General features: G+C 66.9%; 209 protein-coding genes, 3 tRNA genes and 1 pseudogene (1 of these 213 running past the window's edge). 109 read left to right on the top strand and 104 right to left on the bottom strand.

Features of this window, described 5'->3' with window-relative positions; all coding sequences use genetic code 11:
* A protein-coding gene (locus CFB45_RS13855; protein WP_089426097.1) for a translocation/assembly module TamB domain-containing protein crosses the window boundary here: on the top strand, window positions 1–1,714 show its final stretch. The gene continues 2,369 nt to the left of window position 1, outside the view; only the last 1,714 of its 4,083 coding nucleotides appear in the window; the start codon falls outside the window, past its left edge; it ends in the stop codon at window positions 1,712–1,714.
* A 267-nt stretch (window positions 1,715–1,981) separates the two neighbouring features.
* Here CFB45_RS13855 and CFB45_RS13850 read toward each other — a convergent pair whose 3' ends face one another.
* From CFB45_RS13850 to CFB45_RS13830, 4 genes are all read right to left on the bottom strand, one after another.
* The gene (locus CFB45_RS13850; protein WP_089425898.1) at window positions 1,982–3,007 is read right to left on the bottom strand and encodes an IS110 family transposase; all 1,026 of its coding nucleotides are present in this window, start codon (window positions 3,005–3,007) and stop codon (window positions 1,982–1,984) included.
* A 122-nt stretch (window positions 3,008–3,129) separates the two neighbouring features.
* Window positions 3,130–4,490, bottom strand: a protein-coding gene (locus tag CFB45_RS13845) for an IS3-like element ISBam1 family transposase (protein ID WP_089425896.1) whose coding sequence is annotated in 2 segments (ribosomal slippage) — window positions 3,130–4,031 and window positions 4,031–4,490 — 1,362 coding nt in all. Because the reading frame shifts where the segments join, the coding sequence is not laid out codon by codon here.
* 96 nt (window positions 4,491–4,586) lie between these two features.
* Window positions 4,587–6,743, bottom strand: coding sequence for a methionine--tRNA ligase (metG, locus tag CFB45_RS13840; protein WP_089426096.1), 2,157 nt, complete (start codon window positions 6,741–6,743; stop codon window positions 4,587–4,589).
* Window positions 6,744–7,119: 376 nt separating this feature from the next.
* Window positions 7,120–7,764, bottom strand: coding sequence for an OmpA family protein (locus tag CFB45_RS13830; RefSeq protein ID WP_043189806.1), 645 nt, complete (start codon window positions 7,762–7,764; stop codon window positions 7,120–7,122).
* Window positions 7,765–8,115: 351 nt separating this feature from the next.
* On the opposite strand from CFB45_RS13830, the gene apbC reads away from it, so the two are divergent.
* The 5 genes from apbC (at window position 8,116) to CFB45_RS13805 (ending at window position 13,842) form a co-directional block, all read left to right on the top strand.
* Window positions 8,116–9,207 (top strand): iron-sulfur cluster carrier protein ApbC, encoded by a 1,092-nt coding sequence (gene apbC / locus CFB45_RS13825; protein ID WP_089426095.1) that lies wholly within the window; start codon window positions 8,116–8,118, stop codon window positions 9,205–9,207.
* Between the two features lie 133 nt (window positions 9,208–9,340).
* Complete coding sequence (gene sodC / locus CFB45_RS13820; protein WP_089426094.1) at window positions 9,341–9,877, top strand: superoxide dismutase [Cu-Zn]; 537 nt, start codon at window positions 9,341–9,343, stop codon at window positions 9,875–9,877.
* Window positions 9,878–10,072: 195 nt separating this feature from the next.
* Window positions 10,073–10,642: a dCTP deaminase gene (gene dcd, locus CFB45_RS13815; RefSeq protein WP_006398615.1), complete on the top strand. Its 570-nt coding sequence runs from the start codon at window positions 10,073–10,075 to the stop codon at window positions 10,640–10,642.
* 81 nt (window positions 10,643–10,723) lie between these two features.
* Window positions 10,724–13,003, top strand: coding sequence for an arginine/lysine/ornithine decarboxylase (locus tag CFB45_RS13810; RefSeq protein WP_069248599.1), 2,280 nt, complete (start codon window positions 10,724–10,726; stop codon window positions 13,001–13,003).
* Entirely contained in the window at window positions 13,003–13,842 is an 840-nt protein-coding gene (locus CFB45_RS13805; protein WP_089426093.1) for a lysozyme inhibitor LprI family protein, read from the top strand. Before CFB45_RS13810 ends, CFB45_RS13805 begins: the two co-directional genes overlap by 1 nt.
* A 90-nt stretch (window positions 13,843–13,932) precedes the next feature.
* On the opposite strand, the gene CFB45_RS13800 is transcribed toward CFB45_RS13805, so the two are convergent.
* The 5 genes from CFB45_RS13800 to CFB45_RS13780 form a co-directional block, all read right to left on the bottom strand.
* The gene (locus CFB45_RS13800; RefSeq protein WP_089426635.1) at window positions 13,933–14,616 is read right to left on the bottom strand and encodes an HAD family hydrolase; all 684 of its coding nucleotides are present in this window, start codon (window positions 14,614–14,616) and stop codon (window positions 13,933–13,935) included.
* A 94-nt stretch (window positions 14,617–14,710) separates the two neighbouring features.
* Window positions 14,711–16,120: an argininosuccinate lyase gene (gene argH / locus CFB45_RS13795; RefSeq protein WP_089426092.1), complete on the bottom strand. Its 1,410-nt coding sequence runs from the start codon at window positions 16,118–16,120 to the stop codon at window positions 14,711–14,713.
* A 114-nt stretch (window positions 16,121–16,234) separates the two neighbouring features.
* Window positions 16,235–18,598, bottom strand: a complete 2,364-nt coding sequence (locus tag CFB45_RS13790; protein WP_179255073.1) for a fimbria/pilus outer membrane usher protein — start codon at window positions 18,596–18,598, stop codon at window positions 16,235–16,237.
* Between the two features lie 23 nt (window positions 18,599–18,621).
* Entirely contained in the window at window positions 18,622–19,332 is a 711-nt protein-coding gene (locus CFB45_RS13785; protein ID WP_089426091.1) for a fimbrial biogenesis chaperone, read from the bottom strand.
* A gap of 6 nt (window positions 19,333–19,338) precedes the next feature.
* The gene (locus tag CFB45_RS13780) at window positions 19,339–19,875 is read right to left on the bottom strand and encodes a Csu type fimbrial protein (protein ID WP_089426090.1); all 537 of its coding nucleotides are present in this window, start codon (window positions 19,873–19,875) and stop codon (window positions 19,339–19,341) included.
* Between the two features lie 302 nt (window positions 19,876–20,177).
* On the opposite strand from CFB45_RS13780, the gene CFB45_RS13775 reads away from it, so the two are divergent.
* Complete coding sequence (locus tag CFB45_RS13775) at window positions 20,178–21,179, top strand: Csu type fimbrial protein (RefSeq protein ID WP_089426089.1); 1,002 nt, start codon at window positions 20,178–20,180, stop codon at window positions 21,177–21,179.
* A 6-nt stretch (window positions 21,180–21,185) separates the two neighbouring features.
* Here the strand turns inward: CFB45_RS13775 and CFB45_RS13770 are convergent, their stop codons facing one another.
* Complete coding sequence (locus CFB45_RS13770; RefSeq protein WP_089426088.1) at window positions 21,186–21,995, bottom strand: helix-turn-helix transcriptional regulator; 810 nt, start codon at window positions 21,993–21,995, stop codon at window positions 21,186–21,188.
* A 215-nt stretch (window positions 21,996–22,210) separates the two neighbouring features.
* Here CFB45_RS13770 and CFB45_RS13765 point away from each other — a divergent pair, with 215 nt between their 5' ends.
* Entirely contained in the window at window positions 22,211–22,963 is a 753-nt protein-coding gene (locus CFB45_RS13765; protein ID WP_089426087.1) for a class I SAM-dependent methyltransferase, read from the top strand.
* Between the two features lie 118 nt (window positions 22,964–23,081).
* Here the strand turns inward: CFB45_RS13765 and ppc are convergent, their stop codons facing one another.
* Window positions 23,082–26,108, bottom strand: coding sequence for a phosphoenolpyruvate carboxylase (gene ppc, locus CFB45_RS13760; protein WP_089426086.1), 3,027 nt, complete (start codon window positions 26,106–26,108; stop codon window positions 23,082–23,084).
* Between the two features lie 207 nt (window positions 26,109–26,315).
* On the opposite strand from ppc, the gene hemC reads away from it, so the two are divergent.
* The 3 genes from hemC to CFB45_RS13745 are packed head-to-tail and all read left to right on the top strand — an operon-like array spanning window position 26,316 to window position 30,480.
* Complete coding sequence (gene hemC / locus CFB45_RS13755) at window positions 26,316–27,320, top strand: hydroxymethylbilane synthase (RefSeq protein ID WP_089426085.1); 1,005 nt, start codon at window positions 26,316–26,318, stop codon at window positions 27,318–27,320.
* Window positions 27,320–29,290, top strand: a complete 1,971-nt coding sequence (hemDX, locus tag CFB45_RS13750; protein ID WP_089426084.1) for a fused uroporphyrinogen-III synthase HemD/membrane protein HemX — start codon at window positions 27,320–27,322, stop codon at window positions 29,288–29,290. The genes hemC and hemDX overlap by 1 nt, the downstream gene beginning before the upstream one ends.
* A gap of 2 nt (window positions 29,291–29,292) precedes the next feature.
* Window positions 29,293–30,480: a heme biosynthesis protein HemY gene (locus tag CFB45_RS13745; RefSeq protein ID WP_089426083.1), complete on the top strand. Its 1,188-nt coding sequence runs from the start codon at window positions 29,293–29,295 to the stop codon at window positions 30,478–30,480.
* Window positions 30,481–30,568: 88 nt separating this feature from the next.
* Here the strand turns inward: CFB45_RS13745 and CFB45_RS13740 are convergent, their stop codons facing one another.
* The 4 genes from CFB45_RS13740 to CFB45_RS13725 all read right to left on the bottom strand — a co-directional run bounded on the left by CFB45_RS13740 (window position 30,569) and on the right by CFB45_RS13725 (window position 34,725).
* Window positions 30,569–30,934, bottom strand: coding sequence for a DUF4180 domain-containing protein (locus CFB45_RS13740; protein WP_089426082.1), 366 nt, complete (start codon window positions 30,932–30,934; stop codon window positions 30,569–30,571).
* 18 nt (window positions 30,935–30,952) lie between these two features.
* The gene (locus CFB45_RS13735) at window positions 30,953–32,257 is read right to left on the bottom strand and encodes an MFS transporter (protein ID WP_089426081.1); all 1,305 of its coding nucleotides are present in this window, start codon (window positions 32,255–32,257) and stop codon (window positions 30,953–30,955) included.
* 177 nt (window positions 32,258–32,434) lie between these two features.
* Window positions 32,435–33,193, bottom strand: a complete 759-nt coding sequence (locus CFB45_RS13730; protein WP_089426080.1) for an SDR family oxidoreductase — start codon at window positions 33,191–33,193, stop codon at window positions 32,435–32,437.
* A gap of 92 nt (window positions 33,194–33,285) precedes the next feature.
* Window positions 33,286–34,725 (bottom strand): aldehyde dehydrogenase family protein, encoded by a 1,440-nt coding sequence (locus tag CFB45_RS13725; RefSeq protein WP_089426079.1) that lies wholly within the window; start codon window positions 34,723–34,725, stop codon window positions 33,286–33,288.
* Window positions 34,726–35,195: 470 nt separating this feature from the next.
* Between CFB45_RS13725 and ppa the strand changes: the two genes are divergently transcribed.
* Entirely contained in the window at window positions 35,196–35,723 is a 528-nt protein-coding gene (gene ppa, locus CFB45_RS13720) for an inorganic diphosphatase (protein WP_011352863.1), read from the top strand.
* Window positions 35,724–35,777: 54 nt separating this feature from the next.
* Here the strand turns inward: ppa and CFB45_RS13715 are convergent, their stop codons facing one another.
* A complete protein-coding gene (locus CFB45_RS13715; protein ID WP_089426078.1) occupies window positions 35,778–36,587 on the bottom strand; it encodes a GIY-YIG nuclease family protein in 810 nt (269 codons plus the stop codon).
* A 49-nt stretch (window positions 36,588–36,636) separates the two neighbouring features.
* Window positions 36,637–37,671 (bottom strand): helix-turn-helix transcriptional regulator, encoded by a 1,035-nt coding sequence (locus tag CFB45_RS13710; RefSeq protein ID WP_089426077.1) that lies wholly within the window; start codon window positions 37,669–37,671, stop codon window positions 36,637–36,639.
* Between the two features lie 144 nt (window positions 37,672–37,815).
* Between CFB45_RS13710 and CFB45_RS39000 the strand changes: the two genes are divergently transcribed.
* Window positions 37,816–37,965: a hypothetical protein gene (locus CFB45_RS39000; protein ID WP_179255066.1), complete on the top strand. Its 150-nt coding sequence runs from the start codon at window positions 37,816–37,818 to the stop codon at window positions 37,963–37,965.
* 5 nt (window positions 37,966–37,970) lie between these two features.
* Here CFB45_RS39000 and CFB45_RS13705 read toward each other — a convergent pair whose 3' ends face one another.
* Window positions 37,971–39,149 carry a GNAT family N-acetyltransferase gene (locus CFB45_RS13705; RefSeq protein WP_089426076.1) on the bottom strand — a complete coding sequence of 393 codons (1,179 nt, stop codon included), beginning with the start codon at window positions 39,147–39,149 and terminating at the stop codon, window positions 37,971–37,973.
* Between the two features lie 110 nt (window positions 39,150–39,259).
* On the opposite strand from CFB45_RS13705, the gene CFB45_RS13700 reads away from it, so the two are divergent.
* The gene (locus CFB45_RS13700; RefSeq protein ID WP_089426634.1) at window positions 39,260–40,966 is read left to right on the top strand and encodes an NAD+ synthase; all 1,707 of its coding nucleotides are present in this window, start codon (window positions 39,260–39,262) and stop codon (window positions 40,964–40,966) included.
* 83 nt (window positions 40,967–41,049) lie between these two features.
* A complete protein-coding gene (locus CFB45_RS13695) occupies window positions 41,050–41,388 on the top strand; it encodes a P-II family nitrogen regulator (RefSeq protein WP_006398637.1) in 339 nt (112 codons plus the stop codon).
* A 140-nt stretch (window positions 41,389–41,528) separates the two neighbouring features.
* On the opposite strand, the gene CFB45_RS13690 is transcribed toward CFB45_RS13695, so the two are convergent.
* Together CFB45_RS13690 and CFB45_RS13685 are read right to left on the bottom strand one after the other, a co-directional pair.
* The gene (locus CFB45_RS13690; protein WP_089426633.1) at window positions 41,529–42,608 is read right to left on the bottom strand and encodes a porin; all 1,080 of its coding nucleotides are present in this window, start codon (window positions 42,606–42,608) and stop codon (window positions 41,529–41,531) included.
* 562 nt (window positions 42,609–43,170) lie between these two features.
* A complete protein-coding gene (locus CFB45_RS13685) occupies window positions 43,171–44,142 on the bottom strand; it encodes a LysR family transcriptional regulator (RefSeq protein ID WP_373558411.1) in 972 nt (323 codons plus the stop codon).
* An 80-nt stretch (window positions 44,143–44,222) separates the two neighbouring features.
* Between CFB45_RS13685 and CFB45_RS13680 the strand changes: the two genes are divergently transcribed.
* Window positions 44,223–44,720, top strand: coding sequence for a GNAT family N-acetyltransferase (locus tag CFB45_RS13680; protein ID WP_089426075.1), 498 nt, complete (start codon window positions 44,223–44,225; stop codon window positions 44,718–44,720).
* 75 nt (window positions 44,721–44,795) lie between these two features.
* Here CFB45_RS13680 and CFB45_RS13675 read toward each other — a convergent pair whose 3' ends face one another.
* The 4 genes from CFB45_RS13675 to CFB45_RS13660 form a co-directional block, all read right to left on the bottom strand.
* Entirely contained in the window at window positions 44,796–45,575 is a 780-nt protein-coding gene (locus CFB45_RS13675) for an ABC transporter ATP-binding protein (RefSeq protein WP_089426631.1), read from the bottom strand.
* A gap of 17 nt (window positions 45,576–45,592) precedes the next feature.
* Complete coding sequence (locus tag CFB45_RS13670) at window positions 45,593–46,306, bottom strand: ABC transporter permease (RefSeq protein ID WP_011352853.1); 714 nt, start codon at window positions 46,304–46,306, stop codon at window positions 45,593–45,595.
* Window positions 46,303–46,992, bottom strand: a complete 690-nt coding sequence (locus CFB45_RS13665) for an ABC transporter permease (protein ID WP_021158491.1) — start codon at window positions 46,990–46,992, stop codon at window positions 46,303–46,305. The genes CFB45_RS13670 and CFB45_RS13665 overlap by 4 nt, the downstream gene beginning before the upstream one ends.
* Window positions 46,993–47,223: 231 nt before the next feature.
* Window positions 47,224–48,006 carry an ABC transporter substrate-binding protein gene (locus CFB45_RS13660; protein ID WP_143329843.1) on the bottom strand — a complete coding sequence of 261 codons (783 nt, stop codon included), beginning with the start codon at window positions 48,004–48,006 and terminating at the stop codon, window positions 47,224–47,226.
* Between the two features lie 369 nt (window positions 48,007–48,375).
* On the opposite strand from CFB45_RS13660, the gene CFB45_RS13655 reads away from it, so the two are divergent.
* Window positions 48,376–49,071 carry a pirin family protein gene (locus tag CFB45_RS13655; RefSeq protein ID WP_089426073.1) on the top strand — a complete coding sequence of 232 codons (696 nt, stop codon included), beginning with the start codon at window positions 48,376–48,378 and terminating at the stop codon, window positions 49,069–49,071.
* A 72-nt stretch (window positions 49,072–49,143) separates the two neighbouring features.
* Here the strand turns inward: CFB45_RS13655 and CFB45_RS13650 are convergent, their stop codons facing one another.
* Window positions 49,144–49,695 carry a periplasmic heavy metal sensor gene (locus tag CFB45_RS13650; RefSeq protein WP_089426072.1) on the bottom strand — a complete coding sequence of 184 codons (552 nt, stop codon included), beginning with the start codon at window positions 49,693–49,695 and terminating at the stop codon, window positions 49,144–49,146.
* Between the two features lie 224 nt (window positions 49,696–49,919).
* Here CFB45_RS13650 and CFB45_RS13645 point away from each other — a divergent pair, with 224 nt between their 5' ends.
* Both CFB45_RS13645 and CFB45_RS13640 read left to right on the top strand, forming a co-directional pair.
* Window positions 49,920–50,645 carry a response regulator gene (locus tag CFB45_RS13645; RefSeq protein WP_009693256.1) on the top strand — a complete coding sequence of 242 codons (726 nt, stop codon included), beginning with the start codon at window positions 49,920–49,922 and terminating at the stop codon, window positions 50,643–50,645.
* Entirely contained in the window at window positions 50,629–51,945 is a 1,317-nt protein-coding gene (locus tag CFB45_RS13640; protein ID WP_089426071.1) for an ATP-binding protein, read from the top strand. The genes CFB45_RS13645 and CFB45_RS13640 overlap by 17 nt, the downstream gene beginning before the upstream one ends.
* Window positions 51,946–51,987: 42 nt before the next feature.
* Here the strand turns inward: CFB45_RS13640 and CFB45_RS13635 are convergent, their stop codons facing one another.
* Complete coding sequence (locus CFB45_RS13635; protein ID WP_011545926.1) at window positions 51,988–52,254, bottom strand: double-stranded DNA-specific endonuclease; 267 nt, start codon at window positions 52,252–52,254, stop codon at window positions 51,988–51,990.
* Between the two features lie 509 nt (window positions 52,255–52,763).
* On the opposite strand from CFB45_RS13635, the gene CFB45_RS13630 reads away from it, so the two are divergent.
* Together CFB45_RS13630 and CFB45_RS13625 are read left to right on the top strand one after the other, a co-directional pair.
* Entirely contained in the window at window positions 52,764–54,521 is a 1,758-nt protein-coding gene (locus CFB45_RS13630; protein WP_089426070.1) for an ABC transporter permease, read from the top strand.
* Between the two features lie 22 nt (window positions 54,522–54,543).
* Window positions 54,544–55,881, top strand: coding sequence for an ABC transporter ATP-binding protein (locus tag CFB45_RS13625; RefSeq protein WP_011352844.1), 1,338 nt, complete (start codon window positions 54,544–54,546; stop codon window positions 55,879–55,881).
* Between the two features lie 67 nt (window positions 55,882–55,948).
* On the opposite strand, the gene CFB45_RS13620 is transcribed toward CFB45_RS13625, so the two are convergent.
* Window positions 55,949–56,443 carry a hypothetical protein gene (locus CFB45_RS13620; RefSeq protein WP_089426069.1) on the bottom strand — a complete coding sequence of 165 codons (495 nt, stop codon included), beginning with the start codon at window positions 56,441–56,443 and terminating at the stop codon, window positions 55,949–55,951.
* Complete coding sequence (locus CFB45_RS13615; protein ID WP_089426068.1) at window positions 56,440–56,991, bottom strand: hypothetical protein; 552 nt, start codon at window positions 56,989–56,991, stop codon at window positions 56,440–56,442. Before CFB45_RS13615 ends, CFB45_RS13620 begins: the two co-directional genes overlap by 4 nt.
* 288 nt (window positions 56,992–57,279) lie before the next feature.
* Between CFB45_RS13615 and CFB45_RS39445 the strand changes: the two genes are divergently transcribed.
* The 3 genes from CFB45_RS39445 (at window position 57,280) to CFB45_RS13600 (ending at window position 59,635) form a co-directional block, all read left to right on the top strand.
* A complete protein-coding gene (locus CFB45_RS39445; protein ID WP_089426067.1) occupies window positions 57,280–57,489 on the top strand; it encodes a hypothetical protein in 210 nt (69 codons plus the stop codon).
* A gap of 138 nt (window positions 57,490–57,627) precedes the next feature.
* Window positions 57,628–59,049, top strand: a complete 1,422-nt coding sequence (otsA, locus tag CFB45_RS13605; protein WP_089426066.1) for an alpha,alpha-trehalose-phosphate synthase (UDP-forming) — start codon at window positions 57,628–57,630, stop codon at window positions 59,047–59,049.
* The gene (locus CFB45_RS13600; RefSeq protein WP_089426065.1) at window positions 59,042–59,635 is read left to right on the top strand and encodes an AAA family ATPase; all 594 of its coding nucleotides are present in this window, start codon (window positions 59,042–59,044) and stop codon (window positions 59,633–59,635) included. The genes otsA and CFB45_RS13600 overlap by 8 nt, the downstream gene beginning before the upstream one ends.
* Window positions 59,636–59,665: 30 nt before the next feature.
* Here the strand turns inward: CFB45_RS13600 and CFB45_RS13595 are convergent, their stop codons facing one another.
* Entirely contained in the window at window positions 59,666–61,033 is a 1,368-nt protein-coding gene (locus CFB45_RS13595; protein WP_089426064.1) for an MFS transporter, read from the bottom strand.
* 159 nt (window positions 61,034–61,192) lie between these two features.
* Window positions 61,193–61,573 carry a DUF5594 family protein gene (locus tag CFB45_RS13590; RefSeq protein WP_039368496.1) on the bottom strand — a complete coding sequence of 127 codons (381 nt, stop codon included), beginning with the start codon at window positions 61,571–61,573 and terminating at the stop codon, window positions 61,193–61,195.
* A gap of 117 nt (window positions 61,574–61,690) precedes the next feature.
* On the opposite strand from CFB45_RS13590, the gene CFB45_RS13585 reads away from it, so the two are divergent.
* Window positions 61,691–62,092, top strand: coding sequence for a hypothetical protein (locus CFB45_RS13585; RefSeq protein ID WP_011352835.1), 402 nt, complete (start codon window positions 61,691–61,693; stop codon window positions 62,090–62,092).
* A gap of 183 nt (window positions 62,093–62,275) precedes the next feature.
* On the opposite strand, the gene CFB45_RS13580 is transcribed toward CFB45_RS13585, so the two are convergent.
* Window positions 62,276–62,584 (bottom strand): hypothetical protein, encoded by a 309-nt coding sequence (locus CFB45_RS13580; RefSeq protein WP_089426063.1) that lies wholly within the window; start codon window positions 62,582–62,584, stop codon window positions 62,276–62,278.
* 144 nt (window positions 62,585–62,728) lie between these two features.
* On the opposite strand from CFB45_RS13580, the gene eco reads away from it, so the two are divergent.
* Window positions 62,729–63,229: a serine protease inhibitor ecotin gene (eco, locus tag CFB45_RS13575; protein WP_089426062.1), complete on the top strand. Its 501-nt coding sequence runs from the start codon at window positions 62,729–62,731 to the stop codon at window positions 63,227–63,229.
* Window positions 63,230–63,258: 29 nt separating this feature from the next.
* On the opposite strand, the gene CFB45_RS13570 is transcribed toward eco, so the two are convergent.
* Complete coding sequence (locus CFB45_RS13570) at window positions 63,259–63,873, bottom strand: TetR/AcrR family transcriptional regulator (RefSeq protein WP_089426061.1); 615 nt, start codon at window positions 63,871–63,873, stop codon at window positions 63,259–63,261.
* A 115-nt stretch (window positions 63,874–63,988) separates the two neighbouring features.
* On the opposite strand from CFB45_RS13570, the gene CFB45_RS13565 reads away from it, so the two are divergent.
* A complete protein-coding gene (locus CFB45_RS13565; protein ID WP_089426060.1) occupies window positions 63,989–64,729 on the top strand; it encodes an SDR family NAD(P)-dependent oxidoreductase in 741 nt (246 codons plus the stop codon).
* 54 nt (window positions 64,730–64,783) lie between these two features.
* On the opposite strand, the gene CFB45_RS13560 is transcribed toward CFB45_RS13565, so the two are convergent.
* The 4 genes from CFB45_RS13560 to CFB45_RS13545 all read right to left on the bottom strand — a co-directional run bounded on the left by CFB45_RS13560 (window position 64,784) and on the right by CFB45_RS13545 (window position 66,025).
* Window positions 64,784–65,077, bottom strand: coding sequence for a hypothetical protein (locus CFB45_RS13560; RefSeq protein WP_256978231.1), 294 nt, complete (start codon window positions 65,075–65,077; stop codon window positions 64,784–64,786).
* Between the two features lie 253 nt (window positions 65,078–65,330).
* Window positions 65,331–65,407: transfer RNA gene (locus tag CFB45_RS13555), tRNA-Met, on the bottom strand.
* Window positions 65,408–65,613: 206 nt separating this feature from the next.
* A tRNA-Arg gene (locus CFB45_RS13550) sits at window positions 65,614–65,688 on the bottom strand.
* 154 nt (window positions 65,689–65,842) lie between these two features.
* Complete coding sequence (locus CFB45_RS13545; protein WP_006398668.1) at window positions 65,843–66,025, bottom strand: rubredoxin; 183 nt, start codon at window positions 66,023–66,025, stop codon at window positions 65,843–65,845.
* 199 nt (window positions 66,026–66,224) lie between these two features.
* Between CFB45_RS13545 and CFB45_RS13540 the strand changes: the two genes are divergently transcribed.
* From CFB45_RS13540 to CFB45_RS13520, 5 genes are all read left to right on the top strand, one after another.
* On the top strand, window positions 66,225–66,629 hold the full coding sequence (locus tag CFB45_RS13540; protein ID WP_089426058.1) for a DUF4399 domain-containing protein: 405 nt from the start codon (window positions 66,225–66,227) through the stop codon (window positions 66,627–66,629).
* Window positions 66,630–66,949: 320 nt separating this feature from the next.
* Window positions 66,950–68,899, top strand: coding sequence for an ATP-binding cassette domain-containing protein (locus CFB45_RS13535; protein ID WP_089426057.1), 1,950 nt, complete (start codon window positions 66,950–66,952; stop codon window positions 68,897–68,899).
* Between the two features lie 241 nt (window positions 68,900–69,140).
* Entirely contained in the window at window positions 69,141–71,123 is a 1,983-nt protein-coding gene (gene parE / locus CFB45_RS13530; RefSeq protein ID WP_089426056.1) for a DNA topoisomerase IV subunit B, read from the top strand.
* 69 nt (window positions 71,124–71,192) lie between these two features.
* On the top strand, window positions 71,193–73,514 hold the full coding sequence (gene parC, locus CFB45_RS13525) for a DNA topoisomerase IV subunit A (RefSeq protein WP_089426055.1): 2,322 nt from the start codon (window positions 71,193–71,195) through the stop codon (window positions 73,512–73,514).
* Window positions 73,515–73,763: 249 nt separating this feature from the next.
* Entirely contained in the window at window positions 73,764–74,222 is a 459-nt protein-coding gene (locus CFB45_RS13520; RefSeq protein WP_069248551.1) for a CopD family protein, read from the top strand.
* A 53-nt stretch (window positions 74,223–74,275) separates the two neighbouring features.
* Here the strand turns inward: CFB45_RS13520 and CFB45_RS13515 are convergent, their stop codons facing one another.
* Window positions 74,276–75,160, bottom strand: a complete 885-nt coding sequence (locus CFB45_RS13515) for a LysR family transcriptional regulator (RefSeq protein ID WP_089426054.1) — start codon at window positions 75,158–75,160, stop codon at window positions 74,276–74,278.
* Window positions 75,161–75,274: 114 nt separating this feature from the next.
* Here CFB45_RS13515 and CFB45_RS13510 point away from each other — a divergent pair, with 114 nt between their 5' ends.
* Window positions 75,275–75,721, top strand: a complete 447-nt coding sequence (locus CFB45_RS13510) for a multidrug/biocide efflux PACE transporter (RefSeq protein WP_089426630.1) — start codon at window positions 75,275–75,277, stop codon at window positions 75,719–75,721.
* Between the two features lie 57 nt (window positions 75,722–75,778).
* On the opposite strand, the gene CFB45_RS13505 is transcribed toward CFB45_RS13510, so the two are convergent.
* The 7 genes from CFB45_RS13505 to CFB45_RS13470 form a co-directional block, all read right to left on the bottom strand.
* Window positions 75,779–76,987: a chromate transporter gene (locus CFB45_RS13505; protein ID WP_089426053.1), complete on the bottom strand. Its 1,209-nt coding sequence runs from the start codon at window positions 76,985–76,987 to the stop codon at window positions 75,779–75,781.
* A gap of 202 nt (window positions 76,988–77,189) precedes the next feature.
* Window positions 77,190–79,529 (bottom strand): bifunctional diguanylate cyclase/phosphodiesterase, encoded by a 2,340-nt coding sequence (locus tag CFB45_RS13500; RefSeq protein WP_089426052.1) that lies wholly within the window; start codon window positions 79,527–79,529, stop codon window positions 77,190–77,192.
* A gap of 219 nt (window positions 79,530–79,748) precedes the next feature.
* Window positions 79,749–80,630, bottom strand: a complete 882-nt coding sequence (locus CFB45_RS13490) for a PhzF family phenazine biosynthesis protein (protein ID WP_089426051.1) — start codon at window positions 80,628–80,630, stop codon at window positions 79,749–79,751.
* A 13-nt stretch (window positions 80,631–80,643) separates the two neighbouring features.
* Window positions 80,644–81,102, bottom strand: a complete 459-nt coding sequence (locus tag CFB45_RS13485) for a RidA family protein (protein WP_011352811.1) — start codon at window positions 81,100–81,102, stop codon at window positions 80,644–80,646.
* 42 nt (window positions 81,103–81,144) lie between these two features.
* Complete coding sequence (locus CFB45_RS13480) at window positions 81,145–82,326, bottom strand: aminotransferase-like domain-containing protein (RefSeq protein WP_089426050.1); 1,182 nt, start codon at window positions 82,324–82,326, stop codon at window positions 81,145–81,147.
* A gap of 151 nt (window positions 82,327–82,477) precedes the next feature.
* Window positions 82,478–83,386 (bottom strand): DMT family transporter, encoded by a 909-nt coding sequence (locus CFB45_RS13475; protein ID WP_089426049.1) that lies wholly within the window; start codon window positions 83,384–83,386, stop codon window positions 82,478–82,480.
* Between the two features lie 57 nt (window positions 83,387–83,443).
* Window positions 83,444–84,136 carry a VOC family protein gene (locus tag CFB45_RS13470; protein ID WP_089426048.1) on the bottom strand — a complete coding sequence of 231 codons (693 nt, stop codon included), beginning with the start codon at window positions 84,134–84,136 and terminating at the stop codon, window positions 83,444–83,446.
* 230 nt (window positions 84,137–84,366) lie between these two features.
* On the opposite strand from CFB45_RS13470, the gene CFB45_RS13465 reads away from it, so the two are divergent.
* The 4 genes from CFB45_RS13465 (at window position 84,367) to CFB45_RS13450 (ending at window position 88,965) form a co-directional block, all read left to right on the top strand.
* Window positions 84,367–85,827 carry an aminotransferase-like domain-containing protein gene (locus tag CFB45_RS13465; RefSeq protein ID WP_089426047.1) on the top strand — a complete coding sequence of 487 codons (1,461 nt, stop codon included), beginning with the start codon at window positions 84,367–84,369 and terminating at the stop codon, window positions 85,825–85,827.
* A gap of 158 nt (window positions 85,828–85,985) precedes the next feature.
* A complete protein-coding gene (gene htpG, locus CFB45_RS13460; protein ID WP_089426046.1) occupies window positions 85,986–87,884 on the top strand; it encodes a molecular chaperone HtpG in 1,899 nt (632 codons plus the stop codon).
* 8 nt (window positions 87,885–87,892) lie between these two features.
* Window positions 87,893–88,489, top strand: a complete 597-nt coding sequence (locus CFB45_RS13455) for a chorismate--pyruvate lyase family protein (protein ID WP_089426045.1) — start codon at window positions 87,893–87,895, stop codon at window positions 88,487–88,489.
* Window positions 88,489–88,965 (top strand): DNA-deoxyinosine glycosylase, encoded by a 477-nt coding sequence (locus tag CFB45_RS13450; RefSeq protein WP_089426044.1) that lies wholly within the window; start codon window positions 88,489–88,491, stop codon window positions 88,963–88,965. Before CFB45_RS13455 ends, CFB45_RS13450 begins: the two co-directional genes overlap by 1 nt.
* Before the next feature lie 74 nt (window positions 88,966–89,039).
* On the opposite strand, the gene CFB45_RS13445 is transcribed toward CFB45_RS13450, so the two are convergent.
* The 5 genes from CFB45_RS13445 to CFB45_RS13425 form a co-directional block, all read right to left on the bottom strand.
* Window positions 89,040–89,999 (bottom strand): restriction endonuclease, encoded by a 960-nt coding sequence (locus CFB45_RS13445; RefSeq protein ID WP_089426043.1) that lies wholly within the window; start codon window positions 89,997–89,999, stop codon window positions 89,040–89,042.
* 53 nt (window positions 90,000–90,052) lie between these two features.
* Window positions 90,053–91,075 (bottom strand): ParA family protein, encoded by a 1,023-nt coding sequence (locus CFB45_RS13440; RefSeq protein WP_089426042.1) that lies wholly within the window; start codon window positions 91,073–91,075, stop codon window positions 90,053–90,055.
* A gap of 283 nt (window positions 91,076–91,358) precedes the next feature.
* Window positions 91,359–91,613, bottom strand: a complete 255-nt coding sequence (locus tag CFB45_RS13435; RefSeq protein WP_089426041.1) for a hypothetical protein — start codon at window positions 91,611–91,613, stop codon at window positions 91,359–91,361.
* 13 nt (window positions 91,614–91,626) lie between these two features.
* A complete protein-coding gene (locus CFB45_RS13430; RefSeq protein WP_089426040.1) occupies window positions 91,627–91,935 on the bottom strand; it encodes a type II toxin-antitoxin system RelE/ParE family toxin in 309 nt (102 codons plus the stop codon).
* The gene (locus CFB45_RS13425; RefSeq protein WP_089426629.1) at window positions 91,932–92,210 is read right to left on the bottom strand and encodes a YlcI/YnfO family protein; all 279 of its coding nucleotides are present in this window, start codon (window positions 92,208–92,210) and stop codon (window positions 91,932–91,934) included. Before CFB45_RS13425 ends, CFB45_RS13430 begins: the two co-directional genes overlap by 4 nt.
* Window positions 92,211–92,366: 156 nt before the next feature.
* Here CFB45_RS13425 and CFB45_RS13420 point away from each other — a divergent pair, with 156 nt between their 5' ends.
* The 4 genes from CFB45_RS13420 to CFB45_RS13405 all read left to right on the top strand — a co-directional run bounded on the left by CFB45_RS13420 (window position 92,367) and on the right by CFB45_RS13405 (window position 96,728).
* Window positions 92,367–93,284 carry a spermidine synthase gene (locus CFB45_RS13420; RefSeq protein WP_089426039.1) on the top strand — a complete coding sequence of 306 codons (918 nt, stop codon included), beginning with the start codon at window positions 92,367–92,369 and terminating at the stop codon, window positions 93,282–93,284.
* Between the two features lie 197 nt (window positions 93,285–93,481).
* Window positions 93,482–93,724 (top strand): DUF3311 domain-containing protein, encoded by a 243-nt coding sequence (locus CFB45_RS13415; protein ID WP_011352801.1) that lies wholly within the window; start codon window positions 93,482–93,484, stop codon window positions 93,722–93,724.
* Window positions 93,721–95,271 carry a monocarboxylate uptake permease MctP gene (mctP, locus tag CFB45_RS13410; RefSeq protein WP_089426038.1) on the top strand — a complete coding sequence of 517 codons (1,551 nt, stop codon included), beginning with the start codon at window positions 93,721–93,723 and terminating at the stop codon, window positions 95,269–95,271. The genes CFB45_RS13415 and mctP overlap by 4 nt, the downstream gene beginning before the upstream one ends.
* 96 nt (window positions 95,272–95,367) lie before the next feature.
* Window positions 95,368–96,728 (top strand): IS3-like element ISBam1 family transposase gene (locus tag CFB45_RS13405; protein WP_089425429.1). Its coding sequence is split into 2 segments (ribosomal slippage): window positions 95,368–95,827 and window positions 95,827–96,728, totalling 1,362 coding nucleotides; the frame shifts between segments, so codons are not numbered across the junction.
* Window positions 96,729–96,791: 63 nt separating this feature from the next.
* Here the strand turns inward: CFB45_RS13405 and CFB45_RS13400 are convergent.
* The 5 genes from CFB45_RS13400 to CFB45_RS13380 form a co-directional block, all read right to left on the bottom strand.
* Window positions 96,792–97,247 (bottom strand): VOC family protein, encoded by a 456-nt coding sequence (locus CFB45_RS13400; RefSeq protein ID WP_089426037.1) that lies wholly within the window; start codon window positions 97,245–97,247, stop codon window positions 96,792–96,794.
* 260 nt (window positions 97,248–97,507) lie between these two features.
* Window positions 97,508–98,461 (bottom strand): transaldolase, encoded by a 954-nt coding sequence (gene tal, locus CFB45_RS13395; protein ID WP_089426036.1) that lies wholly within the window; start codon window positions 98,459–98,461, stop codon window positions 97,508–97,510.
* 168 nt (window positions 98,462–98,629) lie between these two features.
* A complete protein-coding gene (locus CFB45_RS13390; RefSeq protein WP_089426035.1) occupies window positions 98,630–99,841 on the bottom strand; it encodes a benzoate/H(+) symporter BenE family transporter in 1,212 nt (403 codons plus the stop codon).
* A 53-nt stretch (window positions 99,842–99,894) separates the two neighbouring features.
* Window positions 99,895–101,070: a vWA domain-containing protein gene (locus CFB45_RS13385; protein WP_034190734.1), complete on the bottom strand. Its 1,176-nt coding sequence runs from the start codon at window positions 101,068–101,070 to the stop codon at window positions 99,895–99,897.
* 27 nt (window positions 101,071–101,097) lie between these two features.
* Window positions 101,098–101,940 carry an AAA family ATPase gene (locus CFB45_RS13380; RefSeq protein ID WP_089426034.1) on the bottom strand — a complete coding sequence of 281 codons (843 nt, stop codon included), beginning with the start codon at window positions 101,938–101,940 and terminating at the stop codon, window positions 101,098–101,100.
* Window positions 101,941–102,186: 246 nt separating this feature from the next.
* Here CFB45_RS13380 and CFB45_RS13375 point away from each other — a divergent pair, with 246 nt between their 5' ends.
* Window positions 102,187–102,546 carry a c-type cytochrome gene (locus tag CFB45_RS13375; protein ID WP_011352793.1) on the top strand — a complete coding sequence of 120 codons (360 nt, stop codon included), beginning with the start codon at window positions 102,187–102,189 and terminating at the stop codon, window positions 102,544–102,546.
* 40 nt (window positions 102,547–102,586) lie between these two features.
* A complete protein-coding gene (locus CFB45_RS13370) occupies window positions 102,587–102,946 on the top strand; it encodes a c-type cytochrome (protein ID WP_011352792.1) in 360 nt (119 codons plus the stop codon).
* 98 nt (window positions 102,947–103,044) lie between these two features.
* Here the strand turns inward: CFB45_RS13370 and CFB45_RS13365 are convergent, their stop codons facing one another.
* Window positions 103,045–103,479 carry a DUF1841 family protein gene (locus CFB45_RS13365; RefSeq protein WP_089426033.1) on the bottom strand — a complete coding sequence of 145 codons (435 nt, stop codon included), beginning with the start codon at window positions 103,477–103,479 and terminating at the stop codon, window positions 103,045–103,047.
* 260 nt (window positions 103,480–103,739) lie between these two features.
* Here CFB45_RS13365 and CFB45_RS13360 point away from each other — a divergent pair, with 260 nt between their 5' ends.
* Window positions 103,740–104,669: a DMT family transporter gene (locus tag CFB45_RS13360; protein WP_089426032.1), complete on the top strand. Its 930-nt coding sequence runs from the start codon at window positions 103,740–103,742 to the stop codon at window positions 104,667–104,669.
* A gap of 164 nt (window positions 104,670–104,833) precedes the next feature.
* On the opposite strand, the gene nth is transcribed toward CFB45_RS13360, so the two are convergent.
* Both nth and rsxB read right to left on the bottom strand, forming a co-directional pair.
* Entirely contained in the window at window positions 104,834–105,478 is a 645-nt protein-coding gene (gene nth / locus CFB45_RS13355) for an endonuclease III (RefSeq protein WP_089426031.1), read from the bottom strand.
* Entirely contained in the window at window positions 105,475–106,476 is a 1,002-nt protein-coding gene (gene rsxB / locus CFB45_RS13350; protein WP_089426030.1) for an electron transport complex subunit RsxB, read from the bottom strand. The genes nth and rsxB overlap by 4 nt, the downstream gene beginning before the upstream one ends.
* A 156-nt stretch (window positions 106,477–106,632) precedes the next feature.
* On the opposite strand from rsxB, the gene CFB45_RS13345 reads away from it, so the two are divergent.
* On the top strand, window positions 106,633–107,265 hold the full coding sequence (locus tag CFB45_RS13345) for a TetR family transcriptional regulator (protein ID WP_039370405.1): 633 nt from the start codon (window positions 106,633–106,635) through the stop codon (window positions 107,263–107,265).
* 71 nt (window positions 107,266–107,336) lie between these two features.
* On the opposite strand, the gene CFB45_RS13340 is transcribed toward CFB45_RS13345, so the two are convergent.
* Window positions 107,337–108,812, bottom strand: coding sequence for a polyhydroxyalkanoate depolymerase (locus CFB45_RS13340; RefSeq protein ID WP_089426029.1), 1,476 nt, complete (start codon window positions 108,810–108,812; stop codon window positions 107,337–107,339).
* A gap of 212 nt (window positions 108,813–109,024) precedes the next feature.
* A complete protein-coding gene (locus tag CFB45_RS13330; protein ID WP_089426027.1) occupies window positions 109,025–110,854 on the bottom strand; it encodes a glycoside hydrolase family 15 protein in 1,830 nt (609 codons plus the stop codon).
* 166 nt (window positions 110,855–111,020) lie between these two features.
* Between CFB45_RS13330 and CFB45_RS13320 the strand changes: the two genes are divergently transcribed.
* Entirely contained in the window at window positions 111,021–112,265 is a 1,245-nt protein-coding gene (locus CFB45_RS13320; RefSeq protein ID WP_089426026.1) for a lactonase family protein, read from the top strand.
* A gap of 100 nt (window positions 112,266–112,365) precedes the next feature.
* Here the strand turns inward: CFB45_RS13320 and CFB45_RS13315 are convergent, their stop codons facing one another.
* Together CFB45_RS13315 and CFB45_RS13310 are read right to left on the bottom strand one after the other, a co-directional pair.
* A complete protein-coding gene (locus tag CFB45_RS13315) occupies window positions 112,366–117,273 on the bottom strand; it encodes a DNA translocase FtsK (protein WP_089426025.1) in 4,908 nt (1,635 codons plus the stop codon).
* 177 nt (window positions 117,274–117,450) lie between these two features.
* Window positions 117,451–117,993: an META domain-containing protein gene (locus CFB45_RS13310; protein WP_089426024.1), complete on the bottom strand. Its 543-nt coding sequence runs from the start codon at window positions 117,991–117,993 to the stop codon at window positions 117,451–117,453.
* Window positions 117,994–118,206: 213 nt separating this feature from the next.
* Here CFB45_RS13310 and purT point away from each other — a divergent pair, with 213 nt between their 5' ends.
* From purT to CFB45_RS13285, 4 genes are all read left to right on the top strand, one after another.
* Window positions 118,207–119,421, top strand: a complete 1,215-nt coding sequence (gene purT / locus CFB45_RS13305) for a formate-dependent phosphoribosylglycinamide formyltransferase (RefSeq protein ID WP_089426023.1) — start codon at window positions 118,207–118,209, stop codon at window positions 119,419–119,421.
* An 18-nt stretch (window positions 119,422–119,439) separates the two neighbouring features.
* Window positions 119,440–119,625 carry a DUF6726 family protein gene (locus CFB45_RS13300; RefSeq protein WP_089426022.1) on the top strand — a complete coding sequence of 62 codons (186 nt, stop codon included), beginning with the start codon at window positions 119,440–119,442 and terminating at the stop codon, window positions 119,623–119,625.
* An 81-nt stretch (window positions 119,626–119,706) separates the two neighbouring features.
* Complete coding sequence (locus CFB45_RS13295) at window positions 119,707–120,087, top strand: MliC family protein (protein ID WP_011352779.1); 381 nt, start codon at window positions 119,707–119,709, stop codon at window positions 120,085–120,087.
* A gap of 381 nt (window positions 120,088–120,468) precedes the next feature.
* On the top strand, window positions 120,469–122,037 hold the full coding sequence (locus CFB45_RS13285; RefSeq protein ID WP_089426021.1) for a DEAD/DEAH box helicase: 1,569 nt from the start codon (window positions 120,469–120,471) through the stop codon (window positions 122,035–122,037).
* A gap of 184 nt (window positions 122,038–122,221) precedes the next feature.
* Here the strand turns inward: CFB45_RS13285 and gluQRS are convergent, their stop codons facing one another.
* Both gluQRS and CFB45_RS13275 read right to left on the bottom strand, forming a co-directional pair.
* Complete coding sequence (gene gluQRS / locus CFB45_RS13280) at window positions 122,222–123,115, bottom strand: tRNA glutamyl-Q(34) synthetase GluQRS (protein WP_089426020.1); 894 nt, start codon at window positions 123,113–123,115, stop codon at window positions 122,222–122,224.
* 22 nt (window positions 123,116–123,137) lie between these two features.
* Entirely contained in the window at window positions 123,138–123,992 is an 855-nt protein-coding gene (locus CFB45_RS13275; protein WP_089426019.1) for a sulfurtransferase, read from the bottom strand.
* Between the two features lie 216 nt (window positions 123,993–124,208).
* Here CFB45_RS13275 and dnaE point away from each other — a divergent pair, with 216 nt between their 5' ends.
* From dnaE to CFB45_RS13260, 3 genes are all read left to right on the top strand, one after another.
* Window positions 124,209–127,739: a DNA polymerase III subunit alpha gene (gene dnaE / locus CFB45_RS13270; RefSeq protein ID WP_089426018.1), complete on the top strand. Its 3,531-nt coding sequence runs from the start codon at window positions 124,209–124,211 to the stop codon at window positions 127,737–127,739.
* 307 nt (window positions 127,740–128,046) lie between these two features.
* Window positions 128,047–129,138, top strand: coding sequence for a glycosyltransferase family 9 protein (locus tag CFB45_RS13265; RefSeq protein WP_089426017.1), 1,092 nt, complete (start codon window positions 128,047–128,049; stop codon window positions 129,136–129,138).
* 176 nt (window positions 129,139–129,314) lie between these two features.
* Window positions 129,315–130,493, top strand: coding sequence for a glycosyltransferase family 9 protein (locus CFB45_RS13260; RefSeq protein ID WP_089426016.1), 1,179 nt, complete (start codon window positions 129,315–129,317; stop codon window positions 130,491–130,493).
* A 146-nt stretch (window positions 130,494–130,639) separates the two neighbouring features.
* On the opposite strand, the gene CFB45_RS13255 is transcribed toward CFB45_RS13260, so the two are convergent.
* The 3 genes from CFB45_RS13255 to CFB45_RS13245 all read right to left on the bottom strand — a co-directional run bounded on the left by CFB45_RS13255 (window position 130,640) and on the right by CFB45_RS13245 (window position 133,771).
* Complete coding sequence (locus CFB45_RS13255; protein ID WP_089426015.1) at window positions 130,640–131,920, bottom strand: O-antigen ligase family protein; 1,281 nt, start codon at window positions 131,918–131,920, stop codon at window positions 130,640–130,642.
* 135 nt (window positions 131,921–132,055) lie between these two features.
* Window positions 132,056–132,898 (bottom strand): glycosyltransferase family 2 protein, encoded by an 843-nt coding sequence (locus tag CFB45_RS13250; protein WP_089426014.1) that lies wholly within the window; start codon window positions 132,896–132,898, stop codon window positions 132,056–132,058.
* 120 nt (window positions 132,899–133,018) lie between these two features.
* Window positions 133,019–133,771, bottom strand: a complete 753-nt coding sequence (locus CFB45_RS13245; RefSeq protein ID WP_089426013.1) for a glycosyltransferase family 2 protein — start codon at window positions 133,769–133,771, stop codon at window positions 133,019–133,021.
* Window positions 133,772–133,995: 224 nt separating this feature from the next.
* Between CFB45_RS13245 and msbA the strand changes: the two genes are divergently transcribed.
* Window positions 133,996–135,747: a lipid A export permease/ATP-binding protein MsbA gene (gene msbA, locus CFB45_RS13240; protein ID WP_069248513.1), complete on the top strand. Its 1,752-nt coding sequence runs from the start codon at window positions 133,996–133,998 to the stop codon at window positions 135,745–135,747.
* Between the two features lie 106 nt (window positions 135,748–135,853).
* Window positions 135,854–136,234 (top strand): RcnB family protein, encoded by a 381-nt coding sequence (locus CFB45_RS13235; RefSeq protein ID WP_089426011.1) that lies wholly within the window; start codon window positions 135,854–135,856, stop codon window positions 136,232–136,234.
* Window positions 136,235–136,300: 66 nt separating this feature from the next.
* On the opposite strand, the gene CFB45_RS13230 is transcribed toward CFB45_RS13235, so the two are convergent.
* The 14 genes and pseudogenes from CFB45_RS13230 to upp form a co-directional block, all read right to left on the bottom strand.
* Window positions 136,301–136,867, bottom strand: coding sequence for an FUSC family protein (locus CFB45_RS13230; RefSeq protein ID WP_089426010.1), 567 nt, complete (start codon window positions 136,865–136,867; stop codon window positions 136,301–136,303).
* 41 nt (window positions 136,868–136,908) lie between these two features.
* Window positions 136,909–138,168 carry an MFS transporter gene (locus CFB45_RS13225; RefSeq protein ID WP_039370460.1) on the bottom strand — a complete coding sequence of 420 codons (1,260 nt, stop codon included), beginning with the start codon at window positions 138,166–138,168 and terminating at the stop codon, window positions 136,909–136,911.
* Entirely contained in the window at window positions 138,165–139,133 is a 969-nt protein-coding gene (locus CFB45_RS13220) for a PRC-barrel domain-containing protein (RefSeq protein WP_089426009.1), read from the bottom strand. Before CFB45_RS13220 ends, CFB45_RS13225 begins: the two co-directional genes overlap by 4 nt.
* 266 nt (window positions 139,134–139,399) lie before the next feature.
* Window positions 139,400–140,614, bottom strand: a complete 1,215-nt coding sequence (locus CFB45_RS13215) for a collagen-like triple helix repeat-containing protein (RefSeq protein ID WP_089426008.1) — start codon at window positions 140,612–140,614, stop codon at window positions 139,400–139,402.
* Window positions 140,615–141,104: 490 nt separating this feature from the next.
* The gene (locus CFB45_RS13210; protein WP_041492911.1) at window positions 141,105–141,440 is read right to left on the bottom strand and encodes a YggL family protein; all 336 of its coding nucleotides are present in this window, start codon (window positions 141,438–141,440) and stop codon (window positions 141,105–141,107) included.
* 127 nt (window positions 141,441–141,567) lie between these two features.
* Window positions 141,568–143,037, bottom strand: a complete 1,470-nt coding sequence (gene rng / locus CFB45_RS13205) for a ribonuclease G (protein WP_069248507.1) — start codon at window positions 143,035–143,037, stop codon at window positions 141,568–141,570.
* A 7-nt stretch (window positions 143,038–143,044) separates the two neighbouring features.
* Window positions 143,045–143,677: a Maf family protein gene (locus CFB45_RS13200; RefSeq protein ID WP_089426007.1), complete on the bottom strand. Its 633-nt coding sequence runs from the start codon at window positions 143,675–143,677 to the stop codon at window positions 143,045–143,047.
* A 51-nt stretch (window positions 143,678–143,728) separates the two neighbouring features.
* A pseudogene (rlmH, locus tag CFB45_RS13195) lies at window positions 143,729–144,200 on the bottom strand (23S rRNA (pseudouridine(1915)-N(3))-methyltransferase RlmH).
* Between the two features lie 25 nt (window positions 144,201–144,225).
* Window positions 144,226–144,672: a ribosome silencing factor gene (rsfS, locus tag CFB45_RS13190; RefSeq protein WP_089426006.1), complete on the bottom strand. Its 447-nt coding sequence runs from the start codon at window positions 144,670–144,672 to the stop codon at window positions 144,226–144,228.
* Between the two features lie 4 nt (window positions 144,673–144,676).
* Window positions 144,677–145,408, bottom strand: a complete 732-nt coding sequence (locus CFB45_RS13185; RefSeq protein WP_089426005.1) for a nicotinate-nucleotide adenylyltransferase — start codon at window positions 145,406–145,408, stop codon at window positions 144,677–144,679.
* Window positions 145,405–146,328 (bottom strand): oxygen-dependent coproporphyrinogen oxidase, encoded by a 924-nt coding sequence (hemF, locus tag CFB45_RS13180; protein WP_089426004.1) that lies wholly within the window; start codon window positions 146,326–146,328, stop codon window positions 145,405–145,407. Before hemF ends, CFB45_RS13185 begins: the two co-directional genes overlap by 4 nt.
* 118 nt (window positions 146,329–146,446) lie before the next feature.
* Window positions 146,447–147,724 carry a phosphoribosylamine--glycine ligase gene (purD, locus tag CFB45_RS13175; RefSeq protein WP_089426003.1) on the bottom strand — a complete coding sequence of 426 codons (1,278 nt, stop codon included), beginning with the start codon at window positions 147,722–147,724 and terminating at the stop codon, window positions 146,447–146,449.
* Window positions 147,725–147,828: 104 nt separating this feature from the next.
* Window positions 147,829–148,557, bottom strand: a complete 729-nt coding sequence (locus tag CFB45_RS13170) for a YebC/PmpR family DNA-binding transcriptional regulator (RefSeq protein ID WP_011352741.1) — start codon at window positions 148,555–148,557, stop codon at window positions 147,829–147,831.
* A 217-nt stretch (window positions 148,558–148,774) separates the two neighbouring features.
* Window positions 148,775–149,425: a uracil phosphoribosyltransferase gene (gene upp / locus CFB45_RS13165; protein WP_011352740.1), complete on the bottom strand. Its 651-nt coding sequence runs from the start codon at window positions 149,423–149,425 to the stop codon at window positions 148,775–148,777.
* 230 nt (window positions 149,426–149,655) lie between these two features.
* Here upp and CFB45_RS13160 point away from each other — a divergent pair, with 230 nt between their 5' ends.
* Both CFB45_RS13160 and CFB45_RS13155 read left to right on the top strand, forming a co-directional pair.
* A complete protein-coding gene (locus tag CFB45_RS13160; protein ID WP_089426002.1) occupies window positions 149,656–150,435 on the top strand; it encodes an SDR family oxidoreductase in 780 nt (259 codons plus the stop codon).
* 52 nt (window positions 150,436–150,487) lie between these two features.
* The gene (locus CFB45_RS13155) at window positions 150,488–150,880 is read left to right on the top strand and encodes a methylglyoxal synthase (RefSeq protein ID WP_089426001.1); all 393 of its coding nucleotides are present in this window, start codon (window positions 150,488–150,490) and stop codon (window positions 150,878–150,880) included.
* A gap of 124 nt (window positions 150,881–151,004) precedes the next feature.
* On the opposite strand, the gene CFB45_RS13150 is transcribed toward CFB45_RS13155, so the two are convergent.
* Window positions 151,005–151,472, bottom strand: coding sequence for a T6SS effector amidase Tae4 family protein (locus tag CFB45_RS13150; RefSeq protein ID WP_174976197.1), 468 nt, complete (start codon window positions 151,470–151,472; stop codon window positions 151,005–151,007).
* A 16-nt stretch (window positions 151,473–151,488) separates the two neighbouring features.
* Entirely contained in the window at window positions 151,489–151,842 is a 354-nt protein-coding gene (locus tag CFB45_RS38365; protein ID WP_143329842.1) for a Rap1a/Tai family immunity protein, read from the bottom strand.
* A gap of 519 nt (window positions 151,843–152,361) precedes the next feature.
* Here CFB45_RS38365 and CFB45_RS13140 point away from each other — a divergent pair.
* The 15 genes from CFB45_RS13140 to CFB45_RS13075 all read left to right on the top strand — a co-directional run bounded on the left by CFB45_RS13140 (window position 152,362) and on the right by CFB45_RS13075 (window position 168,241).
* Window positions 152,362–153,336, top strand: a complete 975-nt coding sequence (locus CFB45_RS13140) for a quinone oxidoreductase family protein (protein WP_089426627.1) — start codon at window positions 152,362–152,364, stop codon at window positions 153,334–153,336.
* A 194-nt stretch (window positions 153,337–153,530) separates the two neighbouring features.
* On the top strand, window positions 153,531–153,653 hold the full coding sequence (locus tag CFB45_RS39440) for a hypothetical protein (protein WP_256976802.1): 123 nt from the start codon (window positions 153,531–153,533) through the stop codon (window positions 153,651–153,653).
* Complete coding sequence (kdpF, locus tag CFB45_RS13135; protein WP_006752209.1) at window positions 153,650–153,742, top strand: K(+)-transporting ATPase subunit F; 93 nt, start codon at window positions 153,650–153,652, stop codon at window positions 153,740–153,742. Before CFB45_RS39440 ends, kdpF begins: the two co-directional genes overlap by 4 nt.
* Entirely contained in the window at window positions 153,739–155,544 is a 1,806-nt protein-coding gene (gene kdpA / locus CFB45_RS13130; RefSeq protein WP_089425998.1) for a potassium-transporting ATPase subunit KdpA, read from the top strand. The genes kdpF and kdpA overlap by 4 nt, the downstream gene beginning before the upstream one ends.
* A gap of 54 nt (window positions 155,545–155,598) precedes the next feature.
* Window positions 155,599–157,683: a potassium-transporting ATPase subunit KdpB gene (gene kdpB, locus CFB45_RS13125; RefSeq protein ID WP_089425997.1), complete on the top strand. Its 2,085-nt coding sequence runs from the start codon at window positions 155,599–155,601 to the stop codon at window positions 157,681–157,683.
* Between the two features lie 25 nt (window positions 157,684–157,708).
* A complete protein-coding gene (gene kdpC / locus CFB45_RS13120) occupies window positions 157,709–158,290 on the top strand; it encodes a potassium-transporting ATPase subunit KdpC (RefSeq protein ID WP_089425996.1) in 582 nt (193 codons plus the stop codon).
* A gap of 162 nt (window positions 158,291–158,452) precedes the next feature.
* Complete coding sequence (locus tag CFB45_RS13115; protein ID WP_089425995.1) at window positions 158,453–161,296, top strand: DUF4118 domain-containing protein; 2,844 nt, start codon at window positions 158,453–158,455, stop codon at window positions 161,294–161,296.
* Window positions 161,289–161,987: a two-component system response regulator KdpE gene (gene kdpE, locus CFB45_RS13110; RefSeq protein WP_039370506.1), complete on the top strand. Its 699-nt coding sequence runs from the start codon at window positions 161,289–161,291 to the stop codon at window positions 161,985–161,987. The genes CFB45_RS13115 and kdpE overlap by 8 nt, the downstream gene beginning before the upstream one ends.
* A gap of 158 nt (window positions 161,988–162,145) precedes the next feature.
* Entirely contained in the window at window positions 162,146–162,430 is a 285-nt protein-coding gene (locus CFB45_RS13105; RefSeq protein ID WP_089425994.1) for a putative hemolysin, read from the top strand.
* Window positions 162,431–162,575: 145 nt separating this feature from the next.
* Complete coding sequence (gene sugE / locus CFB45_RS13100) at window positions 162,576–162,896, top strand: quaternary ammonium compound efflux SMR transporter SugE (RefSeq protein ID WP_089425993.1); 321 nt, start codon at window positions 162,576–162,578, stop codon at window positions 162,894–162,896.
* A gap of 210 nt (window positions 162,897–163,106) precedes the next feature.
* A complete protein-coding gene (locus CFB45_RS13095; protein WP_011352729.1) occupies window positions 163,107–163,724 on the top strand; it encodes a DUF4126 domain-containing protein in 618 nt (205 codons plus the stop codon).
* On the top strand, window positions 163,721–166,336 hold the full coding sequence (locus tag CFB45_RS13090) for an ABC transporter permease (RefSeq protein WP_174976193.1): 2,616 nt from the start codon (window positions 163,721–163,723) through the stop codon (window positions 166,334–166,336). Before CFB45_RS13095 ends, CFB45_RS13090 begins: the two co-directional genes overlap by 4 nt.
* Before the next feature lie 43 nt (window positions 166,337–166,379).
* Entirely contained in the window at window positions 166,380–166,790 is a 411-nt protein-coding gene (locus CFB45_RS13085) for a group II truncated hemoglobin (RefSeq protein ID WP_069248490.1), read from the top strand.
* Between the two features lie 105 nt (window positions 166,791–166,895).
* Complete coding sequence (locus tag CFB45_RS13080; RefSeq protein WP_089425992.1) at window positions 166,896–167,627, top strand: alanyl-tRNA editing protein; 732 nt, start codon at window positions 166,896–166,898, stop codon at window positions 167,625–167,627.
* On the top strand, window positions 167,624–168,241 hold the full coding sequence (locus CFB45_RS13075; RefSeq protein ID WP_089425991.1) for a DUF924 family protein: 618 nt from the start codon (window positions 167,624–167,626) through the stop codon (window positions 168,239–168,241). Before CFB45_RS13080 ends, CFB45_RS13075 begins: the two co-directional genes overlap by 4 nt.
* Before the next feature lie 189 nt (window positions 168,242–168,430).
* Here the strand turns inward: CFB45_RS13075 and CFB45_RS13070 are convergent, their stop codons facing one another.
* The 11 genes from CFB45_RS13070 to CFB45_RS13020 all read right to left on the bottom strand — a co-directional run bounded on the left by CFB45_RS13070 (window position 168,431) and on the right by CFB45_RS13020 (window position 177,929).
* A complete protein-coding gene (locus CFB45_RS13070) occupies window positions 168,431–170,323 on the bottom strand; it encodes an ArnT family glycosyltransferase (RefSeq protein ID WP_089425990.1) in 1,893 nt (630 codons plus the stop codon).
* A gap of 229 nt (window positions 170,324–170,552) precedes the next feature.
* Window positions 170,553–171,314 carry an SDR family oxidoreductase gene (locus tag CFB45_RS13065; RefSeq protein WP_089425989.1) on the bottom strand — a complete coding sequence of 254 codons (762 nt, stop codon included), beginning with the start codon at window positions 171,312–171,314 and terminating at the stop codon, window positions 170,553–170,555.
* A 22-nt stretch (window positions 171,315–171,336) separates the two neighbouring features.
* Window positions 171,337–171,918: a TIGR00730 family Rossman fold protein gene (locus CFB45_RS13060; RefSeq protein WP_048020480.1), complete on the bottom strand. Its 582-nt coding sequence runs from the start codon at window positions 171,916–171,918 to the stop codon at window positions 171,337–171,339.
* Complete coding sequence (locus CFB45_RS13055; protein ID WP_021161119.1) at window positions 171,915–172,673, bottom strand: TetR/AcrR family transcriptional regulator; 759 nt, start codon at window positions 172,671–172,673, stop codon at window positions 171,915–171,917. Before CFB45_RS13055 ends, CFB45_RS13060 begins: the two co-directional genes overlap by 4 nt.
* A 205-nt stretch (window positions 172,674–172,878) precedes the next feature.
* Window positions 172,879–173,415: a diacylglycerol kinase gene (locus CFB45_RS13050; protein WP_089425988.1), complete on the bottom strand. Its 537-nt coding sequence runs from the start codon at window positions 173,413–173,415 to the stop codon at window positions 172,879–172,881.
* Window positions 173,412–174,446: a glycosyltransferase family 4 protein gene (locus CFB45_RS13045; protein ID WP_059531147.1), complete on the bottom strand. Its 1,035-nt coding sequence runs from the start codon at window positions 174,444–174,446 to the stop codon at window positions 173,412–173,414. The genes CFB45_RS13050 and CFB45_RS13045 overlap by 4 nt, the downstream gene beginning before the upstream one ends.
* A gap of 29 nt (window positions 174,447–174,475) precedes the next feature.
* Window positions 174,476–175,414, bottom strand: a complete 939-nt coding sequence (locus CFB45_RS13040; protein ID WP_069248481.1) for a UDP-2,3-diacylglucosamine diphosphatase — start codon at window positions 175,412–175,414, stop codon at window positions 174,476–174,478.
* Window positions 175,415–175,639: 225 nt separating this feature from the next.
* Window positions 175,640–176,146: an RDD family protein gene (locus CFB45_RS13035; RefSeq protein WP_089426625.1), complete on the bottom strand. Its 507-nt coding sequence runs from the start codon at window positions 176,144–176,146 to the stop codon at window positions 175,640–175,642.
* Window positions 176,147–176,152: 6 nt separating this feature from the next.
* Complete coding sequence (locus CFB45_RS13030; protein ID WP_089425987.1) at window positions 176,153–176,917, bottom strand: DUF3106 domain-containing protein; 765 nt, start codon at window positions 176,915–176,917, stop codon at window positions 176,153–176,155.
* A gap of 26 nt (window positions 176,918–176,943) precedes the next feature.
* Window positions 176,944–177,369 carry a DUF3619 family protein gene (locus CFB45_RS13025; RefSeq protein ID WP_089425986.1) on the bottom strand — a complete coding sequence of 142 codons (426 nt, stop codon included), beginning with the start codon at window positions 177,367–177,369 and terminating at the stop codon, window positions 176,944–176,946.
* On the bottom strand, window positions 177,366–177,929 hold the full coding sequence (locus CFB45_RS13020) for an RNA polymerase sigma factor (RefSeq protein WP_089425985.1): 564 nt from the start codon (window positions 177,927–177,929) through the stop codon (window positions 177,366–177,368). Before CFB45_RS13020 ends, CFB45_RS13025 begins: the two co-directional genes overlap by 4 nt.
* Window positions 177,930–178,284: 355 nt before the next feature.
* Between CFB45_RS13020 and CFB45_RS13015 the strand changes: the two genes are divergently transcribed.
* From CFB45_RS13015 to CFB45_RS12985, 6 genes are all read left to right on the top strand, one after another.
* Entirely contained in the window at window positions 178,285–180,048 is a 1,764-nt protein-coding gene (locus CFB45_RS13015; protein ID WP_046544741.1) for an acetolactate synthase 3 catalytic subunit, read from the top strand.
* A 112-nt stretch (window positions 180,049–180,160) separates the two neighbouring features.
* On the top strand, window positions 180,161–180,652 hold the full coding sequence (gene ilvN, locus CFB45_RS13010; RefSeq protein ID WP_011352712.1) for an acetolactate synthase small subunit: 492 nt from the start codon (window positions 180,161–180,163) through the stop codon (window positions 180,650–180,652).
* Between the two features lie 95 nt (window positions 180,653–180,747).
* The gene (gene ilvC, locus CFB45_RS13005; RefSeq protein WP_039370562.1) at window positions 180,748–181,764 is read left to right on the top strand and encodes a ketol-acid reductoisomerase; all 1,017 of its coding nucleotides are present in this window, start codon (window positions 180,748–180,750) and stop codon (window positions 181,762–181,764) included.
* A 127-nt stretch (window positions 181,765–181,891) separates the two neighbouring features.
* Window positions 181,892–182,536, top strand: a complete 645-nt coding sequence (locus CFB45_RS13000; protein ID WP_039370565.1) for a phosphatidylserine decarboxylase — start codon at window positions 181,892–181,894, stop codon at window positions 182,534–182,536.
* A gap of 15 nt (window positions 182,537–182,551) precedes the next feature.
* Entirely contained in the window at window positions 182,552–183,424 is an 873-nt protein-coding gene (pssA, locus tag CFB45_RS12995) for a CDP-diacylglycerol--serine O-phosphatidyltransferase (protein WP_069248477.1), read from the top strand.
* 319 nt (window positions 183,425–183,743) lie between these two features.
* Window positions 183,744–185,288 carry a 2-isopropylmalate synthase gene (locus CFB45_RS12985; RefSeq protein WP_089425984.1) on the top strand — a complete coding sequence of 515 codons (1,545 nt, stop codon included), beginning with the start codon at window positions 183,744–183,746 and terminating at the stop codon, window positions 185,286–185,288.
* Between the two features lie 72 nt (window positions 185,289–185,360).
* Here the strand turns inward: CFB45_RS12985 and CFB45_RS12980 are convergent, their stop codons facing one another.
* From CFB45_RS12980 to CFB45_RS12970, 3 genes are all read right to left on the bottom strand, one after another.
* Complete coding sequence (locus CFB45_RS12980) at window positions 185,361–186,911, bottom strand: SulP family inorganic anion transporter (protein WP_089425983.1); 1,551 nt, start codon at window positions 186,909–186,911, stop codon at window positions 185,361–185,363.
* A 37-nt stretch (window positions 186,912–186,948) separates the two neighbouring features.
* Entirely contained in the window at window positions 186,949–187,590 is a 642-nt protein-coding gene (locus CFB45_RS12975) for a carbonic anhydrase (protein ID WP_089425982.1), read from the bottom strand.
* A 382-nt stretch (window positions 187,591–187,972) separates the two neighbouring features.
* Window positions 187,973–188,485, bottom strand: coding sequence for a hypothetical protein (locus CFB45_RS12970; protein ID WP_069248473.1), 513 nt, complete (start codon window positions 188,483–188,485; stop codon window positions 187,973–187,975).
* 169 nt (window positions 188,486–188,654) lie between these two features.
* Between CFB45_RS12970 and CFB45_RS12965 the strand changes: the two genes are divergently transcribed.
* The 28 genes from CFB45_RS12965 (at window position 188,655) to CFB45_RS12825 (ending at window position 215,402) form a co-directional block, all read left to right on the top strand.
* Window positions 188,655–189,914, top strand: coding sequence for a branched-chain amino acid ABC transporter substrate-binding protein (locus CFB45_RS12965; RefSeq protein WP_089425981.1), 1,260 nt, complete (start codon window positions 188,655–188,657; stop codon window positions 189,912–189,914).
* 107 nt (window positions 189,915–190,021) lie between these two features.
* The gene (gene rpsO / locus CFB45_RS12960) at window positions 190,022–190,291 is read left to right on the top strand and encodes a 30S ribosomal protein S15 (protein WP_006398792.1); all 270 of its coding nucleotides are present in this window, start codon (window positions 190,022–190,024) and stop codon (window positions 190,289–190,291) included.
* A gap of 290 nt (window positions 190,292–190,581) precedes the next feature.
* Entirely contained in the window at window positions 190,582–192,729 is a 2,148-nt protein-coding gene (gene pnp, locus CFB45_RS12950) for a polyribonucleotide nucleotidyltransferase (RefSeq protein ID WP_069249336.1), read from the top strand.
* 153 nt (window positions 192,730–192,882) lie between these two features.
* Window positions 192,883–193,902: an NAD(P)H-quinone oxidoreductase gene (locus CFB45_RS12945; protein WP_089425980.1), complete on the top strand. Its 1,020-nt coding sequence runs from the start codon at window positions 192,883–192,885 to the stop codon at window positions 193,900–193,902.
* 140 nt (window positions 193,903–194,042) lie between these two features.
* A complete protein-coding gene (gene tpiA / locus CFB45_RS12940) occupies window positions 194,043–194,798 on the top strand; it encodes a triose-phosphate isomerase (RefSeq protein ID WP_034184885.1) in 756 nt (251 codons plus the stop codon).
* A 72-nt stretch (window positions 194,799–194,870) separates the two neighbouring features.
* Window positions 194,871–195,248: a preprotein translocase subunit SecG gene (gene secG, locus CFB45_RS12935; RefSeq protein ID WP_011352700.1), complete on the top strand. Its 378-nt coding sequence runs from the start codon at window positions 194,871–194,873 to the stop codon at window positions 195,246–195,248.
* 112 nt (window positions 195,249–195,360) lie between these two features.
* A tRNA-Leu gene (locus tag CFB45_RS12930) sits at window positions 195,361–195,445 on the top strand.
* Window positions 195,446–195,598: 153 nt separating this feature from the next.
* The gene (locus CFB45_RS12925) at window positions 195,599–195,958 is read left to right on the top strand and encodes an NADH-quinone oxidoreductase subunit A (RefSeq protein ID WP_006398798.1); all 360 of its coding nucleotides are present in this window, start codon (window positions 195,599–195,601) and stop codon (window positions 195,956–195,958) included.
* Window positions 195,959–196,020: 62 nt separating this feature from the next.
* The gene (locus CFB45_RS12920; RefSeq protein ID WP_006398799.1) at window positions 196,021–196,500 is read left to right on the top strand and encodes a NuoB/complex I 20 kDa subunit family protein; all 480 of its coding nucleotides are present in this window, start codon (window positions 196,021–196,023) and stop codon (window positions 196,498–196,500) included.
* Between the two features lie 21 nt (window positions 196,501–196,521).
* Window positions 196,522–197,124, top strand: a complete 603-nt coding sequence (locus CFB45_RS12915) for an NADH-quinone oxidoreductase subunit C (RefSeq protein WP_043188849.1) — start codon at window positions 196,522–196,524, stop codon at window positions 197,122–197,124.
* A gap of 9 nt (window positions 197,125–197,133) precedes the next feature.
* Window positions 197,134–198,387, top strand: a complete 1,254-nt coding sequence (locus CFB45_RS12910; RefSeq protein ID WP_034184888.1) for an NADH-quinone oxidoreductase subunit D — start codon at window positions 197,134–197,136, stop codon at window positions 198,385–198,387.
* A gap of 173 nt (window positions 198,388–198,560) precedes the next feature.
* Complete coding sequence (nuoE, locus tag CFB45_RS12905) at window positions 198,561–199,046, top strand: NADH-quinone oxidoreductase subunit NuoE (protein WP_006750460.1); 486 nt, start codon at window positions 198,561–198,563, stop codon at window positions 199,044–199,046.
* A complete protein-coding gene (nuoF, locus tag CFB45_RS12900; protein WP_006478267.1) occupies window positions 199,043–200,353 on the top strand; it encodes an NADH-quinone oxidoreductase subunit NuoF in 1,311 nt (436 codons plus the stop codon). The genes nuoE and nuoF overlap by 4 nt, the downstream gene beginning before the upstream one ends.
* An 82-nt stretch (window positions 200,354–200,435) precedes the next feature.
* Window positions 200,436–202,766: an NADH-quinone oxidoreductase subunit NuoG gene (nuoG, locus tag CFB45_RS12895; protein ID WP_089425979.1), complete on the top strand. Its 2,331-nt coding sequence runs from the start codon at window positions 200,436–200,438 to the stop codon at window positions 202,764–202,766.
* Entirely contained in the window at window positions 202,767–203,834 is a 1,068-nt protein-coding gene (nuoH, locus tag CFB45_RS12890; RefSeq protein WP_011352696.1) for an NADH-quinone oxidoreductase subunit NuoH, read from the top strand. It abuts the gene before it with no gap.
* 12 nt (window positions 203,835–203,846) lie between these two features.
* Window positions 203,847–204,335, top strand: coding sequence for an NADH-quinone oxidoreductase subunit NuoI (gene nuoI, locus CFB45_RS12885; RefSeq protein WP_011352695.1), 489 nt, complete (start codon window positions 203,847–203,849; stop codon window positions 204,333–204,335).
* A 112-nt stretch (window positions 204,336–204,447) separates the two neighbouring features.
* Window positions 204,448–205,098 (top strand): NADH-quinone oxidoreductase subunit J, encoded by a 651-nt coding sequence (locus tag CFB45_RS12880; protein ID WP_089425978.1) that lies wholly within the window; start codon window positions 204,448–204,450, stop codon window positions 205,096–205,098.
* A 17-nt stretch (window positions 205,099–205,115) separates the two neighbouring features.
* The gene (gene nuoK / locus CFB45_RS12875; protein ID WP_006478272.1) at window positions 205,116–205,421 is read left to right on the top strand and encodes an NADH-quinone oxidoreductase subunit NuoK; all 306 of its coding nucleotides are present in this window, start codon (window positions 205,116–205,118) and stop codon (window positions 205,419–205,421) included.
* A 17-nt stretch (window positions 205,422–205,438) separates the two neighbouring features.
* Window positions 205,439–207,493: an NADH-quinone oxidoreductase subunit L gene (nuoL, locus tag CFB45_RS12870; RefSeq protein WP_039370608.1), complete on the top strand. Its 2,055-nt coding sequence runs from the start codon at window positions 205,439–205,441 to the stop codon at window positions 207,491–207,493.
* Between the two features lie 16 nt (window positions 207,494–207,509).
* Complete coding sequence (locus CFB45_RS12865; RefSeq protein ID WP_021162817.1) at window positions 207,510–209,000, top strand: NADH-quinone oxidoreductase subunit M; 1,491 nt, start codon at window positions 207,510–207,512, stop codon at window positions 208,998–209,000.
* A 39-nt stretch (window positions 209,001–209,039) separates the two neighbouring features.
* Entirely contained in the window at window positions 209,040–210,494 is a 1,455-nt protein-coding gene (gene nuoN / locus CFB45_RS12860; protein WP_174976206.1) for an NADH-quinone oxidoreductase subunit NuoN, read from the top strand.
* On the top strand, window positions 210,494–210,790 hold the full coding sequence (locus CFB45_RS12855) for a DUF2818 family protein (RefSeq protein WP_046544751.1): 297 nt from the start codon (window positions 210,494–210,496) through the stop codon (window positions 210,788–210,790). Before nuoN ends, CFB45_RS12855 begins: the two co-directional genes overlap by 1 nt.
* Window positions 210,791–210,826: 36 nt before the next feature.
* A complete protein-coding gene (locus tag CFB45_RS12850) occupies window positions 210,827–211,417 on the top strand; it encodes an NUDIX domain-containing protein (protein ID WP_089425976.1) in 591 nt (196 codons plus the stop codon).
* A gap of 136 nt (window positions 211,418–211,553) precedes the next feature.
* Window positions 211,554–211,976, top strand: coding sequence for a DUF1178 family protein (locus tag CFB45_RS12845; protein ID WP_089425975.1), 423 nt, complete (start codon window positions 211,554–211,556; stop codon window positions 211,974–211,976).
* A gap of 104 nt (window positions 211,977–212,080) precedes the next feature.
* Entirely contained in the window at window positions 212,081–213,277 is a 1,197-nt protein-coding gene (locus CFB45_RS12840) for an acyl-CoA dehydrogenase family protein (protein WP_089425974.1), read from the top strand.
* Between the two features lie 19 nt (window positions 213,278–213,296).
* Window positions 213,297–214,430 (top strand): acyl-CoA dehydrogenase family protein, encoded by a 1,134-nt coding sequence (locus CFB45_RS12835; RefSeq protein WP_089425973.1) that lies wholly within the window; start codon window positions 213,297–213,299, stop codon window positions 214,428–214,430.
* 37 nt (window positions 214,431–214,467) lie between these two features.
* Entirely contained in the window at window positions 214,468–214,929 is a 462-nt protein-coding gene (locus CFB45_RS12830) for a MaoC family dehydratase (RefSeq protein WP_089425972.1), read from the top strand.
* Window positions 214,926–215,402: a MaoC family dehydratase gene (locus tag CFB45_RS12825; protein ID WP_089425971.1), complete on the top strand. Its 477-nt coding sequence runs from the start codon at window positions 214,926–214,928 to the stop codon at window positions 215,400–215,402. The genes CFB45_RS12830 and CFB45_RS12825 overlap by 4 nt, the downstream gene beginning before the upstream one ends.
* A 47-nt stretch (window positions 215,403–215,449) precedes the next feature.
* Here the strand turns inward: CFB45_RS12825 and CFB45_RS12820 are convergent, their stop codons facing one another.
* Window positions 215,450–216,142 carry a glutathione binding-like protein gene (locus CFB45_RS12820; RefSeq protein WP_089426624.1) on the bottom strand — a complete coding sequence of 231 codons (693 nt, stop codon included), beginning with the start codon at window positions 216,140–216,142 and terminating at the stop codon, window positions 215,450–215,452.
* Between the two features lie 257 nt (window positions 216,143–216,399).
* A complete protein-coding gene (locus CFB45_RS12815; RefSeq protein WP_089425970.1) occupies window positions 216,400–217,191 on the bottom strand; it encodes an oxepin-CoA hydrolase, alternative type in 792 nt (263 codons plus the stop codon).
* Between the two features lie 202 nt (window positions 217,192–217,393).
* Here CFB45_RS12815 and CFB45_RS12810 point away from each other — a divergent pair, with 202 nt between their 5' ends.
* Complete coding sequence (locus CFB45_RS12810) at window positions 217,394–218,050, top strand: glutathione S-transferase family protein (protein ID WP_089425969.1); 657 nt, start codon at window positions 217,394–217,396, stop codon at window positions 218,048–218,050.
* A gap of 42 nt (window positions 218,051–218,092) precedes the next feature.
* Here CFB45_RS12810 and CFB45_RS12805 read toward each other — a convergent pair whose 3' ends face one another.
* Window positions 218,093–219,265: a pyridoxal phosphate-dependent aminotransferase gene (locus CFB45_RS12805; protein ID WP_089425968.1), complete on the bottom strand. Its 1,173-nt coding sequence runs from the start codon at window positions 219,263–219,265 to the stop codon at window positions 218,093–218,095.
* A 33-nt stretch (window positions 219,266–219,298) separates the two neighbouring features.
* Window positions 219,299–219,796, bottom strand: coding sequence for a putative toxin-antitoxin system toxin component, PIN family (locus CFB45_RS12800; protein ID WP_089425967.1), 498 nt, complete (start codon window positions 219,794–219,796; stop codon window positions 219,299–219,301).
* Between the two features lie 57 nt (window positions 219,797–219,853).
* Between CFB45_RS12800 and yaaA the strand changes: the two genes are divergently transcribed.
* A complete protein-coding gene (gene yaaA / locus CFB45_RS12795; RefSeq protein ID WP_089425966.1) occupies window positions 219,854–220,636 on the top strand; it encodes a peroxide stress protein YaaA in 783 nt (260 codons plus the stop codon).
* An 88-nt stretch (window positions 220,637–220,724) separates the two neighbouring features.
* Entirely contained in the window at window positions 220,725–221,879 is a 1,155-nt protein-coding gene (locus CFB45_RS12790) for a M14 family metallopeptidase (RefSeq protein ID WP_089425965.1), read from the top strand.
* Window positions 221,880–221,960: 81 nt separating this feature from the next.
* Here the strand turns inward: CFB45_RS12790 and CFB45_RS12785 are convergent, their stop codons facing one another.
* The 4 genes from CFB45_RS12785 to CFB45_RS12770 all read right to left on the bottom strand — a co-directional run bounded on the left by CFB45_RS12785 (window position 221,961) and on the right by CFB45_RS12770 (window position 225,770).
* Window positions 221,961–222,614, bottom strand: a complete 654-nt coding sequence (locus CFB45_RS12785; protein WP_089425964.1) for a BspC domain-containing protein — start codon at window positions 222,612–222,614, stop codon at window positions 221,961–221,963.
* A 139-nt stretch (window positions 222,615–222,753) separates the two neighbouring features.
* On the bottom strand, window positions 222,754–223,428 hold the full coding sequence (locus CFB45_RS12780) for an energy-coupling factor ABC transporter permease (protein WP_072440675.1): 675 nt from the start codon (window positions 223,426–223,428) through the stop codon (window positions 222,754–222,756).
* Window positions 223,429–223,503: 75 nt separating this feature from the next.
* Complete coding sequence (locus CFB45_RS12775; RefSeq protein ID WP_089425963.1) at window positions 223,504–224,340, bottom strand: response regulator transcription factor; 837 nt, start codon at window positions 224,338–224,340, stop codon at window positions 223,504–223,506.
* A 212-nt stretch (window positions 224,341–224,552) separates the two neighbouring features.
* Window positions 224,553–225,770 carry a DUF2863 family protein gene (locus CFB45_RS12770; RefSeq protein ID WP_089425962.1) on the bottom strand — a complete coding sequence of 406 codons (1,218 nt, stop codon included), beginning with the start codon at window positions 225,768–225,770 and terminating at the stop codon, window positions 224,553–224,555.
* Window positions 225,771–226,253 lie beyond the last annotated feature (483 nt).

Raw genomic sequence — 226,253 nt, 5'->3', positions numbered from 1 at the left:
GACCGGTGCGTCGGTCGCGCGTTTCCTCGAGGTCCGCCAGGAACTGACGGGCCAGCGGCCGCCGGTGCGCACCGACGTCGTGCTCGATGCCGACTGGGATTTCTCGCTCGGCGCGAACGCGACAGGCTACGTGCAGGTGAAGCGCCGCGGCGGCGACGTGACGATCGAAAGCGGGCGCGGCATCGCCTCGCTGGGGCTGACCGACCTGTCCGCGCGCGCGAGCTTCACGCCCGGCAACCGGCTCAACGTGACGGCGCTCGCGAAGGCGGCCCGGATCGGCACGCTCGACGCGAACGTCACCGTGCCGTTCGCGCTGCGCGACGGGATGTTCGGCGTGGTCGACGACGGCCCGCTGTCGGGTCGCATCGACGCCGACATCCCGGCGCTGAAGACGACCGGCAACCTGTTCGGGCCGAGCTACCTGCTCGGCGGGCGCGCGGCGCTGAAGCTGACGGTCGCCGGCACGCCGGTGAAGCCGAACCTGTCGGGGATGCTGACGGGTGACGACCTGTCCGCGACGCTGATCGACCAGGGCGTGCAGCTGAAGGACGGCATCGTGCGCGTGAAGCTGTCGGAAAACCTCGTCGAATTCCAGCAGGTCGAGTTCCACGGCGGCGACGGTACGCTGCGCGCACTCGGCCGCGTGCGCCTCGACGGCGAGGCGCCCGACCTGACCGCGAGCATCGTCGCGGACAAGCTCGAACTGTTCGCGGCGCCGGACCGCAAGCTGTCGCTGTCGGGCAAGGCGACGGTTGCGAACGACGGGCCGCGTGGCGCACTGTCGATCGACGGCAAGTTCGTCGTCGACCGCGCGCTGTTCGACTTGCCCGAGGAATCGGCGCCGCACCTGTCGGACGATGTGGTGATCGAGCAGCCGGGCGGCACGGTGCGCGGCGAGACGCCGACCGGTTCCGCGGTCGCGAAGCCGAAGCCGGTCGAGGACAAGCCGGCGCCGTCGCTCGCGCCGCGCGCGAACATCGACATCGGCCTCGGCAACAACTTCCGCTTCAAGGGCCACGGCGCGGATCTCGGGCTGCGCGGCACGATCACCGTGATGAGCGCGCCGGGCGTGCCGCTGCGCGCGGTCGGCAACGTGCGCGTGACCGAAGGGTCGACGTACACGTCGTTCGGCCGCAAGCTCGCGGTCGAGAACGGCTTCTTCACGTTCAACGGCCCCGTGTCGAACCCGGGCGTCAACATCCTCGCGATGCGGCGCAACCAGGAGGTCGAGGCCGGCGTGCAGGTGACGGGCACGATCCAGTCGCTGACGGTCAAGCTCGTGTCGGAGCCGAACGTCACCGAAAACGAAAAACTGTCGTGGCTGTTGTTCGGGCACGGCACCGACCAGGGCAACAACGTCGGCCAGCAGGGTGCGATGACGGCGGCGCTCGGGCTGCTCGGCAGCGTGACCGGCAAGCGCGTCGCGCAGACCTTCGGTCTCGACGAGGTTTCGGTCGGCCGCAGTGAAGTCGGCCTGACCGATCCGCAGGTCGTGCTCGTGTCGAAGGCGATCAACGAGCGCTTCGTGCTCGGCTTCGAGCAGGGGCTGCAATCGGCGGCCAACGCGTTCAAGGCGACGATCAACCTGACGCGCTTCTGGTCGGTATCCGCGTACGGCGGCACGTTCCAGGGCGTCGACCTGAACTACACGCGGCGTTTTGATCGCTGGTTCAGCAGTGACCGCGGGGGCGGGCGGCGCGCCGAGCAGCCATGAAAAATCTATGGTCAGCCCGATTTTTGCAAGCGAGGCAGTGTTGACCTAAAGTGGACTTGCTCGAATCTATCCGGGGTCGCGGATGGGAAAGATCCCGCCCCATGATGGGAGCCGCGCCGGGCAAACCTCAAAAAGCCCACAGCATTGAGGTGCTGTTTTTTGTGTCAGGTTACTTGCCCGGCCGTTGAGTCGTTTATGCCTTCACGTATCTCGCGTCGCAAAACCAGAGGTGACTACTGAAACTGAAGCCGTAAGCGATAGGAAGCGTCAGACTGAGGGAACAGCCTCGATGCTCCGGTAGTGTGTCCCTTTGGCGAGGATGGCCCAGGCGATCCTCGCCAGTTTGTTGGCCAGGGCACAGGCCACCACGTTCGAGTGTCGTCGCGCCAACAGGCTGCGAATCCAGACGCCCAATGCATCCGTGCGGTGCTCGATGCGCTGCATGACGGCCCGCGCACATTGCACCAGCAGCCGTCGCAGTTCCTTGTCGCCACGCTTGCTGATGCCCAGTAGCGTTGGTTTGCCGCCGGTGCTGTACTGCCGCGGCACCAGACCGACCGAAGCTGCAAACTGCCTTGCTGAGCCATATTGCTGAGCATCGCCCAACTCTGACATCAACACGCTGGCGGTCATCGGGCCAATGCCAGGAATCTCGAGCAGTCGTTCGCTGCGTTCATCCTCGTGTAGCTGGGTAAGCAACTCACGTTCGAGCTGGTGGATCTGCTCGTCCAGATACTTGAAGTGCGCCTGCAAACGTTCGAGCACGACCACCAGCCTCGGCGGCAACGATTCTGCCTCGAGCACGGCAGGCAGTCGCCGGATCACTGCCATGCCGCGCGGCAAGCTGATACCGAACTCCAACAGAAACGCATGAATCTGATTGATCGTGCCGGTGCGGTCACGCACCAGCCGCTCGCGCACACGGTGCAAGGCTGAAACGATCTGCTGGGCTTCGTTGTGCGGGCTCACGAAACGCATGCTCGAACGAGCGGCTGCTTCGCAGATCGCCTGGGCGTCCGCGAAATCGTTCTTGTTGCCTTGCCGGAACGGTTTGACGAATTGCGGAGAAATCAGCTTGGCCTCATGGCCCAGCGCTTGAAGTCGACGTGCGATCCAGTGAGCACCGGCGCAGGCCTCCATGACCACAATGCAACGCGGAAAATTGCCCAGCAGCGTGAACATCTGGCTACGCGTGAGCTTTTTACGGAACACCATCCTGCCTGACGCATCCTGTCCATGCAGGTGGAAGCAGTGCTTGCCGAGATCGATTCCGATCAGCGATACCGTGTCCATGATGGCCCTCCAGAAGGACAAAATCCTCACTCAGCGTAGTCCACTGAGTGAGGATCGGGCTGACCATCCTATTAAGCCCCGCACATTGAACTGACCCCGTAAAGTTGGACGGGTTATGACGGCTAGGGCTGAGAGGGCTGAGTTCTGTATTGCACGGGACTCAGCCCTTTTAGTTTCAGTTTGATGCGGTCGTGATTGTAGTAGTGGATGTAGCTTGCCAAGCCGGTTTGCAGTTCGTCCAGGTTGCGGAACCGATTCAGATGGAAGAACTCGGATTTCAGCGTGCCGAAGAAGCTCTCCATGGCGGCGTTGTCCAGGCAATTCCCTTTACGCGACATGCTTTGCGTGAGCGCTCGTTGCTGCAGTAGGCGGCGATACGCAGGCATCTGGTACTGCCAGCCCTGATCCGAATGCAAGAGAGGCCGCTCGTGTGACTTCAAGCGCGCCAATGCCTTGCGAAGCATTGCGCTGACCATCTCGAACGCCGGGCGCCTCGCGGTTTCATAAGCAATGATCTCGCCGTTGTACAGATCGAGCACTGGTGACAGGTACAGCTTCTGGCCGCCCACGTTGAATTCCGTGACATCCGTTACCCACTTCTCGTTCGGACGCTTTGCGTAGAACCGACGCTGTAAAACATGAGGTGCAACACGTCCGACGCTACCTTTGTAGGAGCGGTATTTCTTCGGGCGCACACAAGACTTCAGCCGCAACTCACCCATCAGACGCGCCACAGTCTTGTGGTTAATCACCTGTCCCAGATTACGTAGAGCGAGCGTGATGCGTCGATAGCCGTAGCGGCCCTTGTGCCGTTCGAACAGCGAGCAGATTCTTGCCCTTGTATCGGCATACTTGTCGGCTGCTCCGAGCAATTTCTGATGATAGTAGAACGTGCTGCGCGCCAAGCCGGCAACCTTCAACAAGCCCGCAAGCGGATATTGCTGCCTTAGCTCGAGCACGATTTGCGCTTTTTGCGTTGCGCTGATCGCTGCTGCGCTTGAGCCAAGGCTTCGAGCTTTTTTAAGTACGCGTTCTCCATGCGCAGGAAGTTCAACTCGTCGAGTAGTTCCTGTCGGGAGCGCGTATCGTCCTCGGGTAGCGGCGGTGGCGTGAGCGGTGGCTTGGGCATCTTCCTGGGGCGCCCCCGCTGGCGCGGCGACAGTGCGTCTATACCGCCTTCATCATACTGGCGTTTCCACTGGCCGATGGCCGTACGGTTCCTAATGTTGAAGCGTGCAGCCGTCTCACGCGCTGACAACCCTTCGCTACGCATTTGCTGCAGTACAAGCAACTTGAACTCTGCGCTGTAGCGCTCGCACTTCTTCTTCAAGCCTGCCGGACCATGTATGCGATGGGCCGCCACCCACTTGCGGATCGTCGCCTCATCGACGCCGTGGCGCTTGGACATCTCACGGAACCCAGCGTGGCCGGACTCGTACTCCTCTGCAATGCATACCTTGAACTGCTCCGTGTACTTGCTCATGAAAAACACCCCAAAGGTTGGATCGATGTCCAACTTTTGGGGTGCAGTTCACATCGTGCGGGGCTTCTTTTTCGCGCAAGCGGCAGCGCGTTCGGCTTACTTCACGCGCATGCCGGGCTTCGCGCCGCTGTGCGGCTCGAGGATGTAGAGGCCCGGCTCGGCCTTCTCGTCGGTGGCCGACGCGGCGAGCACCATCCCTTCGGACAGGCCGAACTTCATCTTGCGCGGCGCGAGGTTCGCGACCATCACGGTCAGCTTGCCGACGAGCTGCTCGGGCTGGTACGCGGACTTGATGCCCGAGAACACGTTGCGGGTCTTTTCCTCGCCGACGTCGAGCGTGAGCTGCAGCAGCTTGTCCGAGCCTTCGACGGCCTGGCACGCGACGATCTTCGCGATGCGCAGGTCGATCTTCGCGAAATCGTCGATCGAGATCGGTGCGTCGTCCGCGCCGTTCACGACAGCCTGCTTCGCGTTCGCCTTCGCGTTGTTCTTCGCATCCTTCGCGGCGTTCGCGCTCGCGGCAGCCGCGCCGGTGGCTTCGGCCTGCAGCGAATCGCGGTTCGCGGCGAGCAGCGCTTCGATCTGCTTCGGGTCGACGCGCGTCATCAGGTGCTGGTACGCCTTGATCGGCTGCTCCGACGACAGCGGCTTCGCGGCATCGGCCCAGGCGAGCGGCGCGATCCCGAAGAACGACTCGACGGCTTCGGCCACGCGCGGCATCACCGGCTTCAGCGCGAGCGACAGCAGGCGGAACGACTCGAGGCTCACGCTGCAGGTTTCGTGCAGCGCGACCGCGTTGGCCGGATCCTTTGCGAGATCCCACGGCTTCGCGCCGTCGACGTACGCGTTCACCTCGTCCGCGAGCTCCATCGTGTGGCGCAGCGCGCGGCCGTACTCGCGTGCCTCGTAGTGCGCGGCGATCTGCGGGATCGCCTCGCGCAGCTTCGCGACGAGCGGATGGTTCATCGCGCTGTCCTGCACGCGGCCGTCGAAGCGCTTGATCAGGAAGCCTGCCGCGCGGCTCGCGATGTTCACGTACTTGCCGACGAGGTCGCTGTTCACGCGCGCCTGGAAGTCGTCGAGGTTCAGGTCGATGTCTTCCATCGTCGCGTTCAGCTTCGCGGCGAAGTAGTAGCGCAGCCATTCGGGGTTCAGGCCCGTGTCGATGTAGCTCTGCGCGGTGATGAACGTGCCGCGCGACTTCGACATCTTCGCGCCGTCGACCGTCAGGAACCCGTGCGCGAACACGTTGGTCGGCGTGCGATGGCCCGAGAACTCGAGCATCGCGGGCCAGAACAGCGTGTGGAAGTACAGGATGTCCTTGCCGATGAAGTGGTACTGCTCGGTGGTCGAGCCCGGGCGGACCCACGCATCGAAGTCGATGCCGTTGCGCTCGCACAGGTTCTTGAAGCTCGCGTAGTAGCCGACCGGCGCGTCGAGCCACACGTAGAAATACTTGCCGGGCGCGCCCGGGATCTCGAAGCCGAAATACGGCGCGTCACGCGAGATGTCCCAGTCGGCGAGCTTGGCCTCGCCGGCGTCGCCGAGCCATTCGCGCATCTTGTTGGTCGCTTCGGGCTGCGCGAGGCCGCTCACCCATTCGCGCAGGAACGTTTCGCAGCGCGGATCGGACAGGCGGAAGAAGTAGTGCTTCGAGGTCTTGCGCACCGGCGTCGCGCCCGACACGACCGAATACGGGTTCAGCAGTTCGGTCGGCAGGTAGGTCGAGCCGCACACTTCGCAGTTGTCGCCGTACTGGTCCTTCGCGTGACACTTCGGGCACTCGCCCTTGATGAAGCGATCCGGCAGGAACATTTCCTTGACGGGATCGTACGCCTGCTCGATCTCGCGCTCGGCGATGAAGCCGGCGTCCTGCAGCGCGACGTAGATCTTCTCGCTCAGCACGCGGTTCTCGTCCGAATCGGTCGAGTAGAAGTTGTCGAACGACACGCCGAAGCTGTCGAAGTCGCGCTTGTGTTCGGTCCACACGCGATCGATCAGCTGCTTCGGGGTCAGGCCTTCCTTCTCCGCGCGCAGCATGATCGGCGTGCCGTGCGTGTCGTCGGCGCCGATGTAGTAGACCTCATGGCCATGCATTCGCAGCGTCCGCACCCAGATGTCGGTCTGGATGTACTCGACCAGGTGGCCGATGTGGATCTGCCCGTTGGCATAGGGCAGTGCGGACGTAACGAGGATCTGGCGGCCGCCTTGCGGCGCCGCAGCCTGCACGGAAGTGAGGTCGGATGCGGACATAGGGTCTGTAGAGGAACGGCGGAAAAACGACGGGAAACTGCGATTCTAGCAGGGGCGCGCGTCAGCGACGCGGGCAGGCGCCCTCGACCGGGCGCCGAAAGAGGCGGGGCCACGCAAGCGGCGTGCCCGAGGGCGGTGTGCTGCGGCGCAGCACGATTTCTGCGGGCAAAAAAAACCGGGGCGGATACGGCCCCGGAGCAACAACGACAAGAGGAGAATGGTGACGCGCCGGCAACACCAGCCGCGTACCGTAAATACTGACCACGGCCTGCGACAGAAGTTCGAAAATTTTTTCGATTTGTTACCGGGTCCGCCGGAAGCCTTGTCCGGCGGGGCTGCGCGGGCCGCGAGCCCGCGCGTTCCCCTCGTCGTGCGCTTACTGCGCCTGCGCTGCGCGCAGGTAGATTTCGACGCGGCGGTTCTGTGCGCGGCCGGCTTCGGTCGCGTTGTCCGCGATCGGGTTCGATGCGCCCATGCCTTGCGCCGACAGGCGGCCGCCGTTCACGCCGCGCTGCGCCAGTGCGTTCACGACGCTTTGCGCGCGGTTCTGCGACAGCGTCTGGTTCAGCTGCGCCGAGCCCGTGCTGTCCGTGTAGCCGACGATCGAAGCCGTCACTTGCGGGTTCTGGTTCAGCGTCGTCGCCAGGTCGTTCAGCAGCGGCGTGAAGGCCGGCGTGATCGCGTACTGATTCGTCGCGAACGTCACCGAGCTCGGCACGTTCAGCTTCAGCGAGCCGTCCGGCTGCTCGGTCACTTGCGTGCCCGTTTGTGCTGCCGACGGTGCGAGCTTGTTCTTGATCGCCTGCCAGTTGTAACCCGTCACGCCGCCGACCAGTGCGCCGACGCCAGCGCCGATCGCCGCGCCCTTGCCGCCGCCTGCCAGCGCGCCGATGCCTGCGCCCAGTGCTGCGCCCGTGCCGGTACCGACGGCCGCGTTGTTGCCTTGCTGCGTGGCGCAGCCTGCCAGCAGTGCGCCGGCCAATGCGAAGACGGACAAGCGGGTCGCGATTTTCATGTTCATCTTGGATTCCTCTCTTGGTTGAACGAGTCGACAACGACGACAACAACAGTTATGGCTCCCTGCGCGGGCCGCCCGAAAAAGGAGGGCAGGCCCGTGCTCGCGGCAGCCGCCGAGGTGGCTGCATGCCCTGCCCGTCAGCGTGGCTGTTGGGACAGTGCGACGCGTCAGCCTCTACAATATAGGCGGTAAGTGGCCGATTTGGCCCCATAGCATGCCGCACGCGAAGAGTGCGCCGGGTCGCGCGTTCGCGCAATGGCGTGCAACAGATTCTTTCACTTTTCCCGATTTTCGCGCCGAAATTTGATATTTTTTGACGTTTGCGCGCGAGAAAAACGTTTTCACGGAGTTTCGATGAGCATTGACCGGGCACAAGTCGACGCCGCTTTGGCGGCTGTCGTCGACCCCAATACCGGCCGTCCGTATGCGGCGAACAAGGGCGTGCGCAACGTCGCGATCGACGGCGACGTCGTGGCGCTCGACGTGGTGCTCGGTTATCCCGCGCGCAGCCAGCACGACGACGTGCGCGCCCGCGTCACCGCGGCGCTGCAGGCCGTGGCCGGCGTGCGCGACGCGCGCGTCGCGGTCTCGCAGGAGATCGTCGCGCACACGGTGCAGCGCGGCGTGAAATTGCTGCCGAACGTGAAGAACATCGTCGCGGTCGCATCGGGCAAGGGCGGTGTCGGCAAGAGCACGACGGCCGTCAACCTCGCGCTCGCGCTCGCCGCGGAAGGCGCGTCGGTCGGCATCCTCGACGCCGACATCTACGGTCCGTCGCTGCCGACGATGCTCGGCATCCACGGCCAGCGTCCCGAGTCGCCCGACAACCAGTCGATGAACCCGCTCGTCGGCCACGGGCTGCAGGCGAACTCGATCGGCTTCCTGATCGAGGAAGACAACCCGATGGTATGGCGCGGCCCGATGGCGACTTCCGCGCTCGAGCAGCTGCTGCGCCAGACCAACTGGCGCGAGCTCGACTACCTGATCGTCGACATGCCGCCCGGCACGGGCGACATCCAGCTGACGCTCGCGCAGCGCGTGCCCGTCACCGGCGCGGTGATCGTCACGACGCCGCAGGACATCGCGCTGCTCGACGCGAAGAAGGGCCTGAAGATGTTCGAGAAGGTCGGGATTCCGATCCTCGGCATCGTCGAGAACATGAGCATCCACATCTGCTCGAACTGCGGCCACGAGGAGCACGTCTTCGGCGCCGGCGGGGCCGAGCGGATGGCGAAGGAGTACGGCGTCAACGTGCTCGGCAGCCTGCCGCTCGACATCGCGATCCGTGAGCGCGCCGACAGCGGCACGCCGACGGTCGTGGCCGATTCGGAAGGCGCGCTGGCGCGTCGCTATCGCGAAATCGCGCGCGGTGTTGCGCTGGCGATTGCCGAGCGATCGCGCGACATGACGTCGAAGTTCCCGTCGATCGTTGTTCAAAATACGTAAAACCCTTGCGGGGCGGGGCCTCACGCTGTTTACGGCGCCGCGAGGCGCGGTATCATGGCGACTTTTCCCGGGTCCCTTTACCCGCCCGGCGCGGCCGTCGTGTCAAACGGCCGTGAGCCGGCATGAGGATCGAATGAAACAACGACATCACGGCGTGTACGCCGGCCGCGCGCGGTGCGCGCTGCTGGCCGCCGCCGCGCTGGGCCTGCTGGCCGGCTGCACCTCCTTTTCCTCGTCGCACGAAAAACGGGCCGACGCACAACTGCAGCCGACGGTCGGCTCGCAGGCGCGCGGCGCGGTGACGTTCGTCGAGCGTCCGGACGGCGTGCAGGTCACTTACAACCTGGCCGGGCTGCCGCCGAACAGCGATCACGCCTTGCAGGTACACGAACGCGGCGACTGCAACGCGGGCGACGGCTCGAGCGCCGGCCAGGTGTTCGCGCCGGCGGCCGACCGGCTGCGCGCGGGTGCCCGCGTCGCCGGCGATCTCGGCAACATCCACGCGGACGCGAACGGCGTCGCGGCCGGCTTCATCGTCGCGCCCGATCTGGCCCTCGATGGTGTGCGCTCGGCGATGAACCGCGCGGCGCTGGTGCACCGCGAACCGAGCGATCCCGCGTTTCCGCAGCATGGCGCGGGGCCCGCGCTCGCTTGCGGCGTGATCCGGTGACGGCCGCTGCGTGCGCAGGCCGATGATCGCGTAAAATGTGCGCCTTTCCCGGCCGCTGCCTCGCGCGAGCGGCCCTCCCTGACTGTCACGCAGCGTTTCCAGGCGCCCTGATATGAAACGACCCCAACGCTCACTTCGTTCGCTGTCCCCCGAGGGGACGGCCAGCCTCCTTGGGACGGCCCGGCGGAGGCTGGCATGAGCATCAAGTCCGACAAATGGATTCGGCGCATGGCCGAAGAGCACAAGATGATCGAGCCGTTCGTGCCCGATCAGGTCCGCGCGTCCGAGGACGGCCGCCGGATCGTCAGCTACGGCACGTCGAGCTACGGCTACGACATCCGCTGCGCGGACGAATTCAAGATCTTCACGAACATCAACTCGACGATCGTCGACCCGAAGAACTTCGACGAGGGTTCGTTTGTCGATTTCAAGGGCGACGTGTGCATCATCCCGCCGAACTCGTTCGCGCTGGCCCGCACCGTCGAATATTTCCGCATTCCGCGCACCGTGCTGACGGTCTGCCTCGGCAAGTCGACCTATGCGCGCTGCGGGATCATCGTCAACGTGACGCCGTTCGAACCCGAGTGGGAAGGCTACGTCACGCTGGAATTCTCGAACACCACGCCGCTGCCCGCGAAGATCTACGCGAACGAAGGCGTCGCCCAGGTGCTCTTCTTCGAGAGCGACGAAGTGTGCGACGTGTCGTACGCGGATCGCGGCGGCAAGTATCAGGGGCAGCGTGGTGTCACGCTGCCGAAAACCTGATCTGGTTGCATAACGTCTCACCAGTTTCCGGGTGACCGCTGCGCGTGACGCGCCGCGGTCGTTCTTTTTGGAGAATCGCCCATGAAGTTTCGTTTCCCCGTCGTCATCATCGACGAAGATTTCCGCTCCGAGAACATCTCGGGCTCCGGCATCCGGGCGTTGGCCGAAGCGATCGAGAAGGAGGGCGTCGAAGTCCTCGGTCTCACGAGCTACGGTGATCTGACGTCGTTCGCGCAGCAGTCGAGCCGCGCGTCGTGCTTCATCCTGTCGATCGACGACGACGAACTCATGCTCGGCGAAACCGGTTCGGACGGCGAGCTGCCCGAGCTCGCGACCGCGATCATCGAGCTGCGCGCGTTCGTCACCGAAGTGCGCCGCCGCAACGCGGACATCCCGATCTTCCTGTACGGCGAGACGCGCACGTCGCGCCACCTGCCGAACGACATCCTGCGCGAACTGCACGGCTTCATCCACATGTTCGAGGACACGCCGGAGTTCGTCGCCCGCCACATCATCCGCGAGGCGAAGGTCTATCTCGACTCGCTCGCGCCGCCGTTCTTCAAGGAGCTCGTGAAGTACGCGGACGAAGGCTCGTACTCGTGGCACTGCCCGGGCCACTCGGGCGGCGTCGCGTTCCTGAAGAACCCGCTCGGCCAGATGTTCCACCAGTTCTTCGGCGAGAACATGCTGCGCGCGGACGTCTGCAACGCAGTGGACGAACTCGGCCAGCTGCTCGACCACACGGGCCCCGTCGCGGCGTCCGAGCGCAACGCGGCGCGCATCTTCAGCGCGGACCACCTGTTCTTCGTGACCAACGGCACGTCGACGTCGAACAAGATCGTCTGGCACGCGACGGTCGCCCCGGGCGACATCGTGCTGGTCGACCGCAACTGCCACAAGTCGATCCTGCACGCGATCACGATGACGGGCGCGATCCCCGTGTTCCTCACGCCGACGCGCAACCACTTCGGCATCATCGGGCCGATCCCGCGCGACGAATTCAAGCCGGAGAACATCCGCAAGAAGATCGAGGCGAACCCGTTCGCGCGCGAAGCGATGCGCGAGAACCCGGACATGAAGCCGCGCATCCTGACGATCACGCAGAGCACGTACGACGGCGTCGTCTACAACGTCGAGATGATCAAGGACCTGCTCGGCGACCTGCTCGACACGCTGCACTTCGACGAAGCGTGGCTGCCGCACGCAACCTTCCACGATTTCTACCGCGACATGCACGCGATCGGCGACGGCCGTCCGCGCACCGGCGCGCTCGTGTTCGCGACGCACTCGACGCACAAGCTGCTCGCGGGCATCTCGCAGGCCTCGCAGATCGTCGTGCAGGATTCGGAGAACCGCACGTTCGACAAGCATCGCTTCAACGAGGCGTACCTGATGCACACGTCGACGAGCCCGCAGTACGCGATCATCGCGTCGTGCGACGTCGCGGCCGCGATGATGGAGCCGCCGGGCGGCACCGCGCTCGTCGAGGAATCGATCGCCGAGGCGATCGACTTCCGCCGCGCGATGCGCAAGGTCGACGCCGAATACGGCGACGACTGGTTCTTCAGCGTGTGGGGCCCGGACAACCTGTCCGAGGAAGGCATCGGTTCGCGCGAGGACTGGATGCTGAAGCCGAACGACCACTGGCACGGCTTCGGCCCGCTGGCGGAAGGCTTCAACATGCTCGACCCGATCAAGGCGACGATCATCACGCCGGGGCTCGACGTCGACGGCGAGTTCGGCGAGACCGGCATTCCGGCCGCGATCGTCACGAAGTACCTGGCCGAGCACGGGATCATCGTCGAGAAGACCGGCCTGTACTCGTTCTTCATCATGTTCACGATCGGCATCACGAAGGGCCGCTGGAACTCGATGGTGACCGAGCTGCAGCAGTTCAAGGACGACTACGACAACAACCAGCCGCTGTGGCGCGTGCTGCCGGAATTCGTCGCGCAGCATCCGCGCTACGAGCGTGTCGGCCTGCGCGACCTGTGCACGCAGATCCACGACGTGTACCGCGCGAACGACATCGCCCGCCTGACGACGGAGATGTACCTGTCGGACATGGAGCCGGCGATGAAGCCGTCGGACGCGTTCGCAAAGCTCGCGCACCGCAAGATCGACCGCGTGCCGCTCGACGAGCTCGAAGGCCGCGTGACGAGCATCCTGCTCACGCCGTACCCGCCGGGCATTCCGCTGCTGATCCCGGGCGAGCGCTTCAACAAGACGATCGTGAACTACCTGCGGTTCGCGCGCGACTTCAACGAGCGCTTCCCGGGCTTCCACACCGACATCCACGGCCTCGTCGCGGAAGAGGTGAACGGCCGGGTCGAGTACTTCGTCGACTGCGTGCGCGACTGATGGCGACGCACGGACGAATCCAGGCGATACGTGCGGCGCTGGCCGCGCTCGTCGTCTGGGCGGCAGGGGCGGCAGGGCTGGCGGGAGTCGGGGTCGCGCACGCGGAAGTCGCGGCGGCCGACCCGATCGACGTCGCGATGCGGCAGTGTCTCGCGCGGCGCGACCGGTCGTCACCGGCCGGCCAGATCCAGTGCATGGGCGAGGCGCAGCAGCAGTGGCAGGCCGTGATGGACGGCGCGTACCAGCGCCTGTTGAAGGATGCGCCGGCCGACGCGAAGCGCGGCTGGCAGGACAGCCAGCGCCATTGGCTCACGTGGCGCAAGGACGAAGTGCATCTGCTGAAGGCCGTGTACGACACCACGCGCGGGACGTCGTACGCGATGTCGAGTGCCGACCTGCAGCTGCAGCCGGTGCGCGATCGCGCACTGGCGCTGCGCGGTGCGGCCGATCGCTATGCGCCGCCGCCCGCCGCCGTGCCGGTTGCGGCCACGAGCGGCGCGCAGGGCAGCGTGGGTGATGTCCCGAGCGCGGCCAAACCGAACGCCAAACCGAACGGCAAGCCGGCGAACGCGCCGCGCGATCCGGCCGTGCGCCGCGTGCGGCCGTGCGAACAGGACGCCGCGTGCGAGCACGCGCTGTTCGACCTGAACCGCTATTACCAGAAGCTGCGCCGCAAGATGCCCGCGCATTCGGCCGCGACGCTCGTGCGCGCGCAGCGCGCGTGGGTCGGGTTCCGCGATGCGACGGCACCGCTCGTCGGCGAGGACGGCCGCGTCGACCTGATCGGCGCGCGCATCGCGACGATGAAGCGTCTGTCGGAGACGGCCGGCAACAAGTAAGCGCAATGGCGACGCCGGTGATCCGGCGAGACGGCAAAAAGCAAAACGGGCACCCGGAAAGGTGCCCGTTTTTCATTTGGCGGCCGTGATTCAGGCGGGCCGTTGCGTATCGAGCCCGCCGAACCACGACGGCACGAGCGCGACCGCATCGTCGAGCGACGCGAGCACGTGCAGGCTCAGCGCGACGATTTCGGGCGTCGGCGCCTTCAGGTCGGGCACGGTGATGACCGATGCACCCGCGCCGGCGGCCGATTGCGCGCCGAAGTCGCTGTCCTCGAACGCGACGCAGGCGTGGGCCGGCACGCCGAGGCGTTCGGCCGCGAGCCGGTAGACGGCCGGGTCGGGCTTGCCGCGCGCGACTTCGTCGCCGCCCGCGATCGCGCGGAAGAACGGCAGCACGCCGACCGCGTCGAGCCGCGCACGGATGACCTCGCGCGCGGACGACGACGCGACCGCGCACGGAATGCCGGCTTGCGCGAGCGCATCGAGCAGCGCGAACGCGCCCGGCTTCAGCGGAAACTTCGGATGCGGTTCGGGCGCCGCAAGCTGCTCGCGCACGCGGATGCGCACCGCGTCGAACGTATCGGGGTTGCCGATCAGCCGTGCCAGGATGACCTGGCCTTCGGCGAACGAGCGGCCGACGATCTGCAGGTAGTCGGTGGTGGTCAGCGTGACGCCGTGCGCATTCGACACGTCGATCCACGTGTTCATGATGGTCCGCTCGGAATCGACGAGCAGGCCGTCCATGTCGAAGAGCGCGGCGGAAAAGGTCATCGGCGGCATTCGGGAAGCAGGGAAGGCGATGGGCGGCGCGACGGCCGCCCGAATGAAAAACGGACGCCGAGGGCGTCCGTCCGGAACAGCAGGCTTACTGGCCGAGCGCGGCGCGCGCGGCCTTCACCGCCGCACGCACCTGGTCGGGCGCGGTGCCACCCGGGTGGTTGCGGCTCGCGACCGAGCCCTCGAGCGTCAGGTAGCCGAACACGTCTTCGCCGATCAGGTGCGCGACGTTCGGCAGTTCCTGCTTCATCTCGTCGAGCGTCAGGTCGGCCAGGTCGATGCCGCGGTCGTCGCAGATCTTCACGGCGTGCGCGACGGCTTCGTGCGCATCGCGGAACGGCAGGCCGCGTTTCACGAGGTAGTCGGCGAGGTCGGTGGCGGTCGAGAAGCCCTGCAGCGCGGCCGCGCGCATCGCGTCCGGCTTCACGGTGATGCCGGCCACCATCTCGGCGAAGATCCGCAGCGTGTCGGCGACGGTGTCGACCGTGTCGAACAGCGGCTCCTTGTCTTCCTGGTTGTCCTTGTTGTACGCGAGCGGCTGGCCCTTCATCAGCGTCAGCAGCGCCATCAGGTGGCCGTTCACGCGGCCCGTCTTGCCGCGCGCGAGCTCGGGCACGTCCGGGTTCTTCTTCTGCGGCATGATCGAGCTGCCGGTGCAGAAGCGGTCGGCGATGTCGATGAAGCCGACGCGCGGGCTCATCCACAGCACGAGTTCTTCGGAGAAGCGCGACACGTGCGTCATCACGAGCGCGGAAGCCGCCGTGAATTCGATCGCGAAGTCGCGATCCGACACCGCGTCGAGCGAGTTCGCGCAGATGCCGTCGAAGCCGAGCGTCTTCGCCACCGCGTGACGATCGATCGGGTAGCTCGTACCGGCGAGCGCGGCCGCGCCGAGCGGCAGGCGGTTCACGCGGGTGCGGCAGTCGCGCATGCGCTCCGCGTCGCGCGAGAACATCTCGACGTACGCGAGCAGGTGGTGGCCGAACGTGACGGGCTGGGCAACCTGCAGGTGCGTGAAGCCCGGCATGATCGTGTCGGCGTTCTGTTCCGCGAGGTCGAGCAGCGCGCCGCGCAGGTCGTTCAGCAGGGCGCCGATGCGGTCGATCTCGCCGCGCAGCCACAGGCGGATGTCGGTCGCGACCTGGTCGTTACGCGAGCGGCCCGTGTGCAGGCGCTTGCCGGCGTCGCCGATCAGCGCGGTCAGGCGCGCCTCGATGTTCAGGTGGACGTCTTCCAGATCGAGCTGCCATTCGAATTCGCCGCGCTCGATTTCACCCTTGATCTGCGTCATCCCGCGTTCGATCGCGGCCAGGTCGTCGGCGCTGATGATCTTCTGCGCGGCGAGCATGTTCGCGTGCGCGAGCGAGCCGGCGATGTCGACGAGCGCGAGGCGCTTGTCGAAAAATACCGACGACGTGTAGCGCTTGACCAGCTCGGACATCGGTTCCGAGAAGCGGGCCGACCAGGCCTCGCCCTTTTTGTGCAGTTGGGACGTCATGGCGATTCTTCGAAGGGAGATTGAGCGGCGTGCGCCGCCGAGGAATCCGGGGATTTTAGCATTCGCGGCCGGGTGTCCGGCACAAGCCCGCCGCGGGCGGGCGCGGCGCGGGCGCTAGCGCGGCGAGCAGGTCAGCGGGCCGATCCGCGGCAGCGAGCCGTCGTCCGGCCGCCGGTACGCGAAGGCAACCGCGCAATCGTGGCCGTTGCCGGAGATTTCCAGGCGGTTATGGTCGACGAGGCCGTCGACGAACGTGAGGCCGTCGTAGCCGACGATCGTGCGCTGGCCGTTCTCGACATCGCGGACTTCGAGCCCCGGTGGCAGCGGTGTACCGTCGGGCGCGTGCAGGATGATCGACGCCGCGCTGTAGCGCGACACGGCGAAATGCGCGAGCACGCCCGAGCGCGCCTGCGGCACGACGTCGAGTGTCGTGTCGGCGATGCGCGCATCGGCCGGTAGCGTCGCGCCGTCGATCGCGACGCGATTGTTCTGGTACGCGTTCAGATCGGGCACCAGCAGGTAGCCGGCGCGGTCGGTCTCGCCGATCAGCCGGTTCTGGTGCAGGACGGGGACGCGCCCCGTATCGGTCGAGACGAGCGCAAAGCTGTCGTCGATGCGGCGCGCCGTCATCAGCCGGCCGTCCATCAGCACGAGCGCGCCCGTGACGTCGACCGACGCGTTGCCGCGCCCGCCGAACGACTGCGCAAGCAGCGTGACCTCGCCGGCGCGGCCGAGATACCGCACTTGACCCTGCCCATAGCGCAGCGCGGCGCTGGTGCCCGCCTGCACGTTCCAGCCGAAGCCGCCGCCGTAGTCGGGCGGGCGCGACGCGTTCACCGCGTAGGTCGATTCGCCGTTCTGCCGGCCTGCGCTGGCCGAGGCCGACGTGTTGCCGCCGAGGCCGATGCTCACGCTGGCGAAGAAGCCGCGCGTGTCGCGCTGCCGGAAATCCTGGAACGCGCTGACGGTCAGCGAGGTCAGCATGCCGAGATTGACGAGGTATGCGATCGAACCGATGCGCGATGCATCGATGCCCGGGTACTTGAGGCCGAGATAGCTGAACGACAGCGTCTGCGCGCGCAGGAACGGAAACGATACCGTGACGCGGTCCGTGGCGCTCGACACCGGGATGCCCTCGCGCGCACCGAGGTCGCCGTAGCCGCCGAATGCGCGTAGCGTCTGCGCATCGATCGAGACACGCGGCGTCACGTACTGGTAGCCGAGGCCCACCTGCGCGCCGGCGCCGCGCTGCGCGCTGACGGCCAGCGACGCGTTCGCGACGCCGCCGTTGCCGATGCGCGCGAGGACGCCCGCGCCGGCGTTGTAGACGCCGGTCGTCGCTTCCGCGTGTGCCTCGACGGTCAGCCGCTCGCTGATGCCGTAGCGCAGCGACCCGCTCGCCGCCGGCGTGCGGGCGTAGTCGAACGAGGTGATGCCGTACGCGCGTCGCAGGAAACCCGCCTCGACCGAATAGCTCGCGAGGCCCGGCGCGAGCAGGCGCGTATCGATGTACAGCGGAATCGACGTCGACACCGAGCGGCCCAGCGCGTCGCGCGTGACCACGGTGGCGTTGCCCGAGCCGGTGATGCCCGGCACGCTGTTGATCACGAACGGCCCGCCCGGCACGTCGCCGCTGAACTGGCGCACGTTGTTCACGTACAGGTCGACCGACGTCGGCACGACCGCGCTGCCGGACAGCGCCGGCACCGGGAACGTCACGAGATCGGGGCGCAGGCCGAAGTTGCTGCGCCATTGCACGCCACCGATGCGCAGCGAGCGCGTCCACGACAGCGACGACGAGATCGTGTCGCCGAACTGCGTGGTCGTGAGCGTCGCCGGGCTCGAGCGCGTCCACGACGTGTCGTAGCGCAGGTAGCGCTGGCGGTCGTCGTACAGGTACGCGATGCCGGTGCTGCTGAAGACGCCGGCCGGGTCGAAATAGCGTGCCTCGCTCCAGATGGCGAGCGGCGAATGGGCGAGGGTCTGCGCGTAGGCATCGTAGTTCAGCACGACGCCGCGGCCGGCCGTGGCGGGCGGCGCGGCGGTGAGCGCGCGCGTGTCGAACGTGTGCGGAATGCGCAGCGCGTCGGGCACGCGCAGGTCGAGCGTCTGGCGGCTCATGTCCACGTCGTAGCGCAGCCCCGGGAGCGTGTCGAGCGCGACGAGCGTATTCGAAGGCTCGTGCGTGCGCTCGCCCGTCGCGACGCCGAGATCGTTCAGGTCGGCGGAGGCCGCGTAGAGTCGGCCGTCGATCTGCTGGACGCGGGCGATCCGGTGGGTCGGCTCGCCGTTGAGCGACACGTCGAGAAACAGCACGCCGGGCTCCGGGGCAGCCGCGGGGGCGGGCCGCGCGGGCGCCGGCTCCGCGCGTGCCGCGGCGGCATGCAGCGCCAGCGCGATCGCGAGGGCGGCCGCGAGCCGGGTGTGTCGCGCGGGGGCGTGGGCCCGGTGGGCATGGCGCGTCGTCGGCACGGGCAGCGTGGCGGGTTCGTGCCCGCGCGTCAGGGTGGCGTCAACTGCGCCTCGACCGGCTGCGCGTTGACGGTGGCCTGTACCCTGACGAACGATGCCGCGCGCGCGTCGAGCCTGAGCGGCCAGCGGCGCGTGCTGCCGGCGAGCGCATAGCCGAGCAGGCCGCGTGCGACCTCGTGAGTGGCGCCTTGCGCGTCGACCAGCCGGACCGCGGAAAGCTGCGCCCGCCGTCCGCCGCGATTGTCGACCGCGAGCCGCAGGCCCTGCGCGTCGCGCTCGACGCGCCACGCGAGACGCGGCGGCGCCGGCATCCCGGGCGGCTCGACGAACACGGGCACCGAATAGCGCAGCCGGATCGTGATGCCGTTTTCGACCGGGGTGCCGGGCGCGGGCAGTTCATCGATCAGGACGCGATAGCTTTCCTCGGCTGCCGGCGCATCGACGGCCGTGCGCACGAGCCGGATCAGCTGCCCGGCGTTCGCGCCGATCTGCAGCAGCGGTGGCGATGCGGCCAGCGCGTCGGTCGGCGTCATCACGTCGTCGCCGTTTTCCTGCGTCCAGCGGTACGTGCGGACCTGACCGTAGATCGGCCGTCCGCCCGGATTGTCGAGCATGACGCTGGCCGCGGCGGCCGACGGCGGCAGCTCGATCGTCACGGGCGTGATCTGCAGCGTGGCCGCAGATACGGCCGCCGCCGACGTGGCCCACAGCGCGGCGAGCGCGCGCGGAAGGAACGCCACGGGGCGTCAGAAGTAGACGGTGGCGGTGACGCTCGCCTGATAGGTGTCGGGCTTCGGTGTCGCCTGCGCCGGCACCTGGCCATACACGTTCAGCGTCTGTGCGGAACCGGTCCCGGTGCCGCCGACCGTGTCCGTTCCCTGTGTGTTGCCCCAGACCGTGGCGTGGCTCGAATCCTGGTAGATCTGGTAGCCGACCGTCGTGCTCGTGTTGCCGCTCGCGGTGCCGGCCATCAGCCGGCTGGCGACCGTCGAGCCCGTGACGGCGCCCGCATCGAGCCCGACGTTGTACGGCGTCGAGTTCGTACAGGTGACGGACAGGGTGGTCTGCTGGCTGATCGTCGACGCGAGCACGCCGGTCGTGCCGAATGCGAGCGGGTTGGCGGCGATCGTGCAGTTCGCCTGGATCGTCAGCGTGACGTTGAACTGGGCGGTGGCGTTGCCGTTCGAGTAGGTGGCGGCGACGGTAACGGGTTGCAGCGCCGGTGCGAATGCGAAGGCGGTCGCGAGCGCGGTGGAAAGGACACGACGTCGGGTAGCGTTCATTGTGGTTATCTCCAGCCGTTCAAGGGATGTCGCCCGGCTCGCGGGTGGCCTCCCGCGTTGTGCCTGCCGTGCCGACGGAACAGCGCTGTCGTTGACGGAAGACTACTCCACGCTTTCGGGCGCCGGCAATGGTGAAAACGCCGACGCGGCAGGTTTTGTGCCGGATTCCTGATAGATTGCTGTGGGCGGCTTGACCTGGATCAAGAATCGGCGCGAACGACGCGGTACGCGGCCGGCTACCATCGAGGGGCGCGTGGCCTGGCAACGGTTGTCGCGGGGCGAGCGTGCTTACGGGGAAAACCATGGCGGATGAGCGATTCGACGCGGCGCGCGGCTGGCTGCGCATGCTGTCGTGCCTGCTGCTGGTCGTGGCGCTTGGCGCGCCGTGGGCGTCGGCACGCGCGGATTCCTGTTCGGTCACGCCACCGGCGCCGAGCTTCGGCTCCGTCAGCCCGATCCGGCTGCTGGCCGTCACGACCACCAGCACGATGACCGTCAACTGCACGTGGGATGCGCTGAGCCTGAACACGGGCGTGCTCGTCTGCGTGAACCTCGGCGGCACGAGCCCGCGCTACCTGAGCAACGGGACGAACCAGATGCAGTACGACCTGTACCAGGATTCCGGCTATTCGCAGGCGTGGGGTTCCGTCAGCGCCGGCACCACACCGATCTCCGTTACGTTGCAGAAACCATTGCTCGGCACCAGCGCGAGCGCGAACATCACCGTCTATGGCCGCGTCACGGCCAACCAGCCGACCGTGCCGACCGTGAACAACAGCAGCACGGTCTACACGCAGAGCTTCAGCGGCAACCAGGCGACGTACAGCCAGAGCTTTTCGCTGCTCAGCATCCTGCCGACGCTGACGTGCGCGGCGCAGTCGGCGGCCGGCACGGTGAGCTTCTCCGCCACGGCCACGGTCACCAACGACTGCATCATCACCGCCACCGGCGTCGCGTTTCCGGCCACCGGCGTACTGACGTCTCCGTTGGCGGCGGCCGGGTCGATCAACGCGCGCTGCACGAACGGCGACGCGTTCCAGATTGCGCTGAACGGCGGCGGCAGCGGCAACGTCGCCGCGCGCACAATGTCGCGCGCGGGCGGCGGCGGGTCGGTCGGCTATCAGCTTTACAAGGACGGTGGCTACACGACGCCGTGGGGCGACGGCACCGGCGGCACGGCGATGGCGACGGGGGCGGGCAGCGGACTTAGCCAGACGATCCCCGTGTACGGGCGCGTGCCCGCGCAGACAACCCCCGCGCCGGGCAACTACAGCGACACGATTACCGCAACGATCAGCTTCTGAGTGGCGTCAGTCGCGCACCAGCACGACCAGCTTCAGGTCCTCGCGGTGCGCGGGCTTCAGCGTGATCTGCTGGTACACGAGGCGGCCGTCGGCCGGATGGTCGAATTCGCGCAGGCCGCCTTCGCGCTCGAATACGTCCTGCGATGCCCAGTACTGCGCGAAAGCGTCGCTGCCGGCGGTCAACGCGTCGATCAGTGCGCGCGTCGGCGCATCGGTCAGGTGACGGATCGAATCGGCGCGGAATTCGGCCGCGAGCCGCCGCGCGCGGGTTTCCCAGTCGACGATCAGCGTGCGTGCGGCCGGCGACATGAACGTGAAGCGCAGCAGGTTGCGGTCGTGCTCGCCGTCGAGCCAGCCTGAAAAGAGCGTGGCGGCCGGCGCGTTCCAGGCGAGGGCGTTCCATTGCCGGTCGAGCACGTACGCGGGCGTCGCGATGGCCGCGACGGTCGCGGCGAGCGTTGGCGGCAGGTCGCCGCCCGCGACGTCGGGCTCGGCCGGGTCGCGCTGCGCGGCCAGCTCGAACAGATACGCGCGCTCGGCCTTCGACAGTTGCAGCGCGACGGCGATCCGCGCGAGCGCGTCGGCCGACGCCGACACCGGGCGGCCCTGTTCGATCCACGTGTACCAGGTCGGGCTGACGCCGCACAGTTGCGCGACTTCCTCGCGCCGCAGCCCCGGCGTGCGGCGGCGCGGGCCGGGCGGCAGGCCGACGGCCTGCGGCGACAGCCGCTCGCGGTGGGCGCGGATGAATTCGCCGAGTGCGCGGGCGGGCGAGGCGTCGAGCGGCGGGACGGGAGCGGAGGACGGGTGGTTCATGCGGAAACGGCGAAATGGAAACGGGGGCGCGGCAACGGTCAGGCAGGTGTATCGAATACCAGAATAACTGCTTAACTTGTACCGGTACAAACGCAGGCCTATTGTAGCGGCTCGCGCGCCGGCAGGGCAGCGCGCGTCCCACAAAACGCGTTGCATGGGGCCGGAGCAGAGGCGGAGGCGTCTGTCGCACCGGCAACGGTACAAAGGAGCGAACGATGAAACACCACGACCAGGTCGTCGACGCATTCGGCACGACGGCCGCCGCCTATCTGACGAGCACGGTCCACGCGACGGGCGCCGATCTGCAGACGCTCGCGGACGCGGTGCGCGCGACGCCCGACGCCGCGGTGCTCGATCTCGGCTGCGGCGCGGGCCATGCGAGCTTCGCCGTCGCGCCGCACGTGCGCGACGTGGTCGCCTACGATCTCGCCGCGCCGATGCTCGCGACGGTCGACGCCGCCGCGCGCGAACGCGGGCTCGCGAACCTCCGTACGCAGCAGGGGCCGGCCGAGCAACTGCCGTTCGACACGGCGACGTTCGACTGGGTCGTGAGCCGGATGAGCGCGCACCACTGGCACGACATGCGCGCGGCGCTCGCCGAGGTGCGCCGCGTGCTGAAACCGGGCGGCCGCGTGTTGATGATCGATATCGCCGGCAACGATCATCCGCTTCTCGATACGTACCTGCAGGCCGCGGAGGTGCTGCGCGATGCGTCGCACGTGCGCGACTACCGGGCGGACGAATGGCTCGTGATGTTCCGCGAAGCCGGCTTCGACGCGCACGTGCACAGCCGCTGGCGGCTGCCGATCGATTTCGATACGTGGGTCGCGCGCATCCGCACGCCGGCCGACAGCGTCACCGGCATTCGCGCACTGTGGGCGCATGCGCCGGACGAGGTGCGCGGCTACTACGCGGTGCAGCCCGACGGTTCGTTCGAACACGACGCGTTGCTGATCGACGCACACTGAGCGCGAGGTGTGCCGCTGCTGTTTCGCCGGCGCATGAAAAAAGCCGCGATACGCATCGTCGCGTATCGCGGCTTTTAGGACGTCAGTCGGCGCGGAATCACATCGCGCCGCAGGCGGATCAGCCCGTGTTGCGCAGGCCGGCCGCGATCCCGTTGATCGTCAGGTGAATCCCGCGGCGCAGCCGCGCGTTCGTGTCGCCCGCACGGTGGCGCTTGATCAGCTCGACCTGCAGATGGTTCAGAGGATCGAGATACGGGAAGCGGTTCTTGATCGAGCGCGCGAGCAGCGGGTTGGTCGCGAGGCGGCCTTCGTGCCCGGTGATTTCGGCCAGCGCCTGCGACGTGCGCTCCCATTCCGCGACGATCCGCTCGAACACGTGCTTGCGCAGCTTGCGGTCGGAAACGAGCTGCGCGTAGCGCGACGCGACCGCGAGGTCGGTCTTCGCGAGCACCATGTCCATGTTCGACAGCAGGTTCGAGAAGAACGGCCAGGTCTTGTTCATCTTCTTCAGCAGCGCGACACGCTTCGTGCGCTCGGCGTCGTCCTGCGCGCCGTCGAGATACGCGCTCACCGCGCTGCCGAAGCCGTACCAGCCCGTCAGCAGCAGCCGGCACTGACCCCACGAGAAGCCCCACGGAATCGCGCGCAGGTCCTCGATCTTGCGCTGCTTCGGATCCTGCAGCTTGCGCGACGCCGGGCGGCTGCCGATGTTCAGCTCGGCGATCTCGGTGATCGGCGTCGACGAGAAGAAGTAGTCGGTGAAGCCCGGGGTTTCATAGACGAGCGCGCGGTACGCGGCCATCGCCGAATCGGACAGCGTCTGCATCGCGGCCTCGAACGCCGGCAACTGCGCGGGCGCATTGTTCTGCGGCAGGAGCGTGGCTTCGAGCGTCGCGGCGACGACCGTCTCGAGGTTGCGGCGGCCGATCTCCGGGTTCGCGAACTTGCTCGCGATCACCTCGCCCTGTTCGGTCAGGCGGATCTGGCCGTTCACGGTGCCGGGCGGCTGCGACAGGATCGCCTGGTAGGTCGGGCCGCCGCCGCGGCCGACCGTGCCGCCGCGGCCGTGGAACAGCCGCAGCGTGATCTTGCGGTCGCGGAACAGGTCGACGAGCGCGAGCTCAGCACGATACAGTTCCCAGTTCGACGTCAGGAAGCCGCCGTCCTTGTTGCTGTCCGAATAGCCGAGCATCACTTCCTGCTCGGCGCCCTGGTGTGCAATCAGCGCGTCGATGCCCGGCAGTGCGAAGTACTCGCGCATGATGCGCGCGGCGTCGCGCAGGTCGGGAATCGTCTCGAACAGCGGGATCACCATCAGGCTGTTCTTCGCATCGCCGCCCGGGACGCCGAGCGCGCCTTCGAGCAGGCCCGTCTCCTTCTGCAGCAGCAGCACCTCGACGAGGTCGCTGACGGTTTCCGTATGCGAAATGATGTAGTTGCGTACCGCACGTGCGCCGAATTGCGCGCGGACTTCACGCGCCTTCTCGAACACGCCGAGCTCGCTCTGCGCGAGCGCCGAGTATTCGAAATACGGCGAGCGCAGCGGACGCGGATCGGCGAGCGCCGCGAGCAGCACGCGCAGCTTGTCTTCCTCGGCGAGCGCCGCGTAGTCGGCCTCGACGCCCGCGCGGGCGAACAGTTCGGCGACCACGGCTTCGTGGATGTCGGAGCTCTGGCGCAGGTCGATGCTCGCCAGGTGGAAGCCGAACACTTCGGCCGCGCGCACGAGCGGCGCGAGGCGCGGCGCGGCGAGCGACGTGCCGTGGTGTTCGTCGAGCGACGCGGTCAGCACCTTCAGGTCGGCGACGAACGCTTCGGAATCCGCGTACGGGATCGCACGCACGGGCGGCGCGCCGCGGCCTGCGCTGCGCACCGGCACCGTGCCTTCGCCGAGCCGCACGCGTGCGCTTGCGGCGAGGCGCGTATAGATGCCGATCAGCGCGCGGCGATACGGTTCGTCGACGCGGTGCGGCGACTGGTCGGGGGAGGCTGCCGCGAGCGCCTTCACGGCGTCGTTCGCACCGACGAGCAGGTTCGACACCGACAGCTCGGCGCCGAGCTTGTGCACCTGTTCCAGATAGTGCTCGAGGATCACCGCGGCCTGGCGGTTGATCGCCTCGTCGAGCGTCGGCGCGGTCACGTTCGGGTTGCCGTCGCGGTCGCCGCCGATCCAGCTGCCCATCTGGAAGAACGCGGGTACGCGCGCGGACAGGCCGTGCTCGGCGAGCGCGGCCTCGATGTCGCCGTACAGCGCGGGCAGTTCGTCGAGGAACGTCGCGCGGTAGTACGACAGCGCGTTCTCGATCTCGTCGCCGACCGTCAGGCGCGAGTCGCGCAGCATGCGGGTCTGCCACAGCGCGGTGACGCGCGCGCGCAGCATCGATTCGTTGTGCTGGCGCTCACGGCTCGTCAGTTCCTGGTCGCGTTCGGCGAGCAGGCGCGCGATGTCGTGCTGGGCGTCGAGGATGCTCTTGCGCTGCACTTCGGTCGGGTGCGCGGTCAGCACCGGCACGATCAGCGCATCGTCGAAGAAGCGCTGCAGCAGGCGCTTCGACGCGTTGCCGGTCGTCTTCAGTTGTTCGAGCGCGTACGCGACCGTGCCGGGCTGCGACGCGGAGCCGGCCAGCGCATGGATGCGGCGACGTCGGTTGTGGTGGCGGTCTTCCGCGATGTTCGCGAGATGCGAGAAATAGCTGAACGCGCGCACGACGCTCACCGTCTGCTCCGGCGTCAGCTTGCGCAGCTTCTTCTCGAGCGTCTGCGCGGCTTCGCTGTCGTCCTCGCGGCGGAACTTGACCGCGGTCTGGCGGATCGTCTCGACGACGTCGAACACGGTATCGCCTTCCTGCTCGCGCACGACGTCGCCGAGCAGGCGGCCGAGGAAGCGGATGTCTTCGAACAGCGGGCCGTCCTTGTCCTCGCGCGTGCGCGTGCCGGACTTCGGCGCACCGGCCGTGCGGGCCGCGGTGCGGGCAGCCGGGCCGGCGGCTTTCGTCGCGCGTTTTGTCTGACGTATCGGGTCTTTCGGTTTCGTTGCCGTTTTCGCACGGCCGTTCGCGGCGGTGGCGACGGTGTCCGTCGAGGCGTCGGAGGAGGACAGGGCAGCATTGCGGCGCGCCGTACGCGCCGATCCGGAAGACTTCACGATGGGTTTCCTTGGGAAAGCTCGAGTCAAAAGGAACTGCGGAAACTGCGAAACTGCGGTCAAGCAACCAGCTACGTGCGGCACATCCGCGCATCGGCGCCGCGACCCGCTCGGCGGCAGGCCGGGCGCAGGCTCCAGGCCCGGGCGGGCAGGGGCGTGCGTGCTACCATTGTTCGATCTTCAATCCCGTCCTTCGATGTTCCAGCAATGAATTCCGAGACCCCCGCGGCCGGGCCGCAACAGGCACAGTCGCCCGCGACGTTGACGATTGCTTCGCGCGAGAGCCGCCTGGCGATGTGGCAAGCCGAACATGTGCGTGATGCGCTGCGCAAATTATATCCAGCTTGTGACGTGAAAATCCTCGGGATGACGACGCGCGGCGACCAGATTCTCGATCGCACGCTGTCGAAAGTCGGCGGCAAGGGCCTGTTCGTGAAGGAACTGGAGGCCGCGCTGGCCGACGGCCGCGCCGATCTCGCCGTGCATTCGCTGAAGGACGTGCCGATGGCGCTGCCCGACGGCTTCTCGCTCGCCGCGATCATGGAACGCGAAGATCCGCGCGATGCATTCGTGTCGAACGACTACGCGTCGCTCGACGCGCTGCCGGCCGGCGCCGTGGTCGGTACGTCGAGCCTGCGCCGCGAGGCGATGCTGCGCTCGCGCTACCCGCACCTGGACGTGCTGCCGCTGCGCGGCAACCTCGACACGCGTCTCGCGAAGCTCGATCGCGGCGACTACGCGGCGATCATCCTCGCGGCCGCCGGCCTGAAGCGCCTCGGCCTGGAAGCGCGCATTCGCACGCTGATCGACGTCGAAGCCAGCCCGCCCGCGGCCGGCCAGGGCGCGCTCGGCATCGAGATCGCATCGCACCGCGACGACGTCGCCGCATGGCTCGCACCGCTGCACGACCCGCAGACCGCGCTCGCGGTCGAGGCCGAGCGGATGGTGTCGCGCGCGCTCGGCGGCAGCTGCGAGGTGCCGCTCGCCGCGCACGCGGTGTGGCGCGCGGGCGAACTGTACCTGACGGGCCGTGTGTCGACGACCGACGGCAAGCGCGTGCTGACGGCCGAGGAGTGCGGGGCAGTCATGACCGTCGCCGATGCGCTCGCGCTCGGCCGCGCCGTGTCCGACGAGCTCGAGGCGCAAGGCGCGCTCGACATCGTCCGGGCGCTGCTCGCGGGCTCGCAGGCCGCCGGCAAGGGCGACGCCTGATGGCGGGCGGCGCGCGCGCGTTCACCGCTGTCCTGACGCGCCCGGACGGCCAGTCCGGCGCGCTTGCGTCGCAACTGGCCGAGGCCGGCTGCGACGTGCTCGAATTTCCGTTGATCGACATCGCGCCGGTCGACGATCCCGCGCCGCTCGACGCGGCATTCGCGGCGCTCGCCGACTACGCGCTGGTGATTTTCGTCTCGCCGAACGCGATCGACCGCGCGCTCGCGCAGTACGGCGCGATCTGGCCGAACGCGCTGCCGGTCGGCGTGGTCGGGCCCGGCAGCGTGGCGGCGCTCGAGCGTCACGGCATCGCGGCGCCCGCGCATCGCGTGATCGCGCCGCAGGCGCCGGCCGACGGCGGCGTACCCCATTACGATTCGGAAAGCCTGTTCGCGTGCATCGAGGCCGCGTTCGGCGGCGCCCAGGCGCTGGCGGGCAAGCGCGTGCTGATCGTGCGCGGCGACGGCGGTCGCGAATGGCTCGCCGAACGATTGCGCGAGGCCGGCGCGGACGTCACGCTCGCCGCCGCCTACCGGCGCGTCGTGCCCGAGCCGCGTGTCGGCGCGTGGGAGCGCGTGCATGCGCTGCTTCACGGCGAACCGCATGCGTGGCTCGTCACGAGCTCGGAAGGCGTGCGCAACCTGCACGAACTCGCGCGGGCGCACCTGAACGATGCCGAGATCGACGCGCTGAAGCACGCGCCGCTCGTGACGCCGCATCCGCGGATCGAGCAGACCGCGCGTTCATTGGGTTTTGATAGGATTACGCTGACCGGCGCGGGCGATGAGCGCATCGTCCGCGCGTTTCGAACGATGGCCGAGGAGGCCGTCCAACCGGCGACAGCCGCACCGGTGACTAAACGCATGACAGATACCAACGATTCCAAAAGCGTCGCTTCCCAGCCGGCCGCTGCATCCGCACCGCCGTCCCGCCCTGCCTACATGGGCGCCGAACCACCCGCGCGCCGCGGCGGCAGCGCGGTGCTGTGGTTCGTCGTCGTCGTGCTCGGCTGCGCGGCGGGCGTCGGCGGCTACGCACTGAACCGGAAGATCGACCGGCTCGACGGCACGTTCGTCACGCGCCAGAAGGCGCTGGATGCGCAGACGGCCGAGACGCGCATGAAGACCGAGCAAGCGCTCGCGAGCACGCACCAGGTTGACACGCAGCTTGCGCAGCTCGACGGCAAGCTCGCCGACGCGCAGAGCGCACAGCAGGCGCTGCAGCAGCAATACCAGGATCTGTCGCGCAACCGCGATGCGTGGATGCTCGAGGAAGTCGACCAGATGCTGTCGAGCGCGAGCCAGCAGCTTCAGCTGACCGGCAACACGCAGCTCGCGCTGATCGCGCTGCAGAACGCCGACGCGCGCCTCGCCACGTCGCAGAGCGCGCAGGCCGTCACGGTCCGCAAGGCGCTCGCGCTGGACATCGAGAAGCTGAAGGCCGCACCGGCGGCCGACCTCACGGGCCTGGCGATCAAGCTCGACGATGCGATCGCGAAGATCGACGCGCTGCCGCTGTCCGGCGAGGCGATCGTCCCGCACGAGGCGCCGAAGGCCGCGCCGGCCGACACCGCGTCGTCGGCCGTGGCCGGCGAGCCGCGCTGGAAGGTGTGGTGGCACGACTTCTCGGCCGGCCTCGGCCAGCAGTTGAAGGGGCTCGTGCAGGTGCGCCGGATCGACAACGCGGATGCGATGCTCGCGTCGCCCGACCAGGGCTACTTCGTGCGCGAGAACGTGAAGCTGCGCCTGCTGACTGCCCGCCTGTCGCTGCTCGCGCGCAACGACAGCGCGATGAAGGCCGACCTGCACGCCGCACAGGCGTCGCTCGGGAAGTATTTCGACCAGGCATCGAAGGACACGCAGACCGTCGAGGATCTGCTCAAGCAGGTTGACGGCGCATCGCTGACGGTTGCGGTGCCGAACCTGAACACGAGCCTGAACGCCGTTCAGCAGTTCAAGAGCCGGGGGTAACGATGACGCTTCGAGGAATCGTCTGGCTCGCGGTCCTGTTCGCGATCGCCGCGGCGCTCGCCACCGTCGGCCGTTTCGACGCGGGGCAGGTACTGCTCGTCTATCCGCCGTACCGGATCGACGTGTCGCTGAACCTGTTCGTGATCGCCATCGTCGTGCTGTTCATCGTCGTGTATGCGCTGCTGCGCATCGTGCGCAACATCTGGCGCATGCCGCAGCGGGTCGCCGCGTATCGGGCGCGCTCGCGCAACGAGAAGGCACAGGCATCGCTGCGCGACGCGATCGCGAACCTGTATGCGGGCCGCTTCTCGCGCGCGGAGAAGGCCGCGCGTGAAGCGCTGTCGGTCGATGCGAACCTGGGCGCCGCGAGTCTCGTCGGGGCCACCGCCGCGCACCGGATGCACGAGTACACGCGCCGCGACGACTGGCTGTCGAAGGTCGACGCGCCGGAATGGCAGGACGCACGGCTGCTCGCCGCGGCCGACATGCGCGCGGATGCGCGTGATGCCGACGGCGCGCTTGCCGCGCTGGCCGACCTGCAGGCGGGCGGCAAGCGCATCCATGCGCAGCAGGTCGCGCTGCGCGCGCAGCAGCAGTTGAAGAACTGGGCCGAGGTGCTGAAGCTTGCGAAGGCGCTCGAGAAGCGCGAGGCGCTGCATCCGGCCGCGGCCGTGCGGCTGCGCCAGCAGGCCGCGGAAAACCTGCTGCGCGAACGCCGGCACGACCCGGACGCGCTGCTCGAGGTGTGGCAGTCGCTGTCGCCGGCCGAGCGCCAGTCGCCGCGTCTTGCCGATCTCGCCGCCGATCTGCTCGTCCCGCTCGAGCGCCGCAACGAAGCGCGCCGCATCGTCGAGGACGCGCTCGCGCACAACTGGGATGCGCGCCTGCTGCGCCGTTATCCGGATACGGCCGGCGCCGATGCGCTGCCGCTGATCCAGAAGGCGGAAGGGTGGAAGAAGGATCACCCGGAGGATGCCGACCTGCTGTTCGCGCTCGGTCGCCTGTGCCAGCAGCAGCAGCTGTGGGGCAAGGCGCAGTCGTTCCTCGAATCGGCACTGAAGCTGGCCGACAACGAGGCGCTGAAGGTGCGTGCGCATCGCGCGCTCGCGCGGCTGTTCGAGCATCTTGGCGAAACCGACAAGGCTGCGAAGCACTACCGCGAAAGCGCGCTCGCGATTACCGTGGTCTGACGCGCTGCGGCGCAAACCAGCCCCGAACGCCTGGCGGCCTTCGGGGCTTTTTTTCGTCGATCGCGACGCAGCGGGCGCGCGCGGCGCGTTACGCGCCGAGCCTGCGCAGCAGGTCTTCCTCGCTCGCGACGAACCACACCGATTGCCCACGATTGGACTCGCGAACGAGCGCGCGGAGCGCTTCGCTGCGCGCGAGCCAGCGGTCAATATCACCGACCACACCGAGCCGGACGCCGTAGTTGACGAGTTTCTGCAGCACCGCGCCCGCCAGCCCGCTATCGAGCCGGTAGAAATCCTCGTGCAGCCCGTTGGCGGGCACCGCGACCCAATCGGCCTCATGCTCGTGCGCGAGCGCGACGAGATCGAGCGCATCGCTTTCGCGCTGAACCAGGCCAGCGGCGGGATCGCGGACCAGCACACGGTGGCCGGCTGCCTGGACGATTCGGTGGAGCATGCGGGTTGGCTCCCTGCGTTACTTGTCGACCAGCCGCTTCGGCACCGACAGCGCCAGCAGTCCGCCGAGCACGAGGAACCCGGCGAGCATGTACATGCCCGAATCGTTGGCGCCCGTTACCTGCTTGAGCCAGCCCATCATGTACGGGCTGAGGAAGCCGGCGAGGTTGCCGATCGAGTTGATCATCGCGATGCCGGCCGCGGCCGCCGTGCCGCCGAGGAAAGCGGTCGGCAGGCTCCAGAACAGCGGCAACGTCGTCAGGATGCCGATCGTCGCGAGCGTGAGGCCGAGCATCGCGAGCGCGGTCTGGTGCGCCCAGATCACCGACAGCACGAGCCCGAGCGCGCCGATCGCGGCCGGAATCGCGACGTGCCAGCGGCGCTCGCGGTGCCGGTCCGCGCTGCGTGCGATCAGGATCATCGCGACCACGGCGGCCGCATACGGAATCGCCGACAGCAGGCCGATCATGAGCGTGTCGGTCACGCCCGTCGCCTTGATGATGGTCGGCAGCCAGAAGCCGACGCCGTAAAGCCCCATCACGAACGAGAAGTAGATCAGCGCCATCAGCCACACGCGCGGGCTGGCCATCACGGCGCCGAGCGGCGGGTCTTCCTTGGTGGCCTCTTCGGCAGCGACGTTGCGCGTGAGCAGCGCCTTTTCGTCGTCGGTCAGCCAGTTCGCCTTCTCGATCCGCTCGTCCAGCTTGAGGAACACGACCACGCCGACCAGCACCGACGGGATACCCTCGAGCAGGAACAGCCATTGCCAGCCGTGCCACCCGCTGATGCCGTCGAACGCCTTCAGGATGAAGCCCGAGAGCGGCCCGCCGATCACGCCGGACAGCGCGACGGCCGTCATGAAGAACGTCGTCATCCGGCCGCGCCGGTGCGCGGGATACCAGTAGGTGAGGTAGAGGATCACGCCGGGGAAGAAGCCCGCCTCGGCGACGCCGAGCAGGAAGCGCATCACGTAGAACATCGTGGGTGTCGTGACGAACATCGTCAGGATCGAGATCACGCCCCACGTCGCCATGATCCGCGCGATCCACACGCGCGCGCCGACCCTGTGCAGGATGATGTTGCTCGGCACCTCGAAGAGGAAATAGCCGAAGAAGAAGATCCCGGCGCCGAGCCCGTAGACGGTGTCGCTGAGGTTCAGGTCGCTCGCCATCTGCAGCTTCGCGAACCCGACGTTCACGCGGTCGAGATACGCGACCACGTAGCACAGCAGCAGGAGCGGCACGAGCCGCCACGACACCTTGCGGTAGGTCGCTTCCTCGAATGCGCCGGACGAGCCCGGCAGCGACTGCGTCGATGTTGCCATGTTGTCTCCTGTCGATCAAAGTTAGCGCTTTAGCGGTTACTTGGATCCCATGCACCGCTGTCCTTGTAGTTGGCCGGGGAAAGCGCAGCGGCACCCGATCCGGTTTCGTGCGAAGCAATGCGTGGATGCCGTGCCGGTCGAAGCATCCCGGCTCGGCACGCGAACAGCGCGATGCGGCTAGATGCAGCGCCCGCCGTCGACTTCGAGACAAACGCCCGTGATGAATTCAGCTTCGTCGGAGGCAAGGTAAAGCGCCGCGTTCGCGATGTCCTGCGGCGTCGAGAAGCGGCCGAGCGGGATCGTCGCGAGGAACCGGCTGCGGTTCTCGGGGGTGTCCTCGCAGCCCATGAATTCGGTCATCAACGCCGTTTCGCCGAGCACGGGGTTGATGCAGTTCACGCGGATGCGGTCGGCGCCGAGCTCGGCCGCGAGCGACTTGCTTGCGGTGATCATCGCGCCCTTCGTGCTGTTGTACCAGACGAGGCCTGGCCGCGGCCGCACGCCGGCCGTCGACGCGACGTTCACGAACACGCCGCCGCCCCGTTCGCGGAAGTACGGCACGAAGGTCTGCACGCACCAGAACAGGCTCTTCATGTTGACCGCGTACACGCGGTCGAATTCGGCTTCCGTCACGTCGAGCACCGGCTTGTTGCGGTGCGTGGTGCCCGCGTTGTTCACGACGATCTGCACCGCGTGGAAATCGTCGAGCGACGCTTGCAGCAGCGCGTGCCAGTCGTCCTGCCTCGACACGTCGCCGGCCACCGCGATGGCCTTGCCGCCCGCGAGCGCGATCTCGCTCGCGACGCGCTCGGCTGCCGCGCCATTCAGGTCGTTGACGACGACGTTCGCGCCTTCGCGCGCATAGGTCTTCGCGATGCCTTCGCCGAATCCCGAGCCGCCGCCCGTGACGATTGCCGTCTTGCCGCTCAACCGCATGGTGTGTCTCCTGTGCTGGATATGAGTGTCGTCGTGCTTCGGCACGCAGCCCGGTGCTGCCGGCCGCGTGCCAGGTGCTGCATGCGGCGCGGTCAGCCGTGCCGGATCGCGATCGTCTTCAGCGTGGTGAAGCCGTACAGTGCCTCGAAGCCTTTCTCGCGGCCATGTCCCGAGTGGCCGACGCCGCCGAACGGCAGCTCGACGCCGCCGCCCGCGCCGTAGTTGTTGATGAACACCTGGCCCGCCCGCAGGCGCCGTGCGAGCCGCATCTGGCGCGCGCCGTCGCGCGTCCAGATGCCCGCGACGAGGCCGTACGGCGTGCCGTTCGCCAGCGCGACGGCTTCGTCCTCATCGACGAAACGCATCGCGGCGAGCACGGGGCCGAACACTTCCTCCTGCGCGAGCCGGTGCGACGGCGGCACGTCGCGCAGCAGCGCGGGCGCCTGGTAGAAGCCGCTTTCGGGCGCGTCGGCGACGACCTGCCCGTGCGCGGCCATCGGAATGCCGTCGTGCTGCGCGTCGGACAGGAAATCCCACACGCGCTGTTGCTGCTTCGCGTTGATCAGCGGGCCGCAGTCGAGGTCGGCGCGGCTCGGGCCGACGCGCAGCCCGTTGAACGCGGTGGCAAGCCGCTCGACGAGCGGCTCGTACACCGCGCGCTCGATCAGCACGCGGCTGCCGGCCGAACAGGTCTGCCCGCCGTTCTGCACGATCGCGGACACGAGCACGGGCAGCGCCGCTTCGAGATCGGCGTCGGCGAACACGATCTGCGGCGATTTGCCGCCGAGTTCGAGCGTGACGGGTACGTGGTTCTCGGCCGCCATCTGCGTGACCAGCTTGCCGGTGGCCGGCGACCCCGTGAACGAGATGTGGTCGATGCCGGGATGGCGTGCGAGCGCGGCGCCGGCTTCATGGCCGTAGCCGGTGACGATGTTCAGCGCACCGGCCGGCAACCCGGCCTCGATGGCCAGCTCGGCGACGCGCAGCAACGACAGGCACGCATCCTCGGCCGGCTTGACGACGCAGGCGTTGCCGGCCGCGAGCGCGGCGCCGACGCTGCGCCCGAAGATCTGCATCGGGTAGTTCCACGGCACGATGTGGCCCGTGACGCCGTGCGGCTCGCGCACCGTCAGCACCGTGTAGCCGGCTTGATAGGGGAGGGTTTCGCCGTGCAGCTTGTCGGCGGCGCCTGCGTAGAACTCGAAGTAGCGCGCGAGCGCGGCTGCGTCGGCGCGCGCCTGTTTCAGCGGCTTGCCGGTGTCGCGCGCTTCGATCGCGGCGAGTTCCTCGATCGACGCGGCGACACGCGCCGACAGGCGCATCAGCACGCGGCCGCGCTCGGCGGCGCTGGCGGCGCCCCACGGGCCCGCGAATGCGTCGCGGGCCGCGGCGACCGCGCGCTCGATGTCGGGCGCCGTGCCGCGGGCGATCGACGCGAACGGCTGGCCGTCGGAGGGATCGACGACCGCGATGGTTTCCAGTTGCGCGGGCAGCGTCCATTCGCCCGCGATGAAGTGCTTCGCCTCTTCCATGCCAGCTCCTGTCGACCCGAGTTAGCGCTTTAGCGCTTACTCGGGTCCCATGCTTCGCGGTCGACCCGAGTTAGCGCTTTAGCGCTCACCCGGGTCCCATGCTTCGCGGTCGACCCGAGTTGGCACTTCAGCGCTCACCCGGGTCCCATGCTTCGCGGTCGACCCGAGTTAGCGCTTCAGCGCTCACCCGGGTCCCATGCTTCACGGTCGCCCCGAGTTAGCGCCTCAGCGCTCACCCAGGCCCCATGTTTTGCGGTCGGCCGGCGATAGCGCTTCAACCGCCGACACCGATTCCACGTCACGCGGCCAATGGTTCAACGGCCGGGCATCCGGAACGATTATCGGCCGATCGTCATCCGGACGCCACCGGTCGATTGGCTATAATGGCGCATTCCCTTGCGGGACGCCTGCGGCGATGCATCGGCCGCGGCGCCCTGTCCCGAATTCCCATCGACCTACAGAGAGTGCTCATGAGCTTCAATCATGTTCCGGCCGGCAAGGACCTGCCGCAAGATTTCAACGTGATCATCGAGATTCCCGCGCAAAGCGATCCGGTGAAGTACGAGGCGGACAAGGAACTGGGCCTTCTCGTCGTCGACCGCTTCATCGGCACGGGCATGCGCTATCCGGTGAACTACGGCTACATCCCGCAGACGCTGTCGGGCGACGGCGATCCGGTCGACGTGCTCGTGATCACGCCGTTCCCGCTGCTGGCGGGCTCGATCGTGCGTTCGCGCGTGCTCGGCATGCTGCAGATGACCGACGAGTCGGGCGTCGACGCGAAGCTGGTCGCGGTGCCGCACGACAAGGTCTGCCCGATGACGGCCAACCTGAAGTCGATCGACGACGTGCCCGAGTACCTGAAGGACCAGATCAAGCACTTCTTCGAGCAATACAAGGCGCTCGAGAAGGGCAAGTGGGTGAAGGTCGAAGGCTGGGCCGGCATCGAAGCCGCGCACAAGGAAATCACCGACGGCGCAGCGAACTACAAGAAGTAAGCGGCGCACCGGCCGACGGCCGGTTCGTGCGAAACGCCAACCGCGCGTGTCTCCTCAGGAGGCCGCGCGGTTTTGTTTTGTGCGTTGGGGTCGCTTGCGTGCGGCGGCGGGTACGGCCGCGGGCGACGGGGCGGTGGACGGCGCGTCCTTCGTGCGCTTCGCGCGGCGAGGGACAACGGGAGCGGCTGGCGCTTCGGCGGCTTGGGTAGCAGCCGCGCGGCGGCGGGCCGGTGCGGGCGCGGCATCTTCGCGTCCGGTCGTGATGAGTTTGCCGCTGGCTGCAGGCGCCTTTCCTTTCGACGAAGCGGGTGCGGCCGGCTTGTCCTTTTTTACCGGTGTGCCGCGCGATGAAGTCTTTTTTGCGACCCCATCGTTGTCGGGCTTCTTGCGCTGTGCGACCGGGGCGGCTTTTGTCGCCTTGGGAGACTTGGCGGCTTTTGCAGGCTTGTCGACCTTTTCGGCTTTCCCGGCCTTCTTCGGGCTTTTGCCCGTCTCGACCGTCTTCTCCGCACGATCGACGTTCTTCGCCTTCTTCCGCCCGCGCGCACCAGCCTTCAACCCGGCCTCGTCACCGCTGGTATCGACGGCCACGACGGCCGGCAGCACCGACTCCAGCGTCCGCAACCCGGCCGCCAGTTCCCGCTTCTGCACCGCCGTGAGTTGCTTCACCCAGTACTCGGCGCGCGACGCGCTCGACCGGTCGGGCAGTGGAAACGACGCGAGCACCGCACGCGGCTTGCGCGAGCGCGTATAGCGCGCGCCCTTGCCGGAGGCGTGCTCGTCGAAGCGCGCGGCAACGTCGGTCGTGATGCCCGTATAGACGCTGTCGTCGGCGCATTCGATCAGATACAGAAACCAGGACATGGCAGGGCGGCAGGATGCGAAGCCGCCAGTGTCTCAGAAAAAGCGCCCGTCAACGCCACCGCTCGCCGTGCCCGTTGCGGAAGCGGCTCGGCGCCGCGCCGAGTTCGCGCGTGAAGAAGCGCGTGAACGCGCTCGTCGAACGGAAGCCGACCCGCGCGCCGATCTCGCCGATCGGCAATTGCGTATTCAGCAGCAGGTCGCGCGCTTCACCGAGCCGTGCCTGCGCGACGAGCGCGTGAAACCCGACTGCTTCGCGATGCAGCCGCCGGCGCAGTGTCCAGCGCGACATCGCGAAGCGCGCGCAGACGTGCTCCATCAGCGTGTCGGACGGCACGTCGGCGTCGTCGGACGTGCGCAGCCAGTCGCGCACGCATTGCTCGACCGACGCGCCGAACGTCGAGCGGGCGCGCACGCGCTCGCACGCGGCGTCGGCCGCCTGACGCTGGATGTCCGCGAGCGGCGCGTTGTAGCACTCGAACGGCGTGTCGAAGCGCGCGGAGCGCAGCACGACGCGGTTGCATGCGGCATCGAACGACACCGTCGCGCCGAGGAGATCGCGCAACGCGGCCGTCGGCGCGAACGCGCGGCCCGCGAACCCGGCTTCGTCGATCCGCACGTGCGGATCGTACAGGCGCGCGAGCGCGACGAGGATCGCGAAATTTGCGAACGCGCTGCTGGCGGGCCTTCCGTCACCTTCGTTCACGTACTCGAGTGCGATCGCGTCGCCTGTCTCATGCGCGAAAAGCCAGTCGACGTTGCCGATCAGTTCGCGGTAGCGCAGGTAGCCGTGCAGCGCGTCGCGCAGCGTCGCGGCGTTGCAGGTGACGCCCGCGAGTTCCGGGAATGGCGCGAGCCACGGCACGACCTGCGGCGGCGGCCGATGCCAGGACAACGGCCAGTCGCTCATCAGCCGCATCGCGGCGACGTGCCGATCGCCGGGGATGCGCCGCGCGTCGTCGGCGAGATCGGCCGCGCCGATGCCGAGCGTCGCATACAGCGGCGCGACGTCGAAGCCGTTGCGGCGCATGTCGTCGAGCGCCTGTCGGTAGACCCGGACGGATACCGATTTCTGTCGTAACTCCATGTCTCTCTCCATGACCTTCGGGTTGCCCCCGCTGCGAGAGGTCAGGTACTGCTCCTGCCGGTCAAGCATGGTGACCGGTCGATTTTTTTAAACTGGGACGCTGGAGTGGGATGACAAGTACAACAGATCGATTCAGGCGGATCAATGAAAACTTCGCTGTTCCGGCGTTCGACGATGGCGTGCGCGTGGGCGATCGAGGCGGTGCCGGCGACGGTGACGCTCGCCGCGCACCGGGCCGAAGGGGGCGTGCGGCATGCGGCGAAGCCGGCCATCGTCGCATGCCGGGGCCCTTGATGACGTTACTGGCCGCCGCGCCGGAACGGATCGTGTTCGCGCAGCTCGTCGACGTACGCGTGGATATGCTCGGTCTCACGTTCGAGAAAGCGTGCGACCGCGTCCGAGAACGCCGGGTGCGCGAGCCAGTGCGCGGAGTGCGTGACGGTCGGCAGGAAGCCGCGCGCGAGCTTGTGTTCGCCCTGTGCGCCGCCTTCGAACGTATCGAGTCCGGCCTCGATGCAGAATTCGAGCAACTGGTAGTAAGCCGTTTCGAAATGCAGGCAGGGCACGTGTTCGAGCGCGCCCCAATAGCGGCCATACAGCGTGCCGCCGCCGTTTTCGCCGCGCCGGTAGACGGCGAGCGCACTCGCGATCGGCTGCCCGCCGGTTTCCGCGATCACGAGCAGCAGGTTCTCGGGCATCGTCGCGCCGATCGTGCGGAAGAAGTCGAGATTCAGGTACGGGCTGGAATAGTGTTCGCGATAGGTCTGCCGGTAGCAGCGCGAGAAGAAACGCCAGTCGGCGTCGGTGATCTGGTCGCCGGTGAGCCGCCGGAACGTCACGCCCGCGTCGTGCACCTTGCGCCGCTCGGCACGGATGTTCTTGCGCTTCTTCTGCTCGAGCGTGCCGAGGAAATCGTCGAAGTGGCGGTAGCCGTCGTTGATCCAGTGGAACTGCACGCCTTCGCGCAGCATCATCCCCATCGATTCGAGGAGCGCCGCTTCGTCGCCGGTCGGGAACAGCACGTGCAGCGACGACACGTCGCTCTGCTCGGCGAACGCGAGCAGCGTGGCCGCGAGCCGGCGGCGCGCGTCGTCGTCGGCCGCGAGCAGGCGCGTGCCCTGCACCGGCGTGAACGGCACCGCGCACAGCAGCTTCGGGTAGTAGGGCAGGTCGTTGCGCTGGTACGCGTCGGCCCACGCCCAGTCGAACACGTATTCGCCGTATGAATGCTGTTTCGCGTACACCGGCGCGGCGGCCGCGAGGCGGCCGGTGCGCTCGTCGGTCAGCGTGACGAAGTGCGGCGACCAGCCGGTATCGTCGACCGCGCAGCGCGCGACGTGCAGCGCGTCGAGGAATTCGTGGCGCAGGAAGGGCGTCGGCTGCGCGTCGCGGGCGAGCAGCGCGTTCCATTCTTCGGCCGGCACCTCCGCGGGGGACGACAGGATGCCCGTGCGATAATCGATGCGTTCGTGTTTCAAGCGTGAATCCGTACCGTTCTGTGTCGCCGGATGCGCGGGCCTGCGCGGCCTGCACCGGGACGATTTCGTCAGCCGTTCAGGGCGCGCCGCCGGGCTGCGCCGATCCCGCCATGAAGACCCGACTCGCTCTCGCCCAGATCAACGTCACCGTCGGCGACTTCGCCGGCAACGTCGCGCGAATCGTCGCGGCCGCCCGCGCCGCGCACAACGATGGTGCGCAGCTGATGGTCGCGCCGGAACTCGCGCTGTCCGGCTATCCGCCGGAAGACCTGCTGCTGCGGCCCGCGTTCTACGCGGCGGCCGCCGCGGCACTCGACGCGCTCGCCGACGCGCTGAAGGCATTCGACGGGCTCGCGGTGCTGGTCGGCCATCCGCTGCGCGGCGCGGGCGAAGGCGCGCACGCGCCAGCCGTCGATGGTAATGCAAACCGCCCGATCGAGCGCGGCGTGCCGCCCACCGATACCTATAACGCGGTTTCCCTGATCGTCGGCGGCGAGATCGTCGGCACCTATCGCAAGCAGGATCTGCCGAACGCCGAGGTGTTCGACGAGAAGCGCTACTTCGCGACCGACGCCGAGCCGCTCGTGTTCGAGCTGAACGGCGTGAAATACGGCGTGATCATCTGCGAGGATGCGTGGCACGCGTCGGCCGCGCAGATCGCGAAGGCGGCGGGCGCGCAGGTGCTGCTGATCCCGAACGGCTCGCCGTACCACATGAACAAGGAAGCGGTGCGCTTCGACATCCTGCGCGCGCGGATTCGCGAAACCGGGCTGCCGATGGTGTACGTGAACCTCGTCGGCGGCCAGGACGAGCTCGTGTTCGACGGCGGCTCGTTCGTGCTCGACGCGCAGGGCGCGCTCGTCGCGAAGATGCCGCAGTTCGACGAAGGGCACGCGATCGTCGAATTCGACGGCGCGCGGCCGCTGCCGGGCGCGATCGCGCCCGAGCTGTCGACGCACGCGCAGGTGTACCGCGCGCTCGTGACGGGCGTGCGCGACTACATCGGCAAGAACGGGTTTCCGGGCGTGCTGATCGGGCTGTCGGGCGGCGTCGATTCGGCCCTGGTGCTGGCCGTCGCATGCGATGCGCTCGGGCCGGAGCGCGTGCGCGCGGTGATGATGCCGTCGCGCTTCACGGCCGACATCTCGACCACCGATGCGGCGGAGATGGCGCGGCGCGTCGGCGTGCGCTACGACGAGATCGCGATCGCGCCGATGTTCGATGCGTTCCGCGCAGCGCTCGCGGGCGAGTTCGCGGGCCGCGCGGAAGACGCGACGGAGGAGAACATCCAGGCGCGCATTCGCGGCACGCTGCTGATGGCGCTGTCGAACAAGTTCGGCTCGATCGTGCTGACGACCGGCAACAAGAGCGAGATGGCGGTCGGCTACTGCACGCTGTACGGCGACATGGCCGGCGGGTTCGCGGTGATCAAGGACATCGCGAAGACGCTCGTGTACCGGCTGTGCCGCTATCGCAACGAAACGGCCGACTACCCGCTGCGCGACGTGATCCCGGAGCGGATCCTCACGCGCGCGCCGTCGGCCGAGCTGCGAGAGAACCAGACCGACCAGGACAGCCTGCCGCCGTACGACGTGCTCGACGCGATCATGCGGATGTACATGGAAGAGGATCGGCCGCTCGCCGAGATCGTCGCGGCCGGTTATGCGCAGGCCGACGTCGAGCGCGTGACGCGGCTCATCAAGATCAACGAATACAAGCGCCGCCAGGCGCCGATCGGCATTCGCGTCACGCATCGCGCGTTCGGGCGCGACTGGCGCTACCCGATCACGTCACGGTTTACCGAACGGCTCGATTGAGCGGTGCTGGGCCGCGTGCGGCTCGCAGGCTTACAATCGGGGTCGCGATTTTGCATCCAAACGAGCATTGGGGGACAACCACCATGAAACGCATCACTGCCATCATCAAGCCGTTCAAGCTGGACGAAGTCCGCGAAGCGCTCGCCGAAGTGGGTCTCACGGGCCTGACCGTGACGGAAGTGAAGGGCTTCGGCCGCCAGAAGGGCCATACCGAGCTGTATCGCGGCGCCGAATACGTCGTCGACTTCCTGCCGAAGATGAAGATCGAGGTGGTCGTCGCGGAAGCGCAGGTCGACCAGGTGATCGACGCGGTGATCGGCGCGGCGCGCACCGGCAAGATCGGCGACGGCAAGATCTTCGTGTCGGACGTCGAGCGCGTGATCCGCATCCGCACCGGCGAAGAGAACGAAGCGGCCGTCTGAGCCTCGCCTTCGTCGACGGGCCCTAAGTCGGCTCACCAATAAAAAACGGTGCGATACCCGGTTGGGTACCGCACCGATACGCGCCTCTCGCAGCAGCGTGGAAAACGTCGTTGAATCGATTCTTTGAGAACGGCGCCTGATCAGAACAGGTGCTGGATACCGGCGTAGACGCCGGTCTGGCTGCCGCCGAATTTCGGATTGCCGGTAGAGACGTCGGTACCCGCGCCGTTGGCGTTCAGGCCGAAGTTCGCGGTCTTGCTGTTGCGTACCGTTGCGACCTGCAGGTCGAACAGTGTGCGCTTCGAGATGTTGTACGAACCGCCGACCGTGTAGATGTTCGCGTTGCCGCCACCGTGGTTCGCGTTCACGTGGTACACGGCCGCGATCAGCGCCGCTGCCGGCGTCGCTTGCCACGTCACGCCGCCCCAGACTTGCTGGGTACCCGTCACGCCGTTGTTGACGGCCGGGCCGCCGCTGCCGTCTGCGTGCGATGCCTGGTAAGCCGCTTGCACCTTGAACTGGCCGAGGAATACGTTCACGCCCGCGAAGTATTCGCGCGAGTATTTGAACACGTCCGAGAAGCGGCCGTTGCTGTCGCGCGTTTCGTCGTAGATGCCGCGCAACTGGAACAGCGAGTTCGTATAGGTGATCTGGGCACCGGCAGCGCGACCATCCTTGGTCGAATCGGTGTTGCCGTTGAAGCTGGTCGAGTTCGAGAAAGAGAACTGGCCGTAGAAGTCGAGGCCGTAGAGCGACGGCGACTGGTACGACACGTTGTTGCTGGTCTTGTTCCAGTTGCGGCCGCGCACCAGCGAGGCCGTCGACCAGGCCGACTGGCCGAACGGGTCGAAGTCCCACACGCCGTTGGCGATCGCGAGCTCGCGACCCAACAGCAGCGTACCGTAGCGGTCGTTGGAGATGCCGACCGTCGCATAACGATCCCAGATCGAGCCGCTGAAGCCGCCCGTCATCGTGTTGAACGCGCCTTCGAGGTGGAACAGGATCTTGTTGCCGCCGCCGATGTCCTCGGTGCCCTTCAAGCCCCAGAGGCTCGTGCCCCAGTCGCCGCTTTCCGCGCGCACTTGGTGGCCGTTTTGCAGGCCGTTCATGTACTCGATGCCGGCATCCAGGCGGCCATACAGCGTGACGCTGCTCTGCGCGTGCGCCGTCACCACCCCAGCAGCCATCAGCGCGGCCGCGACCAAAGCTTTCTTCATCATCTCCTCCATACCCTGTCAAAAAGTCAACCCAGACTGCACGAGATGCCCGGAGCGCGAGCGCCGGGCAAAAGCGGGATAACCAGGGAGACCTCGTGCAGGGCCGGTAAGCGCGGCACGCGGGCAAGCGGACGGAAAACCGTTGAGCGGTCCCGCGCAGCCGGGTCGGCCTGCGGGGTCTCCTTGTAGTGTCGTGAAGCTAAACTACATTTCACGAACTTCGTTTTGCTACTTTGGTTACTAATTTAGCAAAAATACAATTTTGTGGCGATGGAAATCGTTGTTTGACTAACACGTGTCGCCAAATTGCCATGCAACACGGTGGGCAACAGGGGCGCCAAGGGTTTGCAATTAACGGAAAACCCTTGTCCCGCAAGGGAGACACGAGTTTTGCAAACAGGGGTCAAGGATTGCCACTATTGACGCTGCGAGGGCGCGGGCGTAAGCGTCGGACGCGAGAAATTGGTAAGTATTTCGTAATGAATGGATGGCTGCCGGAGAGGGCCGGCGGGTGCGTGAAACGCTTGTCCGTCAACGCCCGGCGCGAGGTACCAACCTGTGTCGGTCAGGCAGCGGCGGGCCTTGCGTCGAGCAACTGCGCGCGAATCCAGCGATGCGCATCGGTGCGCGCATGCTTCGCGTGCGAGTAGACCTTCACGGTGTAGCGCGGAATCTCGAACGGCGCCGGAAAGAGGCGGATCGGCGCCGCGTGCCGCAACGCCTGCGCGGCGCGGTTCGGCACCGTCATCAGCAGTGCGGATTCCGCGATCACGAACGGCGCGGCCAGCACCGTCGGCAACTGCACGGCGACCTGCCGCGCGAGGCCGAGCCGGTCGAGCACATGGTCGACGACGCCACGCGACTCGTTCCACGGCGTGACGACCACGTGGCGTGCGGCCAGGTACTGGTCGAGCGTCAGGCGCCGGCGAATCTCCGGATGCGTGGCGCTTGCAATCACGACGTAGTCGTCGGAGAACCAGTCGAAATCCTCGATGCCCGGCGCGTCGGCCGCCGATTCCTCGTGGTAGCCGAGCGCGAAATCGATACGGCCGGCCGCGAGTTCGTCGACGGAGATCTTTCGGTCGGAGTGCACGACGCGGATCCGCAATTGCGGCGCGACATGCTGGATGCGGGCGAGGAACGCCGGCAGCACGGCGAATGCCGTGTAGTCGGTCGCCGCGAACACGAACGTGCGGTCGCTTTGCGCAGGATCGAAGCGGCGTGCGCGGGCGAGCCCCTTCGACATCGTGTCGAGCGCGTCGCCGGCCCAGGCGGCGATGTCGTCGGCGCGCACGGTCGGCTGCATCTCGTTGCCGAGGCGCACGAACAGCGCGTCGCCGATCGCGTCGCGCAGCCGCGCGAGCGCGTGGCTCAACGCGGACGGGCTCAACGCGAGCTCGTGCGCGGCCGCGGCGACGGACCGGTGGCGATACAGCGCATCGAACACGAGCAGCAGGTTCAGGTCGAGGCGGCGCAGATCGGGATGCATCATGTTCAGGTCCGGATGAAGAAACTGCACTTCCTGCAGGAGCAGCATGAACGTAGCATGACGCTCTGATGGGTGCCAGCGCGGCATCGTTTCCCGTTACAAGCCAGGGCCGGAGGAGGGCTCAACCCGTGCAAATCGACATCCGTTCCGCCACCGTCGCCGACGTGCCGCAGATCCTGCGTTTCATCACCGAGCTGGCCATCTACGAGAAGGCGGAACACGAAGTGATCGCGACGCCCGCGTCGCTCGAGCGCAGCCTGTTCGGCGAGGGATCGCCGGCGCGCGCGCTGATGTGCGAGGTCGACGGCGAGCCGGCCGGCTTCGCCGTGTATTTCTTCTCGTATTCGACGTGGCTGGCCCGGCAGGGGCTGTATCTCGAGGATCTGTACGTGTCGCCGCGCTTTCGCGGCGCGGGCGCCGGGCTGCGGCTCCTGAAGGCGCTCGCGCGGATCGCGGTCGAGTCGGGCTGCGGGCGTTTCGAGTGGAGCGTGCTCGACTGGAACGAGCCGGCGATCCGCTTCTACGAGAGCGTCGGCGCGGCGCCGCAGAGCGAATGGGTGCGCTACCGGCTCGCAGGCGACGAACTGCGCGCGTTCGCCGACGCCGCGCCGGTCGACGCCGCCTAACGCCGCGTCAATGCAAAACGGGCGCCGCGCGGCGAACCGCGGGGCGCCCGTTCACGCGTCGCGACGCGTGCGATGTTACTTGAGGCTGCCCGACAGGAACCCGCGCAGGCGTTCGCTCTTCGGGTTCGCGAACACCTCGGACGGCACGCCTTCTTCCTCGACGCGGCCCTGGTGCAGGAACATCACGTGGTTCGACACGTTGCGCGCAAAGCCCATCTCGTGCGTGACGACGATCATCGTGCGGCCTTCCTCGGCCAGCTTCTGCATCACCTTCAGCACTTCACCGACGAGTTCCGGGTCGAGCGCGGAAGTCGGCTCGTCGAACAGCATCACGTCCGGATGCATCGCCAGCGCGCGCGCAATCGCCACGCGCTGCTGCTGGCCGCCCGACAGGTGCGACGGATACTGCTTCTCGACGCGCGGCGCGAGGCCGACTTTCTCGAGATACTCGCGTGCGCGCTCCTCAGCTTCCTTCTTCGGGATGCCGAGCACGTTCACCGGCGCTTCCATCACGTTCTCGATCACGTTCATGTGCGACCAGAGGTTGAAGTGCTGGAACACCATCGACAGCTTGGTGCGTACGCGCTGCAGCTGCTTCGTATCGGCGGCGCGCAGCGCGCCGGTCTTGTCGAGCGCGGTGCGCACTTCCTCGCCGTCGACGAAGATGCGGCCCGCGTTCGGCTGCTCGAGGAAGTTGATGCAGCGGAGCATCGTGCTCTTGCCGGAACCGGACGAGCCGATCACGCTGATCACGTCGCCCGAGTTCGCCTTCAGCGAGACGCCCTTGAGCACCTCGTTGTCGCCGTACCGCTTGTGCAGATCGTCGACGAAAAGCTTTTGAGTCTGGGAATTCATCATAGTCCTGCGAAAACTTACTTGCCTTGCGGGCGCAGATACGCGAGCCAGCGGCGCTCGGCCTGGCGGAACAGCCAGACGAGCGTGAACGAGATCACGAGATAGAGCAGGGCGGCGATGCCGAACGCATGGAACGACATGTAGGTCGCCGAGTTGACGTCGCGGGCGATCTTCAGGATGTCCGGCACGGTCGCGGTAAATGCAACGGTGGTCGCGTGCAGCATCAGGATCACCTCGTTGCTGTACAGCGGCAGCGCGCGGCGCAGCGCCGACGGCAGGATCACGCGGCGGTACATCGTGAACGTCGACATGCCGTACGCGCGCGCGGCTTCGATCTCGCCGTACGACGTCGCCTTGATCGCGCCCGCGAAGATCTCGGTGGTGTACGCGCAGGTGTTCAGCGTGAACGCGAGCAGCGTGCAGTGCATCCCGTCGCGGAAGAACGCGTCGAGCATCGGCGTGCCGCGCACGGCCTGCAGGCTGTAAAGGCCCGTGTAGCAGAGCAGCAGCTGCACGTAGAGCGGCGTGCCGCGGAACACGTACGTGTAGAGCCACACGGCGCCCGACAGCCACTTCTTCTTCGACACGCGCGCGACCGCGAGCGGTATCGACAGGCAGAAGCCGAGGCCGATCGACACGACCAGCAGCCACAACGTGATCGCGACACCGGTGATGCGATAGCCGTCGGTGTAGAGATAGTTGCGCCAGTATTCTTGGATGAGTTCGATCATAGGTCAGCCTTGCGGACGCCGGTCGAGTAGCGCTTTTCGAGCCACATCAGCACGAAGTTCGAGATCGTCGTGATCGCGAGGTAGACGGCACCCGCGATCAGCGTGAAGAAGAAGAACCGCAGCGTGCCCTTGCCGGCGTCCTGCGACGCCTTCACGACGTCGGCGAGGCCGATGATCGACACGAGCGCGGTCGACTTCACGAGCACCTGCCAGTTGTTGCCGATGCCGGGCAGCGCGAAGCGCATCATCTGCGGGAACATGATCCGCGTGAACACCTGCCAGTTCGTCATCCCGTACGCGCTGCCGGCCTCGAGCTGGCCGCGCGGCACCGACAGGAACGCGCCGCGGAACGTCTCGGTGAAATACGCGCCGTAGATGAAGCCGAGCACGAGCACGCCGGCGAGGAACGGGTCGATGTCGATCTGGTCCCAGCCGAGCGCGTCGGTCGCCATGTTCAGCCAGATCTGCAGGCTGTAGAACAGCAGCAGCATCAGCACGAGGTCGGGCACGCCGCGGATCAGCGTCGTGTAGACGGTGCCGACGCCGTTCGTGAAGCGGTTGCGCGACAGCTTCGCGCCCGCGCCGAGCAGGCCCAGCAGGAACGACAGCGCAAGCGAAAGCACCGCCAGTTTGACGGTTTGCCAGGTGCCAGCGAGGATCAGCGGGCCGTAACCTTGTAGAAACATTGAGTGGTCCCTGGTGTGGTCCCTTAGGGCGCACGCGGTGCGCCGCCAAAGACGCGTTCCGCCCAAGCTGCGCGGAACGCCCCGTGCGTATCATGACCGTCCGCCCCGGCATCGGTGCCGGGCCCGCCCGTCGCGCGAGCGGCGGGCAGGGGGCGGGCGGCGCGTGGTTGACTGCCTGTACTGCCCGGGTGCGGGGCCGCCCCCGCATCCGTCGTCTCTTCTTTTCGTTGCTCAGCGGGCCGAAGCCGAATAGACGCTGAACGCGAAATACTTGTGCGACAGCCGGTCGTACGTGCCGTCCTTGTGCATGTCGGCCAGCGCCTGGTTGATCTTGAGCTTCAGGTCCGTATCTTCCTTGCGCAGGCCGATCGCGGTGCCGTCGCCGATCGTCTTCGGATCCTTCACTTCCGGCCCGGCAAACGCGAAGCCCTTGCCGCGCGGCGTGCGCAGGAAGCCGTAGTCGGCCTGCAGCTCGTCCTGCAGCGTCGCGTCGAGACGGCCCGAGCCGAGGTCGGCATAGACCTGGTCCTGGTTCTGGTAAGGAATGATCGTCACGCCCTGCGGCTCCCAGTACGCCTTCGCGTAGGTTTCCTGCGTCGAGCCCTGCTCGACGCCCACGCGCTTGCCCTTCAGCGATGCAACCGTCGGCAGCAGCGGCGAGCCGGTCTTCGCGATCATCCGCGCCGGCGCGTCATAGACCTTGTCGGAGAAGTCGATCTGTTCGCGGCGCTTGTCCGTGACGGTCAGCGACGACACGATGACGTCGTACTTCTTCGCCTTCAGCGCCGGGATGATCCCGTCGAGATCCTGCGCCACCCACACGCATTTCACGTTGATTCGCTTGCAGATTTCCTTGGTGAGATCGACGTCGAAACCGACGATCTCGCCGCTCGGCGCGGTCGACTCGAACGGCGGGTAGCTGGCGTCGACGCCGATCCGCACGGTCTTCCACTCCTTCGCGAAGGCGCTGCCCGCCATGAGGGCGAGGGCGGCGCACAGGGCGGCCTTCTTCATTTCCATCCTTCTGTTGCTGACTTTCCGGGAGCACTCGCGGCCGGTTGGACCGGGCGCCGCGGCGTATTCTAGACGGCCAAAAATCGCCGATCGGCGCTCTGGCAATGGCGGCCGCCGGAACGGCGAACGCCAAAAGGCCGGTATTTTACCCGAACGCGATACCCGGAAACCGGCAATCCGGGCCGACCGATCGATTCTTCGACGCATTGATCCGGCTGTTGCGATAATCGCCGCATTCGCAATGGACATTGCATCGATTGCATCCGCAGGTGCAACGATGCGGTGCGCAGGCGGCGGATTGTGGCGCGATTGGCACACTCATACAGTGATGGCATGGCAGAACCCTGCATCCCACGGAGTGTCCGTTCCATGTTCCAGATCCGCCGCGCCGCCGATCGCGACCAGCGCAGCCATGGCTGGCACGAATTCCTTCACAGCTTTCCTGGGGCGTCCGGCCGGAGCGGGCCGCCGGCGTTCGGCGCGTTGCGCGAACTGAACGAGGAGTGCATCGCGCCGACCCGCGGCTACGGGATGCGGCCGTACCGCGACGCGGAAATCGTCACCTACGTGCTCGACGGCGCGCTCGCGCATCGCGACAGCCTCGGCAACGGGGCGATCGTCCGTGCGGGCGGCGTGCAGCGCATGAGCGCCGGCAGCGGTGTCATGCTGAGCGAAACCAACGCGTCGCGTGACGAGCCGCTGCGCCTGCTGCGGATCTGGCTCGCGCCGGCCGGGGCAGGCGGCCGGCCCGGCTACGTGCAGACGCGCTTTGCCGATGACGAGAAACGCGGCCGGCTGCGGCTCGTCGCGGCGCCGGACGGTGGCGACGGTGCGCTGCCGATCGGTGCGGACGCCCGCATCTTCGCGGGGCTGATCGACGGCGACGAGGCGGCGGCGTTCGACGTGCCGGCCGGGCGCCGCGCGTACGTGCACGTGGTGCGCGGCGACGTCGAGGTGAACGGCTACGCGCTGTCCGCGGGCGACGGCGCGCGGATCGGTGCCGTGGACGCGGTAGCGTTCGCGCGCGGCCAGACGGCCGAGGTGCTGCTGTTCGACGTCGCCTGAAACGCAAAAAAAGGGGACGCGGGCCGGTGCCCGCGTCCCCTTCGATGCCGCTGCGCGGAGCGGCCCGCCGGCTTACTGCGCCGGCGCCGACGCGGCCTTGGCCGCGCGATGCTGCTCCCAGCGCTCCTTCATCTTCTCGTGGCGCTGTTCCATCTTCGCGAACTGCTGCTTGAGCGCCGTGCTGACCATCGTCTTCTGCTGGTCGTTCAGCCCGTTGTAGAACGTGAGCCATGCGGCGGACGTCTGCTCGCGCAGTTGCGCGTTCTGCGCCTCGGCCTGCTGGCGTGCCGAGTGCATCGCGCTCAGGTCGAGGATCGGCTGGTTCTGCTGCGCCTTGAACTGGTCGCGCATCTGCTCGTGGCTCTTGCGCATCGCGTCACGGTTCTGCTTCATCGTGTTGACGGCCGCCTGCCATTGCTGTTCCTGCGACGCGTTGAGCTTCAGCTGGTCGTGCAGTTTCATGATCGCGCCGAACGGGCCGCCTTCGTGCCCGCCGTGCATCTGGTGCATGCCGGGGCCGCCCGGAGGCGGCATGTCGTTGGGCTGCGCGGCATGCGCGGTGCCGAATGCGAGAGCGAGCACGGTGGCGGCCGCGATGGCCACGCGGGAAGTCTTCTTATACATTTCAGAAACTCCTTGTATCCAAAGGGTCCGGCGATGCGGGTCCGGGAAAACCGGGCGCCGCATCCGGTAAGACGCAGGTTAGCGATGCAGGCTGCGGCCGGTGTTACGTGGGGCGGTGGCCGGGTTACCGCGCATTACAGTTCCCTTGCGCGGTAACCCGCAGTAACCCTTTCGTCCCTTTGTTTCGTTCTTCGACTCCGCCCTCGCGCGGTAAACTTCGAGCCATGACTACCCAGATCCTCATCGTCGACGACGACCAAGAACTCCGAGACCTGCTGCGCGACTACCTCGTGCGCCAGGGGATGGAAGTGTCCGTGCTGCACGACGCGGCGACGCTCGAGAAGCGCCTCGAGCGCGAGCGGCCCGACCTGATCGTGCTGGACCTGATGATGCCGGGCGTCGACGGCCTGACCGCGCTGCGCCAGCTGCGCGCGGCCGGCGACGACATCCCCGTGATCATGCTGACCGCGCGTGCGGACGACGTCGACCGCATCGTCGGGCTCGAGCTCGGCGCGGACGACTACCTCGGCAAGCCGTTCAACCCGCGCGAGCTGCTCGCGCGCGTGCAGGCCGTGCTGCGCCGCCGCCGCGCGACGCCGTCGGCGGCGGCGCCCGAACAGCGCGAGCCGTTCGCGTTCGGCCGCTTCGTGCTCGACTTCCAGGCGCGCACGCTGTCGGTCGACGGCAAGCCGGCCACGCTGTCGAGCAGTGAATTCGCGCTGCTGAAGATCTTCGTGAACCATGCGTTGCGCACGCTCACGCGCGAGCGGCTGCTCGAGCTGCTGCACGGGCCCGAGTACGACGGCACCGACCGCGGCATCGACGTCCAGGTGTGGCGCCTGCGCCGCATCCTCGAAACGGATCCGTCGACGCCGCGCTTCATCCAGACGGTGCGCGGGCGCGGCTACGTGTTCGTGCCCGACGGCGAGGCCCATGCGCAAACCCATTGATTCACTGTTCGGGCGGCTGGCGCTGCTCGTCGTCGGTGTCCTGCTCCTGTCGCACTTCGCGTGGTTCTTCGCGATGCGGCTCGAGCGCAGCCAGATGCAGACGCGTTACGCGGTCGAGGAGGCCGCGTTCCTGGTCGACGCGGTGCGCCAGCACGTCGCGCGCACGCCCGACCAGCCGCTGCCGTCGCGCGTGCGGCTCGTGTCGCCGGACAGCGCCGACGTGCCGAAGGGCGGTGATGCGGGGCTGCCGCCGCCGCTGAAGCGGTTCCGCGACGACGTGAGCGACCGCATGCCGCCCGGCACGCAGGTCGAGATCGGCACGCCCGGACATCCGCCGGTGCTGTGGGTGAAGGAGCCGACCGACCGCAACTGGATCGTGGTGCCGGTTCAGCCGCTGCGGCCGCCGCGCTCGCTCGACCGGATGCTGTTGTGGCTCGGCACGATCTTCTCGGCCGGCGTGATCGCCGCGCTGTTCGCGGCCTGGCAGCTGCAGCAGCCGCTGCGTTCGCTGGCACGCGCGGTCGCGCGCTTCGGCCGCGGCCAGCCGGTGCCGCCGCTGCGTGAGCGCGGTCCGCGCGAGCTGCGCCAGCTCACGCATGGCTTCAACCAGATGGTGGAACAGGTGTCGCAGGCCGAGAGCGACCGCGCGGTGATGCTCGCGGGCGTGGCGCACGACCTGCGCACGCCGCTTGCGCGGATGCGGCTGCGGGCGGAAATGATGGACGACGCCCGGTTGCGTGATGGCGTCGTGCGCGACGTCGATTCGATGTCGCACATCGTCGATCAATTCCTGGTGTTCGCGCACGGCGGGTCCGATCGCAGCGAGCCGGTGCCGGTCGATCAGGCGTGCGAGCGGATCGCGCGCAGCTATCGCGCGGTCGCGCCGAACGCGCCGGCGGTCCAGACCCGGCTCGACGCCGATCCGGGCTTCCGGCTGCCGACGGCGACGCTCGACCGGATCCTGTCGAACCTGCTGGACAATGCGCATGCGTATGGTGCGCCGCCCGTGCTCGTCGAGACGGCGCGCACGCCGACCGGCTACGTGTTGTCGGTGAGCGACAGCGGCGGCGGGATCGCGCCGCGCGACCTCGCGGCGGCCACGCGGCCGTTCGTGCGGCTCGACCCGGCGCGCGGCGGCAACGGTCACAGCGGGCTCGGGCTCGCGATCGTCGAGCGGCTCGTGCTCAGGCTGGGCGGGACGTGCGACATCGGCAACCGCCCCGAAGGCGGCCTGCGTGTCGCGATGACGTTCCCGTTCGAGGTCGTGCCGAAGGACGAACCCCACGCACAGGCCGCATGAGCGGCTGCGGCGCCGGCCCGGACGGGCTGGCGCCGCGTGCCATCATTCGCCGAACAGCGTGCCGAGCGTCTCGGCCGCGTTGCTGTCGATGGTGTTGTAGGTCACGGTGGTGGCCTCGAAGATGTAGACGGTCGTGTACCGGCCGAGGCGCTCCAGGATTTCCTCCTGCAGCGATTCCGGCACGACGTTCATGTTCAGGTACCACGCCGTCGACGACAGCCGCGTCTGGAACGACCCGTACTCCTGCATCAGTTCGTAGAACGCGTCGGCATCCTGATCGCGGCAGACGATCACCAAGTTTCCTGCCATTCCCTTTCCTCCCGCTCGTCGATCGATCCCCAGCGCCTGTTGACATCGGGCACGCGCATGCGTTGCCGTCGGACCATCCGCAACAGACCCCGAGGGCCAGCCCTGATCATACCCGCATAGTCGTATCCGGCTGGTGACGCCCGACATGGTTTGCGCGCACGTGCGGCTGGCGGGTTCCCGGGCGGGCCGGATCACGGCATAATTCGGGCCTGCATGCCGGCCGAAAGACTGCGGCCGGGGCTGCTCGACCCGCGCACCCGCCATCCGCCCGCGCGCCAGGCACGATCCGTGCGCCGCCTGCGCCGTTCCCGGACGGTTGTACCTGAAATACAGGTTGGTGTAGTGTCGTGCCGTCGCGGCCGACTCGTCCGGGGCGCGGCAGCGCGTGCACGCACGGCGCACCGCGCTCGCGCGCGATCGTCAGTCAATCGAATTACCGCACCCGTGCGCTTTGCCATGAATCAACATCGACTGCCGGCTTCGTTCGGCCTTACCGGGGAGGGCGCCTGATGGACGTCGGATTCTTCAATCCGAACCGGACCGCCAACGCGTCCGCGTGGCGCGTCCTGCCGAACCGGTGGGATTTCATCGCGTTTCCGCTGATCATCTGCCTGATCGCGATGGCGGTCGTCGGTTTCCACGAAACGATGGCGCCGATCGGTACCCTGCAGACGCAGAAGATCTCGCTCGACCCGTCGAACCTGCCCGAATACGCGTTGCGCACCACGCTGCGGATGCTTGCCGCGATGGTCGCGTCGCTTGCGTTCACGCTGATCTACGGTACGCTCGCCGCGAAAAGCCGGCGTGCCGGCATGGTGCTGATCCCGATCCTCGACATCCTGCAGTCGGTGCCGGTGCTCGGCTTCATCTCGTTTACCGTCACGTTCTTCCTCGCGCTGTTCCCGAGCCGCGTGCTCGGCGCCGAGCTCGCGGCGATCTTCGCGATCTTCACGAGCCAGGCGTGGAACATGACGTTCAGCTTCTACCAGTCGCTGCGTACGGTGCCGCGCGACCTGGACGAAGTGTCGCGGGGTTTCCACCTGACGTCGTGGCAACGCTTCTGGAAGCTCGAAGTGCCGTTCTCGATGCCGGGCCTGATCTGGAACATGATGATGTCGATGTCGGGCGGCTGGTTCTTCGTCGTCGCGTCGGAGGCCATCACCGTCGGCAACCAGACTATTACGTTGCCGGGCGTCGGCGCGTATCTCGCGCAGGCGATCTCGGACAAGAACCTCGGTGCGATCGGCTGGGTGATCCTCACGATGACGGTCGTGATCGTCGCGTACGACCAACTGCTGTTCCGCCCGCTCATCGCGTGGGCCGACAAGTTCCGGATGGAGAACACCGCGTCGGGCGATGCGCCGCAATCGTGGCTGCTCGACCTCGTGCGCCGCACGCGCCTGATTCATCAGTTGCTCGTGCCGGCCGGCTGGTTCTTCGCGAAGGCCGCGCGGATTCCGCTGCGCCTGCCGCTGTCGGGGGCGATGCGCTTCTCGCTGCCGAAAGTCGAGAAGAAGGCGTCACGCACGGTCGACATCGCGTGGGCGACCCTCGTGCTGCTCGGCACGGCGTATATCGTGTGGCGTGTCATCAGCTTCGTGTCGACCGGCGTGACGATGGCCGAGGTCGGTCACGTGCTGGTGCTGGGGCTCATCACGCTGCTGCGCGTGGTCGTGCTGATCTCCATCGCGTCAGTGATCTGGGTGCCGATCGGCGTGTGGGTCGGGCTGCGCCCGAAGCTGGCCGAGAAGCTGCAGCCGCTCGCGCAGTTCCTCGCCGCGTTTCCGGCCAACCTGCTGTTCCCGGTGTTCGTGATCGTGATCGCGCGCTTTCACCTGAACGCCGATATCTGGCTGTCGCCGCTGATCGTGCTCGGCACGCAGTGGTATATCCTGTTCAACGTGATTGCCGGCGCGACGTCCTACCCGAACGACTATCGCGAAGCCGCGACGAACTTCCGCATCCGTGGCTGGCAGTGGTGGCGGCAGGCGATCCTGCCCGGCATCTTCCCGTATTACGTGACCGGCGCGATCACCGCATCGGGCGGCGCGTGGAACGCGAGCATCGTGTCGGAAGCCGTGCAGTGGGGCAATACCAAGATCGAGGCGCACGGCCTCGGTGCCTATATCGCGCAGACCACCGCCGCCGGCGATTTTCCGAAGATCATCCTGGGCATCGCCGTGATGTCCCTGTTCGTTACCCTGTTCAACCGCCTGCTGTGGCGTCCGCTGTATGCCTTCGCCGAAGCGAAGCTGCGGCTCGACTGAGACCGATTGAGAGCGAAACGCGATGCACAATCCGAATGCTGTAAACGCCCCCGTCCAGACGAACCAGCCGCCGCGCCTCGGTGAGGAAATCCTGCGCGTCGATCACGTCTGTCGCGGCTTCAACAAGACGCAGGGCGAATTGCTCGTGCTCGACGATGCGAACCTGTCGCTGCGCGAAGGCGAGATCGTCGGGCTGCTCGGCCGTTCCGGCTCGGGCAAGTCGACGCTGTTGCGCATCATCGCCGGGCTGATCGAGCCGACCGGCGGTGAAGTGACCTATCTCGGCCAGCCGCTGCGCGGCCCGGCCGAAGGCGTCGCGATGGTGTTCCAGACCTTCGCGCTGTTCCCGTGGCTCACCGTGCTGCAGAACGTGGAAGCCGGCCTCGAGGCGCTTGGCGTCGGCGCACGCGAGCGGCGTGAGCGTGCGCTGGCCGCGATCGACCTGATCGGTCTCGACGGCTTCGAGAACGCGTACCCGCGCGAGCTGTCGGGCGGCATGCGCCAGCGCGTGGGCTTTGCGCGCGCGCTCGTCGTCGACCCGACGATCCTGCTGATGGACGAGCCGTTCTCCGCGCTCGACGTGCTGACGGCTGAGACGCTGCGTACCGACCTGCTCGATCTGTGGACGCAGGGCCGGATGCCGATCAAGTCGGTGCTGATCGTCACGCACAACATCGAGGAAGCGGTGTTCATGTGCGACCGGATCCTCGTGCTGTCGTCGAACCCGGGCCGCGTGATCGCCGAGATCAAGGTGCCGTTCAAGCATCCGCGCAACCGGCTCGACCCGGCGTTCCGCAAGCTCGTCGACGACATCTACGCGAAGATGACGGCCCGCCAGACCGGCGAGGCGACGAAGAAGGGGCTCGAGCTCGGCAGCTGGCTGCCGCAGGTGTCGACCAACCTGATGGCCGGCCTGATCGAGACGCTCGCGATGGCGCCGTACCACGGCCGCGCGGACATGCCGGAAATCGCGCGCACGCTGCATCTGGAAGTCGACGACCTGTTCCCGATCGCCGAAGTGCTGCAGTACCTCGGCTTCGCGGACGTGCGGGAAGGGGACGTGTTCCTGACGCCGCCGGGGCGCGTGTTCGCGGAATTCGGCACGCAGGAGCGCAAGCTGATGTTCGCGGATCACCTGCTGAAGCACGTGCCGCTCGCCGCGCGGATCAAGAAGGTGCTGAACGAGCGCCCGGGCCATCGTGCGCCGCGCGTGCGCTTCGAGCAGGAGCTGGAGGATTTCCTGTCGGACGGCGCCGCCGAGGAGACGCTCGACGCGGTGATCGACTGGGGCCGTTACGGCGAGATCTTCTCGTACAACGACCAGACCGAGATTTTCAGTCTCGAGGACGTCGAGTCCTGATCGACGTGCCGGGCCGTGCGGCCCGGCATGCGTGTGCGCCGCGCGTCACGCGCGGCGTATCGCACACTTACTGCAGATTCCCCCACCGGTCGACCGCCGGTTCCGCGGACGCCCACTTCCAGTGCGTGCCTTGCTGGCACGCATTCGCGAAATACCAGTCGGCCTTGTTGCCATCCTTCACCGAGAACGCGAATTCCTTGCAGATCGCGAGCGCCGACGCGTACGCGCGGGTGACGCGCACTTCGCCTTCGCCGTTTTCGAGCGGCAGCGTGTTCTTCACCTTCCACGGCTTCACTTCGCCGACGGCCAGGCTGCCGGCCGTCTTCGCGATCGCGTCCTGCTGGTTCTGATGGAGCTGCTTCATCGTGCGGTTGACGGCTTCGTCGGTCGCGGCCTGCACGGCAATCCCGACGCCGACGCCGACCGCCGGGTTCGCGGTGACGAGGCCCGTCGCCGCGCCGGCGAGGGCGCCGCTCGCCGCGCCGACCGACCCGCAGCCCGACAGCGTGGCCGTTGCCGCGCACAGCGCGCCGATGGCCGCGATACGGAGCGCGACGCTCATTGCAGCGCACCCCAGCGTTCGGTCGCCGGTTCGGCCGATGCCCATTTCCAGACGGGGCCGTCGCGGCAGATCGTGGCGACGTAGAAGGCCGATTGCGCGGCTTTGTCGGGTTTCGCGGGCGTATCGACCGCGAACACGATTTCCTTGCAGTCGAGCGGGCCGATGCTGATCATCCGGCTGACCGTCACGCGACCCTGCTCGTCGTCCTCGATCGGGAACGAGTGGTGCGTCGACCACGGCGCCACGCCGCCCACGTCGAGCGGGCCCGCCGCCTTCGCGATCTGTTCCTGGGTGTAGCGGTGTGCGACCCGCTGCGAGTACTGGACGCCCGCCCGCGCCCCGGCGACGGCGCCGAGGCCGATGCCCGTCGCGACGGCGGCGTTGTTGGTGACCTTGGAGGCGATCGCGGCGCCCGCGATACCGGCGCCGGCAGTCGCGCCTTCGCTGTACAGCGAGTTGCAGCCGGACAGCAGTGCGGCCGTGGCGATCACGGCCAGCACGACGCGCGCCGGCGTGGCCCGGCGCGGCGATTCGAAACGAATGTTCATCCCTGAGTGCAAGTCCTGTCTGGGTGAGCGGCGTGGCATGCACACCGTCATGCCGCGTCATTGTTTCGCAATTGTCATAGGAAAACTGCAAAGCTTTGACAAATCGCCGTGCGGCAGGCCGCGTGCGCGCGAGCGGCGTTATTGTCGGATAGATGCTTGCGGAGGGGTCGAAACGTTACAACTTGAAGGTAATTGTTACCTTCGGATGCGATCAGGCGACCTAGACTGTTGTGCTATGGAATGTTTCTACGACGGCCTTGGGCCGCGCCGCATATGAGACACCCAGCTATGCGCCGTTCGAAACGGCTATCACCTCGGCCGCCAGACGCGGCGGCCGTCCGTCCGGAAGACCGCCCGCGTCCGCGGACCGACGCGCCATCGGCGCCGCCGCCGGGCGCGCCCGACGACACGCCGTCGGACGGCGATCACAACCAGGGCGGCGCCCGCCCGGAAGGGCTCGACTATCAACGTGACCTCGGTCAGGAGCAGGACGCGTGATTCCGTCGTAGCCGCATTCCACCGCCGTATTTCATCGCAATTCTCGGAACTGAATCGCCGCGCGGCCGCCTTCGGGCCGCCGCGCCCGCTTTGGCGTGCGTCGCGCGCCAGCTAATCGAATCGAGGAGGGGAAGTCGCATGAGCAGATTGATCGTGGTATCGAACCGTGTCGCCGCCGGCGAGGACACGCGCCCGAGCGCGGGTGGCCTTGCGGTCGGCGTGATGGACGCGCTGAAGGAAACGGGCGGCGTCTGGTTCGGCTGGAACGGCGAGATCGTCGGCGCACCCGACACCGAGCCCGCGATCCAGCGGGACGGCAACGTCACCTATGCGACGGTCGGGCTGACCCGGCGCGACTACGACCAGTACTACCGCGGCTTCTCGAATGCGACGCTGTGGCCGGTGTTCCATTACCGCGGTGATCTCGCGCGCTTCGACCGCCAGGAGTACGCGGGCTACCTGCGCGTGAACGCGATGCTCGCGAAGCAGCTCGCCGCCTTGCTGCGCCCCGACGACCTGATCTGGGTGCACGACTATCACCTGTTGCCGTTCGCGCATTACCTGCGCGAGCTCGGCGTGAAGAACCCGATCGGCTTCTTCCTGCACATTCCGTTTCCGTCGCCCGACATGCTGCGTCTCGTGCCGCCGCACGAGGAACTCGTGAAGTTCATGTGCGCGTACGACGTCGCGGGTTTCCAGACCGAGGCCGACAAGCAGGCGTTTACCGACTACATCGAGCGGCGCGGGATCGGCGCGGCGAGCGACGACGGGATGCTGCACGCGCATGGCCGCGTCGTGAAGGTCGCCGCCTATCCGATCGGCGTGCATCCCGACGCGATCGCGCAGGCGGCCGTCCAGTACGGCACGCGCAAGCCGGTGAAGATGCTGCGCGAGGCGCTCGACGGCCGCAAGCTGGTGATGAGCGTCGACCGCCTCGATTATTCGAAGGGGCTCGTCGAGCGCTTCCAGTCGTTCGAGCGGATGCTCGCGAACGCGCCGGGCTGGCAAGGGCGTGTGTCGCTGCTGCAGATCGCGCCGCCGACGCGTTCCGACGTGAAGACCTATCAGGACATCCGCGAAACGCTCGAGGGCGAGGCCGGCCGCATCAACGGCCGCTTCTCGCAGCTCGACTGGACGCCGATCCAGTACCTGAACCGCAAGTACGAGCGCAACCTGCTGATGGCGTTCTTCCGGATGTCGCAGGTGGGCTACGTGACGCCGCTGCGCGACGGGATGAATCTCGTCGCGAAGGAGTACGTCGCGTCGCAGGATCCGGCCGATCCGGGCGTGCTCGTGCTGTCGGAGTTCGCGGGCGCGGCGGCCGAGCTGACCGGCGCGCTCCTCGTCAATCCGTACGACCTGTCGCAGATGGCCGAGGCGCTCGAGCGCGCGCTGTCGATGCCGCTCGCGGAGCGGCAGGCGCGCCACGAGGAGAACCTCGCGCGGCTGCGCGCGAACGACCTGTCGGTCTGGCGCGATACGTTCGTCGCCGACTTGCGCAGCGTCGCGGCGGCCGCGTCGGTCACGCGGCGCGTGGGCCGGCGGGTTGCGCATGCGTGAGGTCGTGCAGGCGCCCGGCGCCGCCGACGATGCGGGCGAGGAAGCCGCACGCCGCTTCTTTATCGTCACCGGTGGCCCGGGCTCGGGCAAGAGCACATTGCTCGACGCGCTCGAACGCGCCGGTTTCGCGCGCTCGCAGGAAGCCGGTCGCGGCGTGATCCGCGACCAGATGGCGATCGACGGCCAGGCGTTGCCGTGGCGTGACCCGGCGGCGTTCGCCGAGTTGATGCTGAGCTGGGAGATGCGCTCGTACGATCTTGCGCGCCACGCGCGCGGGCCCGTGTTCTTCGATCGCGGCGTGCCGGACGTGGTCGGCTATCTACGGCTGACAGGGCTCGCGGTGCCCGCGCATGCGGAAGCCGCGGCCCGCCGTTTCCGCTACCACCGGCGCGTGTTCATCGCGCCGCCGTGGCCGGACATCTATGCGCAGGACACTGAACGCCGGCAGGATTTCGCGGAAGCCGTGCGCACCTACGACGCGATGGTCGAGTGCTACACGTCATATGGCTACCGGCTGATCGAACTGCCGCGCGACAGCGTGCAGGCGCGCGTGCGCTTCGTGACGGACGCGCTCGGCGCGGAATGACGGGCAGGACCGAGGACGGCGAGCGATGTGTCAGGTCGCCGTGTCCGGCCGCGGCGACGTGATGCGCAGCATGCTGACGACCGCGGCCACCGCCGCGAATGCCGCGGCGACATAGAGCGCGATCGTCGGCCCGCGATCGGGCACGAGCCCGAAAATCAACGCGACGAGCGCGGCGCCGAGCGTCTGCCCGGTCAGCCGCGCGGTGCTCAGCATGCCGCCCGCGCCACCGCTGCGCTCGCGCGGCGCCGACGACAGCATCGCGCGGTTGTTCGGCGACTGGAACAACCCGAAGCCCGCACCGCACAGCGCCATCCGCCACACGATGTCGACGGTGCCCGGGTGCGCGCCGATCGTCGCGAGCGACAAGAGCCCGGCCGCGAACAGCGCGAGCCCGATCCCGCCGAGGATGCCGGCCGAATAGCGATCCGACAGCACGCCCGCGAGCGGCGCGGCAAACACGATCACGAGCGGCCAGGGCGTCATGTACAGGCCCGTCTCGACCTGCGAGAAGCCGAGCGAATTCTGCAGCCAGAACGGCAGCGCGACGAACGCGAGCATCTGCGACGTGAACGACGCCGTCGACGTATAGACCGACAGCGCGAACATCGGGATGCGCATCAGGTCGACCGGCAGCAGCGGCGCCGGCTGCGACAGCTGGCGCTTCACGAAGAAGTAGCCGACGACGAACGCGACGGCCAGCTCGGCCGCGACATACGCATGGCTTTCGCCATGGCCGAGCCCGTCCACGGCCGTGATCAGCAGCCCGAACACGCACGCGTTCATCACCGCGCTCGCGAAATCGTACGGTGCGTCGTGCAGCGGGTTGGCCGGCAGCGCACGCACGCTGCCGACTACCGCGGCGATGCCGATCGGCACGTTGACCGCGAACAGCCACGGCCACGACGCGAACGACAGGATCGCGGACGCGACCGTCGGCCCGATCGCCGACGACAGCGCCACCACCATCGCATTGATCGACAGCCCGCGCCCGAGCATCGACGACGGGTAGATCATCCGCACGAGCGCCGCGTTGACGCTCATGATGCCGGCCGCGCCGAAGCCCTGGATCACGCGCATCACGGCCAGCATCGGCAACGAGCCGGCGAGCGCGCAGCCGAGCGACGCAGCGGTGAACAGCGCGAGCCCCGCGATGTAGATGCGGCGATAGCCGATGCGCTCGCCGAGCGACGCGAGCGGCAGCAGCGTGATCGTGACCGCGAGCTGGTACGCGTTGACGATCCAGATCGAGGCGGCGTCGGATGCGTGCAGGTCGCGCGCGATCGTCGGCAGCGCGACGTTGGCGATGGCGCCGTCGAGCACGGCGAGCGTGATGCCCAGTGCGACGCAGACGATCGCCCAGTAGCGTTGCGGAAGCGGCAGGCCGGTATCGGCGTTCATGGCGGGAGCAGAGGCGTGGTTGTCCGCGCGCCCGGTTGCCGGTTGCGTGCGCAACCATGCGCAAGGGTGGAGGCGGTGATGAGCGGCCCGGCCGGCGCAACGGCACCGGAGCGGGGCCGGTCGAGTGTATCACCGGGCCGCATCGCGCGACGCCGGCGCTCAGCCTTCGAAGTCGAGGCCGCCGAGCCGCACGAGCGGGTCGGCCTGCGTGCGCGACAGGAGATCGATGTCGCGCGCGCTCTGCCATGCCCCCAGCTTTTTCGGCAGCGCGGCGAGGTAGTGCTCGAAGCGTTGCGGGCCGTCCGGCTCCATCAGCCGCTCGATTTCGTCGGTGTCCCAGGTCAGTTCGAGATTCAGCGGATGGTCGAAGCCGCTGACGTGCTCGTGCGGCGCGCTGCGGATCTGCACGCGCGTCGGGTGCCCGTGGCCGCCATACGGGACGACGTCGGTCAGCACGTGTTCGGCGAAGAAGGCGGCGATTGCCTGTGCGATGCGCGGGGCGAATTCGGTATCGAAACGGCGGGCGGTTTCCGGCTGCATGACGGCGTCTCCTGTATGCCGAAAATCGTAGCACGGCGACGGCGCCTTTCGATGGGCGTGATACCGGTAATCGCGCGTTACCACTTGCTGCATCTATTACTGCCGCAAGCCGCCACAATGCATCGCATCCAGTACCACTTCGCGTGGGAGTCCATCATGAAAAAAATTGCCGCAGTGTGTGTCCTCGCCGGTTCGCTTGCCGTGGCAGGCCCGGCGTCCGCGCATGGCCGCGACGGTGGCGCCGTCATCGGCGCGTTGATCGGCGGCGCGGTGCTCGGCGCGATCGTGACGTCCGCGATGAATCCGCCCGTCGCGTATCAGGCGCCCGCGTACCAGGCACCGGCTTATCAGCCGCCGACGTACTACCAGGCGCCCGCGTATCAGCAGCCTGCGTATCCGACCTACCAGCAGGCGCAGTACCAGGACGACGGCCCGAACTATTGCTACGACCGCTACCAGCGCGCGTATGTGTGCGGCGCGCCCGTCTCGGGTGGCTACGCGCAGCCGGCCGGCTGGTGAGCAGGCTGACGCGCGAAGCGTGAGCAGGCGGCGGTGGCGCCGTTCGCTTCACCGCACCGAACGACAAAAAGGCCCTCGCTTCATGCGAGGGCCTTCGTCTTTTGCGCGGCCGTCCGTTCGTCCGCGTGACGCGTCGGCCATCGTGGCGCGCGGCACGCGGATACAAACGGTTGCAAATGCGCGTCAGTGGCGATGGCCGCCGCCGCCTCCGCCGCCATCGTTCCAGTCGCCGCGGTGTCCGCCGCCGCGCCCCCAGCCGTTGCCGCGGTTGCCGCGATCGCCGTCCCAGCGATGGTAGTCGCGCCGGCCGCGATCCCAGTCGCGTCCGCCGCCACCGCCCCAGATATTGACCGTGCCGTACACGGGCGAAGGGGCGTACGCGTAGCCGGGATCGGAATAGTAAGGCTGCCCGTAGCCGTATCCGGCGTCCGGGGCGACGACGCAGCCGGCCAGCAGGGTGGCGACGCCGGCGGCAGCAATGAGCTTCAGCATGATGTTCTCCGTTGGTTCCCGTATAAGTACCGCGCAAGGGGATTGCCAGCTGTTTGCAATTGTGTCGTCAAATTACAGCGGCGTAAGGTCGTGTGACGGAAGTGTTAGCATCCGGGGCTCATTTTGTTTTTCAGGAGTACATCGATGAAATTCGCGATCCGGGCCGCACTGGCCGCCTTCTGCGTGACGACAGCCGCCGCCTGCGTGGCGGGGCCCGCTTCGGCGCCCGCCGTGACGGCCGAGTCGATCAAGATGTTTCCGCAGGCAGCGGCCGGCCAGCAGCGCGTCGTGATCGCGCTGCCCGCGCTCGAGAACGAAGGCGATGCGCGTGTCGAGCTGATGATCGGCAAGACGCTGCAGACCGACTGCAACCAGCAGTGGTTCGGCGGCGAGCTGACCGCCGAGGACGTGAAGGGCTGGGGCTATACGTACTACCAGCTCACCGACGTGAAGGGGCCGGCCTCGACGCTGATGGCATGCCCGGGCCAGGCGCCGCAGCAACGGTTCGTGCAGGTGCGCGGTGACGGCCAACTGCTGCGCTACAACAGCCGCCTGCCGCTCGTCGTCTATGTGCCGGACGGCTTCGAGGTGCGCTATCGCGTGTGGCATGCGTCGAAGGACGTGCAACACGCAGCAAAGCAGTAACGTTACGGCGCGGCCGCGGCCTCCTGCCGCTACGCGCCGCCCGTACCGACGAGCGCTGGCCATGCGGCCAGCGCGGCTTGCGCGACGGCCTCCAGATCGCGACGGCTCGCACCGTCGCGCGCCTGGATCGACATCCCCTGCTGGACCGTGACGTAGTACCGCGCGATCGCATCGAGGTTCGCTTGTGCGGCGATCTCGCCGGTCGCGACCCCTTGCATGAGACGTTCGCGCAGGTGCTCGACCGTGCGCTCGCGCATCGCGATCAGCGTTTGCCGAACCGTATCGGAGCGCTCGGCCGGATGCAGTGCCGACAGCACGATCAGGCAGCCGGCCGGCTTCGACCGCCGCGTGAACACGCGTGCGGTATCCATCAGGTAGTTCCGTACGGCGTCGTGCGCGCTGCCGGCCTGTTCGACGCCGCCCCAGATTTCCCGCCCCTCCGTTGCGCTGTAATGCTCGAGCGCCAGCCGGAACAACGCTTCCTTGCTGCCGAATGCCGCATACAGGCTCGGCGACGCGATGCCCATCGCGGCCGTCAGGTCGGCCATCGACGCGCCTTCGTAGCCGAGGCGCCAGAACACCTCCATCGCGCGATCCAGCGCCGCTTCCTTGTCGAAGCTTCTCGGTCGGCCCCGTTCAGCCATTGCGTCCGTTCCTTCATCGATTTCTGTATCGATCGATAAATTAAATCAATTGACTGTGTCGCGCAACTTGCCACATTCTGTGTCGGTCGTTACATAAATGAGGAAAGGAACCGACATGAACCGACTTCAGGGCAAGCGTGCACTCATCACGGGCGGCAGCCGCGGCATCGGTGCGGCGATCGCGAAACGGCTGGCGGCCGAGGGCGCGGACGTCGCGATCACCTATGAGAAATCGGCGGAGCGGGCGCAGGCCGTCGTCGCCGGCATCGAGGCGCTGGGCCGCCGTGCCGTTGCGATCCAGGCCGACAGCGCCGATCCGGTGGCCGTGCGCGACGCGGTCGATCGTGCGGCGGAGGCGTTCGGCGGTCTCGACATTCTCGTCAACAACGCGGGGATTTTCCGGGCCGGCGCGCTGGACGACCTCACGCTCGACGATATCGACGCGACGCTGAACGTGAACGTGCGCGCGGTGATCGTCGCGTCGCAGGCGGCGGCGCGGCATCTCGGGGAGGGCGGGCGCATCGTGTCGACGGGGAGTTGCCTCGCCACGCGCGTGCCCGATGCGGGGATGAGCCTCTATGCGGCGAGCAAGGCCGCGCTGATCGGCTGGACGCAGGGGCTTGCGCGCGATCTCGGTTCGCGCGGCATCACGGTCAATATCGTGCATCCGGGGTCGACGGATACCGACATGAACCCGGCCGACGGCGAACATGCCGGTGCGCAGCGTTCGCGGATGGCGATCCCGCAGTACGGCAAGGCCGACGACGTGGCGGCGCTCGTCGCGTTCGTGGTCGGGCCGGAAGGGCGGTCGATCAACGGGACCGGGTTGACGATCGATGGTGGTGCGAACGCGTGAGTGCGTGAATGCCGACGCCCGGCGTGATTGTTCGACCGGGCGGCGTTGCGTTCGTTATCGGCAGCCGAGCCGGTGATGCTCGGTTTCGAGATCGGCGCGCTTGTCGTAAGCGCGCAGCTCGTTGCGGGGTTTGCCGTCCGGGGCCATTCCGCGCACGACCTTCTGGCCGCGGTCGGGGGCGTGCGTGACGGCGTCGATCCCGGCGGCCAGTTCGCGGCAGCGTGCGTCGGGGGAGAGGTTTTCCGCGTGCGGGGCTGCAGCGTTCGTGATGTTGGCGATGCCGGGGCTGACATAGCGCGGCTTCGCGGGTGCGGTAAGGGTGTCGGCGGCGTTTGCCGTGCCGGTCATCGCTGAAAGCGCGGCGAGTGCCGCGATCGTTCGAATCATTGCGGGAGTCCGGGTGCTGAAGAAGGTTCGGAATTCTACGCAATATTGGGCGCAGGGCCGTGGCGATCGGGCGGGATGCGATCGTGTGTCGCAGGGGACTTCGAAGGCTGAATGATCCTCGATCCGAATGTGATGCTGGCAGGCCTTGAGCACACGCAGCAGCACATGCGGAAAGCAAGAAGCCCGCTTGCTTTCGCAGAGCGGGCTTCGGTATTGGTTGCGGGGGTAGGATTTGAACCTACGACCTTCGGGTTATGAGCCCGACGAGCTGCCAGACTGCTCCACCCCGCGGCGCGAAGTGTACTAGGGCTGATGTGGAGAGTCAATCGATTGGTGATTTGCGTCGAATGGAATCGGCGGCTCACTTTCAACAAGCGCGAGATCCGGCGTGCAGGTTGGCTGCCGATGCTTCCCGATCCGCTTCGACGTCAGGCGCCTTTCGTCGCCGCCGTTGCGGTATGCGATCGTGGGAAAGTGGATGAGGCCATGAGGATGGCTGGTCCCCCCGACAGGAATCGAACCTGTATCTAGCGCTTAGGAGGCGCTTGTTCTATCCATTGAACTACGGGGAGAGCCATGTCCAGGGAACGCAAAAAACGCGAACCGGACGGCGGTGTGGACAGCGCGCAGAGTATAGCAAACGCGCGGCGCGTCGGCGGGGCGGAATGCATGCCGACGCGCGTGATCGCGTCATCACCCGCGATCGGAAATCAGCGCGTCAGCGAATCAGAAATCGACGACGACGAAATCTTCCTTGCCCACATCGCACAGCGGGCAGCGCCAGTCGGCGGGAATGTCGGCGAAGCGGGTGCCGGGCGCGATGCCTTCGTCGGGCAGCCCTTCCGCTTCGTTGTAGACCCACCCGCAAATCAGGCAGACCCAGCTCTGGTATTCGGTTACTTCGCTCATGTAGCGCTCGGGAAAATGGAAATTCGGTGATGCCGTCCGCGGCGTGGCCGGCGGACGAAAGGCGCAATGGTACCGGAATTTCGTCGAACGGCTCCGCAACGTCGTTTTAAACGTACGCATCGCGAACAACGCAACCGAAACACGCCTGCCGTGCGTGCGGTGTATGCTTCCGAGGCTGTCCAATCATAAGGAGAATGCGATGCTGAACAGAAAGTGGATCGCAGGTGCGGTATGCGTGGCGGCGATGGCCGTGTCGACGATGGCGCGGGCCGAGGCGCGCGTGTATTTCGAAGCGCCGAGCGAGGGCGCGACGGTGTCGAACCCGGTGCACGTGAAGTTCGGGCTCGAAGGAATGGAGCTTCGACCGGCCGGCGACAACACGCCGAACACTGGCCATCATCACCTGCTGATCGACGGCCGGCCGATTCCGAAGGGCGACGTGATCCCCGCGAGCGAACGTTCGCTGCACTTCGGCAAGGCGCAGACCGAGACCGACATCAAGCTGCCGCCCGGCCAGCACACGCTGACGCTGCAGTTGGGCGACGGCATGCACCGCTCGTACGGCCCCGAATTGAGCTCGACGATCACGGTCAACGTGAAGTAATTGCACGTGCCGCGTACGGGCGCCCAGGGCGTCCGACGCGGAATGATCCATCGGACGGCCGCAGCATCCGGCCGACGCAGGCGTTTTGCCCGGAACGCACGCCCGGCGTTCCGCGAACGGAAGCCGGGCGCGCCCGGCGCGTGCCAGCGAAGCGCATTGCGTCGATGCGCTTCGATCGACGCCCCGCCTGCCTGCCGCCAAACGCACGTTCCAACCCGCCTCCCAACCCGTTTGCCGGCCTTATCCGTCCGGCCATACCGGCAACGCCGCTCGCGACCGGTACAATGGGCGCTTCCGATTTCTCTCTTCGCCGTCTCCCCATGTCGCTCTATTCCATTTCCGGTGCGCAGCTCGCGTTCGGTCACGTCGCGTTGCTCGATCACGCGGATTTCTCGCTGGAAGCCGGCGAGCGCGTCGGCCTGATCGGCCGCAACGGCGCGGGCAAGTCGTCGCTGCTGAAGATCGTCGCCGGGCTCGCGAAGCCCGACGACGGGCTGGTCACGCGCCAGCAGGAACTCGTGACCGTCTACGTGCCGCAGGAGCCCGAATTCGAGCCGGGCGCGACGGTGTTCGAGGCAGTCGCATCGGGGCTCGCGCACACGCGCGAACTGCTCGAAGAATATGATTCGATCGCGCACCGCCTCGCCGATATACCCGAAGGCGCCGAGCACGATGCGCTGCTCGCGCGGATGAACGTGCTGCAGTCGTCGCTCGATGCGCACGACGCGTGGAGCTGGCGCACGCGCGTGTCGATGACGCTCGCGCAGATCGGCCTGGCGGACGTCGATGCTCCCGTCGATGCGTTGTCGGGCGGGATGCAGAAGCGTGTCGCGCTGGCGCGCGCGCTGGTGCTGCAGCCCGACGTGCTGCTGCTCGACGAACCGACCAACCACCTCGACTTCGACGGCATCCGCTGGCTGGAAGAACTGCTGGTCGCGCAGCGCGCCGGCCTGCTGTTCATCACGCACGATCGCGCGTTCCTCGACCGCGTCGCGACGCGCATCGTCGATCTCGATCGCGGCCGCCTGCTGTCGTACCCGGGCAATTTCTCCGCGTACCAGACGCGCAAGGCACAGCAGCTCGAAATCGAGCGCGTGGAAAACGAGAAGTTCGACAAGTTGCTCGCGCAGGAGGAAGTGTGGATCCGCAAGGGCGTCGAAGCGCGCCGCACCCGCAGCGTCGGCCGCATCGCGCGGCTCGTGCAGATGCGCAACGAGCGCGCGGAGCGCCGCAACACGCTGGGCAACGTGAAGCTGGATGTCGCGCAGGGCGAGAAGTCCGGCAAGATCGTCGCGGAGCTGACCGACGTGACGAAGCGCTACGGCGGCCGCGCGGTCGTCGATCGTTTCTCGACGACGGTGATGCGCGGCGACAAGATCGGCTTCATCGGCCCGAACGGCGCCGGCAAGACGACGCTGCTCAAGCTGATTCTCGGCGAACTGAAGCCCGACGAGGGCACGGTGCGCATCGGCACCAACCTGCAGGTCGCCTATTTCGACCAGATGCGTGCACAGCTCGACCAGGAGAAGAGCCTCGCGGATACCATCAGCCCCGGCAGCGAATGGGTCGAGATCGGCGGCGTGCGCAAGCACGTGATGAGCTATCTCGGCGATTTCCTGTTCGCGCCGGAACGCGCGCGTTCGCCGGTGAAGTCGCTGTCGGGCGGCGAGCGCAACCGGCTGCTGCTCGCGCGCCTGTTCGCGCGTCCGGCCAACGTGCTGGTGCTCGACGAACCGACCAACGACCTCGACATCCAGACGCTCGAACTGCTCGAGGAGCTGCTGGCCGACTACGACGGTACGGTGCTGCTCGTCAGCCACGATCGCGCGTTCCTCGACAACGTCGTGACGTCGGTGATCGCGGCCGAGGGCGACGGCAAATGGCGCGAATACGTGGGCGGCTTCAGCGACTGGCAGATCCAGAGCGCGCGTGCCGATCAGCTCGCGCAGCAGGAAGCCGCGAAGCGTGCGGTCAAGGAAGCCGCGCCCGTCAAGGAAGAGGCGGCGAAAAGCGCCGCGGGCCGCAACACGCAACGCACGGTGAAGCTGTCGTTCAACGAGCAGCGCGAGCTCGATTCGCTGCCGGAGAAGATCGCGGCGCTGGAAGAGGAGCAGAAGACGATCAATGCGCGGCTCGAAGACGGCTCGATTTTCGCGAAGGATCCGCAGGAAGGCACGCGCCTGACCGAGCGGTTCGCGGCGATCGACGACGAATTGCTCGAAGCGCTCGAGCGGTGGGAAACGCTCGAGGCGAAGCGCAAGCCCGCGTAAAACGCAGACGCGTCGCGCGGCCGGCGGCCGCCGCGCGCGATTCCGCGATTGGCGTGCCACGCGGAACCAGTAAAATACCGCGCGTCCCGGGCAGCGCAGCGCACGCCGCGCGCCCGCTTTCGGAGCAGTCCAAGCACACCGTTGTTTCGATTCGCTTTTTTACGGAACTCAACGTTTTGTCCACGACGTTATCCACACGAGGTGTGGACAACGTCCCGATGAATGACGAAATTCAGCGCCTATGTCAACGAAGAAACCCAGCGCGGCCTATAGCGAAGCATCGATCAAGGTGCTCAAGGGTCTCGAGCCGGTCAAGCAGCGGCCCGGCATGTACACCCGTACCGAGAATCCGCTGCACATCATCCAGGAAGTCATCGACAACGCGTCCGACGAGGCGCTTGGCGGCTACGGCAAGCAGATCACGGTCACGCTGCACGCCGACCAGTCGGTCTCGGTCGAGGACGACGGCCGCGGCATCCCGTTCGGCATGCACCCTGAAGAGGGCGTGCCGGTCGTCGAGATCGTATTCACGCGCCTGCACGCGGGCGGCAAGTTCGACAAGGCCGCGGGCGGCGCCTACACGTTTTCGGGCGGCCTGCACGGCGTCGGCGTGTCGGTGACGAACGCGCTGGCGACACGCCTCGACGTGACGGTCTGGCGCGACGGCAAGATCGCGGAACTCGGCTTCGCCGAAGGCGACGTGGTGAAACCGCTCGCGACGCAGGGCGCGGGCCGCGGTGAGAAGAAATCCGGCACGCGGGTGCAGGTGTGGCCGAATCCGAAGTATTTCGATTCGCCGAACCTGCCGCTTGGCGAACTGCAGCGCCTGCTGCGCTCGAAGGCCGTGCTGCTGCCGGGCGTCGAGGTCGTGCTCGTCAACGAGAAGTCGGGCGAGCGCCAGACGTGGAAGTATGAAGACGGCCTGCGCGGCTACCTGCTCGACGAAATGAACGGCAGCGAGCTGCTGATCCCGCTGTTCGAAGGCGAGCGCTTTGCCGATTCGCGTTCGGGCGACGACACCTTCGCCGAAGGCGAGGGCGCGTCGTGGGTCGTCGCATGGAGCGAGGAAGGCTCGCTCGTGCGCGAGTCGTACGTGAACCTGATCCCGACGCCGGCCGGCGGCACGCACGAATCCGGCCTGCGCGACGGTCTCTACCAGGCAGTGAAAAGCTTCGTCGAACTGCACAACCTGCAGCCGAAGGGCGTGAAGCTGCTCGCGGAAGACGTGTTCGCGCGCGTGTCGTTCGTGCTGTCCGCGAAGGTGCTCGATCCGCAGTTCCAGGGGCAGATCAAGGAACGCCTGAACAGCCGCGACGCGGTGAAGCTCGTGTCGTCGTTCTCGCGTCCGGCGCTGGAGCTGTGGCTGAACCAGCACGTCGAGCACGGCAAGAAACTCGCCGAACTCGTGATCAAGCAGGCGCAGGCGCGCACGCGCGCCGGCCAGAAGGTCGAGAAGCGCAAGAGCTCGGGCGTCGCGGTGCTGCCCGGCAAGCTGACCGACTGCGAGACGGAAGATATCGCGCGCAACGAGCTGTTCCTGGTCGAGGGTGACTCGGCAGGCGGCTCCGCGAAGATGGGCCGCGACAAGGAATACCAGGCGATCCTGCCGCTGCGCGGCAAGGTGCTGAACACGTGGGAAACCGAGCGCGACCGCCTGTTCGCGAACAACGAGGTGCACGACATCTCGGTCGCGATCGGCGTCGATCCGCACAGCCCGGATGAAAGCGTCGACCTGTCGAACCTGCGCTACGGCAAGATCTGCATCCTGTCGGACGCGGACGTCGACGGTTCGCACATCCAGGTGCTGCTGCTCACGCTGTTCTTCAAGCATTTCCCGCAACTGATCGAGCGCGGCCATGTATGCGTTGCGCGCCCGCCGCTGTTCCGCGTCGACGCGCCCGCGCGCGGCAAGAAGGCTGCGCAGAAGCTTTATGCACTCGACGAAGGCGAACTCGAGGCGATCCTCGACAAGCTGCGCAAGGACGGTGTGCGCGAGACGCAATGGAGCATCAGCCGCTTCAAGGGTCTCGGTGAAATGAGCGCCGAGCAGCTGTGGGATACGACGATGAACCCCGACACGCGCCGCCTGATGCCGGTGAAGCTCGGCGAGCTCGACTACGAGGCGACCGTCGCACGCATGACGATGCTGATGGGCAAGGGCGAGGCAGCCGCGCGACGCGGCTGGCTCGAGGAAAAGGGCAACGACGTCGAAGCGGACATCTAAGCCGAACACCTGTGCGGCCGGGCACGACGCCCGGCCCGGCCTTACGCCACTTACGAATACGGAATTCAGATGGACGACAACACTTCCGATCTCTTCGCCAGCTCCGATGCACCGGATGCCGACGCGCTGACGCTCGGCAACTACGCGGAGCAGGCGTATCTCAGCTACGCGGTCAGCGTCGTGAAGAGCCGCGCGCTGCCCGACGTGTGCGACGGCCAGAAGCCGGTGCAGCGCCGGATTCTCTACGCGATGAACGAAATGGGCCTCGGCCCGGACGCGAAGCCGGTGAAGTCGGCGCGCGTGGTCGGCGACGTGCTCGGTAAATACCACCCGCACGGCGACCAGTCGGCATACGACGCACTGGTGCGTCTCGCGCAGGATTTCTCGCTGCGCTACCCGCTGATCGACGGGCAGGGCAACTTCGGCTCGCGCGACGGCGACGGCGCGGCGGCGATGCGATACACCGAAGCCCGCCTCACGCCGATCGCGAAGCTGCTGCTCGACGAGATCGACCAGGGCACGGTCGACTTCATGCCGAACTACGACGGCTCGTTCGAGGAGCCGAAGACGCTGCCGAGCCGCATGCCGTTCGTGCTGCTGAACGGCGCGTCGGGCATCGCGGTCGGTCTCGCGACCGAAATCCCGTCGCACAACCTGCGTGAAGTCGCGGGCGCAGCGGTCGCGCTGATCCGCAATCCGAAGCTCTCGCACGCGGAGCTGATGAACCTGATTCCCGGCCCGGATTTCCCGGGCGGCGGGCAGATCATCTCGAGCGACACCGAAATCGCGGCGGCCTATGAAACCGGCCGCGGCAGCCTGAAGGTGCGCGCGCGCTGGAAGATCGAGGATCTCGCGCGCGGCCAGTGGCAGCTCGTCGTGACCGAGCTGCCGCCGAGCACGTCGGGCCAGAAGGTGCTCGAGGAAATCGAGGAGCTGACGAACCCGAAGCTCAAGCTCGGCAAGAAGACGCTGACGCCCGAGCAGCTCAACACGAAGAAGGCGATGCTCGACCTGCTCGACGCGGTGCGCGACGAGTCGGGCAAGGAAGCGGCGGTGCGGCTCGTGTTCGAGCCGAAGTCGCGCACGATCGACCAGACGGAATTCGTGAACACGCTCCTCGCGTACACGAGCCTCGAGTCGAACGCGACGCTGAACCTCGTGATGATCGGCGCCGACGGCCGGCCGGGCCAGAAGGGTCTGCTGACGATCCTCGACGAATGGGTGAAGTTCCGCCAGCTGACGATGACGCGCCGGTGCCGCCATCGTCTCGCGAAGGTCGACGACCGCATCCACATCCTCGAAGGGCGGATGATCGTCTTCCTGAACATCGACGAGGTGATCCGCATCATCCGCGAGTCGGACGAGCCGAAGGCCGCGCTGATGAGCGCGTTCGGGCTCAGCGAACGGCAGGCGGAAGATATTCTCGAAATCCGGCTGCGCCAGCTCGCGCGGCTCGAGAAGATCAAGATCGAGAAGGAACTCGAAGCGCTGCGCGACGAAAAGGCGAAGCTCGAGGAACTGCTCGCGAACGAAAGCGCGATGAAGCGGCTGATGATCAAGGAGATCGAGGCCGACGCGAAGCAGTACGGCGACGATCGCCGCACGCTGATCCAGCAGGAAAAGCGCGCGACCTTCGAGGCGAAGGTGGTCGACGAGCCGGTCACGGTGGTCGTGTCGCAGAAGGGCTGGGTGCGTGCGCTGAAGGGCCACGGGCTCGACCCGGCCAGCTTCTCGTTCAAGGCCGGCGATCATCTGTACGCGGCGTTCCAGTGCCGCACGCCGGATCGCCTGATCGCGTGGGGCAGCAGCGGCCGCGTGTACTCGGTGGACGTGTCGGTGCTGCCGGGCGGGCGCGGCGACGGCGTGCCCGTCACGTCGCTGATCGAGCTCGAGTCGGGCTCGCACCTGATGCACTACTACGCGGCGCCGGCCGACCAGCAACTGCTGCTCGCGTCGAGCAACGGCTTCGGCTTCCTCGCGAAGGTCGGCGACATGGTGAGCCGCGTGAAGGCCGGCAAGGCGTTCATGACGATCGATGCGGGCGCGGCGCCGCTCGCGCCGATGCCGGTGCTGCCGAACGCGACGCAGGTCGCGTGCCTGTCGAGCGGCGGCCGCCTGCTCGTGTTCGGGATGGACGAGATGAAGACGCTGTCCGGCGGCGGTCGCGGCGTGATCCTGATGGCGCTCGACGACAAGGAAACGCTCGTGCAGGCGCTTGCGATCGATCCGGCCGGCGTCGTGCTGATCGGCACCGGCCGCGGCGGCAAGACGATGGACGAAACGCTGTCGTATGCGGGGCTGGCGCCGCACGTCGGCAAGCGCGCCCGCAAGGGCCGCACGCCGGACACGAAGCTCAAGGTCGTCAGCGAACTGCGTCCGCTGCTCGGCTGACGCTACGCACGTTCGATCGCCCGGTTCAGCCGCGATCGAAGGCCGCTCCTCCGCTTCGGCGGACGTGCGGCCTTTTCTTTTGGACGGGGATTCGGGTAAGCAAGCGTGGCGCTGTCACGCGGAACTTGCAAAATAATGTGAAATCGCGCCTGGGGTCTGAACCGCTCGGCGACAATCCGGTCGAACGTCGCTCGATGCCGCGTACGACGCGGCCGTTCGCCGCACCCCACTCCTCACAGGATCGCCGTCATGTCCCATGCTGTCTCCGTCGCGCTGTTTCTTCATCTGCTGGCCGTCGCCGTGTGGGTGGGCGGGATGGTCTTCGCCAACTTCTGCCTGCGTCCGGCGCTGTCCGACCTGTCGCCGCAGCTGCGGTTGCCGCTGATCGAGGGCGTGTTCGGCCGCTTCTTCAACTGGGTCTCGGGTTCCGTGATCGTGATTCTGCTGACCGGCGGCTTCCTGCTCGTGCAATTCGGCGGCGCGCACGCGACGTGGTCGCTGCACGCGATGGCTGGGCTCGGCGTCGTGATGATGCTGATCTTCGGGCATATCCGGTTCGCGCTGTTCCCGCGCATCCGCCGTGCGGTGCAGGCGCAGAAGTGGCCGGACGGCGCGCGCGCGGTGAATACGGTGCGCCTGCTCGTGCTCGTGAACCTCGTGCTCGGCGTCGTCACGATCGGCGCGGCGGTGTTGTCGCGCGGTTTCTGATTGACCGCAGCCGGCCGGCCCGCGCGCAGCCGCGGGTGCGCCGGCAAGCGCCGCTACGCGGCCAGCATCGCATCGAGCAGCCATGAGCCGACCGGTCCGAGCGGCCGGTTGCGCGACCAGACCGCATCGACCCGCACACGGCGCGGCCAGCCGCGCGCACGCAGTTCGCACAGCCGATCGCGCGCGAAGTGGTCGACCATCCAGCGCGGCAGTTCGGCCCAGCCGAACCCCAGCACGGCCATCTCCAGCAGCATCAGGTAGCTTGGCGCCAGCCAGTGCTGCGTGCCGACGACGATCCGGTCGTCGGCGCCGCGGCCTTCCGTTTTCACATAGGTATTGAGGCGCAGTTCGCGCACGTCGCGCAGCGCGGCGTGCGGCACGTCGGTGTCGCCGTATTCGGCGAGCGCGTGCGTGCGGCCGACGAACAGCCCGATTTCCGATTCCTCCGCAATCGTCGCCGCGCCGATATCGGCCGGGTAGGCCGCGCGCGCGGCCATCAGCCCCAACTGCGCGCGCCCCTGCTGGATCAGGTCGAGCACGTCTTCGTGCTCGGCGATCTGGCATTCGAGCTCGAGCGCCGGAAAGCGCCGTTCGAGCGCCATCAACGTTTCCTCGTAGCGCTTCGACTGGTACGTATCGGACACGACGAGCGTCAGCCGCGCTTCCTCGCCACGCGCGAGCCGCGCGGCCGTCCGGTCGATCGCCGCGCCGGCCTCGAGCGCGCGCTGCACCTGCGGCAGCAGCGCACGCCCGGCATCGGTCAGCGTCGGTGCGCGCGTCGAGCGGTCGAACAACTGCACGCCGAGATCGATCTCGAGGTTCGCGATCGCCTCCGACACGGTCGACTGGCGCTTGCCGAGCTTGCGCGCGGCGGCCGTGAACGAGCCGAGCAACGCGGCTTCGGCGAAGGCGAGCAGGGCTTCGGGGGCGTGGCGCATGCGGCGCTCCTGGTGGGTGATATATCGGTAAAACCGATGATATCAAACTGGATTCATACGGTTATGCCGATCAGAATGGCGGCCATGTACGAAGTAGACGAATCGGAGGGAATCATGAAACAGGTCAACAAAACGGTGACGGAACGGCTGCTGCATGCGCTGACGTTCGAACTGGTCGCGATCGCGCTGTGCGCGCCGATCGGCGCGTGGCTGCTCGACATGCCGGTGTCGCACGTCGGCGTGCTGACGGTGATGGTGTCGCTGATCGCGATGGCGTGGAACATGGCGTTCAATACGCTGTTCGACCGCTTCGAGCGTCGCGCGGGGCTGACCCGCACGCTCGGCATGCGGATCGCGCATGCGGTCACGTTCGAGCTCGGCCTCGTCGCGATGGTGGTGCCGGTCGCCGCGTGGTGGCTGAACGTGAGCCTCGTCGAGGCGCTGCTGCTCGACCTCGGCATCGTGCTGTTCTTCCTGCCTTACACGTTCTGCTTCAACCTCGCTTACGACGCGCTGCGCGCCCGCTGGATGGCACGCCGGGTCGCGATGCAGGCAGGTTGAGGAGGGCCTGGACGGGCGAAGGCCGGTAGAACCCGGCGGGGCGGTGGCCGTCGCCCGTCAGCGCGCGGCGGCCAGCAGCCACACGCCGCAAGCCACCGCGACCGTGCCGTACACGGCATAGACGGGCACCTTGAAGCGCGCGAAGCACAGCGTCGCGAAGGCGCCCGTCAGCCAGTAAACGGGGTCGACGGGTTCGCGGTGCAGGATTCTCACGACGGCGACGACGAGAAAACCCGTGGTCGCGGCACGCAGCAGGCGCATCCCGTGCTCGAAGCGCGAATGGCGCTTGAGCCGGGACAGGTGGTTCTGCGCAAACACGACGAGGCATCCCGACGGAATGAACAGCGCGGCCGTCGCGAGCAGCGCGCCGACCCAGCCGTCGGTCAGGTAGCCGAGAAACGGGACGACGTTCAGCAGCGGCCCCGGCGCGACAGGGGACAGCGCGAACGCCAGTGTGAAGTCGTGATCGGAGATGCCCGTTGCGGGCGTGACGAACAGCGTCTTGAGCACGGGCAGCGCGGAAAAGCCGCCGCCGAACAGCGTCATGCCGGCGCCGGCGAGACGCGGCCACAGCAGCGTCGCCTGGTAATCGCCGGGCAGCGGCACCGCGAACAGCGTGACGAGCACGCCGAGCAGCACGAGCAGGTTGCGGTCGCGGGTCGACAACGTGAAATCGACCGCGTCGCGTTGCGGCGGCCCCGTGAGCCAGCCGGCCGCGAACGCGGCGAAGAGAATCCCGACGAAGGCGGCCGGATTATGTGCGAAACCGAGCAGAATCGTCGACAGCGCGGCGATCAGTTGTTCGCGCCGTGTGCGCGCGAGCGAGCGCAGCTGCTTGACCCACGTGACTCCGATCAGCGCGGCGAGCACCATCCCGAAGTGATTGATCAGCATCGGTGCGGCGAGCGAGCGCACGAGCGGCGTGCGATAGAAGATCGCGAACAGCGTCATCAGGATGGAGAACGGCAGCACGCTCGCGATGCCGGCGATCCATGCGCCGATGCGACCATGCAGGATCTGGCCGACCTGCACCGCCACGTTGCAGCCGACGGGGCCCGGCACCAGCCAGGCCAGCGCGACGAGGTCGCCGAAGACGTTGGGCTCGATGCGCTTCAGCCGCTCCACGTAGTGGCGTTCGAGCTGCGCCATCATCGACAGCCCGCCCCACGAGACCGCCGAAATGCTGGCGACGACCTTGAACAGGTCCCACAGGGACGCCTGCGCCTGTTCGATATCAGCGGTCGCTTCGATTTCGACGGTAGTCATGTTGGTGGTATGAGCGCGGGGCCCGATCTCTCGCGTGTGGCCATGCCGGCGGCCCGCCGACACGTTGGCCCTCCCAATTGTCCGCCGCGCACCGTGACACTGCCATGCGCGAAAACGCTAGTTCATGAACTAAACAATTGGATCGGAAAACGAAACAATGCCGGCGCACGCAATAGCCACCAAGGCCACGGCCGCGCTGCGCTTACGCGCCCGTGCTGCCGGTCGCGCGATGCGCGATCACGTTCGGCGCGTCGCCGCGCACGCCGAAGCGTGCGATCAGCGCGGGAATCGCGTCGGCCGGCACCGGTCGCGAGAACAGGAAGCCTTGCGCCTCGATCTCGCCGAGCGCGGCGAGCCATGTGATCTGCTCCTCGGTTTCCGTGCCTTCGACGACGACGGTCAGGCCGAGCGAGCGCGCGAGATGCACGATCGACGACACCATCACGCACACGCTGCGATCATTCGGGATGGCCTGCACGAACGAGCGGTCGACCTTCAGCGTGTCGACGGAGAAGCGGTGCAGGTACGACAGCGACGAATAGCCGGTGCCGAAATCGTCGAGCGCGATGCGGATGCCGAGCTTCTTCAGCGCGACGATCTTCTCGGACACGAGCTCCGGATATTCCATCATCGCGGTCTCGGTGATCTCGATCTCGAGCCGGTTCGCGTCGATGCCGGTGTCCTGTAGCGCCTGCGAGATCGTCTCGATCAGGTCGCCGCGCCAGAACTGCACCGGCGAGATGTTGACCGCGAGCGTCAGCGTGTCGTGGCCTTCGTCGCGCCAGCGCGCGATCTGCTCGCACGCGGTGCGGATCACGAAGTCGCCGATCGGCACGATCAGGCCGGTCGATTCGGCGATCGAAATGAATTCGTTCGCGGAGATGACGCCGTGCTCCGGATGATCCCAGCGCGCGAGCGCTTCGAAGCCGGTGATGTGGCGGTGCGTGAGGTCGATCTTCGGCTGGTACGCGAGGAACAGCTGCCCCTCGGCGAGCGCGACGCGCAGTTGCTGTTCCCAGCGCATCAGGTGGTCGGCGCGGTGCGACAGGTGCGGCGCATAGAACTGGTAGCAGTTCTTGCCGGCGTCCTTCGCGCTGTACATCGCGAGATCGGCCTTCTTCAGCAGGTCGATCTCGCTCTCGTTCGCCACCGTGTGCAGCGCGATGCCGATGCTCGCATGCAGCACGAACGAGCTGCCGCGCACGTCGAACGGTTCGCCGAACATCCGGATGATCGCTTCCGCGAGCCGCACCGCGCGCCGCTCGACGTCGTCGCCCTTCATCACCACGACGAATTCGTCGCCGCCGATGCGCGCGAGCGAGCCTTCGTCGCCGACCGCATCGGACAGGCGCGACGCGGTCATCTGCAGCACGATGTCGCCGGCGTTGTGGCCGAGCGTGTCGTTGACGGTCTTGAAGTTGTCGAGATCGATGAACAGCAGCCCGAGCCGCGACAGGCTCGCCGGCATCGACACGTCGTTGCGCAACCCGCGCAGCGTCGCATAGCGGTTCGCGAGGCCGGTGAGGAGGTCGTACTCGGCGAGCTGCGTCATTTCGCGCTCCCGGCCGAGCAGCTTGCCGATCAGGCCCGTCGCGACGCCAAAGAACGCGAGCATCGCGAGCGTGATGAAGCTCGTCATCAGCAGGTAGACGTTGCGCGTGTGGTAGTAGTCCGCGAATTCCTCGGTTTGCGACAGCCCGACCATCACCGCGAGCGGGTAGCCGTCGAGGTGGCGGTACGACACGATGCGCGTCACGCCGTCGATCGGATCGATGATCGTGCCCGTCACGCGCTCGGCGATCGGGTAAACACCCGACGCGGAAAACGCGCCGGGCGCATTGCTGACCGAGCCCGTGCGCCGCGCGAGCACCGCGCCGGTATCGGACACGACCGCGATCACGCCTTCCTTGCCGATCGCCGCGTTGTTGTAGAAGTCGTTGGTGAAGTAGCTCGGGTCTTCGGACACGACGACGATGCCCGCGAAGCTGCCGTCCGGGTTGTTCAGGCGCCGTGTCATCTGCAGCGTCCAGTGGCTCGACACGCGGCCGAGTACGGGCTTGCTGATGAACAGGCGGTCGTCGTTGTGCGCGAGGTGGACCTTGAAGTGCTCGCGGTCGGACAGGTTGATCGGCTGCGGATGCAGCTCGGCCGTGTTCGCGAACAGGATGCCCTTCGCGTTGACGAGCGACACCTGGATCAGCGTGTCGCTCGGCACGACGCCTTTCTCGACGGCGCTGGCGAGGTTGAAGCGGGCGGGCGACTTCTCGAATTCGAACTTGACGAAGCGGGTGATCTGGTCGACCTGGTGGATCGCCTTGACCGTATGCTGCTCGAGCGCGGAAGACAGGATCGCCGCGGAAGCCGCTGCTTCCTTGTACGCACTGTCCTTTTCCACCGACAGACGCGCGATGATCACGGCCCACAGCAGCGCGAGCGCCAGCATCCCGAGCAGCGGGATCGCAAATAGCGCACGCCGGCGCGATTTGCGCGGCGCGCGTAGCGGCCGGGGCGGCGGCGTGTGGTTGGACCGGGCGGAGCTCATCGAAGCGGGTGGCGTCCTGCTCGCGTGCGCCATCCGTCTGGATGGCTGACTATTGGTTGGGGTTGTCCCGACGTCTGTTCGTTCGCGGGACACGCAACCATGGACAGACCTCCGAAACAACGGATTAGGCCCGATATTACTGGTTGGAACGTTTTTGCGATAGTTGGGCGAATCGTAGGGGGCGCCGGACGGGCCGGCGCCATCGCACATCGCGAAATGTCAGGCGGGTGACAGGAAAGTGCCGTCGACGACGGTGACGACCTGGCCGCCGATCCACGTGGTGCCGTCTTCGTCATAGCTGACGAAGATGCGGCCGTCGCGGCCGATCGCCGTACCCTGGCGGGCCGTATACGACTGGCCGGGGCGGCGTTCCTGCCGCGTCAGCAGCCCGGCGAGCGCGGCGTTCGCGCTGCCGGTGACGGGATCCTCGCCGAAGCCGAAATTGCCGCCCGTCATCAGGCAGCGGACTTCGAACGTCGCGGGGCCGCCTTCCGCGTGCGGCGCGTAGACGGCGACGCCGTCCATGCCGTAGCGGTGCGTGAGCGCCGCCAGCGCGGCCGGATCGGGCGTCAGGCCGATGCAGGCATCGGCCGACTTCAGCCGCACGACCAGCCATGGCGCGCCGTTGTCGACCGCGCACGGTTCGGCATCCAGATCGAGCGCGTCGCTGCGCAACGCGGCAGCCAGCGCCGCGTAGTCCGAGCGGTCGAGCGGCGTGACGCGTGCCGGCGGCGCGGCGAACGCCCAGCCGTCGGCCTGCTCGCGCAGCGCGACCCGGCCGACCCCGCACTGCTGGATCAGCCGGCCCGGCGTGCGCGGCCGCGCGCCGCTTTCCAGGAACGCATGCGCGGTGCCCAGCGTCGGGTGGCCGGCGAACGGCAGTTCGCCCTCCGTCGTGAAGATCCGGACGCGGTAGTCGGCTTCCGGATCGGTCGGCGTGCAGAGGAACGTCGTTTCCGACAGGTTCGTCCAGCGGGCGATCGCGAGCATGTCGTCGTCGCCGAGCGAATCGGCGTCGAACACCACGGCGAGCGCGTTGCCCTTGAACGGTACCGACGTGAATACGTCGACCTGCTTGAAACGGACGAGACGGCCGGGCATCGGGCTGCGTTCGTTACGCAACTTCGGCGATCAGCTCGATCTCGACGCACGCGCCGAGCGGGATCTGCGCGACGCCGAACGCCGAGCGCGCGTGCTTGCCGGCGTCGCCGAACACTTCCGCGATCAGTTCCGACGCGCCGTTCGTCACGACGTGCTGTTCGGTGAAGTCGAGCGTCGAGTTGACGAGGCTCATCAGCTTGACGATGCGCGTGACCTTGTTCAGGTCGCCGGTGTGCGCGTGCAGCGTCGCGAGCAGGTCGATCGCGATCGAGCGGGCGGCGGCCTTGCCGTCTTCCGTCTGCAGATCCGCGCCGAGCTTGCCGGCCCAGACCTTGCCGTCCTTCTTCGCGATGTGGCCCGACAGGAACACCGTGTTGCCGGTTTGCGCGCTCATCACGTAGGCGGCGGCCGGTGCGCCGGCGGTCGGGAGCTCGATGCCGAGCGACTTCAGCTTGTCGTAGACGTTAGCCATGGATTCGATTCCTCGTAGAGAGTCGTGACAGGAAAAAGGGGATCAGAGACGCTCGCGCAGCAGCTTGCCGAGGCGCGCGACGCCTTCCTCGATCTTCTCGGGCGGCACCGTCACGAACGACAGGCGCAGCGTGTTCTGCTGTGCGTTGTCCGCGAAGAACGGCGCGCCCGGCACGAACGCGACGTGGTTGTCGACGGCCGTGGCGAGCAGCTTCATGCTGTCGATCTGCGCGGGCAGGTTCACCCAGATGAACATCCCGCCTTCCGGGCGGTTCCACGTGACGCCTTCCGGCATGTGGCGCTCGAGCGCGCCGAGCATCGCGTCGCACTGCGCGCTGTACAGCTCGCGGATCGTCGGGATGTGCTCGTCGAGGAAGCCGTCCTTGATCACTTCGTGCGCGATGCGCTGCGTGAGCGTCGGCGTGTGCAGGTCGGTGGCCTGCTTGGCCTGCACGAGCTTGAAGTGGAGTTCCTCGGGCGCAATGATGTAGCCGATCCGCAGGCCCGGTGCGAGCACCTTCGAGAACGTGCCGAGGTGCACGATGTGATCGGGCGCCATCGACAGCATCGTCGGCAGCGGCTCGCCGCGATAGTTCAGCGCGCCGTACGGATCGTCTTCCAGCACCGGGAACGGGCTCGACTGCGCGAACTCGGCGAGCGCGCGGCGGCGCTCGACGGGCAGGCGGCGGCCGGTCGGGTTCTGGAAGTTCGGCTGCGCGTACAAGAGGCGCGCGCCTTGCGTGAGTTCGGGCGTGAGGCCGTCCGGCAGCAGGCCCTGCTCGTCGGTCGGCACCTGCACGTAGCGCGGCTCGTACAGCGAGAACGACTGCAGCGCGCCGAGGTAGGTCGGGGTTTCGACGAGGATCGGGCTGCCCGGATCGACGAGCGCCTTGCCGAGCAGGTCGAGCGCCTGCTGCGAGCCGGTCGTGATCAGCACCTGCGACACGCGCACGCTGTAGCGCTCGGCGATCCATTCGCGCAGCGGCAGGTAGCCTTCGGTCGCGCTGTACTGGAGCGCGGCGGCCGGCGCGTCGCGCAGCACGCGATCGGCGGCGGCGCGCATGCGCTCGGCCGGGAACGTGGCAGGGGCGGGCAGGCCGCCGGCGAACGAGATGACCTCGGGGCGTTCCGTGACCTTCAGGATTTCGCGGATGGCAGAGCTCGTCAGCTTGCGTGCGCGTTCGGAAAGCTGCCAGTGCGGCGGATGCAGGTCGCTCGGATTCATAGTCTCCTCGTTCGGATATCGTGGTCAGTCAAGAAAGGTCGTTCGGGCAAATCGCTTCGACGCCGCCGGGTGGGCGGGCACGAGCGCGATAGAGCCTTCGCGGCCGGGTGGGCAAACCGATCAGGCAAAACGTCCATTATGGCGCAGCTGTTCAGCCGGCGCGAGCCGGTTGCGCGGCGGTGGCGACCGCCGAGCGGCGCCCGAGCACCACGGTGGCGATCACCGCGGCTGCGAACAGCCACGTCGACGGCGTCACCGTTTCGCCGAACAGCAACGCGGAAAAAGCGATCGTGAAGAAAATCTGCAGCAGTTGCACCTGGCCGACGCGCGCGATGCCGCCCATCGCGAGCCCCGCGTACCACGCGAAAAAGCCGATGAATTGCGAAAAGAGGGTCACGTAGCCGAACGCGAGCCACGTGCGCAGCGCGAGCGGGCCCGGATGCGCGGCATGCTGCGTCCACGCGAGCCAGCCGACCGGCAGCACGAGGAACGGCGCGGACACGACGAGCGCCCAGCAGATCACCTGCCAGCCGCCGATCTGGCGCGCGAGCCGCGCGCCTTCCGCATAACCGAGCGCACCGATGCCGACCGCGACGAGCATCAGCGCGTCGCCGGCCTGCACGGTGCCGCCGCCGTCGCGCAGCGCGAACGCGATCACGAGCGCGCTGCCGGCCACCGCGCTGGCCCAGAACGCCTTCGACGGCCGCTCGTGCGACAGCCAGGCCGCGTACAGCGCGACGAACAGCGGCTGCAGGCCGTTGACCACCGCACCGTGCGACGCCGGTACGGTTTTCATCGCCCATGCGGAGAACACCGGGTACGCGATGATCACGCCAAGCGACGTGATCGCGAGGCTTTTCAGCTGCGCGCGGGTCGGCAGCGGCTCGCGGCGCCACCACAGCAGCAGGCCGGCCGGCACCGCGGCGGCGAGCGCGCGGCCGAGCCCGTTGAGCAGCGGATGGAGTTCGGCGACGACGATGCGCGTCATCGGCAGCGTCAGGCTGAAGATCATCACGCCGATGAGGCCGAGCAGCATGCCCCGGGTTTCGCGCGAATTCATGAAGTGGGTGTCTCCGTGTTGCCGGTATGGGTGTAGTTCAGCGAGGCGGCAGGGTGTTCAGCGCAGCGTGCGTGCGCCCTGCGGCGTGTCGAATTCGGCGACCAGCGCGGGTGGGCCGTCGGCGGCGTCGAGGTCGAGCAGGTGGGCGGCGCCGAGCCAGTCGAGCTGCTCGCGGAGTGCGTCGGCGCGCGGGTGGGCGCCCTTGAGCGCTTTCAGCGCGACGCCGTCGCCCGGCAGCGATTCGGCCGGGTGGCGCGCGCTGTCCCACTGGATCAGCGACGGCAGGAGGCCGTCGCCCGCGCCTTGCCACGCGGGGAACGTGCCGTCGTCGGGCACGGTGAGGCCCCAGCTCAGGTCGCCGCGCCGCATCGCGACGACCGGCGGGATGCGCGCCGGGTACTGGCTCTGCCACAGCGCGAGCTGGCGCGGACGGTCGACCCGCGCGACCCAGTGCGCGAGAAACGGGCCTTGCGCAAGCCGCGCGTGCATGGCCGGATCGTCGAGCCCGAACAGCCGCGCGCGCGGCGGCTCGGCGCCGGCGTTCGGCGCAGGCGCATCGGGATCGATCGCGATCACTTCGAGGTAGAGCCCGCCCCATACGCCGAACAGCGCATTGTGGGTCCGCATCAGCGGGTGGCGGCCGCCGCCGGCCGGTTCGATACCGAGCGCGTCGGCGACGTGGCGGACGCCTTCGTCGAGCGTGCGCGCGGCGATCACGAGATGGTCGAGTGTCAGGGAGCGGGCTGGCATGAACGTCGGTCGGGAAGCGAAAGTGTCATGGTGGGCAGGCGATGCGCCGGGCGGTGGCCGGACCGGCCGGCGTACCGGACGCGATGCGGGCCGGTGGGCGCGGTGCCAGGTGCGGCGGGGCCGGAACGGTGGCCGCACGGCCGCCATTCCGGTCAACTGTAATCGTCGCTACCGGCACAGTAACGGTACAATCGGCGCGATAGCCTTCGGTACAGTTGGAGCTGCCGCCCATGTCCACCGTCCCACTCGCCCAGATTCCCGTGCCGCACGACACGGCCACGCTCACGCTCGTCGACCAGCTTGTCCAGTGGGCGCGACGGCGCATCGACGAACGCGTGTTCCGGCCCGGCATGCGGATGCCGTCGATCCGCAAGCTCGCGCTCGACAAGAGCGTGTCGCGCTTCACCGTCGTCGAGGCGTACGAGCGCCTCGTCGCCCAGGGTTACCTCGACTCGCGGCGCGGCTCGGGCTTCTACGTGCGCGAGCGCACGGCCGCCGGCCCGCAGCCGGCCGACGGCGTCGCACGCGTGGCCGAGGCCGCGCCGGTGCACAACACGATCGACGTCGTCTGGCTGCTGCGCAACATGCTGCACACCGTCAGCCCGGAAAAGGGGCCGGGTCTCGGCTATCTGCCGGGCCGCTGGCTCGACGGCGAACTGATCACCGGGGCGCTGCGCGCGCTCGGGCGGCAGTCCGGCGCGCAGATGCTCGGCTTCGGCACCGCGCAGGGCTTCCTGCCGCTGCGCCAGCAACTGCAGACGCGCCTCGCCGAAGTGGAGATCGGCGCGAAGCCCGAACAGATCGTGCTGGTGTCGGGGATCACGCAGGCGATCGACCTGATCGCGCGGATCTACGTGAAGCCCGGCGATGCGGTGATCGTCGGCGATCCGGCCTGGTTCCAGATGTTCGGGCGCTTCGCGGCGCAGGGCGCGCAGCTCGTCGGGATGCCGTACACGCCGGACGGCCCCGATCTCGACGCGCTCGAAACGCTCGTGCAGATGTGGCGACCGAAGATGCTCGTGATCAACTCGGTGCTGCAGAACCCGACCGGCACGTCGCTGTCGGCCGCGCAGGCGTTCCGGATCCTGAAGCTCGCGGAGGCGTACGACTTCCTCGTCGTCGAGGACGACGTGTACGGCGACCTGTGCCCGCCGAGCTATCCGGCCACGCGCCTCGCGAGCCTCGACCAGTTGAAGCGCGTGATCTACCTCGGCAGCTATTCGAAGACGCTTGCGGCGAACCTGCGGGTCGGCTATGTCGCGTGCGCGCCGGAGATCGCGAAGGCGGTCACCGACCAGAAGATGCTGGTGGGGATGACGACGCCCGAGCTCAACGAGCGCGTGCTTTACAAGATCCTGACCGAAGGGCATTACCGGCGTCACGTCGAGCGGCTGCGCGCGCGGCTCGACGGCGTGCGCGACAAGACCGCGCGGATGCTCGAGCGCACGGGGCTCGGCCTTTTCACGATGCCGGCGGCCGGAATGTTCCTGTGGGCCGACACGGGTGTCGACTCGGACGCGCTCGCGGCGGTCGCGCACGAGGCCGGCTTTTTGCTGACGCCGGGCAGCCTGTTCTCGCCGCAGCAATCGCCGTCCACGTGGATGCGCTTCAACGTCGCGAACTGCGGCGATCCCGCGCTGCCGGCGCTGCTGTCGCGCTACATCGATTCGGCCGTGCGCCGCGCATCGTGACGCGGCGCGGCACGCCCGCCCTTGAAATCGGGCGTGCCGCCTCCAGATACGCGCGCAAACCGCTAGCGCCAGGCGGTCGCCTTTCACGGGCCGGCCGGCGTCGCGCGCCGGGCGCTCGCGGCACCCCATTCAAGTTCAAGTAAGAGGAAACAGCATCCATGGCACATGAAACGATGAGCTTTCAGGCAGAGGTCAAGCAACTCCTCCACCTGATGATCCATTCGCTCTACAGCAACAAGGAAATCTTCCTGCGCGAACTGGTGTCGAACGCGTCCGACGCGGCCGACAAGCTTCGTTTCGAAGGGCTCGCGGACAACGCGCTGTACGAGAACGATCCGAACCTGCGCATCCGCATCGGCTACGACAAGGCCGCGCGCACGATCACGATCGACGACAACGGCATCGGCATGAGCCGCGACGAAGCGATCGCGAACCTCGGCACGATCGCGCGTTCGGGCACCAAGGAGTTCTTCACGAAGCTGTCGGGCGACCAGCAGAAGGATGCGGCGCTGATCGGCCAGTTCGGCGTCGGTTTCTACTCGGGCTTCATCGTCGCCGACAAGATCACGGTTGAAACGCGTCGCGCGGGCCTGCCGGCGAGCGAAGCCGTGCGCTGGGAAAGCGCGGGCGAGGGCGATTTCACGATCGACGCGATCGAGCGCGCGCAGCGCGGCACGACGATCACGCTGCACCTGCGCGAAGGCGAGGACGACCTGCTGTCGTCGCACCGCCTGAAGTCGATCATCCAGAAGTATTCCGACCACATCGCGCTGCCGATCCTGATGCAGAAGGAAGAATGGGATCAGGAAAAGGGCGAGATGGTCCTGAAGGACGAGGACGAGACCGTCAACCAGGCGAGCGCGCTGTGGACGCGGTCGAAGAGCGACGTCACCGACGAGCAGTACACGCAGTTCTACCAGCACATCGCGCACGACCACCAGGATCCGCTCACGTGGACGCATAACCGCGTCGAGGGCCGCAGCGAATACACGCAACTGCTGTTCGTGCCGTCGCACGCACCGTTCGACCTGTGGAACCGCGACTATCGCGGCGGCCTGAAGCTGTACGTGAAGCGCGTGTTCATCATGGACGACGCCGAGCAGCTGTTGCCGCAATACCTGCGTTTCGTGAAGGGCGTCGTCGATTCGGCCGACCTGCCGCTGAACGTGTCGCGTGAAATCCTGCAGGAAAGCCGCGACGTGAAGGCGATCCGCGAAGGCGTGACGAAGCGCGCGCTGTCGATGCTCGAAGAGCTCGCGAACGCGGAAGAGGATGCCGGCAAGGAGAAGTACAAGACGTTCTGGGGCGCGTTCGGCCAGGTGCTGAAGGAAGGCCTCGGCGAGGATCACGCGAACCGCGAGCGCATCGCGAAGCTGCTGCGCTTCGCGTCGACGCACGGCGACACCGACGCGCAGGACGTGTCGCTCGCCGACTACGTGTCGCGCATGAAGCCCGAGCAGAGCAAGATCTACTACGTGACCGCCGATACGTGGCAGGCCGCGAAGAACAGCCCGCATCTGGAAGTGTTCCGCAAGAAGGGCGTCGAGGTGCTGCTGCTGACCGACCGCGTCGACGAATGGATGCTGTCGTTCCTGCACGAATTCGACGGCAAGCCGCTCGCGAGCGTGGCACGCGGCGACCTCGACCTCGGCGAGCTGAACGACGAGGAGAAGAAGGCGCAGGAGCAGGCGGGCGAGGCGATCAAGCCGGTCGTCGAGAAGATGAAGGAAGCGCTCGGCGACAAGGTGAAGGAAGTGCGCGTCACGTTCCGCCTGACCGATTCGCCGTCGTGCCTCGTCGCGGACGACAACGACATGAGCGGTTACCTGCAGCGCATGCTGAAGGCGGCCGGCCAGAACGCGCCGGCGATGCAGCCGATCCTCGAGATCAACCCGGAGCACGCGCTCGTGAAGCAGCTGAACGCCGACAGCGCCGATTTCGGCGACTGGTGCCATCTGTTGTTCGATCAGGCGCTGCTCGCCGAAGGCGGCATGCTCGACGATCCGGCAAGCTTCGTGAAGCGGACCAACGCGCTGCTGCTGTCGCGCGCCGCGTGAACGCACGCATGCGATTCGACGGCGGTCAGGCCGGCTGGCGCGAGACGCCTCGGCCTGGCTGCACGCTCGATCAGCGTGACTGGCTGACGCGCGGCGGATCGCTGACCGCGCACCTCGCGCGGCTCGGCCGCGTGAACGTGCGCGTGACGCGCGAGGCCGTCGACTGCCCGTGGTTCGACGAGCCGGACGCGCTCGCCAGTGCGCCGCGCGCGCCGATGTGGGTGCGCGAGGTGATCCTGTCGGTCGACGGCACGCCGTTCGTCGCCGCGCACAGCATCGCGCCGCTCGCGGCCAGCAAGGGCGTGTGGCAGGCGATGCGGCGGCTGCGCACGCGTCCGCTGGCGGAGCTGCTGTACAGCGATCCGCAGGTCGAGCGTTCGGCGCTCGTCAGCCGGCGCGTGATCGCCGGCCATCCGCTGTATGCGCTGGCGAGCCACGCGCTTGGCGCGGCGCGTGCGCCGCATTCGTTCGCCGCGCGGCGCTCGGTGTTCCAGCGTCACGGCAAGCCGTTGATGGTCACCGAGTGCATGCTGCCGGCGCTGTGGCGCCATCTCGATGCGCACGGCGACGGGCCGCGCTCGGGCGGGCCGGACGGAGGCGCGTGATGTTGCGGGGTTTTCCGCCGGTCGTCGCGGCGAATACGCACACGATGATCCTCGGCAGTTTTCCGGGCGAGGCGTCGCTCGATGCCGCGCAGTATTACGCGCATCCGCGCAACCAGTTCTGGCGGTTGCTCGGCACTGTGCTCGGCGAGCACGGGCTGCACGAGTTCGCGTACGACGCGCGGCTCGAGCGTGTGCTGTCGCACGGGATCGGAATCTGGGATGTATTGGCCGCGTGCCATCGTGAGGGCAGCCTCGATTCGGCGATCCGGCATGCGAAGCCGAACGATTTCGCGTCGTTGCGCGAGCATGCGCCGTTGCTCAAGCGCGTGTGTTTCAACGGCAAGACGGCGGGGCGGTTCGCAGAGGTGATCGGCGCGGCGGGGTACGACACGCTCGTGCTGCCTTCGTCGAGCCCGGCGAATGCGATGCTGACGTTCGAGCAGAAGCTCGCGCAGTGGCGGCAGGTGCTCGATTAGAGTCTGCACTTGTGCAGGAATACGATTACTTCGTGAGTGGGACTATATTTTCGGCTTACGTCTCGCCATGCGGCTTACGAGAGAATCTGTAGAAATGGATTCTTGTTGACAATGGCTGCATGCGATTTTTTCTTAAAAAATGGAATTAGATCGTCGCCTCGCTGCAATAGCATGACGATTTCGTGCAATGAACAGAGCAACATCGTCTTCTGAGTGAGTGCGGTGGTGCATTCCCGAATAACAGGATCGGTGAAGCCAGCGGCTGAAATGAAGATGCCGTTAGCGTTCGCACGGAGGAACACGCGACTGAGATGAGGAAAAAATTCGGCGGTGCCGACTGGCGAGTTGAGCCACTTCATTTCCACAATATGCAGCACGCCGTCGAGTTCTATCACTCCGTCGATTTGCTCAATTACAACCGATGTGTCCGGGTCTTTGCGGCGGAAATCCTCTCGGACCAGAATCCCATAAGCTTTGAAAAGGTCATTGAGAACGCTTTCAAGCAATTTTCCCCGTTCATGGGGCTGGTCATTCATGCCGAATAGTGCTGCAAGTCGCGTGCTCACCTCTTGTATCTTGGTGCGTTTCTCGGCTGTTGCTGCTTGCTCTGCAAGCTGGCGAGCTCGGGTGGCTTCGCGCTCAGCTTCTCGCTCTTGCTTCATGCGCGTGAACGAATCCTTTGCATTGACTGTTTCTCGAACGCTTGCTACAAACCCTTTCGCTTTCATCTGGTCTTCCGGCCAGCAGGTTTCGAAGCTTTCGAACTCCACCACGCGCTTAATAATCTCGCGCCGAGGACGCAGGCCACTATCACCACGTGCATTGACCTTTACGAGAACCCTACGGACGATCTCGAATTTGCTGATGGAGCGCGGGTCTATTGTTACGGTGCGCTCCACTTCGGCAAGATCCTCTTCGGCAACCCCGGCGCCGCGCAGGAAGAGTATGACGCCTTTCTTTGCTCTGCTGAGGCGAGGAATAGTCTCAACGAGCAATTCAAGCAGCTCTGGTGGATAGTGAAATGCGTCGGCCATCGAAATAACCTTTGCTTGGGTTGCAATCTCGTTCGGTGCCCGCGAAGCTACGATCACAGTTTCGCGACTAGATCATCCATCGCCTTCTTTGCATTGACGAGGTAGTCCTCTTTCACCTGCACACGATGGCCGTTGATGGATTGTTTGCCGACCGGGAGTTTCGAGAACGGAAGCCCCTTTGCGAAAGCTACCACGCCGGTTGTCTGAAAATCTCGAATTTCCACGAACCCAGCTGCCACTTTCTTGAAGCCGAAGATTTCAGGATTCGATTTCAAAAGTTGGCTCACGTCACCTTCGATAGCATGCAATACGGCGGCATAGGCCGATGCGGCACCCATATACTGCGTCAGTCGATTCTTGACGATCAGATGAACTTTGGGAAGTGGGCGTTTTGCATCCTTCAGCTTTGTTGCGAAGGCGTACGCAGCGTAAATTTCCGACGGTAGTTTCAGGCCATAGATAAGGGAAAATGCATTTTGGATTGCCCGCCGGGAAGAGTCGTCCGCCATCACGGGAAGCACAATGCGGTCTGCTGTAGAGAGGGCAATCTGCGTATAGAGTGAGAAGCTAGGATTGCAATCGAGAAAGACCACGTCGTATTCGTCGGTAAGCTGATCCAGGAAATCTTTCAACCAATCGACGACGGCAATCCACGGATTCGTTCCCGGAATTTGGTTGTTGGCAAGCGTGTTTACGGCATTCGATTGGAGCTCCAACATTGGATCACCGCATACCAGATCGACGTTTGAGGGTACGCCCTGGTTGTAGCTGTTTGGCTTCGTGATGAAGTCATGCGCGTTGAAAATTGGCGGGGCGTACGGCGCTGGCAGCCGGAGTTGAAAGTACCCACCAACACTGCATCTGGGCACCAAGCCTTGTCGCTCCAGTAGCTTCTCGCTGCCCTTATTATTCAGCCCGCCAAGCATCAACTCGGATAGGTTGGCCTGCGGGCACATGTCGACCGCCAAGATGCGTTTTTTCGGATGTTTTTCAGCGTAGCGAACGATCGATTGAAAGCACAGGCTCGTTTTGCCGGTGCCGCCCTTATTGTTCCAGTATGCGTACTTGACATCCATCGCGTGCTCCACAAGGTGAAATTGTCCAATGTCGACATGTTACTGTCCAAATTGGACGTTTTCAAGTCCTGATGTGTTGACCGAGATCGATGGGGACGAGTGATCGGAGATTCAGCTTTGCTTGTGGAGGTGATTGTAAGGATGGTCACGAGACGCTGGTATCGCGATCTTCGAGTCCGGTGAGGGCGATGCTGTCGTTTGCGTAAAGGCGGGTGTAGTGACAAACAGTTCGTGATCGAAGTCGGTGCGAGTACTAAGTAGAGCCGGGCACTGACTCTAGCGTTCAATCGTCCTTGCCCCATCGCCACCGGGGTTTCTCGCCCTTGATCCAGCACACGGTAATCAGGATCACGGTTAACCCCACGATGCACCCGCCGTACGCGAACGGCGACTTGTGCGGCGGCAAAAGCCACGCGCTCCCAACGATCCCGATCATGAACAGCATCAGCACGACCCAGCCCTGCCACGCGACCGGCAACCCCCAGCCCCAGCCGTAGCGTTTCGCCGGAAACCAGATCTTCTTGTCGGTCGAGTTCATGAGACCCTCGTCGTCAGTGGTAGTCGCTTTCCCGCTGGTGACGCACGGCAAGGATCGTCACCGTATGGCTGTCGTCGATTTCGAACAATGCAACATAGCCGGACGCACCGAACGGGATGATCAACTCCCGCAGAAACGGCATCGACGGATGGACTTTACGGCAGGTGAACGGGGAGGATTCGAGCGTAGCGATGCCCGAAGCAATGGCCGCCAGCGCGCGCTCGGCCACGTCGACATCGGCCTCGTCCCGATCGACGACGAACGCATAGAGTCGGTCCAGATCATCGGTTGCCGCAAGCGTAAAGCGAACCGTATACGTCATTGAGCCTGACGCTTCCTGTCACGGAGTGAGTCGAGCCGTCGACCCAGCCGCTCGAGAACCTCGGACGACGACACATATTCGCCAGTACGGCGGGCCTCGTCCCGTGACGCAAGGCCGCGTGCAATAAATTCACTGTGGAGACGGCGGCGTTCGATGCCTTCGCGGATCGATTGCTCGACGAAACTCGACAGCGTTTCGCCTTCCTGAAGGACATCTTCGGCGGCGTCGCGCAGTTCCGGTTCGACCCGAACCGACGGAAAAGTGGCAGTTTTCATCATTGGCCTCAATGCATCGCAATTGCGATGCATTATCGTCCACGTTGCCGGTGGCTGCAAGTCGGCTGATCGGCCGAGTATCGCCGGCGGCTCCAGCCCTCCGCCAATGCTATCCTCTCGTCCGCTAAAACCAGCTTCACCCAGCGAGATTCACACATGACCCGACTGATCAAGCGCGCGTCCGCCGAGGCGCGCGCGTACAAGCGCAGCAAGCCGTCCGCGTACAACGGCTCCGAAAAACTCCAGCCGCCGCGATTGAAGCGCCGCCCGGACATCGACGAGCACGACGACGTGCCCGTGCTCGAAGCCCCGCGCAAGCCGCGCTTCGCGCCCGTCACGTTCTCGGAAGAGGGCGGCGTGCGCTTCCTGCACTTCGGTACCGAATGGGTGCAGGGCGCGATGCGGATCTCGAAGCCGCTGCATATCGAGCTCGAATATGCGCAGCAGATGATGGCGTGGCTGCTGTTCCTCGAAACGCCCGAGCGGGTCGTCCAGCTCGGGCTCGGCACCGGCGCGCTGACCAAGTTCTCGCACCGCTTCCTGCCGCAAGCGAAGGTCGAGGCCGTCGAGCTGAACCCGGCCGTGATCGTGGCCGCGCGCACGATGTTCGCGCTGCCGCCCGACGATGCACGGCTCGCCGTGCACGAAGCCGACGCGTGGGATTTCGTCAACGATCCGGCCAACCGCGGCACGACGGGCGCGATCCAGATCGACCTGTACGACGCGACCGCGCGCGGCCCCGTGCTCGACAGCGTCGCGTTCTACCGCGCGGTGCGCGGCTGCCTCGCCGACGCGGGCATCGCGACGATCAACCTGTTCGGCGATCATCCGAGCTTCGTGCGCAACATGAAGCACCTGAACGCGGCGTTCGATCACCGCGTGATCGCGCTGCCGGAAGTGCATGACGGCAACCGGATCGCGATCGCGTTCTCGGGCCCCGCGCTCGACGTGTCGTTCGCCCAGCTCGACGAACGCGCGAAGCTGATCGAGGACACGCTGAAGCTGCCCGCGCGCAAGTGGGTGAAAGCTTTGAAAGAAACGACCGGCGCACGCGACACCGCGTTCGCGATCTGACGCTTCATGCACCGGCGGCATGCCGGTGCAACCACGCGACAAGGGGCGGATCACTCGGGTTCGCCCCCGCTTGACCGCGTGCTAGCGGCTCCTATACTGGCGCGAAGCCAGGGGAGCCGCAGCCTACCCGTTTTGCGCTCCTCTCGGCGCCGTACCCGCTCAACAAGATCGATAACCGGGAAAGATGAGGAGACGTCATGGCTCACGATGCCGACGCCAACCGGGCCGCCAAGCGCTGGCTCTGGCTGCTGGTACTGCCGCTGATCGCGATGGTCTGGGTACCGTCGTACAGCAAGATCGAACCGCAATGGTTGGGTTTTCCGTTTTTCTACTGGTACCAGCTGCTTTGGGTCTTCATTAGCGCGGTGATCACCGCGTTCGTGTACTTCAAGACCAAGAACGCGTGGAAGGCGAGCGGCCCGCAGGGAGGTGCACGATGAATCTCGGCGCAACCTTTGTCTTCGTGCTGCTGTTCATCGGTGTCACGATCATCGGTTTCCTGGCCGCGAACTGGCGGCGCGGCGATCTCGCCCATCTCGACGAATGGGGCCTCGGCGGCCGCCGCTTCGGCACGATCGTCACGTGGTTCCTGCTCGGCGGCGACCTCTACACGGCCTACACGTTCGTCGCGGTGCCCGCGCTCGTGTTCGGCGCCGGCGCGATGGGCTTCTTCGCGCTGCCGTACACGATCCTGATCTACCCGTTCGCATTCGTCGTGTTTCCTAAGCTGTGGAGCATCGCGAAGCGGCACGGCTACGTGACGTCCGCCGACTTCGTCAACGCGCGCTACGGCAGCCGGATGCTCGCGCTCGCGATCGCGGTGACGGGCATCGTTGCGACGATGCCGTACATCGCGCTGCAGCTCGTCGGCATCGAGGTGGTGATCGGCGCGCTCGGCTTCGACACGACCGGCTTCGTCGGCGACCTGCCGCTGATCATCGCGTTCGCGATCCTCGCCGCGTACACGTACACGTCGGGCTTGCGCGCGCCGGCGATGATCGCGATCGTCAAGGACATCCTGATCTACATCACGATCGCCGCGGCGGTCATCGTGATCCCGGCGAAGCTCGGCGGCTTCGGGCACATCTTCGCGAGCGTGCCGCCTGCGAAGCTGCTGCTAAAGGCGCCCGACGCGATGAGCCTGAACGGCTACAGCGCGTACGCGACGCTCGCGATCGGCTCGGCGCTCGCGCTGTTCCTGTATCCGCACTCGGTGACGGCGATCCTGTCGTCGTCGTCCGGCAACTCGATCCGTCGCAACATGGCGATGCTGCCCGCGTATTCGTTCGTGCTCGGCCTGCTCGCGCTGCTCGGCTACATGGCGCTCGCATCGGGCGTGAAGGACATGCCGCAGTACGCACCGTACTTCAAGGCCTTCGGCCCGAACTTCGCGGTGCCCGCGCTGTTCCTCCAGTATTTCCCGTCGTGGTTCGTCGGCGTCGCGTTCGCGGCGATCGGCATCGGCGCGCTGGTGCCGGCGGCCATCATGTCGATCGCGGCCGCGAATCTGTACACGCGCAACATTCACCGCGAGTTCGTGAACCGCAACATGTCGCACGAGCAGGAAACGCATGTCGCGAAGCTCGTGTCGCTGATCGTGAAGGTCGGCGCCGTCGCGTTCATCCTCGGGCTGCCGCTGACCTACGCGATCCAGCTGCAGCTGCTCGGCGGGATCTGGATCATCCAGACGCTGCCGGCGATCGTGCTCGGCCTGTACACGCGCGTGCTCGACCATCGCGGCCTGCTGGCCGGCTGGGCGGCCGGCATCGTGTGCGGCACGTGGATGGCGATCTCGCTGAAGCTGGCCGGATCGATCTTCACGATCCACCTGTTCGGTCTCGCGATTCCCGGCTATGCAGCCGTGTGGTCGCTGATCGTGAACCTGGTGGTGGCGGTGGTGGTGAGCGTGCTGGTGCGCGTGATGGGCATGGCGCACGCGGAGGATCGCACGCGGCCGGAGGACTATCTCGACGTGGTGGAAGGCTGACGCCGCCTGCACGGCCACGCAATGAAAAAGCCCGCCACCGGCAAATGAACTGCACCCCAAAAGTTGGACATCGATCCAACCTTTGGGGTGTTTTTCATGAGCAAGTACACGGAGCAGTTCAAGGTATCCATTGCAGAGGAGTACGAGTCCGGCCACGCTGGGTTCCGTGAGATGTCCAAGCGCCACGGCGTCGATGAGGCGACGATCCGCAAGTGGGTGGCGGCCCATCGCATACATGGTCCGGCGGGCTTGAAGAAGAAGTGCGAGCGCTACAGCGCAGAGTTCAAGTTGCTTGTACTGCAGCAAATGCGTAGCGAAGGGTTGTCAGCGCGTGAGACGGCTGCACGCTTCAACATTAGGAACCGTACGGCCATCGGCCAGTGGAAACGCCAGTATGATGAAGGCGGTATAGACGCACTGTCGCCGCGCCAGCGGGGGCGCCCCAGGAAGATGCCCAAGCCACCGCTCACGCCACCGCCGCTACCCGAGGACGATACGCGCTCCCGACAGGAACTACTCGACGAGTTGAACTTCCTGCGCATGGAGAACGCGTACTTAAAAAAGCTCGAAGCCTTGGCTCAAGCGCAGCAGCGATCAGCGCAACGCAAAAAGCGCAAATCGTGCTCGAGCTAAGGCAGCAATATCCGCTTGCGGGCTTGTTGAAGGTTGCCGGCTTGGCGCGCAGCACGTTCTACTATCATCAGAAATTGCTCGGAGCAGCCGACAAGTATGCCGATACAAGGGCAAGAATCTGCTCGCTGTTCGAACGGCACAAGGGCCGCTACGGCTATCGACGCATCACGCTCGCTCTACGTAATCTGGGACAGGTGATTAACCACAAGACTGTGGCGCGTCTGATGGGTGAGTTGCGGCTGAAGTCTTGTGTGCGCCCGAAGAAATACCGCTCCTACAAAGGTAGCGTCGGACGTGTTGCACCTCATGTTTTACAGCGTCGGTTCTACGCAAAGCGTCCGAACGAGAAGTGGGTAACGGATGTCACGGAATTCAACGTGGGCGGCCAGAAGCTGTACCTGTCACCAGTGCTCGATCTGTACAACGGCGAGATCATTGCTTATGAAACCGCGAGGCGCCCGGCGTTCGAGATGGTCAGCGCAATGCTTCGCAAGGCATTGGCGCGCTTGAAGTCACACGAGCGGCCTCTCTTGCATTCGGATCAGGGCTGGCAGTACCAGATGCCTGCGTATCGCCGCCTACTGCAGCAACGAGCGCTCACGCAAAGCATGTCGCGTAAAGGGAATTGCCTGGACAACGCCGCCATGGAGAGCTTCTTCGGCACGCTGAAATCCGAGTTCTTCCATCTGAATCGGTTCCGCAACCTGGACGAACTGCAAACCGGCTTGGCAAGCTACATCCACTACTACAATCACGACCGCATCAAACTGAAACTAAAAGGGCTGAGTCCCGTGCAATACAGAACTCAGCCCTCTCAGCCCTAGCCGTCATAACCCGTCCAACTTTACGGGGTCAGTTCACAAAGGTGGCGGGCTTTGCTTTTCGCGTTATCCCTGCGCGCGCTCTGCGAGGTTCTCGCGCTGCGACAGATCCTCGACGTTGACCATCCAGTGCACGCCGAAACGATCCTTCGCCATCCCGAAGCCGAGCGCCCAGAACGTCTTGCCGAACGGCATCGTCACTTCGCCGCCGTCGGCGAGCGCATTGAACAGCTTCTGGCCTTCCTCGACCGTCGCCGGGTTCAGCGACAGCGAATAGCCGGCGTGCACGCCGCCGCCGGGCTGGCTGCAGTCGCCGTCCGAGCACATGATCATCGACTCGCCGATCGTGAAGCTCGCGTGCATCACCTTGTCGGCCATCTCCGGCGTCATCGGATAGTCGGGATTCGGCGGCGCGTCCTTGAAGTGCATCTTGAACATCGTCTTCGCCCCGAGTGCCTTTTCGTAGAACTGAAGGGCTTCGTCGGCGCGACCGTAGAACGTAAGGTACGGTTGGACTTGCATCGTTGTCTCCTGTATTGAGGGGGCCGGCCTACACTTCTGCGCGGGTTCGGCGTCGTACAAGACTGACTGGGAAAGGGGGCCTCGGGAGGCGGCCGACGCACCCGTGACGTGGATTGTAGTGCGCGTGCTTGACGATGGAATGAAAAATAAAAACGGCCGCGAACATGACGTTCGCGGCCGTGTGCGGCGTGCGTGCTGACGGCTGTTGCCAGTGTTGCTGACAGCCGCTGACGCTTGTCGCGGCTCAGTGGCTCAGTGGCTCAGCGCAGCGAGTCGATCAGCTTCTCGAGCTTCACCGCATCGGCGGCGAATACGCGGATGCCTTCGGCGAGCTTTTCGGTCGCCATCGCGTCGTCGTTCAGCTGGAAGCGGAACGCGGCCTCGTCGATCGCGACACGCTCGGACGGCTTGTCCTGCAGCGCTTCCGGCGACAGCTTGCGCGCGACCGTCTCGTTGCTGTCCTGCAGCTTCTGCAGCAAATCGGGACTGATCGTCAGCAGGTCGCAGCCGGCCAGTTCGATGATCTGGCTGGTCGTGCGGAAGCTCGCGCCCATCACTTCGGTCGTGTAGCCGAACGTCTTGTAGTACGTGTAGATGCGGCGCACCGACTGCACGCCCGGATCGTTCGCGCCGCCGTCCTTCTCTTCATTCCACTCGGCGCCGGCCTGCTTCTTGTACCAGTCGTAGATGCGGCCGACGAACGGCGAGATCAGCTGCGCACCGGCTTCCGCGCATGCAGCGGCCTGCACGAGCGAGAAAAGCAGGGTCATGTTGCACTTGATCCCTTCCTTCTGCAGCACCTCGGCCGCGCGGATGCCTTCCCACGTCGACGCGAGCTTGATCAGGATGCGTTCGCGGCCGATGCCGGCTGCTTCGTACAGCTTGATGAGCTCGCGGCCCTTGTCGATCGAGCGCTGCGTGTCGAACGACAAACGTGCGTCGACCTCGGTCGACACGCGGCCCGGGATCAGCTTCAGGATCTCGGTGCCGAATGCGATCAGCAGGCGGTCGATGATGAAATCGGTGCTTTCGTTGCGATGATCGCGGACGGTTTTCTCGAGGATCGGCTTGTACGCATCCTTCTGGACGGCCTTCAGGATCAGCGACGGGTTCGTGGTCGCGTCCTGCGGCTGGTATTGCGCAAGCTGCTGGAAATCGCCCGTGTCGGCGACGACGGTCGTGTACTGCTTCAGCTGGTCGAGTGCGGTAGTCATGGCGATTCGGAAGAAGGGCGCAAGGCGCCGGGTTCTCACGGGCCGCGCGAACGCGGCGGCGAAGCGAGGCGGCGCCGGGCACCGCCTCCGATCCCCTATTCTAGGCCCGATTCGTGTCGGGCACGTTCTGGCGTGTCCGATGGCCGCGGCGGCGGGCGCCGTGCAGCGTCACGCGGGGCGGCGCGCGTTCAGGATCACCTGCGTGACGACGCCCGCGACGAGCCCCCAGAATGCCGAGCCGATCGACAGCAGCGTGAGGCCCGACGCGGTGACCATGAACGTGACGAGCGCGGCTTCGCGCTGCTTCACGTCCTGCATCGCGTTCGCGAGTCCGCTCATGATCGAGCCGAACAGCGCGAGCGCGGCGACCGACACGACGAGCGCCTTCGGCAGCGCCGCGAACAGCGCGGCGATCGTCGCGCCGAAGATTCCCGCGACCAGGTAGAACGTGCCGCACCACACGGCGGCCGTGTAGCGTTTCGCGTGATCCTCGTGCGCTTCCGGGCCGGTGCAGATCGCGGCCGTGATCGCCGCGAGGTTGACGCCGTGCGAGCCGAACGGCGCGAGCAGCAGCGACGCGAGGCCGGTCGTCGCGATCAGCGGCGACGACGGAGCCTGATAACCGTCCGCGCGCAGCACCGCGATGCCCGGCACGTTCTGCGACGCCATCGCGACGACGAACAGCGGGATGCCGATGCTGACGATCGACGCGATCGAGAACGCGGGCATCGTGAACACGGGCTTCGCGAACGCGATGTGAAAGCTGCTGAAGTCGAGCAGGCCGAGACCACCGGCGACTGCCGTGCCGACGATCAGCGTCGTGACGATCGCGTAGCGCGGCGCGAGCCGCTTGATGATCAGGTAGGTGAAGAACATCGCGAGCACGAGCGCCGTCTGGAACTGCGCGGCACGGAAGATCTCGATGCCGATCTCGAACAGGATGCCCGCGAGCAGCGCGGCTGCGATGCCGGCCGGAATCTTGCGCATCAGCGTGTCGAACAGCCCGCTCACGCCGACGGCCGTCAGCAGCACCGCGCAGACGACGAATGCGCCGATCGCCTCGGGGTAGGGCACGCCGGGCAGCGACGCGATCAGCAGCGCGGCGCCGGGCGTCGACCACGCGACGACGACGGGCGCACGAAAGCGCAGCGACAGGCCGATCGTCGTCAACGCCATGCCGATCGACAGCGCCCAGATCCACGACGAGATCTGCGCATCGGTGAGGTGGGCGGCGCGGCCGGCCTGAAACATCAGCACGAGCGAGCTCGTATAGCCCGTCATCATCGCGACGAAGCCGGCGACGAGGGCCGAGACGGACGTATCGGCGAAAAAGCGGCGGCCGCCGGCGCGGCTGGCGCTCGCGGTGGGCGAGGGGTTCATGCTATCTCCGGGGGAGGCCGCTCGGACGCGGCCTTCGTGTCTGGGTGGGGGCGTTACTTGCTGAGTGCGCGCATCGCGGTTTCGAGGCCCGCGAGCGTGAGCGGATACATGCGATGGCCGAGCAGGTCGCGGATCACCGCGACCGACTGCCGGTATTCCCATAGCCGTTCGGGCTCGGGGTTCAGCCATGCATGATGGGGGAACTGGTCGGCGAGGCGGCGCAGCCATACGGCGCCGGCTTCCGGGTTGTTGTACTCGACCGAGCCGCCGGGCTGCAGCACTTCGTACGGGCTCATCGTTGCATCGCCGACGAAGATCAGCTTGTAGTCGGGCGTGAACTTGTGCAGCACGTCCCACGTCGCGGTGCGTTCCGAGTGGCGGCGGCGGTTGTTCTTCCACAGGTGGTCGTACACGCAGTTGTGGAAGTAGAAGAATTCCAGGTGCTTGAATTCGGCCTTCGCGGCGGAGAACAGCTCTTCGGTGCGCTTGATGTGATCATCCATCGAGCCGCCGACGTCGAGCAGCATCAGCACCTTCACGTTGTTGTGGCGCTCGGGCACCATCCGCAGGTCGAGCCAGCCCGCGTTCGCGGCGGTGCTGCGGATCGTGCCGGGCAGGTCGAGCTCCTCGGCGGCGCCTTCGCGCGCGAAGCGGCGCAGCCGCCGCAGCGCGACCTTGATGTTGCGCGTGCCGATCTCGACGGAATCGTCGTAGTCGCGATACGCGCGTGCTTCCCACACCTTCACCGCGGTGCGGTTGCCGTTCGACGGGCCGCCGATGCGCACGCCTTCCGGGTTGTAGCCGCCGTGCCCGAACGGCGACGTGCCGCCGGTGCCGATCCACTTGTTGCCGCCTTCGTGGCGCTCCTTCTGCTCGTCGAGCAGTGCCTTCAGGCGCTCCATCAGCTTGTCGAGCCCGCCCATCGCCTCGATCTGCGCCTTCTCCTCCGGCGACAGCTCGCGCTCGAGGCGCTTCTCGAGCCAGTCGAGCGGAATGTCGAATGCTTCGGACGGCAGCGCGGACACGCCGTGGAAATACGCGCCGAACGCCTGGTCGAACTTGTCGAAGTACTGCTCGTCCTTGACGAGCGTCATCCGCGCGAGGAAGTAGAACGCGTCGATCGACGGCGAGATCAGGCCGGCCTTCAGCGATTCGAGCAGCGTCAGGTATTCCTTCACCGAGACGGGCAGCTTGGCTGCGCGCAGCGCGTAGAAGAAATTGAGCAGCATGGCCGGGCCTTCGCGGGTGAGAGAGGATTACCGGTTGTGCCGGTTCATGTAGACGAGCCGTTCGAGCAGGCTCAGGTCCTGCTCGTTCTTCAGCAGCGCGCCCGCGAGCGGCGGCACGATCTGCTTCGCATCCACGCCGCGCAACTGGTCGGCCGGGATGTTCTCGGCGAGCAGCAGCTTCAGCCAGTCGAGCAGCTCGGACGTCGACGGCTTCTTCTTCAGGCCCGACACGCCGCGCAATTCGAAGAAACTCTCGAGCGCCGCGCGCAGCAGCTCCTCGCGGATGTCCGGGAAATGGACCGCGACGATCTTCTGCATCGTCGCCGGGTCGGGAAACTGGATGTAGTGGAAGAAGCAGCGGCGCAGGAACGCGTCGGGCAGCTCCTTCTCGTTGTTCGACGTGATGATGACGAGCGGGCGGTGCTTCGCGCGGACCGTTTCCCGTGTTTCGTACACGTGGAACTCCATCCGGTCGAGCTCGCGCAGCAGGTCGTTCGGGAATTCGATGTCGGCCTTGTCGATCTCGTCGATCAGCAGCACGCTCGGATGCTCGGCATCGAACGCCTGCCACAGCACGCCCTTGACGATGTAGTTCGAGATGTCCTTCACGCGCGCGTCGCCGAGCTGCGAATCGCGCAGCCGCGATACGGCGTCGTATTCGTACAGGCCCTGCTGCGCCTTCGTGGTCGACTTGATGTGCCACTGCAGCAGCGGCATGTCGAGCGCGGCGGCCACTTCCTCGGCGAGCATGGTCTTGCCGGTGCCGGGCTCGCCCTTGATCAGCAGCGGGCGTTGCAGCGTCAGCGCGGCATTGACCGCGAGCTTCAGATCGTCGGTGGCGACGTAGTGCGAGGACCCTTCGAAACGCATGGCGGCGCTCTTCTCAATCGGGGAAAAAAACCCAGTATAAGTCAGAAGGGCTGTCCGGTTGGGCCACGCCCGCGTATCGTTGCGGGGCTGTGGCGGGGCGAACCGGGGTGCCTTGTGGACGCGTTCCCCGCCGACGCGGTACAATCTGGCCGTTTTTTTTGGCCTGCGTGGCGACCTGATAAGCATAACGGCGCGGGCCGTTGCCGCTTCGGCGCCAGTTTCCCCTCAAGCTAGGTTACAAGAGCTATGAACAAATTCGTCGGCAAACACGTCGTTGTCGCAGCGCTCGTGGCGCTCGCGGGCAGCGCGCAGGCGGCCGGTGTGGTCGGCAACCCGAAGGACGGGGCGAGCAAGGCCGCCATGTGCATCGGTTGCCACGGCATCCAGGACTACCGCGCGGCGTACCCGGAGGTCTACCGGGTGCCTGTCCTCGGCGGCCAGAACCAGCAATACCTCGAGAACGCGCTGAAGGCCTATCGCAAGAAGGATCGTCACTTCCCGTCGATGAATGCGATCGCCGGTTCGCTGACGGACCAGGACATCGCGGATCTGGCGGCGTACTACGCCGTCCAGAAGGCCGACACGAAGGACAATCCCTACAAGTAAAGCGCGCGCCGCCGATCTGACCGGCGGGACAGGAGCATTCATGAACAACGCATTCAAGACGGCGGCGGTTGCACTGGCGGCCGGCCTCGCGATCGGTACCGCGCACGCGGCGGACACCACGAAGGGCAAGGAACTGGTCGAATCGCACAACTGCGCCGCCTGCCACGGCGCGCAGATGAACAAGCCGATCAACGCCGAATATCCGCGCCTCGCCGGCCAGCACGCCGACTACCTCGTGTGGGCGATGCGCCAGTACCAGATGGGCCTCACGAATCCGCTGCTCGGTCGCAACAACGCGATCATGCAGGCGCAGGTGCAGAGCCTGTCGGTCAGCGACATGAAGGACATCGCGGCCTACATCGAGTCGCTGAAAGAAACCGATCTCGTGTTCAAGAAGTAAGCGCGACGGGCCCGACGGGCTCGCGCAGCAAAAATACCCCGCCTCGGCGGGGTATTTTTTTGTCCGCGCGCCGCGCGCGTGGGCCGGCGCCGCGGCGCTCAGTCGCGCGAGGCGCGACGCAAGATGCGCTGCAGGTAAGCGTCGGTATCGGGCGGCGTGCTCGTGCGCTGGGCTTCCCAGATCGTCTCGCCGAGGCATTCCATGATCACGTGCTGCGCGTCGTGGGTCGAGTCGAGCTTGGCCGCGAGCTTGTCGTGTGCAGCGCGGATGCCGGGCGGCTGGTCGATCGACAGCTGCTCGCTGATCGCGAGATGCATCGACAGGTGCAGGAACGGGTTCGTGCGGCCTTCCTCGGGCGTGTACTCGCGCGCGTTCGCGCCATCGGCATCGGCGAGTTCGTCGTGGTATTCGGGATGCTCGACGATCCAGTCGGCTGCCATCGCTTCCAGCGGCGTCAGGATCTCGCCGGCGCGCTGCTTGCGCCAGGTCTCGGTGAAAAAGCGACGCACTTCGTCGCGGCTTGGATTGAACATGGTGGGGAAACGTCGTGATTCGGACGGCGTGGTGCCGCGTCGCGCATTGTACGCCGGGTCGGCGGACGGCGCTGGCGGCGGGCGGGAGCGGGTTGCGCGGCGGCCCGCCGGGCGAGCAGGTGCGTAGCCGCGCGGCGCCGGCGGGTTGCCGGCACCCTGAGCCGGCGCCGGGGAACGGGTAAGCGCGGGCTAGGCTCGCCGCCGCCGCGCCGTTACACTCCGACGATTTCCGGCGCCACGCCGATCGTCCTCGTTCCATCATGACCGCTACCGCCCGCCCGTCGTCCGCCGCCCTGCAGGGCACGCTCTACGTCGCGCTGTCCGCCGCCGCATTCGGCGCGATGGCGATCTTCGGCCGCTACGCGTATGCGGCCGGCGTCGACGTGCTCGGGCTGCTGATCGTGCGCTTCGCGATCGGCGGCGCGGTGCTCGCCGCGATCGCACGGCATCGCCGTGTCGCGTGGCCGCGCGGGCGCGCGCTCGCGCCGCTCGTGGCGATGGGCGCGCTCGGCTATGTCGGGCAGTCGTTCTGCTATTTCAGCGCGCTGCAGCACGCACAGGCGAGCCTCGTCGCGCTGCTGCTGTACCTGTATCCGGCGTTCGTCACGCTGCTGGCCGCGTGGTGGCTCGGCGAGCGCCTCACGCGCGCGAAGGCCGTCGCGCTCGTGCTGTGCGTCGCGGGTTCGGCGCTGATGGTCGGCGGCGGGCATGGCGAGCCGCTCGGGATCGCGCTCGCGCTGGCCGCCGCGGTGATCTATTCGCTGTACATCGTCGGCGGCACGAAGGCGACGCGCGGCGTCGATCCGCTCGCGACCACCGCGATCATCTGCCTGTCGGCCACCGCGACGCTCGTGGCGATCGCCGTCGTGCGGAGCGCCGCGTTCGGCGCGCCGCCGCGCTGGCCCGCGACGGCCGGCGGCTGGGCGTCGATGCTCGCGATCGCGCTCGTGTCGACGGTGGCGGCGATGCTCGCGTTCTTTGCCGGGCTCGAACGGCTCGGGGCCGCGCGCACGTCGATGCTGTCGACGCTCGAACCGGTCGTGACGGTCGCGCTTGCGGCGCTGCTGTTCGGCGAAGCGCTGTCGCCGCTGCAGTGGGCGGGTGGCGTCGCGATTCTGGCTGCCGTGCTGGCGCTGGTGCGCGCGGGCGGTGCGGCGGCAGACGACGCGACGGCGACGTCCAACGCGTAAGTCGGGAAGGGGGGAGGGGGGAAGCGGGGCGGCAGCGCGGGTGGCGACGCGCTATCGTGGTGGCGGCTGCGGTATGCCGGCCGGCCAACGGCCGACGCGGCGTGCATCGTGCGCCTGGCTGTCTGGCGCCGGGCGGCCTGCGGCATGTCAATCTCGGTGGCGTATCACTCGTTCGGCGGCGGCGTCTTCGGCCGGAATTCGCACAGCGGCTCGATCGCGCAATGCCAGCACTCGGGCTTGCGGGCCTTGCACACGTAGCGCCCGTGCAGGATCAGCCAGTGATGCGCGTCCTGCAGGAATTCCTTCGGCGTGAACTTCTCGAGCGCGGCCTCGACGGCGCGCACGTCCTTGCCCGGCGCGAGGCCGGTGCGGTTCGCGACGCGGAAGATATGCGTGTCGACCGCGATCGTCGGCTGGCCGAACGCGGTGTTCAGCACGACGTTCGCGGTCTTGCGGCCGACGCCCGGCAGCCCTTCGAGCGCTTCGCGATCGGCCGGCACCTCGCCGTCGTAGCGGTCCAGCAGGATCCGGCACGTCGCGACCACGTTCTTCGCCTTGGTCCGGTACAGGCCGATCGTCTTGATGTACTCGGTGACGCCTTCTTCGCCGAGTGCGACGATTTGTCGCGGGGTGTTCGCGACCGGAAACATCTTCCGCATCGCCTTGTTGACCGATACGTCGGTCGCCTGCGCGGACAGCATCACGGCGATCAGCAGCTCGAACGGCGTCGAGTATTCGAGCTCGGTGGTCGGATGCGGATTGAGGTCCTGCAGCGTTTCGTAGATCGCGCGTCGTTTGCTGGCGTTCATGGAGCGTTCGGGTCGGGCGGTGCGGACGGGCCATCCGGGCCGTCGTTGCCTGCGTCGTTCTTTTCGTCGTTGCCGCTCGCGGCGGCCGCCTCGGCGTCGCGTTGGGCCTGCTGTTCGGCGAGCCGCTTGCGGCGCGCCTCGGCCGCGTCGATCTGCGCCTGGACGGCCGCGCTCACGCCTTCGGTGTTCTTCGGCCCGGCGTCTTGCCCGGACAGCTCTTCCTTCTTCTTGCGCGCCCGTTCGAGCGCGGCGGCGATGATCGCGCGCTTCTTCGCTTCGGCGTCGTCCGCGGGTGCGGCGGCCGGCGCGGCGGACGGCGTTTCCGCTTGTCCCGCAGCCGGTTTTGCGGCACTCGCCGCGCGGCGTGCGGCCGCGCGCGCTTCGGCGGCCTCGCGTTCGCGGCGCTGGCGCGCGAGCCGCAGGTCGTGGTGCTCGCGTGCGGCGTCGGCCTGCTCCTGCGACCACGCGTCCCAGCCGGTGCGTTCGCCGGTCACCGGCAGCATCGCGATACAGTCGACCGGGCAGGGCGGCACGCACAGATCGCAACCGGTGCACTGCGACTCGATGATCGTGTGCATCTGCTTCGGCGCGCCGACGATCGCGTCGACCGGGCACGCCTGCATGCACAGCGTGCAGCCGATGCACAGGCTTTCGTCGATGAAGGCGACCGCGCGAGGATGCTCGGTGCCGTTGACGGGGTTCAGCGGAATCACCGGTTTGCCGAGCAGGCTCGACAGGCGCGCGATGCCCTCGGCGCCGCCGGGCGGGCACTGGTTGTAGTTCGCCTCGCCGGCGGCGATCGCCTCGGCGTACGGACGGCAGCCGTTATAGCCGCACTTCGTGCATTGCGTCTGGGGAAGCAGATCTTCGATGCGATCTGCGAGTGTTTTGGAATCGGTCACGGTGACAACGGGCGCAGCGGCGCCGAATGGCTCTCGGCCGCGTCGGGCGCGGCCGGAAAGGTTTGCCAAAGCTCGATTATCGCCGATTTCCCGCATTGCGCTGGACGCCGTCTGTGCGCATAATCGAACCGCTTTTTTGCAGGGGCTCAGCAGGAGGGCGGCCGCCCGCGGCGCGCCCGTTCCAGGGCGGCCGGCGCCAAGGCGGTGGGGGTGCCGGTCCGGATCAAGCGGCTCACATAGCAAAACGCCACCATGAATCAGCCAAAAATCAAAAGAGATCCTGAAGGTACGCGCCGCCGCATCCTGATGGCGGCAGCCGAAGAGTTCGCGAGTGGAGGGCTGTTCGGCGCGCGCGTCGACCAGATCGCGCGCAGGGCCGAAACCAACGAGCGCATGCTCTACTACTATTTCGGCAGCAAGGAACAGCTGTTCACGGCGGTGCTCGAACACGCGTTCTCCGCGCTGACCGAGGCCGAGCGCGAGCTCGATCTCGACGGCGTCGCGCCGGTCGAAGCCGTCACGCGGCTCGCGCATTTCGTTTGGGACTACTACCGCGACCATCCGGAACTGCTCAGGCTCATCAACAACGAGAACCTGCACGAAGCGCGCTACCTGCACAAGTCGACGCGGATCCGCGAGATGATGTCGCCGATCGTCGCGAAGCTCGGCAACGTGCTGACGCGCGGCCAGAAGGCCGGGCTGTTCCGCACCGACGTCGATCCGCTGCGCTTCTACGTGACGCTGTCGGGGCTCGGCTACTACATCGTGTCGAACCGCTTCACGCTCGCCGCGACGCTCGGCCGCGACTTCACCGACGCCGACGAGCGCGCGGAGATGGTCAGGATGAACACCGAAGTGCTGCTCGCCTATCTGCTGCGGCGCTGAAGTGGCTGCCCGATGTAAAAACGCCGCCGTGCGCAGGCAACGGCGGCGTTTTTTCGTCGGGACGCGATGCGTCAGGCGGCCTTGCGCGTGCGCACGGCTTTTGCGCGCGGGCTGACGGCGGCGGCGCGTTTCGCGGCCGGTGCGGCCTTGGCGGGGGCGGCGGCCTTCGCCGGCGCCTTCGCGCGCGTGCGCTTCGCCGTGGTGGCGCGCGTCGTTTCGGCCGGTGCGTCGGCGGCCGGCACGGCGGCGAGCGTCTTGGCGGCCGGCGTTTCCGGGACATCCTTCGTCGCACCGTGCTTCGGCTCCGGTGCATGCTCGCGGATGAAATCGCGCAGCTGCGGATAGATGATCGTGCGCCAGCGACGGCCCGAGAAAATCCCGTAGTGACCGCACTTCTCGGCGGTCAGGCTGCGGCGCTGGTCCTGCGGGATGCCCGTGCACAGCTCGTGCGCGACGTGCGTCTGGCCGCTGCCCGAGATGTCGTCGAGTTCGCCCTCGATCGTCATCAGCGCGGTGTGCCGGATGTCCTGCGGACGCACGCGCTCGCCTTCGACATCCCACGTGCCTTCGGCCAGGCGGAATTCCTGGAACACGACGCGGATCGTCTCGAGGTAATACTCGGCGGCCATGTCGAGCACCGCGTTGTATTCGTCATAGAAGCGGCGGTGCGCTTCGGCGTCGTCCTCGTCGCCGCGCAGCAGGCTCTGGTAGAAATCCCAGTGCGATTGCGCGTGCCGCTCCGGGTTCATTGCGACGAAGCCCGTGTGCTGCAGGAAGCCCGGATACACCTGGCGGCCTTCGCCCGGATAGTTCGCCGGCACCGTGTGGATCACGTTGTTCTCGAACCATGCGGTCGAGTGCTGCGTGGCGAGCGAATTCACCGACGTCGGGCTGCGGCGCGCATCGATCGGGCCGCCCATCATCGTCATCGTGAGCGGCGTGTCCTCGCCGCGGCTCGCCATCAGCGAGATCGCCGCGAGCACCGGCACCGTCGGCTGGCACACCGAGATCACGTGCAGGTTGCGCGCGCCGATATGACGGATGAACTCCTGGATGTACGCGATGTAGTCGTGCAGGTGGAACGGGCCGGTCTCGATCGGCACCATCCGTGCGTCGATCCAGTCGGTGATGTAGACCTTGTGATCCTGCAGCAGCGTGCGCACGGTGTCGCGCAGCAGTGTCGAGTGGTGGCCCGACAGCGGCGCGCAGACCAGCACGACCGGTTCGTCCTTCAGTTGCGTGACGGCGTCGGCGTCGTCCGAATAGCGCTTGAAGCGCAGCAGCCGGCAGAACGGCTTCTCGACGATCGTCTGCTCGACGATCGGGATGTTGTGGCCGTCCTTGACGATCTGATGAATGTTGAATTCGGGCTTCTCGTAATCCTTGCCGAGCCGGTACATCAACTCGTACGCGGCGGCCATCCGCGTCGCGCCCGGCATCAGCGAGAACGGGCTGGACGGATTGGCGAACGATTTGGACGCGGCCTGGGCCCAGGCCGTCAGCGGGCTCAGCATGGCGCGCTGGAATTCGTGCAGTTGGTAAAGCATGCAGACTACTCCCGCGTGGGGGACGGAGCGCAAGGGCGGCGTGGGGCGTCGCGGCGTGCCGTGTGGGTCAGCGACCGGCCATGTTGCATTGCAGCCGGACAATCGCGTCGATCATATCGGACAACGATGGGTGGTGCAATGCAACATTTCCCCGATTTTTCATCAAAGTTTTGCGATTTGACGTTATCTGACCAAGCCGCTCGCGCCCCCGTTCAGCGACCCGTCGCCACCGCCGGCGCGGGCTGGCCGGCCGCGCGCGCCATTGCGTCCTCGTGGTGCATCAGGTTCATCGCGGTATGCACGAGCGCCACGTGCGAGAACGCCTGCGGGAAGTTGCCGACGAGCCGCCCGGCCACCGGGTCGTACTCCTCCGCGAGCAGCCCGAGGTCGTTCGACAGCGCAAGCAGCCGGCTGAACAGGCGGTGCGCGTCGTCGATCCGGCCCAGCAGCGCATAGTTGTCGACCAGCCAGAAGCTGCATGCGAGAAACGTGCCTTCGCCGGGCGGCAGGCCGTCGTCGTACTCGGTCGTGCGGTAGCGCATCACGAGGCCGTCGTGCAGCAATTCCCGCTCGATCGCCTCGACCGTGCCGACGATGCGCGGATCTTCCGGCGGCAGGAAGCCGAGCAGCGGCATCAGCAGCACGCTGGCGTCGAGCTCGTCGCTGCCGTAGCTCTGCGCAAACGCCCGTTTGCTTTCGTGCCACGCGTTGGCGCACACGTCGGCATGGATCTGGTCGCGCAGCGCACGCCAGCGGTCGAGCGAGCCGGGCAGCCGGAACATCTCCGCCGACTTGATCGCGCGGTCGAACGCGACCCACGCCATCACCTTCGAGAACGTGAAATGGCGGCGGCCGCCGCGCGTTTCCCAGATGCCTTCGTCGGGCTCCTGCCAGATCTTCTCGAGATGGTCGAGCAGCGCGCACTGCACGGACCAGACCGTGTCGTCGGCCTGCAGGCCGCCCACCCGGGCGAGGTGCAGCGCGGCCATCACCTCGCCGAACACGTCGAGCTGGAGCTGATTCGCGGCGCCGTTGCCGATGCGCACCGGCTTCGAGTCCTGGTAGCCGGGCAGCCAGTCGAGCTCCATTTCCGGCAGCCGGCGTTCGCCGGCGATCCCGTACATGATCTGGATCTGCTCTGGCGAGCCGGCCATCACGCGGCCGAGCCACGTGCGCCATGCGCGCGCCTCGTCGTAGTAGCCGCCGCGCATCAGCGCGAGCAGCGTGATCGTCGCGTCGCGCAGCCAGCAGTAGCGGTAGTCCCAGTTGCGGTTGCCGCCGATCTTCTCGGGCAGCGACGTGGTCGGCGCCGCGACGATGCCGCCGGTCGGCTCGTACGCGAGCGCCTTCAGCGTGATCAGCGAGCGGCGCACGGCGGCCGCGTAGCGGCCCTGTACCTGGCAGCGGCCCGACCATTCGAGCCAGTAGTTCTCGGTGCGCGCGAGCATCGACAGCGGATCGCGCGCGGGTGGCAGCCGCAGGTGCGACGCCGCATAGCTGAGCGAGAACGGCACGCGCTCGTCGGCGCTCACCGTGAATTCCGCGAGCGTGTGGAGATTCTTGCCGGTGAGCGGCACCGGCGTGCGCAGCACGACGGTGTCGGGGCCCGCGATCGCCTTCATGCCGTCCTCGCGGGTCAGTTGCGTGACCCACGGGATCGAGAAGCCGTAGTCGAAGCGCAACACGAGCTCCATGCGCATCTTCATCGTGCCGTGGCGGCCGACGACGATCCGCACCAGTTCGGACCAGCCGTTGCCGGGCGGCATGAAGTCGACCACGGTGACGGCGCCGTCGGCGCTTTCGTAGTCGGTTTCGAGAATCAGCGTGTCGCCGCGATAGCGGCGCGTCGTGTGCGTGATCGCGGCGTCGGCGGCCGGCGCGAGCAGCCAGCGGCCGTGCTCGGGGGTGCCGAGAAGCGCCGCGAAGCAGGCGCCCGAATCGAAGCGGGGCCAGCACAGCCAGTCGACGGAGCCGTCTTTAGCGATCAGCGCGGCAGTGTGGCCGTCGCCGACGAGGGCGTAGTCTTCGATCAGGGCAGGCATGGGCAGGCGATCCTTGGGTATTCGAGTTCACAATGCGGACGGCGGCGGCCAAGGCTTCACGCGCCGGCACCGCGCCCCGTATACTCGGCCGGGCGGCGGAGCGCATGAACGGCCGGCGTTTCGTCCTATCTCAACACTTGAAGCGACTCGACGCAAGGAGGATTCAATGCCCAACCGTTTACGCGAGCGTGACGCACGCGCTTCGACACGAGGGTTCCCGCTTAGGCTCGCTCACTGGATGAAAGGTTTCGCGATCGTGCTCTCCCTTTCCGCGACCCACGCATTCGCGCAGCAATCGCCCGCCCCGGCCGACGGCGTCTACAACCTGCTCGTCGGCACCTATACGGCGGGCGGCAGCGACGGCATCTATGTTTACCGCTTCGATACGAAAACCGGCAGCGTCGCACCCGTGTCGTCGGCGAAGACCGTGAATCCGTCGTACCTGTTGCCGAGCCGCGACGGTCGCACCGTTTACGCGGTCAACGAACTGCCCGGCGACGACGGGCCGGCGACCACGCGCGGCAGCATCAGCGCATTCCGCTTCGACGCGAAGACGGGCGCGCTGAGTTTCATCGACCGCGTGTCGTCGGAAGGGAACGATCCTTGCTATCTCGCGCTGTCGCCCGACGGCAAGTACCTCGTGACCGCCAACTACTCGGTCGCGAAGGATCCCGGCGGCAGCTTCGCGGTGTTTCCGCTGCGCGACGACGGCGCGGTCGGCCAGGCCGCGCTGACCGTGCACCATGAAGGCACGGGGCCCGTGAAGGGCCGCCAGGACGGCGCGCACGTGCATTCGACGGTGTTTTCGCCGGACGGCCGTTATCTGTTCGTACAGGATCTCGGCGCGGACAAGATCTACGGCTACCGCTACACGGTGGACGGCAGCCGCGGGCTGATCAGCCCGACGGACACGCGCTACACGCCGGTGAAGGCGGGCTCGGGCCCGCGCCACATGGTGTTCGGCGCCGACGGCCGGTATGCATACGTGACGAGCGAGCTCAACGCGTCGGTCGAGGTGTTCGGCTATCACGACGGCAAGCTGACGCCGGTCGAGACCGTGTCGATGACCGCGCCGGGCTTCAAGGGCAAGGTCGGCGGCGGTGCGATCCACCTGTCGCCGGACGGCCGCTTCCTGTACGTGAGCAACCGCGGCGACGCGAACGACCTGGTGATCTACGCGGTGAACCAGGCCGACGGCCGGCTGAAGCACGTCGGCCGCCAGTCGAGCCTCGGCAAGACGCCGCGCGAGTTCCTGATCGATCCGACCGGCAAGTGGCTGATCGTCGGCAACCAGGACAGCGATACGTTCTACGTGTTCAGCCGCAATGTCGAAACGGGGCAGCTCGGCCCGAATCCGCAGAAGGTGGCGGTCGGCAAGCCGGTCGACTTCAAGCTGGTGCCGGTGCTGTAAATGAAAAAGGGCGCTGCCGATGCAGCGCCCTTCGTGTGTCGGGGAGGCCGGTTTCCCGGCGCGCCCGTATCGGCTGACGGCGGCCGACCGGCCGCCGCGCTCAGTCGGCCGCGGCCGGCACGAGCACCTCGCGGCTGCCGTTGATGCCCATCGGCGACACGAGCCCGGCCGCCTCCATCTGCTCGACGAGGCGCGCGGCGCGGTTGTAGCCGATGCGCAACTGCCGCTGCACCGACGAGATCGACGCGCGCCGCGTGCGCACGACGAACGCGACGGCTTCGTCGTACAGCGGATCGGCTTCCGCGTCCGGCGCATCGCCGAACAGGTCCTGCGTCGCGCCGTCGGCCGTCGGGCCGTCGAGGATCCCTTCCTCGTACTGCGGCTCGCCGAACTGCTTCAGGTACTCGACGACCCGGTGCACTTCTTCGTCCGCGACGAACGCGCCGTGCACGCGCTGCGGATAACCGGTGCCCGGCGGCAGGAACAGCATGTCGCCCATCCCGAGCAGCGATTCGGCACCCATCTGGTCGAGAATCGTGCGCGAGTCGATCTTCGACGACACCTGGAACGCGACGCGCGTCGGGATGTTCGCCTTGATCAGCCCCGTGATCACGTCGACGGACGGACGCTGCGTCGCGAGGATCAGGTGGATGCCGGCCGCACGCGCCTTCTGCGCGAGGCGGGCGATCAGTTCCTCGATCTTCTTGCCGGCGACCATCATCAGGTCGGCCAGCTCGTCGATCACGACGACGATCAGCGGCAGCGTCGACAGCGGCTCCGGATCCTCGGGCGTCAGCGAGAACGGGTTGCCGATCTTCTTTTCCTTCGCTTCCGCGTCGCGGATCTTCTGGTTGAAGCCCGCGAGGTTGCGCACGCCGACGGCCGACATCAGCCGGTAGCGCTTTTCCATCTCGCCGACGCACCAGTTCAGTGCGTTCGCCGCGAGCTTCATGTCGGTGACGACCGGCGCGAGCAGGTGCGGGATCCCTTCGTAGACCGACAGCTCCAGCATCTTCGGGTCGATCATGATCAGTCGCACGTCCTCGGGTGTCGCCTTGTACAGCAGCGACAGGATCATCGCGTTGATCGCGACCGACTTGCCCGAGCCGGTCGTGCCCGCGACGAGCATGTGCGGCGCTTTCGCGAGATCGGTGACGACCGGGTGGCCGGTGATGTCCTTGCCCATCGCGATCGTCAGCTGCGACGCCGAGTGCTGGTACGGGCGCGACTCGAGAATCTCCGACAGGCGGATCATCTGCCGCTTCGCGTTCGGCAGTTCGAGGCCCATGCAGGTCTTGCCGGGAATCGTCTCGACGACGCGGATCGACGTGAGGCCGAGGCCGCGCGACAGGTCCTTCATCAGCCCGACGATCTGGCTGCCGCGCACGCCGAGCGCGGGTTCGATCTCGAAGCGCGTGATCACGGGGCCGGCGGACGCGCCGACCACCGTCACCGGCACCTTGAATTCCTGCAGCCGCTGTTCGATCACCTGCGCGGTTTGCGCGAGGTGTTCTTCGGTGATCGTTTCGATGTCGCCGGACGCGGACGCAGGCTCGAGCAGGTCGAGCGTCGGCAGTTCGACGCTGAACGACGCGGGTGCGTGGAATTCGAATGCGTTCGGGCGCGGCTGGCGCGCGGGGGTGTCGGGGGCGGGCGAGCCGGCTGCGGTAGGTGCGGTCGGTTCGGTTACCTGGGTGGTTGCTGCGGCCGGCGGGGCAGTGGGGGGCGCCGGTACGGTCGTGACTGCCGCCAGTGCGGACAGGCTCGCGTCGGGGATCGTTGCTGCGGGTTGCGGCGGTGCCACGGGCGATGTAGCTAACGGTGCCGCGGAGACATTCGACACGGACCAGCTTGCCGGCGACGAGGTCGCGGCGGCCGGGGGGGCGAACGTCGTGGCTTCGACGGCTGCAGGCGCGGAAGCGATCGACGGAGCCAGCGCCGCAGTGGTTGCGCCGAAGGACGTCAGCGAGCCGGCTGGCGCGACGGGCGAGCTGGCGATCGGTTGCGCGGGGGGCGCCGCGGCGGTGGTAATCGGTGCGACTGCGCCGGAGGACGTTGCCGTCGTGGCGGCAGGGGCCGGCGGCATGGGCAGGCCTGCGACCGACTGCGATGCGATTGCGCCTGAGGGGGCAAAGGTGCCGAATGTCGTACCGGTCGACGAGGCTGATGGGGTGGCCGGATGTGTCGGGGCAGGCGCGGCGGATGGAGCCGCGACCGAGCCGGACACGACATTCACGGGCGTCGTGGTAGCGATCGCCGGCGCGCTCGAACCGGATGCCGAGGCCGTCGAGCTGGCCGTCGACGGCGCCGCGGCGGGCGCAACGGGCGATGCGGGCGACGCGGGTGTTGATGCGCGGGGGAACGAACCGTAAGTCGTGTCCGCAACGGTCGATGCCGACGCGGCTGGTTGCGAAAGCGAGGTCGACGCAGTGCCGGTCACGTCGATCGGAGATGCCGACGCGACGGGTGCAGTGTTCGATGTCGAAGCGGTCGGCTGCGAAAGCGAAGCCGACGTGGCTCCGGTCACGCTGATCGGGGATGCCGGCGCGACGGGTGCAGTGTTCGCTGCCGACGCAGCTGGTTGCGAAAGCGAAGCCGGCGTGGCGCCGGTCACGCCGATCGGGGATGCCGGCGCGACGGGTGCAGTGTTCGATGTCGAAGCGGCGGGCTGCGAAAGCGGAGCCGACGCAGTGCCGGTTACGCCGATCGCAGATGCCGACGGAACGGCTGCAACGGTCGACGCAGCCGGTTGAGCCAGCGAACCGGATGCCGTGTCGGTCACACCATCCGACGAGGCAGTAACGGCGACAGGCGCAATGCCTGAGGCGGATGCAGGCGCTTGCGCGGTCGAACCGTACGCGGTGCCGACGAGCGGCGACGCAGTGCTTGCCGAAGCCTTTTGCGTGGCGGCAAACGGTTGAGCGGCAACCGGCGATTTCGGCAATTCCGCGGTGACAGGCGTATTCGTCGGGGCCGGTTGCGCCGTCGCAGGCGTCCACGTCCATGCTGTCGCCGGTGCGGTGCCTTCAGCGGTTGCCGCCAGCGGCGCTGCAGGTTCCACCGTATCCGACTTGGCAGCTTCCAGTGCGGCAATCGATGCGACCGGTGCCGCCGCCGCAAACGGCCTGGTTTCTACACTTGCGCGTGGCGTCGTTTCGGCGATCGGCGAAGAGGGGAGGGCCGTGAACGGCGTGCTGTTCCCGGCGGGTTGCACGTCGGCGTGTGCATTGGCGATGCCCGGCGGCACGCTGGCCGATGTGGTGCGATCGATTGCAGGCGCCGGATGCGCCGTGTACTTGTCGTCGGTATCGATGGATGCCGGGTTGCTCGCGGCGAGGTCGTGAACCGCCTCGTTTCCGAGCTGCGCGGAACCGGCATGGGCCGGTTCCGATTCCGTCACATCGGTCGATGACTCGGCGACCGGGTTCCAGGCGGATGCGTCGAACGCGGACACCGGTTGGCTGGCGAGGTCCTCCCACGGCGCGAGGTCGATGGGCGCGTCGAACGTCGGCGCGGGCGAGATTCCCGATGCCGGTGCGATAGCGGCAGCGACATCGTCGGCGTGCCGGATCTCGTCATTGGCGTGATGCGGGAACGCGGCATCAGCGATGCCGGAATTCGACAACGCGTGCGGTGCGGTGGCGTCGACTGCCACGGCGCCCGCATCGGCAACCGGTGCATGGACAGCGGGCGCTGCCGGATTGAACGCGTCGAGCACGATCGGTGCGTTGTCGTCGTATGTCGGCGGCGGATCGTAGGCGAGCGGCGCACTGGCGTCATGCGCCGCGAGGCCGTGGGCCGCGGAGGTGATCCCGGTCGGCGCGGCCGCTGCTGCTGGCGCTGCCACGCCGGCCGCCGTCGCGGCCACACCGGCCACGGTTGCCGCTGCCGCCGCCGCGTGCCCGGCATCGTCCTGCGCACCGCCCAGCGTCGCCCACTGCGCGGTGCTGGCTTCGATCGAGCGCAGCGTGTCGTGCACGCTCGGCGCCGGCGTGATCGGCGCGGCGGGCTTTTCCGTCCAGGCATAGAGGGGCGCTCGCGCCGGCGTTGGCTGCGCCGGGCGACGTCGTGCCGCATCCGGCGGCAGGCCGGCCGAACCGGCTGCTGCTGCGGCGGCAGGGCGTACCGGCGGGCGCTGCGGCTGCGCGGTGGCCGGCCGCGGCGTGACCGTGGTACGCGGCGGGGTCGGCTTCAACGCGGCGGTGGCGGGTCGCGCGCCAGTCGGCCGCGGGCGGACGGGTTCGAATCCGGCAGGAAGCGGGGCCGGATCGGGGCGCGGGACTTGCGAGTTCGCTGCTGCGCGCGCGAGGCTGGCGGTGCTGCCGGTCGTCGGCGGGGGCATCGCGCTGGCCGGCGTGATCGGGGCGGGCGGTGTCGGCATGCTGCGCTGGGGCGCGGCCGGCTTCAACCAGCCCGACGGCGCAACAGGTTCCACGTGCGGGCGCGCAGGCGTGCTGCTGCGCGGCTTCGGCCGCGCCTGCGGGTCGGGTTTCCACAGCGTCGGGCGCGAATACCGGCCGTTCTGGCGGGGCGCCATCGAATTGACGGTATGCGCGGTGGTCGGCTGGACGATGTCGTCGTCGCGATGCAATGCGCTGCGCGGCAGGTCGGCGATGCCGCGCGCTTCGTCGTCACCGCCGTCGCGCGCCAGCTTGACGCCGAACGACGTATCGACCCACGCGGCGAACTGCCGCCAGCCGATGCCGGTCAGCCAGGGCAGCCCGGCGAAGAACAGCACGACCATCGCGACCGGCGTGCCGATCGGGCCGAACACGTGGGCGAAGCCTGCCGAGAACGCATGGCCGAGCGCGTTCGTGTCGGGGCCCGACAGCGGGCTCGTCAGCGTGCAGCTCGCCACGAACACCGCGGCGAAGCCGAGCCACAGACGGATCGAGCCGCGGCCGGCAAGCCCGACACCGCCAGGCAGCATCGCCTGCACGAGACGCCAGAAGAGAAGGAGGAACCAGACGGCGGAGATGCCGAACCAGCCGAAGACAACCGTGTGCATGCTTTGAAACAGGAGTGGGGAGGGGCGCGCGTGGCGCGACCCGCCGAGTTTAACCGGCCGGCGAACAAGACTCTAACGCGGCGTGCATCCGATTCACGCCGCGCGACGCGTGTGGCTGGCACACGCGTGTGGCGCGCCACGCGAAGGCGGTCGGTCGGCCTTCGCGCGCGCCGTGCATCAGGGGCTCCGGTGCGTGAAGGTCAACGTTGCGCCGGACGTGGTCACGATCTGCAATTGCTGCGGCTCGCGCATCTGCACACCGGTCTTGTCGACGTGGGCGAGTGCGTCGAGGTACGCGGTTTCGAGCTGGCCGCCGAGCGTATTCGGGCAGGCCATTCGCGTGCCGGCGAGCGGCCCGAAGCTCAACAGGCCGTTCTTGATCGCGTAGGTGCCCATGTAGCGATTGCAGCCCGAAAACCCGCTGGCGCGCCGGATGCCCGATTCGGTCGACAGCGCGAGCTTGATCGGCTCGCCGTTGTCGCCGTGCGGGATCGCGCGCTGCGTGCCGTCGGCGTTCAGCCAGCTGGTGAGTTCCCAGCTCGTGTCGTCGAGCAGCTGGACGGCGGCCGGGTTGTACGGGTCGGGTGCGGGGGCGGCGGAATCGGGGTGGGTCGGCATCGCGCAGGCGGCGAGAAGCGTGGCAAGCGTCAACGCGCAGAGCGGCGCGCGCAACGGACGAAGCAGGCCGGTGCGTGCGCGTGCGGCGGACAGGTGGGACATGAGCCTCGTTCCTCATCGGATTCTGATCAAGGCGTAAGAGTAACGCACCCGCCCCGCGGCAGGCGAGCCGACACTTCACGCGTGAAAACGTTCGCAGCCTGCTCGCGAGCGGCCCGCGGCCGGTTGCCGGCACGGCGAAACGCGCAAAACCGGCGCCGTGGCGCGTGTTAACATCGGAGCCGTTTTCGTCCTCCACCAGAAGCGGGTAATCACATGCAGATCGGTCAGCGGCTCGGTACGCCGCTCTCACCCTCGGCCACGCGCGTCATGCTGCTCGGCGCCGGCGAACTCGGCAAGGAAGTCATCATCGCGTTGCAGCGGCTCGGCGTCGAAGTCGTCGCGGTCGACCGCTATCCGGACGCACCGGGCCACCAGGTCGCGCATCGCGCGCACGTGATCGACATGACGGACGCCGCCGCGCTGCGCGCGCTCGTCGAAGCCGAACGCCCGCACCTGATCGTGCCGGAGATCGAGGCGATCGCGACCGACGCGCTCGCGGCGATCGAGGCGGCCGGCCTCGCCGAAGTGATCCCGACCGCGCGGGCGACGCAGCTCACGATGAATCGCGAAGGGATCCGCCGGCTCGCGGCCGAGGAGCTCGGCCTGCCGACCTCGCCGTATGCGTTCGCGGATTCGTTCGAGGCGTTCAGCGCGGCGATCGCGAAGATCGGCATGCCGTGCGTCGTCAAGCCCGTGATGTCGTCGTCGGGCAAGGGGCAGTCGGTCGTGAAGACCGAGGCCGACGTGAAGCCGGCGTGGGACTACGCGATGGCGGGCGGGCGTGTGAACCACGGCCGCGTGATCGTCGAGGGCTTCGTCGATTTCGACTACGAGATCACGCAGCTCACCGTGCGCGCGATCGATCCGGCGACGAACGCCACCCGCACCTATTTCTGCGAGCCGGTCGGTCACGTGCAGGTCGCGGGCGACTACGTCGAATCGTGGCAGCCGCAGCCGATGAGCGCGGTGGCGCTCGAGAAGTCGCGCGAGATCGCGCACAAGGTCACCGAGGCGCTCGGCGGGCGCGGGATGTTCGGCGTCGAGCTGTTCGTGCGCGGCGACGACGTGTGGTTCTCCGAGGTGAGCCCGCGGCCGCACGATACGGGCCTCGTCACGCTCGCGTCGCAGCGTCAGTCGGAATTCGAGCTGCACGCGCGTGCGATTCTGGGGCTGCCGGTCGATCCGGCGCTCGGTACGCCGGCCGCGTCGGCCGTGATCTACGGCGGGCTCGACGAGCGCGGGATCGCGTTCGAGGGCGTGCGCGACGCGCTTGCCGTGCCGGGCGCCGACTTGCGCCTGTTCGGCAAGCCGGAAAGTTTCGCGAAGCGGCGCATGGGCGTCGCGCTGGCGACCGGCGCGACCGTCGACGAAGCCCGCGAACGCGCGAAGCGTGCCGCCGCGGCCGTCCGGCCCGTGTCGGCCCGCTGACGTAATCAGGAGAGGACGATGACGCCGAAGTGGCTGCGTATCGGAAAGCTGGCCGTCGCGCTGGCGCTTGCAGTGAACCTCGCGGGTTGCGGGCTCGCGGCCGCACCGTGCCGGGTGGCCTCGGCCGGGCTCAAGATCGTGCCGCTCGTCGGTCATGTCGCGGCCGCACCGACCGACGCGTGTGCCGACGTCATCGATCCCTGAGCACGCTACCCGACCCGATCGCCAACAATAATCACGCGCCCCGCGAGGGCGCGTTTCCACCCGTCTCGTGAGAGGACCTGCATGATCCGCCAAACCCTCGCCGCGCTCGCGCTCGCCGGCACGGCCGTTTCCGTCGCGCATGCCGCGCAGCTGACCGTCGAAGAGATCGACGCCGATTCGCGTCAGTTCACCGTCTACCAGTGCGCGAACCAGAAGCAGCCGGTGCGCGTGTCGTACTGGCTCGCGGGCAACGGCCAGAGCTTCGCGCTCGTGCCGGTCAACGGGAAGCAGATGCTGTTCGTCGACACCGTGTCGGCGTCGGGCGCGCGCTACCAGGCCGGCCGCTATACGTGGTGGACGAAGGGCAAGGAAGCGACGCTGCGTGACGAGATCGCCGACCAGAGCTCGCCGCCGCTGCTGGGCGACTGCGTGCAGGTCGAGAAGAAAAAGAAGAAGGGCTGAGCGCCGGGCGGGAACGTGGATCGCGCAACCGGTGCCGGCCGGCGGCCGGCTCCCGGGCCTGACGGCCGGATACGCGGCGTGGCCGCAGGCGATCGGGGATCGGACCCCTGAAATCATCCGCCGGCCCATCGGGCTAGTCCGATCGGGTCATTCGTCTACCGCGCGGGCCTGCCCGGGCCTGCCGCGCGAACCGCCGTTGTGGCCGTTCGCCGCGTTGTCACGGACAGATGGCCGCGCAGTGCTACAATACGCCCCTTTCCGCCGGCATTCGCGCCGAACGGAGTCCGCACGGCCTGGCGTCCAGCGTTCACATTGAACCGGTCCCAAGCGCCAGAGCGGCGCCGCGCGGCGCGCCGCGGCTCCGTCTATTTCCGAATTGTGATGAGCGCAGGCCCGGCTGGCCTGACGCACGATGTCCCCGCCGCGCCTTTTGAGCGAAACGCCACCATGTCCGATTCTGTCGCCAAGCCCGTCGACGCAACCTTCGATCAATTCGGCCTTGCCGCCGATATCCTGAAAGCCATTGCGGAGCAGGGCTATACGACGCCGACGCCGATCCAGGCGCAGGCCATTCCGGTCGTGCTCGCCGGCCGCGACGTCATGGGCGCCGCGCAAACGGGCACCGGCAAGACCGCGAGTTTCTCGCTGCCGATCATCCAGCGCCTGCTGCCGCAGGCCAACACGAGCGCGTCTCCGGCGCGCCACCCGGTGCGTGCGCTGATCCTCACGCCGACCCGCGAACTCGCCGACCAGGTCGCCGCGAACGTGCACGCGTATGCGAAGCACACGCCGCTGCGCAGCGCGGTCGTGTTCGGCGGGGTCGACATGAACCCGCAGTCGGCAGAGTTGCGCCGCGGTGTCGAGATCCTGATCGCGACGCCGGGCCGCCTGCTCGACCACGTGCAGCAGAAGACGGCGAATCTCGGCCAGGTGCAGATCCTCGTGCTCGACGAAGCCGACCGGATGCTCGACATGGGCTTCCTGCCGGATCTGCAGCGCATCCTGAACCTGCTGCCGAAGGAGCGCCAGACGCTGCTGTTCTCGGCCACGTTCTCGGGCGAAATCAAGAAGCTCGCGTCGACCTACCTGCGCAACCCGCAGACGATCGAAGTCGCGCGCAGCAACTCGACGAACGCGAACGTCACGCAGATCGTCTACGACGTCGCCGAAGGCGACAAGCAGGCGGCCGTCGTGCAGCTGCTGCGCGATCGCGGCCTCAAGCAGGTGATCGTGTTCTGCAACAGCAAGATCGGAGCAAGCCGGCTTGCGCGCAATCTCGAGCGCGACGGCGTGGTCGCGTCGGCGATCCACGGCGACAAGACGCAGATCGAGCGGATGCAGGCGCTCGACGCGTTCAAGCGCGGCGAGATCGAGGCGCTGGTTGCGACCGACGTGGCCGCGCGCGGACTCGACATCGCCGAACTGCCGGCCGTGATCAACTTCGACCTGCCGTTCAGCGCGGAAGACTACGTGCACCGGATCGGCCGTACCGGCCGTGCGGGTGCGACGGGCGACGCGCTGTCGCTGTGCAGCCCGAACGAGCGCAAGCAGCTCGCCGATATCGAGAAGCTGATCAAGCGTCCGCTCGAAGTGCAGACGCTCGCGCTCGACAAGCCGGCGCGCCATCGTCACGACGAGCGCGGCAACGACCGCGGCGGCGATCGCAACAGCGAGCGCGGTGGCGAGCGGGGCGGTGAACGAGGCGGCCGTCGCGATCGCGACGAGCATCGCGGTGCATCGGGGCGCCGTCCGGGCGGTTCCGAGCGCGGTCATCACCGTCGCCACGAAGCGCCGGTCGACGATTTCTTCCTGAAGCCGTATGAGCCGTCGGCGCCGGCGAAGCAGCAGGACGACGCGCAGCCTGCGCAGCAGCCCGAGAAGAAGGGGCCGAAGCGTCAGGTCGCCGCACTGCTCGGCGGGTTCGGGATGCCGCGCAAGCCGTCGGCGTAAGCCGGGCGGGCGTGACGGCGCGGCGCGCGAGCGCTGCTGCAGAAGCGGGTGCATGCGATGAGCGTGTGCCCGTTTTTCATTGGGGCTGCGGTTTGATGGGGGAGGCGGGCGTGTGGCGTCGGCGAGGGGTGCGGTCGGCATCCGGCTGAGGCCCGGTCGCCGCGAAACCGGTGTGCCGTGTGCGTCAGCCGGCCTGCGGCCCGAAGCGCCTCGCCCATGCGGCCGTGGCGGCGGCGTAGAACGTATCGAGCGTCGTGCCAGCGAGCGTGCCGTCGGGCGCGAGGCCCAGGTGCGCGGCCGCGGCCCGCAGCGCCGGCAGCGGATCGTCGCGTTCGAGCGCGGTCGCGCCCGTCTGCTTGCTGAGCTTCTCGCCGTTCGCATCGACGACGACGGGCACGTGCAGGTATCGCGGTGTCGGCACGCCGAGGCAGTGCTGCAGGTGGATCTGGCGTGCGGTCGAGTCGAGCAGGTCGGCGCCGCGCACGACGTGCGTGATGTGCGCATCGGCATCGTCGACGACGACCGCGAGCTGGTAGGCCCATTGGCCGTCCGCGCGCTTCAGCACGAAATCGCCGACTTCGGTCGCGAGGTTCTGCGATTGCGTGTGCTGCCAGCGATCGTCGAACGTGACGATCGCGTCGTCGCCGTCCGGCACGCGCAGCCGCCACGCGCGCGCGGGCTTGCCGTGCAGGCCGGTGCGGCAGGTGCCCGGGTACGCGAGCGTCGTATGGCGCTCGTGCGCGGCGCGCAGCGAATCGGCGATTTCCTTGCGCGTGCAGCCGCACGGATAGACGAGCCCGGCCGCGACGAGCCGTTCGAGCGCGGCCGTATACGCGGCATCGCGCGTGCTTTGCCAGACGGGCGGCTCGTCGGGCGTCATGCCGAAATGCGCGAGCGTCGCGAGGATGTCGTCGGCGGCGCCCGGCACCGTGCGCGGGCCGTCGAGATCCTCGATGCGTACGAGCCATGCGCCGCCGTGCGCGCGTGCGTCGAGCCAGCTCGCGAGTGCACCGACCAGCGAGCCGAAATGCAGCGGGCCGGTGGGCGACGGCGCGAAGCGGCCGCGATAGCCGGTCATCGGGGCGCGGGGCAGTGCGCGCTTACGCAGCGCTGGCCGCCGGTGCGCAGGCCGGGCACGACTTGCCGGGCACGTAGCTCGGCGACTGTTGCGCTTCCGGCGTGACGACCGCGCGGCACGCGAAGCACGTGACGTTCTCGGTGGGCTGGAGCTGCGGATTCAGCGCGGTGCGGTAGTCGAACACGAAGCAGTCGCCGTGATAGTGCGCGCCGCCGACTTCCTCGAAGTACTTCAGGATCCCGCCTTCGAGCTGGTACACGTTCTCGATGCCGATTTCCTTCATGTGGATCGCGGCCTTCTCGCAGCGGATGCCGCCCGTGCAGAACGACACGACCGTCTTGCCTTCGAGGTCGGCACGGTTCGCGTCGATCACTTCGGGGAATTCGCTGAACTTGTCGATCCGGTAGTCGAGCGCGTCGTCGAACGTGCCGACGTCGACTTCGAACGCGTTGCGCGTGTCGAGCATCACGACCGGGCGGCCCGTGTCGTCGTGGCCGCGATCGAGCCACGTCTTCAGCGTACGCGCGTCGACGAACGGCGCGCGGCCGAGTTCCGGCTTGATCGCCGGCTTCTTCATCGTGATGATTTCGCGCTTCAGGCGCACGAGCATGCGGCGGAACGGCTGCGAGTCGGACAGGCTCTCCTTGAACTGCAGCGACGCGAACTTGCCCTCGAACAGCGGATCGTGGCGGATGTACGCGATGAACGCGTCGGCGGCTTCGCGCGTGCCGGCGATGAACAGGTTGATGCCTTCCGGCGCGAGCAGGATCGTGCCGCGCAGGCCGAGTTCGTTGCAGCGGGCGGTGACGAGCGGGCGCCATTGCTCGTTCGCGTCGAGCGACACGAAGTGGTAGGCGGCGAGGTTGACGATGGTCATGATGGTCCGACGGGAAAACGGCCGCACGGCGGCCCGCAAAAAAGGGTGCGAAGCCGGGGCGTGGATTCGAAAAACCGTATTATCCCGCAAACCGCGTCCGGGCCGGCACCCTGCCGTTTGGCCAGCCGCGCGACGTGCGGTCGCGCGCATCGGCCGAACGGCCAGCGCGGGGATTTTTTGGGCAGCCTGCGCGGCGGGGCGGCTACAATAGCGCCCATGTCAGATCCCCGCTTCGTCCATCTTCGCGTTCACTCCGAATTCTCGATTGCCGACGGCATCGTGCGCATTGACGACATCGTCAAGGCGGCGGCCGCGGACGGTCAGGGCGCGCTCGCGCTCACCGATCTCGGCAACGCATTCGGCCTCGTCCGTTTCTACCAGGAAGCCCGCGGCAAGGGCATCAAGCCGATCGCCGGCTGCGACGTCTGGATCGCCAATCCGGACGACCGCGACAAGCCGTCGCGGCTGCTGCTGCTCGTCAAGGACAAGGTCGGCTACCTGAATCTGTGCGAGCTGCTGTCGAAGGCGTGGCTCACGAACCAGTACCGCGGCCGTGCGGAGCTGGACGCGAGCTGGCTCGACGGCGAGCGCTCGAAAGGGCTGCTCGCGCTGTCGGGCGCGCAACAGGGCGATATCGGGCTCGCGCTTGCCGCGGGCAACGAAGAAGCCGCGCGCCGTCACGCCGAGCGCTGGGCGAAGGTGTTCCCGGGCGGCTTCTACATCGAGCTGCAGCGTTACGGCCAGCCGGGCGCCGAGGCGTACATCCAGCAGGCCGCAACGCTCGCCGCGGCGCTGAAGCTGCCGGTCGTCGCGACGCACCCGACGCAGTTCATGACCGACGACGATTTCACCGCGCACGAGGCGCGCGTGTGTATCTCGGAAGGCGACATCCTTGCGAACCCGCGGCGCCAGAAGCGTTTCACGACCGACCAGTATTTCCGCACGCAGGACGACATGGTCGCGCTGTTCGCCGACCTGCCGTCGGCGATCGCGAACACGGTCGAAATCGCGAAGCGCTGCAACCTGAAGCTCGAGCTCGGCAAGCCGAAACTGCCGCTGTTCCCGACGCCGGACGGCATGTCGCTCGACGACTACCTGGTCCAGCTGTCGAAGGAAGGGCTCGAGACCCGTCTCGCGCAGCTGTATCCGGTCGAGGCCGAGCGCGACGCGCAGCGCGACACGTATTACAAGCGTCTCGAATTCGAGTGCGGGACCATCACGAAGATGGGCTTCCCGGGCTACTTCCTGATCGTCGCGGACTTCATCAACTGGGCGAAGAACAACGGCGTGCCGGTCGGCCCGGGCCGCGGCTCGGGCGCCGGTTCGCTGGTCGCGTACGCACTCGGCATTACCGACCTCGACCCGCTGCGCTACAACCTGCTGTTCGAGCGCTTCCTGAACCCGGAACGCGTGTCGATGCCCGACTTCGACATCGACTTCTGCCAGCACGGCCGCGACCGCGTGATCCAGTACGTGAAGGAGAAGTACGGCGCGGACGCCGTGTCGCAGATCGCCACGTTCGGCACGATGGCCGCGAAGGCGGCCGTGCGCGACATCGGCCGCGTGCTCGACCTCGGCTACATGTTCACCGATGGCATCGCGAAGCTGATCCCGTTCAAGCCGGGCAAGCACGTGACGATCGCCGACGCGATGAAGGAAGAGCCGCAGCTGCAGGAGCGCTACGACCACGAGGACGAGGTGCACCAGCTGCTCGATCTCGCGCAGCGCGTCGAGGGCCTCACGCGTAACGTCGGGATGCACGCGGGCGGCGTGCTGATCGCGCCCGGCAAGCTGACCGATTTCTGCCCGCTGTACACGCAGGGCGACGACGGCGGCGTGGTCAGCCAGTACGACAAGGACGACGTCGAAGCCGTCGGCCTCGTGAAGTTCGACTTTCTGGGCCTCACGACGCTGACGATCCTCGACTGGGCCGAGCGCTACATCCGCCGCCTCGATCCGTCGAAGGCCGACTGGTCGCTCGCGCAGGTGCCGCTCGACGATCCCGCCTCGTTCCAGATCCTGAAGAAGGCCAACACGGTCGCGGTGTTCCAGCTGGAAAGCCGCGGGATGCAGGGCATGCTGAAGGATGCGCAGCCCGACCGCTTCGAGGACATCATCGCGCTCGTGTCGTTGTATCGTCCGGGCCCGATGGACCTGATCCCGAGCTTCTGCGCACGGAAGCACGGCCGCGAGAAGGTCGAGTATCCGGATCCGCGCGTCGAACCCGTCCTGAAAGAGACCTACGGCATCATGGTCTATCAGGAGCAGGTGATGCAGATGGCGCAGATCATCGGCGGCTACTCGCTCGGCGGCGCGGACTTGCTGCGTCGCGCGATGGGCAAGAAGAAGCCCGAGGAGATGGCCAAGCACCGCGAGATCTTCGCCGAGGGTGCGGCGAAGAACGGCCTCACGCGCGAGAAGTCCGACGAGATCTTCGACTTGATGGAGAAGTTCGCGGGCTACGGCTTCAACAAGTCGCACGCGGCCGCCTATGCGCTGCTCGCGTACTACACCGCGTGGCTGAAGGCGCACCATCCGGCCGAATTCATGGCGGCCAACATGACGCTCGCGATGGACGACACCGACAAGGTGAAGATCCTGTTCGACGACTGCGTCGTGAACAACCTTGTCGTGCTGCCGCCAGACATCAACGCTTCGCATTACCGCTTCGAGCCGGTCGCCGAAGCCGACGGCAAGCGCTCGCGCACGATCCGCTACGGCCTCGGCGCGGTGAAGGGCAGCGGCCAGAATGCGATCGAGGAAATCCTGCGCGCCCGCGAGGAAAAGGCGTTCACCGACCTGTTCGACTTCTGCGAGCGGATCGACCGGCGCGTCGTCAACCGCCGCACGGTCGAGGCGCTGATCCGTGCCGGCGCGTTCGATTCGCTGAACACGAACCGTGCGCAGCTGATCGCGTCGGTGCCGCTGGCGATGGAAGCGGCCGACCAGGCCGAGGCGAACGCGATGCAGGCCGGCCTGTTCGACATGGGTGCCGAGTCGCCGCACGCGCATGCGCTCGTCGACGAGCCCGCGTGGGACGACAAGCGCCGCCTGCAGGAAGAGAAGGGCGCGCTCGGCTTCTACCTGTCCGGCCATCTGTTCGACGCGTATCGCGACGAGGTGCGCCGCTTCGTGCGGCAGAAGGTCGGCGACCTGAAGGAAGGGCGCGACAAGCTCGTGGCCGGCATCATCGCGTCGCTGCGCACGCAGATGACCCAGCGCGGCAAGATGCTGATCGCGCTGCTCGACGATGGCTCGGGCCAGTGCGAGATCACGATCTTCAACGAGCAGTTCGAGGCGAACAAGGCGCTGTTCAAGGAAGACGAGCTGCTGATCGTGCAGGGGCAGGCGCGCAACGACGCGTTCACGGGCGGCATCCGCTTCACGGCCGATACCGTGATGGATCTCGAGCGCGCGCGCAGCCGCTATGCGCAGGCCGTCCGGCTGACGATGAACGGCAACGCCGACGCAGCCGCATTGCGCCGCGTGCTCGAGCCGCACGTGTCGAAGGACGATCCGGCGGCGAACGTGGTCGACGCACCGGCGCCGCGCGGCGGCGGGCGCGATGGTGGTCGTCGCCCGCAGGCGCCGCTGCCGAACGGGCTTGCGGTGCAGGTCCACTACAGCAACGCGCGGGCGCAGGGTGAAATGCGCCTCGGCGACGCATGGCGCGTGAAGCCGAGCGACGTGCTGCTCGCGGAGCTGCGTGCGACGTTCGACGGCAGCGTCGTCGAAATCACGTACTGATCGCGCCTACGCCGAACGGCCGTCGCGCCATGCGGCCCGTCGCATCGCCATCGTGCGGTGCGGCGGGCCGTTTTTGCAGGTTCACGCAAGCGGGTCTTGGGCTGGCCATCCGGACGCTATACAATCCGGCGCTAGCTGCACGAACGCGGCGCTGACCGCCGCTTGTCCGGCAGATTGCGCCGGGATCGCGCACATAAGCGGGGGCGGATCCGTGCGGCGAGCCGCGATAGGCGACCCGGCCGTCCCGGAACCGGATGCTATGAAATGGCTCGTCGCGACGACAAAAACTGACAGTCCCCACATGACCATGGCCAATGTGAACCCGACGCAGCGGATCCTCGTGATCCGGATCGATTTTCTGGGCGACATGCTGTGCACGACGGCGTTTCTCCGCGCGCTGAAGGAGCGCTGGCCCGGCGCGGAACTCCATGTGGTCGCGAACCGCTACAACGCGGCCGCGCTGGACGGAAACCCGGACGTCGACACGATCCACACCTACGTCTATAGCCGTCAATGCGAGCGCAACGACCGTCCCGGGCGGATGCGCGCGTTCTTCGACCGGCTGCGGCTGGTGCGTCGCCTGCGTCGCTTGCGGTTCGACCTCGTGGTCGTGCCGAACGGCGGCATGCATCGCAGCAGCGTGCAGTTCGCGCGCCAGATCGGCGCGAAGGATTGTCGCTGGCACGATGCCGAGACGGAATTCGACGATCGCAAGCCCGAGCATGTCGCCGAGCGGCCGATGTGCCACGAGGCGTTGTCGGGTTTCCGGCTCGTACCCGAACTCGGCCGCGCCGACGTCGACCGCCTCGCGTTGTCGGTTCATCCCGACCGCGCGCTGCAGGACGCGTGGTACCGGCTGCTCGGCGCACGCACGAAGCCGCGCGTCGGGTTGTTCGTCACGAACAAGGCGGTCGAGCGCCGCTGGCCGGCCGATCGTTGGCGCGACCTCGCCGGGCGTCTCGCGCCGCATGCCGACGTGATCGTGTTCCGCGACCCGGCCATCGGCCATGCCCCCGAGGGCGACTCGTGGCGCGACGTGTGCGCGCGCCATGTTGCGCCGTCGTCGGTCGCCGAGCTGGTGGCCGCGGCGAGCCTGCTCGATGTGATCGTCTCCGCCGACAGCGCCCCCGTGCACCTCGCGTCGGCGCTCGGCGTGCCCGTCGCCGCGCTGTTCGAGGACCGTCCCGAGAAATACCTGCGCTGGCATCCGCTCGGTGTGCCGCACGTGATCGTGCGCGCCGGCGCGACCGTCGATGCGATCGGCGTCGACGCGGTCGAGCGTGCGGTGAATCACCTGCTGCCGCAGGCCACCCATCGCGACGAACGGTTGGCCGACGCAGCACACACTCAGCCCGCGGCTGCCGCTGCGACGCCGGTGATCATGACCATCGCTTCGTAGCGCCACGGGTATCGCAGGCCCCGCGTACGCCACCGGCGCACGGGTGCGCCTGCCGCGCAGCAACTCGTGAGCGGGGCCGCATCAGGCTGACCGGACGGCCGATTCGCCATGTCGCGCCGGCTGCTGCAAAATCCTGTACATTGCCAGCCTTGTTCAGCCAGCCAGACACACCCGCCGTGGCCCTGTTTTCTTCCGCCCGCCCGCCCAGAACCATCCTCGTTGCCGCGCCGCGCCGTATCGGCGACGTGCTGCTGACGACGCCGCTCGTCCGTTCGCTGAAGGCCCGCTGGCCTGAAGCGCAGATCGACATGCTGGTGTTTCGCGGCACCGAAGGCGTGCTCGAGCACAATCCGGACGTGCGGCGCGTGATCGTCGTCGCGCAACGCGCGGGGTTCCGCGAGCGGCTGCGCGACGCGCTGTCGATGTGGCGCCGCTACGATCTCGCGTGCGCGGCGCTGAGCTCCGACCGGCCGCGCTTCTACAGCTGGTTCGCGGGCCGCAAGCGAGTCGGCCTCGTCGATCCGAACCGCGTGACGTGGCTGACGCGGATGATGCTGAACGGGATCGCGATCAATCACCACGAATCCGCGCATACGGTCGTCAGCACGCTGGCGCTCGCCCCCGTGATCGGCATCGAGCCGGTGTCCGAGGTCGTCGCGCCCGGCATCGGCGACGATCCGGCGCGGCGCGCGCGCTTCGACGCGTGGCTGGCCGAATCGCCGGCGATCCGCGCCGGCAAGCCGCTGGTCGTCCTGCATCCGTATCCGATGTTCCGTTACAAGCAATGGCGGCTCGACGGCTGGGTCGAGATGATCGGCTGGCTGCGCGAACACGGCTTCGCGGTCGCGTTGTCGGGCGGCCCGGCGGACAGCGAGCGCGAGTATGCGGAGCAGGTCGCGGCCGAAGCGGGCGGCGATGTACTGAACCTGGTCGGTCGCCTGACGTTCGGCGAAAGCGCCGAACTCGTGCGGCGCGCACGGCTTTTCATCGGGCCCGACACCGGCGCGACGCACGTCGCGGCCGCGACCGGCACCGACACGATCGCGCTGTTCGGCCCGTCCGACCCCGTGCGCTGGGGGCCGTGGCCGCAGCACTGGCCGGCGACCGAGAATCCGTGGCCGCTGCGCGGCTCGGGGCGGCACGGCAACGTGTGGCTGCTGCAGGGGGAGGGGGATTGCGTGCCGTGCCGGCACGAGGGCTGCGAGCGCAAGGTCGACAGCCGCAGCGACTGCCTCGTCAATCTGGGTGCGCAGCGCGTGAAAGCGGCGGCGGCCGAGATGCTCGGGCTGAATCCGCCTGGCCCAGCCGAAGCCGTCGTCGATACGTCGCGACTGCACCGCGCCGGCTCCGACTGACGCGCGGGCGACGCGCGTTTTCCGCCGGTTTCAGGCGGCTTGTTTTGCGACGCGCCAGCGGCCCGGCCCGTTTCCGTCGAAGCTCGATCGTGAAGAACGCCGCTGTGGCCGGAGTCGGCCCCCAGCGGAGCGCAGGCCGCTGCGCGTTACGCGCTGCGCCGGATCGCCGACGTTTCGCGCGGCAGCTCCTCGGCGCGCTCGCCGCAGCCGAGCAGGATGCCGGCCAGCAGCACGATCAGGTGCCCTTCGGCGAAATCGAGCAGCAGCGAATTCGCGAGACTGCCGATCGCGAAGATCGCGAGCCAGCCGAGCAGCAGATGCCGCGAGCGCGGATCGAGCGTACGGCTGCCGCGCGCGATCTGCACGATCAGGTTGATGAACAGCACCAGCCCGAGCGTGCCGAGCTGCACGGCCATCAGCAGGTATTCGTTGTGCGGATTCGACGTGAGCTGGCCTGCGGCTGCTGTCTTGCCGGCCGTGAGCCGCTCGAATTCGGATTCGAGGCCGCCCGCGCCATAGCCGATCACCGGGCGCTGGCGATACAACTCGAGCCCCTTCTTGTACCACTCGAGGCGCAGCCCGGTCGACGTGACCGCGTCGCTCTGCCGGTATTGCTGCACTTCAGTCACGACCTTCGTCAGCCGGCCGTTGTGAACCGTGCACGCGGCGACCACGAGCGCGATGCCGGCCAGCACGAACGCGCCGGCGGCGAGCCCCGCGCGCAGCGCCGATTGCCGGCGCAGCAACAGCACGAAACGCACGGCGACGACGAGGATCAGCAGCAGCGCGATGACCTGCCCGGTGCGACCCTGCAGCATCACGAACACGTTGACGAGCGACCACGCGGCAACGCCCGCATATGCAGCGCGCGACAGCGCCGTGCGGGTCGCCAGCGCGAGATCGGCCGCCTGGTAGAACAGCAGCGCGCCGAACATGCCGGCGGCGATGTGGTTCTTGAACACCCAGGCGCGTGACAGCGGCAGCTCGGTCGCGTGCGCGGGCCCGATCGCGGTCAGGCCGAGATAGTTGGTGGTCGACAGCAGCAGGATCACGCACAGCGTGCCGAACCAGCAACGCCGCACGATCGGCGCCCAGTTCGAATGGCGGAAGGCGAGCACGGCGAACGGCAGCAGCAGCAGCTTGTCGTACTTGGCGACCCAGCTCCACGCCTTGTTGTGCGGCGCGACCGTATAGGTGACGCTGGCGGCCAGCGCGGCCAGGATCAGCAGCGCCGCGAGCGAGGCCGGGTCGGTGACGAACGAGCGCAGGTCACGCCAGAATTCGGGGGAAATCACGAGCGCGGCGGCGAACAGCCCGCAGAACACGTTGGTCAGCGCGGTCGAGACGGGCACCATGCAGAGCGCGGCGACGGCGAATGCGCGGGCGGCGGTCAGGCGCCGCGAGGCGGGAGCGGAAAACGAAAGCATCGGAACCTGTCGAATGGACGAATGCGGCTTGCGTACGTCGTGCTGCGCGCCGCGCGCCCCGGCGGGAGATCCGGGACGAACGGCGCAGAGTATACGCGAAGCAGCGCGCGTTTCCGTGTCGTTTTCGGGGCGCGATCAGCTGAACGCGCGCTTGATCCGCGAGCGCAGCAGCGCGCGCTTCAGGCTGCCTTCCACGGCCGGCGTGTCGAGCGCGATGCGCGTGCCCGCCGGCTCGCCGCGATGCAGGTAGTGGCGGTCGAACGTCGCCTGGGTCATGCCCCATTTGTTCAGAAACTGGCGGCGACCATCGTTCTTGACGATCTTGCCCGTGCTCTTCTGCTGGAAGTGGTAGACGAGGCTGTCGCCGACGCCGATGAAGATCCGGCAGCCGGCATCCCAGAATTTCATCGAGAAGTCGTTGTCGCTGCTCATGCCGGGCGACAGCTCGCTGCTGTAGCCGCCGATCCGGTTCCACCAGTCGCGGTGCACGAGCGTCGGCGGCCAGGTCGAGCCCAGCCAGTCGGCGCGCACGAGCTTCGGAGCCGCCGCGACGAGGCCCGCCGCGTCGAAATGTTCGGCGTCGCGGCCGAAATTGCTGACCACGACGCACGGGTTGCGCGTGTCGACCGGCTCGACCATCGTGCCCGACAGCATGAAGAGGTCGGTCGGCATCTGTTGGATGCGGCGCACGAGCGCCGTGTCCCAGCCGGGGCAGCAGAACATGTCGTCGTTCATGTAGACGACGTAGTCGCGCGTGGCGCGCGCGGCGGCCCAGTTCACCGCATGGCAGATGCCGATGTTGGTCGGCGACGCGGTGTGCTCGATCCCTTCGCTGCGCACCCAGTCGAGCGTGCCGTCCGAGCCGTCGTTCACGTGCACGATGATCTGGTGGTCGTACGCGGAGTGGCGGCGCAGGCTGTCGACGACGAGCTTGAGGTACGGCAGGTTGTTCCAGGTCGGAATGATGATGGAGAACATGGCGGTCGGATTCGGTAGTCGTCGTGGCGGGCGGCGCGTGGCGCCGCCGGTCGGGCGGGCACGCGCGGCGCGGGCAGCCCGGCATTGTAACGCCGGGCCGGCTCCCTGCCGGGCGGGTGCTCAGCGGGCCTGTTCGTGGCCGAGCTTCAGGAAACGGTAGTACACGGTTTCCGCGTTGAACACGGCGATCATGAAGCCGGCGCGGCCATCGAGGAAGCCGCGGCGCAGCACGTAGGTGCGCACGAACGCCCAGGCGCCGCGCGCGAGCGCCATGCCGAAGCCGCCGCGCTGGCCGGCCGCGCGGCGCTGGCGCGCGCCGGCCGTCGAATAGGCGTCGAGCTTGCGCACGACGGTTTCGAAATCCTCGTACGAGTAGTGCATCAGCTTGCCGGACAGCCGCTGCGCGGCGCCGTCGAACACGAGGCGCTCGTGCACGAGATCGTCCGAGAAGCGCGCGGCGCCGCGCCGGAACAGGCGCGGGATCCAGTCCGGATACCAGCCGCTGTGATGGATCCACTGGCCGCAGAAGCTCGACAGGCGGTCGACCGCATAGACCTGCGCGGCCGGCGCGCGGAGCGTGTCGCGGATCGATTGCGCGAGTTCCGGGGTGACGACTTCGTCGGTATCGAGGGACAGGATCCAGTCGGTGTCGAGCGCGTCGAGCGCGCGGTTCTTCTGCGGGCCGAAGCCCGGCCAGTCGCGCTCGACGATCACGCGCGCGCCGTGCGCCTGCGCGATCGCGACGGTATCGTCGGTGCTGCCGCCGTCGATGACGACGACGTCGTCGGCGAACGACAGCGCGGCCAGGCACTGGGCAAGCCGCGCGGACGCGTTGAGGGCGATGAGGGCGACGCCGAGGGAGGGTTCAGCCATGAAATCGTCGGAAAAGGCGGAGAAAACGGTGAGCGGCAGTATACCCGCGGCCCGGGCGCCGCCCGCATCGGCCAGGACCGTGCCGGCGGGGGCGGTGCGGCTATAATGTTGAGCCCTTTTCGGCACCCGCCCGACAGGGCGAATTCCCGGGCGGCCACGTCCGGGCGCCGCATCGCGGCTCAAGAAGGATTGCCTTGGAAACCCAGAACACTCTTCGCAAACCGATGGACGGCACGGGCACCTCGCCCGTGACGGTCCTCAAGCGCCTGTGGCCGTACATCCGGCCGCTGATCGGCATCGTGGTGCTCGCCGTGATGACGATGGGCGTCGTCGCGGCCACCGAGGCCGGGATTCCGGCGCTGCTCAAGCCGCTGCTCGACCACGGCTTTGGCTCGCACGGCAGCGACCGCGCGAAATGGTACGTGCCGATGGCCGTGATCGGGCTCGCGCTCGTGCGCGGCGTGTCGCAGTACGCGTCGAATTACCTGCTCAACTACGTGTCGAACCGCATTCTGCTGCAACTGCGGCTCGAGATGTTCCAGCGGATGCTGCATACGGGCGCGTCGTTCTTCCAGCGCGAGACGGCGAGCACGGTGATCAACGCGATCGTGTTCGAGGTCAACCAGATCCTGTCGGTGCTGACCGGCGTGATGGTCACGCTCGTGCGCGATTCGCTGACGGTGATCTTCCTGCTCGGCTACCTGTTCTACCTGAACTGGCGGCTCACGCTGATCGTCGCGGTGATCCTGCCGGGCATCGGCTGGCTCGTCAGCAAGATCAACCGCCGCCTGCGCCGCCTGAACCGCGAGCACCAGACGCTGACCAACGAGCTGTCGTACATCGTCGAGGAGACGGTCGGCGGCTACAAGGTCGTCAAGGTGCACAACGGCGAAGCGTACGAGATGGACCGCTTCACGCAGATGAGCAAGCGCCTGCGCGGCTACGCGATGCGCATGACGATCTCCGGCGGCCTCGCGCAGCCGCTCACGCAATTCCTCGCGTCGATCGCGCTCGCGGTCGTGATCACGATCGCGGTCGTGCAGTCGTCGAACGACCAGACGACGGTCGGCGGCTTCGTCGCGTTCGTCACGTCGATGCTGCTGGTGATCTCGCCGCTCAAGCACCTGATCGACGTCAACCAGCCGCTGCAGCGCGGGATGACGGCCGCCGAACTGATCTTCGGGCTGATTGACGAGCCGGCCGAGCCGCAAGGCGGCGGCCGGCCGCTCGCCCAGGCGCGCGGCGACATCGAGTTCCGCAACGTGACGTTCGACTACGGCGCGGCCGAGCGGCCGACGCTCGACCGCATCTCGTTCAAGGTCGCGCCCGGTGAAATGATCGCGCTCGCGGGCCCGTCGGGCAGCGGCAAGACGACGCTCGTGAACCTGCTGCCGCGCTTCTTCGATCCGACCGACGGGGCGATCCTGGTCGACGGCGTGCCGGTGGCCGACTACGACCTCCACGCGTTGCGCGGCCAGATGGCGATGGTCAGCCAGGACGTCGTGCTGTTCAACGACACGATCGCCGCGAACGTCGCGTACGGGCAGACGCCCGACCGCGCGCGCGTGCAGGCCGCGCTCGAGGCCGCGAACCTCGCCGATGCGGTCGCCGCGATGCCCGACGGGCTCGACACGCTCGTCGGCGGCAACGGGATGCGGCTGTCCGGCGGCCAGCGCCAGCGGCTCGCGATCGCGCGCGCGATCTACAAGGATGCGCCGATCCTGATCCTCGACGAAGCGACGTCGGCGCTCGACTCGGAATCGGAGCGCCACGTGCAGGCCGCGCTCGAGCGGCTGATGGAAGGCCGCACGACGCTCGTGATCGCGCACCGGCTGTCGACGATCGAGCGCGCGGATCGCATCCTCGTGCTCGAGGCCGGCAAGATCGTCGAGGAGGGCAGCCACGACGAACTGCTGCGCCACGGCGGCCTCTACGCGCACCTGCACCGGATCCAGTACCAGCAGCAGGCGGCGTAACGCGCGGTCATATGCGCGGTCATGTGGCCCCGCGATACCGTGTGCTAGTCTTCATCGGGCAGTCCGAGTGGTTTCGTTCGACGTGACAACACGGAGGGAAGGCACGATGAAGAAGATGCACAGAATGATGCTGGCTGCGCTGATCGCGGCGGGTTTCGCCGCGCCGGCCGCGATGGCGCAGGATCACGACCACCACGACGACCAGGGTGGCCACGGCATGCAGCGCGGCCACGGCCCGAAACACATGCCGCCCGGCCAGATGCGCCATGAGGACGACGTGCCGCCGCGCTGGGCCGACCAGCCGCGCCGCGAATGGCACAAGGGCGACCGGCTTCCGCCCGAGTTCCGCGATCGCCAGTACGTGATCGACGACTGGCGCGGCTATCGCCTGAGCCCGCCGCCGCGCGGCTATCAATGGGTCGGCGTCGGCGGGGATCACCTGCTGGTGCAGATCGGTTCCGGCATCGTGCTGCGGATCGGCAACTGACCTGGCCGACGGCCCGGCACGGATCGCGCGATGCCGCGATGCGCGCCGGGCAACCGGATCAACGCGTCACTTTGCCGCCGCGTGGCGGAACCAGCGGCGCTCGATTTTCGACATCACCCAGCACACGCCCAGCGCACACACGGTGCCGAGCGTCACCTCGCCGAGCCGCATCAGCGGAATGTCCCACAGCGGGCCGTTGCCCGGAAACAGCAGCACGATCGTCGCGGTCACGCCGCCGAGCCGTGCCGCGCTGCCGACGTTCAGGCACCAGCAGCAGACGATCACGACCGCGACGGTCATCGCATACGCGACGAGGCGGTCGCCGCCGAGCGCCGCGCCGGCGAAGCCGAGCACGCCGCCGACCATCGCGCCGACGAACTGGTCGCGCGACAGCGACATCGTGTCCGAGTAGTTGTGCTGCGTCACGGCGATCGCGGTGATCGCCGCCCACACGGCCTGCTCGGTGTGCAGCGCGCGGCCGATCACGTACGCGAGGCAGGCGCCGCACACGGCCTGGAGCGCCATCAGCCCGCCCTGGGCAAGCCGCTCGCTGAATGACAGCCCCTTGAAGAGGTCGAAGATCGACTGCTGGATCTGCTGGCGGGCTTCGTTGAGTGTCCTGATCGTATCCATCATGCGTTGGCCAAGAAGCGGGTAACGGCGGCGCGCCGGGGTCAGCGCGCCTGTTCGGGCGATGCGGCGGCCGGTTCGTCGGCGGCCGCGTCACCGTTCGCGACGCGCGTTTCGGGCATCACGAGCCAGACCAGCAGCACCGCGAGCGCACCGGCGCCCGCGAGCCCGAAGAAGCTCACGGCGTTGCCGAAGTGATCGGCGACGTAGCCGGCCGCGGCCGTGCTGAGTGTCGCGCCGATCCCGGCCGCGAGCCCGAAGAGCCCGATGCACAGGTTGTAGCGGCCCTTGCCGCCCGCGACGTCGGCCGCGATCAGCGGCAGCATCACGCCGAACACGGCCGCGCTGATGCCGTCGAGCATCTGCACCGGTACCAGCAGGTACGGGCTGCTCACGCCGGCGAACAGCAGCGCGCGCACCGGCAGCGCCGAGAAGCCGAGCAACAGGATCGGCCGGCGCCCCCAGCGTTGCGCGGAGCGGCCGACCCACGGCGACAGCATCGCGACAATGGCCTGCGGCACGATGATGCACGCGGCGATCACGAGCTGCACGTTCTCGCCCATCCCGGCCGTGACTTCACCGGCCGCGAGGTTTAGCATCGCCGCGTTCGACAGGTGGAACAGCACGACGCACGCCGCGAAGATCAGCATCCGGCGGTCGCGCAGCAGCTCGAGCAGCGTTTCGCGTTCGCCGGCTTCGTCGCGATCGTCGGGCTTCGACGACTGCGGGATCACCTCGTGGGTCGGCTGGATCATCGCGAGCGCGAACAGCGCGGGCAGCGCGAGCACGGCGGTCAGCCAGAACACCGCGCGGGCGGAGAAATATTCGCCGGTGAGCCCCATCAGGCCCGCCGCGACCGCGCTGCCGATCGACGCCCAGCGCGCGTTGCGGCCGAGCCGGTCGCCGAGGTCGGCGCGGCCGACGAGCGAGAACGAGATCGCGGCCATGGCCGGCACGAGCATGCAGCTCGCGAAGCCGTGGAACACCTCGGCGGCGATCACCGGCACGATCGTCGGGCTCGACGCGAGCAGCACCGCGGACAGGATGATGGCCGCGATCGCCCACGCGGCCGCGCCTTTCTTGTTCTTCAGCGCATCGACGGCCGCGCCGCCGGGCACCTGGCTGACCATCGCGCTGATCGTGCCGATCGACAGCACCATGCCGATCTCGCCCTGCGTCCACTTGTGCGACGCGAGGTAGGACGCGATGAACGGACCGAACCCTGTTTGAACGTTTGCAACGAAGAAGTTGAGCCAGTCGAGGGACCGGAGACTGCGTGCGCTGACGGAATGCTTGATCGTCATCGGGTCGCGCTCGCAGACGAAGCCGGTGCCGGGGCAACGGGCGGGGGGAAAACCGCGACGATCGGCTTGTCGGCCGCGTAGGGCGGCGACGCCTTGATCTGTGCGTCGTTCAGGTCGAGCTGCGGATGCAGCGCCTTGTCGCGCGTGACGAAGCGCAGCGCGCCCCAGCTCGCGGCGATCGAACGGCGGTCGGTATTGACCAGGCCGCCGAGGTCGAGCACGACCGCCTGCGGCTGCGATGCGCGGTCGATCAGCACGTCGACGATGCGGCCGATCTTCGTGCCGTTCGGGCGCTCGACGTCGCTGTCGAGCATCGGCAGCCGCGTCGCAGGCGAGGCGGCGGCCGAACCGGACAGCGGCACGGCCTTGGGCCGCGCGGCCGGCGGGAGGTCGCCCGACGGCACGTCGAGCACGATCGGCTCCTGTTTGCCACCGGGCGTGAAGCGGAACACGTTCCACGGGAAGATGACCTTGCGGTCGCCCACGCCCATGAAGCCCTGCAGGTTCACGATCATCTCGCGCGGCTTGCCGCTCGCGTCGGTCACCATGTCGACCGCGCGGCCGATCACCTTGCCGTTGCGGCGCGCGACTTCGCTGTCGAGCAGCGCATGGATCTGGGTGCGGTCGAGCGGGCGCGTCGCGACGATCGGCGGCGGCGGAGGCGGCGGCGGTGTCGGCGATTCGGGGCGCTGCACGGGCTTCGGCCGCGTGGCTTCGCGGTGCGGCTTCTTCGGCGCTTCCGGTTCCTCCGGGTGCGTCGGCGCGGGCACGGGCGGCATCGTCAGCGGTTCGCCGGCGGTTTCCTCGACGGGCTCGACGAGCGCCTCGCTGATCGGCGCGGGCGGATTCTGCACCGGCAGCAGCCCGCAGCCGGACAGCAGCGTGGCGGCGGCGAGGATCAGGAAAACCGTCGAGGACGGCAACGACTTGCTGCGGGATGCGGGAAACGGAGGTCCGCCGCTCATTGACACTCACTCCATGGGTCGGGGGCGGCCCGGAGGCACGCGGCTGGCGATGGATGGCGGGTGCGGGCGGCGCACCACGCGAGGTGAGATTTTAACGTGTCTTGCTTTCAGGTCCGATTTCGATGGCTGGCTGGAGGCGGACTGTCGGGAAAAGGAAGGGATCGCGGGGTGGGGAAGAGGGTGAATGAAGGCGAAGGCTAAGGCTCAGGCCAAGTCGAAGGCGCCCGATCGTCTGCGACGATGCGGGCGCCGTGCCGGCCTGCCGCTTACTTGACCAGCGCGCCGAGCGTCGTCGTCACGGGGGCGAGCACGCCGCCCGTTTTCGAGAGCGCACCGGTGCCGCTGCCGCCCGTCAGCCCCGCGACGGGCGAGCCGCCGGCTGCGCCCGACACCGCTCCCGTCACGGTGCCGACCGCCGACGTGAGCGCACCGGCCGGGTTGCTGCCGCCCGTCGCGCCGCCGAGTGCGCCGGTCGACAAGAGCCCCGTGACCGGTGCGAGCGGGCTCGTCGCGGCGCCGCCACCGCCCAGCAGCGCCGTGCCGGCGGTGGCCACCGTGTTGCCGGTCGCGGTGACGACGTTGCCGACGCCGGTCGTCACCGGATTCCCGCCGGTTTTCGCGATCGTCGTGCCGGCGTTCGCGACGCCGTTGCCGACCGTCGTCACGAGGTTCGTGAGCGGTGCGCCGAGCGGCGTGCTCGACGCGACGGTCTGCGTGACCGACCCGACCTGCGCCGTGATCGGCGTGATCGCCGAGCTGGCGGCGCCCGTGACCTGCGCGACGGGACCGGTCGACAACTGCGTGCCGAGCGTCGCGCCGCCGCCTGCGATCGTATTGCCGAGCATCGTGACCGCGCCGCCGACCGGCGATGTGACGGGCGCGAGCGGCGCCAGCGCCGAACCGCTGGCGCCGAGACTCGACACGACGCCGCCGGTCGCGGCGACCGCGTCGCCGAGGTTCGTGACCACGCCGCCGGTGCTCGCGACCGTCGTGCCGACCGGGTTCGACGATGCGCCGAGCTGGCCGAGCCCCGAGCCGAGGCCGGTGCCGAGCGTCGTGACGGCCGCGCCGGCATCCTGGACGACCGTGCCGAGACCTTGCGTGGTCGACGCATGGGTGCCGGGCAGCGACTGGCCGGCGATCGTCGTGCCGACGCTCGATACCGCGCCGCCCGCGGCCGTCACGATGTTGCTCGACGAGTCGATCGTCTGGCCGAGGGCATTGGCGGATGCGCCGCTGCCCGCCGAGCCGCTGCCGCTGCCCGTGCTGCCGACGGTCGAGCCGCTGCCGGAACCGCTGCCCGAGCCGTTGCTCGTGCCGCCGGTCGTGGCCGTCGTATCGCCCGAACCCGATCCTGCGCCACCGGTGCCCTGGCTCAGCGAGCCGGAGCCGCCGCACGCGGACAGCGACACCAGCGCTGCGACGCCAGCCGCGATCATGATCATTCGGAGTCCTGCTTGATGGGTGGTAGGCGTATCCATGTCGTCCTCGTATTCGTTGGAGAGTGGGGTCAGGCGGCCTTCGCGTGCGTCAATGTGTCGCTGCGATGGGAAAGCGGCTGGCGCATTGTTGGTTGTCTCCCTGATTGACCTGTCGCCGTGTCGCGTTTTTGCCCGTACCGGAATCCGGAACATCGGTCGGGCGAGCGGTTTGCATTCTTTCGTCTTGCTTGCCGATCGCACCGGAAAACATCGGATTCCTGGCGATCAGAGTAGGTCTGCCGGCGCGAGCCGTCTTTTAAGCAACGTTAAATTGAAGTAAGCGTCCGATTCACTGCCGAAATCGGGGTAATCACCGTCGACGCGGCGGAAATCGTGTGAGTCGGTGCCGGTGGCGTGGGTATCGCGCGATGGCGGAAGGGGATGCGGAGGGGATGCGGAGGCGAGGCGGAGGGAGCGGGGCGGCGCCGGCCTCACCCGCCGTGGCGGCGGGCAGGCGCGGGCGCTGCGCGACGGGCGTGAAGCCGGAAACTCAGGCTTCCGGGTACCACGCGTCGGTGAATTCGCTGACCTTGACGTCGGTCAGTTCCGGCCGTGCGGCCAGCCAGCCGCGCACGAGCTCGCGGTCGGCGTCGGTCGTCGTGCCGCGCGGCGCGCCGGAAATCACGTAAGCGCCGATGCCTTCGTCCGCCGACGCGACGGTCAGCAGCCCGTTCGCTTCGACGAAGTCGATGAACGCGTCGATCAGTTCGCCGCGCTCGAGGTCGGTCATTTCGTTGCGGTAATGCGCGGTGGCGTTGAACGCGAGTTCCTGGAATTCGCCGATGTGGAGTTTCTTGCGCTGGCGGCGGTTGTGGCCTTGGCTCATGGTGTGTGGTGAATGCGAAAAGGGTAGGGTGAAAGGGCGGCGGCGGGTGCCGGCGCGACATGCGCGGGCGGCCCGGGCGCCGCATCGAAGCGCCGCGCGGCGATGCCGGCGGCGGATGGACGGAACGTTACATCAGCACGATATCGTACTGCTCCTGGCTCAGGTTCGATTCGACCTGCAGCGACACCGGCTTGCCGATGAAGTCGATCAGCATCGCGAGATGCTGCGACTCCTCGTCGAGGAACAGGTCGATCACCTGCTGCGCGGCGATCACGCGGAATTCGCGCGGGTTGAACTGCCGCGACTCGCGCAGGATCTCGCGCAGGATGTCGTAGCACACGGTGCGCGACGTCTTCACCTGGCCCTTGCCCTGGCAGGTCGGGCACGGCTCGCACAGCACGTGCGCGAGCGATTCGCGCGTGCGCTTGCGCGTCATCTCGACGAGCCCGAGCTGCGAGAAGCCGTTGACCGTCACGCGCGTGCGGTCGCGCGACAGCGCCTTCTTCAACTCGGACAGCACCGCGTCGCGATGCTCGGCGTTTTCCATGTCGATGAAGTCGATGATGATGATCCCGCCGAGGTTGCGCAGCCGCAGCTGCCGCGCGATCGTATGCGCGGCCTCGAGGTTGGTCTTGAAGATCGTGTCGTCGAAGTTGCGTGCGCCGACGTAGCCGCCCGTGTTCACGTCGATCGTCGTCATCGCCTCGGTCTGGTCGATCATCAGGTAACCGCCCGACTTCAGGTCGACGCGGCGCGATAGCGCGCGCTGGATCTCCGTCTCGATGTTGTACAGGTCGAACAGCGGACGCTCGCCCGTGTAGTGGTGCAGCTTCGGGCTCACGGCCGGCGTGAATTCGCCCGCGAATTCCGACAGGCGCTGGTACGTCTCGCGCGAATCGACCTGGATACGCGTCGTGTCGTCGTTCGCGAAATCGCGCAGCACGCGCTGCGCGAGATCGAGATCCTGGTACAGCAGGCTCGTCGCCGGCAGCCGCTGTGCCTGGGCGACGATCGTCGCCCACGTCTTGCGCAGGTACGTGACGTCGCCGGCGAGCTCGTCGGAGGTGGCATCCTCGGCGATCGTGCGCACGATGTAGCCGCCTTTCTCGTCCGGCGGGATCACGGCCGTCAGGCGCGCGCGCACGGCCTCGCGTTCGGCCTCGCTCTCGATCTTCTGCGAGATGCCGATATGCGGCTCCTGCGGCAGGTAGACGAGCGTGCGGCCCGCGATGCTGACCTGCGTCGACAGCCGCGCGCCCTTCGTGCCGATCGGATCCTTGATCACCTGGACCATCAGCGTCTGGCCTTCGAACACGATCTTCTCGATCGGCTGGTGCGGCGTGCCCGACTGCGGCTCGCCCGCGAGGCGCGGATGCCAGATGTCGGCGACGTGCAGGAACGCCGCGCGTTCGAGGCCGATGTCGATGAACGCCGACTGCATGCCGGGCAGCACGCGCACGACCTTGCCGAGATAGATGTTGCCGACCCGCCCGCGCGACAGCGTGCGCTCGACGTGAAGCTCCTGCACCGCGCCTTGCTGGACGAGTGCGACCCGCGTTTCCTGCGGCGTGAGGTTGATCAGGATTTCTTCGTTCATGGTGGGTTCAGAAGGCGACGCGCGCGACACGCAGCAGCGCGGCAGTCTCAAAAAGGGGCAGACCCATGATACCTGAATGGGAACCGTCGATTCGCTCGATGAACTCGGCGGCGCGCCCCTGGATCGCGTACGCGCCGGCCTTGCCGAACGGCTCGCCCGATTCGACGTAGCGCGCGTACGCGTCGCGCGACGCGGCCGCGAAGCGCACCGTCGAGCGCGACAGCGCGGGCGGCAGCAGTTCGCCGTCGGCAGCGATCACGGCGACGGCGGTCAGCACCGCGTGTTCGCGGCCGGCGAGGCGCGTCAGCATCGCGAGCGCGTCGTCGGCGTCGGCCGGCTTGCCGAGGATCGCGCCGTCGATCGTGACGGTCGTATCGGCGACCAGCACCGGCGACGCCGGCTTGCCGCTCGCGACGAGGCGTGCACGCGCAGCCTCGGCCTTGGCGATGGTCACGCGCCGCACGTAGGCATCGGCGGCTTCGCCGGGCAGTTCGGCCTCGAGCGCCTCGGCGTCCTCGTCGGGGCGCGGCAGCAGCAGCTCGAAGCGTACGCCGATCTGTTGCAGGAGCTCCTGGCGGCGCGGGCTTTGCGAAGCGAGGTAAAGGGTCGGGAAAAGCGCGGGGGGCGTGCTGGACGGCATGGTGTCGTTATCTCGGTGTGCGCGCGTGGCGCGCGTCTCGAGGACGACACGTCATGCGCGGTGGTAGGGGTGATTCTGCGTGATGCTCCACGCCCGGTAAAGCTGTTCGGCGAGCAGCACGCGCACCATCCCGTGCGGCAGCGTCATGCATCGAGATGCGCAGCAGCGTGTCGGCACGCGCTTTCAGTTCGGGATCGAGCCCGTCGGCGCCGCCGATCACGAACGCGACGTCGCGGCCGTCCTGCTGCCAGCCGGGCAGCGCCTGGGCGAGCTGCATCGTGGTCCAGTCGCGGCCGCGCTCGTCGAGCGCGACGAGGCGCGCGCCCTTCGGCAGCGCGGCCTCGATCTTCTGCCGCTCGGCCGCCATCACGCTTTCGGCGCTGCGGCCGCCCGAACGCAGTTCGGGCTTGATCTCGCGCAACTCGATGCGCAGCTCGGGCGGCATCCGCTTCGTGTATTCGTCGAAGCCGGATGCGATCCAGCCCGGCATCTTGTGGCCGACCGCAAGGATGAAAAGCTTCATCGGAAGACGCTTGACGAATCGGGGCTCAACGGCGGCGAGCGGCCGTCTTGCGCGCCGGGCGGGCGGGCGCGGCTTCCTCTTCTTCGTCGTCGCCTTCGCTGGCCTGGGCGAAGCCGTTGCCCTTGCCGCCGCCGAGCTTCATCCGCACGGGCTTGTCGCCCCAGATTTCCTCGAGGTTGTAGTACTGGCGCAGGGCCGGTTGCAGGATGTGCACGATTGCGTCGCCGCAGTCGACGAGCACCCATTCGCCGGTGTCTTCGCCTTCGGAGCTGACGATGTCGCCGCCGGCTTCCTTGACCTTGTCACGCACGCTCGACGCGAGCGCCTTGGTCTGGCGGTTGGAGGTGCCCGAAGCGACGACCACGCGGTCGAACAGTTCGGTCAGGTGGCTGGTGTTGAACACCTTGATGTCTTGCGCCTTGACGTCTTCGAGGGCGTCGACGATCACGCGCTGCAGTTTGCGAATATCCATGGATTCAGGAATGGTAGAGGCGATGTTGAAGAATATAGGCCCATACGGCGGCCGGCACATGCTCGGCCGATGCGTCGGGCATTTGCGCATGGCGCGCGATGCATTCGCGCAGGTGGGCGCGGATGTCGGTCGCGGCTATGTCGAACGAAAGGGTCGTATCGATCAGCAGGTGGCCTGCCGGCGTGGCCTTGAGCACGCCGGCGCCGGCTTGCCGCGCGGTGATTTGCTGCGCGACGTCCGGCGGCGCCGCGCCGAGGTCGAACCCCGGGCGCGTCGACACGCAGATGTGCGCGTAGTCGAACAGCTTGCGCCAGTCGCGCCACGTGTCGAGGCGCACGAGCTGGTCGGCGCCGATCAGCAGCGACAGCGACGCGTCCGGGCCGACCCGCTCGCGCCAGCGCGCGAGCGTCTCGACCGTATAGGTCGGGCCGGCGTGCTCGATCTCGTCGGTGGCGACGGTCACGGTCACGCCCGGCACGGACAGCGAGCCGGCGGCCGCGCGCGTCATCGCGAGCCGATGCTCGGCGGCCGAGACGTCGCGCTTCTGGTACGGCTGCCCGGCGGGCAGCAGCACGAGTTCGGTCAGGCCGAGCAGTTCGGCGAACCGGCGCGCGAGCGCGAGATGGCCGTCGTGGATCGGGTCGAAAGTGCCGCCCAGCAAGCCGATACGACGCGGCAGCGGGGCGGGGCGGGCGGTGGTGTCCAGAAACGCGTCCTTTGCTTGAGGCAGGGTCAGACCCAGTCGCGCGGCACGATGAAGTCGCTGTACAGGCGCGCTTCCGGCGAACCCGGCTCGGGCTGCCAGTTGTAGCGCCAGTTCGCGACCGGCGGCATCGACATCAGGATCGACTCGGTCCGGCCGCCGCTTTGCAGGCCGAACAGCGTGCCGCGGTCGAACACGAGGTTGAATTCGACGTAGCGGCCGCGGCGGTAAGCCTGGAAGTCGCGCTCGCGCTCGCCGTACGGCAGCTCGGCGCGCCGCTCGACGATCGGCAGGTAGGCCTGCAGGAACGCGTCGCCGACGCTTTGCATCAGGTCAAACGAGCGTTCGAAACCGGGCTCCGAGAAATCGTCGAAGAAGATCCCGCCGATGCCGCGCATCTCGTTGCGGTGCTTCAGGAAGAAATACTCGTCGCACCACTTCTTGAAGCGCGGGTAGAGCTCGACGCCGAACGGGTCGAGCGCATCCTTGCAGGTCTGGTGGAAATGCCGGGCGTCGTCCTCGAAACCGTACACCGGTGTCAGATCCATGCCGCCGCCGAACCAGAACACGGGCTCCTCGCCCGGTTTCGTCGCGATCAGCATCCGCACGTTCATGTGGACGGTCGGGCAGTAAGGATTGCGCGGGTGCAGCACCAGCGACACGCCGAGCGCCTCGAAGCCGCGGCCCGCGAGTTGCGGGCGCGCCGCGCTCGCCGACGGCGGCAGCGCATCGCCCGCGACGTCGGAAAAGCCGATCCCCGCGCGTTCGAACACGCGGCCGCCTTCGAGAATCCGCGTGCAGCCGCCGCCGCGCAGGCGTTCGGCCGGCCCGCGTTGCCATGCGTCGGTCGCGAGCGGCGTACCGTCGAGCGCGCCGAGCGCGTCGGCGATGCGTGTCTGCAGGCCCTGGAGGTACGTGCGCACGCGCGCCACGTCGTAGGTCGAATCGGTCATGTCTGGACTGGGTGCCCCCGCCCGAAGCGGAGGCCGTAAAAAAGGCTTCTGCCGGGCATTCTATCGAACCCCGGCAGACGAGCCGCCGCCGCCCGCGGGCGGGGCGGCAATTGCAGCGTCAGGCGCTCTTGCGGTTGAGCGCGCGAAAGCCGATGTCGCGGCGGTACTGCATGCCTTCGAAATTGATCTGGTTGATCGTGTCGTACGCATGCTGCTGCGCTTCGCGCACCGAATCGGCGAGGCCGACCACGCACAGCACGCGGCCGCCGGACGTCGTCAGCTTGTCGCCGTCGAGCGACGTGCCTGCGTGGAACGTGACGGCCTGTTCGGTCTCGGCCGGGATCCCGTTGATGCGGTCGCCCTTGCGCGGCGCGTCCGGATAACCGTGCGCGGCCAGCACGACGCCCAGCGCGGTGCGGCGGTCCCAGTCGAGCTCGACCGTGTCGAGCGTGCCTGCGATCGCCTGCTCGACGACCTTCGAGAAATCGCTCTTCAGGCGCGCCATGATCGGCTGCGTTTCCGGGTCGCCCATCCGGCAGTTGAACTCGAGCGTGCGCGGATTGCCTTCCTTGTCGATCATCAGGCCCGCATACAGGAAGCCCGTGAAGCGGATGCCGTCCTTCTCCATCCCGCGCACGGTCGGCATGATGATCTCGCGCATCACGCGTGCGTGCATCTGCGGCGTGACGATCGGCGCGGGCGAATACGCCCCCATGCCGCCGGTGTTCGGGCCGCGATCCTCGTCGAGCAGGCGCTTGTGGTCCTGGCTGGACGCCAGCGCCAGCGCGTGCTTGCCGTCGACCATCACGATGAAGCTCGCTTCCTCGCCATCGAGGAATTCCTCGATCACGACACGCGCGCCGGCGTCGCCGAGCTTGTTGCCCGACAGCATCATGTCGACGGCTTCGTGCGCTTCTTCGAGCGTCATCGCGACGACGACGCCCTTGCCGGCCGCGAGGCCGTCGGCCTTCACGACGATCGGCGCACCCTTCGCGTCGATGTACGCGTGCGCGGCGGCCACGTCGGAGAACGTTTCGTACTCGGCGGTCGGGATGCCGTGGCGCTTCATGAACGCCTTCGCGAAATCCTTCGAGCTCTCGAGCTGCGCGGCTTCGCGGGTCGGGCCGAAGACCTTCAGGCCGCGCGCGCGGAACAGGTTGACGATGCCGGCCGCGAGCGGCGCTTCCGGCCCGACGAGCGTGAACGCGACGCCTTCGCGTTCCGCGAAATCGGCGAGTTCGTCGAGCGCCGTGATGTCGACGTTCTTCAGACGCTCGTCCTGCGCCGTGCCGCCATTGCCGGGCGCGACGTAGACCATCTGGACGCGCGGCGACTGCGCGAGCTTCCACGCCAGCGCATGTTCGCGGCCGCCGGAACCGACGACGAGTAGTTTCATGGGATTCCCCGCAGACTAGAAAACAGGGCGGCCGGCACGCTCAGGCGCGCCGGCCGCGGATTCGGTCGGGCCGCCGCCGCGACAGGAACACGGCGGCCGGCACCTCATTCCTCGACGATGACGGCGTTCGTATACACGTCCTGCACGTCGTCGAGGTTCTCGAGCGCGTCGAGGAGCTTCTGCATCTTCGCCGCGTCGTCGCCGGTGAATTCGACTTCGTTCTGCGGCTTCATCGTCACTTCGGCGAGCTCGGCCTTGAAGCCGCCGGCTTCGAGCGCGTCCTTCACCGCCGAGAATGCCTGCCAGTCGCACAGCACTTCGATCGAGCCGTCGTCGTTCGTGTTCACGTCGTTCGCGCCGGCTTCGAGCGCGGCTTCCATCAGCGCGTCTTCCGACGTGCCCGGTGCGAACAGGAACTGGCCGACGTGATCGAACATGAACGCGACCGAGCCGTCGGTGCCCATGTTGCCGCCGAACTTCGAGAACGCATGGCGGACTTCCGCGACCGTGCGGGTGCGGTTGTCGGTCAGCGTGTCGACGATGATCGCCGCGCCGCTGATGCCGTAGCCTTCGTAGCGGATTTCCTCGTAGTTCGCGCCATCCGCGCCGCCGACGCCGCGATCGATCGCGCGCTTGACGTTGTCCTTCGGCATGTTCGCGTCGGCCGCCTTGTCGACCGCCAGACGCAGGCGCGGGTTCGAGTTGACGTCACCGCCGCCGAGGCGCGCCGCGACCTGGATTTCCTTGATCAGGCGGGTCCAGATCTTGCCGCGCTTCGCGTCGGCCGCTGCCTTCTTATGCTTGATGTTGGCCCATTTCGAATGACCAGCCATACCTTTCTCCGTGCCCGGGCGCACAGCGCGGGCGATTGTTTCAATGTGTCGTTGAATCGGCGGCCGTTTCGGCGGGCATGAAGCCGCGGGGCCGCGCGTGTCGAGTGGATCGAGATTTTATCACGCGGCGACCGCCGGATCGGGGCCGCCGCGCATGGCCGGACGGCCAGGCGGGCCGTCGCGAGCCGGGCCGCGCGCCGCGCGGCCGTACCGGGGCTCAGTTCTTGGTGCCGAACAGGCGGTCGCCCGCGTCGCCGAGGCCCGGCACGATGTACGCATGCTCGTTCAGGTGCGAATCGAGCGACGCGACGAACAGCTTCACGTCCGGGTGCGCGTCCTGGAACACCTGCACGCCTTCGGGCGCCGCGACCAGCGCGACGAACATGATGTTCGCGGCCGGCACGTTGCGGCGCTTCAGCACGTCGACCGCGTGCACGGCCGAGTAGCCGGTCGCGACCATCGGGTCGCACAGGATGAAGATGCGGTCTTCCAGATCCGGCAGGCGCACCAGGTATTCGACCGGGCGGTGGTCGTCGGCGCGGTACACGCCGATGTGGCCGACGCGGGCGGACGGAACCAGGTCGAGCAGGCCGTCCGACATCCCGATGCCCGCGCGCAGCACCGGCACGATCGCCAGCTTCTTGCCCGCGATCACCGGCGCGTCGACCTCGACGAGCGGGGTTTCGACCCGCTTGGTCGTGATCGGCAGGTTGCGGGTGATCTCATAGCCCATCAGCAGCGTGATTTCGCGCAGCAGCTCGCGGAACGTGCGCGTGGACGTGTCCTTGTCGCGCATGTGCGTGAGCTTGTGCTGGATCAGCGGGTGATCGGTGATGAAGAGATTCGGGAAACGGCTGTCCTGTTTCATGACGGGGGCGCCTTGGCGGCAAAAGAGGATCGGGGGCGGTGGCGGGCGCAAGCCGGCCGCGCGCTTATGCCCGCAATTTTACCAAGGCGAGCCGCATGATCCGGATAATATCGACGTCTCACGACAATCCGCGCGCCCGCTGCCGCCCGATTGCCCGCCCGCCCCGTCCGGGGTCCGTGCGCCGGCGTGATCGGGCCGAGCCGGCGCGTGTCGCCACCAAGGAATCGACGATGGATCTCGGCATCGAAGGAAAGACCGCGCTGGTGTGCGCGGCCAGCAAGGGGCTCGGTCGCGGCTGCGCGGAAGCGCTGGCCGCCGAGGGCGTGAACCTCGTGATCGTCGCGCGCACGCGCGACACGCTGGAGGAAACCGCGGAGGAGATCCGCGCCGGCGCGAACGTGTCGGTGACCGCGGTCGCCTGCGACATCACGACGCCGGACGGGCGCGCGGCCGCGCTCGCCGCGTGCCCGCAGCCGGACATTCTCGTGACGAATGCCGGCGGCCCGCCGCCCGGCGACTTCCGCGACTTCTCGCACGACGACTGGATCCGCGCGCTCGAATCGAACATGCTGACGCCGATCGAGCTGATCCGCGCGACCGTCGACGGGATGATCGCGCGCGGCTTCGGCCGGATCGTCAACATCACGAGCTCGGCCGTGAAGGCGCCGATCGACGTGCTGGCGCTGTCGAACGGCGCGCGCTCGGGGCTGACCGGCTTCGTCGCGGGGCTGTCGCGCAAGGTCGCGGGGCAGGGCGTGACGATCAACAACCTGTTGCCGGGCCTGTTCGACACCGACCGGATCGCGACCACGCTCGCCGCGTCGGCGAAGGCGCAGGGCGTGACGGTCGACGAACTGCGCGCGCGGCGCACGAAGGACATCCCGGCCGGCCGCCTCGGCACGCGCGAAGAGTTCGGCGCGGCGTGCGCATTCCTGTGCAGCGTGCATGCCGGCTACATCACCGGGCAGAACTGGCTGCTCGACGGCGGCGCGTATCCGGGCACGTTCTGACGCGCGCACCGCCTTTCACGACGACACTAATCGAACCACGAAGGAAACGGAGATGAGCAAACCCCGCATCGCACTGATTGCGCACGACGCGAAGAAGGACGACATCGTCGCGCTCGCGGGCCAGTACCGCGAGACGCTCGCGCAATGTCGGCTGGTCGCGACCGGCACGACGGGCGGCCGCATCGCCGCCGCGCACGGGCTCGACGTCGAGCGCAAGCTGTCGGGGCCGTGCGGCGGCGACCTGCAGATCGGCGCGGAACTGGTCGACGGCCGTGTCGACATCGTCGTGTTCCTGCGCGACCCGATGACCGCGCAGCCGCACGATCCGGACATCACCGCGCTGGTGCGCGCGTGCGACGTGCACGACGTGCCGGTCGCGACCAATGTCGCGACCGCGCGGATGCTGCTCGACGATCTGGCGCGGAACATGCAGGACCGCTGCTAGGCGCAGGCTGCGGCACGAATATCCTTGTCCGGCGTCGCCATGTCTGTCTCTCTGCCGCATGGCGGCGCTGTGCGTCGAGGATGGCGATATCGGCATGGGTTGCGCCGGGCCGGGGTACTGCCGATTATCGCAATGGCCAAAACCACACTTCCGATGCCGCCCAGTAGCAATCGGAGCCACAGAGGGCTCGGGCACCGTCGATCAGGTCGATATGTCCGCCACGACCGTTCATGTAAGCCGGTATGTTCCAGAAAGCGACCACGCCCTTTCTGGCGGCAATGCCGAGCACCGCGTCGTCTCGTCGAAACGCTTCGGCTTTGCCGAAATACGCCGGCTCCGCCAGCATCCTGGCTAGCCTGGCTTGGCCTGCCTCGACACGGCGTCCACGATGCGGCCCTTGCTGAATGGCCAGTCCACCACGCAACGTTATTCCGCATTTGACAAGAGCCACACTGATCCGAATGGCGCAGGTATTTGCATACGACGGATTCTGAATCAGATCTTGCCAGCCCAGTTCTTGGTAAAGCGCCTCCCTCGAAACAGTCTTGTTGCCTGGATAGTGGCTGCTCAGTAAAGAGAACGGCGGTTTCAAACAGGTTTCCCCTCGATTAACGGCAAGGATATTTTTGTTGCAAGACATGGGTAACCAATCTTGCTGCGCTTGCCTTCAGCGCGTCTCTTGGCAGCTTCCGGAGATCGCCAATCACTTCCGAATCGATTTCTCCCGGTTTGACGCGACCGTGGTCGCACCATTCCTTGCCCTCGGTGGCATCGGCGACGCCAGCCAGATACCCGGCCATCGCGTGGCGCTGGGCGTCGGCGTACGGACTGTTGTCGGAGCGGTTCATGTCGTCGAGCAGCCGGACGCCGTCGACGCGCGATACTGCGGCCGCCGTGGCGGTGCCGATACTTGCCGACAACGACGCGAGAATGACCACATTCCGGATAAGCAAGAGTTTCATGGCGTAGGCTTGGCGAATTTGGCAAACGGCAAAATAGCACGACCGTCATCTCGTAAATGTGCGAGGCAAGAAGTTGAGCAACCAGGCCGACCTGTATCAAGGTCGCCGATTCCGGGGTGAGTACGACGACGCGGCGCGGCAGATTCGTCGCGTACCAACGGCAAGCCGAAGATGCGCAGGGGCGGTCGGGCACGGCCATCGCGGACGGAACGGAGATTCATTCGACCCAAAAGCGATGATTTGAAGGTGTCGAAGTGTGACGACCGTCATCGATTCGAAAGTGCGACGAGCAAACTGCTGCGACTCGTTCAAAGCCGTGCCGTCCTCCGGCATGCATGGCCCTTGCAATTCGTTTCCCGCGAAAACCCTAAAAACGTGAAGGGATTGCGATGGCGCGGTGCATGACGGCACAGGACGCGCGAGAATTGAACTTTGTGACCGGTGTTCGCACGCATCACCGTAGGGGCGATGTCGACGCATTCGCCGAACACGATTCCCAGACAAACGAGGAGCGAAACGATGCCGAAAGCAATCCGATACGACCAGCCGGGCGGCCCGGACGTGATGAAGTGGGTCGATGTCGAGGTCGGCGAACCGAAGGCGGGTGAAGTCCGCATCCGGCAGCACGCGGTCGGCCTCAACTACATCGACGTCTATTTCCGCACCGGTCTGTACCCGCAAGCGCTGCCCGGCGGTCTCGGGATGGAGGCGGCGGGCGAGGTGACGGCCGTCGGCGAAGGCGTGACCACGCTCAAGGCGGGGGACCGCGTCGCGTACGTCGGGCAACCGCCGGGCGCATACGCGCAGGAGCGCGTGATGCCGGTCGACCGGCTCGTGAAGCTGCCGGACGGCATCAGCTACGACGACGCGGCGTCGGTGATGCTGCAGGGCCTGACCGCGCACTACCTGCTGCGCCGCACGTATCCGGTGAAGGCCGGCGACACGATCCTGATCCACGCGGCGGCCGGCGGTGTCGGTCTGCTCGTGTGCCAGTGGGCGAAGGCGCTCGGCGCGACCGTGATCGGGACGGTCGGCTCCGACGAGAAGGCCGCGCTCGCGAAGTCGCACGGTTGCGACCATCCGATCGTCTACACGCGCGAGAACTTCACGCAGCGCGTGAAGGAGATCACGAACGGCGCCGGCGTGCCGGTCGTCTACGACTCGATCGGCAAGGACACCTACATCGGCTCGCTCGACAGCCTCGCGCCGCTCGGGCTGTTTGTCAGCTTCGGCAACGCGTCGGGCCCGCTGCCGCCGATCGACTCGAAGGAATTCTCGTCGCGCGGCTCGCTGTTCTTTACGCGCCCCACGCTGTTCTCGTACATCGCGAAGCGCGCCGATCTCGAAGCCGCGGCCGCCGAGCTGTTCGACGTGCTGCTGTCGGGCAAGGTGAAGACCAGCATCAACCAGCGCTATCCGCTCGCGGAAGTCGGCCGCGCGCATGAAGATCTCGAAGCGCGCAAGACCACCGGCTCGACGATCCTCGTTCCCTGACCTGCCTCCCCGTGCCGGCGCCACGTCGGCACGCGCTTGTCCGGGCGGCGCCACGGCGCCGTCCGTCCCGCCTCCCGGTCCCCGCCGTCGTCCTCCCCGAATGCCACGTTTACGTGTTTTTTATACGCGCCCCGATACCTTTGACCCGTCCTTTACGTGCGTTCCCATAAGGTTCTAGTCGTCTGATTTCGACGATGGAGAACAGAAAAATGGATGGGGTTTTCATCGGCGCACTGGTGCTCTTCACCGCGCTGATCCTCGGTTTGGTCGCCGGTTGCGACAAGCTCGTGCAATACGGTCGCGGGGGGCGAGCATGACCTGGATGCTTTGGCTGGCGGGCGCGTCGACGGCCCTGCTGTTCGCGTATCTCGTCTTTGCGCTGCTGCGCGCGGAGGACATTGAATGAACGCGAACAATCTCTTTCAGACGCTGCTCTTCATCGTCGTGCTGCTGGCGGCGGCCGTGCCGGTCGCGCGCTATCTGTCCGCGGTGATGGACGGCAGCTCGCGCGTCGTGCGCGTGTTCGGGCCGCTCGAGCGCGCGCTGTACCGCGTCGCCGGCGTCGACGCCGGCAGCGAGATGAACTGGAAGCAGTACGCGATCGCGACGATCGCGTTCAACGCGCTCGGCGCGCTGTTCCTCTACGGCCTGCTGCGCCTGCAGGGCTTCCTGCCCGGCAACCCGCAGCAGTTCGGTGCGATGACGGTCGACGGCGCGTTCAACACGGCCGTCAGCTTCGTCACCAACACGAACTGGCAGGACTACACGCCCGAGCAGACCGTCAGCTACCTGACGCAGATGCTCGGCCTGACCGTGCAGAACTTCCTGTCGGCGGCAACCGGGATCGTCGTCGTGATCGCGCTGATCCGCGGCTTCGCGCGTCATACCGCGCAGACGATCGGCAACTTCTGGGTCGACCTCACGCGCGTGACGATGTACGTGCTCGTGCCGATGTCGATGGTCATCGCCGCGCTGCTGATGAGCCAGGGCGTGATCCAGAACATGAAGTCGTACCAGGACGTGCCGGTGCTGCAGGCGAGCACCTACGCCGCGCCGAAGCTCGACGCGCAGGGCAATCCGGTGAAGGACGACAAGGGCAACGCGGTCACGGTGCCGACCCCGCTCACGAAGCAGACGCTCGCGATGGGCCCGGTTGCATCGCAGGAAGCGATCAAGATGCTCGGCACCAACGGTGGCGGCTTCTTCAACGCGAACTCCGCGCACCCGTACGAGAACCCGACGCCGTTCGCGAACGTCCTGCAGATCTTCGCGATCCTGATCATCCCGGCCGCGCTGTGTCTCGTGTTCGGCCGCATGATCGGCGACCGCCGGCAGGGCATCGCCGTGCTCGCGGCGATGACGGTCGCGTTCGTGATCGCGATCGGCTTCGAGGTGAGCGCCGAGCAGGCCGGCAACCCGACGCTCGCCGCGCTGCACGTCGACCAGTCGGCGAGCGCGCTGCAGCCGGGCGGCAACATGGAAGGCAAGGAAACGCGCTTCGGCATCGCGCAGACCGGCATCTTCACGGTCGCGACCACGGCCGCGTCGTGCGGCGCCGTCGACACGATGCACGATTCGCTGACGCCGCTCGGCGGCCTCGTGCCGATGCTGCTGATGCAGCTGGGCGAAGTGATCTACGGCGGGGTCGGCTCGGGTCTCTACGGGATGCTCGTGTTCGCGCTGCTCGCGGTGTTCGTCGCCGGCCTGATGATCGGCCGCACGCCGGAATACGTCGGCAAGAAGATCGAAGCGTACGAGATGAAGATGGTGTCGATCGTCGTGCTGCTCACGCCGCTGCTGGTGCTGGTCGGCACGTCGATCGCCGTGCTCGCCGATGCGGGCAAGGCCGGCATCGCGAACCCGGGGCCGCACGGCTTCTCGGAAATCCTGTACGCGTTCAGCTCGGCCGCCAACAACAACGGCAGCGCGTTCGCGGGCCTGACGGTCGGCACGCCGTTCTACAACTGGATGACCGCGATCGCGATGTGGTTCGGCCGCTTCGGCACGATCGTGCCGGTGCTGGCAATCGCCGGCTCGCTGGCCGCGAAGAAGCGCATCGCGGTGACGAGCGGCACGCTGCCGACGCACGGTCCGCTGTTCGTCGTGCTGCTGCTCGGCACCGTGCTGCTGGTGGGCGCGCTGACCTACGTGCCGGCGCTCGCGCTCGGCCCGGGCGTCGAGCACCTGATGATGTGGCTGGGCGCGTGATGCGCGCCCGCATGGCGACACCTTGAAAAGACTGAAGAGATTGAAGAGATCGCAATGACTCAACATTCCGCAACACGGTCCATGTTCGATCCGGCGCTGCTGCGCCCGGCGATCGTGGACTCGTTCAAGAAACTCACGCCGCGCACGCAGTTCCGCAATCCGGTGATGTTCTGCGTGTACGTCGGCAGCATCCTGACCACGATCCTGTGGATCGCGGCGCTCGCCGGCCAGGCCGAGGCGCCCGCGGGCTTCATCCTCGCGATCGCGCTGTGGCTGTGGTTCACCGTGCTGTTCGCGAACTTTGCCGAAGCGCTCGCCGAAGGGCGCTCGAAGGCGCAGGCCGCGTCGCTGCGCAGCGCGAAGAAAGACGTGATGGCGAAGAAGCTCAACGAGCCGCATCCGAAGTCGCCGATCCGCATCACGACCGCGACCGAGCTGCGCCGTGGCGACGTCGTGCTGGTCGAGGCCGGCGACGTGATCCCGGCCGACGGCGAGGTGATCGATGGCGTTGCGTCGGTCGACGAATCGGCGATCACCGGCGAATCCGCGCCGGTGATCCGCGAATCGGGCGGCGACTTCTCGTCGGTGACGGGCGGCACCCGCGTGCTGTCGGACTGGATCGTCGTCAAGGTCACCGCGAACCCGGGCGAGGCGTTCCTCGACCGGATGATCGCGATGGTCGAAGGCGCGAAGCGCAAGAAGACGCCGAACGAGATCGCGCTGACGATCCTGCTCGTCGCGCTGACGATCGTGATGCTGCTCGCCACCGCCACGCTGCTGCCGTTCTCGATGTTCTCGGTCGAAGCGATGAAGGCCGGCCACGTGGTGACGATCACCGCGCTCGTCGCGCTGCTCGTGTGCCTGATCCCGACGACGATCGGCGGCCTGTTGTCCGCGATCGGCGTGGCCGGGATGAGCCGGATGATGCAGGCCAACGTGATCGCGACGTCGGGCCGTGCGGTGGAAGCCGCCGGCGACGTGGACGTGCTGCTGCTCGACAAGACCGGCACGATCACGCTCGGCAACCGCCAGGCATCGACGTTCGTGCCGGCGCCGGGCGTGACCGAGGAAGCGCTGGCCGATGCCGCGCAACTGTCGTCGCTCGCCGACGAAACGCCGGAAGGCCGCAGTATCGTCGTACTCGCGAAGGAGCGCTTCAACATTCGCCAGCGCGACATGGGGCAGCTGCACGCGACGTTCATCGGCTTCTCCGCGCAGACGCGGATGAGCGGCGTCGACCTGCCGGGCCGTGAAATCCGCAAGGGCGCGGCCGACGCGATCCGCCACTACGTCGAGACGCACGGCAGCCGCTTCCCCGAAGAAGTGCGCCGCGCGGTCGACGAAGTCGCGCGCCGCGGCAGCACGCCGCTCGTCGTGGCCGACCTGCATGAAGGCGCGGCGCGCGTACTCGGCGTGATCGAGCTGAAGGACATCGTGAAGGGCGGCATCAAGGAGCGCTTCGCGGAACTGCGCAAGATGGGCATCAAGACCGTGATGGTGACGGGCGACAACCGGCTGACGGCCGCGGCGATCGCGGCGGAAGCGGGTGTCGACGATTTCCTTGCCGAAGCGACGCCGGAAACCAAGCTCGCGACGATCCGCGAACACCAGGCCGCAGGGCGCCTCGTCGCGATGACCGGTGACGGCACCAACGACGCACCGGCGCTCGCGCAGGCCGACGTGGCCGTGGCGATGAACACCGGCACGCAGGCGGCGAAGGAAGCCGGCAACATGGTCGACCTCGACTCGAACCCGACGAAGCTGATCGAGATCGTCGAGATCGGCAAGCAGATGCTGATGACGCGCGGATCGCTGACGACGTTCTCGATCGCGAACGACATCGCGAAGTATTTCGCGATCGTCCCGGCCGCATTCGTGACGACGTACCCGCAGCTGCGCGTGCTCGACATCATGCACCTGACGTCGCCGGCGTCGGCGATCCTGTCGGCGGTGATCTTCAACGCGCTGATCATCGTCGCGCTGATTCCGCTGGCGCTGAAGGGCGTCACGTACCGGCCGCTCGGCGCCGCGTCGCTCCTGCGCCGCAACCTTCTGGTGTACGGCCTCGGCGGCGTGCTGCTGCCGTTCCCGTTCATCAAGCTGATCGACATGACGCTCGCTGCACTCGGCTGGGCCTGAGCCGGCCGTATTTGAAGGAAACATCATGAAAACGTTGATTCGTCCGCTCGTCGTGCTCTTTGTCGTCCTGACTGCCGTGACGGGGCTCGCCTACCCGGCCGTGATGACCGTGTTCGGCCAGGCCGTGTTCCCGTCGCAGGCGAACGGCAGCCTGATCGAGAAGGACGGCAAGGCAGTCGGCTCCGCACTGATCGGCCAGCCGTTCGATGCGCCGAAGTACTTCTGGGGCCGGTTGTCGGCGACGTCGCCGATGCCGTACAACGCGTCCGGCTCAGGCGGCTCGAACCTCGGCCCGCTGAACCCGTCGCTCGCCGACCAGGTGAAGGGGCGCATTGCCGCGCTGCGCGACGCGGGCACCGACATGTCGAAGCCCGTGCCGGTCGACCTCGTGACGGCGTCGGCCAGCGGCCTCGATCCGGAGATCACGCCGGCCGCCGCCGCGTACCAGGTCGAGCGCGTCGCGAAGGCGCGCAACCTGGCGCCCGACGCGGTCGCGCAGCTCGTCGCCGCGAATACGACGGGCCGCCAGTTCGGCGTGCTCGGCGAACCGCGCGTGAACGTGCTGAAGCTGAACCTCGCGCTCGATGCGGCGCAGGCCGCGCACTGAGCGCGCGTCCGGGCTTCCGACGGCAACCGGCGTCCGGCGCGGCACGATCCGCGCCGGACGCGCCTTTTCCCGACGGCGCATGCGCCGTCTTTGCCTTTTGCGGCGATTTGGAACAACAATGCTCGTACTCGCGCGCATCCGGGCGCTCCGCCTTTCTGACGCATGAATCGTCCCGATCCAGACCAACTCCTCGACAAGCTGCAGCGTGACGAAGAAAAGCAGCGGCGCGGCCAGCTCAAGATCTTCTTCGGCGCATCGGCCGGTGTCGGCAAGACCTACGCGATGCTGCAGGCCGCGCGCCAGCGCCTGCAGGAAGGCGTCGACGTCGTCGTCGGCATCGTCGAGACCCACGGGCGCAGCGAAACCGCCGCGCTGCTCGACGGCCTCGACGTGCTGCCGCTTGCGCGCATCGACTATCGCGGCCGCACGCTCGCCGAATTCGATCTCGACGGCGCGCTCGCGCGTGAGCCGCAACTGATCCTCGTCGACGAACTCGCGCATTCGAACGTGCAGGGCGCGCGGCACCTGAAGCGCTGGCAGGATGTGTACGAACTGCTCGACGCGGGCATCGACGTCTACACGACCGTCAACGTCCAGCACCTCGAAAGCCTGAACGACGTGGTCGGCGCGATCACCGGCATCCGCGTGTGGGAGACGGTGCCCGACCGCGTGTTCGATGCGGCCGACGAAGTCACGCTCGTCGACCTGCCGGCCGAGGAGCTGCTCGAGCGGATGCGCGACGGCAAGGTCTATCTCGGGCAGCAGGCCGAGCGCGCGGTGCGCAACTTCTTCCGCAAGGGCAACCTGATCGCGCTGCGCGAACTGGCGCTGCGGCGCACGGCCGATCGCGTCGACGCGCAGATGCGCGAGTATCGCGCCGACCGCTCGATCCAGCGCATCTGGCAGGCACGCGAGCGGCTGCTCGTGTGCGTCGGGCCCGGCCCTGAAGCGCCGACGCTCGTGCGCGCGGCCGCGCGGCTCGCCGCAAGCCTGAAGGCCGACTGGATCGCCGTCTATGTGGAGACGCCGCGCCTGCAGCGGCTGCCCGATGCGCGACGGCAGCGCACGCTCGATGCGCTGAAGCTCGCGGCCGAGCTCGGCGCGGAGACGGCCACGCTCGCCGGCGCCGACGCGGTTGCCGCGCTGATCGGCTATGCGAAGGTGCGCAACGTGTCGAAGATCGTCGCGGGCGGCTCGCCGAAGGTCGGGCTCGTGCGCCGCTTCGTGCGGCCGTTCGGCGAGAAGCTGGCCGAACGCGCGGGCGACGTCGACCTGATGCTGATCCGGGCGTCCGCGAGCGACGAGGCGCGCGCAGCCCCCCTCGACGCACGTGCGCGCGACTGGCGCGATGCATTCGCGCAGTTCGGCACGCACCGTTCGCCGCCGCGGCATTACGTATATGCGGCCGCGATCTGCGCGGCGATCACGGTGGTCGCGAGCCTCGTGTCCGAGCGGCTCGACCTCACGAACCTCGTGATGCTGTACCTGCTCGGCGTCGTGTTCTCGGCCGTGCGGCTCGGGCGCGGCCCGGGCGTGCTGCAGTCGTTCCTGTCGGTGGCCGCGTTCGATTACTTCTTCGTGCCGCCGCGCATGTCGTTCTCGGTCAGCGACACGCAATACCTGCTGACCTTCTTCGGGATGCTGCTGACGTCGCTCGTGATCAGCCACCTGACGTCGACGCTGACGCGCCAGGCGAGCGTCGCGCAGCGCCGCGAGCGCCGCACCGGCGCGATCTACGCGATGGCGCGCGAGCTGGGCGCGGCGCTGACGACCGAGCAGATCGTCGAGATCGGCAGCCGTCACGTGGGCGAGGTGTTCCGCGCGCGCGTCGCGTTCCTGCTGCCCGACAGTGCGGACAAGGTGCGGCAGAAGATCGAGGAGCCCGATGCGGCCGTCACGCTGACGGGCGCCGACCTCGACAGCGACGTCGGCCAGTGGGTGTACGACCAGCAGAAGCCGGCCGGCCGCGGCACCGATACGTTGCCCGCGACGGCCGCGCTGTACCTGCCGCTGAAGGCGCCGATGCGCACGCGCGGCGTGCTCGCGGTCGCATCGCGCGAGCCGCGCGAACTCGAGGTGCCGGAGCAGCAGCGGATGCTCGACGCGTTCGCCGCGCAGATCGCGCTCGCGCTCGAGCGCGTGCACTACGTGGAGATCGCGCGCGACGCGCTCGTCAACATGGAGTCCGAGCGGCTGCGCAACTCGCTGCTGTCGGCGATCTCGCACGACCTGCGCACGCCGCTCACGACGATCGTCGGCTTCTCGTCGATGCTCGCGAATGGGCGCGCGGCCGCGCAGGGCGGCGACGCCGCGGCGGCCGAACGCTTCGCGCAGCGCGAGGGCGAACTCGTCGATGCGATCCACGACGAGGCGCTGCGGATGACGGGCATCGTCACGAACCTGCTCGACATGGCGCGGCTGCAGGCCGGCAGCCTGCAGTTGAAGCGCCAGTGGTCGCTGCTCGAGGAAACCGTCGGCGCCGCGCTCGCCGCCTGCAAGCGCGTGCTTGCGCACCATCCCGCGCGCGTCGTGTTGCCGGCCGATCTGCCGCTCCTGCAGATGGACGCGGTGCTGATGGAGCGCCTGTTCACCAACCTGTTCGAGAACGCGGCGAAGTACACGCCGGCCGATACGCCGCTCGACATCGGCGCCGAGCGCGTGACCGACGACGGGCTGCCGTTCGTGCGCGTGCTCGTCGACGATTACGGTCCCGGCCTGCCGGCCGGGATGGAAACGCGGATCTTCGACAAGTTCACGCGCGGCGAGAAGGAATCGGCGACGCCGGGCATTGGCCTCGGCCTCGCGATCTGCCGCGCGATCGTCGAAGCGCACGGCGGTAAAATCGGCGCGTTCAACCGGACGGCACCCGACGGCCACGTGACGGGCGCGCGTTTCTGGTTCACGCTGCCGGTCGAGACGCCGCCGGCCGCGCCTGCCGTACCCGACGACGAACCCGAAGTGCCGGGTGCGTCGTCCCCATCCGAATCATTGCCAGATCATGAGTGAACCCAGCCTGACCGTCGTCCTGATCGAGGACGAAAAGCAGATCCGCCGTTTCGTGCGCGCCGCGCTCGAGGAGGAGGACATCGCGGTGTTCGAGGCCGAGACGGGCAAGCAGGGGCTGATCGACGCGGCGACGCGCAAGCCCGATCTCGTGATCGTCGACCTCGGCCTGCCCGATACCGACGGCCTCGACGTGATCCGGGAGTTGCGCGGCTGGTCCGAGGTGCCGGTGATCGTGCTGTCCGCGCGCACGCAGGAAGAAGAGAAGGTCGCGGCGCTCGATGCGGGCGCCGACGACTACCTGACCAAGCCGTTCGGCGTGTCCGAACTGCGCGCGCGGATCCGCGCGCAACTGCGCCGGCGCAACCAGGGCGGCGCGAACGAGTCGCCAAAGGTGACCTTCGGCACCGTGACCGTCGATCTCGCGCTGCGCCAGGTGTGGCGCGACAACGAGATCGTGCACCTGACGCCGCTCGAATACCGGCTGCTCGCGACGCTCGTGCGGCACGCGGGGCGCGTGCTCACGCACCGCCAGCTGCTGCGCGATGTGTGGGGACCGTCGCACGTCGAAAGCCACCACTATCTGCGCATCTACATGGCGCACCTGCGCCAGAAGCTCGAGCGCGACCCGGCGCAGCCCGAGTACATCGTGACCGAGACGGGCGTCGGTTACCGGCTGGTCGGCGCCGCATGACGGGCGTCGCCGGGTCGCAGCTGCACCCGTGCGCGTGACGTCGCATGCCGGCAGGGTTGCGTCGGCGCGACAGTCTCGCGGCCGGCGCGCGCGTTGCACACCCGGCGCTCATTCCCCGTTATCCTGACCGTTCCGCGAGCGAAAACGAGGAGCGTGCAATGTCCGTCCGTCTGGTCGTCATCTGTGCGCTGGCGCTTGCCGCGTCTGGCGCGTTCGCCCAACCGCTGCCGCCCGGGCAGCAACCGTCGTCGCAGCAGCAGGCGATGGCCAATCCCGCGTCGGTCAATTGCGCCAAGCTCGGCGGCCGCCACACGACCCGCAACCTGTCGAGCGGGCAGGTCGGCATGTGCGTGTTCAAGGATGGCCGCGCGTGCGAGGAGTGGGCGCTGTACCGCGACGACCGCTGCGTCGCCGGCGTCACGCCGAAGCGCGTGTCGAACTGACCGGGCCTGGCCGATCGTGCCCCCGATCGGCCGCCGGCCGCGCGCCGCGTCCGTAAGCATCTTGTTATACTCGGCGCCGCCCGGGGACGACCCCGGGTCATTCGTTTCAACGGGGACGGCCCCATCCGATACGGAGTACGTCGAGATGGCGTGGGTATTGTTGTTCATTGCCGGTTTGCTGGAAGTGGCCTGGGCGGCCGGCATGAAATCGTCGGACGGCTTCACGAAGCTCGGTCCGTCGGTGTTTACGATCGTGACGGCGCTGGCCAGCTTCGGGCTGCTCGCGGTCGCGATGCGCCAGCTGCCGCTCGGCACCGCGTACGCGGTGTGGACGGGCATCGGCGCGGTCGGTGCGTTCGTGTTCGGCATCGTGATGATGGGCGAGGCGCTGACCGTCGCGCGCGTCGCGAGCGCCGTGCTGATCGTCGCGGGGCTGATCGGCCTGAAGCTGTCGTCGGCTGCGTGACGACGGCACCCGGGCGCGTGCGCGCCCGGTGCCGCACTGCGGATTTGCGCCGGCCGCCCATCTAGCCTGTCTATAATGGAACGCATTCGGGCCTGAATACCGTCGTGCTTCTCGCGGCACGCGGTGCCGGTCGCCACGCGCCGCGCGGCCGGTCTGTCCGACCCGATCCGATCAATCGGCAAATCGCACGGAAAGTGCAAGGAGAGGGCCATGATCGAAGCCATTTCGCTCGGCGCGGGGCTCGCGTGGGCGAGCGGCCTGCGCCTGTACCTGACCGTGCTGATCGCCGGCGTGCTGGCGCGGTTCGGCTGGCTCCACCTGCCCGACACGCTGGCCGTCCTGATGTCGCCGTGGGTCATCGGCGCCGCGGCCGTGCTCACCGTCACCGAATTCCTTGCCGACAAGATCCCCGCGTTCGACTCGCTGTGGGATGCCGTGCACACCTTCATCCGCATTCCGGCCGGCGCCGTGCTCGCAGCCGGCGCGCTCGGTCACGCCGATCCGACCGTGCTCGCGGTCGCAGGGCTCGCCGGCGGCTCGCTCGCCGGTGCCGCGCACGTGGCGAAGGCCGGCACGCGCGCGATGATCAACCTGTCACCCGAACCGATTTCGAACTGGATCGCGTCGTCGACCGAGGACGGCCTCGTGGTCGGCGGGCTCGTGCTCGCGTTCTTCGTTCCGCTCGCGTTCCTCGTGCTGCTTGCCGCCTTCATCGCGGCGTCCGCGTGGGCGCTCCCGCGCCTGTGGCGCGGCGTCTCGGGCGGCTTTCGCGGCATGGCGAACCACATGGTGTCGCGGCTCAACTCGATCGGGGGGAAGCGCGATTGAAGGGGCGGCAACCCGCGGCGCAGCCGCCGGCCGGGCACCCCGGCCATGAGGTGAACGCGCATGCCGGCCGCTTCGGCCTGCGCGACCTGATCCGCCAGGCCGCCCGCATGACCGCGCGCGACTGGCGCGCGGGCGAGTTGACGCTGCTCGTCCTTGCACTGGTGCTCGCGGTCGCGGCGCTGACGAGCGTCGGCTTCCTCGCCGACCGCCTGCGCCAGGGGCTCGAGCGCGACGCGCGCCAGATGCTCGGCGCCGATTTCGTCGTGCGGGCCGATCGTCCCGTCGATCCGTCGTTCGACCAGCAGGCCCGCGCGCTCGGCCTGCGTACTGCGACGACCGCCATCTTCCCGAGCATGATCGCGTCCGCCACGGGCGGGCAGGCGACCGACGCGGCGCCGTCGCGCCTCGCGGCCGTGAAGGCCGTGTCGCCCGGCTATCCGTTACGCGGCGCGGTCGAGATCCTGCCGGCCGGCGCGGCCACCGCGCAGAAGGCGGCCGCGATTCCCGCGCCCGGCACCGTTTGGGCCGATCCGGCGCTGCTCGATGCGCTGCACCTGAAGGCCGGCGATACGGTGCGCGTCGGGCTGCGCACGTTCAAGGTCGCCGCGTCGATCTCTCGCGAGCTCGATCGCGGGTTTTCCTTCGTCAATTTCTCGCCGCGGCTGATGATGCGCGCGGACGAGCTGGCCGCGACGGGGCTCACGGGCTATGGCAGCCGTGTCACGTACCGGCTGCTGGTTGCCGGTGACCAGCAGGCCGTCGCACGCTTCGAGGCGTATGCGCACGCACGTGTCGACGGCGGGAAGCTGCGCGGCGTCGGTCTCGAGTCGTTGCAGGAAGGCCAGCCGCAGGTGCGGCAGACGCTGGATCGCGCACGCCACTTCCTTACGCTCGTCGCGCTGCTCACCGCGCTGCTCGCGGCGGTCGCGATCGCGATGGCCGCGCAGCGCTACATGCGGCGCCACCTCGACGGCTGCGCGACGATGCGCTGCCTCGGCGTGAGCCGCCGCACGCTCGGCGCGCTGTTCGCACTCGAATTCGCTGGCATCGGGATCGTGTCCGGCGCCGCCGGCGCGGCGCTCGGCTACGGCGGCCACTGGGCGTTGCTGGCCGCGCTCGGCGGCCTGATCGACGTGGTGCTGCCGCCCCCCACGCTGTGGCCGGCGCTGATCGGCATGGGCGCCGCGCTCGTGTTGCTGCTCGGTTTCGCGCTGCCGCCGCTCGTGCCGCTCACGCGCGTGCCGCCGGTACGCGTGCTGCGGCGCGAGTGGGGCGACGCGTCGCGCACGGCGTGGGCCGCGTATGCGGTCGGCGTCGTGCTGTTCGCGGGGCTGCTGATCGCGGCCGCCGGCAACCTGAAACTCGGGCTGATCGTCGCGGGCGGTTTCGCCGGCGCGCTGGTCGGTTTCGCGCTGATCGCGCGGCTCGTGCTGTTCGCCGCCGCGCGTGCGGTGCGCAACGCGCGCGTGGCCGCGGGCGTCGGCTGGCGTTACGCGCTGGCGTCGCTGCACCGGCGCGGCACGGCGAGCGCGCTGCAGATCACCGCGCTCGCGCTCGGCCTGATGTGCCTGCTGCTGATCGCGATCACGCGCAACGACCTCGTCGCGGGCTGGCAGCAGTCGACGCCGCCCGATGCGCCGAACCAGTTCCTGATCGACATCCAGCCCGACCAGCGCGCCGACGTCGCGGCCTATCTGGCCGCGCACGGCGTGCGCGACGCGGTGCCCGAGCCGATGGTGCGCGGCCGCCTCGTCGCGATCAACGGCAAGCCGGTGAATCCGGACGCCTACCCGTCCGAGGAGGCGCGCCGGCTCGTCGACCGCGAGTTCAACCTGTCCTATACGACCCGGTTGCCGTCCGACAACCGGATCGTCGAAGGCGACTGGTTCGGCACCGCGGCGACGCCGCAGATCTCGATCGAGGCGGGCCTCGCGAAGACGCTGAACGTGAAGCCGGGCGACGTGCTGCGCTTCGACGTGACGGGGCTGACGGTCGACGCGCCGATCACGAGCGTGCGCAAGCTCGACTGGGGTTCGTTCCGCGTCAATTTCTTCGTGCTGATGCCGCCGCCTGTGCTGAAGGATTTCCCGGCCGTGTACCTGACGAGCTTCCATTTGCCGGCATCGAATGCCGCGCTGCTCGATCCGCTGATCGCGCGCTATCCGAACCTGACCGCAATCGACGTCGCGCCGATCCTCGCGCAGTTGCAGCGGATGATGCTGCAGGTGGTCGGCGCGGTGCAGTTCCTGTTCATGTTCACGCTCGCGGCCGGCGTGCTCGTGCTGTACACGGCGCTCGCCGGCACGCGCGACGAGCGGGTGCGCGAGGCCGCGCTGCTGCGCGCGCTCGGCGCGTCGCGCGCCCAGGTCAACGCGGTGCAGCGCGCGGAGTTCGTCGTGGTCGGCGCGCTGGCCGGTGCACTGGCGTCGGCGGGCGCGATCGCGGTCGGCTGGGTGCTCGCGTCGCGCGTGTTCGATTTCCAGCTCGCCGTCGATCCGTGGCTCGTGCCGGCCGGCATCGCGGCCGGCGTCGCGTGCGCCGGTGCGGCCGGCTGGCTGAGCCTGCATAATGTGCTGCGGCGCCCCGCGCTGCAGTCGCTGCGCGACGCATGAGCGTCGCCGGCGGCCCCGAAGATCCTGTTTTCCGACTATCCGTATGACCGATGTGAATGACGATGCGCCGTCGCAGCCGACGGCGTTCGAGCTCGTGGGCGGTGAAGCCCGCGTGCGCGAAATGGTGGACCGCTTTTACGACCTGATGGATCTCGAGCCCGAGTTCGCGCAGATTCGCGCGCTGCACCCGGATTCGCTCGACGGTTCGCGCGACAAGTTTTTCTGGTTCCTGTGCGGGTGGCTCGGCGGCCCCGACCACTACATCAGCCGGTTCGGCCATCCGCGGCTGCGCGCGCGGCACCTGCCGTTCCCGATCGCGTCGGTCGAGCGCGACCAGTGGCTGCGCTGCATGGCGTGGGCGATGGAGGACATCGGGCTGCCCGAGCCGCTGCGCGAGCGGCTCATGCATTCGTTCTACGACACGGCCGACTGGATGCGCAACCGGCCCGGTTGATCGACCGGTACGCCGCCGCCCGCGCGCGGGACGATCTGCGTCTGGGCGCGCGCGCCGCGCGGCGCGACACTGGCCGCTTCCCCCAATCGATACGAGGCTCGCCCGATGACGACACAAGCGCTGTTTCGCGAAGACGCGTACCTCACGCAATGCGACGCGGTCGTGCTGGCCGTCGGCGACGACGGCATCCGGCTCGACCGCACCGTGTTCTATCCGCTCGGCGGTGGCCAGGCCGGCGACACCGGCACGCTGACGCTGCCCGACGGCAGCACGATCGCGATTGCCGATACGCGCAAGGCCAAGTTCGACGGCGCGACGCCTGACGACGCCGTGCACGTGCCCGCACCGGGGCAGGAGGTAAGCGTCGCGGCGCTCGAGCCCGGCACGCGCGTGATCGCGGAGATCGACTGGCTGCGCCGCTATCGCCACATGCGGCTGCATACCGCGGCGCACCTGATGTGCGCGGTGCTGCCGTACGCGGTCGACGGTTGCAGCGTGACGGCCGACTACGTGCGGCTCGATTTCGCGACGTCCGACGCGATCGACCGCGATGACGTCGAGCGGCGCCTCGCCGGCCTGGTGGGCGGCGCGCACGCGGTCACGACCGAATGGATCACCGACGACGAGATGGCCGCGCGGCCGGACCTCGTGCGCACGATGAGCGTGAAGCCGCCGATGGGCCTCGGCCGTGTGCGGCTGCTGCGCATCGAGCAGGTCGACCTGCAGCCGTGCGGCGGCACGCATGTGCGCAATACGTCCGAAATCGGCGAGCTGCGGGTCGCGAAACTGGAAAAGAAGAGCGCGCGCACCCGGCGCCTCGTACTGGAGTTTGCATGACGATTGACACCCCCCACGCGGGCGCGGCGGCGCTCGATCCGCAAGCGCGGGAGATTCTCGATTTCTGGTTCGGCGAGCCGGGCTCGCCCGAGTTCGGGCAGAACCGCAAGGTCTGGTTCAACGGCGGCGCGGCATTCGACGACGTGCTGCGCACGCGCTACGGCGCGTTGCTCGACGCCGCGTGCGACGGCGCTTGCGATCACTGGGCGGGCTCGCCGTCCGGGGCACTGGCGTTGATCGTCGTGCTCGACCAGTTCTCGCGCAACATCCATCGCGGCACGCCGCGCGCGTTTGCCGCCGATCCGAAAGCGCTCGCGCTCGCGCGCCGCGTCGTCGCGGCCGGCTGGGACGCGCAGTTGCCGAGCGGCCATCACCGCGCGTTTGCGTATCTGCCGTTCGAGCACGACGAGTCGGTCGAGAGCCAGCGCGAAGCCGTGCGCCTGTGCGCGGGCATTCGCGACGAAGCAGGGTGCGAGAGCTATCATCGCTTCGCGTTGCTGCATGCGGCCGTCGTCGAGCGCTTCGGCCGCTTTCCGCACCGGAACGCGATTCTCGGTCGGGCATCGAGCGACGAGGAGACGGCGTTTCTTCGCGAGCCTGGTTCGTCGTTCTGAGGATTCGGGCGGCGGTGTGACGCGGGAAGAGGGGAGGCCCGCGGGGGCACGCGGGCACGGTGGCGGCAGGGCACGCCGGTCGGCGGCGCGCATTTCCCGATGGCTGTTCGCTGCTCGGGCGGTGGTGCTCACCATGCCACGCCCGCTACGACGGCAAGCACGGCGGCGCGTCTGCCGTGCCTCCCCGCATTACTCGACGTGCTGTTCAGGCGTGCGCACGTACACGCGCAGCAGTTCCTCGTTGTCGCCCGGGCGGGCGCCCGTCCAGAACAGTTTCCATTCGTCGCCGGGCGCCGGATCGACGGCCCGCACGCCCTGGACGATCATCCAGGTGCAGCGCGTCGTCTTCGCGTCGGCGATCGGCGTGTGCTGGATGCCGGAGAAGTAGTACAGCATCGGCGCTTCCGATTCGCCGAGCCCGTGCAGGCTCGCCATGCAGTCGCCGTCGTTCCATTCGAGCGCGAGGTGCGCGTTCAGGTCGTCGAACACCGAGCGGTAGCTTTTCGCGACATCGAGCCACGGCAGCAGCAGCGTGTAAATGAGCCCCCACGCAACGAGTGCGCCGGCGCCCCACGACAGCGCGCCGCGCCAGACGCCGGTCGTACGCAGCTTCGGCAGCAGCGTCAGCCAGCCGACCGTCAGCGCGAGCGCACCGATCACGAGCGCGGGTTCGATCGGCATCGTCCAGTCGAGCGGCAGCCAGCGGCCGAGCAGCGTCAGATCCTTGCGCGACGCGGCCGGATCGGCCATCACCGCCCAGATGGCCCAGGCGAGCGCGGCGGCCGTGCCGAACAGGATGCGGCTCAGGTAGTCCCACGCGAGATGCAGCTGGCGCGGCAGGCGGTCGATGGCCTGTGCGGCGACCAGTGCGAGCGGGGCGAAGAACGGCAGGATGTAGAGCTGGCGCGACGTCGCGGACACTTGCAGCACGGCGAGCCCGACGACCGTGAACATCACCGGCAGCGCGATGCGCGGCGTGCGCCAGTCGCGCCATGCGCCCCGCGCGAGCGCGACGATCGCGAGCGGCGCGACCGGGAAGCCGACGAGCAGGAACGCACGCAGGATGAAGAACGGCTTGTCGTTTTCCGCGCCCAGTTGGGGGACGGAGAAACCGAAGAAGCGGCCGACGTTGTTATCCCAGAACCACGTCATGAACAGCGTCTCGGAGCGCAGGAACAGTGCGGTCGGCCAGACGAGCGCGAACGGCGCGAACACGAGTGCGGCGATGCCGAGCGAGCGCGCGAACGCGCGGGTGCGGCAGGCCGGATAGAGCACCATCGCGCCGACGAGCGTGGCGGCAAACACGAGCGGCACGAACAGCCCCTTCGTCATCAGCGCGATGCCGACGCCCGCGCCGAAGATCGGCGCGGCCCAGCGGCCCGACGGCCGGACCGGCAGCCCGTGCCGCATCTGCTGCGCGCGCGCGACGTGCTGCATCACGAGTTCGAGCAGCCCGCAGAACGCGATTGCCGTGCCGGCGAACAGCGCGACGTCGGTCATCATGTCGTGCACGTGCTTGATGACGACGAGCGTGCCGGCGCTCAGCACGACGGGGCCGATGACGCGCAGGTCGAGCCAGGCGTCCGCGCGGCTGGCGACGCGCGCCGCGCGCGCGATGAAGCCGAAGGCCAGCGCGGCGAACAGCGCGCTCGCGAGCCGGGCCGCGTCGTGCAGCGGCATCACGCGCTGCAGCAGCCAGGCGAGGCTGGTCGCGACCCACGCGTAAAGCGGCGGCTTTTCCATGAACGGCAGGCCGGCATTGGTCGGCACGACGAAGTCGCCGGTCTCGAGCATGTGCTGGATGATGCCGAACGTGTAGGTTTCGTCCTGCTTCCACGGATCGTGGCCGAGCACGCCCGGCAGCGTATACGCGCAGATCAGCGCGGCGACGAGCAGCCACGCGCGCCAGCCGAGCAGGCGCGAGCGTTCGCGCGTCGTGCTGGTGGCGGCGGTCGACGCGGCGACGGGCGTGCCGGCGGCGTCGAGCGTTGCGGTGAGATCGGCGTCGGCGGTCGAGTGGGTGTGCGGGGCCGGAGCGGGCACAGACGTGCGTCGCCGGCTGGGCGCTGCGGTTCCAGGCATGGAAGGAATCTCGGGTCGAGTCGAGCCGGTCCGGCGACGTGGGCAGGACCGATTGGGGCCATATCAAAGGCCAACGGACGGATGTTTATGACACCTGTCTGAATGTCCGCTAGTAGACCACGGAATTGTTACGGTGGATTACCGTTCGTGTCACGAAATTGTGGAGATTTGTGGTGTCGTGACGACGGATTGCTTTGGACGGCGGTTTTTGATGTGCGGCAGTGCGGAATTACCGGCCGCCGCCGACGTCGAGCAGGGCGCCCGTCGTGTAGGACGCCGCGTCGCCGAGCAGCCAGACGATTGCTTCAGCGATCTCCTGCGCTTCGCCCGCGCGGCCGAGCGGCGTCGTGGCGCCGAGGCGGGCCGCACGGCCCGGCTGGCCGCCGCTCGCGTGAATGTCGGTCTCGATCAGGCCGGGTCGGACCGCGTTGACGCGCACGCCGTGCGGGCCGAGTTCCTTCGCGAGACCGATCGTCAGCGAGTCGACCGCGCCTTTCGACCCCGCATAGTCGACGTATTCGTTCGGCGAGCCGAGCCGGGAGGCGATCGACGATACGTTGACGATCGCGCCGCCGCGGCCGCCGCGGTCGGTGGAGAGCCGGCGCGCGGCCTCGCGCGCGCACAGATACGCGCCGAGCACGTTGGTGTCGAACATCCGCCGCAGCCGGTCGGCCGGCATGTCGGCGAGCGGCATCGACGGCGCGACGATGCCCGCGTTGTTGACGAGCGCGTCGAGGCGGCCGAATGCGGCCGTGACGGTGTCGAACATCGCGACGACATCGGCTTCGTTTGCGACGTCGCCCGCGACGACGCACGCGCGGCCGCCCGCATCGCGGATGGCCTGCGCGGTGAGTTCGGCCGCCGCCGCGTCGCGCGCGTAGTTGACGCCGACGTCCCAGCCGCGCTCGGCCGCGAGCACGGCGGTCGCGCGGCCGATGCCGCGGCTCGCGCCGGTGATGAGGACGGCCTTGCGGTCGGACGGTGCGGTCATCGCGTGCGGGTTCCGGTGACGGTTACTTGGCCGCGTCGGGCGCCCACTTGTCGCGGGCGGGCGGCTGGTAGCGACGCAGTCGCTCGATCAGCTCGACGGGTTCCGACTCGACGCACAGTGCGTCGAAATAGGCCGGACGCATGAAGCCCTCGTCGACCGTATGACGCAACAGCGCGATCAGCGGATCGTAGAACGAATCGATGTTGTAGACCGCGACGGGCTTGCGGTGATAGCCGAGCTGCGCCCACGTGTAGACTTCGAAGAGCTCTTCGAGCGTGCCGGCGCCGCCGGGCATCGCGACGAACGCGTCGGACAGGTCGGCCATCATTTTCTTGCGGTGGTGCATGTCGGGCACGACGTGCAGTTCCGACAGCCCCGTATGGCCGACTTCCTTGTCGACGAGCAGTTCGGGGATCACGCCGACCGCACGGCCGCCGGCCGCCATCACTTCGTCGGCGATCACGCCCATCAGGCCGACCCGGCCGCCACCGTAGACGAGCGTGAGGCCCGCATCGACGAGCGCGCGACCGAATGCGCGCGCGGCATCGGCATAGACCGGCCGCACGCCGGACGACGAGCCGCAGTAAACACAAACAGCCTTCATTGCTTGGAGTCCTTGGCGGGTGCCTGCCCGGTGACGACGGGGCTGTCGGCGGGGCGCGGCGAGCCGTCGCGCGGCGGCAGGTAGTCGGTGAACTGGCGCTTCGGCAGCTTGCCCGAGACCAGGTCGTCGAACAGCTGGCGCGAACGGCCGCGCAGGTACGGTGCCATCACGGAGATCACGTGCATGCTGACCTGGTGCAGTTCCTCGCGGATCGCGTCCTGGTCGTTGTATTTGCGCGGATGCATCACGTACTGATACGACAGCCAGTACGTCGAAATGACGGCCATGTTGGTGGCGATGACTTCGATCTCCGCGGGCGTCGCGACCATCTCGGCGTCGGACACCAGCAGCTCGCACATGTCGCGCGCGAAGCGCACCTTGTGGCTGATGATCTGCTTGAAGTGCGTCTCGAGCGTGCGGTTGCGGGCGAGCAGGTCGTTGAGGTCGCGATACAGGAACCGGTAGGTCCACATGAAATCGGCCATGTACTGCAGGTACGACCAGGTTTCGTCGATCGTCGGACGGTGATCTTCGGGAAAGCGCAGCCGCCGTTCGATCTGCTGCTCGAACTGCGCGAAGATGCTGTTGATGATGTCGTCCTTGTTGCGGAAATGGTAGTACAGGTTGCCTGGACTGATTTCCATTTCCTCGGCGATCGTCGTGGTCGTGACGTTCGGCTCGCCGATCTCGTTGAAGAGTTTCAACGACAACTCGAGAATCCGTTCGCGGGTGCGGCGGGGAGGTTTCGCTTCCATGTCGTCCGGCCCTGTGTGTGCCGGACTGGCGGGCGCTGCAATCGATGCTGCGTGATTCGTCCGGCGCGGGTTGCTGTTCTATGTCTAGCGGACGATTATAAACCGGGGTTTCGCCACATCGGGGCATTTCGTGATCGCCGCCCCGCGCGGCGCATGGTGCAGCGCCGCACGCGGGCGGTGCGCCAGATACCCGCGGGGCAGCCGTCTAGAAGCCAAGCCAGCGTGCGACGACGGGGCCGAGCACGAAGCCCCACGTCGTCACGCACGCGAACAGCGCGACGGTCACGGCTGCGCTGCCGAGGTCCTTCGCGCGCTTCGAGAGTTCATGACGCTCGAGCGAGATGCGGTCGATCGCGGCCTCGACGCTCGAGTTCAGCAGCTCGACGATCAGCACGAGCAGCACCGACGCGATCAGCAGCGCACGCGATGCCGCCGGCACCGGTGCGAACGCGCCGATCGGGAGCATCAGCGCGGCGAGCGTGAGTTCCTGGCGAAACGCGCTCTCCTCGCGGATCGCCACGCGAAAGCCGTTCAGCGAATGCTTGAGGGCGTACCAGGCGCGCGTGATGCCGCGATGGCGCTTGTACGGGTTCGGCGGCAGCGGCGCGAGCCGATCGTCGGGGCCGAGCGGCTCGTGCGCGTGCACGTCCGCGTCGGCGGGCGGCTCTTCCTCGTCGAACGGGCGGTGCCGTTGCGGCGTTGCGTCGGGGGGCGGGATTTTGTCGTTCAGGTCTCGTTTCAAACGGCGGCACCTTCTGCTGGCGAGTACGCGGTCTTCGGCAGCGGCTTCAGATGCGACGCGAACTGCTCGGATGCCGCGCGCCACGAGAAGCGTTCGGCCCACGCGCGCGCAGTGGTGCGTTCGATCTTCAGCGCCTCGAGGCAGGCTTCCTGCAGGTCTTCGTGCATTGCGCCGGCGTCGCCTTCGCCGAGCACGTCGATCGGGCCCGTCACGGGATACGCGGCTACCGGCGTGCCGCAGGCGAGCGCCTCGAGCAGCACGAGGCCGAACGTGTCGGTGCGACTCGGGAACACGAACACGTCGGCCGCAGCATACACCTTGGCGAGCTCGGCCTGTGACAGCACGCCGAGATAGTTTGCTTCCGGATAGCGCGACTTCAGCTCCGCGAGCGCGGGGCCTTCGCCCGCGACCCACTTCGAGCCAGGCAGGTCGAGGCGCAGGAATGCCTCGACGTTCTTCTCGATCGCGACGCGGCCCACGTACAGGAAGATCGGCCGCGCGGTATTGAGCACCTTCGATTCCATCGGCCGGAACACGTCGAGATCGACGCCGCGCGTCCACAGCACGACGTTCGTGAAGCCGAATTTCTCGAGGTCCTGCTTGACGACCGGCGTCGGCGCCATCACCGCGAGCGACGGGCCGTGGAACCAGTGCAGGAAGCGGTAGGTCGCGGCGAGCGGGATGCCGAAGCGCGCCTGCACGTATTCCGGAAAGCGCGTGTGGTACGCGGTCGTGTACGGCAGCTTGCGCGAACGCGCGTAGCGTCGCGCAGCGAGGCCGAGCGGGCCTTCGGTCGCGATGTGCAGCGCGTCGGGTGCGAACGCATCGATCCGCGCGCGCAGCTTGCGGTACGGCAGGATCGACAGGCGGATCTCCGGGTAGGTCGGGCAGGGCACCGTACGGAATTCCAGCGGCGTCAGCAGTTCGACGCGGTGGCCGAGCGCGGTGAGTTCGCGCGACGTGCTCTTCAGCGTGCGCACGACGCCGTTGACCTGCGGTTCCCACGCGTCGGTGACGATCATGATCTTCATCGCGGCTTTGTCCTGTAAGTAGGGGGGTGTCAGGCAGTGGCCTTGGCCTTGCGCGACGTGGTCTCCGTCGGTGCGGTGCGCATCACCGTCCAGTAGACGATCTTCAGTTCGCCTTCCATCGTCTCGACGAGTGCGGACAGGCTTTCGACCCAGTCGCCGTCGTTGCAGTACAGCACGCCGTCGATGTCGCGGATCTCCGCCTTGTGGATGTGGCCGCACACGACGCCGTCGCAGCCGCGGCGGCGCGCCTCGTCGGTCATCACGGTCTCGAACTGGGAGATGAAGTTGACGGCGTTCTTGACCTGGTGCTTCAGGTACTGCGACAGCGACCAGTACTGGAAGCCGAGCCGGCTGCGGATCCGGTTGAACCAGCGGTTCAGCACGAGGATCAGCGTGTAGAGCGTGTCGCCGAGGTACGCGAGCCATTTCGCGTGCTGGATCACGCCGTCGAACAGGTCGCCGTGCACGATCCACAAACGTTTGCCTGCGAGCGTCGTGTGGAACGCCTCGCCGCGCACCTGGATGTCGCCGAACGCGAGATCGCAGAACTGCCGCGCGCCTTCGTCGTGGTTGCCGGGGATGTAGACGACCTGCGTCCCCTTGCGTGCCTTGCGCAGGATCTTCTGCACGACGTCGTTGTGCGCCTGCGGCCAGTACCAGCCCTTCTTCAACTGCCAGCCGTCGATGATGTCGCCGACGAGGTACAGGTACTCCGAATCGTTGTGACGCAGGAAGTCGAGCAGGTACGGCGCCTGGCAGCCGCTCGAGCCGAGGTGGATGTCGGACAGCCAGATGGTGCGGTAGCGGTGGGCCGACGAGTCGGGGTCGTCATGCTGCGTGGCGTGCCCCGCAGGCGGGTCTTGCGAGACCAGCCCGTCGGTTGCGGCAGAACCGGACAGGAACGCTGTGGCGGCGCGGGCGCCGATGGGGTGACGGAACAGGGAGGTCGCGGACGTTTTCTGGCCCATGCATGACTCGCGCCGGTTGACATTACCGGCATTCCGCCATGCGGGCGTGACTGTGCCATGACAGTCACGAGACGTTCTTATTACGACCGCTGCAGGGTGTTTAGCAGTGAATGACGGGGCGTTGCGTAATGTGCCGTACAGAACGGACGGTCATTGTCGGGCAGTGCTGCCGGGACGGGCGGAAGTCGCCTCGGCGAGGTGTTTTCGTCAGGCGAATGCCGCGTGTCAGCGCGGTATCGCGACGACGCGCGTGCGGGCGATCCGGTCGTGCGGAAACTGCCGCTCGGCATGCAGCCGCGCGGCGCCGGCCCAGGCGGCGATCCATGCGGCGGTGAGCGCGAGCGTGACGGGTACCGACAGGCCGAGGAGCGGATGCAGCGCGAGCGGCGGCAGGAACCACAGCCAGCCGAGCGCATAGCGGACGAGCGCGTGGCCTGCGCTCAGCGGCCGGCCGCTCGACGATTCGAGCCGCAGCCGCCAGGTCTTCATCGGCAGCGTCTGCCCGCCGTGGGTCCAGAACCAGACGAAGTACGCGCCGACCACGAGCGCGATCCAGGCGGCGAGCAGGTTGTGATGGACGAGGCCGTTGCGTTGCTGCGTCGCGAGGCTGAACGCGAGCCCGGCGAAGAACACGACGCCGAACAGCAGCACGCCTTCGTAGAGCAGCGCGGCGAGGCGCCGCCGCACGGACGGCGCGGCGGCCGGGGTTTCAGGTGCGTGGGCGTTCGCCACGGGCACTCAGGAGCCCTTGAACAGCGAGGGCGCGTCGGCGGGCGACACCGGCGCCACGGCAGCCGGCGCGGATGCGGTGCCGGCCGTCGACGATGCGGGCACCGGCGGCGCGACGGCGGCCGAGACGGGCGCCGGTGCGGTGGCCGGGCCGCTGGCCGGGTGTTCGTGCGAATTGACGAGGCGGCGCACGTCCCGGTCGGCGACGGTCGGCGGCGCACTGACGACGCTCGGCCGGCGGCGGCGCTCGGCGGCCGCGAGCCGTTCCTTCTGCTCCTCCGGGAGTTGCTGGTATGCCTTCCACGCCCGCTCGCGCGCCTGTGCGGAAAGCTCCTTCGCACTCTGGTAGTTCTCGCGCGCGACGCGGCGCTGCTCGGGCGTCATCCTGGCCCATTCGGTCATCCGGTCCTGCAGGCGCTTTTGGTCATCGGGCGTCAACTTCGCGAAACGCGACGCGATCTTCAGCCATTTGCGCTTGCGGGCATCGCTGAAGCCGTCCCACTGGTCGGCAAACGGCGCGAGCGCCGCGTGCTGCGCCGGCGTGAGGTGCGCCCACGACAACGGGCCGGTAGCGGCCGGCAGCGGCAGGGGCAGGGGCAGCGGGGGGAGTTCGGTGCTCAGCCCGGTCGCGGCCGATGCGGGCGCGGCAGGGCTGCTGACCGCGGCGGTGGTCGTCGCGGGGGCCGGGTGGAATCGTGGGTAAGTGGCGACGTAGGAAACGGCGATCGCGATTACGCATCCGAAAAATACGGCCAGGCCGCGCTTCTGACTCACCCGTGCGATCCCCTCGTTATTGTCTGTTAGTGAGCGCGCGACAGATACGCGTTGAACCCGTGGTCGAGATACGCGTTGAGCGGCAGGTCGTCGCTGAGCATCGCCGCGTCGATATCGGCGAGTTCGGCGGTGCGCTGCATGTCTTCCCAGTAGGCGATGCCGACGAGCCCCGCGAGCAGCAGGGCCAGCGGCCACGCGCGCAGCAGGCGGCGTGCGAACGACGCCGGTGGGCGGCTCGCGGGCGCCGTGCCGTACGCACCGGCCGCGCCGGCGAAGGCCGGCACGAACACCGGCACGGTCGCGGCTTCGGGCTTCTTGCGCGCGAGCGCAGCCCGGCGGGCGACGGCCAGACGGTCGGTGGTCGCGGCAGGCAGGTCGGCCGCGCACTCGTCCAGCGCGCGGCGCACCTTCAACGCGAATTCGTGTTCTCGATTTGCGGGAGCGGAGCTCATAGCGTGATTCCTTTGGCCTTGAGCGCGTGCGCCAGCGTGTGGGTGGCCCGTGAGCAGTGCGTCTTCACGCTGCCCTCGGAGCACCCCATTGCGGCGGCAGTCTCGGCGACATCCATATCTTCCCAATAACGCATCAGGAACGCTTCCCGTTGACGCGCCGGAAGCTTCTGGATTTCTTCGTCGATCAGGGCCAGAACCTGCTCTCGTTCGAGGCGGTGCTCGCTGCTTTCGACGCCCGCGTTGTCGTCCGCGGATTCGAGTGTTTCGAGCGGGTCGAAGTCGTCGTCGTCGCTGCTGTTCAGCGACGAAAAGAGCGTGACCCACGTGTTGCGGACTTTCTGCCGGCGGAACCAGTCGTGGATCGCGTTCTGCAGGATCCGCTGAAAAAGCAGCGGCAACTCGGCCGCCGGCCGGTCGCCGTACTTCTCCGCAAGCTTGATCATCGCGTCCTGCACGATGTCGAGCGACGCATCGTCGTCACGCACGGCGTACGCAGCCTGCTTGAACGCGCGCCTTTCGACGCCCGCCAGAAAGTCGGCGAGTTCCTTGTCTGATGCCATTCCGTGAAGGTATGCGCTGCGGGCCGCTGCGTGGTGTAAAAGGTCGAAAAATTTCGTAAAACCCGCGGATGCTATCAAATTTTCGCGCCGCTTGGCACCGGGTTGGGCGCCGCACGTTGCGCGCGAGCCGCGGCGGCGGGGTGCCGGGCGGCGCCCATGATGCGCTGCGGGATATTTTGCTTGACGACCCAATCGCGACCCGCTATCGTCAATGATTCGCAACATGAAGTGATGGTCTCATTTGAGGCTGGCCCAAGAAGCCTGCCCTTCAAACTGGACGCGCCGCTTGAACCCGAGCCACAAGCCCGGCAGAGAGCACCCGATCAATTTTTTGCCGAAAATTCGAAAGGTCAAAATGAACATGCCCAGCGCGGAATTCTCCACGTCGGAACCCCTTTCCCCTCCCGATAGCGACTCCATCGGCGGTACCGTGCTCATGAAGGCACTGGCCGATGAAAACGTCGAATTCATCTGGGGCTACCCCGGCGGCTCGGTACTCTACATCTACGACGAGCTTTACAAGCAGGACAAGATTCAGCACGTGCTGGTGCGCCACGAACAGGCGGCCGTGCACGCAGCCGATGCGTATGCGCGTTCCACCGGCAATGTCGGCGTCTGTCTCGTGACGTCGGGCCCCGGTGTCACCAACGCGGTGACCGGCATCGCCACGGCGTACATGGATTCGATCCCGATGGTCGTGATCAGCGGCCAGGTGCCCACGGCCGCGATCGGCCAGGATGCCTTCCAGGAGTGCGACACCGTCGGCATCACGCGTCCGTGCGTGAAGCACAACTTCCTCGTGAAGGATGTGCGCGACCTCGCGGAAACCGTCAAGAAGGCGTTCTATATCGCCCGCACCGGCCGTCCGGGCCCGGTGCTGATCGACATCCCGAAGGACATCTCGAAGACGCCGTGCGAATACGAGCCCGTCAAGAGCGTGTCGCTGCGTTCGTACAATCCGGTCACGAAGGGCCATTCGGGCCAGATCCGTAAGGCCGTGTCACTGCTGCTGACGGCCAAGCGCCCGTACATCTACACGGGGGGCGGCATCATCCTCGCCGACGCGTCGCGTGAACTGAACCAGTTCGCGGACCTGCTCGGCTACCCGGTCACGAACACGCTGATGGGCCTCGGCGGCTATCGCGCGTCGGACAAGAAATTCCTCGGCATGCTCGGCATGCACGGCACCTACGAAGCGAACATGGCGATGCAGCACTGCGACGTGCTGATCGCGATCGGTGCCCGCTTCGACGACCGCGTGATCGGCGACCCGGCGCACTTCGCGTCGCGTCCGCGCAAGATCATCCACATCGACATCGACCCGTCGTCGATCTCGAAGCGTGTGAAGGTCGACATCCCGATCGTCGGCGACGTGAAGGAAGTGCTGAAGGAACTGATCGAGCAGTTGCAGACGGCCGAGCATGGCCCCGACACCGAGGCGCTCGCGCAATGGTGGAAGGACATCGAGGGCTGGCGCTCGAAGGACTGCCTGAAGTACGACCGCGAAAGCGAGATCATCAAGCCGCAGTACGTGGTCGAGAAGGCGTGGGAGCTGACGGACGGCAATGCGTTCGTGTGCTCGGACGTCGGCCAGCACCAGATGTGGGCGGCGCAGTTCTACCGTTTCAACAAGCCGCGTCGCTGGATCAACTCCGGCGGCCTCGGCACGATGGGCTTCGGCCTGCCGGCAGCGATGGGCGTCAAGATGGCGCACCCGGACGACGACGTGCTGTGCATCACGGGCGAAGGCTCGATCCAGATGTGCATCCAGGAACTGTCGACCTGCCTGCAGTACGACACGCCCGTGAAGATCATTTCGCTGAACAACCGCTATCTCGGCATGGTTCGCCAGTGGCAGCAGATCGAATACAGCAAGCGCTATTCGCATTCGTACATGGATGCGCTGCCTGATTTCGTGAAGCTCGCCGAAGCGTACGGCCATGTCGGCATGCGGATCGAAAAGACCTCGGATGTGGAGCCGGCGCTGAAGGAAGCGCTGCGCCTGAAGGACCGCACCGTGTTTCTCGACTTCCAGACCGATCCGACCGAAAACGTCTGGCCGATGGTACAGGCCGGCAAGGGCATCACCGAGATGCTGCTCGGATCGGAAGACCTGTAACGGCGCGACGCGCGCCTGAGCCCGATGCGGCCGCCTTCACGAAGGGCGGCGCGGCACGCGGCAGCGCGCGGCGCGAGTGAATCGACACGGACACATTCTGGAAGAAGCGAACATGAGACACATCATTTCCGTCCTGCTGGAGAACGAACCGGGCGCGCTGTCGCGCGTGGTCGGTCTGTTTTCCGCACGCGGCTACAACATCGAAACCTTGACGGTGGCGCCGACCGAAGACCAATCGCTGTCGCGGCTCACCATCGTTTCCATTGGCTCCGACGACGTGATCGAACAGATCACGAAGCATCTGAACCGCCTGATCGAGGTGGTGAAAGTGGTGGACCTGACCGACGGTGCACACATCGAACGCGAGCTGATGCTGATCAAGGTACGTGCAGTGGGCAAGGAGCGCGAAGAAATGAAGCGGATGGCGGACATTTTCCGCGGCCGCATCATCGACGTGACCGAAAAGACCTACACGATCGAATTGACGGGCGCGAGCGACAAGCTCGACGCATTCATCCAGGGGCTGGACGCGGGCGCGATCCTAGAGACCGTGCGCACCGGCAGCTCCGGCATCGGACGCGGCGAGCGCATCCTGAAGGTGTGATGCCAGACAGGCACGCCGGGTGCGCCGTCATGTCCCGGCCCGCAGTACTCCATCCGAACGAATTGTTGAATTTTTGAATTAGCGAAGGAACCATCATGAACGTTTTCTACGACAAAGACGCTGACCTCTCCCTCATCAAGGGCAAGCAAGTCACGATCATCGGCTACGGCTCGCAAGGCCATGCACACGCGCTGAACCTGAAGGACAGCGGCGTGAACGTGACGGTCGGCCTGCGCAAGGGCGGCGCGTCGTGGAGCAAGGCCGAAAACGCCGGCCTGTCGGTCAAGGAAGTCGCGGAAGCGGTGAAGAGCGCCGACGTCGTGATGATGCTGCTGCCGGACGAGCAGATCGCCGACGTGTACGCGAAGGAAGTCCACGCGAACATCAAGCAGGGCGCGGCGCTGGCATTCGCGCACGGCTTCAACGTCCACTACGGCGCGGTGATCCCGCGCGCCGACCTCGACGTGATCATGATCGCGCCGAAGGCACCGGGCCACACGGTTCGCGGCACGTACTCGCAAGGTGGCGGCGTGCCGCACCTGATCGCGGTTGCGCAGAACAAGTCGGGCGCGGCACGCGACATCGCGCTGTCGTACGCGGCAGCGAACGGCGGCGGCCGTGCGGGCATCATCGAAACCAACTTCCGTGAAGAGACCGAAACCGACCTGTTCGGCGAGCAGGCCGTGCTGTGCGGCGGTACGGTCGAGCTGATCAAGGCCGGCTTCGAGACGCTGGTCGAAGCAGGCTACGCGCCGGAAATGGCGTACTTCGAGTGCCTGCACGAGCTGAAGCTGATCGTCGACCTGATCTACGAAGGCGGCATCGCGAACATGAACTACTCGATCTCGAACAACGCCGAGTACGGCGAGTACGTGACGGGCCCGCGCATCGTCACGGAAGAGACGAAGAAGGCGATGAAGCAGTGCCTGACCGACATCCAGACGGGCGAGTACGCGAAGAGCTTCATTCTCGAGAACAAGGCAGGCGCGCCGACGCTGCAGTCGCGCCGCCGCCTGACGGCCGAGCACCAGATCGAGCAAGTCGGCTCGAAGCTGCGCGCGATGATGCCGTGGATCGCGAAGAACAAGCTCGTCGACCAGTCGAAGAACTAAGCACCGCGTGCTGTTCCGGCCCCTCGAATAGAGGGCCGGTACCAAAAAGCCGCCCGAAGGCAGCAGTGCCCCGGGCGGCTTTTGCTATCCTACGGGCTTTGCAATTCACCGAACACAGAACGAATCCATGAACTATCCTCATCCGATCATCGCGCGCGAAGGCTGGCCGTTCATCGCGATTGCAGCCGTCATCGCGCTGTTGATCCATGCTGTCGGGGGCTTCGGCTTCGCGTGGCCGTTCTGGCTGCTGCTCGTCTTCGTCGTCCAGTTCTTCCGCGACCCGCAGCGCCCGATCCCGGCGCAGCCGAACGCGGTGCTGTGCCCGGCGGACGGCCGCATCGTCGCGGTCGAGACCACGCAGGACCCGTACGCGAACCGCGAAGCGCTGAAGATCAGCGTGTTCATGAATGTCTTCAACGTCCATTCGCAGCGTTCGCCGGTCGATGGCGCGATCTCCAAGGTCGAATACTTCCCGGGCGCGTTCCTGAACGCGGCGATCGACAAGGCGTCGACCGAGAACGAGCGTAATGCGGTCGTGATCCAGACGGCGAGCGGCAAGACCGTGACCGCGGTGCAGATCGCCGGCCTCGTCGCACGCCGGATCCTCTGCTACGTGCGTGCGGGCGAACCGCTGTCGCGCGGCCAGCGCTACGGTTTCATCCGCTTCGGTTCGCGCGTCGACGTGTACCTGCCGCTCGGCAGCCGCGCGAAGGTGTCGATCGGCGAGAAGGTCTACGCGTCGTCGACGATCCTCGCCGAACTCGAACAGTAAGCGGCGGAGCGCACGATGGCCGCATTCAAACCGCGTCGGCCGCGCAACGGCGCCGGCCAGACGCCACGCCCGTTCCGGCGCAACAAGGTGATGGCGCAGGATCCGGTGCCCATCGAGAGCCGCCGCGCCGCGCGCCAGCGGTTCCTGAAGACGCGCGGCATCTACCTGCTGCCGAACGCGTTCACGACCGCCGCGCTGTTCTGCGGCTTCTTCGCGGTCGTGCAGGCGATGAACGTGCGTTTCGAGATCGCCGCGATCGCGATTTTCGTCGCGATGGTGCTCGACGGAATGGATGGGCGCGTGGCACGCATGACGCATACGCAGAGCGCGTTCGGCGAGCAGTTCGACAGCCTGTCGGACATGGTGTCGTTCGGCGTCGCGCCCGCGCTCGTGATGTACGAGTGGGTGCTGAAGGATCTCGGCCGCTGGGGCTGGCTCGCCGCGTTCGTGTACTGCTCGGGCGCCGCGCTGCGCCTCGCGCGCTTCAATACGAACATCGGCGTCGTCGACAAGCGCTTCTTCCAGGGGCTGCCGAGCCCGGCCGCCGCCGCGCTGATCGCGGGCTTCGTGTGGCTCGCCACCGACAACCGCGTGCCGATGAAGCTCGGCTGGCTGCCGTGGGTTGCGTTCGTGCTGACGATCTACGCGGGCGTGACGATGGTGTCGAACGCGCCGTTCTACAGCGGCAAGGCGCTCGACGTGCGGCACCGCGTGCCGTTCGCGGCGATCCTGCTGGTCGTCGTCGCGTTCGTGCTCGTGTCGTCCGATCCGCCGCTGATGCTGTTCTGCCTGTTCGTGCTGTACGGGCTGTCCGGCTACGTGTTCTGGGGCTACATGGCCATCCGCGGGCGCGCGAATCCGGCGCGCTCGTCGCAGCGCGATCACTGACGCACGCGCATGCTTTGCCCGGAAACGGCGGCCCCAGGGTCGCCGTTTTCATTTGTCCCTGGATCGGCCCGTGCGGCCGGAAACCCCGGGTGCCGTCCGATTGCGCACCCAACGGAATGCCGCTATAGTCTTTGGCATGACTGCATTTTCCCGCCTCTCCCTCCTTCTAGCCGGTGCGCCGCTACGCGCGCTAGCTTCGGCGCGCCTGCCGCGCTGACCGTTCTCGCCCCCCGTCAAGCTTCGTCTGTTGTCGAGCGTCGCCAGCGGTGGCGCGATCTCGTTACGTTTGACTTCCGTATAAAGAGCCCTGGAGCCCCCCATGACAGACAAGCTGATCATTTTCGATACGACGTTGCGTGACGGCGAACAATCGCCCGGTGCGTCGATGACGAAGGAAGAGAAAATCCGCATCGCGAAGCACCTCGAGCGGATGAAGGTCGACGTGATCGAGGCCGGCTTCGCGGCCAGCTCGAACGGCGATTTCGACGCGATCCACACGATCGCCGGTCTCGTGAAGGACAGCACGATCTGCTCGCTGGCGCGCGCCAACGACAAGGACATCCAGCGTGCGGCCGACGCGCTGAAGCCGGCCAACAGCGCGCGGATCCACACGTTCATCGCGACGTCGCCGCTGCACATGGAGAAGAAGCTGCGGATGACGCCGGACCAGGTGTTCGAGCAGGCGCGTCTCGCGGTGCGCTTCGCGCGCAAGTTCACCGACAACGTCGAATTCTCGCCGGAAGACGGCAGCCGCTCGGATCTCGACTTCCTGTGCCGCGTGCTGGAAGCCGTGATCGCGGAAGGCGCGACGACGATCAACATCGCCGATACGGTCGGCTACGGCGTGCCGGAACTGTACGGCAACCTCGTGAAGACGCTGCGGGAGCGCATTCCGAACTCGGACAAGGCGATCTTCTCGGTGCATTGCCACAACGATCTCGGGATGGCGGTGGCGAACTCGCTCGCCGGCGTGAAGATCGGCGGTGCGCGCCAGATCGAGTGCACGATCAACGGCCTCGGCGAGCGCGCGGGCAACACGTCGCTCGAAGAAATCGTGATGGCCGTGAAGACCCGCAAGGACTACTTCGGCCTCGACGTCGGCATCGACACGACGCAGATCGTGCCGACGTCGAAGCTCGTGTCGCAGATCACCGGCTTCGTCGTGCAGCCGAACAAGGCGGTGGTCGGCGCGAACGCGTTCGCGCATGCGTCGGGCATTCACCAGGACGGCGTGCTGAAGGCCCGCGACACCTACGAGATCATGCGCGCGGAAGACGTGGGCTGGACCGCGAACAAGATCGTCCTCGGCAAGCTGTCGGGCCGTAACGCGTTCAAGCAGCGCCTGCAGGAACTCGGCGTATCGCTCGACAGCGAGAGCGAACTCAATGCCGCGTTCATGCGCTTCAAGGATCTGGCCGATCGCAAGGCCGAGATCTTCGACGAAGACATCATCGCGATCGTGTCCGAGGAATCGGCGCTCGCGCACGAGCAGGAGCACTTCAAGTTCGTGTCGCTGTCGCAGCGTTCGGAGACGGGCGAGCAACCGCAGGCGAAAATCGTGTTCGCGGTCGAAGGCAAGGAAGTGACCGGTGAGGCGCGCGGCAACGGCCCGGTCGACGCGACGTTCAATGCGATCGAGAGCGAAGTCGGCAGCGGTTCCGAACTGCTGCTGTACTCGGTGAACGCGATCACGACCGGCACGCAGGCGCAGGGCGAAGTGACCGTCCGGCTGTCGAAGAGCGGGCGGATCGTCAACGGCGTCGGCACCGATCCGGACATCGTCGCCGCATCCGCGAAGGCTTACATCTCCGCACTGAACAAGCTGCATTCGAAGGACGACAAGGTCAATCCGCAGCGCTCGTAAGCGCAGCGCGCGGCGCATCACCGAAACGCCCCGTGCGGCCCTGTGCCGCCGGGGCGTTTTTTCATGCGCCGCTCATTCGGCAGCCGGCGCACGGAACAGCCAGCGGCGCGCGGCCGTGCGCGGCGCCGGGCTGCGCCGCCGGAACTCGACCGCGATCCCGCGTCGCGGCGCATCGGCGACGAACGCGTCGAGCAGTTCGAGCACGTCGTGATCGATGTAGTCGGCGCGCGTCGCGTCGATGATCACCGCGGCGCGGTCGGGAATGTGCCGCAGGTGATGCTTGACCTGCACCTTGCCGAGAAACGACACGTCCTTGCGGAACGACAGCAGGAAGTGGTCGTCGTGCTGCGCGAGCGTGACGGGACTCTTCAGGTTCGCGACGGCGACCGCCAGCACGCTGCAGGCGAGGCCGAGCGCGATGCCGAACAGCAGGTCGACCGCGAGCACGCCGGCGATCGTCGCGGCGAACGGCACGAACGCGGCCGGCCCCTGTTTCAGCACCGAGCGGAACAGCGCCGGTTTCGCGAGCTTGAAGCCGGTGTGGATCAGGATCGCGGCCAGGCTCGCGAGCGGGATCAGGTTGATCAGGCCGGTGAGCGCGAACACGCTCGCGAGCAGCAGCATCCCGTGCACGATCGCCGACATCCGGCTTTGCGCGCCCGCATTGACGTTCACCGAGCTGCGCACGATCACCGACGTGATCGGCAGCCCGCCGACCGCGCCCGCGACGAGATTGCCGACGCCCTGGGCCTTGAGCTCGCGGTCAGGCTGGGTCGGCCGGCGCTTCGGGTCGATCTGCTCGACCGCTTCGAGGCTCAGCAGCGTCTCGAGGCTCGCGACGACCGCGAGCGTGATCGCGACGCGCCATACGTCCGGGTTGACCAACTGCGCGAAGTTCGGGCCGAGCTCCGCATGCTTGAGCGACGCCGCGAAGGCCGCGAACGATCCGAGTTCGGGCAGCGTCACGCGATGGGCGGCGCCCGGCGCAACTGACGGCGCGACGACGCTCAGCACGAGCGTGGCGCCGATCCCCAGCACGACCACTGCAAGCGGGGCCGGCACCGCGCGCACCAGCGCAAAGCGGCGCAGCGCGGGCGTGTCCCACGCGACCAGCAGCGCGAGCGAGGCGAGCGCGATGGCCGTCGCGGCCCACGCGACCGGCAGGCCCGGCCAATTCGCAAACGATTGCGCGGCTGACCCGCCGATACCGAAGGCAAACGGAATCTGCTTCACGATCAGCAGCAGGCCGATCGCGGCGAGCATGCCCTTGATGACGGGCGACGGCACGTAGGCGGCGAAGCGGCCGGCGCGCAGCATGCCGAACCCGAACTGCAGGACGCCGGACAGCAGCACCGCGAGCAGGAACGCGGAGAAGCTGCCGAGTTGCGCGATGCCTTCGACGACGATCACGACGAGGCCGGCGGCCGGCCCGCTGACGGACAGCGACGAGCCGCTCAGCAGCGCGACGACGATGCCGCCGACGATCCCGGACACGAGCCCGGCGAACGGTTCGACGCCGGATGCATTGGCGATGCCGAGACACAGCGGCAGCGCGACGAGGAAAACGACGACGCCGGCGACAACGTCGCGCGGCAGGGTGGACAGGCGCTCGTTCAGTTTCATGGTTGGGGCGATTTCATTGGCTTGGGGGCGGGGTAGGTCAGCCGAGCGCGCCGGCCGTCGCGGCCTGCACGGGTTCGACGTCGGCGGGCGGCGTGGTGTAGCCGGAATCGAGTTCCTGCAGGCGGCCGTCGGCGAGCGAAAAGATCCAGCCGTGCACGAGCGGCGGCCGTTCGCGGCCCTGCACGATCGGGGACGCGCGCAGCAGCCTCACCTGTTCGAGCACGTTGAGTTCGGCGAGGCGGTCGGCGGCGGCCGCGTCGTCAAGCCCGTCCAGCGTGTCGCGATGGCGCCGCGCGAGCGCGCAGAGCGGCGCGATGCGGCGCGCGACGTGCGGCAGGTCGGACGGCGGCGGCAGCAGCGACGCGCGTACGCCGCCGCATCCGTAGTGCCCGCACACGATCACGTGGTCGACCTGCAGCACGCGCACCGCGTACTCGAGGACGCTGGCGGAATTGTCGTCGTCGGGATGAAACAGGTTCGCGATGTTGCGATGGACGAACAACTCGCCGGGCGCGCAGTGCGTGATGGTCTCGGCCGGCACGCGGCTGTCGGCGCAGCCGATCCACAGCACGCGCGGATTCTGGCCGCGCGCGAGCGCGTCGAAGAAGCCGGGCGTGTATTCACGCGTCTCGCGGGCCCAGGCGATGTTGGCAACCAGCATGCTCTTGGGGCGATTCATGAGGACTCCTTTGTGATAAAGGCAAACGAATATCGGCAAAAATGTCGCAATGGCATTCTTTCTAAATTGAAAGGTTGTTTTTCGACTGATATTAGGGGTATGCCCTAGCACTTCGGGGGTGATGAAACAATTTGTTTCAAATTGATTTGGCGTAGTGCATTGCATGCACCAATTCGCCGCATGACATGCACCGCGCATGCCTGTTTCCGCGCAAAGGCCCGTATGACGGGGATGTCAGCGAGGTGCCATCGGAATGTCATCGATCGGAAAAGATTTCCGTCGCATTTTCCGAATTAATCGGGAAGCGGAAAAAAGGAAATGGCCATTCACGCAATGATTCGTGAATGGCCATGCTGAATATTGCGCGTAAATGCGTAATCGGTCAGAACAGGTTGCGGCGGTCGGGGTCGTGCAGCGGGTCGGGCGTTTTCTGCGTGATGCGCAGGATGCCCTGCGGATCGAAGTAGAAGCTGTACATCATGTACCAGACGTTGTCCTCGAGATACCGGTAAGTCCACACCTCGCGCTTCATCAGCGGGAAGTAGGACGTCTCGACGGGGCGTCCGAAGTTCACGAGGACGTCGGTCTTCGTCCACTTGCCGATCTCCGCGCGATAGAACTCGTTCGGCTGCAGGACCTGGCGCACGTTGACGATCTTGTGGGCCGCGTCAACGTCGGCCGCGATGGTGATTTCGCCCATCGGCTGGGTCGGCCACATCAGGCGCTTGCCGCCGCCGGGCAGGTCGTAGATTTCGCGCGGCGGGCCCATGCGTGCGACGATCGCCGACTCGTCCTGGCCGGCCTGGTATTGCTGCCACGGTTGCGCGCAACCGGCCAGCAGCGCGGCGGCGCTGGCGACCAGCACCGGCAGGCGCGCGGAAATGCGAATGCGCATGGGGATTCTCCAGAACACGGAAACAAGTCCCGTTTTATCACGGACGGCGTGCGACGGCGCATCGCGTGGAAAAAATCGGTGCGGATCGCCGGGCGCGTCGCGCTTGCGGGCGGCGGGGGCGCCGGCCTATGATCCGCGCTTCTCGGGCAGATTGAAGGGCAGGTGGCCGATGCAGGGGTGGAAGCGGTGTGCGCTCGCGTTGAGCGCGGGATGGATGCTGGTGTCGTCGGCGTTTGCTGGCGGCGAGCCGGTGCGGATCGCGCTGATCGAAGGGATGTCGGGCCCGTTCGCGAATGCGGGCGCGGCGGTCGAGCGCAACCTGCGCTTCGGCGTCGAGCAGGTCAACGCGGCGGGCGGCGTGAAGCTGCGCGATGGCGCGCATCCGCTCGAACTCGTGGTGCTCGACAGCAAAGGGAGCCCCGAGGAGGCGCTCGTGCAGTTGCGCGCGGCCGCGGATCGCCATATCGGGTTCGTCACGCAGGGCAACAGTTCGGCCGTCGCCGCCGCGCTCGTCGCGGCGCTCGACAAGCTGAACGCGCGCGATCCGGACAACCGGATGCTGTTCCTCAACTATTCGGCCGACGATCCGGCGCTGACCGGCGCACGCTGCAGTTTCTGGCATTTCCGTTTCGATGCTCACGCGGGCATGCGGATGGCCGCGCTCGCGGACGTGATGGCGCGCGACCGCGCGCTCCACAAGGTCTACCTGCTGAACCAGGACTACAGCTTCGGCCGCGACGTCAGCGCGCTCGCCCGGCAGGCGCTGGTCGCGCGGCGCCCGGACGTGACGATCGCCGGCGACGAATTCCACCCGATCGGCCGGATCAAGGATTTCTCGCCGTACATCGCGAAGATCCGCGCGAGCGGCGCCGACGCCGTCGTGACCGGCAACTGGGGCAACGACCTCACGCTGCTCGTGAAGGCGGCGCGCGAGCAGGGGCTGAATGCGAAGTTCTATACCTTCTACGGCAACAGCCTCGGTGCGCCGGCGGCGCTCGGCGATGCCGGTGTCGGGCGGGTCGTGGCCGTGGCGGACTGGCATCCGAACGCGGGCGGCGCGAAATCGGATGCGTTCTACCGCGCGTTCCGGAGCCGTTTTCCGGCCGCCCAGGACGACTACCCGGTGCGACGGATGAGCCTGATGATCGAGATGCTGGCCGCCGCGATGAACCGCGCGGGTTCCGCCGACCCCGTCGCGGTCGCACGCGCGCTCGAAGGCCTGTCGTTCGACGACGGCTTCCACGCGTCGAAGATGCGCGCGCAGGATCACCAGCTGATCCAGCCCCTTTACGTGATGGAGATGGACAAGGTCGGCACGCCGGGTGTGCGCTTCGACAACGAGGGTTCGGGCTACGGCTTCCGCACGGTGCTCGCGGTGCCGGCGCCGCGCACGGAGATGCCGTCCGCCTGTTCGATGACGCGCCCGTGACAGGAGGCGGTAAGAACGGCGCGGAGTTGTGCTACAATGCGCGCCGGTTGTAAGTCACGGCACGGCCATTCTTCCGTGTCCGCCTGTTCAGTTAGAAAGGAAATCACATGTCTGTTGCAGATATCAAGAAGTCGGAAGTTGTTGCTCAGTTCGCCCGCGGTACCAACGACACGGGGAGCCCCGAAGTCCAGGTCGCACTGCTGACCGCACGTATCGTCGAACTGACGGGTCACTTCAAGACCCACGCGAAGGATCACCACAGCCGCCGCGGCCTGCTGCGCATGGTGAGCCGCCGCCGCAAGCTGCTCGACTACCTCAAGGGCAAGGATGCCGACCGTTACCGCGCACTGATCGAGAAGCTGGGTCTGCGTAAGTAATCGAGGCGATTGCCGCCAGCAAGATGCCTGTGTCAGTCCGCTGATACAGGCATTTTGTTTTTGCGCGGTGCGTAGCGTCACACGCACCGCAGGCTGTCCGGCACGGTTGTGCCGGGCTGCCGCAACGACTGATACCGGGGCAGGATTTGTGTCATTCCAGCGCGTCGCTGCATGAGCGCCGCGCTGGAATGGCATAAAAAACACACCTTGCTCCGGGTGATTCGGTCGGGACGCCGCCGCGCGGGATGGCCGGCGCGGCGAATGAAATGCATGAATTCAAAGGAGCAACCATGTCCATGTTCAACAAGGTCGTGAAGGAATTCCAGTGGGGCCAGCACAAGGTGCGCCTCGAAACCGGTGAAGTCGCTCGCCAGGCAAGCGGCGCCGTGATCGTCGACGTCGAAGACACCGTCGTGCTGGCAACCGTCGTCGGCGCGAAGTCGGCGAAGCCGGGTCAGGATTTCTTCCCGCTGACCGTCGACTACCTCGAGAAGACCTACTCGGCCGGCAAGATCCCGGGCGGCTTCTTCCGTCGCGAAGGCCGTCCGTCGGAGCACGAGACGCTGACGTCGCGCCTGATCGACCGTCCGCTGCGCCCGCTGTTCCCGGAAGGCTTCTACAACGAAGTCCAGGTCGTGATCCACGTGCTGTCCGTGAACCCGGAAATCCCGGCGGACATCCCCGCGCTGATCGGCGCATCGGCTGCGCTCGCCGTGTCGGGCCTGCCGTTCAACGGCCCGGTCGGTGCCGCGCGCGTGGCGTACATCGACAACGCATACGTGCTGAACCCGACGCGTGACCAGATCAAGGCGTCGAGCCTCGACCTCGTCGTCGCAGGTACGGAGCGTGCCGTGCTGATGGTCGAATCGGAAGCCGATCAGCTGTCGGAAGAAGTGATGCTGGGCGCCGTGGTGTTCGGCCACGAGCAAATGCAGGTCGCGATCGACGCGATCCACGAACTGGTTCGCGAAGGCGGCAAGCCCGAGTGGGACTGGCAGCCGGCGCCGAAGAACGAAGCGCTGATCGCTCGCGTGACCGAGCTGGCACAGAACGACCTGCTCGCTGCTTACCAGCTCCGCGACAAGCAGGCACGCTCGACCAAGCTGAAGGAAGTCTACGCAGCAACCTCGGCGAAGCTCGAGGAAGATGCGCTGGCAGCCGGTACGGTCGCAGCCGACAAGGCAACGGTCGGCAACGTGCTGTTCGACATCGAGGCGAAGATCGTCCGTTCGCAGATCCTGAACGGCGAGCCGCGCATCGACGGCCGCGACACGCGCACCGTGCGCCCGATCGAAATCCGCACCGGTGTGCTGCCGCGTACCCACGGCTCGGCGCTGTTCACGCGCGGCGAGACGCAGGCGCTGGTCGTCGCGACGCTCGGCACGAAGGGTGACGAGCAGATCATCGACGCGCTCGAAGGCGAGTACCGCGAGCGCTTCATGCTCCACTACAACATGCCCCCGTTCGCGACCGGCGAAACGGGCCGCGTCGGCTCGCCGAAGCGCCGCGAAATCGGCCACGGCCGCCTCGCGAAGCGCGCACTGGTCAAGTGCCTGCCGAGCGCCGACGAATTCGGCTACTCGATCCGCGTCGTGTCGGAAATCACCGAATCGAACGGTTCGTCGTCGATGGCGTCGGTGTGCGGCGGCTGCCTCGCGCTGATGGACGCCGGCGTGCCGATGAAGGCACACGTCGCGGGTATCGCGATGGGCCTGATCCTCGAAGGCAACAAGTTCGCGGTGCTGACCGACATCCTCGGCGACGAAGACCACCTCGGCGACATGGACTTCAAGGTGGCCGGCACGGAACAAGGCGTGACGGCGCTGCAGATGGACATCAAGATCCAGGGCATCACGAAGGAAATCATGCAGGTCGCGCTCGCGCAGGCGAAGGAAGGCCGCATGCACATCCTCGGCAAGATGACGTCGGCGGTTTCGGGTGCGAACACGCAACTGTCGGAATTCGCGCCGCGCATGATCACGATCAAGATCAACCCGGAAAAGATCCGCGACGTGATCGGCAAGGGCGGTTCGGTGATCCGCGCGTTGACGGAAGAAACCGGCACGACCATCGACATCTCCGACGACGGCGTCGTGACGATCGCGAGCACGAACAGCGACGGCATGGCCGAAGCGAAGAAGCGCATCGAGCAGATCACGGCCGAGATCGAAGTTGGTCAGGTGTACGAAGGCACGGTTCTGAAGCTGCTCGATTTCGGCGCGATCGTGAACCTGCTGCCGGGCAAGGATGGCCTGCTGCACATCTCGGAAATCGTCAACGAGCGTGTGAAGGACATCAACGACTACCTGAAGGAAGGCCAGCAAGTGAAGGTCAAGGTCATCCAGACGGACGAAAAGGGTCGCGTGCGTTTGTCGGCGAAGGCGCTGCTGAACGAAGCAGCGGCAGCGTCGCAGTCGGACACGCCGCCGCAGCAGTAAGCGGATAGGCGGATCAACGGCCGGCAGTGCGAAAGCGTGCCGGCCGTTTTTTCTGTAGCATCGTTGTGCGGCGCAGCAGCGCCGGCAAGGCGCCCCGTGCCGCGTGCGGGTGCGCCATCCGATTCCGATCCTGATCCTGGAGCGACCCTCACCATGAAAGCCATCGAAATCACCGAGTTCGGCGCCCCCGACGTGCTGAAGCTTGCGGAGCGTCCGCGCCCCGAACCGAAGCGCGGCGAAGTGCTGATCAAGGTGGCGGCTTCCGGCGTGAACCGGCCCGACGTGTTCCAGCGCAAGGGGGCGTATGCGCCGCCGCCGGGTGCGTCGGATCTGCCGGGCCTCGAGGTCGCGGGCGAGATCGTCGGCGGCGACCTGTCCGACGCCGCTCAGAACCCGTTCGGCCTGAAGCTCGGCGATCGCGTGTGTGCACTGCTCGCGGGCGGCGGCTATGCGGAATATGCGGTCGCGCCGCTGCTGCAATGCCTGCCGGTGCCCGACGGGCTCACCGATATCGAGGCCGCATCGCTGCCCGAGACGTTTTTCACGGTGTGGAGCAACGTGTTCGACCGCGCGCAGCTCGGCGCGGGCGAGGGCGGCGAGCAGGAAACGCTGCTCGTGCAGGGCGGCTCGAGCGGCATCGGCGTGACGGCGATCCAGATCGCGCATGCGCTCGGCTTTCGCGTGTTCGCGACGGCCGGTACTGCCGACAAGTGCCGTGCGTGCGAGGCGCTCGGCGCGGAGCGTGCGATCAACTACAAGACGGAAGACTTCGTCGAGGTCGTGAAGTCGCTGACGCACGATCGCGGCGTCGACGTGATCCTCGACATGGTCGCGGGCTCGTACGTGCCGCGCGAACTGTCCGCGCTCGCGGATGGCGGCCGCCTCGTGCTGATCGCGCTGCTCGGCGGCGCGAAGGCCGACGTCAACCTGGGCGAGATCCTGCGTCGCCGGCTGACCATCACGGGTTCGACGCTGCGCCCGCGTCCGGTCGAATTCAAGGCGCAGATCGCCGCGCAATTGAAGGCGCGCGTGTGGCCGCTGCTTGCCGACGGCCGCATCAAGCCGGTGATCTATCGCGTGTTGCCGGCGGCGGACGCCGCGCAGGCGCATGCGCTGATGGAAAGCAGCGAGCATACCGGCAAGATCGTGCTCGATTGGGGTACGAACGCCTGACGGCCCATGCGGCCGGGCTTGACATGCGCGGTTTGACCGGTTCAAGCCGCGCGCAGTAAAATCGCCGGTTTGCTTCGCCAGATCAAACCTGACGGCCGGTTCCGGCGCGTTAATGACCAAGCGGTGACGAGACAGACACGATGTCGAAACAGAGAACTAAGCGTGTGATCGGCAACTGGAAGATGCACGGCCGGCTGGCCGGCAACCAGGCATTGCTGAACGAAGTGGTGCAGGGCGCGGGCGCGGTGGCGGCCGAGACGTCGGTCGGCGTGTGCGTGCCGTTCCCGTATCTCGCGCAGGTTCAGGCGCAGCTCGACGGCGGCCGTGTCGCCTGGGGGGCGCAGGACGTGTCGGCGCACGAGCAGGGCGCGTTCACCGGTGAAGTGGCGGCAGCCATGGTCGCGGAGTTCGGCGCACGCTATGCGATCGTCGGTCACTCGGAGCGCCGCGCGTATCACGGCGAACGCAACGAGACGGTCGCGGCGAAGACGCAGCGCGCGCTCGCGGCGGGGCTCACGCCGGTCGTGTGCGTCGGCGAGACGCTCGACGAGCGTGAGTCGGGCGCGACCGAGCAGGTGGTCGGTGCGCAGCTCGACGCAGTGCTGGCCGTGCTGACGGCCGACGAGGCCGCGCGCATCGTCGTCGCGTACGAGCCGGTCTGGGCGATCGGCACGGGCAAGAGCGCGACGTCGGCGCAGGCGCAGGACGTGCACGCGTTCCTGCGTGCGCGTCTCGCGGCAAAGGGTGCGGCGGACGTGTCCGTGCTGTACGGCGGCAGCGTGAAGCCGGACAACGCGGAAGAGCTGTTTGCGCAGCCGGACATCGACGGTGGCCTGATCGGCGGCGCGTCGCTGAAGGCGGAAGATTTCCTGGCGATCTGCCGGGCCGCGCGCTGAGCGGTCCGAGATCGAATTGAACCATGACGGCGGCCGGTCGGTCCGGTCGCCTGATCCATTCGGGTGGGTGTGATGCTGTTATTCAAGACGCTGATTATTGTGGTGCAGGTGCTGTCTGCACTTGGTGTGATTGGTCTCGTGCTGTTGCAGCACGGCAAGGGTGCCGACATGGGCGCTGCGTTCGGCAGCGGCGCATCGGGCAGCCTGTTTGGTGCAACGGGCTCGGCGAACTTCCTGTCGCGTACGACGGGCATTCTCGCGACGATCTTCTTCGTCGCGACGCTCGCGCTGACGTACCTCGGTTCGTACAAGTCGACGCCGTCGGCGGGCGTGCTGGGTGGGGTCGCGACCGCACCGGCATCGGCGCCTGCAGCATCGGCGCCGGCCGTCGCGGCGTCCGCTGCAGCAGGTTCGGCTGCAAGCGCGCCGGGCCAGGACGTCCCGAAATAAAAAGTTAAATTTTTTGCGATTGTGCGTTGAACAAATCTCGAAGTCGGGTTAGAATTTAATTCTTGAAGCGATTCGCGGGAAACAAGTAGTTACAACCCCGGTTGCATGCAGTGCCGACGTGGTGAAATTGGTAGACACGCTATCTTGAGGGGGTAGTGGCGAAAGCTGTGCGAGTTCGAGTCTCGCCGTCGGCACCAAAGTTACTCAATGCCAGCCGCTTCTAGTGGCTGGCATTTTTCATTTCTGGGGTGTGCTTGCGGTTGTCTTGCGATCGCCTGCACTCCGAAATGATTCCTTCCGCCGGAAGTGGTATTCTCCGGACGCTCAGAACCAACCGATAGAGGATTGCCTTGAACCTCGCAGCCTATTACCCCGTCTTGTTGTTCCTCCTCGTGGGCACTGGTTTAGGTATAGCGCTGGTCAGCATCGGCAAGCTCCTTGGTCCCAACAAGCCGGACGTCGAGAAGAACGCACCGTACGAGTGCGGCTTCGAAGCCTTTGAAGACGCCCGGATGAAATTCGACGTCCGGTACTACCTCGTCGCCATCCTGTTCATCATCTTCGATCTCGAAACCGCATTCCTGTTTCCGTGGGGCGTCGCGCTCCGGGATATCGGCTGGCCGGGTTTCATCGCAATGATGATTTTTCTGCTCGAATTCCTGCTGGGCTTTGCCTATATCTGGAAGAAAGGCGGCCTCGACTGGGAGTGATGGGTTAATCGCCGGTTTGCATGGGCGGCCACGCTCGGTCGCTCGTCTGGAGTGGAAAGCAAATGAGTATCGAAGGGGTCTTGAAGGAAGGGTTTGTCACCACGACGGCTGACAAGCTGATCAACTGGACGCGTACCGGCTCGCTGTGGCCGATGACGTTCGGGCTCGCGTGTTGCGCCGTCGAAATGATGCATGCGGGCGCGGCCCGTTACGACCTGGACCGGTTCGGCGTCGTGTTCCGCCCGAGCCCGCGCCAGTCGGACGTGATGATCGTCGCCGGCACGCTCTGCAACAAGATGGCGCCCGCGCTGCGCCGCGTGTACGACCAGATGGCCGAGCCGCGCTGGGTGATCTCGATGGGATCGTGCGCGAACGGCGGTGGCTACTACCACTACTCGTACTCGGTGGTCCGCGGCTGCGACCGGATCGTGCCGGTCGACGTCTACGTGCCGGGCTGTCCGCCCACGGCCGAGGCGCTGGTCTACGGCGTGATCCAGCTTCAGGCGAAGATCCGCCGCACCAATACCATCGCCCGTCAATAAAGCCCCGAGCGTCCCCTCAATATGGCAAGCAAAATCGAGACCCTCAAGGCAAACCTCGAAGCCGCGCTCGGCGCGCGCGTGGTGAGCCTCACCGAAGCGATCGGTGAACTGACGCTCGTCGTGAAGGCGAGCGATTACCTCGAAGTCGCAAAGATGCTGCGCGACGATCCGAAGCTCCGTTTCGAGCAACTGATCGACCTGTGCGGCGTCGACTACCAGACCTTCGGCGACGGCGCCTACGACGGCCCGCGTTTCGCGGCCGTGTCGCACCTGCTGTCGGTCACGAACAACTGGCGCCTGCGCCTGCGTGCATTCGCACCGGACGACGACCTGCCGATCGTGGCATCGCTGGTCGACATCTGGACCTCCGCGAACTGGTACGAGCGCGAAGCGTTCGACCTGTACGGCATCGTGTTCGAAGGCCACCCCGACCTGCGCCGCATCCTCACCGACTACGGCTTCATCGGCCACCCGTTCCGCAAGGACTTCCCGGTGTCGGGCTATGTCGAAATGCGTTACGACCCGGAAGAAAAGCGGGTCGTGTACCAGCCGGTGACGATCGAGCCGCGCGAAATCACGCCGCGCGTGATCCGCGAGGATCGCTATGGCGGTCTGAAACATTAAGGGGGCGTCATGGCAGAAATCAAGAACTACACGCTCAACTTCGGCCCGCAGCACCCGGCAGCGCACGGCGTGCTGCGCCTCGTGCTCGAGCTCGACGGCGAAGTCATCCAGCGTGCCGATCCGCACATCGGCCTGCTGCACCGCGCGACGGAAAAGCTCGCGGAATCCAAGACGTTCATCCAGTCCGTGCCGTACATGGACCGTCTCGACTACGTGTCGATGATGGTCAACGAGCACGGCTACGTGCTCGCGATCGAAAAGCTGCTCGGCATCGACGTGCCGGAGCGCGCGCAGTACATCCGCGTGCTGTTCGACGAAATCACGCGCGTGCTGAACCACCTGATGTGGATCGGCGCGCACGCGCTCGACGTCGGCGCGATGGCCGTGTTCCTGTACGCGTTCCGCGAGCGGGAAGACCTGATGGACGTGTACGAAGCGGTGTCCGGCGCCCGGATGCACGCGGCGTACTACCGTCCGGGCGGCGTCTATCGCGATCTGCCTGACGCAATGCCGCAATACAAGGCGTCGAAGATTCGCAACGAGAAGGCGCTCGCGAAGATGAACGAAGCGCGCAGCGGCTCGGTGCTCGACTTCATCGACGATTTCTTCACGCGCTTCCCGAAGTGCGTCGACGAATACGAAACGCTGCTCACCGACAACCGGATCTGGAAACAGCGTCTGGTCGGGATCGGCGTGGTCAGCCCGGAGCGTGCGCTGCAGATGGGCCTGACGGGCCCGATGCTGCGCGGCTCGGGCATCGCCTGGGATCTGCGCAAGAAGCAGCCGTACGAAGTGTACGATCGCATGGATTTCGACGTGCCGGTCGGCGTGAACGGCGATTGCTACGACCGCTATCTGGTGCGCGTCGAAGAAATGCGCCAGTCGATCCGCATCGCGAAACAGTGTATTGAGTGGCTCCGCAAGAATCCGGGCCCCGTGATGACGGACAATCACAAGGTTGCACCGCCGTCGCGCGTCGGCATGAAGACCAACATGGAAGACTTGATTCACCACTTCAAGCTCTTCACCGAAGGTTTCCATGTGCCGGAAGGCGAAGCGTACGCGGCGGTCGAGCATCCGAAGGGTGAGTTCGGCATCTACCTCGTGTCGGATGGTGCCAACAAGCCGTATCGCCTCAAGATTCGCGCACCGGGTTTCGCGCACCTGGCGTCGCTCGACGAAATGGCACGCGGTCACATGATCGCCGACGCCGTCACGATCATCGGTACGCAGGACATCGTGTTCGGCGAAATCGATCGCTAATGGTTAGCGCCGCCCGCGCGAGCGGGCGGCGAGCAGCAAGTCACACGCGATGCGCGCTGAACCGGCGCGGCTTCGCAAGCTGTCAACAGAGTGAGCGCCAGGTCTGCCGTCCATGCACCCCAGTGTGCGGCAGGTTGTTCGTTCGGTAGGAATTGAAAGAGTCGTGTCTGAAAATGATCTCAGCTGAAGGCCTGAAGGAAATCGATCGAGCGTTGACGAAGTATCCCGCCGATCAGAAACAGTCCGCCGTGATGTCGGCGTTGGCCGTGGCTCAAGAAGAGCACGGCTGGCTGTCGCCCGAACTGATGCAGTTCGTCGCGGACTATCTCGGCATGCCGGCCGTTGCCGTGCAGGAAGTCGCGACGTTCTACACGATGTACGAGCTCAACCCGGTCGGCAAGCACAAGATCACGCTCTGCACGAACCTGCCGTGCCAGCTCGGCCCGGACGGTGGCGCGGAAGCGACTGCCGACTACCTGAAACAGAAGCTGGGCATCGGCTTCGGCGAGACCACGCCCGACGGCAAGTTCACGCTGAAGGAAGGCGAATGCATGGGCTCGTGCGGCGATGCGCCGGTGCTGCTGGTGAACAATCACAGAATGTGCAGCTTCATGAGCCGCGAGAAGATCGACCAGCTGCTTGAGGAGCTCTCGAAATGACGTCCCTCCACGACCGTCACATCAAACCGCTGATCCTCGCTGGTCTGAACGGCGAGAACTGGCATCTCGAAGATTACGTCGCGCGCGGCGGCTACAAGCAGCTGCGCCGCATTCTCGAAGAAAAGATTCCGCCCGAGCAGGTGATCGCCGACGTGAAGGCGTCGGGCCTGCGTGGCCGTGGCGGTGCGGGCTTCCCGACCGGCCTGAAGTGGAGCTTCATGCCGCGCCAGTTCCCGGGGCAGAAGTACCTCGTCTGCAACTCGGACGAAGGCGAGCCGGGCACGTTCAAGGATCGCGACATCCTGCGCTGGAACCCGCACGCGCTGATCGAAGGCATGGCCATCGGCGCGTACGCGATGGGCATCACCGTCGGCTACAACTACATCCACGGCGAAATCTTCGAAGTGTATCGACGCTTCGAAGCCGCGCTCGATGAAGCGCGCGCCGCGGGGTTCCTCGGCGACAACATCATGGGCTCGGAATTCTCGTTCCAGCTGCACGCGCACCACGGTTACGGCGCGTACATCTGCGGCGAGGAAACGGCACTGCTCGAGTCGCTCGAAGGCAAGAAGGGCCAGCCGCGCTTCAAGCCGCCGTTCCCGGCGAGCTTCGGCGTGTACGGCAAGCCCACCACGATCAACAACACCGAGACGTTCGCCGCGGTGCCGTTCCTGCTGTCCATCGGGCCGCAGAATTACCTCGAGATCGGCAAGCCGAACAACGGCGGCACGAAGATTTTCTCGGTGTCGGGCGACGTCGAGCGTCCGGGCAACTACGAAGTGCCGCTCGGCACGCCGTTCGCGACGCTGATGGAGCTCGCCGGCGGGATGCGCGGCGGCAAGAAGATCAAGGCCGTGATTCCGGGCGGTTCGTCGGCGCCGGTGATCCCGGGCGACATCATGATGCAGACGGATCTCGACTACGATTCGATCGCGAAGGCGGGCTCGATGCTCGGTTCCGGCGCGGTGATCGTGATGGACGAGACGCGCTGCATGGTGCGCTCGCTGCTGCGCCTGTCGTACTTCTACTACGAGGAATCGTGCGGCCAGTGCACGCCGTGCCGTGAAGGCACCGGCTGGCTGTATCGCGTCGTGAACCGTATCGAGCACGGCGAAGGCCGCCAGGAAGATCTGGACCTGCTGAACTCGGTGGCCGAGAACATCATGGGCCGCACGATCTGTGCGCTCGGCGATGCGGCGGCGATGCCGGTACGCGGGATGCTCAAGCACTACTGGGACGAATTCGCGTACCACGTCGAGCACAAGCACTGCATGGTCGGCGGCCACGCGCACGCGGCGGCAGCCTGAAGCGAACCCGGTTGCGGAATTTGAGCGCACGGTCGGGCGAAGGCGCGAACGGGCGGAAATAGGTTAAGGACCATTCACCATCATGGTTGAACTTGAAATAGACGGCAAGAAGGTCGAGGTGCCCGAAGGCAGCATGGTGATCCAGGCTGCGCACAAGGCGGACAAGTACATTCCTCACTTCTGCTATCACAAGAAACTGTCGGTTGCGGCCAACTGCCGGATGTGTCTCGTCGAAGTCGAGAAGATGCCGAAGGCCGTGCCTGCCTGCGCGACCCCCGTGTCGGCCGGCATGATCGTCCATACGCAATCCGACAAGGCCGTGAAGGCGCAGCAGTCGGTGATGGAATTCCTCCTCATCAACCACCCGCTCGACTGCCCGATCTGCGATCAGGGCGGCGAATGCCAGCTGCAGGATCTGGCGGTCGGTTACGGCAAGTCGTCGTCGCGTTACGCGGAAGAGAAGCGCGTGGTGTTCCACAAGAACGTGGGCCCGCTGATCTCGATGGAAGAAATGTCGCGTTGCATCCACTGCACGCGCTGCGTCCGCTTCGGCCAGGAAATCGCCGGCGTGATGGAGTTCGGCATGCTGGGCCGCGGCGAGCACTCGGAAATCACGACGTTCGTCGGCAAGACGGTCGATTCCGAAATGTCGGGCAACATGATCGACCTGTGCCCGGTCGGCGCGCTGACCAGCAAGCCGTTCCGCTACAGCGCCCGTACGTGGGAACTGTCGCGCCGCAAGTCGGTGAGCCCGCACGATTCCGTCGGCGCGAACCTCGTCGTGCAGGTGAAGAACAATCGCGTGATGCGCGTGCTGCCGTTCGAGAACGAAGCCATCAACGAATGCTGGATCTCGGACAAGGATCGCTTCTCGTATGAAGGCCTCAACAGCGAAGAGCGCCTGACGAAGCCGATGCTGAAGCAGGGCGGCCAGTGGATCGAGACCGACTGGCAGACCGCACTCGAATACGTCGCGAAGGGCCTGAAGGGCATCGCCGCGGATCACGGCGCGAACGCGCTGGCGATGCTCGCGAGCGCGCACAGCACGGCCGAAGAGCTGTTCCTCGTGAAGCAGCTCGCCAACGAACTGAAGACGCCGAACGTCGACTTCCGTCTGCGTCAGCAGGATTTCTCGGCGCCGGTTCAGGGCGCACCGTGGCTCGGCATGCCGATCGCCGACCTGTCGAACGTGGACGCCGCGTTCGTCGTCGGTTCGTTCCTGCGCCGCGACCACCCGCTGTTCGCCGCCCGCCTGCGTCAGGCCGCGAAGAACGGCGCGAAGCTGCATTTCCTGCACGCGACCGGTGACGACGCCCTGATCCCGACCGCGCAGCGCATCGTTGCCGCACCGTCGGCATGGCTCGACCAGCTGGCCGGCATCGCAGCGGCCGTCGCGCAACTGCGCGGCGTCGCACTGCCCGACACGCTCGCGGGCGTCACGGCATCGCCGGCCGCGCAGGCTGTCGCCCAGTCGCTCGCGAACGGCGAACGCCGCGCGGTGCTGCTCGGCAACGTCGCGGTCCGCCATCCGGAATTCGCGAAGCTGCACGCCGTTGCCAAGTGGATCGCCGACAACACCGGCGCCACGTTCGGCTTCCTGACGGAAGCAGCGAACACGGTCGGCGCGCACGTCGTCGGCGCACTGCCCGGCGAAGGCGGCCTGAACGCGCGCGAAGCGTTCGAGCAGCCGCGCAAGGGTTACGTGCTGCTGAACGTCGAGCCGGAATTCGACACCGCCGATCCGGCGCAGGCGCTTGCCGCGCTGAACCAGGCCGAGATGGTCGTCGTGATGTCGCCGTTCAAGCACAGCCTCGACTACGCCGACGTACTGCTGCCGGTTGCGCCGTTCACGGAAACGGCCGGTACGTACGTGAATGCGGAAGGCACCGTGCAGAGCTTCAACGGCGTCGTGCGCCCGCTCGGCGACACGCGTCCGGGCTGGAAGGTGCTGCGCGTGCTCGGCAGCCTGCTCGGCCTGCCGAACTTCGAATACGAGACCGCGGAAGAAGTGCGTCTCGCCGCGCTCGGCGATGCCGGCGTCGCGAGCCGCCTGTCGAACCAGACGTCGGTCGCGCCGGTGCGCGTCGCGGCGAATGCCGCGAACGGCGGCTTCGAGCGCCTGGCCGATGTGCCGATCTATCACGCCGACGCACTCGTGCGCCGCGCAGGTGCGCTGCACCTGACGGCCGCCGCGAAGGCGGCGAATGCCGCGGCGCTGCCGGCCGCGCTGTTCGACAAGCTGGGCTTGAAGGAAGGCGACGCGGTGCGCGTGCGCCAGGGCGAGCGTGCGGTGCAGTTGCCGGCCGTGCGCGACGCGAATCTTGCAGAGACCGTCGTTCGCGTGTCGGCGGCGACGCCTGCCGGCGCAGCGCTCGGCAGCCTGTCCGGTGAACTGGTGGTGGAGAAGGCGTAAATGAGCTTGTTCGATACGATCAACGCGGGCGGGTCCCAGCTTCTCGGCTTCGCATGGCCGACGGTGTGGGCAATCGTGCGCATCCTCGTCGTCTCCGTCGTCATCCTGCTGTGCGTCGCGTACCTGATTCTGTGGGAACGCAAGCTGATCGGCTGGATGCACGTGCGTCTCGGCCCGAACCGCGTCGGCCCCGGCGGCTTGCTGCAGCCGATCGCCGACGTGCTGAAGCTGCTGCTGAAGGAAGTCATTCAGCCGAGCGCCGCCAGCCGCTGGCTGTACCTGATCGCACCGGTGATGACCGTCGTGCCGGCGTTCGCCGTGTGGGCCGTGATCCCGTTCCAGGCCGAAGCGGTTCTCGCGAACGTGAACGCGGGCCTGCTGTACGCGATGGCGATCTCGTCGATCGGCGTGTACGCGGTGATTCTCGCCGGCTGGGCATCGAACTCGAAGTACGCGTTCCTCGGCGCGATGCGTGCCGCGGCACAGATGGTGTCGTACGAAATCTCGATGGGCTTCGCGCTGGTGCTGGTGCTGATGACGGCCGGCAGCCTGAACCTGTCGGAAATCGTCGGTTCGCAGCAGCACGGCTTCTTCGCGGGCCACGGCGTGAACTTCCTGTCGTGGAACTGGCTGCCACTGCTGCCGGCGTTCGTCGTGTACTTCATCTCGGGCATCGCCGAAACGAACCGCCACCCGTTCGACGTGGTGGAAGGGGAGTCGGAAATCGTTGCCGGTCACATGATCGATTACTCGGGTATGGCGTTCGCGCTGTTCTTCCTCGCCGAGTACATCAACATGATCGTGATCTCGGCGCTGACCGCGACGCTGTTCCTCGGCGGCTGGGATGCACCGTTCGAATTCCTGTCCTTCATTCCGGGCATCTTCTGGCTGGTGCTGAAGATATTCGCGCTGCTGTCGGTGTTCATCTGGGTTCGCGCGACGTTCCCGCGTTTCCGTTACGACCAGATCATGCGCTTGGGCTGGAAGGTGTTCCTGCCCGTCACGGTGGTCTGGGTGGTCGTGGTCGGCTTCTGGATGATGTCGCCGCTCAACATCTGGGTGAAGTAATCGGACGAAATCATGAGCGCAATCCAACACTTCTTTAAGACCTTCTTCCTGACCGAGCTGCTGCAGGGGCTCGCGCTGACCGGCCGTTACACGTTCAAGCGCAAGGTCACCGTGCAGTTCCCGGAAGAAAAGACGCCGATTTCGCCGCGTTTCCGCGGGCTGCACGCACTGCGCCGCTACGAAAACGGCGAAGAGCGCTGCATCGCGTGCAAGCTGTGCGAGGCCGTGTGCCCCGCGATGGCGATCACGATCGAATCGGAAACGCGCGCGGACAATACGCGCCGCACGACGCGCTACGACATCGACCTGACGAAGTGCATCTTCTGCGGTTTCTGCGAAGAGAGCTGCCCGGTCGATTCGATCGTCGAGACGCAGATTCTCGAGTACCACGGCGAAAAGCGCGGCGACCTGTATTTCACGAAGGAAATGCTGCTCGCGGTGGGCGATCGCTACGAGAAGGACATCGCCGCGGCGAAGGCCGCCGACGCGCCGTATCGTTGATTGTGTTTGCAGTGCCGGCCCGAAGCCAGGGCCGAGCCGCCGCGACGGGTGCGGCACGCGAGAGCGTCCCGCAAGCCGCGCCTGACTATGGCCTAACGATGAACCGGTAATCATGGAATTCACGACCGTACTGTTCTACATCTTCGCGCTGCTCCTGGTGGTATCAGGGCTGAAGGTGATCACTTCGCGCAACCCGGTGGCGTCTGCGCTTTTCCTTGTGCTGGCGTTCTTCAACGCCGCCGCGATCTGGATGCTGCTGGAAGCGGAGTTCCTCGCGATCCTGCTGGTGCTGGTCTACGTGGGCGCGGTGATGGTGCTGTTCCTGTTCGTCGTGATGATGCTCGACATCAACATCGACTACCTGCGCCGCGACTTCAAGCGCTTCGTCCCGATGGCGACCGTGGTCGGCGCGATCATCGTGATCGAAACCGCGCTGATCCTGTGGCGCGGCTACGGCGACACGCAGACGGTGCACGCGATGGCGACGGGCGAGATGGCCAACTGGTCGAACACGCGCCTGATCGGCAAGGTGATCTACACCGACTACATCTTCGCGTTTGAAATCGCCGGCCTCGTGCTGCTGGTCGCGATCATTGCCGCGATCGGGCTGACCGAGCGCAAGGGCAAGGACAGCAAGCGCCAGCGCGTGTCGGATCAGGTCAAGGTGCGCCGCAACGATCGCGTGCGCCTCGTGAAGATGGACGCGGAAAAGCCGCAGCCGGAAACGGCGCAGAGCGAAGCCGGTTCGGGCACCAACGGCTAAGCGGAGGAAAAGAAAACATGCTGACTCTTGCTCATTACCTCGTGCTCGGCGCGATCCTCTTTGCGATCGCGATCGTCGGGATTTTCCTGAACCGCCGCAACGTCATCATCATCCTGATGTCGATCGAACTGATGCTGCTGGCGGTGAACACCAACTTCGTCGCGTTTTCGCATTACCTCGGCGACGTGCACGGCCAGATCTTCGTGTTCTTCGTGCTGACCGTCGCCGCAGCGGAAGCCGCGATCGGTCTTGCGATTCTGGTGACCCTGTTCCGTAAGCTCGACACGATCAATGTCGAGGATCTCGATCAGCTCAAAGGTTAATTTCAGGCAACGCTGTTATGTCAACGACACTCAATGAAAACCTGCTGCTGGCGATTCCGCTCGCTCCGCTGGCCGGCTCGCTGATTGCGGGGCTGTTCGGGAACGCAGTCGGGCGCAAGGGCGCACACCGGATCACGATCCTCGGCGTAATGATCGCGTTCCTCCTGTCGGCGAAAGTCTTCTTCGACGTGATGGGCGGCGCAAGCTTCAACGCGACCGTCTATGAATGGATGAACGTCGGCTCGCTGAAGCTCGAAGTCGGCTTCCTCGTCGATTCGCTGACCGCGATGATGATGGTCGTCGTGACCTTCGTCTCGCTGATGGTGCACGTGTACACGATCGGCTACATGGCGGAAGAAGACGGCTACCAGCGCTTCTTCTCGTACATCTCGCTGTTCACGTTCTCGATGCTGATGCTCGTGATGAGCAACAACTTCCTGCAGCTGTTCTTCGGCTGGGAAGCGGTGGGTCTGGTGTCGTACCTGCTGATCGGCTTCTACTTCACGCGTGAGAGCGCGATCTACGCGAACATGAAGGCGTTCCTCGTGAACCGCGTGGGCGACTTCGGCTTCCTGCTCGGCATCGGCCTGCTGCTCGCATTCGCCGGCTCGATGAACTACGGCGAAGTGTTCGCGAAGCGCGCCGAACTCGCGAGCCTGCACTTCCCGGGCACCGACTGGGGCCTGCTGACCGTCGCCTGTATCTGCCTGTTCATCGGCGCGATGGGCAAGTCGGCACAGTTCCCGCTGCACGTGTGGCTGCCGGACTCGATGGAAGGCCCGACCCCGATCTCCGCGCTGATTCACGCGGCGACGATGGTGACCGCCGGCATCTTCATGGTGTCGCGCATGTCGCCGCTGTTCGAGCTGTCGGATACCGCGCTGTCGTTCATCACGGTGATCGGCGCGATCACGGCGCTCTTCATGGGCTTCCTCGGCATCGTCCAGAACGACATCAAGCGCGTGGTCGCGTACTCGACGCTGTCGCAGCTCGGCTACATGACCGTCGCGCTCGGCGTGTCCGCTTACCCGGTCGCCGTGTTCCACCTGATGACGCACGCGTTCTTCAAGGCGCTGCTGTTCCTCGGCGCAGGCTCGGTCATCATGGGCATGCACCACGACCAGGACATGCGCAACATGGGCGGCCTGCGCAAGTACATGCCGATCACGTGGATCACGTCGCTCGTCGGTTCGCTCGCGCTGATCGGTACGCCGTTCTTCTCGGGCTTCTACTCGAAGGACTCGATCATCGACGCGGTGAAGCTGTCGCACCTGCCGGGTTCGGGTTTCGCGTACTTCGCGGTCGTCGCGAGCGTGTTCGTCACGGCGCTGTACTCGTTCCGCATGTACTTCCTGGTGTTCCACGGCGAAGAGCGCTTCCGCAAGCCGAAGCATCCGGAATCGCCGATGGGCATGGCGGCTGCGCACGGCCACGACGACCACGGCCATGGCCACGGTCATGACGACCACGCGCACGAACCGCACGAGACCCCGTGGGTCGTGTGGGTGCCGCTGGTCCTGCTGGCGATCCCGTCGGTCATCATCGGCGCGATCGCGATCAGCCCGATGCTGTTCGGCGACTTCTTCCAGCACGGCGTTGCATTCGACAAGGTGATCTTCATCGGCGAAAACCATCCGGCCCTGGCCGAGATGGCCGAGGAGTTCCACGGCTGGGTGGGCATGGGCCTGCACTCGGTGTCGGGCCTGCCGGTCTGGCTCGCGCTCGCCGGTGTCGTTGTCGCGTGGTTCCTGTACCTGAAGCGTCCGGAACTGCCGGCGTCGATCCGCCGCGCGTTCGGCCCGATCTACACGCTGCTGGACAACAAGTACTACATGGACAAGATCAACGAAGTGGTGTTCGCCCGTGGTTCGGTGGCGATCGGCCGCGGCCTGTGGAAGGAAGGTGACGTCGTGGTGATCGACGGCCTCGTCAACGGCAGCGCGCGGTTCATCGGCTGGTTCGCGGGCGTGATCCGCTTCCTCCAATCCGGTTACATCTATCACTACGCGTTCGCCATGATCATCGGCATGCTGGGGCTCCTGACCCTGTTTGTAACGCTCGGCGGCAAATAAGGCGGGGGACAACTTAATGCACGCTTTTCCGATTCTCAGTACCGCGATCTGGCTGCCGATCGTTTTCGGCCTCCTCGTGCTTGCGGTGGGTAACGACAAAAATCCGGGGACGGCCCGCTGGATCGCGCTGATCGGTTCGCTGCTCGGCCTGGCGGTCACGATCCCGCTGATCACGGGCTTCGACTCGAGCACGGCTGCGCTGCAGTTCGTCGAGAAGTCGACCTGGATCGAACGCTTCGACATCGCGTATCACCTCGGCGTCGACGGCATCTCGATGTGGTTCGTCGTGCTGACCGCGCTGATCACGGTGATCGTCGTGATCGCCGCATGGGAAGTGATCACCGAGAACGTCGCGCAGTACCTCGCGGCGTTCCTGATCCTGTCCGGGATCATGATCGGCGTATTCTCGGCGGCCGACGGCCTGCTGTTCTACGTGTTCTTCGAAGCGACCCTGATCCCGATGTACATCATCATCGGCGTGTGGGGTGGCCCGAACCGCGTGTATGCGGCATTCAAGTTCTTCCTGTACACGCTGGCCGGCTCGCTGCTGATGCTGGTCGCGCTGATCTACCTGTACACGGAAACGCATTCGTTCGACCTCGCGACGTGGCAGAACGCCAAGATCGCGATGACGCCGCAGATACTGTTGTTCATTGCGTTCTTCCTCGCGTTCGCGGTGAAGGTGCCGATGTGGCCGGTCCACACCTGGCTGCCGGACGCGCACGTGGAAGCGCCGACGGGCGGCTCGGTCGTGCTGGCTGCGATCATGCTGAAACTCGGCGCATACGGTTTCCTGCGTTTCTCGCTGCCGATCACGCCTGACGCGAGCCACTTCCTGGCACCCGTCGTGATCACGCTGTCGCTGATCGCGGTGATCTACATCGGCCTCGTCGCGATGGTGCAGGCCGACATGAAGAAGCTGGTCGCGTATTCGTCGATCGCGCACATGGGCTTCGTCACGCTCGGTTTCTTCATCTTCAACCAGCTCGGCGTCGAAGGCGCGATCATCCAGATGATCTCGCACGGCTTCGTGTCGGGCGCGATGTTCCTTTGCATCGGCGTACTGTACGACCGCGTGCACTCGCGCCAGATCGCCGACTACGGCGGCGTCGTCAACGTGATGCCGAAGTTCGCGGCCTTCGCGATGCTGTTCTCGATGGCCAACTGCGGCCTGCCGGGCACGTCGGGTTTCGTCGGCGAGTTCATGGTGATTCTCGCGGCCGTCCAGTACAACTTCTGGATCGCATTCGGCGCGGCATTCACGCTGATCCTCGGTGCTGCCTACACGCTGTGGATGTACAAGCGCGTGTACTTCGGCGCGGTGGCGAACGATCACGTTGCCAAGCTGAAGGACATCGGCCGTCGCGAATTCCTGATGCTGGCCGTGCTCGCCGCGTTCACGCTGCTGATGGGCCTGTATCCGAAGCCTTTCACCGACGTGATGCACGTTTCCGTGGAAAACCTCCTCTCCCACGTCGCGCAGTCGAAGCTGCCGCTGGCCCAGTAATCGCGAGCGGAGGAACTCAAGATCATGCAAAACGCCCCTATGAATGTCCTGTTGCCTGACGCGCTGGTGCTGGCCGCCATCGTCGTCGCATGGCTGAACGACACCTTTACCGGTGCTTCCGGCCGCCGCCTGACTTATCTGATCGCGGTCGTCTCGTCGGTCGTGGCCGGCGTGTGGTTCGCGGTGCAGGCACTCGACCCGCAGCAGTACTACTTCTTTTCGAAGATGGTCGTCGTCGACTCGTTCGCGAGCATGATGAAGGCTGTCGTGTCGTTCGGTTTCGCGGTCTCGCTCGTCTATTCGCGCAAGTACCTCGAAGATCGCGACATGTTCCGCGGTGACGTGTTCCTGCTCGGCATGTTCTCGCTGCTCGGTCAGCTGGTCATGGTGTCGGGCAACAACTTCCTGACGCTGTACCTCGGTCTCGAACTGATGTCGCTGTCGCTGTACGCCGTCATCGCGCTGCGCCGCGATGCCGCACAGTCGAGCGAAGCCGCGATGAAGTACTACGTGCTGGGCGCGCTCGCATCGGGCTTCGTGCTGTACGGCATCTCGATGCTGTACGGTGCGACCGGCTCGCTCGAGCTGGCCGAGGTGTACAAGGCGGTCGGCGGCAACACCGACGCGGCCGTGCTGATGTTCGGCGTGGTCTTCATCGTCGCCGGTATCGCGTTCAAGCTCGGCGCCGTGCCGTTCCACATGTGGGTGCCGGACGTCTACCAGGGCGCACCGACCGCGATGACGCTGTTCGTCGGCGGCGGCCCGAAGGTTGCCGCGTTCGCGTGGGGCCTGCGCTTCCTGGTGATGGGCCTGCTGCCGCTCGCACAGAACTGGCAGACCGCGCTCGTGATCCTGGCCGCACTGTCGCTGATCGTCGGCAACATCACGGGTATCGTCCAGCGCAACATCAAGCGGATGCTTGCGTACTCGGCGATCTCGAACATGGGCTTCGTGCTGCTCGGCCTGCTCGCGGGCATCGTGAAGGGCGACGCGACGGCACCGGCGAACGCATACAGCTCGGCGATGTTCTACGCGATCGTCTATCTGATCACGACGCTCGGCTCGTTCGGCGTGGTGATGCTGCTCGCACGCCGCGATTTCGAAGCCGAAACGATCGACGACTTCAAGGGCCTCAACAAGCGCAGCCCGGTGTTCGCGTTCGTGATGATGGTCATGATGTTCTCGCTGGCAGGCATTCCGCCGACCGTCGGCTTCTACGCGAAGCTCGCCGTGCTCGAGGCAACCGTCAACGCGGGCCTCACGTGGCTGGCCGTGCTGGCCGTGATCACGTCGCTGTTCGGCGCGTTCTACTACCTGCGCATCGTGAAGCTGATGTACTTCGATGCACCGCAGGATACGACGCCGATTTCGGGCGATTTCTGCAAGCGCACGATCCTCGTGCTGAACGGCCTCGCGGTCGTCGCGCTCGGCCTGATCCCGAGCCCGCTGCTGACGGCCTGCCTGCAGGCAATTCGTCACACGCTGCCGCTGTAATGTCGGCAGCCGGCTGGTTTATCGTGCTGTTGGCGCTCGTCTGCGCCAACCTGCCGTTCCTGAACCAACGCCTCTTCGCCGTCGTGCCGTTCGGCACGGCGAAGAAGAGCGGGTGGGTGCGGATCGGCGAGCTGATCGTGCTGTACTTCATCGTTGGCGCGCTCGGCTTCTGGCTCGAGTCGCGCGCCGGCAACCGCTTCGAACAGGGCTGGCAGTTCTACGCGATCACGTTCAGTCTTTTCGTCGTGTTCGCGTTTCCCGGCTTCACGTTCCAGTATCTCGTCAAACGACGCTGACGGCTTCGGCCGTCGCGCTCAATTTTGGAGCCGCCGATGGCCGAACTACCCAATCACGACGCCGCACTGACCGAAACCTGCCTCGAAAGCGAGGCGATCTTCGAAGGCGCGTTCCTAAAGCTCAAGCGCGATACCGTCCGTCTGCCGGATGGCAAGAAAGCCACGCGCGAATACGTCCAGCATCCGGGCGCGGTGATGGTGATCCCGCTGTTCGACGACGGCCGCGTGCTGATGGAAAGCCAGTATCGCTACCCGATCGGCAAGGTGATGGCCGAATTCCCGGCCGGCAAGCTCGATCCGAACGAAGGCGCGCTTGCATGCGCGGTGCGCGAACTGCGCGAGGAAACCGGCTACACGGCACGCGAGTACGTGTTCCTGGCCCGGATTCATCCGATCATTTCCTATTCGACCGAATTCATCGACCTGTACCTGGCGCGCGGGCTGACGGCCGGCGAGCGCAAGCTCGATGAAGGCGAATTCCTCGAGACCTTCATTGCGACGCAGGCCGACCTGCAGGAATGGGTGCGCACGGGCCAGATCTCCGACGTGAAGACGATCATCGGCACGATGTGGCTCGACAAGGTGCTGTCCGGGACGTGGCCGCTCGGGCCGGTCCTGACGCCCTGAGCGCAGCGTCAGCGGCGGGTGGGGCGCCGCGTTACAATCCGGTGACGCGGCGCCACGCCGTCGCGCGATCGATATTTAGCACGACCGTTCACAAAACCGCTTTTTGCGCTACACTCGCCACACGCCCTGATTCAGCATGAAGGTCCTCGATTTACAGTGCCCGCACGGTCATCGGTTCGAAGGCTGGTTCGCTTCCGCCGATGAATTCGAAGCGCAGTTGTCCCGCAAGCTGGTCGAATGTCCGGTGTGCGGAACGACCGAGGTCAACCGTCTGCCGTCGGCGCCGCGCCTGAACTTGTCGGGCGCGACGCAGGCCCAGCCGGTCGATTCGCGTGCACTGCAGGCGCAGGTAATGCGTGCGCTGCGCGAGGTGCTGGAGAAAACCGAGAATGTGGGCGAGCGCTTCGCCGAGGAAGCGCGGCGCATCCATTACAACGAGGCGCCGGCACGCAGCATTCGTGGCGTCACGACGCCCGAAGATACGCAATCCTTGGCCGAAGAAGGCATCGACGTGATGCCGCTGCCGATTCCTGCCGCGCTCAAAGAACCGCTGCAATAGACATATGCAGTGAGTCCTTGCCGGGCCGGACGGCTGCGGACAGCCTTGCATGGGACCGGACTAACCGCTGAAGCGCTAACTCCGGTCGACAGGAGACACTGCGCATGGATCTGGATTATTCCCCCTCGGACGACGCGTTCCGCGTCGACGTCCGCGCCTGGCTCGAGGCCAACCTGCCTCACGCACTGCGCGCCAAAGTACTCGATCACAAACGACTCGATCGCGAGGATTTCGCGAGCTGGCACCGGATTCTCGGTCAGCGCGGCTGGTCTGCGCCCGCATGGCCCGTCGAATACGGCGGCCCGGGCTGGAACGCGACGCAACGACACATCTGGGACGAGGAGTGCGCGCGGATCGGTGCGCCGACCGTGCTGCCGTTCGGCGTATCGATGGTCGCGCCAGTGCTGATGAAATACGGCAGCGAAGCGCAGAAACGTCATTATCTGCCGCGCATTCTCGACGGCTCGGACTGGTGGTGCCAGGGCTATTCGGAGCCGGGGTCGGGGTCCGACCTCGCATCGTTGCGCACGCGCGCGGAGCGCCAGGGCGACCACTACGTCGTCAATGGCCAGAAGACCTGGACGACGCTCGGCCAGTACGCCGACATGATGTTCTGCCTCGTGCGCACCGATCCGGCCGCGAAGAAGCAGGAGGGCATCTCGTTCCTGCTGATCGACATGAAGACGCCCGGCATCACGGTGCGCCCGATCGTCATGCTCGACGAGGACCACGAGGTCAACGAGGTGTTCTTCGAGGACGTGAAGGTGCCGGTCGAGAATCTCGTCGGCGACGAGAACCGCGGCTGGACCTACGCGAAATACCTGCTTGGCCATGAGCGCACCGGCATCGCGCGCGTCGGCGGGTCGAAGCGCGAGCTCGCGTTCCTGAAGCGTGTGGCGTCGAACCAGCGCAAGAACGGCAAGCCGTTGCTCGCCGATCCCGTGTTCGCCGCGAAGGTCGCTGCGCTCGAGGTCGAGCTGATGGCGCTGGAGGTGACGGTGCTGCGCGTCGTCAGCCGCGAGACGAGCGGCAAGGGGCCCGGCCCCGAGGCGTCGATGCTGAAGATCAAGGGCACGGAAGTGCAGCAGGCGCTCACCGAGCTGATGGTCGACGCGATCGGCCCGCTCGCCGCACCGTTCGACGTACCGTTCCTCGACGGCCAGCGCGAGCACAGCATCGCGGGCGACGACGATGCGGCACCGCTTGCCGCGTACTACTTCAATTATCGGAAGACGTCGATCTACGGCGGCTCGAACGAGATCCAGAAGAACATCATCGCGCAGATGATTCTGGGGCTGTGATCAGGGAACGGAGACAACCATGGATTTCAGCTTTACCGATGAGCAGCAGCAGTTTGCCGACGCGCTGCGCCGTTATCTCGGCGAGCAATACGGCTTCGAAGCGCGCCAGGCAATCGTGCGCAGCGATGCGGGTGTGTCGGACACGCAATGGAGCGCGTTCGCCGAACTGGGGTTGACCGCGCTGCCCGTGCCGGACGCGCAGGGTGGCTTCGGCGGCGGCCCGGTCGACATGCTGGTCGTGATGCAGGAACTCGGCCGTGCGCTCGTGATCGAGCCGTACTGGGCAACGGCGGTGGGCGTCGAGGCCTTGCGCATTGCCGGTTCCGGCGCGGGTGAGGATGCGGCGCTGCTGGAAGCCGTCGCGCAGGGGCAGAAGCGTGTGGCAGTCGCATTCCACGAACCGCATGCGCGCTACGACCTGTTCGAACTCGACACGCATGCGCGCGAGCAGGGCGGCACGTACCGGCTGACCGGCACGAAGTCGGTCGTTCAGCATGGCGCACAGTCGGATGCGTGGATCGTGCCCGCACGCGTCGACGGTGGCGGCATCGGCCTCTTCGTCGTCGAGCGGGATGCCGCGACCGTGAAGGTGGTCGACTACCGGACGATCGACGGCCAGCGTGCCGCGACGATCGGGTTCAATGAAACGCCGGCGCGACTGCTGACGGGCGGTGCGCGCGACGCTGCGGCCCTCGAGCAGGTTGCCGACTACGCGACGTTCCTGCTGTGCGCGGAAGCGGTCGGCGTGCTCGACGAACTGAATCGCGCGACGGTCGAATACACGAAGACGCGCGAACAGTTCGGCGTGCCGATCGCGCGTTTCCAGGCGCTGCAGCACCGGATGGTCGACATGCTGATCCATGCCGAGCAGGCGCGTTCGCTGACCTATCTGGCAGCCGTACGCTACGCGAGCGGCGATGCCGATGCGCGGCGCAAGGCCGTGTCGGCCGCGAAAGCGCGTGTCGGCGCCGCCGCGCGCTTCGTCGGCCAGCAGGCCGTCCAGCTGCACGGCGGCATGGGCGTGACCAACGAGGTCGCCGCCGCACACTTGTTCAAGCGGCTGACGATCATCGAGACGACGCTCGGCGACACCGATCATCATCTTGCCCGCATCGCGGCGCTGCCCGATTTCGCGCAGACCGACGCAGCATGACGGCGACGCGCGAGCGCACCAGACAAGGAGACACCGAGTGGGCATCAGTTACGAAGACCTGGTGGTCGGCAGTACCACCGAAGTGGGCCGCTACACGTTCGAACCGGACGACATCAAGGCGTTCGCGCAACGCTATGACCCGCAGCCGTTCCACCTCGACGAAGAAGCGGGAAAAGCATCGCATTTCGGCGGGCTCGTCGCGAGCGGCTGGCATACGTGTTCGGTGTTCATGAGCCTGCTCATCAAGAAGCTCGGGTCGGACTCGACGAGCATGGGCTCGCCGGGCATCGATTCGATCCGCTGGCTCAAGCCGGTGCGCGCGGGCGACACGATCACGATGTATCAGAAGGTCCACGACAAACGCGTGTCGGAGAGCAAGCCCGACCGCGGCATCGTGTCGACGGAATGGGTCGGCGTGAACGGCGCCGGCGAGACGGTGATCACCGTGCATACCAAGGTGATCTTCGGGCTGCGCCATCCGGGAGGCACGCAGGCATGACCGACGTGACCTTGCCGCTGATCGCATCGGCGCAGGCGCTGCAGGCGCGAGTCGGCGCGGAGCCGCTCGCGAGCGGCTGGATCGCGATCGACCAGCGTCGTGTCGATGGCTTTGCCGATGCGACCGGAGATCATCAATGGATTCACGTCGATCCCGACCGCGCGCGGCGCGAGTCGCCATTCGGCGGCCCGATCGCGCACGGGTTCCTGACGCTGTCGCTGATTCCGGCGTTGATGGCCGATGCGATGCGTTTCGAGCAGAAGATGGGGGTGAACTACGGACTGAACCGCGTGCGGTTCCTGAAGCCGGTGCCGGTCGGTGCGCGTGTGCGTGCGCTGTTTGCGGTAAAGGAAGCCGCCGAGGCTGCGCGGGACGGTGTGCAGGTGACGTGGTCGGTGACGATGCAGGTCGAGCGTCCCGATGTGCCGCTGCCCGTCTGCGCGGCCGAATTCATCACGCTGCATTACTTCTGAAGCGGGGAGCGGCATGTACGGATGCCGCTCCGCCCGTCACATGCGTGTCAGTGCTTCGCGTATTGCGTCGCACCGAACAGCACCTCGCGTGCCTTGTCGTCCTGCAGCGCCTTGCGCATCGATGCGAGCACTTCGACGCCGCGCTGCACGGCCGGTCGTGCGGCGATCGCCTCGTGCCAGCGCTTCACGTTCGGCAATTCGTCGAGCACGATGCCCTGGTTCTGCCACGAGCGCGTCCACGGGAACGTCGCAATGTCCGCGATCGTGTACGCGTCGCCCGCGAGATATTCGGATTCGCCGAGCCGCTTGTCCATCACGTTGTACAGCCGCTTCGCCTCGTTCGTGTAGCGGTTGACCGCATACTCGATCTTCTCCGGCGCATACAGGCGGAAGTGGTGCGCCTGCCCGAGCATCGGGCCGACACCGCCCATCTGGAACATCAGCCATTCGAGCGTCGCATAGCGTGCGGCCGGATCGGTCGGCAGGAACTTGCCGGTCTTCTCGGCGAGGTAGATCAGGATCGCGCCCGATTCGAACAGCGAGATCGGCTGGCCGCCGGGGCCGTCCGGATCGACGATCGCGGGGATCTTGTTGTTCGGGCTGATCTTCAGGAAGTCCGGCTTGAACTGGTCGCCCGCGCCGATATCGACCGGATGGGCGCGATAAGCGAGGCCCGTCTCCTCGAGCATGATGTGCACCTTGTGGCCGTTCGGGGTCGCCCAGCTATAGACGTCGATCATCGTGAACTCCTTTGTTGCATGCGCGAAAACGGCGCCGGCAGCGCCGCGACAGGCGGTCATTAGAGCATGGATCGATGCGGGCTGCTGGCGACGGAACCGTGCGCGCCGATGCGTATGCGCAGTCGTGCGCGCGCGTCGAGCTGCATGGTGTCGGGGGCGATCGCTTGTCGTTCCGAGTCGTCGAGATTGGGGGCGTCGCCGTGCAACATCGGGTCGATGCGGTGGCGACGCGTCCATCCGAAAGCGGGCGCGACGGTTCAGCGTTTGTAGCGGGGTTGGCGTTTCTCGAGAAATGCGGTGATGCCTTCGAGCCCGTCCGCATGATGCAGCGATGCGACGAAATGATCGCGCTCCGTGGCGAGATGCGCGTCGAGCGGTTGCGTCGTCGCGTCGTCGAGCAGCGACTTGATGCGCGTGAGTGCGTTCGGCGAGATGCCGGCGAGCGCATCGGCCCATGCCAGTGCATCGGTCAGTGCCGCGCCGGGCACGGCGAGCCGGTTGACGACGCCGAGCGTGTGCAGACGTTCGGCTGCAACAGGCTTGCCTTCGAACAGGATCTCGGCCGCGATCGCACGCGGCAGCGCGCGGGCGATGAACCACGAACCGCCTCCATCGGGCGTCAGGCCGACACGCGCGTACGACATCACGAACTTCGCGTCGTGCGCGGCGACGATCAGGTCGCACGCGAGCGCGAGCGAGAAGCCCGCGCCGGCCGCGGCGCCTTCCACCGCTGCGATCACCGGCTTCGTCGAAGCGTGGATCGCCGTGACCCAGGCGGCGAGCTGATCGATGCTGTCGGCCTGGTAGGACGGATCCTTCGAGCGGTTGTCGAGCAGCCGGTTCAAATTGCCGCCCGCGCAGAAGAAGCGATCGGCGCCGGTGAGTACGACCGCGCGAATCCCGGGATCCCGTTCGGCGGTGGCGAGCGCTTCGATGCCGGCCGCGTACATGTCGGGATGCAGCGCATTGCGCGCGCCGGGGTTGGATAGCGTGAGGACGAGCGTCGATTCGCTCTCGGGCGGACGCGAGGCCAGCAGTTCAGCACTCATGCGAGCGTGTCTCCATCGGATAGCAGGGCTGCGGCAGCGGACACATGGCGCGTGCTGATGCGGACGATGTCGCAGCAGAGGTATTGTTGTCGCGGCAGACGCAAAACTTGCTTTAGACTAGCACGAACGTGCTTTTCAGCGCGATGAATCCCGGTGCGGCCGGCATCGATGCGGCCGCGCTTCAGCAAGGAAGGAGACTCCGATGCTACAGCTGTGCGGTATTCCGTTGTCCAACTATTACAACAAGGTGAAGTTCGTCCTGCTCGAGCACGACATTCCGTTCGAGGAGTCGGTATGCGGATTGCCGGTCAGCGATCCGGCGCAGCTCGCCGATTCGCCGCTCGGCAAGATTCCCTTTCTGAAGACCGAAGAAGGGGCGCTGTTCGAGTCGCAGGTGATCATCGAGTATCTGGCGGCGCGCTATCCCGAAAAAGGCATTTTCCCGGCGAGCCCGTTCGCGGCCGCGAAGGTGCGCGAACTGATCGAGACGCTCGAACTTTATCTCGAATGGGTGGCGCGCGAGGTTTACACCGAAGCGTTTTTCGGCGGCAAGGTCAGCGACGGGATGAAGGCGCACGTCGAGAAGCGCCTGCCGCGCGCGATCGACGGATTCAAGCAGATGACGCAGTTTTCGCCGTATGTGCTCGGCGAGTCGTTCAGTCTCGCGGACATCGCCGCGTGGGTCCATCTGCCGGTCATCGGCATGGCGACGAAAGCCGTATTCGGGCGCGATTTCCTGCTCGATGCAGGCATCGACTGGAAGGCGCATGCGAAGAAGGTGGGCGAGCGCCCCGCCGCGCAGCGCGTGGCGGCCGAGCGCAAGGCGTATATCGACGCGACGAGCGTCGCGCGTTCGTAAGCATGGTTCCCGCAGGGCGGTGTGCGACCGCCCGTGTGGGTCTTACAGGCGGGCGAGCCGTTCGAGCGCGGACGCGAGCGTGCTTTCCTGCTTCGCGAAGCAGAATCGGACGACGCCCGATTCGTGCGGCTCGTGATAGAACGCCGACACTGGAATGGCGGCCACGCCGATCTCCGACGTGAGCCACTTCGAGAATTCCGCTTCCGGCAGGTCGCTGATCGCCGAATAATCGACGCACTGGAAGTACGTGCCCGTGCAGGGCAGCAGCTTGAAGCGCGTGCGCTCGAGTCCGGCCCGGAAGAAGTCGCGCTTCTTCTGGTAGAAGTCGGCAAGCGTCAGGTACGGCGCCGGGTCGCGCAGGTAGTCGGCGAGCCCGATCTGCATCGGCGTGTTCACCGTGAACACATTGAACTGGTGGACCTTGCGGAATTCCGCGGTCAGCGCGGCAGGCGCTGCGACATAGCCGACCTTCCAGCCCGTCACGTGATAGGTCTTGCCGAAGCTCGACACGATGAAGCTGCGCGCGGCGAGTTCCGGATAGCGCGCGACGCTCTCGTGGCGCGCGCCGTCATAGACCATGTGCTCGTAGACCTCGTCGGACAGGATCAGCACGTTGGTGCCGCGCACGATCTCCTCGAGCTTGCGCATGTCCGACTCGCGCCACACGGTACCCGTTGGGTTGTGCGGCGTGTTGATCAGGATCATGCGCGTTTTCGGCGTGATCGCGGCCGCCAGGCGGTCGAACGGGATCGCGTAGTCGGGCGCTTCCAGCGTGACGAACACGGGCTTGCCGCCCGCGAGTTCGATCGACGGCAGGTAGCTGTCGTAGGTCGGTTCGACGACGATCACTTCATCACCCGGGTGCACCGTGCACATGATCGCGGTCAGCAACGCCTGCGTCGCGCCGGCCGTGACGGTGATTTCGGTCGCCGGATCGTAACGCCGGCCATAGACCTGCGCGATCTTGTCCGCGATCGCGTCGCGCAGCGGCGCGACACCGGCCATCGGCGGATACTGGTTGTGCCCGTTGCGCATCGCGGCGGCAACCGCATCGACGATGCGCGGATCGCAGTCGAAATCCGGAAAGCCCTGGCCGAGGTTCACCGCGCCTTTTTCTGCGGCAAGCGCGCTCATGACCGTGAAGATCGTCGTGCCGACGTTCGGCAGGCGCGAGGGGAAAACGGGAGTCGTTGGCATGTCTGAAGGAGCGTTCATCGATACGGTCGAAATCGGGTGGTGCGGCGTAGGTCAGGCCGGCGTGGTCGTCGTGTCCGGCGTGGCGTCGAGCGAGCAGGCCTCGGTAAATGGCGCGGGCTGCGCGATCCGGAAGCCGAAGTCGCGTGCGGTGCGCTTCGCGAGCTTCAGCAGCGCGCGGTCTTTCGACACGAGCCACTCGGCCTGCGCGGCGCGGGCGAGTTCGAGAAACTTCTGGTCGTCGCGGTCCTTGCACTTCGGCAGCGGCGGCGCGCCGGCGTCGACGGGCGGCGGCTCGACGAGGCTCGCCAGCCGGGCGACGGTCGCGAGTGCGGCCGCCTTGTCGATGGCGCGCGACTGGAACTGCGGATAGTCGAGCACGTATTCGAGCTCGGTCAGGCAGCGGCCGTCGATCACGGCGGCAAGCGCGCCGCTTTCCAGCGCAGCCCGGATGGGGCGCGTAGCGGGGTCGTCGAATACGAGGATGTCGATCCAGACGTTCGAGTCGAGCACGACGCGGTGCGCGGCGTGCGGGGCGAGAGAGCGGGTCATTCGTTACAATCGGTGGTTTTCGTCTGACCGCAAGGCACGGCGTGCCAGCGAGCCTCTATGATAATCGTTCTCTCTCCAGCCAAATCCCTCGACTACGATACGCCCGCGCACGTCCAGTCTTACACGAAGCCTGCATTCGTCGACGACGCGTCCGAGCTGATCGACGGCCTGCGCAAGCTGTCGCCGCAGGACATCGCAACGCTGATGGATATCTCCGATCCACTTGCGCGCCTGAATTTCCAGCGCTACGCCGACTGGTCGTCGACCTTTACGCCCGCCAATGCGAAGCAGGCCGTGCTCGCGTTCAACGGCGACGTCTATGAAGGTTTCGACGCGAAATCGCTGTCGTCCGCCGATCTCGACTATGCGCAGCAGCACGTGCGCGTGCTGTCGGGCCTGTACGGGCTGTTGCGCCCGCTCGACCTGCTGCAGCCGTACCGGCTCGAGATGGGCACGCGTTTCGCGAACGCGCGCGGCAAGGATCTGTACGCGTTCTGGGGCGACCGCATCACGCGGGCGCTGAACGAACAGCTCGAAACGCGCAGCGGTGCGGCGCGCGTGCTGGTCAACTGCGCGTCGACCGAATACTTCAAGTCGGTCAAGCCGAAACTGCTGGCCGCACCGGTCATCACACCGGTGTTCGAGGACTGGAAGGGCGGCCGCTACAAGATCATCAGCTTCCATGCGAAGCGTGCGCGCGGTCTGATGGCGCGCTTTATCGTCGAGAACCGTATTGCCGACCCGAAGGCGCTGAAGGATTTCGCGACGGAAGGCTATGCGTTCGATGCGGCGGCGTCGAACGATTCGACTTACGTATATCGCCGGCGAGTCGGCGAGTGACCCTGCCGGCCGTTCACGAGACGGCCGGCGCATGCATGAGGCCGGGCAAGCGCTACACCGCCTGTTCCGGTCGCCCCAGGAGAGACAGATGGCCCTTTCGATCACCAGCAATTTCGACGCAGGCGCAATCGACGTCGTGTCGTGCGACAGTCCCGATGCGATTCGGCTGCGCGTGCGCGGCGACACCCGCTCGGAATTCGCGCAATGGTTTTACTACCGCTTGACGGGCGTGCGCGGCGAGCGCTGCGTGATGACGTTCGAGAATGCTGCCGAATGCGCGTATCCGTCGGGCTGGCGCAATTACAGCGCGGTGGCGAGCTATGACCGGGTCGACTGGTTCCGCGTGCCGACGACGTTCGACGGCAAGACGATGACCATCGACCATACGCCGGAATTCGACAGCATCTACTACGCGTATTTCGAGCCGTACTCGGAAGAGCGTCACGCGGCGTTTCTCGGCGCGGTTCAGCAGTTGCCGCAGGCGAGCGTCGTCGAACTCGGCTGCACGGTTGAAGGTCGCCCGATGTCGCTGCTGACGCTCGGTACGCCGGAAACGGATGGCGTGCCGAAGAAGAAGGTGTGGATCATCGCGCGCCAGCATCCCGGCGAGTCGATGGCCGAATGGTTCGTCGAAGGTCTCGTCAAGCGGCTGGCCGGATGGGGCGACTGGGCCGGCGATCCGGTCGCGCGCAAGCTGTACGATCGTGCGACGTTCTATATCGTCCCGAACATGAACCCGGACGGGAGCGTGCATGGCAACCTGCGCACCAATGCCGCAGGCGCGAACCTGAACCGCGAGTGGATGGCGCCCGATGCCGAGCGCAGTCCCGAGGTGCTGGCCGTGCGCGATGCAATCCATGCGATCGGCTGCGACATGTTTTTCGACATCCACGGCGACGAGGATCTGCCGTATGTGTTCGTTGCCGGGTCCGAGATGCTGCCGAGCTTCACCGAGCAGCAGGGCAAGGAGCAGACCGCGTTCATCGAAGCGTTCAAGGTCGCGAGCCCGGACTTCCAGACTGAGCACGGCTATGCCGCGAGCAAGTACAAGGAGGACGCGCTCAAGCTCGCGTCGAAGTACATCGGCCATCAGTTCGGCTGTCTGTCGCTGACGCTCGAGATGCCGTTCAAGGACAACGCGAACCTGCCCGACGAACGCGTCGGCTGGAACGGCGAGCGAAGCGCGGCGCTCGGCGCAGCGATGCTGGCGGCGATCCTGGTGCACGTCGACACGTTCGCGTAAGCGTAGCGTCGCCGTATGAAAAAGCCGGGGCATCTCAGGATGCCCCGGCTTTTTTATTTCTGTGGATGCCGCTTCGGCGGATCAGGACTTCTTCGCGGTCTTCTTCACGACCTTCTTCTGGCCGCTCGACTTTTTCGTTGCGACGGCCTTCTTGCTGCCGGTACGGCCCGATGCCTTTGCCTTGCCCTTGCCTCGGTGCGACTTGCCCTTGAATTTCTTCGTCGAGGACGAGGAGCGCTCGACGCGCGGCTTAAGCGGCGGAACCGGGTCGTTCCAGCTGAACGCGAGCATCTGCTGACCGACATAGCCGCATCGGAATTTCAGCGGCGTCGCGTCGCTGCCGTCGCTGTGGATGCCGAGGCCGTCGACCGTGACGATATTGTCGACCTTCACGCGCTGCTTGCCCTGGTCGAACGAGTCGTTCCATGGCGTGATCGTCGCGTTGCCGCTGTCGAATGCGTTCGGCGCGAAGTCGACGCGGTCGAAGGCCGACGACGTGCTGGCGATGAAGCTGCCGTGCGCTGCACAATCGGCGGCGAGCGGATCGGCATGCATTTCGTTGACGAATTTGTTGATCAGTTCGGAGCGCTGGTCGAGCAGATCGGCGAATGCCGGTGTCGGAAGCGCAAGCGACAGGCCCGCAATACAGGCTGCCAGCTTGCCGAGCGCCCGGAAAATCCGGAGCGACGCAGGAGAGCTGTCCATCTGGTTATTGGTGAGGAGCGAATGAGACATCGGGCACGTATAGATGCCCGATGAAGAACCGGAGTTCAATCTTAGCGTAAAAAAGTTGTGCGGCAGTAGATGTCGCATTCTGCCGTACTGAGGGAGGGGAGGCCGGCGCGTGATGACGGCGCCGCCGCCGGAGGGCAATTCAGGCGCGCGGGCCGCCGAGACGATAGCGCCGGACGTCGAAGGTCGTGACCCACGCGGGACGATAGACAGCGATGAGTGCGGTCGCCATGCCGGTGAACCACGCTTCGCCGAGTGCGAGCAGCGCGGTGTTCAGCAGATAGCCGGCCGGAATCACGACGGGAACGCCATCCGCGAGCGCGAGCTGGACCCCGGCAGCGGCAGCGGCAACCGCGATGATCGCGATGGCGGGCGACAGGAATCCCTGGCCGGTAATGAACGACGCGAGATTGTGCGGCAACCATGCGAGTGCGGCGCGCTGCAGCAATGCCGACACGGCGACCGGCAGCGCGCCGTAGATCAGATAGGTCAGGCCAATGCCCTGCCAGGGCGCATCGAAGATGATCGCGGCGACCGCCGTGACGGCGCCCATCGCGATCAGTGCGAGTGTCCAGTCGAACAGCGTGACGAGCAGCGTCGCGCCAAGCAGATGCATGACGATGCCATCGTCGAGCCACGCATTCGAGGCCCAGAGGACCGCAATGGCGGTGACGAGCGCGAGCCACACGTGCTGGAGCGTGGCGTCCTGCAGGCGCACGAAGGGACGATTCCAGATCGCGAGCGCGAGCAGGGCCACGGCGGCGATCCAGCCACCGATGCCAACCCAGAGCGGAAGCGGTGTGAAAAGAAAACCCATGCGTCCATATTACTCGTTGAGCATCAAAGGTGGGAATCCGCACACACCGACCGTCGCAATATCGAGACTGTTTAACTAGCGTTCGCGCCGGAACCGCGCTGGCGGCTCGGCGGCGATCGGCAGGTCCTGCGCGCTATCGATCGAGGCCGGCAACGGGTACGGGCGGTTACTCCGTTGCGTACGCAGCGGAACCGGGCCCTGTTCGCCGATGGGCGGCTTGCGCGCACGACTGCGGTTCGCCAACAGCACCTCGAGATGGGGCGACAGCCAGCCGTTGTAGATTGCGACCGCGGCGGCCCGGTTGGCGGCACCGAGCTGCTGGAAGATGCTGGCGAGGTGGATCTTGACAGTGCCTTCGCTGATGCCGAGTGTGCGAGCGATCATCTTGTTGGTGCTGCCCATGTGGACGAAGCGCATGATCTGCGCTTGCCGCGGCGACAGGAGGCCGCTCGGCGGCCGCCGGGGAAGCGACCCGGCGAGCGTCTGGAAATGGGCATCGTAGCGCGCCGCAGCAGCGGAAGGCAGCAGGCGCAGCGCGATCGGCGGAATGTAGTGTCCGCCCAGCAGCACGATCTCGAGCGCACGCACGATCAGGTGTGGCCGCGTGGAATGCGGGATCACGCCGGCGACACCGTAGTTGAAGAAGCGCTGGATTGCTTCGGGCGAAGTTTCGTCGACCAGGACGGCGACGGGTGTCGGCGAGCACGCGCTGCAGAGCGCCTGAAGCTCGCTGAGCCGGCCGACGTCGAGCCAGTCGATCGCGACCAGGTCGAAACGCTGGTTGCGCAGCAGCCTGCGCGCCTGAAAACTGTCGGGCACATCGTTGATGCCGGCGTGACGGTCGATCTGTCGCAACAGGGCCTTCAGTCCGTCACGCCGCTCGGCGTCTGAATTGAGCATCAGGAACCGCATATTCAACCTCCGTAATGTGAGCCATTGATCTGCCGTCTGGCATGCCTTGGGTCTGATAATGACAAAGACCTTACACGATGTCTGCTTGGCTGAAAGGCTTAGGAAAAGTATGAAATTTCGGGCGACGGGAGGACAGACAAGTAAAAAGCCGCTCCGGTGGGAACCGTGAGCGGCTTCAGGTGGGCAGGCCGTCGGGCCTGCTGTGCTGCGGATTAGTGGAAGTGCGGCTGGGCGGGTGACGCGTCTTCCGGCATTTCAGCGTGGACGATTTCGCCGAGCGGATCTGCGTAGAGCGGCACGCCGCAGTCATCGCAATATTCAGGTTCGAAGCGGCCCGCGTGCCGCCGGACGTCGGTTACGCCGCATTCCTTCAGCAGACTCACGATTTCCTCGACCGGGCCTTCGATCGGCGCTTCGCCTTCGAGCGTCGCACTGTCGATCGACATGTCGCCGTTTTCACGGCCGTAAAGCGGCCATACGACGCCGTAGATTACGTCGTTGCTGGCACGCCGCGTGAAGCCGACACGGTACTCGTCGATACGGCGTTCGCCGAAGCCGGCGACCACCGCGCGGAGCTCTTGCGGCGCTGCACCAAGTGTGTCGAATAGATAACGAATGGCCGTTCGGACCGTATGTGGACGTATCCGTTCGTCCGCATCCCGGCAGGCCGAGTAGTACGCGTCCGGAAGCAGGCATTCGAATTCGCAGCCGGGCAGCGCGATCGACAGGTTCGGGCCACCTTGGGCCGTCCATTGCTCGAGGCACTGGCCGCGTTCGATCCGGCTGCCGTTTTCTTCTTCCTGCCAGCGGAACAGCGGTGCGCCGGCGGGGGCCGCAACGACGGCGAGCAGGAAGCGCGGGTCGGCGAGGATCGGCGAGGTTTCGGGCAGGTCGCCGAAGCTGAGCTTGGGCGTGTGCCGGCTGATCGCCCCATGCGCGAGCTGCTGGGCGAGCCGGTAGGTCTCGACGTGGTGTCGCGGCAACTGGTCGATGCTGTAGAGGAACGGGGCAAGCCCGACGAGGGTACCGTTCGCAAGGACGTGCGCCTGCAGGTGCGTTCGAAGTGCGTCGGCAACGTCGCCCTTGAGCGGGCCCGACGGGATCATGTAGCGCGTCCATGCGAGAACCGGGACGGCGACCAGCAGCGCATCGAACGGTTGGCCGTCGTGCTCGATCACCATCGACTCGCTGTGCGTCTCGGCCATGTCGGCGAGCGCGCCATAGGCGTCGGGATGATTTTGCTGCAGATGGTCGAGCGCTGCGTCGAGCGTGGTCTGGTTGCCGTTGCGGACAATCTTGGAGAGCAGCGCATCGAGCTTCGCTTCCCAGAAGCGGTCCTCGATGCGGCTGCCCGAGGCGAAGAGCGCAAGCGACAGGCCGACCAGTTTGTCGGCATCGGGGGGGAGGCGTTTGGCGATTCGCTGGCGCATATTAAAGACGTATATAGAAAGAGGCGAAGAGCCTCACATTCTAGTCCGTTCTTTGCACCATAAGCGGTCTCGTGCCGACACATGGCCGGCTGGCCGAATTGCAGCTTTTGTAAAAAAGTTGCTTCAAACCCCTTGCGCGAATGTCGCGAGCTACCTACAATCACGCCTCTTTCGCGCTAACGGAAACGCGGCGCGGGAGAAGGGAAGCAAGGCGGGTGGTGTGCTGGAGTCTGAAGCGCGCAGCTGGCCTGGAAGTTGAGCCCCGCAGTCGCAACGATGCAGTAAAAAAGTTGTTGACGAACTGCGAAACACGGTTCATAATCTCGCTTCTCTGCTGCTGAAAACGCAGCGCTGCCGGGAAACACGAAGTTCCTCGCAGAATGCTCTTTAAAAATTAACAGCCGATAAGTGTGGGCGCTTGATGAAAGCGAGCTGATCCTCGGATCAGATAGCGAAAGTATCAAGAGTCTCACACTAAAGTAA

Origin of the sequence: Burkholderia sp. HI2500, assembly GCF_002223055.1 — a bacterium.
Classification (GTDB): Bacteria; Pseudomonadota; Gammaproteobacteria; order Burkholderiales; family Burkholderiaceae; genus Burkholderia.
The sequence above is the reverse complement of the archived record's forward strand: the minus strand, read 5'-3'. Positions and strand labels throughout refer to the sequence as shown.

Excerpts from the sequence above, each read along its gene's own strand:
- CFB45_RS13585 (WP_011352835.1), top strand. The coding sequence starts at position 61,691 with ATGCATCGCATCCAGTACCACTTCGCGTGGGAGTCCATCATGAAAAAA.
- CFB45_RS13255 (WP_089426015.1), bottom strand. The coding sequence starts at position 131,920 with ATGCTTTCGTTTTCCGCTCCCGCCTCGCGGCGCCTGACCGCCGCCCGC.
- CFB45_RS13375 (WP_011352793.1), top strand. The coding sequence starts at position 102,187 with ATGAACAAATTCGTCGGCAAACACGTCGTTGTCGCAGCGCTCGTGGCG.
- CFB45_RS38365 (WP_143329842.1), bottom strand. The coding sequence starts at position 151,842 with ATGAAACTCTTGCTTATCCGGAATGTGGTCATTCTCGCGTCGTTGTCG.
- mctP (WP_089426038.1), top strand. The coding sequence starts at position 93,721 with ATGAATCTCGGCGCAACCTTTGTCTTCGTGCTGCTGTTCATCGGTGTC.
- CFB45_RS13065 (WP_089425989.1), bottom strand. The coding sequence starts at position 171,314 with ATGACCGCACCGTCCGACCGCAAGGCCGTCCTCATCACCGGCGCGAGC.
- CFB45_RS12810 (WP_089425969.1), top strand. The coding sequence starts at position 217,394 with ATGCTACAGCTGTGCGGTATTCCGTTGTCCAACTATTACAACAAGGTG.
- CFB45_RS13140 (WP_089426627.1), top strand. The coding sequence starts at position 152,362 with ATGCCGAAAGCAATCCGATACGACCAGCCGGGCGGCCCGGACGTGATG.
- CFB45_RS12815 (WP_089425970.1), bottom strand. The coding sequence starts at position 217,191 with ATGAGTGCTGAACTGCTGGCCTCGCGTCCGCCCGAGAGCGAATCGACG.
- CFB45_RS13055 (WP_021161119.1), bottom strand. The coding sequence starts at position 172,673 with ATGGAAGCGAAACCTCCCCGCCGCACCCGCGAACGGATTCTCGAGTTG.
- CFB45_RS13225 (WP_039370460.1), bottom strand. The coding sequence starts at position 138,168 with ATGACGATCAAGCATTCCGTCAGCGCACGCAGTCTCCGGTCCCTCGAC.
- nuoE (WP_006750460.1), top strand. The coding sequence starts at position 198,561 with ATGATCTCAGCTGAAGGCCTGAAGGAAATCGATCGAGCGTTGACGAAG.
- CFB45_RS13615 (WP_089426068.1), bottom strand. The coding sequence starts at position 56,991 with ATGAACATTCGTTTCGAATCGCCGCGCCGGGCCACGCCGGCGCGCGTC.
- CFB45_RS13500 (WP_089426052.1), bottom strand. The coding sequence starts at position 79,529 with ATGAGCTCCGCCCGGTCCAACCACACGCCGCCGCCCCGGCCGCTACGC.
- msbA (WP_069248513.1), top strand. The coding sequence starts at position 133,996 with ATGGACGGCACGGGCACCTCGCCCGTGACGGTCCTCAAGCGCCTGTGG.
- yaaA (WP_089425966.1), top strand. The coding sequence starts at position 219,854 with ATGATAATCGTTCTCTCTCCAGCCAAATCCCTCGACTACGATACGCCC.
- CFB45_RS13235 (WP_089426011.1), top strand. The coding sequence starts at position 135,854 with ATGAAGAAGATGCACAGAATGATGCTGGCTGCGCTGATCGCGGCGGGT.
- CFB45_RS13360 (WP_089426032.1), top strand. The coding sequence starts at position 103,740 with ATGACCGCTACCGCCCGCCCGTCGTCCGCCGCCCTGCAGGGCACGCTC.
- CFB45_RS13715 (WP_089426078.1), bottom strand. The coding sequence starts at position 36,587 with ATGTCCTGGTTTCTGTATCTGATCGAATGCGCCGACGACAGCGTCTAT.
- rpsO (WP_006398792.1), top strand. The coding sequence starts at position 190,022 with ATGTCTGTTGCAGATATCAAGAAGTCGGAAGTTGTTGCTCAGTTCGCC.
- CFB45_RS13170 (WP_011352741.1), bottom strand. The coding sequence starts at position 148,557 with ATGGCTGGTCATTCGAAATGGGCCAACATCAAGCATAAGAAGGCAGCG.
- gluQRS (WP_089426020.1), bottom strand. The coding sequence starts at position 123,115 with ATGACCGGCTATCGCGGCCGCTTCGCGCCGTCGCCCACCGGCCCGCTG.
- CFB45_RS13620 (WP_089426069.1), bottom strand. The coding sequence starts at position 56,443 with ATGAGCGTCGCGCTCCGTATCGCGGCCATCGGCGCGCTGTGCGCGGCA.
- ilvN (WP_011352712.1), top strand. The coding sequence starts at position 180,161 with ATGAGACACATCATTTCCGTCCTGCTGGAGAACGAACCGGGCGCGCTG.
- CFB45_RS13645 (WP_009693256.1), top strand. The coding sequence starts at position 49,920 with ATGACTACCCAGATCCTCATCGTCGACGACGACCAAGAACTCCGAGAC.
- CFB45_RS13285 (WP_089426021.1), top strand. The coding sequence starts at position 120,469 with ATGAGCGCAGGCCCGGCTGGCCTGACGCACGATGTCCCCGCCGCGCCT.
- CFB45_RS13160 (WP_089426002.1), top strand. The coding sequence starts at position 149,656 with ATGGATCTCGGCATCGAAGGAAAGACCGCGCTGGTGTGCGCGGCCAGC.
- CFB45_RS13220 (WP_089426009.1), bottom strand. The coding sequence starts at position 139,133 with ATGAGCGGCGGACCTCCGTTTCCCGCATCCCGCAGCAAGTCGTTGCCG.
- CFB45_RS12865 (WP_021162817.1), top strand. The coding sequence starts at position 207,510 with ATGCACGCTTTTCCGATTCTCAGTACCGCGATCTGGCTGCCGATCGTT.
- nth (WP_089426031.1), bottom strand. The coding sequence starts at position 105,478 with ATGAACGCCAGCAAACGACGCGCGATCTACGAAACGCTGCAGGACCTC.
- CFB45_RS12975 (WP_089425982.1), bottom strand. The coding sequence starts at position 187,590 with ATGAATCGCCCCAAGAGCATGCTGGTTGCCAACATCGCCTGGGCCCGC.
- htpG (WP_089426046.1), top strand. The coding sequence starts at position 85,986 with ATGGCACATGAAACGATGAGCTTTCAGGCAGAGGTCAAGCAACTCCTC.
- CFB45_RS13200 (WP_089426007.1), bottom strand. The coding sequence starts at position 143,677 with ATGCCGTCCAGCACGCCCCCCGCGCTTTTCCCGACCCTTTACCTCGCT.
- CFB45_RS13810 (WP_069248599.1), top strand. The coding sequence starts at position 10,724 with ATGAAGTTTCGTTTCCCCGTCGTCATCATCGACGAAGATTTCCGCTCC.
- kdpA (WP_089425998.1), top strand. The coding sequence starts at position 153,739 with ATGAACGCGAACAATCTCTTTCAGACGCTGCTCTTCATCGTCGTGCTG.
- CFB45_RS13105 (WP_089425994.1), top strand. The coding sequence starts at position 162,146 with ATGTCCGTCCGTCTGGTCGTCATCTGTGCGCTGGCGCTTGCCGCGTCT.
- CFB45_RS13545 (WP_006398668.1), bottom strand. The coding sequence starts at position 66,025 with ATGAGCGAAGTAACCGAATACCAGAGCTGGGTCTGCCTGATTTGCGGG.
- CFB45_RS13455 (WP_089426045.1), top strand. The coding sequence starts at position 87,893 with ATGCGATTCGACGGCGGTCAGGCCGGCTGGCGCGAGACGCCTCGGCCT.
- CFB45_RS13085 (WP_069248490.1), top strand. The coding sequence starts at position 166,380 with ATGACCGATGTGAATGACGATGCGCCGTCGCAGCCGACGGCGTTCGAG.
- purT (WP_089426023.1), top strand. The coding sequence starts at position 118,207 with ATGCAGATCGGTCAGCGGCTCGGTACGCCGCTCTCACCCTCGGCCACG.
- CFB45_RS13275 (WP_089426019.1), bottom strand. The coding sequence starts at position 123,992 with ATGACCATCGTCAACCTCGCCGCCTACCACTTCGTGTCGCTCGACGCG.
- CFB45_RS13400 (WP_089426037.1), bottom strand. The coding sequence starts at position 97,247 with ATGCAAGTCCAACCGTACCTTACGTTCTACGGTCGCGCCGACGAAGCC.
- CFB45_RS13660 (WP_143329843.1), bottom strand. The coding sequence starts at position 48,006 with ATGAAGAAGGCCGCCCTGTGCGCCGCCCTCGCCCTCATGGCGGGCAGC.
- CFB45_RS12850 (WP_089425976.1), top strand. The coding sequence starts at position 210,827 with ATGGCCGAACTACCCAATCACGACGCCGCACTGACCGAAACCTGCCTC.
- CFB45_RS13770 (WP_089426088.1), bottom strand. The coding sequence starts at position 21,995 with ATGAACCACCCGTCCTCCGCTCCCGTCCCGCCGCTCGACGCCTCGCCC.
- eco (WP_089426062.1), top strand. The coding sequence starts at position 62,729 with ATGAAATTCGCGATCCGGGCCGCACTGGCCGCCTTCTGCGTGACGACA.
- CFB45_RS13425 (WP_089426629.1), bottom strand. The coding sequence starts at position 92,210 with ATGAAAACTGCCACTTTTCCGTCGGTTCGGGTCGAACCGGAACTGCGC.
- CFB45_RS12805 (WP_089425968.1), bottom strand. The coding sequence starts at position 219,265 with ATGAACGCTCCTTCAGACATGCCAACGACTCCCGTTTTCCCCTCGCGC.
- CFB45_RS13265 (WP_089426017.1), top strand. The coding sequence starts at position 128,047 with ATGGCCAATGTGAACCCGACGCAGCGGATCCTCGTGATCCGGATCGAT.
- CFB45_RS13805 (WP_089426093.1), top strand. The coding sequence starts at position 13,003 with ATGGCGACGCACGGACGAATCCAGGCGATACGTGCGGCGCTGGCCGCG.
- CFB45_RS13570 (WP_089426061.1), bottom strand. The coding sequence starts at position 63,873 with ATGGCTGAACGGGGCCGACCGAGAAGCTTCGACAAGGAAGCGGCGCTG.
- CFB45_RS13210 (WP_041492911.1), bottom strand. The coding sequence starts at position 141,440 with ATGAGCCAAGGCCACAACCGCCGCCAGCGCAAGAAACTCCACATCGGC.
- rsxB (WP_089426030.1), bottom strand. The coding sequence starts at position 106,476 with ATGCGGGAAATCGGCGATAATCGAGCTTTGGCAAACCTTTCCGGCCGC.
- apbC (WP_089426095.1), top strand. The coding sequence starts at position 8,116 with ATGAGCATTGACCGGGCACAAGTCGACGCCGCTTTGGCGGCTGTCGTC.
- CFB45_RS12825 (WP_089425971.1), top strand. The coding sequence starts at position 214,926 with ATGACCGACGTGACCTTGCCGCTGATCGCATCGGCGCAGGCGCTGCAG.
- CFB45_RS13245 (WP_089426013.1), bottom strand. The coding sequence starts at position 133,771 with ATGGCTGAACCCTCCCTCGGCGTCGCCCTCATCGCCCTCAACGCGTCC.
- kdpE (WP_039370506.1), top strand. The coding sequence starts at position 161,289 with ATGAGTGAACCCAGCCTGACCGTCGTCCTGATCGAGGACGAAAAGCAG.
- CFB45_RS13380 (WP_089426034.1), bottom strand. The coding sequence starts at position 101,940 with ATGCGTTTCGAAGGGTCCTCGCACTACGTCGCCACCGACGATCTGAAG.
- CFB45_RS13485 (WP_011352811.1), bottom strand. The coding sequence starts at position 81,102 with ATGGCTAACGTCTACGACAAGCTGAAGTCGCTCGGCATCGAGCTCCCG.
- CFB45_RS13045 (WP_059531147.1), bottom strand. The coding sequence starts at position 174,446 with ATGAAGATCATGATCGTCACCGACGCGTGGGAACCGCAGGTCAACGGC.
- CFB45_RS12920 (WP_006398799.1), top strand. The coding sequence starts at position 196,021 with ATGAGTATCGAAGGGGTCTTGAAGGAAGGGTTTGTCACCACGACGGCT.
- CFB45_RS13075 (WP_089425991.1), top strand. The coding sequence starts at position 167,624 with ATGACGATTGACACCCCCCACGCGGGCGCGGCGGCGCTCGATCCGCAA.
- CFB45_RS13515 (WP_089426054.1), bottom strand. The coding sequence starts at position 75,160 with ATGCGCCACGCCCCCGAAGCCCTGCTCGCCTTCGCCGAAGCCGCGTTG.
- CFB45_RS13040 (WP_069248481.1), bottom strand. The coding sequence starts at position 175,414 with ATGGGCCAGAAAACGTCCGCGACCTCCCTGTTCCGTCACCCCATCGGC.
- CFB45_RS13230 (WP_089426010.1), bottom strand. The coding sequence starts at position 136,867 with ATGGATACGATCAGGACACTCAACGAAGCCCGCCAGCAGATCCAGCAG.
- purD (WP_089426003.1), bottom strand. The coding sequence starts at position 147,724 with ATGAAACTACTCGTCGTCGGTTCCGGCGGCCGCGAACATGCGCTGGCG.
- CFB45_RS12775 (WP_089425963.1), bottom strand. The coding sequence starts at position 224,340 with ATGCGGTTCCTGATGCTCAATTCAGACGCCGAGCGGCGTGACGGACTG.
- CFB45_RS13420 (WP_089426039.1), top strand. The coding sequence starts at position 92,367 with ATGACCCGACTGATCAAGCGCGCGTCCGCCGAGGCGCGCGCGTACAAG.
- CFB45_RS13470 (WP_089426048.1), bottom strand. The coding sequence starts at position 84,136 with ATGCCAGCCCGCTCCCTGACACTCGACCATCTCGTGATCGCCGCGCGC.
- nuoF (WP_006478267.1), top strand. The coding sequence starts at position 199,043 with ATGACGTCCCTCCACGACCGTCACATCAAACCGCTGATCCTCGCTGGT.
- CFB45_RS13735 (WP_089426081.1), bottom strand. The coding sequence starts at position 32,257 with ATGGCAACATCGACGCAGTCGCTGCCGGGCTCGTCCGGCGCATTCGAG.
- CFB45_RS13850 (WP_089425898.1), bottom strand. The coding sequence starts at position 3,007 with ATGGACACGGTATCGCTGATCGGAATCGATCTCGGCAAGCACTGCTTC.
- CFB45_RS13000 (WP_039370565.1), top strand. The coding sequence starts at position 181,892 with ATGAACTATCCTCATCCGATCATCGCGCGCGAAGGCTGGCCGTTCATC.
- parE (WP_089426056.1), top strand. The coding sequence starts at position 69,141 with ATGTCAACGAAGAAACCCAGCGCGGCCTATAGCGAAGCATCGATCAAG.
- CFB45_RS39440 (WP_256976802.1), top strand. The coding sequence starts at position 153,531 with ATGGAGAACAGAAAAATGGATGGGGTTTTCATCGGCGCACTGGTGCTC.
- CFB45_RS13630 (WP_089426070.1), top strand. The coding sequence starts at position 52,764 with ATGGACGTCGGATTCTTCAATCCGAACCGGACCGCCAACGCGTCCGCG.
- CFB45_RS13310 (WP_089426024.1), bottom strand. The coding sequence starts at position 117,993 with ATGTCCCACCTGTCCGCCGCACGCGCACGCACCGGCCTGCTTCGTCCG.
- ilvC (WP_039370562.1), top strand. The coding sequence starts at position 180,748 with ATGAACGTTTTCTACGACAAAGACGCTGACCTCTCCCTCATCAAGGGC.
- CFB45_RS12915 (WP_043188849.1), top strand. The coding sequence starts at position 196,522 with ATGGCAAGCAAAATCGAGACCCTCAAGGCAAACCTCGAAGCCGCGCTC.
- CFB45_RS13440 (WP_089426042.1), bottom strand. The coding sequence starts at position 91,075 with ATGGATGTCAAGTACGCATACTGGAACAATAAGGGCGGCACCGGCAAA.
- CFB45_RS12835 (WP_089425973.1), top strand. The coding sequence starts at position 213,297 with ATGGATTTCAGCTTTACCGATGAGCAGCAGCAGTTTGCCGACGCGCTG.
- CFB45_RS13250 (WP_089426014.1), bottom strand. The coding sequence starts at position 132,898 with ATGTTCTCCATCATCATTCCGACCTGGAACAACCTGCCGTACCTCAAG.
- CFB45_RS13080 (WP_089425992.1), top strand. The coding sequence starts at position 166,896 with ATGACGACACAAGCGCTGTTTCGCGAAGACGCGTACCTCACGCAATGC.
- CFB45_RS13710 (WP_089426077.1), bottom strand. The coding sequence starts at position 37,671 with ATGGAGTTACGACAGAAATCGGTATCCGTCCGGGTCTACCGACAGGCG.
- ppa (WP_011352863.1), top strand. The coding sequence starts at position 35,196 with ATGAGCTTCAATCATGTTCCGGCCGGCAAGGACCTGCCGCAAGATTTC.
- CFB45_RS13590 (WP_039368496.1), bottom strand. The coding sequence starts at position 61,573 with ATGCAGCCGGAAACCGCCCGCCGTTTCGATACCGAATTCGCCCCGCGC.
- CFB45_RS12855 (WP_046544751.1), top strand. The coding sequence starts at position 210,494 with ATGTCGGCAGCCGGCTGGTTTATCGTGCTGTTGGCGCTCGTCTGCGCC.
- CFB45_RS13595 (WP_089426064.1), bottom strand. The coding sequence starts at position 61,033 with ATGAACGCCGATACCGGCCTGCCGCTTCCGCAACGCTACTGGGCGATC.
- tal (WP_089426036.1), bottom strand. The coding sequence starts at position 98,461 with ATGACTACCGCACTCGACCAGCTGAAGCAGTACACGACCGTCGTCGCC.
- CFB45_RS13060 (WP_048020480.1), bottom strand. The coding sequence starts at position 171,918 with ATGAAGGCTGTTTGTGTTTACTGCGGCTCGTCGTCCGGCGTGCGGCCG.
- CFB45_RS13445 (WP_089426043.1), bottom strand. The coding sequence starts at position 89,999 with ATGGCCGACGCATTTCACTATCCACCAGAGCTGCTTGAATTGCTCGTT.
- CFB45_RS13730 (WP_089426080.1), bottom strand. The coding sequence starts at position 33,193 with ATGCGGTTGAGCGGCAAGACGGCAATCGTCACGGGCGGCGGCTCGGGA.
- otsA (WP_089426066.1), top strand. The coding sequence starts at position 57,628 with ATGAGCAGATTGATCGTGGTATCGAACCGTGTCGCCGCCGGCGAGGAC.
- CFB45_RS12945 (WP_089425980.1), top strand. The coding sequence starts at position 192,883 with ATGAAAGCCATCGAAATCACCGAGTTCGGCGCCCCCGACGTGCTGAAG.
- CFB45_RS13465 (WP_089426047.1), top strand. The coding sequence starts at position 84,367 with ATGTCCACCGTCCCACTCGCCCAGATTCCCGTGCCGCACGACACGGCC.
- CFB45_RS13540 (WP_089426058.1), top strand. The coding sequence starts at position 66,225 with ATGCTGAACAGAAAGTGGATCGCAGGTGCGGTATGCGTGGCGGCGATG.
- CFB45_RS12840 (WP_089425974.1), top strand. The coding sequence starts at position 212,081 with ATGGATCTGGATTATTCCCCCTCGGACGACGCGTTCCGCGTCGACGTC.
- nuoG (WP_089425979.1), top strand. The coding sequence starts at position 200,436 with ATGGTTGAACTTGAAATAGACGGCAAGAAGGTCGAGGTGCCCGAAGGC.
- CFB45_RS13345 (WP_039370405.1), top strand. The coding sequence starts at position 106,633 with ATGAATCAGCCAAAAATCAAAAGAGATCCTGAAGGTACGCGCCGCCGC.
- CFB45_RS13625 (WP_011352844.1), top strand. The coding sequence starts at position 54,544 with ATGCACAATCCGAATGCTGTAAACGCCCCCGTCCAGACGAACCAGCCG.
- nuoK (WP_006478272.1), top strand. The coding sequence starts at position 205,116 with ATGCTGACTCTTGCTCATTACCTCGTGCTCGGCGCGATCCTCTTTGCG.
- CFB45_RS39445 (WP_089426067.1), top strand. The coding sequence starts at position 57,280 with ATGCGCCGTTCGAAACGGCTATCACCTCGGCCGCCAGACGCGGCGGCC.
- kdpB (WP_089425997.1), top strand. The coding sequence starts at position 155,599 with ATGACTCAACATTCCGCAACACGGTCCATGTTCGATCCGGCGCTGCTG.
- CFB45_RS13800 (WP_089426635.1), bottom strand. The coding sequence starts at position 14,616 with ATGACCTTTTCCGCCGCGCTCTTCGACATGGACGGCCTGCTCGTCGAT.
- CFB45_RS12965 (WP_089425981.1), top strand. The coding sequence starts at position 188,655 with ATGCAGGGGTGGAAGCGGTGTGCGCTCGCGTTGAGCGCGGGATGGATG.
- CFB45_RS13685 (WP_373558411.1), bottom strand. The coding sequence starts at position 44,142 with ATGCTGCTCCTGCAGGAAGTGCAGTTTCTTCATCCGGACCTGAACATG.
- CFB45_RS13215 (WP_089426008.1), bottom strand. The coding sequence starts at position 140,614 with ATGGATACGCCTACCACCCATCAAGCAGGACTCCGAATGATCATGATC.
- CFB45_RS12785 (WP_089425964.1), bottom strand. The coding sequence starts at position 222,614 with ATGTCTCATTCGCTCCTCACCAATAACCAGATGGACAGCTCTCCTGCG.
- sugE (WP_089425993.1), top strand. The coding sequence starts at position 162,576 with ATGGCGTGGGTATTGTTGTTCATTGCCGGTTTGCTGGAAGTGGCCTGG.
- metG (WP_089426096.1), bottom strand. The coding sequence starts at position 6,743 with ATGTCCGCATCCGACCTCACTTCCGTGCAGGCTGCGGCGCCGCAAGGC.
- kdpC (WP_089425996.1), top strand. The coding sequence starts at position 157,709 with ATGAAAACGTTGATTCGTCCGCTCGTCGTGCTCTTTGTCGTCCTGACT.
- CFB45_RS13745 (WP_089426083.1), top strand. The coding sequence starts at position 29,293 with ATGACGCTTCGAGGAATCGTCTGGCTCGCGGTCCTGTTCGCGATCGCC.
- CFB45_RS13635 (WP_011545926.1), bottom strand. The coding sequence starts at position 52,254 with ATGGCAGGAAACTTGGTGATCGTCTGCCGCGATCAGGATGCCGACGCG.
- CFB45_RS13765 (WP_089426087.1), top strand. The coding sequence starts at position 22,211 with ATGAAACACCACGACCAGGTCGTCGACGCATTCGGCACGACGGCCGCC.
- CFB45_RS13370 (WP_011352792.1), top strand. The coding sequence starts at position 102,587 with ATGAACAACGCATTCAAGACGGCGGCGGTTGCACTGGCGGCCGGCCTC.
- rsfS (WP_089426006.1), bottom strand. The coding sequence starts at position 144,672 with ATGGATATTCGCAAACTGCAGCGCGTGATCGTCGACGCCCTCGAAGAC.
- CFB45_RS13780 (WP_089426090.1), bottom strand. The coding sequence starts at position 19,875 with ATGAACGCTACCCGACGTCGTGTCCTTTCCACCGCGCTCGCGACCGCC.
- CFB45_RS13700 (WP_089426634.1), top strand. The coding sequence starts at position 39,260 with ATGAAGACCCGACTCGCTCTCGCCCAGATCAACGTCACCGTCGGCGAC.
- hemC (WP_089426085.1), top strand. The coding sequence starts at position 26,316 with ATGAATTCCGAGACCCCCGCGGCCGGGCCGCAACAGGCACAGTCGCCC.
- CFB45_RS13480 (WP_089426050.1), bottom strand. The coding sequence starts at position 82,326 with ATGAATCCGAGCGACCTGCATCCGCCGCACTGGCAGCTTTCCGAACGC.
- hemF (WP_089426004.1), bottom strand. The coding sequence starts at position 146,328 with ATGACCGATTCGACCTACGACGTGGCGCGCGTGCGCACGTACCTCCAG.
- CFB45_RS12770 (WP_089425962.1), bottom strand. The coding sequence starts at position 225,770 with ATGCGCCAGCGAATCGCCAAACGCCTCCCCCCCGATGCCGACAAACTG.
- CFB45_RS13025 (WP_089425986.1), bottom strand. The coding sequence starts at position 177,369 with ATGAGCTCCGCTCCCGCAAATCGAGAACACGAATTCGCGTTGAAGGTG.
- CFB45_RS12780 (WP_072440675.1), bottom strand. The coding sequence starts at position 223,428 with ATGGGTTTTCTTTTCACACCGCTTCCGCTCTGGGTTGGCATCGGTGGC.
- CFB45_RS13435 (WP_089426041.1), bottom strand. The coding sequence starts at position 91,613 with ATGAACTCGACCGACAAGAAGATCTGGTTTCCGGCGAAACGCTACGGC.
- CFB45_RS13070 (WP_089425990.1), bottom strand. The coding sequence starts at position 170,323 with ATGCCTGGAACCGCAGCGCCCAGCCGGCGACGCACGTCTGTGCCCGCT.
- CFB45_RS13725 (WP_089426079.1), bottom strand. The coding sequence starts at position 34,725 with ATGGAAGAGGCGAAGCACTTCATCGCGGGCGAATGGACGCTGCCCGCG.
- CFB45_RS12985 (WP_089425984.1), top strand. The coding sequence starts at position 183,744 with ATGACAGACAAGCTGATCATTTTCGATACGACGTTGCGTGACGGCGAA.
- CFB45_RS13415 (WP_011352801.1), top strand. The coding sequence starts at position 93,482 with ATGGCTCACGATGCCGACGCCAACCGGGCCGCCAAGCGCTGGCTCTGG.
- parC (WP_089426055.1), top strand. The coding sequence starts at position 71,193 with ATGGACGACAACACTTCCGATCTCTTCGCCAGCTCCGATGCACCGGAT.
- dcd (WP_006398615.1), top strand. The coding sequence starts at position 10,073 with ATGAGCATCAAGTCCGACAAATGGATTCGGCGCATGGCCGAAGAGCAC.
- CFB45_RS13510 (WP_089426630.1), top strand. The coding sequence starts at position 75,275 with ATGAAACAGGTCAACAAAACGGTGACGGAACGGCTGCTGCATGCGCTG.
- CFB45_RS13095 (WP_011352729.1), top strand. The coding sequence starts at position 163,107 with ATGATCGAAGCCATTTCGCTCGGCGCGGGGCTCGCGTGGGCGAGCGGC.
- nuoI (WP_011352695.1), top strand. The coding sequence starts at position 203,847 with ATGAGCGCAATCCAACACTTCTTTAAGACCTTCTTCCTGACCGAGCTG.
- CFB45_RS13640 (WP_089426071.1), top strand. The coding sequence starts at position 50,629 with ATGCGCAAACCCATTGATTCACTGTTCGGGCGGCTGGCGCTGCTCGTC.
- CFB45_RS13450 (WP_089426044.1), top strand. The coding sequence starts at position 88,489 with ATGTTGCGGGGTTTTCCGCCGGTCGTCGCGGCGAATACGCACACGATG.
- CFB45_RS13775 (WP_089426089.1), top strand. The coding sequence starts at position 20,178 with ATGGCGGATGAGCGATTCGACGCGGCGCGCGGCTGGCTGCGCATGCTG.
- CFB45_RS13505 (WP_089426053.1), bottom strand. The coding sequence starts at position 76,987 with ATGACTACCGTCGAAATCGAAGCGACCGCTGATATCGAACAGGCGCAG.
- CFB45_RS13535 (WP_089426057.1), top strand. The coding sequence starts at position 66,950 with ATGTCGCTCTATTCCATTTCCGGTGCGCAGCTCGCGTTCGGTCACGTC.
- CFB45_RS39000 (WP_179255066.1), top strand. The coding sequence starts at position 37,816 with ATGAAAACTTCGCTGTTCCGGCGTTCGACGATGGCGTGCGCGTGGGCG.
- CFB45_RS13740 (WP_089426082.1), bottom strand. The coding sequence starts at position 30,934 with ATGCTCCACCGAATCGTCCAGGCAGCCGGCCACCGTGTGCTGGTCCGC.
- kdpF (WP_006752209.1), top strand. The coding sequence starts at position 153,650 with ATGACCTGGATGCTTTGGCTGGCGGGCGCGTCGACGGCCCTGCTGTTC.
- CFB45_RS13385 (WP_034190734.1), bottom strand. The coding sequence starts at position 101,070 with ATGCTGCTCAATTTCTTCTACGCGCTGCGCGCAGCCAAGCTGCCCGTC.
- dnaE (WP_089426018.1), top strand. The coding sequence starts at position 124,209 with ATGTCAGATCCCCGCTTCGTCCATCTTCGCGTTCACTCCGAATTCTCG.
- CFB45_RS12910 (WP_034184888.1), top strand. The coding sequence starts at position 197,134 with ATGGCAGAAATCAAGAACTACACGCTCAACTTCGGCCCGCAGCACCCG.
- CFB45_RS13320 (WP_089426026.1), top strand. The coding sequence starts at position 111,021 with ATGCCCAACCGTTTACGCGAGCGTGACGCACGCGCTTCGACACGAGGG.
- CFB45_RS13155 (WP_089426001.1), top strand. The coding sequence starts at position 150,488 with ATGAGCAAACCCCGCATCGCACTGATTGCGCACGACGCGAAGAAGGAC.
- CFB45_RS12980 (WP_089425983.1), bottom strand. The coding sequence starts at position 186,911 with ATGAAACTGAACGAGCGCCTGTCCACCCTGCCGCGCGACGTTGTCGCC.
- CFB45_RS13565 (WP_089426060.1), top strand. The coding sequence starts at position 63,989 with ATGAACCGACTTCAGGGCAAGCGTGCACTCATCACGGGCGGCAGCCGC.
- CFB45_RS13115 (WP_089425995.1), top strand. The coding sequence starts at position 158,453 with ATGAATCGTCCCGATCCAGACCAACTCCTCGACAAGCTGCAGCGTGAC.
- CFB45_RS13020 (WP_089425985.1), bottom strand. The coding sequence starts at position 177,929 with ATGGCATCAGACAAGGAACTCGCCGACTTTCTGGCGGGCGTCGAAAGG.
- CFB45_RS13295 (WP_011352779.1), top strand. The coding sequence starts at position 119,707 with ATGATCCGCCAAACCCTCGCCGCGCTCGCGCTCGCCGGCACGGCCGTT.
- pnp (WP_069249336.1), top strand. The coding sequence starts at position 190,582 with ATGTCCATGTTCAACAAGGTCGTGAAGGAATTCCAGTGGGGCCAGCAC.
- CFB45_RS12800 (WP_089425967.1), bottom strand. The coding sequence starts at position 219,796 with ATGACCCGCTCTCTCGCCCCGCACGCCGCGCACCGCGTCGTGCTCGAC.
- CFB45_RS13015 (WP_046544741.1), top strand. The coding sequence starts at position 178,285 with ATGAACATGCCCAGCGCGGAATTCTCCACGTCGGAACCCCTTTCCCCT.
- CFB45_RS12790 (WP_089425965.1), top strand. The coding sequence starts at position 220,725 with ATGGCCCTTTCGATCACCAGCAATTTCGACGCAGGCGCAATCGACGTC.
- tpiA (WP_034184885.1), top strand. The coding sequence starts at position 194,043 with ATGTCGAAACAGAGAACTAAGCGTGTGATCGGCAACTGGAAGATGCAC.
- secG (WP_011352700.1), top strand. The coding sequence starts at position 194,871 with ATGCTGTTATTCAAGACGCTGATTATTGTGGTGCAGGTGCTGTCTGCA.
- hemDX (WP_089426084.1), top strand. The coding sequence starts at position 27,320 with ATGGCGGGCGGCGCGCGCGCGTTCACCGCTGTCCTGACGCGCCCGGAC.
- CFB45_RS13390 (WP_089426035.1), bottom strand. The coding sequence starts at position 99,841 with ATGAACCCCTCGCCCACCGCGAGCGCCAGCCGCGCCGGCGGCCGCCGC.
- nuoH (WP_011352696.1), top strand. The coding sequence starts at position 202,767 with ATGAGCTTGTTCGATACGATCAACGCGGGCGGGTCCCAGCTTCTCGGC.
- CFB45_RS13365 (WP_089426033.1), bottom strand. The coding sequence starts at position 103,479 with ATGTTCAATCCAAGCCGCGACGAAGTGCGTCGCTTTTTCACCGAGACC.
- CFB45_RS13315 (WP_089426025.1), bottom strand. The coding sequence starts at position 117,273 with ATGCACACGGTTGTCTTCGGCTGGTTCGGCATCTCCGCCGTCTGGTTC.
- CFB45_RS12845 (WP_089425975.1), top strand. The coding sequence starts at position 211,554 with ATGAAGGTCCTCGATTTACAGTGCCCGCACGGTCATCGGTTCGAAGGC.
- CFB45_RS13690 (WP_089426633.1), bottom strand. The coding sequence starts at position 42,608 with ATGATGAAGAAAGCTTTGGTCGCGGCCGCGCTGATGGCTGCTGGGGTG.
- CFB45_RS13665 (WP_021158491.1), bottom strand. The coding sequence starts at position 46,992 with ATGTTTCTACAAGGTTACGGCCCGCTGATCCTCGCTGGCACCTGGCAA.
- CFB45_RS13600 (WP_089426065.1), top strand. The coding sequence starts at position 59,042 with ATGCGTGAGGTCGTGCAGGCGCCCGGCGCCGCCGACGATGCGGGCGAG.
- CFB45_RS13330 (WP_089426027.1), bottom strand. The coding sequence starts at position 110,854 with ATGCCTGCCCTGATCGAAGACTACGCCCTCGTCGGCGACGGCCACACT.
- pssA (WP_069248477.1), top strand. The coding sequence starts at position 182,552 with ATGGCCGCATTCAAACCGCGTCGGCCGCGCAACGGCGCCGGCCAGACG.
- CFB45_RS13675 (WP_089426631.1), bottom strand. The coding sequence starts at position 45,575 with ATGAATTCCCAGACTCAAAAGCTTTTCGTCGACGATCTGCACAAGCGG.
- argH (WP_089426092.1), bottom strand. The coding sequence starts at position 16,120 with ATGACGTCCCAACTGCACAAAAAGGGCGAGGCCTGGTCGGCCCGCTTC.
- CFB45_RS13475 (WP_089426049.1), bottom strand. The coding sequence starts at position 83,386 with ATGAATTCGCGCGAAACCCGGGGCATGCTGCTCGGCCTCATCGGCGTG.
- CFB45_RS13655 (WP_089426073.1), top strand. The coding sequence starts at position 48,376 with ATGTTCCAGATCCGCCGCGCCGCCGATCGCGACCAGCGCAGCCATGGC.
- CFB45_RS13670 (WP_011352853.1), bottom strand. The coding sequence starts at position 46,306 with ATGATCGAACTCATCCAAGAATACTGGCGCAACTATCTCTACACCGAC.
- nuoL (WP_039370608.1), top strand. The coding sequence starts at position 205,439 with ATGTCAACGACACTCAATGAAAACCTGCTGCTGGCGATTCCGCTCGCT.
- CFB45_RS13560 (WP_256978231.1), bottom strand. The coding sequence starts at position 65,077 with ATGACCGGCACGGCAAACGCCGCCGACACCCTTACCGCACCCGCGAAG.
- CFB45_RS13300 (WP_089426022.1), top strand. The coding sequence starts at position 119,440 with ATGACGCCGAAGTGGCTGCGTATCGGAAAGCTGGCCGTCGCGCTGGCG.
- CFB45_RS13830 (WP_043189806.1), bottom strand. The coding sequence starts at position 7,764 with ATGAACATGAAAATCGCGACCCGCTTGTCCGTCTTCGCATTGGCCGGC.
- CFB45_RS12820 (WP_089426624.1), bottom strand. The coding sequence starts at position 216,142 with ATGATCGACGTCTATAGCTGGGCGACCCCGAACGGCCACAAGGTGCAC.
- CFB45_RS13580 (WP_089426063.1), bottom strand. The coding sequence starts at position 62,584 with ATGCTGAAGCTCATTGCTGCCGCCGGCGTCGCCACCCTGCTGGCCGGC.
- CFB45_RS13520 (WP_069248551.1), top strand. The coding sequence starts at position 73,764 with ATGTCCCATGCTGTCTCCGTCGCGCTGTTTCTTCATCTGCTGGCCGTC.
- CFB45_RS13490 (WP_089426051.1), bottom strand. The coding sequence starts at position 80,630 with ATGCCCGGCCGTCTCGTCCGTTTCAAGCAGGTCGACGTATTCACGTCG.
- CFB45_RS12880 (WP_089425978.1), top strand. The coding sequence starts at position 204,448 with ATGGAATTCACGACCGTACTGTTCTACATCTTCGCGCTGCTCCTGGTG.
- upp (WP_011352740.1), bottom strand. The coding sequence starts at position 149,425 with ATGAAACAGGACAGCCGTTTCCCGAATCTCTTCATCACCGATCACCCG.
- CFB45_RS13430 (WP_089426040.1), bottom strand. The coding sequence starts at position 91,935 with ATGACGTATACGGTTCGCTTTACGCTTGCGGCAACCGATGATCTGGAC.
- CFB45_RS13340 (WP_089426029.1), bottom strand. The coding sequence starts at position 108,812 with ATGCTTTACCAACTGCACGAATTCCAGCGCGCCATGCTGAGCCCGCTG.
- rng (WP_069248507.1), bottom strand. The coding sequence starts at position 143,037 with ATGAACGAAGAAATCCTGATCAACCTCACGCCGCAGGAAACGCGGGTC.
- CFB45_RS12970 (WP_069248473.1), bottom strand. The coding sequence starts at position 188,485 with ATGCGCATTCGCATTTCCGCGCGCCTGCCGGTGCTGGTCGCCAGCGCC.
- CFB45_RS13650 (WP_089426072.1), bottom strand. The coding sequence starts at position 49,695 with ATGTATAAGAAGACTTCCCGCGTGGCCATCGCGGCCGCCACCGTGCTC.
- nuoN (WP_174976206.1), top strand. The coding sequence starts at position 209,040 with ATGAATGTCCTGTTGCCTGACGCGCTGGTGCTGGCCGCCATCGTCGTC.
- CFB45_RS13695 (WP_006398637.1), top strand. The coding sequence starts at position 41,050 with ATGAAACGCATCACTGCCATCATCAAGCCGTTCAAGCTGGACGAAGTC.
- sodC (WP_089426094.1), top strand. The coding sequence starts at position 9,341 with ATGAAACAACGACATCACGGCGTGTACGCCGGCCGCGCGCGGTGCGCG.